Origin of the sequence: Streptomyces sp. NPDC048825 (assembly GCF_043198355.1) — a bacterium.
GTDB lineage: Bacteria > Actinomycetota > Actinomycetes > Streptomycetales > Streptomycetaceae > Streptomyces > Streptomyces xiangluensis.
On record NZ_JBICUR010000017.1, the window covers coordinates 1 to 226,043 of the forward strand.

Consider the following 226,043-nt stretch of genomic DNA (forward strand, 5'->3'; position numbering starts at 1 on the left):
CGGGTCATCACCTTGAAGGCACGGTCCACATCCAGCGGATACAGCTTGTCCATGGGGACGCCGTCGGCCAGCAGCGCGAACTCCAGCTCCGGCAGGTCACCGTCCGGGCTGACCATCGCGCGGTCACCCTTGAACGCCTTGGTGTCCCAGAAGTCCGCCCACGACTCCGGCTTCTTACCCCCGAAGGCATCCGTGCGGTACGCGATGCACTGACCGTAGAAGCTGTTGCCGACGGCGTGCTCGGTGATCTGGTTCTCGGGGATCTTCGCGCTCGTCACGCTCTTGACCCGGTCCAGGTCCAGCGCCTCCAGGGCGTCCTCGGCCACGTACTTGTTGTGAGACATCATCGAGTTGTTGATGAGGTCGCACTGCGGGCGGCCCTGCTTGATCTGGGCGAGCAGCGGAGCGTCGTCCAGGTTGAGCACCTTGACGGCGATACCGGTCTCCTGCGTGAACGGCGTGTAGATCGCCTTCTGCAGGGCCGCACCGTAGGCACCGCCGCTGTCACGGACGATCACCGTCTTGCTGCCGCTCTTGCCTTCGCCGGACGAGACACGGCTGGTGCCGGTGCCGCAGGCGGCGATCGAGGGCACGGCGGCGAGGGCGGCCAGGCCGCCGGCTCCGCGCAGAAGCGCTCTACGACCAATCTTGGAATCACTCATGGCAATACTCCTCATCTAGGGACACGTGGGACCGACTGTGCGAGGGCTTTACCTCGCAGGTGCGGGAGGCGGGATCGTGCAGGGGGGCGAACGCGGGCAGAAGCATCGCCCGCTTGCGTTGCCGGTCGCCGCTTCTGGGCCGTGTTCGCCGTGGATCGAAGTCCCCGACGACCTTGTTGTCGGGGCGACGTCGGCTAGAAGGCGCAGGTGAGCGGCGGTGGGGAAGGTGGAGCCGTCGCCAACGGTGACCAGCAGGGTGGCGGCGGTCCTCAGCGCGACGCGTCGCGGCTGGCGGTCGGGGTGGCGTGGATGCGGTCTTCGGCACGGGCGCAGTGCGGGTGGCGCAGTTCAAGTGCGGCGATCGGGGCATGCGCTCGACTCGTGGTCGATCGGTCATGCTGCAATCGGCGGTCGCCCGAGGCGGAAGGCGAGACGGAGGACAGGTCGTTCAGCCGAATGCTGGTGGTGATGCCCAGCAGGGTATTCAGAAAGCGGTGTACCCGCCGTCGACGGGGAGGACCGATCCGGTGACGTACGACGACTCCGACGAGGCGAAGAAGAGAACCGCGTCAGCGACCTCTTCGGGGGTGGCGAGGCGTTGGAGCGGGATCTGGCTCTCGCGCTCGCGGCGGTAGCCCTCGGGGTCGGGCCTGCGCTCGAACGCCGCTTCGATGATCGGGGTGGCGGTCAGACCCGGAGCGACGACGTTGACGCGGATGTTGCGCGGAGCCCATTCGATCGCCGCGCCCTTGGCCAGCATGATGAGGCCCCCCTTGGCGGCGGAATACAGCACCTGCCCGGACATGCCGACCATGCCCAGCCGTGAACTGACGCAGACGAACGAGCCACCAGTCTCGGGCATCAGCGGCGCGAAGTGCTTCATCACCAGGAACGCGCTGAGCAGGTTGCTCTCGAGCACGTTCTTCGCGTCGCCGTAGGCCATCTCGGTGAGCGGACTGACGGCCTGCAGGCCGTGGTTGAGGACGACGACGTCGACGGTGCCGAAGGACTCCGCGGCCTGCTTGGCCAAGCGCTCGACGAACGCCTCGTCATTGAGGTCTCCGGGAACATACAGGTCGTCGGGCTGGGCGGTGTCAAGTCGCTCCCTGCGGCCGGTGAGCAGCAGTCGCGCGCCCTCGCGGCGGAAGTGGGCACTCACCGCCTGCCCGATGCCACTGCTGGCACCGGTCACCAGGGCCGTGACGTTGTCGAGTCTCATGTCAGGCACTCCTTTGCGGGGGAAGTCGGTCGGTCGCGGGCTCGGGTACGAGGGTCTCGTCCCGATGCCGGTCAGTTGAGGAATCCGCGGGCGTCGACCGGCCACCGCTGCAGCGACGCGCCCGTGCTGTCGGTGACGATCAGTTCCTCGAAACCGAGGACGACCGGGCACACGTGGTTCGGCACAACGGGGACGACGGTGCCGACGCTGGGGCGGAACTCACCTTCCGGCAGCGGGAGAAATCCGTGGTACTCGTTGACCTTGGATAGGACCGCCTTCGTGCCGGCGATGCCGCCGTAGCCGATCTCGGGGCTGCCTTCGCGGCTGAGGGCCTTGTTGCCCACATCGACGATGACCTGGTTGGGGACCCAGTCGCTGACCACGGTGCCGGCGACGAACAGCGCGATCTGGTCCTCCGTGCAGGAGCCCAGCCGGGCGTTGTTCAGATCGCCGAAGACGTACTCGCCGGGACGGATCTCGGTGATCACGCCGCTCGTGGAGAACTCGAGGGTAGGGGTGGAGCCGGCGCTGACCACCTCTGCGGTGACCCCGACACCTTCGAGGCTGCGTACCGCGGTGGTGAGCGCGGCTTCCTGGTCCTGCGCGGCGCGCTGGCGAGCGTCCCGGTCGGCGCCGCCGTGACCGGGGTAGGTGAAGACGCCCGCCGGTACCAGGCCGTGCTTGCGGGCGGCGAGCGCGAGCTCACCCGCGAGCACGGGCGGCGCCCCGGAACGACGGGCGCCACAGTCGACCTCGATCACGACCTGCAGCCGGTCCGGTTCGTCTCCCATCGCGTCGGCGAGGGCCTCGATCGCCGCGACGTTGTCGACGCCGACCCGCAGCCGGGCGGACTCGGCGAGCCGGCGGATCCGGGCTCGCTTCGTTCCCGCGGCCCAGATCGGGTAGGCGAGGAAGATGTCGTCGAACCCGGCCGCGGCGAAGACCTCGGCCTCACCGACGTTTCCCGCGGTGATCCCGACCGCGCCGGCCTCGATCTGGCGTCGCCCGATCTCCACGCACTTGTGCGTCTTGACGTGCGGCCTGACCTTGAGGTTGCGCTGGTTGGCGAAGCTTTGTATCCGGTCGATGTTGGCTTGCATGACGTCGACCAGCACGATCGGCGCGGGGGTATCTATGCGCTCGACCAGAGCGTCGAGTGCTCGTTGCAGCCGGTTCACGCTGTCCTCCTTGTGCTTCTGCCTGGAATGATCGAGGGGCGCGAGTGCTGACTCCCCCTGGATGCCGAACGCGCGAGGCCCGCGATATCGCGCGCACTTGCGTACACCGCCCGTCGGCCCGCCCTACACCGCGGTGCAGACCATCTGGATCTCGACCGGACTGTTGAGCGGCAACCCGGCGACGCCGATCGCGGTGCGGGCGTGGCGTCCGTTCTCGCCCAGTACCTCGATGAGCAGTTCACTGGCCGCGTTGGCGACCTGCGACTGCTCACCGAAGTCCGGCGTGCTGGCCACGAAGACCAGCATCTGCACGATCCGGACCCGGTCCAGATCGCCCACCGCCTGGACGGCGGCAGCGAGGCAGTTGAGCGCGGCATGGCGCGCGAGCTCCCGCGCCGTCTCCAGCTCGACGTCCCGGCCGACAATGCCCTGACCCAGCAGCCAACCGTCCTTGTAAGGCAGTTGGCCCGAAATGTAGATGCTGGAGCCCACGGTCCGGTGGTGCACGTAGTACGGGTTGTCACGGAGCTCGGGAAGGGCCAGACCCAAGGTTTGAAGCCGATCGGAGGCCGTGTCGGTGTTCGCTGCCGAAGTCACGGACTGGCTCATCGCGCCACCTCCGCGGACGGAACAGGGCACATGCCCACGCAGTTGGTCACGAGAACCCGCTTCGTATGAATCTTGATCATCTGCACTCGGTTCTCCTCTCGAGTAACAGTGGTGACATAACGCCGTATGGTGGCTTAAACCCGCCACCTGATTGTCGTTTGTCGACCATATGGGGGCGCGTTGAGCACTGTCAACAACCTTCGGCCTCGAATGCGACTTCGGAACACCACGTGCGGCTGGACCCGCCGCTGCTGGAAGCGACGGTCGACGCCGCGACCTGGCTCACCGGTCTCATCCGGTTCGGCGTGGACGAGCATGTGCAGCACGCCTGTCCGTATGGCGACCCCTGACGGCGGCGGGATTCTCGAGTGATTGACGCGGATGGTCGACCTCACGCCCGACGAGATCCCCATGCCGCAAGAGCGGCTTGACCTGCTGCCCGGTTGTTCCGGCAAGGCCTACAGCGACTGGCTGCAAGCCCGTGGTGACGAGCTCGGCAACGGCGTCGCGTAGCGACACTGGACCCGTTCGCGTCCGGAAGAACGCCGCCGACCTTCAGGCGGATCCGGCAGGAAGGCGACCGTGACGCGGAGGCAACTCACCGGCGAACAGCGGAGGTTGATCGCGCCGTTCCGGCCGATAGGCAAGAACGGCCCCTACCCTGAGCGGCTGCGGAATTAGTTCGAGGGTGCGATGTGGCGGTTCGGGGCAGACGCGCAGTGGCGTGAGATTTCCAGGCGAGTTCGGAACTGACCCGACCGCCTACGGGTGTTTGCAGGTCGGGAGGAACGTCGGTCTCTTCACCGCGCTGCCGGAAGGCCTGATCGCCGAAGTCACCCGCCAGGGCAAGACGGACTTGTCCGGCGGTCAGCGTGGGCTCCACGACGTCCCTGCCCATCACGACGCGCCGGGATGATCGTCGATAAGGACGTCATGAAGCCTCTTGAGGAAGCTGCCGCCGAGCAGGAACAAGCCCGGCCCCTACGACATCCTGTCGTCCGCGGTCGCGCCTCCAGCATGGCGCACCGAGCCGTGGCCACGGCTGAGGCCCGGACGCTGCGGCAGTGATCAGGGACGGCGTCCGGGCAGGCCAAGAACGCATACTCGGACGGACGGCGCGCATTCGGCGACCGGTGATGCGGGTGCGGCAAGCGCATCATGCGGTCAGTTCGCCGTCTCGGCCATATCGCAGGTGTGGCATACCACCCTGCGTGCCGGGATACGGCCGGACGCAGCGCCCATGCCGACCTGGCGGGTGACCTGTACCTGGTGTACGCGGGCGTGGTTCTCACAGGTGGCCAAGCCGCAGCGCGAGCACACACCGATGCCGGTGGTCTCGCTGCGCGCCTCCTGGAGGCAGTCGTAGCACCTCATGTCCAACTCCGATTTCAGCAGGGGCAGGATGTGGCGGCCAACCAACACCAACAAACCCATCCAGGCCACGCACACCTACTCAAGGAGCTTGAAAAGTAGGCTCCAGTTTAGACTTTGTCAAGATTAAGACTCGATCGTGATCGTATGGCCGGTGGCGATGCAGTGAAGCAAACGCCGGCACGGTGCGGACGGCGCCGCCGGGGTGCAACTGCGACCCGTCCGCCAGGAGCGTTGAGGGCCGACGAGTCGCCGGCCGATCCCCGAGAACAGACGACTCGGCGAGACCCTGGAGCAGTGCCGCGAGGCGTTCCCGGCCTACCGCGAGCCCGGCTGCGCCGGCATCAAAGCCGCCGCCAACGACCCCGAACCCTCAAGCAGAACGCGCCGCTCAGACCTCGCCTCACATGGCCTATAAGTTCGTTGAGCGGTGCAAGACAGTTCTGGTGTCGGCCGAGGGAGGTGAGGCGTCCTCAGGGCAGTGGCCGATGGCGGGCCGGGAACCGCACGATCCAGGGAGCGGGGGTCGCGTCCCGCGTCGTGGAGTAGGGGATCAAGCGTTACGCGTTCCGGTACGAGGATCCGGGGCTAGTTGAGCGCCCGGTCGCACGGAGGCGCCGCCGCCGACCTGCGGATTCCGGCGACTTGATCGGCTACACCACTTGGCGGGACGCCATCGAAGCGGCCCTTCGTGGCCTCGCCTGGCTGCCCATGGCGGGCAGTTGCCTCCGGGTTCTGGCCGGCCTGGCCTACCGCATACCGGCGCTTCGCCCAGGGGGCCGAAGCCAGGGGCAGAACCGGTGATGGCGGTGACCTGCCTGGATGGCACCAGCCGCACCGAGTTGTATCGCTTCGCGTCCACCCCGCTGAATGAGATTGCCTTCCCGCACGGGAGACGGCGGTCTGGTACGCGCGCGGGTGAGAGCTTGAATCGACGAAGGGGCCCCGGCCGAGGTCGTCACCAGCCGGCGCTGTGCAGACCGGTTCCTGCACTCACGTGGCCCGCGCGGCATGGAGCCGGAGATCCACGCCTGCCGACGACACCCAGCTGAAGGGCTTCCCGGGATGATCGAGCGCACCGGAGTCGACGCCGACTGCGCCACGGGAGAAGCCGCGCGTATGACAGAAGGCCGCCACGACCCGCCGTCTCCTGGAAGAACGGACCCGCCCGCGCAGCCGTAAACGCCCCCGCCGCCCCCTACCCGCCCCACCGTGCCGGCGCCGGGTAACCCTCACTCAAGATCCGCTACAAGATCGCGTTGACAGTGCGAGCTTGATCTTTGACCTTTCGGCATGGGTCTGCAACGTCACAGTGGCGAGCGGGCTTGGACACTTCACGCACGCCGGCATGGCCTCATGCATGCCGGGGCGCGCGTTTCCCTGGATCTCCCGTCTGGGCCCCCAGCCCCATGGGGAAATGGGCAGCCAGTTCCTGGCCGAACGCGTCGGTGTCGCCTTCCAGGGCAACCGCGGCCAACCTCTCGTGCTCGACGACCAATTGATGCGGGTCGTCGCTGTAAGTGCGGTGATCGACGCTGAGGTGGAGGCGCAGCTTGGTCTCCCAGCCGTTCCAGAGACTCTGCAGGACGCCGTGCCCCGAGAGATCGTAGAAGAGCCTGTGGAATCGAAGGTGCGCGTCGATGCTGGCCGGGATGTCGTCCTTCTCCATTGCCCGGCGGAGATCCTCGACGGTTTGCAGCAACTGGGGTCGCTCAGGACCGCGCAGTGCTTCGGCCGAGAGCTCGGCGGCGTACGGCTCGACACGTAGCCGGACCGAGTCGATCTCGGCGACCTCACGAGCGCTCACCTCTACGACGAACGCCCCACGGTAGGGGATCTTGACGACGAGCCCTTCCTCCTCCAGCTTGGTCAGCGCCTCGCGCAGCGGGGACCGGCTGATCCCGAGATCAGCAGCGATGTGCGCCTCGCGCAGCTGGCCACCAGGAGGTACGGTCCCGTCGAGGATGGCGGCACGCAGTGTGCGGTAGACGCCGTCCGGCGTTGTCGTCCGCTGCTGCTGCCACTCGAACTTGTGGTCCACCCCGTTGCCTTCCCTCGACACTTGTCGACCATTTGGTCGTTTGTCGACTATACCTCTGCTGGGTGTGCATCCAGACCTCAAGTTGGGTATCTGGCACGGAGTTCACTGAATTCGCAGCGGTGCCCCATCCGGCTCACGGTCGCGGTGACAAGTCGGTGTCTCGGGTGGTGCCGTTTGGTTGTCAGGCCGATGCCGGTCCGGCGACGCGGGTGCTTGTGAACCTGCAGCGGGATGCAGCCGACCAAGGGGAGCGCGGCGGTCCGTGGCTCGGCGGCCCAGGAGGCGCGACGCAGCACCTTCGCGTCTCCGGACGCCGACTCTTCGGCCCTCTTCGTCCAGTCGGTACCAAGTTTTACGTGAGAAGCCGAGCACCTGGCTGGCCGGTGACGTTGCCGATGCTCGCGGCCTGCTCGATGAGTCACACCCGGCGCTCGTACACCCTGTCCTGGTGGGTCACGGGACCGCCTTCTTCTCTGGGTCTCAGCAATCCAAGACTGCCTCCGTGACCCACACCCGCACGGAGGGCCGGTCAGGTCGGGTGTCACTCCAAGCCGTGGTCCCCGGTCGGCGATGGCGGCGATCGCATGGGCGTCGTCGGCGTTCGTCACGATCACCAGCGGGTACTCCTCGGCTCGGCCAAGCGCCTCAGCACCTACGCTGACACCGGGGTACGCCCCACGTGGGAATCTCCTCGTACACCGCCGGACCGTCGCTCTCCGGTTACTCCACGCCGAACCTGCGCATGGACCGTTCCAGAGAGTGGACCGCGACCTGGTGGAAGGGCTTGCACTCGCCGAGGCGCTCGTCGCCCCGGTACTGGTTGCCGGTCCGCACGAACTTGGAGGCGACCTCGGCCGAGAGCCAATTGCGCCCCACCTGGCGGATCACCTCATTCATACGGAAGTGGATCAGCGCCGGCTCTGTCCGAGGCACTCCTCTGACGCTGTTGACAGCCGAGACCCTCTGGTCGACAATCGACCAACGGCGATGGTCGACAATCGACCAGAGCGCCAGACTGCTCCACTGAAACACTAGGAGGACCAGTGGGATTCGACGTCAAGCCCAAGTTCGTGACGTTCGACATGAACGGAACGCTGATCAAGTTCAGCATCAACGACACGATGCGGGAGGTCCTGGGCGACCGCCTGCCGGCCGAGCTCGCCGATGAGTACCTGCGGATCTGCAAGGCGTACCGGATCGACGAGTGCACGGGCGCGTACCAGCCGTTCCACCAGGTCGTCGCTCGTTCCATGGAACGCGCCTCGCGCAGCGTCGGTCTCGAGTACCGCGAGGACGAAGCGCGCGAGGTGTACGAGACCATCCCCACCTGGGGCCCGTACCCCGGTGTCACCGAGGCGCTGAACCGCCTGGCCGAGGCGGTCCCGCTGGTCATCATCACCAACAGCGACACCGCGCACGCCGTGCGCCTCGCGGAGAACCTCAAGGCCCCGTTCGCAGACGTCATCAGCGCCGAGGAGATGGGCGTCTACAAGCCGCGACTCCGCGCCTTCGAGTACGCGTTTGACAAGCTCGGCGTGACACCCGACGAGCTCGTGCACGTCTCCGCGAGCCCCATGTACGACCACCGCTCCGCGGCCATCATGGGCATCAAGAACAAGGTGTACATGGACCGCGGCTGGGAGCACGACGAGCACTGGCTCGGCTACGAGCGGATCACTGACATCGCCGACCTCCCGGTCCTCTTCGGCCTGCCGCGCCCCTGATGCCCCTGACGCCCGAGCGGAGAACTGAGGAAATGATCCACAGCAAGGCGGTGGCGGTGTGAGTCAGCCCCTGCCTCAAACCGTCAAGGGTGACTCGGCTTCAGAAAGGCTCCAGGCCCTGGGACTGAAGCTACCCGTCCTCGCCGGCACCACGTACCTGGCGCCCCACCGGACGGTGGGCTCCACCATCCACCTCTCCGGCCAACTCCCGTTCAAGGACGGCGAGCTGCTGGGGAGGGGCGTTGTCGGCCGGGACGTGGAGCTGGAGACGGCGCGGTCACTCGCGCGCCATGCCGCGCTCAACTGCCTCGCTGCCGCCGTCCAGGCGGTGGGCGATCTGGACCGGGTCCGGATCGTGCAGATGCTGGTCTTCGTGGCCAGCACGCCGGACTTCGGTGAGCAGTCGCAGGTCGCCAACGCGGCCAGTGAACTGCTCATCGAGGTACTGGGCGAGAACGGACGCCACGCCCGCACCGCGATCGGTGTCGCCGGGCTGCCGCTCAACACCCCTGTCGAGATCCAGGTCATCTGCACCGCTGTGTAGCGGCGAGCCAATCATGAGCAGTGCGGCGGTGGCCCGGCTGCAACAGGCACTCGACGCCCTCGGCCAGCACGATCGACACCCGGTGCAGATCCTGCTGGCCGACGCGATGCAAGACAGCGTCGGACGAGTCTTCGAGGCGTCCTTCCGGCGCAGCTACGACCCGGAGGCCACCCGCCGAGAGCGTGAGGGGCAGATCCCCCTCCAACGCCTCGCCACTCCCGAGGAAATCGCCGACGCCGTCCTGTTCCTCGCGTCGTCGGAGTCCTCGTACATCACCGGGCAACGCACCCCGTCGACGGCGGCCACACCGCTTTCCAGCAGCAGCCCACGCGCCCCAGAGACAGATGAAGGACACACCATGAACGCCCTTGCGGCACCACCCCGAAACGGAGAGCTTGGCTTCTGGGTGACCCAACTGGCCGACAAGAGGCCCTCGTTCCCCCGCTTCACCGGCCAGGAATCCGTCGACGTGGCCATTGTCGGCGGCGGCTACACCGGCCTCTGGGCGGCGTACTTCGCCAAGAAGCTCGAACCGTCGCTCTCGGTCGCCGTCTTCGAGGCCGAACAGGTGGGCTACGGCGCATCAGGACGCAACGGCGGCTGGCTCTCGGCAATGCCTCCGGGAAACCGTGCCACCTTCGCCCGCGCCGGGGGAGGGGTGGAAGCGAGCCGGGCACTGCAGCAGGAGTTCGTCGCCGGCGTCGACGCGGTCCTGGACATCCTCCAGGCCGAGGGCATCGATGCGGATCAGCACAAGGGGGGCGCGCTCGTCGCCGCCCACACGGAGGCGGGGCTGGGCCGGCTTGTCACCCGACGTGATGCCGACCTGAAGTACGGGCTGACCGACGACGAAGTCCACATGCTCGACCGGGACGAGTTCCAGTCCCAGATCAACATCTCCACCGTCCACGGCGGGCTCTTCTACAAGCACTGCGCGCGCTTCCACCCCGCGAAACTCGTCTACGGCCTCGCCGACACCCTGACCTCCATGGGGGTCAGGATCTACGAGGGCAGCCGAGTGGACAGTGTCGAGGGCAAGACCCTCACCTTGACCGACGGACGCGTCACCGCTGCCAGGACGTTCATCTGTACCGAAGGCTATTCGGGACAGCTGCTCGGCCGCCGGACCCTGATCCCGGTCAATTCCTCAATGATCGTGACCAAGCCCCTGCCGGAGGAGGCGTGGCAGCAGATCGGCTGGGACGGGCCCCAGTGCCTCAACGACTCCGCGCACACGTTCATCTACGCCCAACGGACGTCGGACGGCCGTATCGCCATGGGGGGTCGCGGTGTCCCCTACCGCTTCGGGTCCGGCACAGGGGGAGCCGGTGCGACCGCCCAGTCCACCATCGACCTGATCTCGCAGAAGCTCAGTTCCTTCTTCCCGGGCCTGCCTTTCGAGGTGGACCACGCCTGGTCGGGAGTCCTGGGCGTCACGCGGGACTGGAACGGCGGCGTGCACTGGGACCCGGCGGCCGGGATCGGGTCGTCCACCGGCTACGCGGGACACGGTGTCACGTCGGCCTACGTCGGCGGCAGGACTCTCGTGGAGCTCGCCTTCGAGCAGGAAACCGAACGGACCACCCTTCCCTGGGTCGGCTACCGGGCACGGAAGTGGGAACCGGAACCCATCCGCTGGCTGGGCGTTCACGCCATGTACCGGCTCTTCGACATTGCCGACCAGTGGGAAGAACGCAGGGGTTCCAGCACGACCTCACTTCTGGCCCGATTCGGCAGCAGGCTCGCCGGACTTCACGAGTAGACGAAAAGGAACTGCTCTCATGGACGCACAGCTCGCCGTCATCGGCCTGGGCAGCATCGGAAGCATGGCCCTGTGGCAGGCCTCCCGGCTGTCCGACTCGGTAGTGGGCTTCGAGGCCGCTACGCCCGCCCACGGCCGCAGTGCCGTGGGCGGGGACACCCGCCTGTTCCGCATGATCTACCTCGGCAGGCCCGAGTACCACCCCATCATCGCCCGCTCCCGCGGCCTGTGGGCCGAGCTCGAAGCGGAAACCGGGCAGGAAATCCTCACGACCACCGGGGGTCTGTCCATCGGGACGGCGAACAGTAACTTCATCAACAGCCTCCTCGAGACAGCGCGCAACAACGGAGCCGAGCACAGCGTCCTCAGCCGGGAGGAGATGGCCGAACGCTACCCCCAGCACAACCTCCGCCCCGACGACTGCGCCGTCTACGACCCCCACGCCGGCGTTCTGCGCACCGACCGCGCCGTCAGCGCCGCCGTCGCGGCGGCTCAGGCGAACGGCGCCACCGTCCTTCAGAACACACCGGTGGACAGCATCACCGAAACCGACCACGGCGTGGTCGTCACCTCGGGCGACAGAACGTGGACGTTCGAGAAGGTCATCGTCGCCTCGGGCGGCTGGTCCCGAAGGCTCATGCCCGACCACCTCAAGGCCGTCACGGAAACCCATCGGATCGTCCTGACCTGGTTCATCGCCCAGGACGGCACGCAGTTCTCGCCGGAGAACTTCCCCATCTTCAGCCGGTGGTACGAGGATCGCTCCATGTACGGCGCACCCGCCGTCGACGGCGTGACGGTCAAGGCATCGGTGGACGGACCGCTGGCCGGGCGCGCAAGGACAACCCCCGACCCGGACTCCGTGCCCAGAGAACTCACCCGGGAAGAAATCGAAAAGGTCACCGACATCGTCACCGAATTCTTCCCCGGCCTGACCCCCACCATCGTGCGCTCCGACGCCTTCCCCGACCTTTTCACCGAGGACAGGCATCCCCTCCTCGGCTGGCTGGATGAGAACAGCAGGGTCTACTGTGCCACCGGATTCTCCGGTAAAGGCTTCAAAATGGCCACCGGCTATGGCCACATCGCCGCACACGAGGTGCTCGGCAAGCAGACCATCGAAGGCCTGGACTTCGTGCGTCCGGACCGGTTCAAGACTAGGTAGCCCACTCACTCCCGTCGCCTCAACGCAGTAGCCTCGGTATCGCCATTCGGCTGACGGTCGTTGCGGGACTCATCTCTTGATGTCCCGCAACGACCGTCTGTCATCTGCTGACCTGTCCACCCTTGAACGACCATGTGGCGGTCTGCCATCGGGTACGTGGAGCAGGACGCTCCTGTGCTGGCTGGCACGCTCCGCGAGAACCTGGTCTTCGCGGCGCCCCGCGCGACGGACGACGACATCCGCGACGCCCTGGCCCGGACGAAGCTCGACACCCTCGTCGAGCGCCTGCCCCACGGCCTGGACACCCTGGTCGGACACCGCGGCTCGAAGCTGTCGGGCGGCGAGCGGCAGCGCATCGCCATCGCCCGCGCACTGCTGCGGCGGCCCCGGCTGCTGCTGTTGGCCGAGGCGACCTCGCAGCTCGACGCCGTCAACGAACTGGCGCTGCGGGACGTCATCGCGGAGCTGGCCCGGAAGACCACCGTGCTGGTGGTGGCCCACCGCCTGTCGACGGTGACAGGCGCCGACCGGATCGTCGTGATGGACGCCGGACGCGTACGGGCCGTGGGCGCCCACGAGGAACTGGTGGCCCAGGACCTGCTGTACGCGCAGCTGGCGACCACGCAACTCCTGACCCCCGCGTGATGACCCGCCAAACGCCCGGTTGTCCGGCCGTCCACTGCCCCATTCCGTCCGGACAACCACACGCACCGACATCCACGAAAAACCAAGACCGCGAAAGGCCCTGTATGAGCACCGAGTCCGCCCTCCGTTACAGACATGCGGTCTGGAACCGGGCCGGGGACAGCCCCTATGCCGACCAGCAGGTCTCGTAGCGGGCGTCACTGAGTCTGTCGATGGCGCGGAGCGGTCCCTCGCCGCTGCGGAAGGCGGTCGCGTACGCGTTGACCGGTGTGACGGGGTGCTCGGCGCGCAACAGTTGGGTGGGCAGCGGTGGCCTGGAGGCGTTCGGGCTCCAGGCCGCGCCGACCTCGGCGAGCCGGTTGACTTGTAGGGCGCGCCTGTAGGGGTGAGGCGGCTGGAGGTGGTGTCAGCTCGCTGCCGCATGTCGTGCCATGAATCCGATGACCGCAGCCGATGCGGCCAGTGCCGCCACGCTGATGAGGGCGGTGGGCAGGGAGAACCAGTCCGCCATGAAGCCGATGGCGGGTGGTCCCAGGAGCATGCCGCCGTAGCCGAGTGTGGAGGCGATCGCGACTCCGTCGGCGCCGGCCAGCGTGCCGGCGCGTTCGATGGCGACGGGGAAGAGGTTGGCGAGGCCGAGCCCGGTGATCACGAAGCCGAGAAGTGCTGCCCACAGGGAGGGAGCGAGCGCGCCGAGCAGCATGCCGGCGGCGGCGGTCGTGCCGCCGTAAGTCAAGGTGCGGGTCTGGCCCAGGCGTTCGAGCATCTTTGTGCCGGTCAGCCGGCCGATGGTCATGGCGAGTGCGAAGCAGGAGTAGCCCACTGCCGCGGCGCCCGGTGTGGCGTCCAGGTCCTGCTCCAGGTGCAGTGCGCTCCAGTCGGCCAGGGCTCCCTCGCCGTAAGCCGTGCACAGGGCGATCAGACCGAAGGTGATCACAAGACCGCGGGTGCGGGTGTCCAGGCGGCGTGGCGCGGACTCCTCGTGCGCTGCGCTCTCCGGCGGTGCCGGGGGACGGAGGCGCAGCAAGGTGGGACCCGCCAGGGCGGTGACGAGCAGACCGATCGCTGTGAGACCGAACAGATGATGCGTCGGGGACAGCGTCCCTGCGACCAGCGCGCCGAGCCCGGCGCCGATCATTCCACCGAGGCTGAAAGCGGCATGGAAGCTGGGCATGATGGGCCGTCGTAGCGCACGCACCAAGTCAACTGCGGCGCTGTTGAATGCGACATTTATCCCGCCGTACGAGGCGCCGAACGCGAGGAGTACGGCGCCGAGGGCGGGTGCCGAGTGGGTGAGTGGCGGCAGGGCGACGCTGAGTGAGAGCAGGACGCCGCAGATCACGGTCACCGGGTGGCTGCCGTAGCGGCGGCAGAGTCGGCCGGTGAGTGTCATCGTGACGACCGCGCCTGCTGAGACGCCTAAGAGCGCGAGTCCGAGTGCGCTGGCGGAGGCGTTGGTCTGCTCCTTGATGGCGGGGATGCGGACGACCCAGCCGGCGAAGATGAAGCCGTCGAGGGCGAAGAAGGCGGTGAGGGCGATGCGGAGTCGGGTGAGGTCGTTGCCGTTGCCCGGCACGGCGTTGTGCGTTCGGGATTTGTTTATTTGCGGCACAAAATCAGGCTAGGTGGGAGTCGGTAGCGGGGCAAGGGAGTTGACGGGCGCCTGGTCGTGAGGGGTTTCGGCTCTGGAGAACCCGGCCGGGCCGGGGGAGGCGACCCCGCCGGGCCTCTCGTACCGAGCCTCCGTCCTCACGGGCCCACTGCGAGACCGGGAGCCGCACTCCGCTATGTCCACGGCGCACGCATCACGTCTGCCCTGCAGGACCGGATGCTCGCCGAGCCGAGGCCGACGCCCTGACACCGCACAGCCGCACCGACGTGCACACGGTGCCGTAGTACAACCATGCGGTGCCGCACCGGCCCGACGCGCTTGTGGCCGTCCTGGACCGCCTCACCCAGCGCTCCGGGCAGTGAAGCGGACGACCTCAACGACACCTCAGACGGTTACTCGGTCCGGGGCCTCAGCGTGCTGGACGTCCTGGGCCGTTCGCCACAGCGCGGCCGAGAGCCACATCAGGATGACGCCGACCAGGACGTGCAGCGCACCGGTGAGCAGGGAGTCGGGCAGCGAAGTCAGGAACGCGAACAGCGGCACGACGACGGCGTACCCCCACGACGGAATCCTCGGGAACACCCGGGCGCGGATCATCGCCGCTCCGAACAGGGCGCAGCCGACGGCGAAGACCGCCGCGGAGCCGATGAGTGCGGGGATCGTGGGGCCGGTCAGGGTCTCGTCGATGACGTCGTCGTCGAAGTAGAACAGCACCAGGTTCGCGGCGAACGCGGCACCGCCGAACAGGCCGAGCCCGATGAGGTTCACTGTGTGGGCGACCTCCCCGAGCCGCCCGCCGGCCGGGCCCTGCCGCCGGTGCAGCGCGGTGAGCAGCGGCAAAGCGAACGCGGAGGAGAGTGCGAGGGGGACGCTGGTCGCGGAGGTCTCCCCGGTGAACGCCTCGACCAGCGCGGGCAGGGCGATCAGCAGGCCGGACAGCAGCCCGCACAGGGCGCCGGCACGAAACGTCGATGTCGATGTCGATGAGGTGACGGATGAGGACATGAGGCCACTCCGGGTGCTCGGTCTGGCTCGGACAGTGGGTCAGGGCCGTCACCGTAGGGAGCGGCAAGCAGGTGGCGGGAGGTGCAGCACGTCGGCCGTCGGCAGCCGGAAGTCACCGTCTTCCGGGCCGTGATGTGCCGTTCGGCATGTGCCGACCGGCCCGAACCGGCCGGAGTTCCCCGCCGGTGTCCCTCGGCGGTCGTGTTCGGCCTAGCCTGGCGGCAGCGGGTGAGGGGGTGCGCATGGTGGCGTATGGGCCCGTGCGGTGGGTAGCGCCGCTGTTGTACGGCGCGGTACTCGTCGGCGGTTTGTACTACGCGGCGGCCGGCCTGGGCGGCGGCCCTGGGCCGGCGGCATGGCGGGTGTCGGGTTTTGCGGCCGCGATCGGGGCGCTGTTCGCTCTGGAAGCGGTCGGACGCTGCCGACCCGCGGCCCGGGTGCCGCTGCTGCTGGCCCGGTGCGGGCTGATCGGCGCGCTGGCGTTCCTCGACGCCTCGGGCCTGTCCCAAGTGCTGTTCGTGCTGCTGCCGTTCACCGCCTACTTCGCCTTCGGCCGCATGACCGCGCTCGCGCTGGGCGCGCTGTGCCTGGCCGGGCCGCTCGCCGCATACGTGCTGACCGCGCCCGGCTGGTATCGCGATCTGGAGCGCGTGTCCGACCTGCTGATGCTCTCCGTCGGCCTGGTGCTTGCGATCTCGATGGCCGCCGTGGCCGTCGGCGAACAGCGCGCCCGGCTTGAAGTGGAAAAGTACGCCGCGCGGGTCGCCGCGCTGTCCGCCGCCGCCGAGCGCAACCGGCTGGCCCGGGACATCCACGACAGTCTCGGGCACCATCTCACGGCGATGTCCGTGCAGTTGGAGATGGCCTCGGACTTCAGGGCACTGGACCCCGACGCGGCTCAGCGGGCGCTGACCGAGGCAAGGCAGTCGGTGAGACTCGCGCTGGGCGACGTCCGGCAGTCGGTCCGCGCGCTGCGGGGCGAGGCGGCGCACCCCACACTGGCGGCCGCGCTGGCCGGCCTGGCACACAGCGGTGCGGCATCGCCGCGGGTCACCGTCGAGGTGAGCGGCGACGAGGACGGCTACGGCACGGCCGAGCTGACCGCCCTGTACCGGGCCGCGCAGGAGGGCGTGACCAACGCGCGCCGCCATGCGCGGGCCGCGCGGGTGACGGTGACGGTCCGCCTGGCCGAGGACGCCGCGCGTCTGGAAGTGACCGACGACGGCTGCGGCTTCCCGCGGGACGCGACCGTCACCGGGTTCGGGCTGCTCGGGATGAGGGAGCGGGTGCACCTGGTAGCGGGGAGCGTGGACATCGACAGCGGCCCGGACTCCGGTACCCGGCTGACGGTGACCGTTCCGCGCGGGAAGACGGGGGAAAGATGACCATGGACGACCAGGAACTGACGCCGCCGGTACGGGTGCTGGTGGTGGACGACCAGCGGCTCATCCGGGACGGCATCGCCTCCCTGCTCTCCATCCGGCCGGGCATCGCCGTCGTCGGCACAGCCGTGGACGGCCGGGACGCCGTGGCGAAGACACTGGAACTGGGCCCGGACGTCGTCCTCATGGACGTCCGGATGCCGGAGATGGACGGGGTCGAAGCGGTCGCCGTCCTGCGCGGCAGGGCACCGGAGTGCAGGGTGGTGATGCTGACGACGTTCGACGACGAGGAGTACGTCGTACAGGCGCTGCGCGCGGGCGCCCACGGCTACCTGCTCAAGGACCTGCCGGCCGAGGAACTCGCACACGCGGTCCGCCTGGCGCACGCGGGCGTCACCCAGCTCGACTCGTCCATCGCCCGCCACCTCACCGCCTCCCTGCCGTCCCCCGGCCCCGCCCAGGCCCCCGCCGTCCCCCTGAGCCCACGCGAGACGGACATCCTGCGGCTTGTGGCGCAGGGCCACACCAACCGGGAGATCGCCGCGCGGCTGTACCTCAGCGAGGGAACGGTCAAGAACCACGTCTCCCGCATCCTCACCCGCCTCGCCCTGCGCGACCGCACCCAGGCGGCACTCCGCGCCCGGGACCTCGGCCTGCTGTGAGCGCCGCCCGTCGCCGAACCCTGGACGACTCCCTGACTCATGCGGGACGCCTAGGGCTTTGCGTACCGCGCGGGTGACGAGTGCAGTGGTGGAGGGTTCGATGGGGTCGGCCGTCAGACTGTTTTTCGCAAGGGCAGCTCAACGCTTCAGTCATGATCGCCTTGAGCATGGACGTTCTGGCCGCCGGGTCGTCCGGCACCTCGTCCACCACGACGGCCACCTGGGCTGCCATGGACTCGGTAAGTCACGATGCCCGGTGGAGCGTGCGTGAGGGATGACTCCTCGGACGGGGTTCGGTGTCCATGGCTCGTCGAGGGCGGGAACGGGGGCTTGGTGCGCGCAGGACTGGACTGATGTCGCACCGTCGGCCATGATGACGCCGCCATGACAAAACTGTCTCCTGGATGGTGACCGTGCGCGGATCCTTAGTCAGGGCTACGTTGGCCGCCGTATTCCTGCTGGTGCCCCTGACGCCCGTCCCCGCGGCCGCAAAGGATCCCGCCCCCGGGACCACCACTCCATCCGTAACCGCCGTGACCGCCGAAACCGCCGCGGCCGCGGCAGACTGGACGGCACCGCTCAGCACCCGGGGCCGCTGGATCGTCGACGCGGACGGAGACCGCTTCAAGCTGCGGTCCGGCAACTGGCATGGAGCCAGCGGCACTTGGAACGGTTCAGGAAGCGCGGACGAGGACGCCAACCACCACGCGGGCGAGAACTCCGGCCGGATACCGCTCGGCCTGGACCGCGCCCCCATGGCCGAGATCATCGCCGGTTTCCGGGAGATCGGGATCAACAGCATCCGACTGCCCTTCTCCAACGAGATGATCCACGACAGCGTCCCCGTCACGGACGACGCCGTCGCCGCCAACCCCTCCCTGCGCGGCAGGACCCCACTCCAGGTGTACGACGCCGTCGTCCGCGAACTCACCGCCGCCGGCCTCGCCGTGATCCTCAACAACCACACCAACACCACCCGCTGGTGCTGCGGCGTCGACGGCAACGAACGATGGAACGCGAGCCAGTCCACCGAGACCTGGGAGAACGACTGGCTCTTCATGGCCCGCCGCTACAAGGACAACAAGCGCGTCGTCGGCGCCGACCTCTACAACGAGGTGCGTCGCGACATCTGGGACGACCCCAACTGGGGCCTCGGTGACGCCCACGACTGGTTCACCGCCTCGCAGCGCGTGGGCGACCGCATCCTGACGGAGGCCAACCCCGATCTGCTGATCATCGTCGAGGGCATCAACTGGACCGGCATCCCCGTCGACGGCCTGGCGCACGAACGCCCCACCCTGGAACCTGCACGCCGCCTCTCGCACACGCTCGTCGACTCCGGCAAGCTCGTGTACTCCGCCCACTTCTACGACTACACCGGCCCCAACCACAGCGGTGCCACCGGAACGGGCGAGACCACCGACCCCCGTTACCGCGACCTGACCCCCACCGAACTGATCGACGTACTGAACCGCCAGGCGTTCTTCGTCACCGCCGAAAAGGATCAGCATTTCACCGCCCCCGTCTGGATCAGCGAGTTCGGCATCGGGGGCCGGGAGGAGACCGGTGCAAGGCAGCGCGCCTGGTTCGAGAACTTCGTCGACCAACTGATCCGCACCGACGCCGACTTCGCGTACTGGCCGCTCGTCGGCTGGCACGAGAACCGCACCGGCAACGGCTGGGCCCTGCTGCACTGGGACGCGGCGGGCAACCGTATGGGCCTGTACGACGGGGACGACTGGCGTGCCACCGCCTGGACCCGGCTCATCGGGGCCCAGGGCCGCACCGGCCGCGTGGGCCCGGTGACGGACTGGTCGATGCTCAGCCCCGACCACGGCGACTTCGTCCAGTCGCGGCGGATACGTGCCCTGCCCGACTGGGACCCCGGAGCCCGCAAGGCGGTCTGCCCCGACGGCCAGCGCCTCCTCGGCCTCAGCCACACCGGCAACCGGGGCCTGTGCTCCGACGTATCCGCCGGCCCTGTGTGGGCCCCGGCCGCCGGACACAAGGTGATCGTCGACGAGCGGTACGTCACGCCGGGCCGGGACTGGGCGACCGGATACACCAAACTCCAGTGCCCCGACGGCCACTTCCTGACCGGCTACAGCGTCCGTGGCGCCGCCGTCTCCGCCCTCTTGTGCGTAGCCGCCCCGCCCGGCTCGATCGGCGGCACGAGCGGCCGCACCGTCTGGTTCGACCGCGGCGACAACAGGGGCTCGACCCCCAGGGGCGGCGACTTCGCTCAAGGCCACTACAAGGGCCAGTGCGCGGACGACGAGTACGCGGCCGGGATCGCCTACACGGGCCGGGTGGGTTCGTCGCGCACTCCCGACGCGCTGTACTGCCGACGGCTGAGCTGATCCGCTGCGCACCTCGCCTCTCTCCACCCGTCGGCACACAGCCCGGCGGAACAGGAACAGGCAACCCCCGAATGGGACGAGATTCGGACCGAAACCGGGAGTAGTGCGCAAGGCGTTCCGTACGGAGGTGCGTCCGAGCCGTGCACTACAGGCCTTGCTGCAGTCTGCAGAATCTTAGAGCAACCAATGGTTGCGCATATCGGAGCAAGGCCCTACAGTCATGTGCAACCAAAGGTTGCGAGAGAGTGGGAGGAGCGGGATGGAGTACGGCAGCATTGAGCGGGAGATCCACATCGAAGCCACACCCGAGGTGGTCTACGAGGTCATCAGCAGGCCCGAACACCTGCGGGAGTGGTGGCCGGACGAAGCGGAGCTCGAACCGGTGCCCGGCGCCACCGGGGTCATCTCGTTCGGCGACAGGACTACGCCGGAGGCGAACGTCGTACCACTCACGGTGATCGAGGCCGACCCGCCGCGGCGGTTCTCCTTCCGGTGGGTGTACGACGAGGGTGAGGCCGCGACGTCGGCCAACTCGCTCCTGGTGACCTTCGAGCTGGTCCCGTCGGGTGCCGGCACGCTGCTGCGCTTCACCGAGGCGGGGTTCCGGGAGAAGGGCTGGGAGGCGGCCGTGCTCGAGGAGCAGTACCGCGAGCACGTCACCGGCTGGGACTACTTCCTGCCCCGCCTCGTCACGTACGTCGCTCGGCTCGTGTCGACGCCATGAGCGCCACCATCGACGACGAGCTCTGGTCGGCGGTGGGGGACCCGACCCGGCGGCGGATGCTCGACCTGCTGTTGACCGACGGCGGCGGGACGGCGACCACGCTGAGTGAGCAGTTGCCGGTCACGCGGCAGGCGGTCGCCAAACACCTCGGCGTACTCCACCGGGTCGGGCTGGTCCACGTCACGCCGTCCGGACGCGAGCGCCTCTACGAGGTGGATGAGGCCCAGCTCGCCCGCGCGGTCGCGCAGCTGTCGTCGGTCGGGGCCAGCTGGGATGCCCGGCTGCATCGCATCAAGCGGATCGCCGAAGCAATCCAGCGCAGCCAAGAGGGCTGACCCCTCACGAACGAACGTCGCCACATCCGAGACGGCGCTGATGAAACCGCGCCCGAATGCGGGCGCCTACACGAGAAAGAGGTATCGAGATGGTGGACATCCTGCACAGGATCGGAGTCACGTCCTCTCCGGACGCTGTCTACGCAGCCTTGACCACGGTCGATGGGCTGGCGAGCTGGTGGACGCAGGACACGGACGGCGACGGCAATGTCGGGGGAGTAATCCGGTTCCGCTTCGAGCCCGGCGGGTTCGACATGAAGGTCCTGGAGGCCCAGCCCGCCGAGCGCGTGGTCTGGGAGGTCGTCGACGGCCCTGAGGAGTGGATCGGCACGCAGATCCGCTTCGAGCTCAAGCAGGAGGACGGCTTCACGATCGTGTTGTTCCGGCACGAAGGCTGGAAGGAGCCAGTGGAGTTCATGTACCACTGCAGCACCAAGTGGGCGACCTTCCTGATGAGCCTCAAGCAGCTGGTCGAAACCGGCAAGGGCGAGCCCGCGCCGCACGACGTCAAGATCAGCAACTGGCACTAGACCAGCAACTGGCACTGGACCTGCCCGTCATGTCCTGGCGGAAGCGAGCTTCCCGCACGGGAAGCTCGCTTCCGCCAGGACATGGGCGTTCAAGATTTTGTATCTTGAAGTCGCAGGTCACGGGTCTGGTGTCAGCCTGCCTGCTCAGACGGCGCACCCGGAGCGGATCTTCTTCCTGTGGCCGCGGGGAGGTCCGTTCGAGCAGCGAGGGGCGCAGGCGTGCCAAGGGAGCCGCGGTGCCGTGGCCGCTCCTTCAGCGCAGTGGATGCAACGGGGTGAGTTCGGCGGCAGGTCGGCCTGTCACGATCGATTCGGCGAGGAGTCTGCCGCTCAGCGGTCCCAGGGCGATGCCCCACATCCCGTGGCCGCCGCAGACGTGGACGCGCGGTGAGCGGGTGGGGCCGACGAGGGGAAGGCCGTCGGCGGTGCAGGGGCGTGGTCCCACCCATGCGTCGGTGCGGCGGCCGAAGTCGGCGGCGGGCAGCAGAGGGCGTGCGGCGTCGACGATCGCCCGCACCCGGCGAGGGTCCGCGGGACGGTCGGGCCCGGTGAACTCCATCATTCCGGCGACCCGTACGCGGTCGCCCGCCGGAGTGCAGACCACGCGCTGCGCGGCGAAGTAGGTGGGCCGTGAAGGAAGACCCTCGCGCGGCAGGAGGAAGCTGTAGCCCCGGCCGGACTGGACCGGGGCGCGCACGCCGAAGGGTGCCGCCAGCCGGTCGAGCCAGGCTCCCGCGGCCAGAACGGCCACATCGGCGCGCACCTCGGTTCCGTCGGCGCTCCGCGCGGCGATCCCGGTACCGATGTCTCGGATCCGGGTGACCTCCCGCCCCGTGACGATCTTTCCGCCCCGGTCGCGGACCGAGTCGGCGAGGGCCGCGACATAGGCCCCGGGGTTGAGGTGGCGCTGGCCGTGCAGCCGTACCGCCGCGTCGATCCGTTCGGACAGCGTCGGCTCCAGATCCCGCGCCTCGGTGCCGGTGAGCAGGTCGTAGTCGACGCGCTGGCCCGCGGCGCGCACGGCCTGAAGTTCCTCGACGAACGGTGTGCGGCCGGCCTCCGTGGTGAAGGCGATGAGGCACGGGTCGCTCGCCCGGGTAGGTTCGGCGACTCCGCCCCGGGCGAGCTCGTCGTACGCGGTGAGGGCACCGCGGTTCAGTGCGGCGAAGGCGCTCATCGCGACCTGCCAGCGCCGGCTCGTGCAGTTCCGGCCGAAGGACAGCAGGAAACGGGCCAGACGGGCGTCGGCGCGGGGCGGAACGTAGAGCGGCGAGGTGGGTGAGAACAGCGTCCGCAGTCCCAGCCGTAGGGCGCCCGGCTCGGGCAGCGGCACGGTGAGGGCCGGGGACAGCCAGCCGGCGTTCCCCCAGGAGGCCCCTGCCGCCACGCCCCGGCGGTCGACGACGGTGACCTCCACGCCTGCTTCCTGGAGGTACCAGGCCGTGGCCAGTCCCGCCATGCCCGCGCCGACGACGAGCGCGCTGCGAGGCGCTGTCATGTTCCACCCCTTCCCGCCGAAGCGACGGCCGGCCTGCGCTCCCCTGTACGTGTCGCCCTTTCGAAGGCGTATCCGGCGTCGAGGACCGCCCGGTCCTGTCGGTGCGGACCGACTATCTGCAGTCCGACCGGCAGACCCGCCGGGGTGAAACCGGCCGGCACCGACAGCGCCGGACAGCCGGTGACGGAGATCAGGTAGGCCGAGCGCATCCAGTCCAGGTAGGTCTCCATCGGCGTGCCGTCCACGGAGGTCGGGTAGGGCAGCCGGATGTCGAACGGGGCGACCTGGCTCACCGGCAGCAGCAGGAGGTCGTACGACTCGAAGAACTCCCGGATTCGGTGGAAGAGGGCGGCCTGCAGCATCTGCGCACGCCCGAGGGCCGGACCCGTGAGCTTGCGGCCTTCCTCGATGTTCCACACCACGTCCGTCGCCATCCGGTGGCGGTGCTCGTCCAGCAGGGAGCCGTAGGCGAGTTCCATCTGCCAGGCACGCTGGACGAGGAACACCTCGTCGGCCCCGGACAGATCCGGGCAGGTCTCCTCGACCTCGCAGCCGAGCGAGGCGAAGACGTCGACGGCCGGGCGCAGCGCGTCCCGCACCTCCGCGTCGACGGGGACGGTCCCGCCGAGATCGGGTGACCAGGCGACCCGCAGACCGCGTACGTCCCCTTCCAGCGGCCCGGCGAAGGCGGAACCCGGTGTCTCCAGGGCGAGGGGGCTGCGCGAGTCGGGGCCCGCGAGCACGGAAAGGGCCAGTGCCACGTCCGTCACCGTGCGGGCCATCGGGCCCTTCACCGAGAGCTGTCCCCACGGTGCCTTGTCGGGCCACGAGGGAACCCGCCCGGGGGAGGGGCGCAGTCCGACGACGTTGTTGAAGGAGGCGGGATTGCGCAGCGAGCCGCCGGTGTCGCTGCCGTCGGCCAGCGGCTGCATCCCGCAGGCCAGGGCCGCGCCGGCACCGCCGCTACTGCCGCCCGCGCTGCGGAAGGGGTCGTACGGGTTGCGGGTGGCCCCAAAGACGGGGTTGACGGTGTGCGAACCCATACCGAGCTCGGGCACGTTGGTCTTGCCGACGGTGATCGCCCCGGCCCTCCTCAGGCGCTCGACGACCAGGTGGTCCCGGTCGGGAACGCGGTCGGCGAAGAGCGGTGAGCCGTACGTCGTACGGATGCCCGCGGTGTCGTGGAGGTCCTTGTGCGCCACGGGCAGCCCGTGCAGCGGGCCGACGTCCGCCCCCGCCGCCAGCCGCGCGTCGGCCTCGGCCGCCTGTTCCAGCGCCCGCTCGGGGACAAGGGTGACAATGGCGTTCACCGCCGGATTGACGCGCTCGATCTGTTCGAGGTGGGCGGTGACGACCTCCCGGGCGGACACGTCACGGCGCCTGATGGCGGCGGCGAGTTCGGTGGCGGTCCATTGGCAGAGATCCGTGGTGGTCACGGTGTGGTTCACAACCCTCCGATCGTTTCCTTGACTTGTACGACGGCCAGCACTCCGAAGAGGACGAAGGAGCCGGCCAGCAGCACGTTCGAGGCGGCCTTGTTCCGGTACGGCCGCTGGACGCCCCGGCGGTTGAGCAGGACCAGCAGCGCCCCCGACAGCAGAGGCAGGATCAGTGAGCCGACGGCGGCGTACGTCAGGACCAGAGGCACCGGCCGTCCCAGGAACGTGACGGCGACGGCGGCGACCGCGGCGTAGAGAAGGAAGGCGCGGAACGGGCGGCTGTGCTGGGCGATGTGGGGCTCGGCCGCGTCGTCCGGGACGCCGCGCAGGGTCCGCAGGGAGTCGGCCAGCAGATAGCACAGCGCGTTGAACCCGCCGACCAGCGCGCTCAGGGTCACGAGGAAGAACGTCCCGAGGAACAGCACACGGGCCACCGATCCCAGATCGGCGCCGAGTGGGTCGGCGAGCGCGGCCAGCCCTTCGTTGCCCGTGATGGTCCGCCCGCTGCCGTGGAGCAGGCCTGTTCCCACCACCGTGGTGCACAGCACGAACAGGAAGGTGACGGCGTAACTCACCGCGGAGTCCGCGCGCATGACGGGCAGTCGGCTGCGGTCCCGCCAGCCCTTCTCCCGCACCCAGTAGCTGTACGAGGCGATCCCGGCCGTGCCGCCCACGCCGCCGATGAGGGCGAGCACCGTCACCACGTCCCCCTCCGGCAGCCTCGGGCGCACCGAGGAGAGCAGGCCCGGCAGGTCGTCGGCGGTGGCGAGGGTGGCGACCGCCAGGACGACCATGCCGAGGAACTTGGCCAGCATGAAGACGCTCATCACCCGCTCGAACACCGCGTACCGGCCGACGTACACGATGGCGGCGGAGGCCAGCGCGATCCCGACGGCCACCGGCCGCAGCGGCAGGGCGGGGAACAGCGTGGACAGCGCCAAGGACGCCACCGAACTCAGCGCCGCCCCGTAGATCAGCGCGATGACCAGGACGAACACGAAGAACGCCACCGGCAGCCAGCGGCCGGCCGAGCGCAGGCTCGCGATCACAGTCTGCCCGGACGCCATGTACAGGCGTCCCACCGCCTCGGTGAGCGCGAACTTCAGGACGACGCCGATGAGGATCGCCCACAGCAGGGCCATCCCGTAGCCGGCGGCGCCCGCCAGTGACGTCACCATGTCGCCTGCGCCCACGCTCGCGGCCGCCAGCACCAATCCGGGGCCCAGAAGCGCGAGCCGCCCGCGCAGGGAGGCGGGGAGGGGCGCGGGTTCGGCGGATCCGGCCGCTTGGTGTCGAAGGGAACTTCCAGGCGTCGCAGTCACGTCGACCATCTCCGTACGTGGCGTGAGTTACGGGGTCACGGGTTCGTGCGGCTCATGAGGTCCTGTCGGTCCCCATGGCAGATTCAGGCATGCTGACGGAAGGGAACAAGAATCTCGGCCGAAGTGACGGAATCGGCCATATGCTTGGTCCGATGGACGCACCACAGACCGGTCCTGTGGCGGATTCGCTGGACCGGCGCATCATCAGCGCGCTGCAGATCGACGGCCGGGCCTCCTGGCACCGCATCGCGGCGGCGCTCGGCGAACCCGAACGCACCGTGGTCCGCCGGGGCGCCCGGCTGCTGGAGTCCGGACTGGTGCGCATCGGTGCAATGGAGGTGCGCGGCCGCAGCACGGTGGTCGGCGTGCGCTGCTCCCCCGGACAGGCACGGGTGGCCGCGACGGCACTGGCCCGCCGCCCCGACTGCGTCTTCGCCCACGTGCTGACCGGAACCCCGGACTGCGTCGCGGAGCTGCTCTGCACGCGAGACCGTCTCGCCGGTCTGGTGATGGACGAGTTGCCAGGGCTGCCGGGCATGGTGGAGACCTTCACGTACCCGGTGCTGCGCCATGTCCGGACGATCCGCGAATGGCATGCGGGCCTGCTCACCGATACCGAGATCGACGAACTGAGGGGAGCGTCGTCCAATGCCTCCGCGCCCCCGCTCACCGGTGATGTGCTGCCGACCGGCGACACGACACAGGAACTCTCCCGCCAGGACCGGCTGTTGCTACACGCCTTGGCCGAGGACGGGCGCTGCACGTACGACGAACTCGCCCGTATCGCCGGAGTGTCGGAGGCCACCGCCAGACGGCGGCTGGGTGTGCTGAGGCGGGAGGGCAGGGTGCGCATCCGGGCCGTGATCGAGCCGACGCTCCTCGGACTGCCCGTGGAGGCGGTGTTGTGGGTGCGCACCGCGCCGTCCAGGGTCGAGGTGGTCACGGCGGCACTGACGCAGTCCGTCCACGTCCGGTACGTCAGCTTCATCGCCGGTGAACGTCAGATCCTGGTCCTGGGGGCGTTTCCCGACGAGTCGGCCCTCTACGACTTCGTGACGGGGGCCGACTGGCTGGGGGACGTGATGTCGTTGGGAGTCTCGATGGTCCTGACCTCGCTGAAGCGGGGCGGGATGCTCGCCCCGTGGCTGTGAGACGGGTGCGCTGCCCGGGCATCGGCTCGACGAGGACGGTGACTTGTCCTGGCTCGGAGTATGACCGCGTCGACCTTGATGCGCTCGCCTGTGACGAAGGCCGCCGCCGGGCAGGCGAGAAGGCTGCCGCGGCGGCGATGTCCTGGGGCCGACCCCCACGGCACAGTACGGGACATTGCCTGACCAGGGCCTGTCCGGCGGACTTGCCGGACAGGCCCCTGGTCCCCAGGAGGGGCTCAGCGCTTGAGCGTGAAGGTGAAGTCGCCGGAGAGCTTGCCGCTCAGCCGGACTGCCGAAACGAGTTTCCCCTCCGTGATCAGTCTCTCGACCTCGGCCCGCGAAAGACCGCAACCTTCAGCGATCAGTCGCACCGGCCGGACAGGAATCCGCGCCGCAAAGCGGACCGATACATCGAGCACATCGCTCACCTCGCGGTCCAGGTGATCCGATCCGCCGGTGTCCAGGCGCCAGGCGTTGTCCCAGTCGAGGGCGACGCGATTGCGGCGCCGCACGACAGGATCCTGGAGCAGCTCAGCTGCCAGACCAGGGTCGTTGTCATGCATCCGGTCCAGCAGCTCAGGCCGTACGGAGCGCACGTTCACCCGCTCCAGGACCGTGAGCTTGGCCGTGTCCCCGCAAGCGGTACAGAGCACGAGGAGCCAGGCGTCGAGGAGCTTGTGGTTTGCGTTGATGCGAAATTTACCGTTTGCCCGGAAGCGCTCGGACGCGCACGCGTGGCAACGGCGGAGAACGGTAGGCAGGCAGGTGGGCATGACCACCCAGCTATTGAGCACAGAAGTACACCGGTTTCAGTGAGAAGTCCGCAGCAAAAAGGAGCGCGGCGCACATGCGCGACGCGCGACGATTCAGCGCTCGGGAGGTCTCACAGGGTGTACAACGGCACGTCCTTGCCCAGACGACTTGGCTCGGCAGCACGGTAACGGCGCACAGCGGCGCTGTTCCACTGGTTTTCGAGCGCCTCACCGTCAGGTTCCAGCCGGCGGATCATGGCGCGGACCAGCAGCTCGTACGCGGTGAGGATGAGGATGAGCGCGAGCACCACGAGCACGGGGTACTCAACAAGGATCGGCGCCGACCAGCCGACCAGCCGATCACGAAGTATGCGACGGCGACCACGATCGGCTGGTGCAGGACGTACAGCGGCAGCACGGCTGCGGTGAGGCGCTCCTCATGGACTTATGACGATTCGCGTACCACGAGTTCGGTGGGCAGAACGACGCGCTGACGTGGCTCCTCGGGATTGCCGATCTCCTTGAGAAGGATGCGGGCGATCATGCTGCCGATCTCCTCGACGGGCTGACGCACGCTGGTGAGGGGCGGGTTGGTGTGCCGGGCGATGATGGAGTCGTCGAATCCGACCACCGCCACGTCGTCCGGGACGCTGCGCTGTTGCCTGCGCAACTCCGCCAGCGCCCCCGCCGCCATGACGTCCGAGGCGACGAACACGGCGTCGAGCCCGGGCACTTGTTCAAGGAGTGAACGCATCGCGGCCTCGCCGCCCTCCTCGGTGAAGTCCGCCGCGGCCACGAGCCGCTCCGAGGCCTCGTGGCCTGCCTTCTCGAGCGCCTCCCGCCAGCCCTGGAGCCGGCTGCGCGCTACGTCCATGTCGAGGGGACCGCTGATGGTGGCGACGGTCCGCCGCCCCCGTGCGAGCAGGTGGCTGACGGCCGACGCGGCTCCGCCCGCGTTGTCGGAGTGCACGTGGCTGAGCGACTCGGCGGGGGAGCGGCGCCCGGCGAGCACCGTGGGCAGTCCCATGTCCTCCAGCAGCCCCGGCAGCGGGTCGTGCTCGTGCACCGAGACCAGGAGCACCCCGTCGACGCGCCGCTCCGCCACCGACTCGGTGAGCTGGTCCCGCTCGGCCTGGTCGCGTACGAGCACCAGTTGGAGCTGTGTCCGGGTTTCCGCGAGGGCGGTGCTGACCCCCCGGATGACGGCCGAGAAGTAGGGCTCGGAGCCCAGTCTGCTCTCCGACTCGGGGATCACCAGGGCCACGGAATTCGTCCTGCTCGTCACCAGCCCCCGGGCCACCGAGTTCGGGACGTAGTTCAGCTCGGCGATGGCGGCGAGCACGGCGGCCCTGGCCTGCTCGCTGACGAGCTCCGAGCCGTTGATGACTCGTGAAACCGTGGTGCGTCCGACGCCGGCGCGCGCGGCCACGGTCTTGATGGTCGGGCGTTGCCTGCCCTCCATGACGCCTCCCTCGCTTGCGCGTTGCCCCGACGGCGCTCACCTGCGCATTGTGCCAGACCCGCGGAGAGCGCCCGCAGGGCCAGAGCTCAGCGGTACGACATCCTCCGGCAACAAAGTGGATTCAACTTCTTGACAGACGCCTTTCCTGGCGGCCAGGCTTCGGGCTTCCGGGTGGGCACGTTCCCATCGTTGTTTGGGAACGTACCCACCGGACAAATCGTGCCTGCGGAGCGGACCGTGAGGCTCGAACTCCGGTGCGTCAGCGCCGCCGCTAGGAGGACGAAATGGACAAGTTCCGAAGGAAGTTGCGTACGAGGGTCGTGGCCACCGTGTCGGCTGTGTCGGCTCTCGGTCTGGTCGTGGGCTGCGGGGGCAGCAGTGACGGGGGGACCGGTGGGGGGAAGAAGGACGGCAAGGTCACCATCACCATGGGCCTGTTCGGCGTCATGGGCTTCAAGGAGACCGGTCTGCTCGACAAGTACATGAAGGAGAACCCGAACGTCGTCATCAAGGCGGACGTCGCGGGCGACGAGCAGACCTACTACACCGCCCTGCAGACCCACTTGGCCGCCGGCAGCGGGCTGAAGGACATCCAGGGCATAGAGATTGGTCGGGCCAAGGAGTTGTCCGACACGCAGAAGGACAAGTTCGTCGATCTGGCCGGCGTGGCCGGGACGGACCACTTCCTTCCGTGGAAGCAGAGCCAGGTCACCACCTCGGACAAGAAGGTCATCGGCCTCGGCACCGACATCGGCCCCATGGCGGTCTGCTACCGCAAGGACCTCTTCGAGCAGGCTGGCCTGCCCACCGACCGCGACAAGGTCGCCAAGCTGTGGGAGGGCGACTGGTCTAAGTACGTCGACGCGGGCAAGCGGTTCAAGGCGGAGTCGAAGGACGACAAGGTCGCCTTCATGGACAGCTCCAGCGGGCTGTTCAACGCCATGATCTACGGCAACTCCCAGCAGTTCTACGACAAGAAGGGCGAGCTGATCTACGCCAGCAACCCTGTCGTGAAGGACGCGTGGAAGCTGGCCTCCGAGGCGGCCACGTCCGATCTGACCGCGAAGCTCCGCCAGTTCCAGCCCGGTTGGGACCCCGGTCTGGCCAACAGCACCTTCGCCAGCACGGTCTGCCCGGCGTGGATGCTCGCGCACATCAGCGAGAAGGCGGGCCCGAAGAACAAGGGCAAGTGGGACGTCGCCAAGGCGCCCAAGGGCGCCAACTGGGGCGGAGCGTTCCTCGGCGTGATGGAGAAGAGCCCCGTCAAGAAGGAGGCGCAGGAGCTCGTCGCCTGGCTCACCGCCCCTGAGCAGCAGGCGTACATCTTCAAGAAGCTCGGCAACCTCCCCTCGTCGCAGACCGCGTTGGAGATGCCCGAAGTGGTCAATGCCAAGTCGGACTACTTCAGCGGCGCTCCCATCGGGCAGATCTTCGGCGCCGCGGCCCAGGAGATCCCCGATGAGCAGGTGCTCGGCCGCAAGGACGGCACCATCAAGGACATCTTCTCGCAGGGTCTGACCTTGATCGAGGCGCAGAACAAGAGCCCGAAAGAGGCATGGGAGACCAGCGACAAGCGCATCGAGAAGGCTGCCGGCTGACCTCGGGCCCCGTTGCCCGTCTCCGTAGCCGCCCGGCGCCCCACGCACGGCCCGTGTGGGCCGCCGGGCCCCTGCTCGCCTCCCTCACCCTCCAGGAAGGACGCCTTCCGGTGGCCATCTCCACCTCGACACCCCCAGACGGTGCGCCCGGCACCGCCCCGCCGGCCGGGACCGGCACCGGCGGGGACCGTCAGCGTCGCCGTACGCTGCTGCACCGCCTCGACGTCCGGGGCGCGCCGTACGCCTTCGTCGCCCCGTTCTTCATCGTCTTCGCCGCCTTCAGCTTCTACCCGCTCATCTACACCTCGTGGATCTCGCTGCACCGCGTCGAACTGTCGACCCTGAACCTCATGGAGTGGGTCGGCTTCGACAACTACACGGCCCTGTGGGACGACGACCGCTTCTGGAACGCGCTGCTGAACACCTTCACCATCGGCGTCCTGTCGACCGTGCCGCAGCTGCTGATGGCGCTCGGCCTCGCGCATCTGCTCAACTACCGGCTGCGCGGCTCGACGTTCTTCCGCGTCGCCGCCCTCACGCCGTACGCCACGTCGGTGGGTGCCGCAGCGCTCGTGTTCACGATGCTCTTCGAACGCGACTTCGGCATGATCAACTGGATGTTGAGCCTGGTCGGTGTCGACAACATCGACTGGGAGAACAACAAGTGGGCCGCGCAGACGGCCATTTCCACGATCGTCATCTGGCGCTGGACCGGCTACAACGCTCTGCTCTACCTCGCGGCGATGCAGGCGATCCCGCGCGACCGGTACGAAGCCGCGGCCATCGACGGCGCATCGCGGTGGCAGCAGTTCCTGAAGGTCACCGTCCCCGGCATCCGCTCCACCATCGTCTTCACCATCGTCCTGTCCACGATCGGCGCCACCCAGCTCTTCGGTGAGCCCCTGATCTTCGGCCAGGGCCCGAACGGCATCACCGGGGGAGCCGACAACCAGTACCAGACGCTGGGTCTGCTGCTCTACGAGGAGGGCTGGAAGAACTACCAGATGGGGCGGGCCGCCACGGTCGCCTGGGCGATGTTCCTGCTGCTCATCGTCGTGTTCATCGTCCAACGAGTCGTCAAGCGCGTCGTGGCGCGCAAGGCCTGACCGGGAGATTTCCATGACCACAGACAGCATCCCGGTCCAGGCGACGGACGCGCGCCCCGGGGTCGCGAAGAAGGCCCGGAAGGAGACCCCGTCCGGCGGACGGCGCCGCCGGCTGTTCCGGCACCCGGGTGCCGGACGTCAGCACCACGCGGGTCCCGTCGCCTACATCCTCCTGGGAATCGCGGCTCTGTTCTCGCTCTTCCCGCTCTACTGGACGATGGTGGCGGCGTCGACCGACAACACGCGCGTCACCCAGACGCCTCCGCCGTTCCTGCCCGGACCCAACCTTCTGGAGAACCTCGGCAAGGCCTGGCAGGACGCCGCGCTGGGCAAGGCCATGCTCAACAGCCTGATCGTGGCCGGCGTGATCGCCCTGTCCACGGTGCTGTTCGCCACCCTCGCCGGCTTCGCGTTCGCCAAGCTGCGCTTCAAGGGCCGCAACATCCTGCTGATGCTCGTGATCGGCACGATGATGGTGCCGCCTCAACTCGGCGTCGTACCGCTGTTCATGATGATGACGGAACTGGGCTGGGGCCAGAAGCTGCCCGCCGTCATCTTCCCCACGCTCGTCAGCGCCGTCGGGGTGTTCTTCATGAGGCAGTACCTGTCCGAGGCGCTGCCCGACGAACTCGTCGAGGCCGGGCGGGTGGACGGTGCGCACTCCCTGCGCATCTTCTGGAGCATCGTGCTGCCGATCGCCCGGCCTCCCATGGCCGTACTGTTCATGATCACGTTCGTGCACGCCTGGAACGATTTCTTCTGGCCGTTCATCGTGCTCGACATGAGCAATCCGACGGTCCCCGTCGCGCTCACCCAGCTCAGCGCGGGATACGTGCGCGACCAGTCACTGATCATGGCGGGAGCCCTGCTCGGCACGTTGCCCCTGCTCGCCCTGTTCATCGTCTTCGGCCGTCAGATCGTCGGCGGAATCATGCAGGGAGCGGTCAAGGGATGAACACCCTGCCGTCCCCTCGTTGCCGCGGCCCTTAGACGCCCGCCACCCCGCTTCGCCTCTCCCGCCCCGCAGTCATCTGGAAGGACCCACGTGACCACCGCAACCCGAAGTGTCGCGCCCGCCCCGGAGAACACCACCGTCACCAGGTTCCCGCAGGGATTCACCTGGGGCACGGCGACCGCCGCGTACCAGATCGAGGGTGCAGCCTCCGCGGACGGACGCACCCCTTCGATCTGGGACACCTACTCGCACACACCCGGCAGGGTGCGCAACGGCGACACCGGTGACGTGGCCACCGACCACTACCACCGCTGGCGCGAGGACGTCGAGATCATGGCCGACCTCGGCGTCAGCGCCTACCGGTTCTCCCTGTCGTGGCCGCGTGTGCAGCCGACCGGCCGCGGCCCGGCCGTCGAGAAAGGGCTCGACTTCTACCGTGCCCTGACCGACGCGCTGCTGGAGAAGGGCATCGAGCCGGTCGTCACGCTCTACCACTGGGACCTTCCGCAGGAACTGGAGGACGCGGGCGGCTGGCCGGAGCGTGTGACCGCCGACCGGTTCGCCGACTACGCGGCCCTGGCGGCCCGTGCGCTGGGGGACCGGGTGAACACCTGGACCACCCTCAACGAGCCCTGGTGCAGTGCCTTCCTGGGATACGGCTCAGGTGTCCACGCGCCCGGGCGCACCGACCCGGTCGCGGCCCTTCGCGCGGCGCACCACCTCAACCTCGCCCACGGCAAGGCCGTTCAGGCGCTGCGCGCCGAACTGCCCGCCCGCGCACAGGCGTCCATCACACTCAACATTCACCACGTCCGCGCGCTGACCGAGGCAGCCGAGGACGTCGACGCGGCCCGCAGGATCGACGCGCTGGCCAACCGCGTCTTCACCGGCCCTCTGCTGGAAGGCCAGTACCCGCAGGATCTCCTCCAGGACACGGCGAGCCTGACCGACTGGTCCTTCGTACGGGACGGCGACACCGCCACGATCCACCAGGCGCTGGACTTCCTGGGCGTCAACTACTACACACCCACCCTCGTTTCCGCCGCCACCGGCGAGGCCAGCCACGGCTCCGACGGACACGGGATCAGCGAGCACAGCCCCTGGCCGGGCGCCGACAACGTCGCCTTCCACCGGCCTCCGGGCAGGACCACGGCGATGGGCTGGGCGGTCGACCCCAGCGGTCTGTACGACCTGCTGATGAGACTCAAGGCAGACTTCCCCGCGATGCCTTTGTTGATCACCGAGAACGGGGCCGCGTTCGACGACTACGTCAACCCGGAGGGCGAGGTGGCCGACCCCGAACGCATCGCCTACCTCCACGGCCACCTGTCGGCCGTGCACCGGGCGCTTGTGGCCGGCGTCGACATCCGGGGCTACTTCCTGTGGTCCCTGCTGGACAACTTCGAGTGGGGCTACGGCTACAGCAAGCGCTTCGGTGCCGTCTACGTCGACTACCCGACCGGCAAGCGCATCCCCAAGGCCAGCGCACGGTGGTACGCCGACGTGGCCCGCACCGGCACCTTGCCGGACGGAGACGGCGGGAACGGGCGAGACCGGGTGTGACGTCCCGGCACAGCCGCGGTATCGGCAGAGCGCTGACCAGCGATGCCGCAGGTTGAGCGCGACTGTCGTCGAGGTGGTACCGGGTCTGGCGGCCGCCGGCAATGACGGGTGCCTGGGGCCGGCTGCGTGACGCCCCGCCGTCGGCCCGTGAACGCGGCTGCGGTGGGGAGGACGAGGGCGATACGGAGGGACCGCGGGGGAGTGTGGACCAGTCGGCGGTCTTGAGGGCGGGCATGGCGAGACATTGGCTCATTGACCTGAACAACCGTCATATCCAGCTGCCATGCTGTCAGTTCCGCATTGCCCTAGGAGGCCCTCATGTCCGAGCCGTCCGTCCTCGCTTCGCTGGTGTCCGGGTTGCGGGGTGGGTCGATCGAGGTCGTCGACCTCACATCGCCGTTGTCGTCGTCGACACCGGTGATCCAGCTGCCGGCCGAGTTCGGCCAGACCGCGGTGTTCGAACTGGAGGAGATCAGCAGGTACGACGACCGGGGGCCGGCCTGGTACTGGAACAACTTCCGCAGCGGCGAGCACACCGGCACCCACTTCGACGCCCCCAACCACTGGGTGACCGGGAAGGAACTCGCCGACGTGGCATCAGTGCCGACAGGTCGGCTGGTCGCACCCGCCGCCGTGCTGGACTTCACCGCTGAAGCGGAGGAGGACCCGGACTTCCTCGTCGAGGTCGACCATGTGAAGGCGTGGGAGGCGGAGAACGGCCCGCTGCCGGACGGCGGCTGGCTGTTGCTGCGCACCGGCTGGGACGCCCGCGCGCACTCGCAGGAGGCGTTCGTCAACGCCGACGAGAACGGCCCGCACACTCCTGGCCTGTCGCCGGAATGCGCCCGGTGGGTGGCTCAGGAGTCGCCGGTGATCGGCCTCGGCGTCGAGACGGTGGGCACCGACGCCGGACGCGGGCACGCGTTCGACCCGGCCTTCCCGTGTCACTCCTATCTCATGGGCAGTGACAAATACGGGCTGACTCAGCTGCGGAACCTGGCGCTGCTGCCGGCGACCGGCTGCGTCGTCATCGCGGGACCGTTGCCCATCGTCATGGGGTCCGGGGCTCCTGCTCGCGTGATGGCGCTGGTGGAGCGCTCATGAAGGTGGCCGAGGCTGTCGGGCGGGCGTTGTCCGCGTCCGGCGTAGGCCATGTCTTCGGGGTGGTCGGATCGGGCAACTTCCATCTGACCAACGCCATGATGGCGGCGGGTTCACGGTTCGTCGCCGCACGCCACGAAGGCGGCGCGGCGACGATGGCCGACGCGTACGCGCGCATGAGCGGCACGGTGGCCGCACTCAGCATCCATCAGGGGCCCGGTCTGACGAACGCCCTCACCGGTGTCGCCGAGGCGGCCAAGAGCCGTACGCCACTCCTCGTGCTGGCAGCCGAGGTGACCGAGCCGAGGTCCAACTTCTACGTCGACCAGGAGGCGCTGGCGCGTTCGGTGGGCGCGGTCCCGATGCGGATCACGTCGGCTGAGGACGCGGTGGGAGAGGCCTGCGCCGCGGTGCGACGAGCCTTGCACGAACGGCGCACCGTGCTGCTCAACCTCCCCTTGAGGGTGCAGGCACTGGACGTGCCTGACGATGCCCGGACGTGGAGCGCGCCGCCGCCGAAACGGGTGGCGGTCGAACCGGCGGCGGCCGACGTGGCAGCGCTGGCGCAGGTGCTCGAGCGGGCTCGACGGCCGGTCTTCGTGGCCGGCCGGGGATCACGCGCGCCTGGTGGCCGGGATGTCCTCGAAACAGTGGCCGAACGCTACGGTGCACTGCTGGCGACGTCGGCCGTGGCCCGAGGCCTGTTCCACGGCAATCCGTGGTCGCTCGACGTGTCCGGAGGTTTCTCGTCGCCCCTGACGGCGGAGCTGATCGGGGCTGCGGACACCATCGTGGGCTGGGGCTGCGCGCTGAACATGTGGACGATGCGGCACGGCCGCCTGATCGGTGCCGACACGACCGTGGTGCAGGTGGACGACGACGCGTCGGCGCTCGGTGCTCATCGCGAGGTGCATCTCGGGGTCACCGGCGATGTGGAACTCACGGCGCGGCGTGTGCTGGAGACGGGCGGCGGGAAACGGCAGGGCTACCGGACCGCCGACATCGCCGCGGCCATCGCCGCACGCGTGCGCTGGCGGGATGTGCCGTACGACGACACGAGCAGCCGCGAGCGGATCGACCCGCGAACACTGAGCATCGCGCTCGACGACATCCTCCCCGCGGAGCGGGTGATCGGCGTGGACTCCGGCAACTTCATGGGATACCCGAGCATGTATCTGTCGGTGCCGGACGAGAACGGCCTGTGCTTCACCCAGGCGTTCCAGTCGATCGGCCTGGGGCTGGCGACCGCGATCGGCGCGGCACTGGCGCAGCCGGACCGGCTTGCGGTTGCCGCGCTCGGGGACGGCGGCGCGATGATGGGCGCCGCAGAGCTCGACACAGTACGCCGGCTCGGGCTGCCGATGGTGGTCGTCGTGTACAACGACGACGCCTACGGAGCCGAGGTGCACCACTTCGGGCCCGGCGGATATCCGCTCGAGACAGTCGAGTTCCCGCCGACGGACATCGCCGCCGTGGCGCGAGGGTACGGCTTCGAGGCGGTGACCGTGCGCACGCAGGGGGATCTGAAGGCCGTCGAGGACTGGATCGCCGGGCCACGATCCGCGCCTTTGCTCATCGACGCCAAGGTGGTCAGAGACCAAGGAGCCTGGTGGCTTGAGGAGGCGTTCCGCGGACATTGAGCCCCGACGAGCTGCGCCGCGACGGCCGGCGCCCGCGCGGTGAACCTGCGGTGGGGTATGCCGGGTCCCGTCTCGGTCGCTCGAATGTCGGCCATTCCCCCAGGGGAACGGCCGTGCGAGGGGGCTGTTGATCGTCCGTATCCTTGCACTGCGGGGCACGGCGACCGCGTACCGTGGAGGCATCACAACCGGAGGTCACGCACATGTCCGCGCTACCGCACGAGCCGAGCCCGCAGGCCGATTCGGATCCGCAGCGACTCGAACACGCCGAGGGCCCGCAGACGCTCGGCGAGTTGCGCGCGGCGCTCGCGGTGATCAGTCCCGAGGTGTTGACGGCTTTCAACGCCCGGCTCGACGCCGCGACGTTCGGTGAGGAGCACGCCGAGGTCATCGCCAAGGCCCGCCGCACCGTGGCGTTCTCGAACCGCGCCGAGGTGACGGCCTCCGTGGCGGACCCCATCGACGAAACAGCCGCGGCACAGCCGGCCGAGGATCTGTGGGCCCACCTTGACGTACGGGACAGTACTAATTGAGTGTTTGGTCTGCATATCAGATACTTCATGGCGTTTTTGAGCCGCGAAGCATGCGCCGAGACTGGCTGATCTGCCCCAAAGATAGCTTTCGCGAGGATTAAGCAACCAGCCGGTCGACGACCTGGCCGCCGCGCGCCGCTTCTACGGCAACATGCTCGGCCTGGAGCAGGGCCGCAGCGCGGACACCTGGGTGGACTGGAACCTGCGCGCCGACCGGCTGCGCACGGCGAACACCGAGTTCGTGATCGAGCCCTGTGTGCGCTTCGAGGGGCAGCCGGGCGAGCAGTGGACGATGTTCCTCGCTGCCGTCCTCCCGCAAAGGCGCCCCGAAACGCCGGACCTGAACTCCACGACGCCTTCGTGTCGTTGGCCTCACGGAAATCAGGCGGCGGGCGTCACGTATGGGATCAGTGAGCCATAGAACGGGGTCGCGCCGGCCAGCAGCTCGGCGACCTCCTGTCCGCCCTTCTCGCGCCAGTCGCGCTGGAGTTCCGTGGCGACGGCCGGCGTGTTGTAGACAAGCAGGATCGCGGCGCGGCATGCCCGCGAGGTGGTTGGGGCTCGGTACTCCGTCGCCGTAGATGCCGTACAGCGAGCCGCTGCTGCTTGTTCGTCTTCTGCGTCGCACTGAAGTCTCCGTGTTGTCCCTGAGGGCGCAAAGAAGGGGGGGCAGCGGTCGGCTGTGCCTCGGCCGTCGATTCGAACCGGTTCGACAGATGACCGCGATCGCATGGCTCGCTGTCATGGGGAGGTGTCTTCGACGGGCGAGTCGTGCTTCGCGCTTCTGTCGAACCGGTTCGCCGGAAGCTAGCACCGGCGGTCCGTGCCAGCAATACTCACGACACGATCTCTCCACCTCGGTGCGAGCAGATGTCAGGCGCCGCGAGGGCCCCCGGGAAGGGCAATATGCCTGGTGAAGGCGATGGCGCTGGGTGCGTTGGGTTTTCCGTGGTCTCCGTGCATGGGGTTTCCGGGCTGTTTCCAAAGTGCGCCCAAGGCATTGACACCCGCCCGTTCGGCTCTTTACCTTCCCTTCACGCGAACCGGTTCGACACAAGCGAACCGCCGCCTCTTCGATCCCTCAGCACCTGCGACCAGTACGATCCTCCCTCTCAGGGAGCAGCGAACCGGTTCGATGAAGGAGTCCCGTGAACATCGGTGAGATTGCCAAGCGGGCCGGTGTCTCGCGGAGCACCGTGTCGTACGCACTGAGCGGCAAGCGTGCCGTGTCGGACCGCACCCGAGAGAAGATCCAGCGGGTCATCGACGAGTTGGGCTACCGGCCCAACGCGAGCGCACGCGCCCTGGCCAACGGCCGGACCCGCACCATCGGTCTGGTCTTCCCGCCGGCCGGTGACCACTACACCGGAATGCAGCTCGATTTCATCGGCAGCGTGGTGGAGGCCGCGGCGGCCAACGACTACGACGTGCTGCTTTCCCCGAGTGGTGTGGACAGTGACCGCTCGTTCCAGCGGCTGCTCGGTGAACGACGCGTCGACGGCGCCATCCTGATGGAGATCAGGCTCCAGGACGACCGCGTCGACCACCTCCTCGCCGAGAACTTCCCCTCCGTCTGCATCGGCCGCACCGCGCAGCCGGAAGGCGACTGGTGGGTCGGTCTGGACCACACCGGGCTGGCGGCGGCCTGTGTCCACCACCTCGCGGACCTTGGCCACCGCAGGATCGCCTTCGTCAACCGGCCCGAGCGGCTCCTGCGCGCCGGGTACGAGTCCGCGCACCGAGGGCTCGACGGCTTCACAAAGGCCGCGGCGGAGCGCGGGCTGACCGTCCGCACGTACAACTGCGGGGACGACGCCCCCTCGGGGCAGGCCTGCCTGGAGCAGATCCTGCACGACGAGCCCGCCACCACGGCACTCGTCACCCTGAACGAGGCCGCACTGGGAGGCCTCTACCGGGGCCTGGCCGAGGCCGGTCGCCATGTGCCGCGCGACTTCTCCGTCACCGGCGTGGTGGCCACACGATGGGCCGAAACGGTGACCCCGCAACTCACGGCGGCCGACGTGCCGGCAGCGCAGATGGGGCGCCTGGCCGTCGAACTGCTCGCCGAGCGGCTCGACCGCCCCTACGCGCCGCCTCGCCACCACCTGCTCGCCCCGCCGATCTCGCTCCGCGCCAGCACCGGGCCCGCCGGCACCGTTGCTCCCGCGACGCCCGGCGCCGACTTGACCGCCTGACCTGCTGCCCCCTGTCGGGGCTGCGACTGTCCGTGTCGGAGGCGTTCTTCGCCCCCGCCGTCCCAATCCGTCCTGTCTTCAGGGGCTGCGCCCCTTCGACCTGCCACGGGGCTCCGCCCCCGATCCGATGTCCGGGGCCAGCCCCCGAGCCGATGTCGGGGGCCAGCCCCCGGGCCCTGCCCCTCAAATGCCGGAGGGGCCGAAGTCCCCTCCACCACCATCCCTGGCATGCCCATGCCTAAAACCGTGAACCGGAACCCCGAGGAACACCCATGAACAGATCCACCAGACACCGTCTCACCGCCACCGCCATGACCGTCGTCGCCCTCACCGCCGGCGCCACCGCCTGCTCCTCCGGCGACGGTACCCAGTCCGCGAAGGCGGAGGACGGCGGCAGCTACACCATCTGGGACCCCTATCCGCAGTTCGCCAAGGACTCGGACTGGGCCAAGCTGCTGGACAGTTGCGGCAGCAAGGCCGGGGTCAAGATCAAGCGGACGGCCTTCGACACCAGCGACCTGACGAACAAGGCGCTGCTGGCCGCTCAGCAGGACAACTCCCCGGACGTCCTCATCCTCGACAACCCGGTGGTGTCGACCCTCGCCGAGGGAGGGGCGCTCACCACGACCGACGAGAACAAGGTGGACACCTCGAAGGTGGATCCCAACCTCCTCGCGGCCGGTCAGGCGGGCGGCAAGACCTATGGCACGCCCATCGGCGCCAACACCCTCGCCCTGTACTACAACAAGGACGTTCTCAAGGCCGCGGGTGTGGACATCACCTCGGTCAAGGACTGGAAGTCGCTGACCGCGGCGCTGGCGAAGGTAGAGAAGGCGGGGAAGAAGGGCATCACCTTCTCCGCGATCGGCACGGAGGAGGGCAGCTTCCAGTTCCTGCCGTGGTTCTGGGGCTCGGGTGCGCAACTGACCGAACTCGACTCCGCCCAGGGAGCTTCGGCGCTGTCCCTGTGGAGCGACTGGCTGAAGAAGGGCTACGCCCCCAACTCGGTCATCAACAACACCCAGACCACCAGCTGGCAGGAGTTCGCGAGCGGCGACTACGCCTTCGCCGAGAACGGCACCTGGCAGCTCGCCAACGCCGAGAAGGCCGGCTTCGACTACGGCGTCCTGCCCATCCCGGCCTCCGACGGGGGCAACGCGGCGGCCCCGACGGGCGGCGAGTTCGTCACCGTGCCGGTCCAGGGCGACACCGGCCGATACGCCACCACACAGAAGCTGGTGTCCTGCCTGACCAGCACCGCGAACCTCTACGACACCGACACCACCCTGTCGTACGTGGCCCCCACCAGCGAGGTGCAGGACAAGCAGGTGACGGCCGACGCCAAGCTGCAGCCGTGGGTCGAGGCGGTCAAGGCGGCCAAGGGACGCACCAGTGGCGACCTCGGCACCAAGTACCCCAAGATCTCGGAGCAGTTGTGGAAGGCGGTCCAGTCCGCCCTCAGCGGATCGCAGTCACCGAAGGACGCGCTCACCGCGGCACAGGACGCCGTCAAGTAAACCGTCAAGCAACCGCAACCCGGGGCTCCTTGATGAACCGCACGACACACCTGCCGGACCGCCGTCCGGTGCGTGACCGGAGCGGGGCGGCCACCACCGCCCCGCCCCCGGCCCGCACCGTCCGCCGACGCCGTCCCACCTCCCAGCAGTGGGCCGCCTGGGCGTTCCTCGCCCCGGTGACCCTCTACCTCGCCCTCTTCTACGCCTATCCGCTCTACCGCAACGTCGACCTGAGCCTGCGCCACTACACGGTCCGCTCCTTCGTCCAGGGCGACGCGCCCTTCACCGGCCTCGCCAACTTCCGGACCGTCTTCGACGACCCGACGTTCGGCCCCGCGCTCATGCACACCGTGGTATTCACCGCCGTCTGCCTGGTCTTCCAGTACGTCATCGGCCTGGCCCTCGCGGTCTTCTTCAACCAGCACTTCCGGCTCTCCGCGACCCTGCGGGCCCTGTTCCTGGTGCCCTGGCTGCTGCCGCTCATCGTGTCGGCCTCCACCTGGTCGTGGATGCTCAACAGCGAATCCGGCGTCGTCAACGCCGCCCTGCACGCGGTCGGTGTCGGCCCGGTGAACTGGCTGACCTCACCGTCGTGGTCGCTGACCTCGGTGATCATCGCCAACATCTGGATCGGCGTGCCGTTCAACCTGGTCGTGCTCCATAGCGGTCTCCAGTCGATCCCCCGCAGCCTCTACGAGGCCGCCGCCCTCGACGGCGCAGGCGTCTGGCATCGCTTTTGGCACATCACCTTCCCGCTGCTGCGCCCGGTGTCCGCCATCACCCTCCTGCTGGGCCTGGTCTACACGCTCAAGGTCTTCGACATCATCTGGATCATGACCAAGGGCGGTCCGGCGGACTCGTCCACCACCTTCGCCACCTGGTCCTACCAGCTCGGCTTCGGCAACCTGCTGCCCGCCTTCGGCCCCGGAGCGGCCGTCGGCAACCTGCTCGTCGTCGCGGCCCTGGTCTTCGGCCTGGTGTACCTGAGGATCCAGCGAAAGCAGTACGCCTCATGACCACCGCCACCACACCACGCACGCACCGGCGACCGCGCCGGGCAGGGACCACCTGGTGGAAGACGGCCACCGGCCTCCTGCTCACCGCCGTCATGCTGTTCCCGGTCTACTGGATGCTCAACGTGTCCTTCACCCGCGACCAGGACATGCGCAAGTCACCGCCCGACTGGTTCCCCGTCCACGGCACCCTGGACGGCTACCGCGCCGTACTCGACCAGCAGCTGCCCTACCTCGCCACGAGCCTGGTCATCGGTCTGGGCACGGTCGTGCTGACCGTGGTGCTGGCCGCACCCGCCGGCTACGCACTGGCCAAGCTGCGGCCCCGCGGCGGCGGCGTGATCGGCTTCCTCTTCCTGGTCGCCCAGATGATCCCCGGCATCATCATGGCGATGGGCTTCTACGCCATCTACCTCAGCCTCGGTCTGCTCCAGTCGGTCCCCGGCCTCATCGTCGCGGACTCCACGCTGGCCGTCCCGTTCGCCGTCCTGATCTTCACCGCGTTCATGTCCGGCATCCCCGGCGAACTGCTCCAGGCCGCACAGATGGACGGAGCCGGGGCCCTGCGCACCTTCCGGTCGGTCGTGCTGCCGATGAGCCGCAACGCCGTCGTCACGGTGTCGCTGTTCGCGTTCCTGTGGTCGTGGTCCGACTTCGTCTTCGCCAGCACGCTCGCGAACGGCGGGGCCCACGAGCCGATCACCCTCGGCATCTACCAGTACATCGGCAACAACAACCAGGAGTGGAACGCCATCATGGCCACCGCCGTCGTGGCCTCGCTGCCCGCCACGGTGATCCTCGTCCTCGCCCAGCGCTACGTCGCCGCCGGAGTGACGGCCGGAGCCGTCAAGGACTGAGCCCCGGGTCGGCCCTCACCGGTGATCATCCCTGTTTCAGAACACTGCTGAAGAGCCGCAGACCACTGCTGAAGAAACGAGTAACGCTTGATGACCGCCGCCCGGCCCGGCCCGGCCTTCTCCATCCATGACATTCCGTTCAGCATGCACGGTTCCTGGTTCGGCATCTCTCCCGTGCTGGCGGAGAGGACGCGCGCCGAGGACCTCCACCTGGTCTCCCATCAGAACGGCATGCACGCCGTCCTGCGTTTCGTGCCCCTCGACACGACGACGGGCGACCGGGCCGAGACCCGCGTCGAGACGAGACCGAGCCTGCTCGAGTGGGCCCATGACGGCGGACGTATCGGCCTCGCCTACGCATCACCGGACACGGTCCGTCTGCGCGGTGAAGGACTGGGCCTGCGCATCACCGCGGCGGCTGAAACCCTGACCCCCTTCACCGGTGCCTACTTCTACCGTGACCCGGTGGACGGCGCGCACGTGTTCACCTCGTACGAGACCGGGCGCCGTTACCGGATCACCGTGCTGTCCGGTGCCGTCACCGAGGTGTCCGGCAGCCAGGCCCTCGGCGGCGGCGACCGCGGCATCACGATCACAGCGGACGTCGGCGGCGTCTGGGAAGCGGCCATCGAGGAACTGGACAGCGCGCGCCGGCCCTACGCCTCCTCGGAGACGTTCGGCCAGGTCGTGGAGGCCGCGGAGCACGCCTTCGCAGCCTTCGCCGACACGGTGGCCCCCTGGCGCTCTTCGGGCACCCCGGCCGCCGAACTCGCCGCGTACGTCCTGTGGTCGGCGACGGTCCGCCCGGCAGCGCTTGTCACCCGGCCCGCGGTGCTCATGTCCAAGCACTGGATGGACAAGGTCTGGAGCTGGGACCACTGCTTCAACGCCCTCGCCCTGGCGCCCGGAGCACCCGCGCTGGCCTGGGACCAGTTCTCGCTGCCGTTCGACCACCAGGACGGGAGCGGGGCCCTGCCCGACTCGGTGACCCACTCGGAGGTCCTCTACAACTTCGTCAAACCACCCATCCACGGCTGGGCTCTGGGCCATCTGCGCCGACGGCTCCCCGAACCCCTCGACCGGGCGGAACTGACCGAGGCGTACGACAGGCTGACCCGCTGGACGGACTTCTGGCTCACCGCGCGGCGCGCCCCCGGCGCCGCCCTGCCCCACTACCAGCACGGCAACGACAGCGGCTGGGACAACGCCACCACCTTCGACCCCGAACGCGTGGTCGTCACCGCCGACCTGGCCGCCTTCCTCATCCTGCAGCTACGCGAACTCGCCGATCTCGCAACCGAGTTGGGACGACCGGACGACGCCCACCGGTGGACGCGAACGGCCGACACGACCCAGGCCGCGATGCTCGACGAACTCTGGACCGGCGACCGGTTTGTCGCCCGTGGAGTCCACAGCGGGGACTCCTGGGACAGTTCCAGCCTGCTCGACCTGATGCCCATCGCGCTGGGCGAACACCTGCCGGAAAGCGTCAGCACGGTGCTGGCCGACCGTATCGACGCCCACCTGACCCCCCACGGGCTCGCCACGGAGCTGCCCGCCTCACCGCACTACCTCGCCGACGGCTACTGGCGCGGCCCGATCTGGGCCCCCGCCACCGTCCTCATCGAGGACGGACTGCGCCGCGGCGGGCACGAACGTCTGGCGGACGAGATCAGCGCCCGGTTCCGTGCCCTGTGCGAGACGTACGGGTTCGCTGAGAACTTCGACGCCCTGACCGGCACGGGCCTGCGCGACCGCGCCTACACCTGGACCGCCAGCAGCTACCTCCTCCTCGCCGAAGCCCACGCACTCCGGCACACCGCACCCGCCGCGCACACCGGCGGCTGAGAGACGCCCTGGGCGCCCCCGCCCAGGCAGCACCCACCCCCGGGAGACACCCGCAATGCACTCATCCCCTATCTCTCCACGACGCAGACGTGAGCCCGTACGTGGCGGCGCGCAAGGCCGTCGCCTCCGTACCTCCACCGCGCTCGCCGCACTACTGGCGTCGCTCGCCACCGTCGCCCTGCCCGGCACCATGGCGCGGGCCGCCGACACCACCGTCACCGTCGACTTCTCCACCGCCGGAGGCGCCCCCGGCTACGGAGCCTCGGGCACGATCTACGGCATGACCGTGGACGGTTCGCTGCCGCAGGACCACTTCTACAAGGACATCAAGTGGAAGTTCATGCGGGCCGGCGGCGCCCAGCTCAACAGCGGCGGCTACGGCACCAGCGTGGCCGCCTACCAGACCCGCTGGGCCGCCACGCTCACCCAGTACAAGCGCACCAAGGCACTGGGCGGGACCTTCATCATCCTGCCGCACGACCTGTGGGGATCCGACGGCACCACCACGCAGGGCTGGCCGGGCGACAACGGCGACTGGACCCTCTTCGACAAGTTCCTCGACCAGCTCATCGGGGACGTCAAGGCCAACAAGATGACCGTCCAGTGGGACATCTGGAACGAGCCCGACTGGGCTCCCTTCTGGGCGCCGTCGCAGGCCCAGTACCTGGAGATGTGGAAGCGCGCCTACCAGAAGATCAGAGCCAACTTCCCGGGCGCTGTCGTCGTCGGTCCCAGTACCGCCGGGAAGCCCTCCGCGTCCGGGGGTGGCGCCTGGTGGAACACGTACCTGGACTATGTGAAGGCCAACAACGTCGAACCCGACATCTACAGCTGGCACGATCTGCCCGGTGACCCGGTCACCGACGCGAACGCGGTCCGGTCCAAGCTGTCGGCCCGGTCGATGACCACGAGCCGTCCGTTCCAGGTCAACGAGTACGCCAACACCACCGAGCAGAACCCCGGCCGTGGCGGCTGGTACATCTCCCGTCTGGAGCGGGCCGGCGCGGACGGCCTGCGCGCCAACTGGGCCTCCGCCGGCAACCTGCACGACTTCCAGGCCAATCTCCTCACCAAGACCGGCAGCCAGTACCTGCCGCTGGGTGAGTGGTTCCTGTACCGCTACTACGGCTCCCAGACCGGCAACATCGTCAAGGTCACCGCCGGCACCGGCACCGACGGGCTGGCGACGAAGGACAACACCGCCAAGAACGCCAAGATCCTGCTCGGCAGCAACGGCAACACCGGCAACATCACCGTCAACCTCGACCGTCTCGACACCACCTCCGTGGTGGAGAACGGCCGGGTCCGCGCGATGGTCCAGCGCGTTCCCAACAACGGCGGCGGCGCCGTGACCGGCCCGGTCACCGTCTCCGACCAGACCCTGACCGTCGGCAACAACTCCGCGTCCCTCACCGTCCCGTGGACGGACTCCAGGGACGGCTACACCGTCACCCTGCTCCCGCCGTCCAACACCACGGTCTCCACGGTCGCCGTCGCCCAGCACAGCGGCCGGTGCCTGGACGACACCAACCTGTCCACCGCCAACGGCACGCAGTACCAGCAGTACGACTGCGAGGGCGGCTACCAGCAGATGTTCGACTTCAAGCCGGTCGCGGGCCGGGCGAACACCTACACGGTGGTCAACCAGCACAGCGGCAAGTGCCTGGACGTCTCGGGACGCTCCACGGCCGACGGCGCCGCCGTCATCCAGTACACCTGCAACGGCGCCACCAACCAGATGTTCACCCTCAACCCCGTCACCGCGCTGGGTAACAGCAAGGACTACCAGCTGGCCGCGGTGCACAGCGGCAAGTGCGTCGACGTCAGCGAAATATCGACGGCCCCCGGCGCGAAGATCCACCAGTGGACCTGCGACGGCGCCGGCGCACTGAGCACCAAGAGAAACCAGATCTGGCGCCTCCAGGGCATGGGCTGACCCGCGTCCTCCCATGGGGGCTCCCGGCCACGGCGGGGAGCCCCCATGGGTTGAGGGAACCCCTATGGGCTGGGCCTGTCGCGTCGGCAGCGAACCAGGCTGCGGGAGAGTCCCCGGCGCGGCGCTCTCCCGCGGTCAGGAGAGCGCCCGTGACGCCGAGGGCCCACTACTCCGCGGTGGCGTCCTTGCGCACCAGCCGGTTGTAGGCCTCGTCGAGCCTGTTCTTGATCTGCTCGGCGCCGAGGACGTCGAGGCCCTTCTGCCCGGTCACGGCGGTCTTCGCGGCCGAGAGCGCGGAGTCGAACAGAGCCCACGAGTCGGCCGTGTAGTCGGCCTGTGTCGGGCTTCCGATCTTGTCCAGGGTGCTCCGGATCGCGGTCGTGTCCACCGGGCCGTCCACGTCACCGGGAATGGCGTTGAACGCGTCCAGAACGATCTTTCCGGACTTGAGGACGAACTTCGCCGTGTGCTTGCCGTCGCGCAGGCCGCGCAGCGTGTACGTCGCGAGGCGCTTGTCGACTGCAGCGGTCTTCGCGTCCTTGGCGACCGGCTTGCCGTCGACGTAGACATCGAGAACGGCGCTGCCGTCATTGCCGCCGATGATGTCGATGCCCGTACCGGTGAACGGGACAGTGAAGGACGCGCCGGCAGCCGTGCTCGTCGATGTCGACCGGTACCAGTCCATCGCGTCGCCGAATGCGTTCTTCCTGCTCCAGGCACCCTCGTATGCGACCGAGCCGGCCATGTTGTCGATCTGCGCGCCGGCGTAGGGCGTGTACCCGTCGATCTTCTCGACCTTCAGGTTGTCGAACGCCGTCTTGTAGAAGTCGCTGCCGAGCTTGACGCGGCCTTCGGTCTCCGGAGTCGGATCCTGGTACGTGGAGACGGCTTTCCCGTCGATGAAGGTCGTGATCGTCGCGCCCTTCGCCTCGATGGCGAGGCGGTAGGCACCGGACGCCGCGACGGTTCCCGTCTTGACCGCGGTGCCGTACTCGTAGAACGTCCAGGCGCCGTTCGGGCGGATGCGCACATTGTAGGCGGCGTCGCTGATCGCCATGCCCTTCTGCTGGCGGACGCCCAGGGCGGCGAGTCCGCCGGCCGGGTCCGGGAAGGAGACGTCGACCGTGGCCCTGTAGTTCTCCCAGCGGAAGTCGCCGACCGTCGTGTTCGGCGTGTGCCGGTTCCAGGCGCCGGTGTCCTTCATGGACTGGTCCATGTACTGGTACAGCACGTTGTCGCCGCGCGCGTCCTTCCCGACCTCCCAGGCACCGGTCTGGTCGACCATGTAGCGCGGCTGGTTGCCACGGGACATCAGGTAGGGCCGGGACACCTTGCGCGCGCCGTCGGCCGTGCCGACCTGGACCCGGCCCTCCTCCTCGTACCCGAAGTCGTCGGCGTACAGGACGTCGTCGCGGGTGTTGCGCTTCTTGCCGGTGGCGTCGGTGTCGAGCACCGTGCGGTCCCAGGACTTGGGCAGACGTTGCTTCGTCGCCTTGTCGTGACTCTTGTCCAGCGTCGTCAGGGTCACGATCGACCGCGGCTTGACCGTATAGGTGTAGAAGCCGTCGCCGCCGGGCCGGATCTCGTCGGCGAGGTGCTTGAAGTTCGCGTCGTAGGCCTGTCCCGCGTCCGCTCCACGGGTCTCCCAGATCTCCATGGTCGGATCGGAGCCGAGTCGCATGTTCTCGGCCTTGATGCGGTAAGTCTTGGGCTGGTCGCTGTCGTTGACCACGACCGTCGAGAAGTCCTTCTTACGGGGATCCGCGAGCGTCATGTAACTCGGCGCCCCGTTCGAGCCGTCGACATTCTCGGTGCCGCTCACGCCGCTGTAACTGGCCTCCGGCACGGTGCGCCAGATGCCCGCCGTGTTCGTGTCGTTCTCCCAGCCGGTCCTCGCGAACTGGGTGAAGTGCTGCATCACATACAGGGCCGCGTCGTAGTGGAGATAGCCCGACCACGGGTCACGGGCACTGACGAGCTCCTTGTGGCTGTACTGCGCGCCTTCGTAGAAGGACCCGATCGCCGGCTGGAATATGTAGTGCGTCCTCTTCGAGTTCGCGTAGCTCTTGACGGAGCGGTTCGCTAGGTCGAGGGCGCTTTGGACGCCGCCGATGCCAGTGCTCGCTCCGTTCGGGCCTTCGGTGTTGTTGACCCGGTACTCGGTATGGCCGAACGAGGCGGTGCCTTCGCTGTACCAGACTTCCTTGTCCTCGTTGTACTTGTTCTTGCCGGTCGCCAGCTTGGTGTACGGCTGATATGTGTCGCTGTCAGCGTCCCCCTCGAGCCGGTCGTCGGTGTTGTAGTGGTAGCCCACCGCGTCGACGATTCCGAAGAGTTCCGCATCGCTGAGCACTGACGGCCCGATGTGGTGTGTGTTGTTTTCGTCGGAGGCCATGATCTTGATGTTGTGGTAAGCCTTCTTGGCCTTCTGCTGCTTGTCTGCCGGGATGCCGTAGCGCGGATTCGCGAAGTCCGTGTCGGTGACGATCGCGTTCTTGTACCACTTGATGAACGCCTCGTCCGGATTCCGCGTCTCGTTCTTGTCCGGGTCGACGTAGTCGACCATGTACCCGTACTTCTCGTAGGCGTCGAGGATCGTCTCCTTGTACCACTTGTACATCTCGTCGGTGCCTGTGCCCTTGTCCCATTCGTTCTGGACCCATTCGGGCATTTCCCAGCGGAGAATCGAGACCTTGAGCTTCGGGTTGACCGTCTTGGCGTCGGCGGCCAGCTGAAAGCCCGGGGAACGGGACGCGTCAGCGAGTTCGTCCGGTGTGCGCATCGTCGCCGGATCGGAACCGGTCGACGTGTTCGTGTCCGATCCCATCTCGACCTTGACGTGGTTGATCAGGGGATTCTTTCCGCCGAAGAGAACTCTGATGAGCTGCCAGTACCGGCCGGGGTTCTCCGCCTTGTAGTCCATCAGCAGGTTGCTCGTGCTGTTGCAGCTGAGCAGGCCGAGACCCTTGTAGGTCAAGCCGTTCCTGTTGTCGCTGCGAACGTCGTTTCCGTTGACTATGACCTCTACGGGATCATCCGCGGTGTAGGCGGCGGGTGCAGTGATCACTCCTGCCGCCAGGGCCATGGCGGCTGCCGCAGCAAGCGACACCCATCCGAGTCTTCTCTGTTTGCCCATCCGGCTTCGGCTCCTTCTTCTTGTCGTACGTCTCGTGGGCGGTTCCGACTGATGTGCCCGGTGCCCGGTGCCCGGTGCCCGGTTGCCCAGTGCCGTGCTGCCGACGGCACTGGTGTCGTGTGCCTGAACCAGGAACTTGGTTTCCAGGGGGATTGCGATGCAGGGCTCAGGTCCTTGTGGGCCGCCGGTGTCCGGCCCATCGGCGGCAGTCCGGCCAGGGGTGACGACGGCCGGCGAATGGGCGGCCGGAGGCAGGAGTTGGGCCTTCCCGACGTAGTGGTCGCGATGTCGCGGTCGTGGTCATGCGGCCGGCATCGGAACCTCTGTCATGACTCCCTTGTGCCGACTCATCGGCACCAGACGCCTGCGGCTGCCGTCCGGCACCCTTCACGGCGGGCGGTGGGTCTGCGTCCGTGCCACGGGTGAGCGTCACCGCGGCACGCGGCAAGGTGTCCGGAGACGGTATGTCTGCGGCGAGCCAGGCAATCGTGGTCCCCAGCCCCCGAGCGGGCTGGTGTCCCGCGTGCCGTCGGATCCGTTCCGCGCAGTGCTCCGTGCTGGTGGCGCGGGTCACCGGCTGGACAACGCGGCGCGCGCCCGGGCCAGTTCATCGGCGGGGCCGGGCAACACCGTCCCCGGTACACCGCCACACCGATGGCGAGCAGGAGCAACAGGGGGCCGGGGCTGCGCCGTGGCGGGCGGCGGATAGCCGGGCACGGAAGGCATGGGCGCCTCGTCCTTTCGCCTTCGGGAAGTGGGCTGTTCCTCACGGCACGCCAGAGTTCGGTATTTCGAACTATGTTCGGCTCGCCGGGGGAACCGTAGGAGGGGACCGGTTTCACAGTCAATCCCCGTGCAGCCGCTGCCTCATGCGGACGCGGTCCCGGTGCCTCGGGTGCGTCGGGCCGTGACGCGGAGCATCGACGACGTGCTCCACAAGGGAGTGGCTGTCGACTCCGTGAGGGTCCAACTCCCGTGACGGGACACCGTCTTGTCCGCGGTTGACAGCGAAGGCGGCGGCGTGGCCGAATGCAACCCCCGCCCTCAAGTGTCAGCTGTCGCACGTCGTCTGCCGGGCCCACGACGTGACACCCGAGCGTCACGTGAGCACGTGATCTCCCTTCGCGGTGGCCGTCTGACGTGGGACAACGGAGAGCAACCGGTTGGTGCCCCGGAGATCGCCCGGCGGCTGGGTGTCCGTCCGGACCGGCCGGAGGAGGTCAGGCCGAACGCGCTGGCCGCGGCCGCGCCCGGCTGTGTGGACGCGGCCGTGACGGGCTGGGTGGCCTGTGAGGGCAGATGCCGTACACCTGCTTGAAGACCCGGCGGAAGTGCGCCACACCGTCGGCCGATTCGGATCCGCACCGGCTCGAACATGTGAGACAGAGGATCTTCAAGGCGAGCTCACCAGGGCAGACCGATACCGGGCGTTCCAGCCGCGGGGGAAGGGGACGCCGGCGGGGACGATCAGGTTGGTGCGCTCGTCGCACGCCAGGATGGCCCTGAGCCAGGTGCGTACCGCGTGGTGGAAGTCGTATGTGAGCGGCGCGGGTGCGAGCAGCCAGTCGCGGCACTGACTGCCCACGTGTGGGCGGTAGTCGCTGCGGCTTCTGCCGGGCCACGGGCTCTCCGGCTGGAGGAGATGCAGTCCGTACCCCAGCTCGGTGAGCACATCCAACGCCCGGCCCAAGGCGTCATGGTCGGAGCCGGGCAGGATCTCCAGCACGATCCAGGGCCGGTGCCGGCGCACCGTCTCCAGCGCGCCCGCCAGCACCTGGCCCTCCAGCGTCTCCACATCGATCTTGATGAGGTGGGGCCGGAGCGACCGTTCCTCGGTGAACACGTCCAGCGTGGTGACCGGCACGCTCACGGTCTCGGTGTGCTTGCGATGCGCGGCGTTGAGGGAGTTGGAGGACTCGGCCTTCAGGGACAGACAGAGCTCGGCGGTGCCCGGCGTGTCGGAGACCGCCGAGGTGATCAGCTCGAAGCCGAGGCCGTTGTGCCGGCGGATGTCCTCACAGATGCGTGCCGTGTCCGGTGTCGGTTCGAAGGCGTGCACCGACAGCCGGTGGCCGTACACCGCGTCGATCAGTGCGGCGTAGAGCCCGATGTGCGCGCCGACGTCGTACACCGCGCTGCCCGGCGGCGCCTGCTGCGCCAGGGCCAGCAGTGTCGCCTGGGTCACGGGTTCGTACCCCGCCAGACCCGATCGGCGCAGCTGCCGCTGTACGGCGGTCTGCTTGCGGCTCAGGACGTTGAGCGCGCGTGGATAGGATCCGTCGGCATCGAGGATGCCGGAATGGTGAGGGAGCCTGATGGCGAGGGGCATGGCAGGGAGAGTGCTTCCTTGTGGTCGGGCTGGTGCTCGAAGGGACTGGGGGCGGGGAAGTAGCTGTCCAGGAAGCGCTGTACGAGTGCCACATCGGTGTGGTTCTCGGCGTCGCAGGTCACCGTGTCGTTGAGGCAGAAGGCGACATTCGACCGGGTGGCCAGCAGACGGCGCAGCCGTGGGGCGTTGCTGGGCTGGGAGATGTCGATGTAGTCGTAGCGGATGCTGCCGGGCACGGCCCGGCCCGTGTGGAACGCGTAGTAGTGGTGCAGCGAGTTGGTGATCGAGATGTCGTCCGGGCTGCGGAAGGCGTGGGCGGCGGTGCGCTGGTGGTCCTCCGCGAAGACCTGCTCGATCTCGGCCAGCACACTGCGCCGCAGCGCGCATGGTGTGTGCTTCATCTTCTGGGTGATGCTGCTGCCGAAGCGGGCCTGAAGGAGCCGGCGGTTGGTGAGGCCCGCGGCGGAGACCGGTACGTCGTCCGCGCCCGCACTTCCGACGGGCGGCAGCAAGGCCTTCGAGACGAAGAACTTGCTGAGGCCGTTGGCAAGGAAGAAGTGCTGCGGCACCGTGGGGCGCCCGAGGAAGACGTCGTCGTTGAAGTAGAGGAAATGCTCGGCGAGCCCCTCGATGTGGTGCAGCTGGCTCTCGATGGCGTGCGAGTTGAACGTCGGGAGCACGGCGGGGTCCGTGAAGATCTCCCGGTGGTCGACGACCGTGAGCCGGGGATGTCCGGTCTCCAGCCAAGAGGGAACCTGCTGGTCGGTGACCAGGTAGACATGCCGGATCCAGGGGGCGTACATGTGCAGCGAGCGCAGCGAATAGCGCAGCTCGTCACGGCTGAGATAGCGGGCCGCGTTGGCGGCCTGCGGGTGGTACGGCTCCCCCACGACCGTCGCGCGGCGCCGCTGCCATTCGGGGTCGGAGCCGTCGACCCAGGTGTACACGGCGTCGACGGGGAAGTGGACGTCGTCGGGCACCGGCTCGGCGAACTCGCGCCGGGTGCGTACGGTGGCGGGCTGCGGCAAGGTGTGCTCGGACGCGAGCCGGGTGAAGCGGCGGCCAGGGACCTCGACCGCCGGCGCCTCCCGGCAGACGCGCTCGCAGGTACGGTTGCGGCGCGGCGCCACGAGTTCGGCGCCCTCCTCGGACGGTCGCCAGACCTCGATGTCGCAGCCGTAGCCCGCCCCGAGCACCATGCCGGGTTCGGCGGCGTCGGCCAGATAGCAGAAGACGCGGATGACCTGCCGGCCGGCGGCCCGGTGCCAGGAACGCCGGGAGCCGACCGGTTCTGCACGCTGGTCCCGGGCCCGCTCGGATCCACCGGTCCGCGTGAGGTACGCCGGCACGTCCGCGCCCATAGCGACCAGTGCGCTTTCGGCTGCCGCCCGGTCTTCGGAGCTGATCCCCACGGCGGAGGAGGTGCTCGCGGCATTGCGTACGACGAAATGCTCCACGCCCGCCTTCTCCAGCGTGCTCAGCACCAGTCGCAGATTGTGCTCCCGGGCCAGAAGGGGTGTCACGCCCGCTTGCAGCAGGGCGATACGGGTCCCTCCGGCGGTCTGTACGGGCACCCGTTCGCCGTCCCGCAGCAGCCCTCGGCGCTTCAGGCGCGCGCATAGCCGGCGGTGTCGCGCCTCGCGCGCCAGGGCCGCCGGTCTCTCCAGCCGCTGCCGCAGCCTCTCCCACTGCTCCGCACTGAACCGGGCCCGCACGGCCCTGCGCATCCGCAGGGGCAGCAGCCTCCGGTAGGTCCTGAGCATCAGGGACGGCGGTGGAGACTGAAGCTGGGCGGCGCGGCGCGCATCGGCCTGCGCCGGGAGGTTGACGGTCATGGCACACCCCTGGTCTGTCTAGTCCAGGTGTCTATGCACTTGTCCCGCCGGGCGAATATCAGATATGAGCAGAAATAGCCCGATTATCCTAATGCCTCAACCGCCCGTGGCACGTCGGTCGGCGCACAAGAGCCGCGACCAGGCGGGCGACGTGGGCGGCGTGGGCGGCGTGGGCGGGCAATGGGATGTCAGAGGCTCGTCAGCCCTGTGGCCGCAAGTCGAACAGGGCTGATGCCGGACAGGTCGTGGGCGGTCATGCTGTTGCGGTCGGTGACCGAGCGGCCGAGGGCGTGGTGCGGCCACAGGCCTCCGGCCACCCGGCGGCTGCGTTCGCCCCATGCGCGGGCCGCCGCGCTGCTGGTCTTGTAGTGGTTGAGGGCGTAGCCGCCGGAGTGGATCCGCAGGAGGCAGAAGCCGCCGGGGTAGTCCTTGGCGGCGCTGACCTCCTGCAAGGTGACGTGCGGGGCCTGCGGCAGGATGGTGCGCTTGTTGCGGTGGGTGTGGCCCGCGTGGTGGAGGAAGACTCCGGGCGCGGCGGCGTAGGCCTCGATGATGGAGCGGGCCTGACGGCGGCCCAGGCGCTGACCGCGGGCCACGGGGAAGACGGAGTCCCGTACAGTCAGCGGATGGTGGCCGAACACGATGGTGGGCTGGTCCCTGTGCTCCTTCAACCGGGCCCGGAACCAGGCCAGTTGCTCGGCGCCGAGCCCGCCGGCGTCGGCGCCGTTGCCGTCCTTCTCGTACGTGTCGAGCCCGACGATCCGCAGCCCGCCGAGGTCGCGGGCGAAGTACGCGGGCCCTTCGCCGCCGAGGAACCCTTCGCGGAATGCGTCACCGCCGCTGTCGCGGCGGGGCCGGTCGTGGTTTCCGCGTACGACGAAGTAGTCCTGTCCGTGGCTGCCGAAGCCGTCCAGGATCCGCTTGGCCTCGGCCAGGTCTTGCAGCGCACCGCCGGCCGTGATGTCCCCCGCGGCCAGCAGCAGGTCCGCTCCGCGCCGCCTGGCCTCTTCCACCAGGGCGCGGCTCATGATCTCCGGATACGGTGCGAGCCCCGGCTCCTGCGCCACCCCGCGCATCAGGGGTACGCCGGTCATGAGGCCGGCGGTGGTCTCCCCGATGTGGAGGTCGTTGCAGAGCGCGATCGACAGCAGGTGCCGTCCCGGCGGGGGCTGCGGTGTGGTGAAGGAGTACGGACCTCCGCTCGTGCCGAGGCCGTAGAGGTTGGTGCCGACGGCGTTGCCGCGGACGAGGTGCAGCGGTGTGGGCGTGGCGACCGCGCCCCGCGAGCGGGCCTGGTAGTAGTACGTCTGCCCCGGCTCCAGGCCCGTGAGCTCCACATGGTGGTGCGCTGTGGGCCGGCCCTCCGCCGCACTGCGGTCCAGCCGGGCGGGGTGAGTGCCGTAGACGACCTCGCCCTCCGTGACGGCGGGGAGCATGTGGCCCAGCCCGTCGTCGGTGCCGGGTATCCCGGTGTACCAGGTGATGATGGCGCGGTCCTCGGTCAGGGTGACCAGTTCCAGATGGACAGCTGCCAGGGTGTCGGGGTGACGGCGGCTTTTGCGGGCGGATCCATGGAGCGCACCGGCAGCGGCCCGCAGTAACGAGGGGGCGAAGAGGGCACCGGAACGTAGAACTTCACAGGGAGAGGGCAGGGCCGACAGGGCCGCGAGGGGAGCGGAGAAACAGCAGCGCATGTCTGAGTATGTGCCCGCGCGCAGTGAACGCCGACGGTGATGTCGGCGGCGATGCCGGGTATGGAATGCGACATCTCCGCCCGGTTGCCGACTTATTCGATCTTTCTCCACGCCTTGCGCTCTCGCCCAGGCAGTCCAACAGCGTTGTAACGCAAGGGGTTTGGCGAGACCCGGAGAGGGCGCGCCGCACGCCGAGTCGAATCGGCGTGCGGCAAGCTCGCCGCGCCTCGCACCCGGACGTGTTTTTCGCCACGCCGGTTGCCCCGGGCCATGGCTGGGCGTGGGCAGCCGCATGCCGCGGTCGGCCATGATCTGCCCTACGCGATTGGGTGGTTGGCGACGATGTCGTAGGTTCCCGGGACCCCGGCAGGCGCCGGAGCCGGCCCGGTCACGAGCCGGCAGTAGCCTCCGGGCGTGGTTGCCGGTAGGGCTTCACCGCGCGGCGTGCGATCGCGAAGCGGTGCGTCTCCGACGGGCCGTCGTAGATCCGGAACGGCCGCACCTCCCGGAGCAGGCGCGCCAGCGGGGCGTCGGCGGCCGAGATGCCCAGTGCTCCGCAGATCTGCACCGCCCGGTCGACGACCCGGTTCACGGCCTCCGCCACGAAGGTCTTGGACACCGACGTGAGCTGGGAGGCGGCGGCGGAGCCTGTGTCCAGCTCCCAGGCGGTGCGCAGGATCAGGGCGCGGCTGGCCTCGATGTCGATCTCGGAGTCGGCCAGCATCTGCTGCACCATGCCGAGGTCTCCCAGTACGGAACCGAACGCCGTCCGGCTGCCCGCCCGCTCCAGTGCGACGTCCTGGGCGCGACGGGCTGCTCCCAGCCATCGCATGCAGTGGGTCATACGGGCGGGGCCGAGCCGGACCTGGGCGTTCTCGAAGCCGCGGTCCACGGCTCCGAGCACCCGGTTTTCGCTCACCACGCATTCCTCGAAGGTGAGTTCGCTGTGCCCGGCGAAGAGCCCCTCGTCCAGGGTCTCGATGTCCCGGACGATGCGCATGCCCGGGGTGTCGGCGTCGACCAGGAACATGGTCGCGCCGCCCGGGTCGCCGGGGCTGCCGGAGGTGCGGGCCATGACGATCGCGAAGCCTGCGCCATTGGCCCCGCTGATGAACCACTTGCGGCCGTCGATGCGCCACCCGCCGGGGACCCGTGTCGCGGTGGTCCGCAGGGAGCGGGGGTCGGCGCCCGCCCCCGGAGCCGGTTCGGTCATCGCGAAGCAGGACCGCACCTCGCCCGCGGCGAGCGGCCGCAGGAAGCGGTCCTTCTGCTCCTCCGTGGCCACCTTCTCCAGCAGATGCATATTGCCCTCGTCCGGAGCCGCGCAGTTCAGCGCCAGCGGGCCCAGCAGCGAGTACCCGGCGGCCTCGAACACCACGGCCTGTCCGCGCAGGTCGAGCCCGTGCCCGCCCCACCGCACCGGCACGTGCGGCGCGAACACGCCTGCCTCGCGGGCGCCTTTCTGCAGGGTGTCGCGCAGGGCCTCCGGAGCGTCGTGCACCGACCCTCCGCACTCGCGCTCGGCCGGGATGACCACCTCGCGTACGAACTCCGCGGTGGCGGCGGCGAGTCGGGCGACAGGTGGATCGACATCGAACTGGATAGGCACGGTTCCTCCTGCCGACGGGCTCCGGGCACCGATGCCCGTCGCGTCCTAGAAACTGTACAGCGTCTTCAGTATCTTGCTGGGTGGCGCTCGTCTTGAGGAGCGTGGGATCTGAGGAGCGCTTGATCTGGGAGCACTCGGCCCGGCGGTCCTCGACGACGGAAGAAGACCCCTATGAACACCCAGCCGGTCCGTGTCGTCCGTCACCCCGACGGAGTCGTCGAGCTGAGGCTGGAGGACCCCGGGAGAGGCAACGCCCTGGACCTCCCGACGGCCGAGGCGCTGCGGGACGCAGCCGTCGAGGTGGCCGCCGATCCGGGCGGCGCGGTTCTGCTGCGGGCGGCCGGCGCCACCTTCTGTGTGGGCGGTGACCTGCGTGCCTTCGCCGGCCGGGGCGAGGACACGGGCGCCTATGTGCACGCTGTGGCGACCGCCGCACACGCGGCGGTGCGGACCCTGTACGAGCTGCCGGTCCCCGTGGTGACCGCCGTGCGCGGCGCCGCCGCGGGCGGCGGAATCGGTCTCGCCCTGGTCGGCGACATCGTCCTGGCCACACGGTCGGCACGCTTCCGGCTGGCCTACACGGCGATGGGGCTCACCCCGGACTGCGGAGCCACCTGGCTCCTGCCGCGCCTGGTGGGTCCCCGTCTGGCGACCGACCTGGTCCTCACCAACCGAGTCCTCACGGGCCACGAGGCCGAGCGGCTCGGTCTCGTCTCCCGGGCCGTCGAGGACGACGAAGTGGACGAGGCCGCGTACCGGACCGCCGCCGAACTGGCAGGTGGGGCGGGTGAGGCGCTGCGCGCAGCGAAGCGTCTGCTGCGTGACGGTGCCGAGGGCGGGTTGAGCCGTCACCTCGACGAGGAGGCGCGGCTGATCGCCGACCTGGCCGGGAGCGGTGAGGCGCAGGCGCGGATGACCGCGTTCCTGGCCCCGCGGGCTCGTGCACGGGTGGGCGGCGGCCAGTCCGTGCCAAGCAGTCCGGAAAGTGTTTCTTGATTAGCTCTTCACTAACACCTCTGCCGGAGCGTAACCTCCGGGCAACACAGAACTGAGGACCGGGCGACAGCACCGGGGAAATGGTGTGGCGATGCAATCTGCTGCCGTGGGCCGGACGGACGCTCTCGATGAGAACCTCACCGAAGCCGTGGTCGACCTCGTTCTGCGTGGGATGTGGCGCGGCAGGCCCGAGGCGGACTACCGCCCCCTGGTCGACGCCGGGCTGGCCATGGTGAAGGGCCCGATGGTGCTGCCGACGGAGCCCGCCAGGGCAGCGGCGGCGCGGATCCTGCGGGTTTCCGCCGGTTCCGAACAGGAGCAGCAGATCACCGCCGCCTACGAGGCCTTCCTGCCCGTCAACAGGACACTGCGCGAGGTGTGCACGGCCTGGCAGTGCCGGCCCGACGGCACGGTCAACGACCACAGCGACAGTGTCTACGACGCCGGGGTGCGCGAGTCGCTGGAAGACGTGCACGAGGCCATCCAGCCCGTACTGCGCAGGCTGGACGGGCTGCCGTCGGGCAGCGGGCCGTATGTCACTGCCCTGGAGGAAGCCCTCGACCGCTTCGACGACGGCGCGGTGGAGTGGCTGGCCTCGCCCCTGTGCGACTCGTACCACACCGTGTGGATGCGGCTCCACCAGGAACTGCTGCTGGTTCTGGGGATCAGCCGGGCGAAGGACGAGGCGCTCGAAGAGGAACTCGTCACCAGGAGCCGGGGTTGAGCATCACCGACCGCCACTTGGGCACACTCGCGCAGACGCACACCCCCAGCCACGCCCTGGTGCCCTACGGCCAGGGACGGATCCGGGGGCTGGACGCCGGTGAACTGGGCACGCACGGCATCGCCATGGACCGGCTGGTGGCCCTCGGGCTCCCAGTGGTGCCCGGACTGACGGTGCCGGCGGGCTCGGCCGCGTCGCTGTACGAGCCGGGTACCGCCCGCGCCGCCCTGGACCTCGTGGAGCAGCTGTCGGGACGGCGGATCGGCGACGGGAGCAGGCCGCTGCTGCTGCGTCTGTCGGCGAGCGCGTCGACCGAGGTCGCCGGGCTGCCGCCGGAACTCGCCTGCATCGGTATCACCCCGGCCGACGCCGATGGCATCCGTGCCGTCATCGGCCGCGACGATGTGCTGTACGACGTATGGGCGGCCACCGTCCGGATGATCGCAGAGTACGCCCTTGACGTGCCCGCACCGGAGCTCGACGACGCATCGCTCGACGCCCCTGATCCCAGGGCCCGCGTCGACGCACTGCTCTCGACGGTCGCCCGGCATGCCGAGCGGCCGTACCCCGACGACCCGGCCGAGCAGCTCGCGCTGGCCGCTCGGGCGGTTCTGGGGCGGTGGGCCTCACCCCGGGCCAGGCGATCCCGCAAAGCCCAGCGGCTCCCCGCGGAGCTGGGCATCGCACTGCATGTCCAGGCCGTGCGCATCGGGCCATGGGACCACTCCGGCTTCGGCACGGCGGTCAGCCGGCCCCCCGACAGCGGCCGCTTCTCGCCGCAGGGCTCCTTCTTCCGGGGCGTACGCCGCAGCGCGCCGCCCCCACGCACGGGCGAGCCGCTGGAGAAGCTGGGCGGGAGTGCCGCGCTGCTTGAGCACTCGCTGCTCACCCTCGAACGTCATCTGCACGCCCCGGTCACCGTCGACTTCGAGGTGCGCGACGGCGAGATCTCGCTACTGGCCGCCTCGGCGCAGAGCCGCCCGCCGCTACGTGCGGCGGTGTGCCTCGCCGCGGACCTGGCCGGGGACGGAGCACTCGACCGGGAAGAAGCCGTGCGCCGGATCAGCCCCGCGCAGGTACAGGAACTGCTGCACCCCCAGCTCCGGCTGACCGGCGGCGAGCAGCTCCTGGTGAAGGGACTGCCCGCCTCCCCGGGGGCGGCGACCGGCGCGATCGTCCTGTCGAGCGAACGTGCCCTCGAACTGGCCGCGGACGGCACGCAGGTCGTGCTCGTGGCCCATGAGACGACTCCGGCCGACGTTCCCGGGATGCTGGCCGCCGTCGCCGTACTCACCGGCAGCGGCGGCATCGCCTCGCACGCCGCCGTGGTGGCGCGCGGTGCGGGCAAACCCGCCGTGTGCGGCGCCGAGGGACTGCGCGCCGACCGGGCCGCCGGCACCGTACAGATCGGGGACCGGGTACTGCGCGAAGGCGATGCCGTCTCGCTGGACGGCCGTACCGGAGCCGTCTACGAGGGGACGCTGAGCGTCAGTGTCGCCGGACCGCCGCCCGAACTGTCCACCCTGCTGGAGTGGGCGGACGGGATGCGCCGGCTGGGCGTGCGCGCCAACGCCGACACCGCGGCGGAGGTGAGCACCGCCGTCGCCCTGGGCGCGGAGGGGGTGGGGCTGTGCCGTACGGAGCACCAGTTCCTCGGCGACCGGCTGCCGCTGATCCGCCGGGTCATCCTGGCCGCCGACGCCGCGGCCCGCGACGAGGCGCTGTCGGCACTGGAACAGGCCCAGCACGAGGACTTCAAGGCGCTGCTGGCCGCGGTGGGGGACCGGCCGGTGACGGTACGCCTGCTGGACGCCCCGCTGCACGAGTTCCTGCCCGCCGCCGGGGAGGCGCAGGACGCCGCCGAGGAGCAGCGGGCCGCCGCACTGCGTGAGGCGAATCCGATGCTCGGTCTGCGCGGCGTGCGCCTGGCCCTGCTGCACGAGAGGCTCTACCCGGCGCAGGCCGAGGCGCTCTTCACCGCCTGGGCCGATGTCGCCGCCACCGGAGTGCGGCCCGAGCTGGAGGTGATGATCCCGCTCGTCAGCCTGCCGGAGGAACTGGCCGCCGCGGCCGCGTACGTACGGGGCGCCGCCGAGGCGGTTGCCGCCCGCACCGGTGTGGAGGTCCCGTACCGGCTCGGCACGATGATCGAGACACCGCGCGCCGCGCTGCTGGCCGGCGAACTCGCCGAACACGCCGAGTTCTTCTCCTTCGGCACCAACGACCTCACCCAGCTCACCTACGGATTCTCCAGGGACGACGTCGAGCGCCAGGTGCTCGCCTCGTACCAGGAACGCGGGTTCCTGACGGCCAGCCCGTTCGCCCGGCTCGATCCGCACGGGGTGGGCGCGCTGATCGCCCTGGCGGTGGAGCGGGCACGGAGCGTACGCCCGGACATCAAGTTGGGCGTGTGCGGTGAGCACGGCGGAGACCCGGAGTCCATCGCCTTCTGCGACGGCCTGGGCCTCGACTACGTGTCCTGTTCCGCGCACCGCGTGCCGGTCGCCCGGATGGCCGCGGCACACAGTGCCGTGCTGGAGCAGCGCGACGAGAGCGGGAGCGCACGATGACGAGCACCGTGACCGACGGCACGGCCCTGTCGGACGCCGAACTGGACGACCTGCGCGAGACCGTACGGTCGGTGTGCGCCGACGCCGGCGGCACCGCCGCCGTGCGCCGGCTGCCTGAGCATTCCCCGGGCATCGACGCCAAGTTGTGGGACACCCTAGGTCGGCAGGTCGGCCTCGCGGCCCTTGGTCTGCCCGAGGCGGCAGGCGGCATCGGCGGCCTCGCCGAGATCGCCGCGGTCTGCGAGGAACTGGGCAGGACCCTCGTGCCGGTGCCCTTGTTGTCCTCCACCGCGCTGGCCGGGCAGGTGCTGGCCGGCTGCGGCACGGCCGACCGGGCGCTGGCGGAACTGGCCGAGGGCAAGGTGCACGCCCTGGCAGTGGCGGCGCCCGACGGGGTGTGGCGGCCGGACGCCGTGCCGGTGGCCGTCACCTGGCGGGGCGGCGTCCCGCTCCTCGACGGCACCGCTCCCTTCGTACTGGACGGTGCCGACGCCGAACGCCTGGTCGTCGCCGCCGGCGGCGCCGACGGCCTGGACCTCTTCCTCGCCGACCCGAGCGAGCCCGGGGTGACGGTCCGCCGAGTACCCACCCTGGACCTCAGCCGCGGACAGGCGGTGGTCTCCTTCTCCGGTGCGCGTGCCCGGCCCCTGACCGCCGGGGGCGAGGGGGCGGACATCGTGAACCGCGCCCTGGATGTGGCCCTGGTGGCCCTGGCAGCCGAGCAACTCGGGGGCGCTCAGGCCGCGTTGGACATGACGGTGGCCCATGTACGCGACCGCACACAGTTCGGCAGGGCCATCGGCAGCTTCCAGGCGATCAAGCACACCTGTGCCGACATGCTGCTCCAGGTCGAAGCCGCGCGGTCCGCGGTGGTGCGCGCCGTCCGCGCGGCCGACTCGCCCGAGTCGCTGGCCGAAGCGGCGGCGGTGGCGCAGGCCTGGTGCGGCGAGGCGTTCGTGTCCGTCGCCGCCGAGTGCGTCCAACTGCACGGCGGCATGGGCTTCACCTGGGAGCACGACGCGCACCTGTACTTCCGGCGCGCCCAGTCCGACGCCGTCCTGCTGGGCGGCGCCGCACACCACCGGGAACGGCTGGCCGGACTGCTGGGCTGGTGACTTCACCCGCGGTCACAGCACCACCGCACGACGACCGTGCAGAAAAGGGCAGGACGGCATGATCAGCAGACTCATCGACGAGGGACTGTTCGAGAGCGCGAATCCACCGCGCCTCACCGGCGCGCGCTGCTCCGGCTGCACCACCGTGGTCTTCCCCCGGCAGGACTCGTGCCCCAAGTGCTCGGACGGAGCCATGTCCGCGCACGTGCTGCCGGTGACCGGGCGGGTGTGGTCGTGGACGCTGCAGGCGTTCCAGCCCAAGTCGCCGTACCGGCCGCCGACCGGGGGCTACCGGCCGTACCACGTGGGCTATGTCGACCTCGGTGAGGTGCTGATCGAGGCGCGGCTGGAGGTTCCCCGCACCGAGATACGGATCGGGCTGCCGGTCCGGCTCACCATGGTGACCGCGTACCACGACGAGGACGGGACCGAGGTTCTGACCTTCGCGTTCCGCCCGGACGGGGAAGGGGAGCGATGAGCCGGAGCGACGAGGTCTATGTCGTCGGCTGCGGCATGCATCCCTTCGGCCGCGACGAGACCGTCACCGGGATGGACATGGCGGAGCGTGCGGTACGCGAGGCCCTGGCCGACGCCGGTGTCGCCTGGGAGGACATCGGTTACGCGGTGGGCGGCTCCGACGTGTCCGGCAAGCCCGACACCCTGGTCGGCCGTCTGGGCCTGACCGGTGTGCCGTTCGCCAATGTGCAGAACGGCTGCGCCACCGGTGCCTCGACGGTGCTCGCGGTGGCCAACGCACTGCGCGCCGGCGAGGCCTCACTGGGGCTGGCCGTGGGTTTCGACAAGCACGAGCGGGGCGCCTTCAACGTCTCCGCGGCACGCTACGGACTGCCCGACTGGTACGCCGAGACCGGCATGATGCTGACCACCCAGTTCTTCGCCCTGAAGACCCAGCGGTACCTGCACGAGCACGGGATCGCGGAGCGGGCGCTGGCGAGGGTGGCCGCGCGGGCCTTCCGCAACGGCTCCCAGCACCCCCTGGCCTGGCGGCGCAAGGAGCTGACGGAGGAGGAGATCCTCAACTCCGCCGAGGTCAGTCCGCCCCTCACCCAGTACATGTTCTGCTCACCGGGGCAGGGCGCGGCGGCTCTGGTGCTGGCGCTCGGCGACCGCGCCTTCGACCTGTGCGAACGGCCGGTCAAACTGGCGTCGTTGGCCTTCAGGACCAGACGGTTCGGCTCGTTCGAGGTGTTCTCGCCCTGGCTGCCGCCCGGACCGCACCGCAGCCCGAGCGTCGACGCCGCGGAGGCGGCCTTCCGCACGGCGGGGCTTCGGCCCGCGGACGTACAAGTTGCCCAGTTGCAGGACACCGACAGCGGATCGGAACTGATCCACCTGGCGGAAACCGGACTGTGCGGCCACGGCGAGCAGGAGGAACTCCTCGCCGGCGGGGACACCGATCCCACGGGCCGTATCCCGGTCAACACCGACGGCGGCTGCCTGGCCGGTGGCGAGCCCGTCGGCGCCTCCGGGCTGCGTCAGTTCCACGAGGTCGTACGGCAGTTGCAGGGCCGGGCGCCGGGTGTGCAGGTGCCGGGCGCTCCCCGGGTGGGCTTCACCCATGTGTACGGCGCACCCGGGATCAGCGCCTGCTCGGTGCTGACGGTCTGAGAGGGCAGGCACACCATGGAGCACGGCAACAGAACCGCACTGGTCACCGGCGGAGCGCGCGGGCTGGGAACGGAGATCTGCCGTCAACTGGCCCACGGGGGGCTGCGGGTCCTGGTGGCCGCCAGAAGGCGGGAGGCAGCCGAGGAGGTCTGCCGCAGTATCGGTCCTGCGGCGGTGCCGCTGGCCCTGGACGTGGCCTCCACCGCGAGCATCACGGAAGCGGTACGGGAGGCTCTGGGGCGCTTCGGCACGATCGACGTCCTCGTCAACAATGCCGGGGTCAGCATTGACGCATCGCGAACAGCCCTGGAACTCGACGAGGACACCCTGCGCAGCACGCTGGACACCAATCTGGTGGGCGCCTGGCGGCTGGCCGAGGCCGTCGTGCCGGGCATGGCACGGGGCGGCTACGGACGGGTCGTCAACGTCACCAGCTCGTACGGCTCGCTGGCGCTGATCGACTCCGGCCGCCACCCGGCCTACCGGATCTCCAAGACCGCCCTCAACGCCCTGACCCGTATGCTCGCGGCCGAACTGGCGGGCACAGGCGTCCTGGTCAATGCCGCCGACCCCGGCTGGACTCGCAGCGGCATGGGCGGTTCCGCTGCCCCCCGCGGTCCGGAGGAGGGCGCGGACACCCCGGTCTGGCTGGCCACCCTCCCCGACGGCGACGGGACGACGGGTGGGCTGTTCGCCGAACGCAAGCCCCTGCCCTGGTGAACCGCCTCAGGCGGATGCGGAGGCCGGCTTCGGCTCGGCGGTGACGATCCGCAGCGCCAGCGACCTGACCGCCTCCTGTACGGACCGGGAGGGCAGGTGGGACAGCGGCCCGCCTTCCGCCCGCAGCGCGGTGACCAGCATGGTCGTACTGATCAGCGTGCGGACCGCGAGCGCCTGCGCCGCGTGCCGTGACTTGGCCGCCCGGGGACTGCGCGTGGTGCCCTCCGGCAGATAGTCGTACGCCCGCTGGATGTGCCGCTGCTCGAACTCGTCCCGCAACACCTTGACGTTGCCGTTGGCGGAGGCGATCTGCACCTGGTACAGCCGGGCCTCCTCGGGGTTCTGCTCCACCCAGTCCCATACCGCGTCGATGACCCGCAGCAGGCCCTCCGCGCTACCGGGCTCGGACTCCGGGCGGGCCGACTCCACCACCGCGTTCAGCTGGTCGAAGACCCGCCGCATGGCGAGTTCGAGCAGCTCTTCCTTGCCGTCGAAGTGGTAGTAGACGGCCGTGGGCACGACCTGGGCCTCGTCCGCGATGTCCTGGATGCTGGTCTCCGCGACTCCGTTGCGGCCGAACACGCGCACGGCGGCGGTGATGATGTGCTGTCGTCGCGAGGGTCGGTGGGCGGGCTGCTTGCCGTTCTGCGTGGTGGCCATCATGCTCCCTGGCGGCTGCCGCGAACCCGCGTCTGTGGGCCCTGTTCACTGACCATGCTATCCAGTAACTCCGCCAGGTCGATGACGTAATTCCTGCTACGCGTGTGCCGTCGGAGTACGAAGATCGCGGCATACTTGACACCATGACGACATCCGGAGCCCGCGCCGCGCACCGTCCTTCGCGCAAGCAGTGGGTGATCGAAGCGGCCACGGAGCTGTTCGCCACCCAGTCGCCGGACGAGGTCACGGTGGCCGACATCGCCGCTCGTGCGGAGATGACCTCGGCAGCGGTCTACTACCACTTCTCCTCCAAGGACAAGGTCCTTGTGGAAGGGATGCGGGTGTTCGCCGGAGCGCTGCGCGAAGAGCTGCATGCGCTCACGGAGGCCCACGCGCCCGGCTCGCCCCTCGGACCGGCCCTCACCGCTCTGGTGGCCTGGCTGGGCGAACACCGGTCCGCCGCCACCGTGTTCTTCACGTCCTCGGCCGGCATGAGCCAGGAGGCGGAGGCGCTGCGCCACGAGAGCCGGACGCAGTTGCTGGAGGAACTGGTACGGCTGACCCGCAAGGCCCGTGAGTCGGTGTCCGAGGCGGAGGCCGCCGTCATCGCCCTGGGCCTGCTGTCGCTGCTGGAGACCTCCGCGATCTCGCAGGTCCGCGGGGACGACGTCTACCGCTCGCTCGGACACCGCTCCTTCGTCCGCGAGGTCGGTCGCCTCGCCGAGCGGATCGCCGACCCGGCGCCGGGCGAATAGCCCTTGACCCCGGATCAGCTCTCCGCCCAGGATCAGACCAGCAGCCGGAGCGGCTTGCGCAGCAACTCACCGACCGTGCGTAGATACTCGGCCGCCGGTGCCCCGTCGACGGCACGGTGGTCGAAGGTGAGGCTCAGGGTGAGCACCTGCGTCCGCAGCGGCCGGTCGTCCACCCACTCGACACCGTCCCTGAGCCTGCCCACGCCGAGAATGGCGACATTGCCGGGGTTGATCACGGGGGTGAAGAAGTCGACGCCGTATCCGCCCAGCGACGTGACGGCGAAGGTGGCGCCTTCCAGTTGGGCCGGAGAGATCCGCCCCTCACGCGCGGCCTCGGCCAGGGTTCTCGACCGGCGGGCGATCTCGGGCAACGGCATCAGCACCGCGTCCTCGATCACGGGGACCATCAGGCCGCCCGGAACGGCCACCGCGAAGCCGAGGTGGATGTCGCCGAGCAGATGGATCCCGTCTTCCCGCACCGTCGCGTTGAGCAGCGGGTGCTCGCGCAGGGCCAGTGCGGCGGCCTTGAGCAGGAAGTCGTTGAGGCTGGGGACGGGCAGATCGCTGTCGGCCCATTCCTCCTTGAGCTGGGCCCGCAAGGACACGACGGCGTCCATCCGCACCTCGTAGCCGTGCGTCAGCTGCGCCATCTCCTGGAGGCTGGCGTGCATCCGGCGGGCGATGGTGCCGCGCATTCCGGTCAGGGGGAGGACGTCTCCCGGCTGGGGTGCGGCACTGCGGCGGACGGCCGCTGCTGCGGGCGCCGGTTCGGTCGCCGTGGGGACGGCGTCGAGGTCGGACCTGCGGACCCGGCCGCCGAGCCCGGTGCCGGTCACCTCGGACAGGTCGATGCCCCGCTCCTTCGCCAGCCGGCGTACCAGCGGCGAGACGGGGACGACGGAGTCGTCGGGCAGAACGGAGGGCGCCGGTGCCGTCGGTGCCGCGGGAGAGGCGGCAGCGGCGGCGAGGAAGTCCTCCACGTCCTCGGAGACGATCCGGCCGCCGGGCCCGGTGCCGTGTACGACGGTGATGTCGACGACGGCCTCGGCCGCCACCCGCCGGGCGTTCGGGGAGGCCAGGAGGCGGCCCCCGGAGCCGTTCGGCGTGGCGCTGCCATTGAGGGAGAGCGCGCCGGAGGAGGCGTCCGCAGTCGTGGCCGGCGCAGCCGTACCCGTGGCCCCGGATTCGGCGGGCATCGGCGAACCGGCCAGGTCCGACGGCTGCTCGCCCTCGGCCAGCAGCCAGCCGATGAGCGCCCCGACGGGGAGCGTCGTACCGGCCGGGACCATGGGATGGAACATTCCCCCGGCCTCCGCCTCGACATCCACGTCGACCTTGTCGGTGGCCAGCCGCAGCAGTGCGTCGCCCTCCGAGACGGCGGCTCCGGTGGGCACGAGCCACTCGTCGATCGTGCCTTCCTGCATCGTCAGGCCAAGCTTCGGCAGGAGAACCTCGACGGCCACTTCGTCACGACCTTTCGAGGAGACGGCGGCAGCCCTGGGCGATGCGGCCGCGGTCGGGGACGTACGCCTTCTCCAGCACCGGAGAGAACGGCACGGGGGAGAAGGGGGCGCCGATGCGCAGGATCGGCGCGTCCAGATAATCGAAGGCCGCGTCCTGGATCTGGGCGGCGATCTCCGCGCCGAGTCCGCCGAAGGTGACGGCCTCGTGGACCACGAGGGCCCGGTTGGTGCGGCGGACAGAGGCGATCATGGTCTCGGTGTCCAGGGGCTGGACGGTCCGGGGGTCGATCACCTCGATCTCGATGCCCTCGGCGGCGAGTTCGTCGGCTGCCGCGAGTGCCTCGCCCACCATGCGGCCCAGTGCGATGACGGTGACGTCGGAGCCCTGACGCGCGGTGTGGGCCTGCCCGAGCGGGATCCCGTAGATCGGTTCGGGCACCTCGCCCTTGCTGCCGAGCAGGACCTTGTTGAGCATGACGACGACCGGGTTGTTGTCCCGGATCGCCGAGACCGTCAGGCCCTTGGCGGTGTACGCGTCGGACGGCATGACGACCTTGAGGCCGGGCACGTGGGCGAGCCAGGCCTCCAGGCTCTGGCTGTGCTGGGCGGCGGCGCCGAGGCCGGCGCCGGAGGCGGTGGTGATGGTGAGCGGCACGGAGAGGCCGCCGCCGAACATGTACTTCATCTTGGCGGCCTGGTTGACGATCTGGTCCAGGCAGACGCCGATGAAGTCCATGAACATCAGGTCGACGACGGGGCGCAGACCCCGGGCGGCGGCGCCCACGCCCAGGCCGACCAGCGCGGCCTCGGAGATCGGCGTGTCGATCATGCGGCGCGGGCCGAACTCGTCGAGCAGGTTGTCGAACATGCGGAAGACGCCGCCGTATCCGGCCACGTCCTCGCCGGCGACGAAGACGTTCTCGTCCTCGCGCATGGCCTGCGCCAGTCCTTCGTTGAAGGCCTTGACGTAGGTCAGTTTGCGGTCCGTGGCGGCCGGGGCGGCGGTGGGTGTTTCGGTGATGGTGGTCATGGCGGTCACCCCGAGTAGACGTTGAGCAGCAGGTCGGCGGTGTCGGGCAGCGGGCTGGCCTCGGCGTACGCGATGGCCTCGGCGATCGCGTCGCGGGTGCGCTGCCAGGTGTCGTCCAGCTCCGCGCGGGTGGCGGTGCCGTCGGCGAGGGCGCGGGCCTCCAGCAGGTCGATCGCGTCGCGGGCCTTCCACTCGTCGACCTCCTCCTGGGAGCGGTAAGGGTGACGCAGTCCCTTGACGCCCTGGTGGTCGTAGTAGCGGTAGGTCTTGGCCTCGATCATCATGGGGCCCTCACCCGCCCGGGCCCGTTCGACCGCCTCGGCGGCCGCGCGGTGGACGGCGACCGCGTCCATGCCGTCGACGATCACACTGGGCATGCCGTAGGCCGCGGCCCGGTCGGCGACATCGGTGATCAGCATGTGCTTCGACTGAGGCGTGAACTCGGCGTAGCCGTTGTTCTCGCAGATGAACAGCACCGGCAGGCGCAGGATGGCGGCCATGTTGGCGGCCTCGTGGAAGCTGCCGATGTTCGTGGCGCCGTCGCCGAAGAAGGTGACGGCGACGCTGTCCTCGCCCTTGTACTGGGCGGCGAAGGCGGCGCCGACGGCGATCGGGATGCCGGCGCCGACGATGCCGTTGGCGCCGAGCATGCCGAGGCTGAGGTCGTTGATGTGCATGCTGCCGCCGCGTCCGAGGCAGGCTCCGGTGACCCGGCCGTACAGCTCGGCGTACATGTGCCTGAAGCTGACGCCCTTGGCCACGGCGTGGCCGTGTCCCCGGTGGGTGGAGGTGATCTGGTCGTCGTCGCGGAGGGCCGCCATCACCCCCGCGGCCACGGCTTCCTGGCCGACGTACAGGTGCAGGAAGCCCGGCAGCTTGCCGGCCTCCATGAGCTTGCCCGCCTCGGTCTCGAACAGCCGGATGCGCACCATGCGCTCGTGCAGGTCCCTGATGACCTGCGTGGATGCCTGGTTCACGGTCGGCTCGGCCGACTTCTTCGATGCCCTGGATGTGCTTGATGTGCTTGAGGCCCGTTGAGCCATCGTCCGCCCCTTCGCCCGAGGGAGGTGTGCTGGTGTGCCACGTATTCGGACTTTGTTGTGCCGGTCTACAGTAAGTAGCAGACGGCACCTTACTGAACAGGCTCTCTAATTACTACGCCTCTGCCCGATCCGGTCCCGGATCGGCGCCCCGCCCGTCGGCCAACTCCACCGCGTTGCCTTCCGGGTCCGCCCAGAAGCTGATCCGCCGCCCCCGCGCCGGGACGACGACCGGGTCCGACAGGGGCCGGGCGCCCGCGGCCGTCAGTGCCGCCACCATCGGGTCCAGGTCGTCGAGGTGGAAGGTGAGGTACGCCAGCCCCCGGGCCGCGGTCAGCGGCGCGGCCGACTGGACGGGGGGTGGAGGTGTCTGAGGCAGGATCAGCTTGATGCGCCCGCCGGAGGGCACCTGCAGCCAGACGACCAAGAGCTCGCCCCCCAGTCCGGCCGGAGCGCCGATGGACTCCGGTATGTGCGAGCGGTGCACCGCGGGGCAGCCGAGCACCTCGCGGTAGAAGTGCTCCATCAGCTCCAGGTCGCGTACGACCACGCCCACCTCGAACGGCTCGGTCATGCGGGTCGCCGGCTGATGTGCCGGGGTCGTCCTGTCCTCGCTCACCCCACCGCCACCCCTCGTCGAATGTCCGGCCATCGCGCTCGCGTGACTGGAGCGGAATGAAAGAAAGATCGCGGCCCACCGAGACGCTGGAAGCCACGGAATGCGAGGTGGTCTGCGAGGAGCCGTGTGGCGACTTCACCACTTTCTATTGACAGACAACACTAAGTCCTGTTGTCGTGTGCGTCACAGCCCAGCTGTCGCATCCGAAGCCCTTCGCCGGCTCGCGGCTGGGAGGATTGTGAGGACAACGTGGTCCAGATCAGTACGCCTGAGGCCTCGGAGACAGACGCCCGGCGTCAGCCGCCCCCAGCCCCCGAGTACTCCTCGTGGATCAGCCAGGACCGGTCCACCGATGCCGCATCCGTGACGATGCGACGGGAGGCCGCCGAACTCGTCGAGCGCGTGATGACGCACTACCGCGACAACACGACGCACGAGGTGGACGGCCAGTGGACCGAACCCGTGGCTCACTACCACGACGCCGACCGCTGGCAACGGGAGATGGACGCTGTACACCGGAGCGTCCCGCTGCCGCTCGCCATGTCCGCCGAGCTTCCGGGGCCGAATACGTACAAGGCCCTGGACGTGCTCGGCGTTCCGGTGCTGATCACCCGCGACCGCCAGGGCGCGGTACACGCGATGATCAATGCCTGCCGCCACCGGGGCGCGAAGATCATCGAACCCGGCTGCGGGGTGTCCAAGCGCCTCACCTGCCCGTACCACTCCTGGTCGTACGATCTGGCCGGGGAACTGCGGGGCGTGTACGCGGAGAAGACCTTCGGAGAGGTGCCCCGCGAGGGACGCAGCCTGATCAGGCTCCCGGCCGGGGAACGTGCCGGGATCGTCTTCGTCTCTCTCGACCCGGCGGCCGAGCACGACCTCGACGCCTGGCTGGGTGATCTGCAGCCGCTCCTGGAGGGGATGCGTCTGGGGGAGTGTCATCACTACTCCACCAAGGAGCTGACCAGCCCCAACTGGAAGGTCACCCTCGACGGATACCTGGAGACGTACCACTTCGCCTCGCTGCACCCGAAGACGGTGTTCGAGACGAACCTCTCCAACATGATGGCCCATGACACGTGGGGCCCTCACCAGCGCCTTGCACCGGCCCTGCGCCCCATCGCGCAGGCGGTCGAACTGTCCCCGGACAAGCGCGATCCCGGCGACTGCGTCGGCCCCATCTACTGGCTGTACCCAGGGCTGGCGATCGCCGGTGGCTGGCGCCAGAAGATCGCCGTCTCCCTGGTGCTTCCCCGGACGGCCACCGAGTCGGTGACCCAGCAGATCATCCTGCTGCGGGAACCGGCGGTCAGCGAGGAGGAACGCCAGGCCGCCGACCGGTTCGGCGAGTGGTTCCACGAGGTGGTCCGCGACGAGGACTACGCGACCACCTACGGCGTCCAGCAGGGCCTGCAGGCCCTCAGCGGCACCGACTTCGTCTTCGGGCGCAACGAGCCCGGACTCCAGCACTTCCACCGCACCATTCACCAGCACCTGGACACAGCAGCCGTCAGAGCCGCCAGGTGACGAACCAACAAGATTCGCGGGAGAACACCATGGTGGCTACGGGCAGCCTCGACGGACGCGTCGCAGTGATCACAGGCAGCACGCGCAGCATCGGCCGCGCCATCGCCGAGGCCTTCCTGGCCGAAGGCGCAACGGTCGTCATCAGCGGCCGTTCGGAGCTCAAGGGCAAGCAGGCCCTGGAGGAGATCGGTGCCGGGGACCGGGCCGTCTTCCACCCCTGCGACGCCAACAGCCAGGAGGACATCGAGGGCCTGGCCGACTTCGCCGTCGAGCGCTTCGGCCGCCTCGACATCTGGGTCAACAACGTCGGCGGCACCTCGGGCTTCGCCCCGATCCACGAGCTCAGCGACGAGGCCTGGCACGACGCGCTGAAGCTGAACCTCAACGCCTACTTCTACGGCACCCGCCGCGCCCTTCCGAAGATGCTGGCGGGTGGCTGGGGGCGCATCATCAACATCTCCTCCGTCGAGGGCAAGCAGGCCAACAAGCCGGCGATCAGCCACTACATCACCAACAAGCACGCCATCCACGGACTGACCAAGGCGACCGCGTTCGAGTACGGCACGCAGGGCATCACCTGCAACGCCATCTGCCCCGGCGCCGTCGACACCGACCTGATGCGGGCCGCGGGGCCGGCGGCGGCCGAGGCCGAGGGAATCTCGTACGAGGAGTGGCTGGGCCGCTTCGCCGAGCACGCCGCCACCAAGAAGATCACCACCGTGGAGCAGATCGCCGGTGTCGCCTCGCTGCTCGCCAGTGACGCGGGCGCGGGCATCACGGGCACGCTGATCAGCGTCGACGGCGGCACGGCGCAGTGGTAGGCACCGGGACGGACGGCGGGAGGCCCTCGGTCATGAAGAGCTGGATCACGGACTGGCAGCGCAGTGAGCGGCTGCCGCACTACACCCGGGCCAACGCGGGGGAGACCCTTCCCGAGCCGGCGAGCCCGCTGGGCTGGACCCTGGTATGGGGGCGCGGTCTGCAGGGCTGGCGTCGCGGTTTCGTCGGGTTCGGCATCTACCGCGAGGAGGAGGTGGCCGGTCCCCGCCCGCCGTTCGTCGGCATGTTCGGCGGCTACTTCTACCTCAACCTGTCGCACATGCGGCTGTTCGGCATCCGTATGGGCCAGACCGCCGACCAGATCGACACGGCCTTCGTCGGCCAGCGCTCCGACACGCCGGTGTACGTGGCGCACCCCGAGGACCAGGACGGCGAGCTGACGGCCAAGGCCGGCGGCACGCTGCAGCGGATGCTCGGCCAGACCTCCTTCCCGGAGGCCGACGCCGACCGGGAGCGGCTGCGCCGGATCCGCCGTGAGCGGCCCGACCTGACGCGGTTGTCGGACGCCGAGCTGGTGGCGCACGCCCGCTCGCTGCTCGACGAGGTGGAGACGACGTTCCAGCGGCATGTCGAGTCGTCGCTGCCCGCGTCCGTCGGACCGGCGATCCTCGGCCCGCTGTGCGCGAGCGTGGACCGTTCCGGCGACCTGCTCGACCTCATCGGCGGGCTGGGTGACGTCGACTCGGCCTCGCCCTCGACCGGGTTGTGGACGCTGTCCCGCCAGGTGGCCGCCTCCGCGGAACTCACCGCGCTCTTCGGCGAGGGCACGGCCGCGGTGGAGCGGGCGCTCGACGGGGCGACCGGGGACGTGAAGGCGTTCCGTGACGCGTTCGAGGAGTTCCTGGCCGAGTCCGGGGACCGCGGTCCCAACGAGTGGGACATCCACGCACTGTCCTGGGAAGCGGCGCCGGTTCAGGTACTGGCCCTGGTCGACCGGATCCGGCACAGCGCGGACGACGACTCCCCGGCCGTCCGCCACCAGCGGCTGACCGGGCGGCGTGAGCAGACGGCGCAGGAGATCCGGGCCGTACTGCCCGAGGACGTACAGCCGATGTTCGACGCCGGCATGCACGCCGCGCAGGTGTGGATCCCGGCCCGCGAACGCACCAAGGCGAACTGTGTGACCGTCGTCAACGAGATCCGGATGGCGGTACGAGAGCTCGGCCGCCGCGGCGTCGAGGCGGGACGCATCGCGAAGCCCGAGGACGTGATGATGCTGCTGGACACCGAGCTGGACGACTACGTCGCCGACCCGGAGCCCTTCGGCACCGTCATCGCGCAGCGGCTGGAGGAGTACGCCGGCCTGCACGAGCTGGAACCGCCGTTCTTCGTCGCGGCGGACGCGCAGACCGAGATCGACACCTGGCCGCGGCGCACCGAGGAACGCACCGAGGCCGCGGTCGAGGGCGATGTGCTCAGCGGCGTCGGCGGCAGCCACGGCACCTACACCGGCAGGGTGCGGGTGGTCACCGACCCGGCCTCCTGCGAGGCGTTGGAGCCGGGCGAGGTACTGGTGGCGCCGATCACCGACGCGGCCTGGACCCCGTTGTTCCTCGTCGCCGGAGCCGCCGTCGTGGACGTCGGGGCGCTCAACAGCCACGCCGTCGTGGTCTGCCGCGAGCTCGGTATTCCGGCCGTGATCTCCGTCGAGGGCGGTACGCGGCGGTTGCGGGACGGCATGGTGATCACGATCGACGGCGACAAGGGAACGGTCACCGTGGACAGCGTCCCGGCGGCGCTCGTCATCTGAACCGCCGCGGGCCCGTCGCTTCCCCTGACAGGGGCGACGGGCCCGCGTGCATGACCCGTGGAAAGGACCACCGTGTCAGAGGAAGTCATCGTCGCCGGCTGGATGGACTACGAGGCCGGCGACCGCGACACGATGCTGGGGCATCTGGTCGAACTGGGGCACCGGACCCTCGAAGAAGAGCCCGGTTGTCTCGACTACGCCATGACCGCGGACCCGAGCGACGAGCGGCGGATCCGCGTGTACGAGCGCTGGGCCTCCCAGCGTGCCCTCGACGACCACTTCACCACCCCGCACATCAAGGATTTCCGGGCGGCCGTGGCCGGGCTGACCCGCGTAGGCGTCTCCTTGCAGGTCCACGTGGTCGAGGCATCCCGCTCCATGCGCTGACGGCGAACCCCCTGCGGTTTACGCGGAATCGCCCAGCCGGACCAGCATCTTGCCGAAGTTGCCACCGTCCAGCAGGGACAGCAGCGCCCCGGGAGCGTTCTCCAGGCCGTCAACAACCGTCTCGCGCGCGATGATCCGGCCCGAACGGAGCCAACCCGCGACCCGTTCCTCGAACTCCGGCCGCAGGTCCTCGTGGTCGCGGACGATGAAACCGCGCAGGGTCAGCCGCTTGAGCACCGCCTGGATCAACTGGTTGATGTCAGCCGACCGTTGGCTGGTGTCGGCGGGCCGTCGGCTGGTGTCGGAGGACCGGCGCTCCCCGCCGAACTGCGACATCATGCCGCACAGGGCGACCCGGCCACCGGTCCGCAACGCGTGCAGGGCGGCGACCAGTTGCTCCCCGCCCACGTTGTCGAAGTAGACGTCGACGCCGTCGGGCGCCATCCGGGCCAGCGCTTCGCGCACCGGCTCGGCGCGGTAGTCCGCGGCGGCGTCGTAGCCGAACTCCTTCACCAGCAGGGCGCACTTGTCCGCCCCGCCGGCGGTCCCCACGACCCGCTCCGCGCCCAGCAGCCGGGCGAACTGCCCGGCGGCACTGCCCACGGCCCCGGCCGCCGCCGACACGAAGACGGTGTCGCCGGGCCGCAGCGCGGCGATCCGGGCCAGCCCGACGTACGCGGTGAAGCCGGTCTGCCCGAGCAGCCCCAACCAGGTGGGCAGCGGCGCGAGTTCGGGGTCGATACGACCGGCGCCATCGGTGTCGGCGGCGTCGAGAACAGCACGCTCCCGCCAGCCCAGCTGGTGGCGCACATACGCACCCGCCGGCACGGAGGCGCAGCGGCTCTCCTCCACGACGCCCAGCGCCCGGCCGTCCAGCGGCGATCCGGGCGTGAAGTTGTGCGTGTAGTGCTTCTCGGTGCTCTCCAGCCGCCCGCGCATGGACGGGTCGACGCTCATATACAGGTTGCGGACGAGCAGTTGTCCCTCGCCGAGGGACGGCAGCGGGCGCTCCTCGACGGCGAAGTCACCGGGGACCGGTTCTCCGTCGGGTCGGCGCAAGAGACAGACCACCCGGGTCGTACGGGGCGTCACGGGGTCACTCCTCCGGCTGCTCGGCGACGCGCCGCCGGGCGAGGCGGCCCACCCAGCCGGCCATCTGGAGGTCGGCATGGCGCAGCTCGCCCGACTGCCAACGGGCCTGGAAGTCAAAGATGCCCCGTGTTCCGGACTTCGGGTCGGTCACCTCGACCAGACCATCCTCGGTCAGCCGGTACACATGCCCGGTCAGCGGATGGATCACTTGCTTGGACATGGGGCTCACTCCTGCACTCGGCGGCGTACGCCGCGCTTGGTCACGGTCACCGGGCCCTCGACCCGGAGCCGGCAGGCGAGCCGGGTCAGGCCGTCCACGGGTCTGCGCAGGGCTTCGATGCCCTCGCGTTCCAGCGGGTCCACGGGTGAACAGTTCTCGGTGCCCTCCTCGACCGCCACGAAGCACGTACGGCAGGTGCCCTTGCCGCCGCAGACGGTGGGCCAGCGGTATCCGAGCCGCTGGGCCGCGCTGAACAGGTCTTCCCCGTCGAGCACTTCGAGTTCGACGCCGGAGGGCCGGACCGCCACGCGGTGGGTCACGTGTTCATCCACCGGTCGAGCGTCTGGTTGAAGTGACGGATGCGGCTCTCCTGGTAGTTGGCCAGGGTGATTCCCGGCTTGCGCATCGCCTTCAGCCCCTGCTGGACGTAGGGGAGGTTCTCGCAGTCCTGGTCGAAGACGGGCCCGAGGACACCGAGTTCGGGGATGTCCGCGAAGAGCATGTCCTCCGGCACCCAGCGGATCTTGGCCGGGGGCGGCATCTCACCTGGCTTCTTCGGGGCCGACATGAAGATGATCTCGGCGGTGCAGGAGTCGGGGTCGAGACCGTTGGGTTTGAACCGGTAGATGATGTTGGACTTGGCGCCGCCCCAGGGGTTGAAGTTGGGGAACAGCAAGTAGTTGATGGCGTCCAGCAGTTCGGTGTCGGCGGTCTGGGAGAAGTCCTGGGTCGAGGTGGCCGCCAGTTGTGCGCGCATCCGCTCGGCGAGGACCTGGCGGGCGGTGCCGCCGGCCGGGATCGCCGGCATTTCGTCCCCCTCCTGCATCACCAGGTCACGGCCCTGGGCCGCCGCGTAGAACGCACGCGAGTCGTAGAACGTCTCCAGTACGTCCTCCTCCGTTACGGAGTCCGCCACGTGGGGGCTGGGGGCACCCTGGATGTTGATCATGCGGTTCCAGTTGGGCTGGTCCGCCATGACGTCGTACTGGGAGTTGGCGTCCGCCAGCCACGGCAGCATCTGCGGGTGGGTGGCGATCACATGGAAGGACTCGATGAACGCGTCCTGGGCCACCTTCCAGTTGCAGGGCAGCACCTTGGCGATGTGCAGCGACTTGTAGCGGTCCTCCAGCGGCCAGATGTAGTACTCGTCGAAGGTGCCGCGATAGCTCTCGAAGGACTCCGCATACGGGTCCATGTTGATGAAGACGAAGCCGCGCCAGGTGGCCACCTGGGCCTCGGGGAGTGCGAACTTCTCCGGGGTGACATGCGGGAAGTCCCAGGCGCAGGGCGGAGTCTGCATGGTTCCGTCGAGGTTCCAGGCGAAACCGTGGAACGAGCAGCGGAACTCGCCGACATTGCCGCCGCTGGTGCGCAGCTTGCGGCCGCGGTGCAGACACACGTTGACGTACGCGCGGATCTCGTCGGGGGCCGTGCGTACGACGATCAGCGAGTCGTCGCCGATCTCGTAGACCTCGTGGTCGCCGACCTCCGGGATCTCGCTCTCCAGGCAGGCGAACTGCCACACGCGCCGCCACACCTGCCGCATCTCGCGCTCCGCCCATTCGCGGGAGACGAAGCGCGCGGAGTCGATGTCCTCGCTGCCGATGTAGTCGTTCCTGTCGTGCCTCAGGGAGGCGGGAACGGGGCGGCTGTCCTGGTCGAGGTAGTCCTGGACGCTGGGCCCGGGGCACCGCGCGGTGACCGACTCCGACGTTTCGTCCATCATCTCTCCTCTGGCAGAAACTTTAGAGTGAGTGTAGTTAGCAGGAGCGGCCGGGAGCAACACTCGCGACGCTGTCCGGATCTCGCATCGGCCGAGGTTGTCGAGGAAAAGTCCCGTACTGGCTTGAATTTGTGGTGACGAACCTCTCCCCAAGGCCGCCGGGGCGTGTCACACTCCGACGCACTTGAGGCTGTAGTGCCTCATAAGTTTCTTGGCCTGAGCGGAGTTGCGCCGCTTTGGCCGCAGTGCCGCCCGGTCACCCCGGCGGCCCGCGCCGTACCCCACGACGGCGGTTCACGCAGCCTTCTCGACCCTTTATGCGTGGGAGTACTCAACGATGAGTTCCAGACCCCGTCGCGCGGTCCGCCGCGCCCTCACCGCGATCGTCCCCGTCACCGCTCTGCTGACGCTCTCCGCGTGCGGCGGCGGTGCCACTCCGGCCGCCGAATCGAAGCCGGAGGCGGCGTCCGACTCCCCCGGCCTGGCCGCAGCCTCGAAGGCCATGGAGCAGTACACCCAGCGCCCGGCCAAGATCCCCGTCACCGAGCCGGTGGGCAAGGAGATCCCCAAGGGCAAGAAGATCGATTTCATCCTGTGCGGCGTCCAGTCCTGCAAGGACCTGGCCGACTACTTCACCGCCGGAGCGAAGGAGCTCGGCTGGGAGGTCAAGCAGATTGCCACCCAGGGCACTCCGGAGTCCGTGCAGGCCGCCTACGAACAGGCGGTGCGTGACAAGCCGGACGCCGTCGTCGCCTCCGGGTTCCCGCGCGCGGTGTACGCCAAGCAGCTGGCGCAACTGAAGAAGGCCGGCATCCCTGTCTTCCAGTCGAACGCCGACGACGTGGTGGGCGACGGCATTTCCCTGCTGAAGAACGGGCCGGCGGACGTAGACGTCCAGGGCACGATGATCGCCTCGTGGGTCGTGTCGAACAGCGGCGCGAAGGCCGACACCGTCTACTTCGACCTGCCCGCGTACACGATCCTCAAGCCCGTCAGGGACGGGTTCGAGACCAAGTACCGCGAGTGGTGCGAGGGCTGCGGGCTGGACACCGTCGACGTGCCGATCACCGCGATCGGCAAGGACATGCCGGACCGGGTGGTGTCGTACCTCCGCTCGCACCCGAAGGTGACCCACGTCGTCTTCTCACTGGGCCTGCTCAACGTCGGCGTCCCGGCCGCAATGAAGACCGCCGGAATCAACGGCAAGCGCATCATCGTCAACGTCGGCGACGCACAGAGCTACCAGTACATCGAGGGCGGTCTCACCGACGCCGCCATGGCCCTGAACCAGTACGAGACCGCCTGGATCCAGGTCGACGCGCTGGCCCGCCACTTCACCGGCCAGTCCATGAAGGTGGATCAGAACGCGGATCTGCCCAACATGCTGGTCACCAAGGAGAACCTCCCGTCCGCCGACGGCGACTTCCCGCTAGTCGAGGACTACAAGGAGCAGTTCAAGGCGCTCTGGGGCCTGAGTTGACCGGCACGGCCCGCCGCCGGCTCCGTGCCGGCGGCGGCGCCATCCACGGATGGAGGAGCGGTGCACGCTGACACGTCGGCGCAGACGTCGCACGGGCGGCACGCCGGGACGGCGGAGGTGGACCGCCCGGTACTACGGGTGGAGGGGCTGTCGAAGCGATTCGGCGGAACCCAGGCGCTGAAGGACGTGGACCTCGAGATCGCCCACGGCGAGATCCACGCGCTGATCGGGCCCAACGGTTCCGGCAAGTCCACCCTCATCAAGATCCTCGCCGGATATCACCACGCCGAGCCCGGAGCGGTCGCCGAACTCGACGGCGAGCCGTTCGACCTGGGTCATGTCACCGGTTCGCGGCACGACCGGCTCCGCTTCGTCCACCAGGAACTGGGACTGGTGGAGGAGCTGAGCGCCACGGACAATCTCGCGCTCAGCCGCGGCTTCGCCCGTACGGCGTTCGGCAACATCCGCTGGCCGGAGATGGAACGGCGGACGACCGCACTGGTCGAGCGATTCGGCCTCGGCATCGACGTACGCCGGCCGCTGGCCACGGCCACACCCGTTCAGCGCGCGGTGGTGGCCATCGCCGCCGCGCTGCAGGGCTGGGAGGGCCGGCGCGGCGTGCTGGTGCTCGACGAGCCGACCGCCGTGCTGCCGCCGGGCGAGGTGACCCGCCTCTTCCAGATCGTGCGGGAGATCCGCGACGCGGGTGCCGGCGTGCTGTACGTCTCGCACCGCATGGACGAGATCTTCGCGCTCGCCGACCGGGTCACCGTGATCCGTGGCGGACGCCGGATCGCCACCCGCCGGGTCGCTGAGCTCACTCCCCGGTCACTGGCGGAGCTGATGGCAGGTCAGGAGGTGGAGACTGCCCACCGGCCGCAGCCGCCCTCCGGGGCTGTCGGCGGGGTCGGCGAGACGGGCGAGGCCGCGCTGGAGGTCAGAGATCTATGGGTCGGCCCGCTGCGCGGCGTCGGCTTCGACCTGGCCAGGGGCGAGCGGCTGGGCATCACGGGCCTGGTCGGCTCCGGCCACGAGGCAGTGCCGTACGCGGTGTGCGGGGCCTGGACCGGACCGGTGCGCGGCCGGGTGCGGATACCGGAACGCTCCCCACGGTGGGTCGACGCGCGGGACGCCGGCGGACTCGGCATCCCTTTGGTGCCCGCCGACCGGGCGACCGAGGGGGTGGTCGGCGACTTCTCGGTCGCGGAGAACCTGACCCTCCCCCTGCTCGACCGGCTCCGCGCCCGCTTGGGCCGACTGCACCGGGGTCGGGAGGGCGCCCTCGTCGAGGAGTGGATCCGGCGCGTGGAAGTGCGTACGGCCGGACGCGGGGCCCCGATCACCACGCTCAGCGGCGGCAACCAGCAGAAGGTCGTCATGGCCCGCTGCCTGGCCCAGCGGCCGCCGGTGCTGGTGCTGTGCGAACCGACGGCGGGCGTCGACGTCGCGACCCGGCAGCAGCTGTACGAGCTGATCGAACGTCAGGCGGGCGACGGCATGGGGGTGATCGTGTCCTCGTCCGACACGGAGGACCTGCTCACGCTGTGCACCCGCGTCCTGGTGGTACGGGACGGCCGGATCGTGCGGGAGATCAGCGGCCGGGACATCACCGAGCCCGCGCTCGTCCACGCCATGGAAGGAACCGAGTGAGAAGGAACCGAGTGACATGACATCCACCCCGACCCGGACGGCGGAACACCGGCCGGTCACCGACCCGGACGCCCCCGCGGTGTTCACCGCGGGGACGCCCGTCGCGCTGGGCCGGCGGGCGGCGGCCGCCCTGTCGTTCCGGAACATCGGCGCCGTCTACGTGTGGCTGCTCATCGCCGTGATCTTCTCCGTGTGGGCGCCGGAGACATTCCCGACCGCCACCACGGTCAAGCAGGTACTGAACGGCAACGCCGTGGCCGGTCTGGTGGCGCTCAGCGTCGTCGCTCCGCTGGCCGCACGCGTCTTCGACCTCTCCGTCGCCTTCACCATGTCGCTGACCAGCGTGCTGACCGCCCATTTCCTGGTCAACGCGGGCCTCGGCCCCGGCACCGCGATCACCCTGGCGATGACGGCCGCCCTGCTGGTCGGGGTGATCAACGGAATCGTGGTGGTGGTGCTGCGGGTCGACTCGTTCATCGCCACGCTCGCCACCGGTGCGCTGATCCAGTCCCTGATCACCATGGTGACCAACGACAGCTCGATCACCGGCCTCCAACTGCTGGCCAAGCCGTTCTCGAGCATCGCCCAGCTGGACGCCGGCGGCATCACGCTGCCCGTGCTGTATCTGCTCCTCGCCGCGATGGCCATCTGGTTCATGCTGGAACACACCGCCACCGGCCGCCGGCTGTACGCGACCGGCTTCAACGAGAACGCGGCACGTCTGCAAGGAGTACGCACCGGCCGACTGCGCTTCATGACCCTGGTGACGTCCGCGCTGCTCTCCGGTTTCGCCGGGGTCGTGTTCGCGTCCTCCGTCGGATCCGGATCGCCGACCGCCGGCACGCCGTACCTGCTGTCGGCCTACGCGGCGGCCTTCGTCGGAGCGACCCAGCTGCGTGCGGGGCGCTTCAACGCCTGGGGCACAGTGATCGCCGTACTCCTGCTCGGCACCGGAATCACCGGGCTCGGCCTCGCCACCAGCGCGCAGTGGGCCACGAGCCTGTTCACCGGCTCGGTCCTCATCGTCGCGCTGGTCCTCACGGGTGGGCGGATCGCGCTACCGGCGGTTCTGCGCCGCCGGAAGTCGCCGCCCGCCGAGCATGCAACCGCCCCTGACAAGGAGATCGGATGATGAAAGCGGTTCAGTACCGGACGGCGGGTGCCGGGCCCGAGGTGGTCGAGGTTCCGGTGCCCGAACCGGGCCCGGGCCAGGTGCTGCTGAAGGTGACGGCCGCCGGGCTGTGCCACTCCGACCTGGCCGTTATGAGCTGGCCCGAGGAACAGTTCCCCTACCCGCTGCCGATGACGCTCGGCCATGAGGGCGTCGGTACCGTCGCGGCTCTGGGCAGCGGTGTCACCGAGGTCGCGGAGGGCGACGAGGTGGCGGTGTACGGACCGTGGGGCTGCGGCCGCTGCCGTACCTGCGCCGAGGGCAGGGAGAACTACTGCCCTCATGCCGCCGGGCTCGGCATCATGCCGCCCGGTCTGGGCTCTCCCGGTGCTCTCGCCGAGTACATGGTGGTGGACTCGCCCCGCCACCTGGTGCCGTTGGGCGGACTGGACCCGGTGCAGGCGGCACCGCTCACCGACGCCGGGCTGACGCCGTATCACGCGATCAGGCAGGTGCTGCCGAAGCTGGTGCCCGGCAGTACGGCGGTGGTGATCGGTGTCGGTGGGCTGGGGCATCTCGCCGTGCAGCTGCTGCGCGCGCTGACGTCGGCCCGGGTGGTCGCTCTCGATGTGAGCAAGGAGAAGCTGGAGTTGGCGCGCGCGGTGGGTGCCCACGCGACGCTGCTCTCCGATGGTGAGGCGGCGACACGGGTACGGGAGCTGACCGGCGGCACCGGGGCGGAGGTCGTGCTGGACTTCGTGGGGGCCGAGGCGACCTTGGCGGTGGCCGCCGCGTCGGTGGCGGTGGCGGGTGATGTGACCGTCGTCGGCATCGGGGGCGGGACTCTGGCGGTCGGCTTCGGTGGGGGGTTGCCGTTCGGGGTGTCCGCGTCGGCGCCCTACTGGGGGAGCCGGGTGGAGCTCATCGACGTTGTCGGGCTTGCGCGGGAGGGGCTGGTTTCCTCCCATGTGGAGACGTTCTCGATCGAGGATGCTCCGTCGGCGTACGAGCGCCTGCATGCCGGAGAAATCAACGGGCGTGCGGTGGTGCTGCCGCACGGGTGAAGCGGGGCGGCCGTGGGGTGGGTTTTCGCCCCCGCCGCCCCTACCCGTCCCGTTCTTCTGGGGCTCCGCCCCAGACCCCACCAGGGGGTGCTGCCCCCTGGACTCCCGGTCCTCAAACGCCGGACGGGCTGAAAATCAGCCCGTCCGGCGTTTGAGGACGAGGCTGTTCAGGCCGATAAGGGCGGGGGCGAAAAATCCCCCGGGCGGCGTCCCAGGTTCGCTCAGCCGCCCACCGGACTACTGACACCCACGACCCTCTCGACACACCGTCCCAGCACTGTCAGGAACTCCGTCGTCTCCCAGGGGCCCCGGTCCACGCGCCCGGTGTCGTCCACACCGAGGTCCTGCACGTCGTAGCGCCCCCGGCAGTGCCCGAGCGTGAAGCAGCACACCTCACCGAGACCGTGCCGCTTCAGATACAGCACAGGCCGGGGCGCGTCGTCGAGCGCCGCCGTGTCGCCCTCGGCGAAACCGCGGCACGGCCCCGTGTAGTCGGCGTGCAGCAGCACATCCAGCTCCCCGTGCAGCTCACAGACGTACAGCTCGTCGGTGACCGTGAACGGCTGGATCCCGGCGACCAGCGGATGGCCGGGACGGGTGACCTGGACCTCGTACGGCTCGATCGGCGGGTGGGCAACAAACTGGCTGCCGAGTACCTCGGCGAGCTCCCCGAGGAGCCGCGGAGTGGTGAACACCCGCGGCCCGCCGGGAGCCGGCGCCTCGATCACCGCATTGGTGCCGTGCAGGGCGAGCCAGCGCCCGCCCCGCTCGACGAACCGGGCCAGCGCGGCCCGCTGGGCCGGGCGGGGCCGTACGTCGCAGGTGTAGGTGACCAGCAGGTCGGCCTTCTTCAGCGCGTCGACACAGTCGTAGTCCTGGTGGACGGTGGTCCGCACCCGCGGGTGATCACCGAGCAGTTCCAGCAGCCGCAGCCGCGCATAGTCGAAGTCGTGCCATTTGCCGCCGCAGACCAGTACGGCGTCCAGGCGGCCGGCCGGGCCCGCCACGGCTCAGTACTGGACGCGGGTCAGCAGCCCGCCGTCCACCACGAGGTTGACTCCGACGCAGAAGGAGCCGGTCCGCCCGAGCAGGAAGGCCACCGCCGCGGCCACGTCCTCGGCAGTGCCGTAGCGGCCGATGGGCAGCTTGGCGAGCACCTCCTCGTAAACCTCCGGACGGCTGGTGCGGATGGTCTCCCAGGCGCCGCCGGGGAAGTCGATCGGTCCGGGGGAGACCGTGTTGACGCGGATGCCCTTCGGAGCGAGGGAGTGCGCCAGAGCCGAAGCGTGCTGGACGACCGCGGCCTTCATGGCGGAGTACGAGTTGGCTCCGGCCGGGCGGGCGGTGTCGGAGGCGTTGGTGGTGCCGATGGCGACGACGGCGGCCCGGTCGGAGGCCTCCAGGTAGGGCATGGCCGCCTCGACGAGTCCGGCGAACGGGACCAGGTCACCGCGCAGGCTGGCCTCCCACGACTCGGGTCCCTTGACGTTGCCCGCCGACACGTTGGACACCAGCAGGTCCAGGCCGCCGAGTTCGCCGGCCGCCCGCTCCACGAAGCCCGCGAGCGCGGCCGGGTCGGTGACGTCGACCGGCTCGGCGAACACCGTCGCTCCCTCGCCGCGCAACTCGGCGGCGGCCTTGGCCAGCGCCTCCTCGCCCCGGGCGCACAGGGCCAGCGCGCACCCCTCGGCGGCCAGGGTTCCCGCGATCGCCCGCCCGATACCCCGGCTCGCACCGGTCACCAGTGCCTTCGCACCTGTCAGTCCAAGATCCATGGATGTCACTCCTTTGTGATGACGAGATGGCGTGATGGCCGTAGCGGCCGGTGTGTCAGTTGCCGGGGAGCTGTGAGAACGGCACCCGGTCCACCCGCGGTTCCGGCGGCAGTTTCAGTACGCGCTCGCCGATGAGGTTGCGCTGGATCTGGTCGGTGCCACCGGCCAGCCGGTAGCCGGGGGCGCCGAGCAGGTGCTGGGTCCAGGCGAACGTGCCCGGTTCCCCGGTGTCGGCGCTGATCCGGGCGCCCATCAGCTCGGCGGCGACCTGCCCGGTGCGGCTCAGCAGGTCGGAGGCCATGAGTTTGGTCAGGGATGCTTCCGGGCCCGGCCGGTCACCGGCGGCACTCGCCCTGGCGACGCGGTCCACGGTGGCGGCTCGGAGCGCGGTACGCACGTACAGGTCGGCGAGCTGCTGGCGAACCAGCGGATCTCCCGTGCGCTCGAGCGAGCGCGCGAGGGCGAGCACGTCCGGGAAAGTGCCGCCCTTGCGCCGGTTGCCGCTGCCGGAGGCGGTCCGTTCGAAGGCGAGGGTGGTACTGGCGACCTCCCAGCCCTGCCCCGGACGCCCGATCCGCAGCCGGTCCGGAACGCGTACGCCGCTGAGGAAGACCTCGTTGAACGAGGCACCGCCGCTCATCTGGCGGATGGGGCGCACCTCCACGCCGGACGTGTCCATCGGGACCAGGAACGCGGTGATGCCTGCCTGCTTCACGACGTCCGGATCGGTGCGGGCGAGCAGCAGCCCGAAGTCGGCGAACTGGGCTCCCGAGGTCCACACCTTCTGACCGTCGATCACCCAGTCCTCGCCCTCCCGCCGGGCGCGGGTGCGCAGCGCGGCGAGGTCGGATCCGGCACCGGGCTCGCTGAAGAGCTGGCAGGCCAGCAGGTCCGTACGCAGGAACGCCCGTGCGTATTCGTCGCGTTGCTCGGCCGTCCCGAACAGGGAGACCGACATCGCGACCAGGCGCACGGTGACGCTGATCAGCTCGGTGGAGGGCGGCACCTCGAAGGCCGACTCCTCCTGGGCGAAGGCCGCCACGTGGGCGGCGGTCAGCCCCGCGCCGCCCTTGTCCCCGGGGAGGGTCAGGGCCTGGTACCCGGCGTCGAAGCGGGCGCGCTGGTAGACGCGGCAGCGTTCCAGCAGCAGGCGTTCCTCGTCCTCGGGGAGGTTGTGGAAGACGGCGAGGTCACCGGTGGCCTCGGTTTCCCGGGCCGGTTCGAGCACCGTGGTCAGCCACTGCCGGACCTGTGTGCGCCATGCGTCCAGATCGGGCTGGGACATGGCTCCTCCTCAAGAGCAGTTACCAGATGGCGGGTTCAGTAACGGGGAGAGTAGATACAGCCCCTTGCCCGCCGGAGCCATGGGCGGATGCTTCCGGCTCGGGTCAGAGTGTTCCGTACTTTCTTGATAAACGCTACAGTCTCGGCATTGACTCTCCCACGCACCGGGAGGGGCCCGAGGAGCCGCCGGAGGAGCCATGTCTCTGCTACCACTCGACCGTCGTGCCCAGGAGACACCCCACGAGCCCGCTCTCGTCGACGATCAGGGCGTGCTGACCTGGTCGGAGCTCGCCGACCAGGTCGCGCGGGCGGCGGCACGGCTGCTGGAAATCGCGCCCGGCCCCGACGACCGGGTCGCCGTCCTCGGCGACAACGCGATCCCCACCCTGGTGGCCCATCTGGCCGGCCTGCGCGCCGGAGTGGGAACCGTCGCCACCTCCCGGCAGCTGATGGTGGGCGAACTCGTCGACCAGATCATCGACGCGGGCGCCACCGGGATCATCTCCGGACCCGCCGGTGCGGTCGCCGCCCTGGAGGCGGCCCGCGAACTCGGTCTGCCGCTCGTGATGCACGGAACCCCGGCCATCGGGCACGCCTTCGAGTGGGACCTGTGGCTGGCAGCGGCGCCCGCTGGGCAGAACCTGCCCACAGGCCGGGCCGCCCGGCCGCCCCTCGTCTACACATCCGGAACCACCGGCCGGGCACGCGGCACCGAGGTGCGCTGGGTAGGCGGTCCGGTCGCCGACAGCTCCGCATACCTGGCCGCGATGGCGGCCCGGCCCGGATTCCCGCCGGGACCGCACCTCGTGTGCGGCCCGCTGCAGCACAACGCGCCACTGACGTCCCTGCGGCACCTGGTGGCCGGTCAGCAGGTGGTCGTACTCGGCGGATATGACGCGGAGGCGTTCCTGCGCCGTGTCGAGGAGTGGCGGGTCACCTCCACGGTCATGGTTCCCACCCACTTCCAACGGCTGCTCGCCCTGCCGGAAGAGGTGCGCAGCCGGTACGACGTCTCCAGCCTCCTCCAGGTCTCCCACACCGGATCTGCCTGCCCGCCGGACGTGAAGCGGACCATGATCGAGTGGTTCGGGCCGGTGCTGACCGAGTCGTACGGAGCCAGCGAGGCGGGCACCGTGGCACGCATCAGCAGCACCGAGTGGCTGGCGCATCCCGGTTCGGTCGGGCGAGCCCAGCCCCCGTATGAGGTGCTGGTGACCGACGACGACGGCCATCCGCTGCCGCCCGGCGAGCTCGGACTACTTGCGTTCCAGGCACCGGAGGGCAGGGGGGTGCGCTACCACGCGGACCCGGACAAGACCAAGGCCGCCTATGTCGCGCCGGGCGTCTTCACGCTCGGCGACATCGGCTACGTCGACGCGAGTGGCTACATCTTCATCACCGACCGGGCCGCCGACGTCGTGGTCTCCGGCGGGGTCAATCTGTACCCGGCCGAGAGCGAGGCGGTACTGCGCCGCCACCCCGCGGTCGCCGAGATCGCGGTCATCGGTGTGCCCCACCCGGACTTCGGCGAGTCGCTGCGCGCCCTGGTTGTGACCGCCGGGGACGAGCCGTCGGCCGAGGAGCTGGACCGGTTCTGCCGCGACCAGCTGGCTGCCTACAAGTGCCCCAGGTCGTACGAGTTCGTACCTCAACTCCTGCGCAACGCGATGGGAAAGCTCGACAAACGCGCGATGCGCCGCCCCTACTGGCGCTCCGAGCGCACCATCGCCGGCTGAGCAACGACAAGCATCTGCGCCCGCCCCACGTACGTACGAAGGATCCCCATGACTGAACTCCTGCTCATCCGGCACGGCCTCCCCGTGGCGGGCGTCTACGACCCGGGCCTTTCGCCGGAGGGCACCGCCCAGGCCGAACGCCTCGCCGCCTGGCTCGTGCACGAGGACGTCGACGCCCTCTACACCAGCCCCTTCCAGCGGGCCCGCGAAACGGTGGCCCCGCTGGAGCGGATCACCGGCATGACCGCCGCCGTCCTCGACGACCTGCGCGAGTGGGACACCGACGTCTCGCACCCCTACACGCCGCCGGAGCAGATCAACGCCGACGACCCCCGTTCGGTGGCGCTCTCCGAGGGACGGTACGAGGACTTCGTGCCCGACCTGGACTGGGACGCCTTCCGGGAGCGGGCGGCGCGGGCCATGGACACCATCCTGGACGCCCACCCCGGCGGGCGGGTCGCGGTCGTGTGCCACGGCGGCATCACCAACACCTACCTGGCGACGGTGCTCGGCCTGACCCGCATGTTCTGGTTCCACCCCGGCTACACCTCGGTCAGCCGGGTGCGACGACTGCCGGGCGGACGCATCGTTCTGCACTCGGTGAACGAGACGGCCCACATGGTCGCCGAGCGCGCCGTCGACGCCGTCGCCTGACCTGTCCGCATCACACCTGGAGGTCCCGGCCGTGCCCGGATCCGTCATAGTCGCCGGCGCCAGAACACCCATCGGCAAGCTGATGGGCGCCCTGAGCCCCCTGTCCGCCGCCGACCTCGGCGCACACGCCATCAGCGCGGCCCTGGCCGCCATACACCTGGACCCGGCCGCGGTGGAAGCCGTCGTCATGGGCCATGTCGTCCAGGCCGGGGCCGGTCCCAATCCGGCACGGCAGGCCGCCGTCAGCGCGGGCATTCCGTTCGCCGTCCCGGCGAGCACCGTCAACAAGCTCTGCCTGTCCGGTCTGCACGCCATCGCCCTGGCCGACCTCATGATCGCCTCCGGCCGCCACGAGGTGGTCGTCGCGGGCGGGATGGAGTCCATGTCGGGGGCCCCGCACCTGCTGCGCGGATCCCGTACCGGCTGGAAGTACGGCCCGGCCGCGGTCGAGGACGCCCTCGACCGGGATGCCCTCGTCTGCGCCTTCGACGGGGTCTCCATGGGTGCGGCCACCGAGCGGTACCAGCAGCCGTTCGGCTTCACCCGTGAGGAGCAGGACGAGTACAGCGCACGATCGCACCAACTCGCCCTGCGCGCCCGGGAGTCCGGCACGTTGGCCGAGGAGATCGCCCCGGTCACGGTGGCCGGGCGCCGGGGCGAGGAGACGGTGGTGGCGGCCGACGAGGGGATAAGGCCGGGGAGCACCGCGGAGAGCCTGGGGCGCCTGCGACCCGCGTTCTCCGCCGGGGGCACCGTCACCGCGGGCAACTCCTCACAGCTCTCCGACGGCGCCGCGGCCGTCGTCGTGATGAGCGCCGAACGCGCCCGCCGGGAGGGCCTGACCCCGCTCGCGGAGATCGGCGCCTACGGCACCGTCGCGGGCCCCGACCCCTCCCTGCTCGTCCAGCCGGCCGGCGCGATCCGCGACGCCCTGTCCCGGGACGGCCGGCTCAAGACCGCCGACCTGGACCTGTTCGAGATCAACGAGGCGTTCGCCGGTGTGGCCCTGGCCTCCGTACGGGAGCTGGACATCCCGCTGGAGCAGGTGAACGTCAACGGCGGCGCGATCGCCCTGGGACACCCGGTCGGCATGACCGGGACCCGTCTGGTGCTGACCCTCGCGACAGAACTCGGGCGGCGCGGAGGCGGTACCGGAGCGGCGGCCCTGTGCGGGGGCGGCGGCCAGGGCGACGCGCTGCTGCTGCACGTACCACCGCGAGCCTGACCCCGCACCTCCCACCCGCGTCCATCCCCACATCCGTACGAGACCAGGTTGACCCACCATGACCGAGCAGCTGCCCCTGGACGAGGAGACCCTCGTCGTGGCGACCCGTACCCACGTCGCCGACGGCGTCGTCTCCCTCACCCTGCGCCGCCCGGACGGCGGGCCGCTCCCGTCCTGGACACCGGGAGCGCACATCGATCTGCTCCTGGACGGCGGCCTGATCCGCCAGTACTCGCTGTGCGGGGACCCGGCCGAACCGGACGCGTGGCGCATCGCCGTGCTGCGTGAGCCGAAGGGCCGCGGCGGCTCCGCGTACGTCCACGACCACCTGCCGGAAGGCACCGCCGTGCGCGTCCGCGGGCCGCGGAACAACTTCCCGCTGCGGCCGGCCCCACGCCATCTGTTCATCGCCGGCGGCGTCGGCATCACACCGATCCTGCCGATGGTCGAGGCCGCCGAGGCTGCCGGAGCCGACTGGCGTCTGCTCTACGGCGGCCGCACCCGCACCTCCATGGCTTTCCTGGACCGACTCACGCCCAGCGGGGACCGTGTGCTCGTCCGGCCACAGGACGAGTACGGCCTGCTGGACCTCGGGGCCTTCCTCGGCTCACCCGAGGAGGGCACCCTGGTGCACGCCTGCGGCCCCGAACCCCTGCTGCGTGCGGCGCAGGAGCAGTGCGCCGACTGGCCGGCCGGCACCTTGGGCGTCGAGCGGTTCGCCCCGGTGCAGGCAGCCGAAGCCCGCCCCGCCGCGGCCTTCGAGGTGGTGCTCGCCCGCGCCGGGCTCACGCTCACCGTGCCGCCCGACCGCTCGGTGCTCGAGTCCCTGGAGGCGGCAGGCGTCGACGTGGACTTCTCCTGCCGCGAAGGGACCTGCGGCACCTGCGAGACCGACGTACTCGACGGCACGCCCGACCACCGGGACTCCCTGCTCGATGAGGACGAGCGGGCCGCCGGCGACATCATGCTCATCTGCGTCTCGCGCTCATGCGGGCCTCGCCTCGTCCTCGACCTGTGACCGGCCCGACACGGCACCGCCTGCTCACTCGGTACTGCGGGACCGCGACTGTGCGCTGACTGTCCGGATTCCGCCCGAAGTGCGAGGCTGGGGGGCACGAGAGGTATCCGCCGAGGGGACTCGGGAGGGCCACGATGGGACGTGACGTGCCGGCCCTGGTGTTCACGCGGGAAGACCGCCGTCGGTACCGGGACAAGATGCACACCTGCCTCGATGTGCTGGCGCAGATGTTGCGCGAGTCGGCTTTCGAGAGCGAGCGCCCCCAGGTCGGGCTGGAGATCGAGCTCAATCTGGTGGATGCCGACGGGCTGCCGGTGATGCGGAACACCGACGTTCTCCAGGCGATCGCCGACCCCGCCTGGGCGAGCGAGCTGGGCCGCTTCAACCTGGAGATCAACATCCCGCCCCGGCAGCTGACCGCCGGCGGCCCCGGCGACTGGGAGCAGGAGATCCGTGACGCGCTCAACCACGCCGAGGAACGCGCCTCGGCCGTGGGCGCACATCTGATCATGATCGGCATTCTGCCGACCCTGGGCGAGACGGACGTGGGCGAGGCCGCCCTGTCCGGTGATCCCCGGTACCGGCTGCTCAACGAGCAGATCTTCGCGGCACGGGGTGAGGACCTGCGGATCAGGGTGGACGGCGTGGAACGCCTGTCGATGTACGCCGACGCCATCACCCCCGAGGCCGCCTGCACCAGCACCCAGTTCCACCTGCAGGTCGATCCGAAGGAGTTCGCGGCCTACTGGAACGCGGCCCAGGCCATCGCGGGCGTGCAGACCGCCCTGGCGGCGAACTCGCCGTTCCTGTTCGGCAGGGAGCTGTGGCGCGAGACGCGCATCCCCCTGTTCGAGCAGGCCACCGACACCCGCCCCGAGGAGATCAAGGCCCAGGGCGTAAGACCCCGGGTGTGGTTCGGAGAGCGGTGGATCACCAGCGTCTTCGACCTCTTCGAGGAGAACGTGCGTTACTACCCGGCGCTGCTGCCCCTGTGCGACGACGAGGACCCGCAGCAGGCGCTCGACCACGGCAGCGTTCCGCAACTGGGGGAACTGACGCTGCACAACGGCACGATCTATCGGTGGAACCGCCCCGTCTACGCCGTCACCGACGGCCGGCCACATCTGCGCATCGAGAACCGTGTCCTGCCCGCCGGCCCCACCGTTGCCGACATCATCGCCAACGGCGCCTTCTACTACGGCCTGACCCGTGCCCTGGTCGACGAGGACCGGCCGGTGTGGACGCGGATGTCCTTCGCGGTCGCCGAGGAGAATCTGCACACCGCGGCCCGCGACGGCATCGACGCCCGCCTCTACTGGCCCGGCGCGGGCGAAGTACCCGTCACGGAACTGGTGTTGCGGCGCCTGCTGCCCCTGGCCCACCGGGGCCTCGAACTGACCGGCATGGACGCGGCGTGGCGCGAACCCCTGCTGGGGATCATCGAGCAGCGCTGCGTCACCGCCCGCAACGGCGCCCTGTGGCAGGCAGAGATGGTCCACCACCTCGAGAAGGCCGACACCTCCGACCGATCGGAGGCGCTCAGGCGGATGACCACGACGTACATGGACTACATGCACATGAACGCGCCCGCGCACACGTGGCCCGTGGACTGACGCCCGCCGGCTTCACCAGGCGGCGTTTCCTCTCCACTCCTCGGCAGCCGTCAGCGGAACGGGAACGGGCGGCTCTGCCGACGTCGTCAGCTCGATCCGTCGCCCCTCGGCCGACGAGCGCAGGAGGGCACTCATCGTCTCCAGCACGTGCAGGGCGAGATCGCCGTTCGCGCGAGGCGCCCGCCGCCCGTCGGCGGCGATGAAGTCGAGCAGTCCGACGCCCCGTGCGCCGCCGACATAGCCCGCCGACGTCTCAAGCGTGCGCCACCGCGTGTCGCCGAGTTCGCAGAGCCGCACCTCGCCGTCGAAACCGTTCGGATCCGGAACCGTGAGGGTCCCCGTCTCGCCGTGGACCTCGATCGGCGCGGCCGTGGTGGCCACGCCGTCGAAGCTCGTGGTGATCGTCGTCAGGGTCCCGCCCACGTGCTCGAGCACACCGGAGACATGACTGTCCACCTCGACCGGTATCCGCTCGCCCGCGCGCGGGCCGGAACCGATGACGCGCTCGGCGCGGAGCCGGCCGGCCGCCCCGACCACGGCACGCACCGGACCCAGCAGGTGGACGAGCGAGGCCAGGTAGTACGGGCCCATGTCCAGCAGGGGGCCGCCCCCGGCGGTGTAGTAGAAGTCGGGGTGGGGGTGCCAGCGTTCGTGTCCCGGGGTGACCATGACGGCCGAGGCGAACAGAGGGCGTCCGATGCTTCCCGCCGCCACGGCCGCCCGTGCCGTCTGGATTCCGGTGCCCAGGACGGTGTCCGGAGCGCACCCCACACCGACGCCCGCCTTCGCGGCGGCCTTCATGACGGCGTGGGCGGCGGGGAGGGTCGCGGCCAGCGGCTTCTCTCCGTAGACGTTCTTGCCGTGGTCGATGGCGCCGAGGGCGATCTGGGCATGGGCCGCGGGAACGGTGAGGTTCAGCACCGTGTCCACGTCCGGGCTGCTCAGCAACTCCTCGACGGTCGGCGCCTCGACGCCGGGCAGTTCGGCGGCGACCGCGGCCGACCGGGAGGCGTCGAGGTCGGCGACCGCGGTGACGCGTACGGCGGGATGGCCGATGAGCGTGTCCAGGTACGCGCGGGAGATGACCCCGAGACCTACGACGCCTATGCGGTGCGCGTCGCCCACAGCATGCCCCTTTCGATGATGGTGCGGACGTTGGGGTTCTCGAGCACGTCGAGGCTGTGCCCCGGTGTCGTCACCACGATGCGCCCGGCGCCCCACCGGCGGGTCCAGACCGCAGGCGAGCAGGACGGCCGGTGCCAGGGCTGCCACGGCCGGGTGGGATGGGTGGTGGTGGCCAGGACATCGATCAGGTCGTCGTGGAGCACCCAGTACTGCTCGGTGTGCAGTTCAAAGTCCTCGATGCCCGCGGTGATGGGGTGATCGCGGCCGGGCTCGGTGATGTTGATGGTGTGCGGCAGGTAGTTGTCCTCCGCGTCACCCCGCCGCTCGCACGGCTCCTTGCCCGGGTGGGTCGCGAACTGGCCTCCCACCAGGTGGAGATAGTCGGAGGAGGCGCGGAACGAGTCGGCGATGCCGCCGTGCCAGCCGGTGAAGCCGGTGCCCGCCACGACCGCCGCACTCAGCCCCGCGAGCTGCTCGGGGGCGATCTCCGACATCGTGATGCACTGCAGAACGAGATCGGTGTTGGCCATCTCAGCGGTGTCGGCGTAGACGTCGGTCGACTCCTCGACCCGGACCGTGTATCCGTTGCTCTGGAGGAAGGGCAGAAACAGCTTCGTGGCCTCGATCGGTTGATGCCCCTCCCAACCGCCTCTGACCACCAGCGCTTTCTTCGGCGTCATCTTGTCCCTTCATGGGGCCCGTAGAACAGCGCCATCACTATGCGTCAGCCGCCCGCGCCCCCGAAAGGGGCGCCGGACATCGCGAAAGTTTCGCAAACCGGACGGGCTGGACGGGCCGGGAGGGTCCAAGCCCGATCACGCAGAGCGAGTGACCGCTCTGCGTCCTGTACCGACCCGCACGGTGCAGTGGGCACCTGCCGCTTCCGCCGCACTTTGCCCTGGCACATCGCTCGTTGCGCGAACAGATGTCCGCCCACACTCGGTCGTCCGCGTCCTTCCCGTCCAGTACACGCCGCCCAACCCCTGCTGACGGAGGCTCCCAGAGGGGGGATCAGCTGCTAGCGGCTAACGGCGCAGCAGCAGGCGCGGCGCGCGTACGAGGGCCGCAGCCGCGAGGCCGATGACAGCGCCGGCACTCGGGACGGTCGTGGACGTCGTCATGCGGAGTCCACTCCTTCGGCGGCCGGGGACGCTCCTTGAGGGGCTTGGCCACCATGTTGGAGACCAGCTGCGCCACGGCCATGCTCGTCAGTCCCGCCACCGCGGCCTTGCGGCCACACCGGCCCCCGGCGACGGACATCAGCACGGCCGCGCCCACCATAGCCTTGCGTGCTCGGCTGTCTCCCCGACCGCGGGCAGCACCCGGCGCACGACCTGCGAGTTCCACGACGCCATGCGGGCGGTCAGGCGCCGGTCGCCCTCTTCAAGCCCTGCCAGCACTCTCATGACTTCAGCTTCCCGGCCGGTGCGGCTGCCACCGCGAGCACACGCCGCAGTTCATTCAAGGCGGCGGCGGTCGTCCTCGTCCCACTTTCTGGTGTCGCGGGGGTGGACGTACGGCTCCTTGTGCGGTGGGTGCCCGCCGGCGACGGCGCGCTGGCGTGAGGTCTCGGCGTCGAACTCCAGGCCGAGCAGGATGGCGAGGTTGGTGATCCACAGCCATACCAGGAAGATGATCACACCGGCGAAGGTGCCGTAGGTCTTGTTGTAGGAGGCGAAGTTGGCCACGTAGACCGCGAAGCCCGCAGAGGCGATCATCCAGATCACCAGCGCCAGGAAGCTGCCGGGCGTGATCCATCTGAAGCCGCGCACCTGCGCATTCGGGCTGGCCCAGTACAGGATCGCGATCATGAGGGAGACCAGGAACACCAGCACCGGCCACTTCGCGATCGACCACACCGTGAGGGCCGCGTCCCCGACCCCCAGGACCTTGCCCGCCTGCCGGGCCAGGGAGCCGGTGAAGACCACGATCAGCGCGCTGACCACCGCCAGGATCATCAGCACGACGGTGAGGGCGAGCCGTAGCGGCATCACCTTCCACACGGGGCGGCCCTCGGGCATGTCGTAGACGGCGTTGGAGGTGCGGATGAACGCCGCCACGTAGCCGGATGCCGACCACACCGCCAGGGCCAGGCCGACGATGGCCATGACTGAGCCGATGCCGCCGCGGCCTTCCAGTTGCTGCACCGCGTTGCGGATCACATCGCGGGCAGCGCCCGGGGTCAACTGCTGCACGTTGTCCAGCACTTGCCTCGTCGTCGACTGTCCGGTGATTCCCAGCAGCGAGACGAGCACCAGCAGGGCCGGGAACATCGAAAGGATGCCGTAGTAGGTCAGGGATGCCGCCCGGTCGATGAGCTCGTCGTCCTTGAACTCCTTGAAGGTCCCGCGCAGCACCGCCCACCACGACTTCTTCGGCATCCTGGTCAGAGCCTTGGGTGCTTTGCGCTCCACCTCCGCAGCCGGACCGAACCTTTCCGGCTCGTCCTCGCGGCCGTACGCCTCGGCGCCGCGTCGCTGCTGCTCGCCGTTCTCCGGACCGCGGGCATGGCGAGCATCGTCACGTCTGTGTCGCAGCCTCATGAGCTGACCGCTCCTTACCCGCGAGTACACGGCCGTGCGCCGCACTCAAGTGGCAGCAACTGTGTGCAACAGAACGCGCACCGGCAATAAAAGCAGTTGGTCCGCTGGTCGCGGGGGCGCCCGGTGAGATCCGTCCCTGTCCCTGTCCGGGCGCCCGGGGAATGGATCAGCGGCGGGGGCGCCGCTTGCCGCTTTCGTCTGTCTCCCCCTCTGCCTCGATGCGCTCCTTGCGGACCTCTCCTGTGACGGTTTCCTCCTCGGTGACCTCATCGGTGGTCAGACGGACGCGCTCCTTGGGCTCGACCCTGGTCTCGACCACCGGCTTCTCCTCGTGGAGGATCACCTCGTGCTCAGCCTCAGAGATTTCCGGGCCGGACAGGGCCGCGTCGACGTTCGCGTCCGTGATCGGCTCGCGTTCGACCCGGACCTCCTCGTGGCGCACCGGGATCGTCTGCTGCTGCTCCTCGGTGACGACGTACTTGCGCAGCCGCACGCGCCCGGCCTCACGGCGTTCGGTGCCGACGTGCATCTCCTCCTCGGAGCGCGTCATCGCCTCATCGGCTGTGCGCGACTGCGCCGTGTCCGCCGTGGGCTGGGCGGCCTGCTGCCAGGCGGCGTCCCAGTCGATGCCGTAGTACTCGTACAGGCGGTGCTCCTCCTGCTCAGACAGGTGCCCGCCGGCATCGACATCGACGTTGGGTGCGTCCTTGACCTGGTTCTTGGCGTACGGCACCTCGAGGTGGTCCTCGACCAGGCTGGCGTCGTGGATGGGAACGAACGACTCACTGGTGCCGAACAGGCCGGTCTTCACGCTGACCCATTCGGGCTCGCCAGTGACGTCGTCGAAGAAGACGTGCCTGGCGTCGCCGATCTTGCTGCCGCTCGTGTCGTAAACCGGGTGATCCAGCACGGCGGGTATCTGCTCTCGGGTGATCATCTGAGTTCTCCTTCGGTCATGACCGATCTGCCTCCCCCCACGACTCGCGTACCGGCTCGCTCATCGGCCGACGCCGCCGTATGCGCCCCCGTAGGCGCCGATCATCTCCGGTGATTGACAAGGTTTCCGCCGTCGGGGGTGCTCGCCGTTGGGGTGTGCACGCTGCACGGACGGCATGTGGCGTCTGTCCGTGCAGCGGCGTTCTACGGTCCGGACTGCTTGCGTGTTTCGTCGGCTGTAGTCCGGGCGGACTGGCGGGCCTTGTCGGTGACCTGCCCGGCTTGGTCCTTGGCCTGTTCCGCCGCGCTGTGGGCGGCCTCGGCGGCGGTGTCCTTGACCTCCTCTGCCGCCTGTCGGCCGGCCTGGGCCGCGTCCTGCTTGAGCTGCTGGGACGACTCCACCGCGGCCTGCTTGACCGGTTCGACCGCCTCGCCGGCCCGGTCGGCGATCTGGGTCGCGGCCTGCTGCTCGGCCTCGGAGGTGGGAAGGAGGGATGCGGTCAGCAGGCCGGTGCCGAAGGCGATCAGACCGGCCGCCAGCGGATTTCCCTGGGTCTGTCGCACCACTTGCTCAGGGGCCTGCCGTACGGCTTCACCTGCCTGCTGGGCGGCCTGACGGGCGGTGTCGGTGACCTCACCGGCCCCCTGGCGTGCCGTGTCCGTGGCCTGCCCTGTGGTCTCCTGAAGCGACTGGGCGGCCTGCCGTGTCCGGTCGGTTGCCTGACCGGTCACCTCGGAAGCGGTGCCCATCACCCGCTCCCTCACCCCGGACAGCGCGCCGCGGACCCGCCGGGCGCGACGCCGTGCCATCTGGCGCGGCCGGGCGCGGTCCGCCAGCCGGGAGACGTCCTCGGACAGTCGTTCCCGGGTTCTGTCGATATCGGCCCTTACCTGGTCGGGTGCCGTGCCCATTGCGCGTCCTCCTTCAGTGTCTCCATGGTCTGTTCCGGCTTCGCCGATACGGTCCGCATCCGCTCACGTCCCCTGCGGTACAGAACGGCACCGATCACCGCCCACACCGCAGTGACGATCAGCGCGGCCCAGCCCAGGTCCATGACGTTGGCCAGGGCGAACATCGCCGCGAGTGTCAGGAAAACGGCCACCATGTAGCCGGCGAAGCCGGCGCCGCCGTACATCCCGGCGGCCTTGCCGGCCCTGGTGGCCTCCTCCTGGACCTCGGCCTTGGCCAGCTTCACCTCCTGCCGGAAGAGGTGCTGCACGTCTGACGTCACCGTCGACAGCAGCTCGCCCACCGAGCTGTCCTGGCCGACATTGCCCCCTGGCTGCGGGGACTGCGGCGAAACCGACGACATCTCAAACCCCCCCGCGGCCCGGCAGCTCCGCTGGCACGCTCGCCGCGGGCAGGCTCTGCTCACCCTGTGACGGGGGCAGCGCCGACGGGCGTGGACGGGAGCCGTCGGTCTTGCTGCCGGCCTTGGCAAGCCGCCCGACGACCAAACCGGCCAGGGCCGCTGCGCCAAGGAAGGCGCCCGGCCGGCGTCGGGCGAAGTCCTGCAGGTCCTGGACCAGGCCTTCCGCGCCCTGCTTGTCCAGGTAGTCGGCGGCACGGTGACCGCGGTCGGCCACCTGCGCCACCAGGGTCTTCGCGGGGGATTCGCCGTCTGCCTCGTCCGCAAGGCCGGACAGGTCGTCCGCCCACTGCCGCAGCACCTCCGCCCCGCGCTGGGTCTGGCTCTCGGCCTGTTCGGTAACCCGCCCCCGCAGCTCACGAGCTGCCGCGCCGGCCTGTTCCCGGGCCTCACCGGTTACGGCCTTCGCCTGCTCGGTGACCGTACCTGCGACCTCGCCTGCCGCCTGCCTGGCCCGGTCGGCCGTGGCCGACGCCTCCTGCTTCGCTGTCTGCCCGGCCTGCTGAGCACGCCTGCCACTCGCATTCGCCATGTCACTCATAAGTCCTCCATCTCCTCTTCTCCCGGGGACACCGCCCATGGATCTCGGTCAAGAACCCTGACGGTCCGCGGCATCATTCACGCCCCCACCGCGCTCCGCCCCGCTGGCGCCACGACTGAAGCCGCCTGCCCCTGGCATGTGCGGCCCTCTCCCCCTCGTCGACTAACCCTCACCTGATCGACGAAACAGTAAAAACAGCCGCAAAAGGGAATAAAAGTGATCCAGTCATCCGGTCGGCACCCTCCGCCTTGCCTCACCCGCCACAACCTCGGCGTGCTGGGCTCCTGCGCAGGTCTCGGCTCTGGTGGCCGACGACGTGCAGCCCGGCCTCCTTGCCCGCCGGTGCAGGCTGCTTCAAAGGCAGGGACACCGCCCGGGCCCGCGGCCCGGATCGCCGCAGTCGGGAACGGTTTGCGGCAGCGCGCCGCCGGGCGGAGCCTGAAGGTGTACGCCTCTCGTCCGAGGGAGAGGGGGCGGGGCTGTGAGCAGCATCGCCGACCGCGTCACCCTGTTGTTCCGGAGCAAGGCGAACCGGGCTCTGGACCGGGCTGAGGATCCCCGTGAAGTACTCGACTACTCCTACGCCCAGCAACAGGAGCTGCTGCGCAAGGTGCGGCGCGGGGTGGCTGATGTGGCCACCAGCCGCAAGCGGGTGGATCTTCAGGTCGTACAGCTGCAGCAGTACGCCGGGAAGCTGCAGACCCAGGCGCAGCAGGCACTGGCCGCAGGCCGCGAGGACCTCGCGCGCGAGGCACTGACCCGGCGCAGCGCGGCGGCTTCCCAGCTCACCGATCTGCAGAGCCAGCAGGCGGCGTTGCAGGCCGACGAAGACAAGCTCACCGTGGCCTCGCAGCGCCTGCAGGCCAAAGTGGACGCCTTCCGTACCCGCAAGGAGACCATGAAGGCCACCTACACCGCGGCAGAGGCCCAGACCCGCATCACCGAGGCCGTCACCGGCATCAGTGAAGAACTGGGCGATGTTGGTCTGGCCATGCAACGCGCCAACGACAAGACCGAGCAGATGCAGGCACGCGCCGGCGCCCTGGACGAGCTGATCGACTCCGGGGTCCTGGCCGACGCCACCCTTCCTGCCGGCCGCGACGATATCCAGGCCGAGTTGGAGGCCCTCAGCTCCGGCACCGAAATTGAGCAGGAACTGGCCCGGATGAAGGCCCAACTCCCGGCATCCGCAGCCCAACCGGCGGCCGTGGAAGGCGGCAGCCTCAACCGTCCATCCGGACAGGAGGCACCATGATCATCCGGATTCTCGGCGAGGGCCAGTACGACGTCACCGATGCTCACCTCGACGAACTCAACAAGCCCGACTCGGCCCTGCAGTCCGCGGCTGACGCCGAGGACGAGGCAGCCTTCCACACCGCGCTGAACGCCCTCCTGGACACCGTGCGCCGCCTGGGCACACCGCTGCCCGACGAGGCGATCACTCCGTCCGACCTGGTACTCCCCGAGCAGGACGCCAGCCTGACCGACGTACAAGCGCTGCTGTCGGACGAGGGCCTTATCCCGGGGTGAACACGCCTGCTCGATTGGGTTTCGGTACGGCGAGATCCTTGCGCCGCCCGCGGGTGGTCGCGTAATGCGCTGGGCGACGTCCGGGCTGTGGCGTTGAAGACGACCTCGCGTCGGCGGCCGTGGTGACGGCCGATGCGTTCGCGGGTGTCCCTGCACGGTTCAGTACGCGATTACGGCCGATCGCGGTTCGCAATGGGCCCGGATTACTGCCAAGTCGCCCCGCGAGTGGTCCCTGATCGGCTCGATCGAACGGAACCTGTCCGTCATGTCGCCGCGGAGGAACCCCATACTTCGTCCACGAGCCCGAGCCGACTACCGGCGGCGCACGGCGACGACACGAGCTCGCGCAGGAGAACCACCCGGGAGGGCGCGGACCCAACAGGTTCGGGTCGGCACCCCCAGCCGGACTACCGGTCACCGATGCCGGTGCCGCCGTTCCTGGAGCTTCCTCATCTGCTCCTCGACGCGCTTACTGCGCCCTTGGCCCTTGTGCCGCGACTTGCTGCTCTGCCCGCCCTGGCTCATCTGGCGCAACTTGTCAGCCATGTCTTTGGCCCGCTGCCTCATCCCTTCAGCACCCATGACCGCACCTCCCGCATCGCTTTTGGTCCTTCTGGCCAGATTGTCATCCGGTCAGGGACCTCGCATCTGGCAGCACCACGGGGCTGACCGCCGTTGTGTTGCGTCAACTGGTGCCTGTCTGCCGCAGTGCCGGTGAGCCGCGACCTGCAGCCGTGACGTCCGGGGTCGGCTTCACACGGGGGCTGGGGCGAGGCATCCGCAGTGACGTTGAGCGACACGTCTCCCAGTTAGGTGATCTTGTGTCTGGTCCCGCCCCGTACGGGGACTATCCGTCCTATGGTCCGGCCGGATACCCGGAGCGTCCGTCCGCGCCCGCAGCGTCGCCGGGTTCGGCGGGACGGTTGTGGGTTTCCGGCGCCGCCGCAGCGGTCGTGGCGGCCCTGGCTGCGGTAGTGGCCACGCTGCTGATGCGGGGTGTTTGGGCGTGCCCCGGATGGCGGCTGACCAGATTCCCCGCGCCAGCTCCGCCTCGCCGAAGCCGTCGGCCAAACGCACCCCGCCGAACTAGTCCCCCCGTGCGACCACCAAGCCGACGAAGCCCCCGGCCGCGGACACCCCCCAACCGCCGTCCGGTACCGCGCCGTTGGCGGGACGCATACGCCCCGGCGCCACCTACCGAGGCGTCGCCACCTTCTACGACACGGACGGCACGGGCGCCTGCCTGTACGACGCGAGCGATGACGTCATGACCGCGGCGATGAACACCACCGACTACGAGACGGCCAAAGGCGTACGGCGCGTACGTACTCGTGCGCGCCGCCAACGGGACCTCGATCACCGTCCGCATCACCAACGAATGCCCAGGGGCGTGTGTACCCGGCCAAATCGACCTCAGCGCACAGGCCTTCGCCGAACTAGCCGACCTCACGCGCGGCCAGATCCCGATCACCTGGAAGCTGCTCAGCCCCAGCGCCGCCGACACGCTCTCGATCCGGTACAAGACCGGGTCCACTCAATACTGGTGCGGCGTCCAGGTCATCGGCCACCGCAATCCGGTGGCCCGGCTCGAGGTCCGCACCAGCAGCGGCTGGACCCGACTGCCGCGTACCGAATTCAACTACTTCATCTCCGACAACGGCACCGGGTGCGGCGGCGCGCTCAGGCTCACCGACATCTACGGAGAGCAACTCATGGTCAACGGGACAGCGATCCGGCCGGAAGTCGTGCAGCCGATCCGGGCCAGTTCGCCAAGCACTGACCTCGCCGGCGGCCCCGTGCCTGTAGCGGGGTCCGGGCCGATCCGTTGACATGCCCAAAACATCTGATTAGCATTCAGGAAATCTTGGAAAGCGCTTTCTCCCTGCTCGTGCCTCTGCATTCACGCCTCCGCGCATCCGACGCGCGGGGTGCATCTCCTGACGGGAGAGTGCCGACATGCACTCGAGGAACCGCAAGACGGCGTCGTTCCCGAAGACGTCCGCAAGGAAGCGTCCGTTACGCACCTCACGCGGCGTTCCCGCTCTCGCGCTCGCCCTGTTGCTCGGCGCGACGATGGTGCCCGCAGGCAGCGGCAGTGCCACCGCGCAGACATCGACGCCACGGGCCGAGACGTCGCCCACCGGCTTCGCCGCGGTCAACGCGCTCGGCCAGAACGGCACCACCGGCGGAGCCGGCGGCCCGACCGTCACCGCCACCAGCACCGAGCAGTTCCTGGAGTACATCGACATGACCGGGCCGTTGGTCATCCAGGTCCAGGACACCATCGACATCACCAGCAAGCAGGGCGTGCGCCCGAACAAGACCATCGTCGGAGTCGGTTCCTCGGCCGTCATCAACGGCGGTGGCCTGGACTTCTATCGCTCGTACAACGTCATCGTGCGGAACATCAAGTTCACAGGCGCCGAGGACGACGCCGTCAACGTCGGCCAGGAGTCGCACCACATCTGGATCGACCACAACGAGTTCGTCGGGGCCGTCGACGGGGCGATCGACATCGTCCGCGGCTCCGAGTACGTCACCGTGTCGTGGAACTGGTTCAACAAGACCGACAAGAGCATGCTGCTCGGCCACTCCGACAGCAACAGCGGCCAGGACACCGGCAAGTTGAAGGTGTCCATCCACCACAACTTCTTCGACGGCTCGCGGCAGCGTCACCCGCGCGTACGGTTCGGCGAACCGGTGCACGTCTACAACAACTACTACAAGGGAAACGCCCTGTACGGCGTCGCGTCGACGATGAACGCGGGGGTGCTGGTCGAGGGCAACCACTTAGAAGGCGTTGAGTACCCCTGCTATTCGGCGAGCGGGTACGACGAGTCGGGGCCGGGTCGACTGGTACAGCGGGGCAACGTCTTCACCGGGTCCGGCACATGCGAGACCAACGGAACCGTGACAGAGCCGCGCACCTACTACTCGTACACGCTGGACCCGGCTGCCGACGTTCCCTCTCTCGTCCGGGCCGGGGCGGGCGTCGGAAAGACCGGTGGCTGAGCGTCACGAGCCCGGCATACGGCATTCCGCAGCAGCAAGACAGACGGACCGGACTGACCTGCCGTCATCCCCACAACGGCCCACCCCCACAGGAGGACCCTTCCATGAGCCGCAGACGGACGCCGGTGCCCACCGAGCGCGCATCCATACCCTGGCGTAACACGGTGGCCGTGGCCGCGCTGGCAGCCGCCATGCTGGCCGGGCCCGGCGTTGCGCAGGCCACCCCGCAAGCTGCTCCGCAGGCCGCACCGGCAGCGCGGGAACGGGTGGCGGCGGCCAGCATCACCTGGAGCCTCGAGCGGGCGAGCAATCCGACGCAGGACCAGCTGGCGGCGTACGACCTCATCACGAGGGCGATGAACTCGGCGGTGGCCCGGTACAACAACCTCAGCGACCTCGGTAAGAACATCACCGTCCGCTACGACCCGGGCGTTCCCACCGCCGACGGCAACATCAACGGAACCATCCGCTTCGGCAATCGCGCGTACATGACCGAGCGGACCGCTCTGCACGAGATCGCCCACACCATCGGCGTGGGGACGAGCTCGGGCTGGTCCCGCCTCGGCGGCAGCGGCACCTGGACCGGTGCGCAGGCCATGGCCCTGGTCAGGCAGTTCGACGGTTCGGGCGCCAAACTGTCCACCGGCGGTGGCCACTTCTGGCCGTACGGCCTGAACTACGAGAACGAGTTCTCGAACACGGCGGCCGATCGTCACGTCCAGATCGTCGCCGCCATGGTCCGCGACGGTATGTGACCCGAAGGGCCGGTGCTTGGGAGCGGCCTCTGCTCCCAAGCGCGTCGGCGGAAGAAACGGTCAGCCGGACTTCGGTTCCGCCTGCTGCAGGACCTCCATGGTCCACACGGTCGAACCGCTGGCAGCCGGCTTGGGCCGGTCGCTCCCGCCCTGGTGTGCTTCCTTCATCGAACCCTCCATCCAGGCCTGGAACGACTCCTCGTCGCGCCACCGGGTGTAGACGAGGTAGTCGTCCGTGCCGTCGACCGGGCGGAGGAGTTCGAACCACTCGAAGCCGTCGGCACTCTCGACGAGTCCGGCTCGCGAGGCGAAGCGCTTCTCCAGCGTCTCGCGCTGCTCGGCCGGCACGGTGAGGACGTTGATCTTGACGATGCTCATGGGTTCATCCTGCCGCACAGAACGTCAGCGGTGGCGGGCGACCCCGCCCCGTCGACCCGTGTCACCTGTTTCTTGCGAGGAGGCTCCGGCGTTCGCGCCGGGGATGAATCGCATCCGGGTGGCGCGGCGCCGAGGGTCGCCGCATCCGGTTCCGGGCGCGGAGCGCCCGTACCGCAGTCGGCATCGCCGAGGGTGACGCGAACACGCGTGCCCATGATCGCTGGTCGGGGTGGTGGTCGTGGGATCGGGGGGCGTTTGTGCTGGCGTCGTACATATAGAAGACCTCCTGGAGCGCTGCTCCAGGAGGCGGCCTGAGCCAGGGATCCCCTCCCATCAGGGAGGGGAGGATTCAACGTTCAGTCGCCCAGCACCCGGCGCAGGTATGCGTTGCCGAAGCGCCGGTCGGGATCAAGGCGGTCGCGCAGGGCGGTGAACTCGGCGAAGCGCGGGTACGCCTTGGCGAAGTCGTCGGCGTCCCGCGTATGCAGCTTGCCCCAGTGCGGGCGGCCGTCGTGGGCGGTGAAGATGCGTTCCGCGGCAGAGAAGTACTGGTGGTACGGCGTGCCCCGGTACACGTGGATGGCGATGTAGGCGCTCTCGCGGGCAGACGCCGTGGAGAGCGTGATGTCGTCGGCGGGCGCCGTGCGGACCTCCACCGGGAAGCTGATCCGTAGGTCCGAGCGGTCGACCATGGTCTTCAGTTCGCGCAGGGTCTCCACCAGGGCCTCGCGCGGGACTGCGTACTCCATCTCCGTGAAGCGCACCCGGCGCGGCGAAGTGAACACCTTGTAGGGAATGTCCGTGTACGTACGGGCAGACAGGGCCCGGCTGGAGATCTTCGCGATCGCCGGGATGGTCGCGGGCACGGTACGGCCCAGCGAACTGGCCACCTGGAACAGGCCGTTGGAGAGGAACTCGTCCTCGAACCAGCTGCTCAACCGCCCCACCGGGGCGAGCGGACCCGCGCTTCGGTTGTTGCGCTTGGTGTTGCAGTTCCCGGTGTGCGGGAACCAGTAGAACTCGAAGTGCTCGTTCTCCGTGTGGAGTTCGTCGAAGGTGGCGGTGACCTGGTCGAAGGTCATCGGTTCTTCGCGTGCCGTGAGGAGGAAGAGCGGTTCCACGGCGAAGGTGATCGCGGTGACGACTCCCAGGGCACCGAGTCCGATGCGGGCCGCCGCGAAAACTGCGCGTTCTTCGTCGGTCCCCTTGTCCGAGCAGGTGAGCAAGGAGCCGTCCGCCGTGACCAGTTCGAGGCCGCGGACCTGTGCTGCGATCGAAGCCGACTCACGGCCCGTGCCGTGGGTGCCCGTACTGATCGCGCCCGAGACGGTCTGCTCCATGATGTCGCCCATGTTCGTGAGCGACAGGCCTTCCCGGGCCAGGGCCAGGTTCAGTGTCTTGAGCCGCGTGCCCGCCTCCACGGTCACGGTTCCGGCCTCGCGGTCGATGGCGCGGATACCGGTGAGGCGGTCGGGCCGTATCAGGACGCCGTCGGTCGCGGCGGCCGGGGTGAAGGAGTGGCCGCTGCCCACGGGCTTCACCGTCAGGCCGTCCTCGGCTGCCTGGCGTACGACGGCGCGGAGTTCCTCGACCGAGGCGGGAGCGACATCGCGTGCCGGGCGGGCGGTGACGTTCCCGTCCCAGTTCCGCCACACGCTCCTGTGCTCGGACGCCTCCCGGGACGTGCGGTAGCGGGTTGTCTCCACGACCTTCCTTCCTGCTAGCGGCATAACTGGCTACGAAAATGGGTGAGTTGGTGGGTCAGAGGAAGGCGTGTCCCTCGCCGCGGTATGTCGGGACCTGGTCGACGATCTGCCCGCCCGCCACCAGATGGAGCGTGTTCACGCGCTCGCACAACTCGCCCGCCTTGGCATGCCGGAACCACACATGGTCACCGAGCCGCAGTCCATGCGCCGCCCTGCCGAGCACCGGTGTCTGGACCTCGCCCGCCCCCTCCAGGGGGTTCATCCGCAGGCCCCGGGGCCAACTCAGGGTGGGCAGACGGTCCTTGCCGTGCGGGCCGGAAGCGACCCAGCCGCCGCCGAGGACGGTCGCGATCCGGTCGGAGGGGCGGCGTACGACCGACATGACGAAGAAGGCGGCGGGCCGCGGGCGGAAGTGCCGGTAGAAGTCGAACAGTCCGGGCCCGTAGAGACCTGATCCCGCACCGACCTCGGTGATCACGTGCTCGGACGCGGTCTGCTCGATGGAGCCGGTGCCGCCGCCGTTGACGAACTCCAGTGGCTGCACGGCCTCGACGGCTGCGATGGCCGCGGCGCGCCGCTCGGCCAGCTCCCGGGCCGAGAAGCGCTGCATGGCGCGGAGCGCGGCCCGCTTGAGGGGGGACCCCGGCTGGTTGTCGCCGAGTCCGGCGATCTGACCCTCGTATGACATGACCCCGGCAAGGTGGAACCCGGGCCGCGCGACGATCGTCCTGGCGAGTTCCGCGGCCTGGCCCGGAGTGTGCACGGGGGAGCGGTGCGGGCCCAGGTGGAGGCGTCCACCGGCCAGTTCCAGCGAGGCGTCCAGGTCGATGCAGACGCGGAGGTCAGGTCGGCTTTCGCCCAACACGGCGTCCATGAAGTCGAGTTGGCCGACGGAGTCGACCATGAGCGTGATACGTGAGGCCGCGCGCTCGTCCTTCGCCAGTTGCCGCAACGCGGTGCGGTCCGTGGTCGGATAGCCGATGACCACGTCTTCGTGCTCCCGGGCCAGCCACAGGGCTTCGGGCAGCGTGAACGCGAGAATGCCGCGGTAGCCCTCCCGGTCGAGCGCACGCCGGATCAGGTGGCGGCTGCGGACCGACTTGCTGGCCAGCCGGATGGTGGCGCGTGAGCCGGTCCGGCGTGCCAGATCGGCGGCGTTGGCGTCGAAGGCGTCCAGGTCCACCACGGCGAACGGCGGATCCAAGTGCTCGGTGGCCCGGTCGAGTTGGGCCATCCGGACCTCGTTCAGAGGGACGAGGGCGGAGGCGGCCGATGCCGTCTGCTGCATTCCAGAGGCTCCCTGCTGGCGCGGGGCTTACGTCGCCCGGGCTTAGTTGGTCACTCGTACAGGACGATTGACCCGTACGGGTGACCGTCTCATTCCAGCGAACCGAAGTCAACGTTTCCGGGTCGGAAACGAGGGAGGCGAGAGAGGGCGAGGCGAGAGAGGGCGAGGCGAGGGAGGGCGGGGTGGAGAGACGCGGCGGCGGGCATGACGAAGCTCACCGCCTCCGCGGCGCGGTATGAGCAGGGGAGTGTCAGTCGTCCTCGCCGACGAGGGTCATCAGGTGCTCGCCCGCCAGACGAAGCACCTCGCGGCTGTGCTCGCTGTTGCGGTCCGCCAGCCAGCACAAGGTCACGCCGTCCAGCACCGCGTTGAGGTAGCGGGCCAGGACGGGAAGGGGTACGGTCCACCGGATCCCCGCGCTCTCGGCGGCTTTCACGAGGAACTCCTGATGGACTTCCAGGTAGTGGTCGTACTGCCGGCGGGCCAGTTTCTCGAATCCGGCCTGGCGCAGGGCGTAGTGGGTGAGTTCGTACCCCACCTGGTGCTCTCCCGGGCTGAGTTCCACGCCCTCCCAGAAGGTGAACAGGGTCTTGGTGACGCGCGTGCCGAGGTCGTCGCCCTCCGCCGCGAACACGTCCCTGGCCTTGGTGACACTGCTGTCCGTGAGCCGGGTGATGACTTCTTGCAGAAGCTCTTCGCGCGAGTTGAAGCAGTAGTGGAAGACGCCGAGCGGCATGTCCGCCTCGCCCACGATGGCGCGGGTCGTGGCCTTGGTGACGCCGTCGCGGACCATGACGCGGATCGCTGCGGCGATCAGCTCTTCCCGTCGGTCCTTCGCTGCCATGCGAGCCATTCGGCCGCCGCTCCTTCAGGCCTTCAAGAGTGGGTACGTACGAGCATGCTATCGCGATGTCTTGGACGCTCGACCAACATGTGGCGCCGGCGCGCTCGCACAGCAGGCGGTCGACCGCGGTCTCTCTCGCAGGAACACTCAGCCAGCCCATCCCCGAGCGGTGCGCGACGATGGAGCCATGTCAGCCATCCAGTCGGCCATCCGGGGAGAGCAGGCATGAGCCATGTCGAGAACGAGCTGAACAGCCAGCCCGAGTGCTGGATCCGGGCCGTCGAACAGGCCTCGCGGCACACGGCCGTACTGCCCGCCGCGGGGGAGCGGGTCGCGATCGTGGGATGCGGTACCTCGTGGTTCATGGCGCAGGCTGCCGCCGCGCTGCGCGAGCAGGCGGGCCAGGGCGAGACGGACGCCTTCGCCGCTTCCGAGTTCTCGTACGGGCGGACGTACGACCGCGTCCTCGCCCTCACCCGCTCCGGCACCACCACCGAGGTGCTCGGACTCCTCGGCCGGCTGAAGGGGCGTACGCGCACCGTCGCGATCACCGCGGATCCGCGAACTCCCGTGATGGAGGCGGTGGATGACGTGATCGTGCTCGACTTCGCCGACGAACGGTCCGTGGTGCAGACCCGGTTCGCCACCACCGCGCTCACGCTGCTGCGGGCCCACCTCGGCCTGCACACCGAGGCTGTCGTCGCCGATGCCCGCACCGCACTGGCAGTGCCGCTGCCCGACGGGCTGGTCGACTGCGTGCAGTTCACGTTCCTGGGCCGCGGCTGGAGCGTGGGGCTCGCGAACGAGGCCGGGCTCAAGATGCGCGAGGCCTCGCTGGCCTGGGCCGAGGCCTATCCGGCGATGGAGTACCGGCACGGCCCGATCAGCATCACCTCCGCCGGAACCGCAACCTGGATGCTCGGTGACGCGCCGGACGGTCTGGCCGAACAGGTACGGGCGACGGGCGGGTTGTGGGTCGAGGGCGGCCTCGACCCGCTCGCCGAACTCGTCCGCGCCCAGCGACTCGCCGTGGCCGTCGCCGCGGCCCGCGGCCTCGACCCCGACCGGCCGCGCCACCTCACCCGCTCGGTCATCCTCACCACGCCCTGACCGGCGAACCCGTCACGCCGAAAGGAGAGGCCCGTGCCCCTCGCAGCAACCGGTGAGCTGGTCACCCGGGCGGCCACGGAACGCACCGCTGTCGCCGCGTTCAACATCATCACGCTGGAGCACATCGAAGCTGTCATCGCCGGTGCCGAATCCGTGGCCGCCCCCGTCATCCTCCAAGTCAGCGAGAACGCCGTGAAGTTCCGCTGCGGGCGGCTGCTCCCGCTGGCCCGCGCCGCGACCGCGGCGGCCGAACAGGCCTCCGTACCCGTCGCGTTGCACCTGGACCACGTACACAGTGACGGCCTGCTGCGACAGGCACCCGACGCCGGATTCAGCTCCGTGATGTACGACGCCTCGCGGCTGCCGTACGCCGAGAACCTCACCGCCACGCGGAGCGCCGTCCAGTGGGCGCATGACCAAGGGCTGTGGATCGAGGCCGAGTTGGGAGAGGTCGGCGGCAAGAACGGCCGGCCACCGCTGGACGCCCACGCCCCCGCCGCCCGGACGGACCCCGCCGAGGCACGCGCCTTCGTCGCCGAATCCGGCGTGGACGCCCTCGCTGTGGCGATCGGCAGCGTCCACGCCATGACCACCCGCACCGCCGCCCTCGACCACGACCTCCTCAAACGCCTCACCGCAGCCCTCGACGCACCGCTCGTCCTGCACGGCTCCTCCGGCCTCCCGGACACCGAGCTGACGGCGGCCGTTTCGGGCGGCATCACCAAGGTCAACGTCGGAACGGCCTTGAACCTCGCGATGACCAGCGCGATCAGGGAGTTCCTCACCGCCCACCCCGAGGCGGTCGACTCGCGCAAGTACCTCACGGTGGCCCGCGAGGCGATGGCCGAGGCGGTGGTCCGGATCATCCGCGTGCTGCGAATCGAATGACATCCAGGTGCTACGCACCGCCCGAGGTGTCGATGAGCTTCTCGAAGAAGAACTCGTGCTTGAGGAACGACACGTCGTACTCGCTCCCCGGATAGGGCGGGATCAACTGGGCCGCCTGGAACAGCCGCCAGCCGTCCTCCAGAGCGTGCACGCCCGACTTGTACGGGGGTTCGTCACTGTCACCGGTCGTGGGTGACGTACGGCCGGTGCCGTCGTAAACCGACCAGCCCACGACCGGCGCGTCCAGCGCGGAGGTGGCCAGATAGAGGACCAGAACTTGCTGACGAATGCTCATGCGATGCTCTCCTGCGGGCGATTGGAGACGCGAGTCACCCAGCGTTCGAGGTCGAAGGACGCGTCGCCGGTCAGCGACCGCCACAGCAGAACGCGGTTGTACAACTCCAGGCGACCGGTGGCGGGTTCGTACCAGGGGAAGGTTGTCGAGAGCTCCTCGGTGACGCGCGGGTCGCCGAGGTCCGAGGTGTCCCACAGCCGCCGCTGCCGCACGGCCGGATTGAAGCGGATCTTGAACATGTAGCGCACCTCGTCGCTGTCGTTGCGCCGTCCGCCGTGCCAGAGTCCGTGGTGCAGAAACACCACGGTGCCTGCCGGGCAGACAAGACGTGACTGGCCGAGCAGGTTCTGGTAGCGGCCGGTGTCCGACTCGTTCGTACGCCGCAGGTGGCTGCCAGGCACGCTGAGAGTGCCGCCCATGTCCAGCGTCACGTCCTGCGGGTAGTACATCAACTGGACGTCGAAGGCGTCGGTGCGGACGTCGATGATCGCGTCGCCGTGGAGCGGCTGCGCCTGTCCCTCGTGGGGCTCGCGGATGTGGACGGCATGGTGGTCGACGGTCGGGTCCGGGCCGACGAGGCTGCGCAGTGCCCCCGCCACGGCCGGGATGTCGAGGAGGCGCCGGGGGAAGGACCCCTCGGGGTAGGCGTCCGGCACCTTGCTGCCGAACGGCACGCCCGGGACTCCCCGCCGCAGGAACTCGATCGCCTCGGCGTTCGTCTCCGCCGGGACCGCCGCGTCGAGGCGCAGCGAGCCGTGGGCCACGAAGTGTGCCATCCGCACCGAGCTGAGGAGCGCGGGCTGTTGGGTGTTCGTCATGGCTTCAACGTAGGGAGCGGGCCCCGTCCGGCGCGTTGGCGCCTCTCACCACTACTGGTAGTTTTTCACCATGTGGGAAACGGAGGTCCGCCTCGGGGAGCCGCCCGTCGTGGTGAACGCCGGAGTGGGCGTCCACGGCGTCGCGAGCCGCACCGACGTCTTCCGGCTGCCTGAGCTGTGGCAGCTGCACCTGTACCAGTACGACGCCGAGCTGATCGTCGACGGCACGCCGCACGCCATCCGCCCCGGCCGGGTCAGCCTCGTACCGCCCGGCACGACGGTCCGCTTCCGCTACCAGGGCCGCTCGGAACACCTCTACGCGCACTTGCGCATCGCACCCGCCGGCCCCCCGCGCGTCGTCCCCGTGATGCAGGACGCCGGACCCGAACTCCCCATGCTCACCGGCCTGTTGCTCCAGGCGATCGCCTCCGTGCCGGGCGCGCCCGAGCGCACCCGGGCCGAGATCTGGACGGCCCTGTGGCGCATCGCCCACCTCACCCCGGCCGCCGAGCGTCCCGGGCCGCACTCGGCCGTCAGCGCCGCGATCGCGTACATCGAGGCGAACCTGGCCGCCCCGCTCACCGTGCCCGCCGTCGCCCGCGCAGCGGGGGTCTCGCACAACCACCTGACCCGGCTCTTCCGCACCCAGACGGGCGGCACGGTCGTCGCCTACATCCGCCGCCGCAGACTGGACCGCGCCCACCACCTGCTGCGCGCCTCGACCCTCTCCATCCCCGCGGTCGCCGCGTCCGTCGGCATCCCCGACCTGCAGGCCTTCAACAAGGCGTGTCGACGCGAACTGGGAGCCTCGCCACGTGCCCTGCGCGGCGAGGCCGCCCCCGCGGGCGTGCCTATCTCTTGACGGCCTTCAGGATCACGAACTTCGCGTCACTGGCGACGACCTGGCTGTTGCCGAAGAGACGGCGCAGCTTCACGTGGTAGCCGAGGTGCCGATTGCCGACCACCCACAGCTCGCCGCCCGGCCGCAGCGCCCGGCGCGCCCCCGTGAACATCCGCCAGGCCGTGGCGTCGGTCGTCGCCTGGTGCGAGTGGAAGGGCGGATTGGTGAGCACGAGATCGACGCTCGCCGGCGGAACGCCGGTCAGCCCGTCGCCGACGCGGAACTCCGCCTTGCCGACGGTTCCCTCCGCGTCCACAGTTCCCTCGGAGGTTGCCCGATACGTCGCCTCCGCCGAGGCCACCGCCTGGTACGACTCGTCCACGAACAGCACCTCGGCCTCCGGGTCGGCCAGCGCCATCGCCGTACCGACCACGCCGTTGCCGCAGCCCAGGTCCACCACGCGCCCGGCTTCGGGCCCGTACGGCAGATGCTGGAGGAAGAACCGTGTGCCGATGTCGAGACGCTCGGCGCAGAAGACGCCCGCGTGGTTGACGACAGTGCGGCCGGAGACGGGACCGATGCCGTCGGGCAGCGTGTAGGTGTGCGGCCAGGGGTTCTTCGGCCGGGTGAGCGCGGGGTCCGGCTCGCAGAAGATCAGCCGGGCCTTCTTCTCGGCCAGCGAGGTCCTGGTCGGGCCGAGGATCCGCTCGAATAGCCTCAGCGTCGAGGTGTGGATCTCCTTGACCATGCCGGCACCGACGACGACCGTCCCCTCGTGCACTCCGGGCGCCAGACGCAGCAACTGGTCCTCCAGAAGCGCGAGGCTCTTGGGTACGCGGATCAGAAGCACGTCGATCCGACCGGGCGGCGCGTCCTGGGTGGTGAACAGACGCACGGAGTCCGCGTCGACACCGCCCCGTGCCAGATTCGCGCGAGTCGCCTCCTGGGCGAGGAACGAGTCCGTGATCTGCCCCGGCCGCAGCGAGTGAAGGGCGGTGACGAGAGCGCCCCAGCGGTCGCCCACCACGACGACGGTTCCGTCCAGCGGCTGTCCCCGCTCCGCGAGTTCCGCGAGATGCCCCAGCAGATACGCGTCGGAGGCGTCCCAGGCGCGCAGCCGGTCACGGGGGTCCTCGGGGAAGCGGGCCAGTTCGTACTCGCCCCATGGTGTCGCCATACGCTCGGTCATCGTGTCCCCAGACTCACAGATTTCATTAGTCATCCATAGTTTTACTTAGTGTTCTCTGTGTACAGTGTGCGGCATGGAGTTGCTGCGCATGTCGAAGGCCGCGAAGCGTCTGGGGATCCACCCCATGACACTCCGCCAGTGGGCGCTCGACGAAAAGATCCCGTTCACCTGGGTCGGCCGCGAACGCCGCTTCTCCTCCGTCGACATCGAGAACCTGAAGCGCGGCGGCACCGACCGGCCCCGCCGGGAACTCCTCTACGTCCGCGTCTCCGGCCCTACCGGCCAGGAGACCTCCCTGGCCGCGCAGGAAGAGGAGCTGCGGACCACCGCCACCGGTGAAGTCGTCAAGGTCGTCAAGGACAGGGGATCCGGGCTGAAGGAGAACCGCCCCGGCCTTAGCCGGGTCCTAGCGATGGTGTCCGATGGCTCGGTGACCGTAGTCCGCGTCACCCACGAGGACCGGCTGGCCCGGTTCGGTGTCGGCTGGCTCGAGCAGCTGTTCGCCGTGCACGGCGTGACGCTGGAAGTACTGCACCCGAAGAAGTCCGGGGGGCGGGAAGAACTCCTCGAAGACTTCCTGTCCCTGGTCACCGCCTTCGCCGGACGCCTGTACGGCATGCGCTCCGCCGAAGCCCGCCGACAACTCCTGGCGGAAGCCCAGGAGCGTTCATGAGCCGGAAGCTGCCGCTCACCGACACCGAGACCTCCCGCACCGCCTGCGCCCGGGGCGTGCTGCGCACCGCGGTCGACGAGAACACCGGCGAGTTCCTGTCCGCTTCCGTGCTGGCGGAGCGGGTCGGCTGGACTACCAATCTGGTGTCCGGCATGGTCAATGATCTGCTGGCCGACCACTGGAACACCCCCGACGTGGATGCGCTCGCCTCCGGCGAGGATGCGGGCGGCCAGAAGCTGCCGTCGAACGCCTGGATGGCGCTGCGCCGCCTGGGCTGGACCGTCACCCCGGGCGCCAAGGTCAACGACCGCATCCTCCGCATGGCACAGGAACAGGCCGGACGCACCCTGCGCTCGGCGAAGTGGCGGGCCGATCTGACCGCCGGCGTCCTCAAGACGTGGCCCGCGGATCCGAAGAAGCGCACCGCCGAGGAGTGGGATGTCGTCCGCGATGCGGTGCCCGGCGGGCAGCACCTGCCCTCCAGCATCATCACCTCCCGCACCCGTCAGATCGCCGCTTTCCGGAAGAAGCACGGCCGGCTCCCGGCCGACGTGTTCGAGCTGGAGAGTGAGCCCCGCATTGCCCGCATGCTGCTGCTGTCCGCCTGTGACGGCCAGCAGGCCACCATCGAGCGCGCCGATGAGCCGGGCCGGGCGCTGCTGCGCCTGCAGCTGCCCACCCGCCCCGATCCGCGGTCGTATGCGCACTGGACGTGGGTGGCCTGCCCTATCAAGGTGCCATTGACGGTCCCCGCGAGCGCGGTGCTGCACCTGCCCACCCTGCGCCTCCACCAGGACACGGTGCGGGCCGACCTCGCCTACACCCACGCCGTCCCAAAGACGCAGCGCACCGGCCACACGGTCGCCCTCGGGGTGGACTGGGGACTGAACACCCTGCTCAGTGCGGGCGCCGCCCGACTCCACGACGACGGCACGATCACCACGCTCGGCTCCGGTGGCATGTTCCGTGCGTCCGGCGTCCTGTCGAAGCAGCACCGCCTGCGCCGTCAGTCCGAGTACCTGCATGCCCGGGCCGACCGGTACGACCGGCTCATCGGCGAACGCGAGGACCATGCTCTCGTGGACAAGCGTCAGATCCTCACCGACGAGATCCGGCACGTCTCCGACCGCCGCTCGAACCTGAACGACGCCCTGGCCTGCTCGGCCGCCCGGTGGGCGGTGGACCAGGCGATCGCCGCCCGGGCCACGGTCATCTACGTCGAAGACCTCCGCTCGATGGAGGCCCGCGGCATGGGCCGCACCATGAACACGCGCCTGTCGCAGACGGTGCGCGGGCAGATCATCGACCGGATGCGCCACCTGGCCGCCGAAGCCGGTATCGCCGTGGTGGATGTCCCGGCCCGCAACACATCCAGGCACTGCCCGCAGTGCCTGGTGCCGCTGCGGCACCGCAAGGCCCCCGACCGGCCGACCGTTGCGGGCTGGAAGTGGGCGATCTGCCCCTCGTGTAGCTGGCAGGGCGACCGGGACCAGGGCGCCTGGCGGCGTATTGCCGCACGCGGCCTGACCCACCAGACCAAGACGGTCACCGACCGTGCCAGCGGCACCATGGTGATCCGCTCGGTGGTCGACAGACTCGAAGCCAAGGCGGTCATCACACCGCCTGCCGCCCAGAGCGGCCGGGATCGGTCCAAGAGGGGACCGACCCGCCACCGAGCAGCATGTCCGACGCCCAGGCGACGCCGGACACCCTCCCCCGCCAGGCTGCAAGACCTGGCGGGCCAGCGTCCGGAGGGACACGCTCACACGGTCCGGAGACTGCCTCGTGCGGCCCTCCGGAACCAGGGCGTGAAGACGATCAGCACACACCGCCCGCAAGGGGCAGTCCTGGGTGCGGGGTTCCACCTGCACGCCCACGCCTCCCCTCCCCGGTGGGAACACGTACCAGGCACCACGCTGACCACGTTTCCCTCAACTGATCAGAGACGCTAGCCGAGCCGCAGCTTTCGCCCGTACGTCTCCGAGCAGTGCGCGACCATGGAGCCATGAACGCCGAGCTGTTTCCCCGGAGCCGTACGGAGGTCGCGCCGGGCGCGGTGCACGTGCCGGACTGGGTCGATGCCGGGCGCCAGCGCGAACTGCTCGAAGCCTGCCGCGACTGGGCGCGCCCACCCGCCGGCCTGCGCACGGTCCACACACCCGGCGGCGGCACGATGACGTCGCAGCAGGTCTGCCTCGGCTGGCACTGGTATCCGTACGGGTACGCGCGCACGGTCGTCGACGGTGACGGCGCGCCCGTGAAGCCGTTCCCGGAATGGCTGGGCGAGCTCGGCCGTCGTGCGGTGGCCGATGCCTTCGGGGGCGACGACGCCTTCGAGGGCGAGCCGACAGCCCCGTACGACATCGCCCTGATCAACTTCTACGACGCCGGCGCCCGCATGGGCATGCACCGCGACAGCGACGAGAAGTCCGACGCCCCCGTGGTGTCCCTGAGCCTCGGCGACACGTGCGTCTTCCGCTTCGGCAACACCGTGTCCCGTGCACGCCCTTACACGGACGTGGAACTGCGCAGCGGCGACCTCTTCGTCTTCGGCGGCCCGGCCCGCCTCGCGTACCACGGCGTACCGCGCGTGGATGCGGGCACCGCGCCTCCGGAACTCGGCCTGACGGGCAGGCTCAACATCACGCTGCGGGCCAGCGGTTTCTAGGCGAGGCCCTCAACCGTCCGGATCATGGGAGACTCCCACTCATGAACGGCAAGCCGACCCCCCGAGCGGCGGGAGAAGGAATCACGCGGACCCGGCTCGACCGCGGACGCGGCGCGCTCGGGCCCGCGTTGGAGCTCGTGCACACGGGGCGCGCGCCGACGCGGGCCGTGCTCACCGCCGAACTGGGGGTGACGCGGGCGACGGCCGGCGCGGTGGCCGCGGAGCTCGAAGCGCTCGGGCTGATCCGGGTCGACGCCCGCCCCGGCGCCGCCGCCGGCTCGCAGGGCCGGCCCTCGCACCGGCTCCGGCTCGCCGAGGACGGCCCCGTCGCCCTCGCCGCCCAGGTGCACGCCGACGGCTTCCGCGCGGCGCTGGTCGGGCTCGGCGGCCGTATCGTCGCGACCGCGCCCGGCTGCGAGATCGTCGACGCCGACCCGGCGAAGGTGCTCGGTTCGGTCGTCGACGCGGGCGCCCAGCTCCTTCAGCAGACGGGACGCCACTGCGTGGGCGCCGGACTCGCCGTGCCCTCCGCGGTCGCCGAACCCGAGGGCACGGCCCTCAACCCGCTCCATCTGGCCTGGCCGGCGGGCGCACCCGTACGGGAGATCTTCGCGGAGCGGATCCACGCGGCCGGGATCACCGGCCCGGCGTTCGCCGCCAACGATGTCAACCTCGCCGCGCTCGCCGAGCACCGTCACGGCGCGGGCCGTGGCGCGCGCGACCTGCTGTGCGTGGCCACGGGTCACCGCGGTGTCGGCGGCGCGCTCGTGCTCGACGGCCGTCTGCACACGGGCAGTTCGGGCCTGGCACTCGAAGTCGGCCACCTCACGGTCAACCCCGAGGGCCGCCCCTGCCACTGCGGCAGCCGAGGCTGCCTGGACGTCGAGGCGGATCCGCTCGCCTTCCTCACCGCGGCGGGCCGCGACCCCGGCCCCGAGGTCTCGCTGCTCCAGGAGGCGAACGACCTGATCCGCGACCAGTACGCCGACCAGGCCGTCCGTACGGCCACCGAGGCACTGATCGATCGGCTGGGCCTGGGACTTGCGGGGCTGGTCAACATCCTCAACCCGGACCGCATCATCCTCGGCGGACTCCACCGCACCCTCCTCGACGCCGACCCGGGGCGCCTGCGCGCCGTCGTCGCCGACCGCAGTCTGTGGGGGCAGAGCGGCGGCGTACCGATCCTCGCCTGCACGCTCGACCACAACAGCCTGGTGGGAGCAGCCGAGTTGGCCTGGCAGCCGGTGCTCGACGACCCGCTCGCCGCGCTCACGGCCCGGTAAGGCTCCACAGCGCCGACACCAACGGCCGCCGCAGATCGGCACGTCGTACGCACAGGCCGATCGGGAACGGCTCCGGTGGGGGAGAGGCGGGCAGCACGGCCAGACGGTCGCGCACCGCGCTGTTCTCGAGCACGAGACGGGGCGCGACACCGGTGCCGCAGCCGAGCGCGACCAGCGTCAACAGCCCTTCGTGGCCGTCGGGTTCGGCCGCCACGTCGGGTGTGACGCCCCGTCCGCGGAACCATCGGTCGGCCACCTCTCGCACCAGTCCACGGTGCGGCAGCACGAACGGCCCGCCGAGGCCGTCGTCGGCGCGGTCGCGGGCCGTCACAAAGACCAGCTCGGTCACCGCCACCGTCCGGCTGACCAGCGGCCCCGGCAGCCGCGCCGGAATGCCCGCGACCGCCGCGTCGACCTCGCCCTCGTCGAGCCGGGCGAGCGCGGCAGCCGCATCTCCGGTGCGCAGGTCGAGGCGTACCTGCGGATGTGCGGCGCGAAAGCGTGCGAGGAGGTCGGGCAGGAGCGCCTGACAGGCCGTCACGGTCGCGAACACAGCCAGCCTGCCGGTGAGTTCGGCCGGGTCCGGGTGCTCCTCGCGGTAAGTGCGCCACAACTCCAGCGCCTCCATCGCGTACGCACGGAAGCGATGCCCTTCCGCTGTCAGCGACACCCCGCGCGGGCCGCGGTCGAAGAGCCGGTGGCCGAGCTCCGCCTCGAGACGCTGCACGGTGCGGGTGAGCGTCGCGGGGCTGACATGACAGTCCAGACTCGTCCGGCCGAAGTTCAGCGTCTGCGCCAGATGAACGAACAGCCGCAGCTCGCGATGATCATTGAGCATGCCTTCACCTGCGTCTTTCATCTATCGCAACACCGCGCTGCACAAGTTGCGCTTGCCGCAACACGCAGCCGGAGCCTACAACTCGACCATGACCTCAGTGACCTCTGTGACCTCGATGTATGCCTCCACCGTCTTCCCCCTCGAAACCATGACCGTCCCCGGCGGCACCGAGACGATCCTGCGCGGCGGCCGCCAACTCTTCCCCCTGCTGCCGCGGGCCTTCGCGGGCGTCCACCGCATCGGCGTCATCGGCTGGGGCCCTCAAGGCCGCGCCCAGGCAGCCAACTTGAGGGACTCCCTGGCCGGTACGGACATCCGCGTCGCCGTCGGACTGCGCCACGGTTCCGCCTCGGCCGCCGATGCCCGCGCGCACGGGTTCACCGAGGCGGACGGCACGCTCGGCGACTGGCTCGCTGTCACCGCCGAGAGCGACCTGGTGATCCTGCTGATCGCGGACGCTGCGCTCGCCGCCCACCACCGGGAGCTCTTCGCAGCGCTGAAGCCCGGAGCCACGATCGGCCTGTCGCACGGCTTCCTGCTCGGTCATCTCCGGGAAAACGGCGGCGAGTTCCCTGCCGGGCACGGCGTGATCGCCGTCTGCCCCAAGGGCATGGGCGACTCGGTGCGACGGCTGTATTTGCAGGGCGCTGAGATCAACGGTGCCGGAATCAACAGCAGTTTCGCCGTGCACGCCGACCCCCACGGTCACGCCGTCGACCGTGCGCTGGGCTGGTCGGTCGCGCTCGGCTCCCCGTACACCTTCCACACCACCCTGGACAGCGAGTACCGCTCCGACATCGTCGGCGAGCGCGCCATCCTGCTCGGCGCCGTCCACGGCCTCGTCGAGAGCCTGTACGCGCGCTTCCGCCTCGCCGGCGGCGACCCGGTAACCGCGTACGAACGGTCCTGCGAGAACGTCACCGGCCCGATCGCCCGCACCATCTCACGCTCCGGCCTGCGGGCGGTGCGCGAGAACCTCGACCCGGCGGGGCGGGACACCTTCGACCGCGCGTACACGGCGACCTACGGCCCCGCCCGCGACCTCGTCGCCGAGATCTACGACGAGGTCGCCGACGGCACCGAACTGCGCAGTGTGATCCTCGCCGAACAGCGCCTCGGCACCTGCCCGATGACCGAGATCGGCGGCTCGCCCATGTGGGCGGCGGGCGACGAGGTACGCGCCCGGCGACCCCAACGCGCGCTGTCCGTCGACCCGTTCACGGCCGGCGTCTTCATCGCCACCATGACAGCCCAGATCGACGAGTTCGCCGAGCGCGGCCACCCTTGGTCGGAGATCGTCAACGAGTCGGTCATCGAGGCCGTCGACTCGCTGCTGCCGTACATGCACGCCCGAGATGTCGCATACATGGTCGACAACTGCTCCCGCACGGCCCGCCTGGGCGCCCGCCGCTGGGGCCCGCGCTTCCAGGCGGCGTACGAGCAGATCGCCTTCCCGGCCTCCGAAAAGCCCGCGGACCAGGCCCTGTTGAACGCCTTCACCACGAACCCGGTGCACGAGGCGCTGGCCGCTGCGGCGAAACTCCGGCCGTCCGTGGACATCGCCGTGGTCTAGCCCGAGGACGAGGGTCCGGCCGGAGCGGAGGAGGCGGAGTACTGTGCCACGCCCTCGCCGAAGGACCAGTCGATCGGCTCGTTCTCGATCAGGTTGACGAACACGTTCCGCGGCTCGGTCCCCGCGTAGTCCCGGGCGAGTTCGGCGATCCGCCGGTACAGCGCCTGCTTCTGCGCCGGGGTCCGCCCGGAGCGCAGGGTGATCGTGACGTACACGAGGCCGTCGTCCCGGTGGATCCCGAGGTAACCGTCGTCGTAGCGCAACGTGCTGCGGCTGCCGTCATGGCCGACCAGGACCTGGAACCGGTCGTCGGGCGGGATCCCGATGGCCTCGACCAGGGCGTCGTGCACGGCACGGCCTAGGGCGTCGAGCCGATCGGGGTCGGCTCCCAGGGCGTCGATGCGGACGAAGGGCATGTCGGCGGTTCTCCTTCTCGATCAGGGGGGTCAGTAACTGCTCGCTGAGAAGCGTGCATAAGGTCGCTTTAGCTCGATCGTGTGGTGGTCCGCTTGCAGGCTTGCGGCGCCCTGGGCCGTCCGGGTTAACGTGATTGTGCGATCTGGGATGCCGAGTTCGGCGTCGGCGTGCGGGGCCCCTGCTCCACCGGAGTGATGGTTCAGGGCCTCCCCGTAGCCGCTGGCCGTGCTCGTCTGGCCAGGTCGTACAGGGAACTGGCTTCCCGGGACCGGACCGCGCACAGGATGCGTGTCGCCGCCCCGGGGCCGAGTACGCCGGGGACCAGTGCGCCCAAGACCGTTCGGGTCGTGCGGCTGAATGGGCTCACTCCTATTCAGTCTTCAGGAACGGTGTCTTACAGGGGTCGCGGCAACTGGTCCCGCTGCGGGGCGGACATATGCAGCACCTCGTACGCGTCGCCGTCCGCCTTGGGGGTGTCGTGCTCCCAGAGGGAGAAGTGGAGGAGCTCCCAGCGGCTCGGGTCGACGACGGCCGCCGCGAGCACCGCGCCGTCCTCCCCTGCCAGCCGCTCGGCCTCCCGTGCTGCCTCAGCCCCGGCCTCTGTCAACTGGGCGCCGTCCGGCACCTGTTGGCGCCGCAATACCGCGACCCGTGCGGGGGAGTCGGCGGCGCCGCCCTCCTCGTACGCCAGCCCGGTCCACTGCCGGACCGACGGGCGCCCGAAGTCGTCGACGATGCCCTGGAAGGGGCCTCCCCAGAGGAAGGAGTTCATGCCTGCGACGGTGTTCCACAGGTAGAACGGCGCGTACTGGTTCACCGGCGATCCGTGTACGCCGCGCTCGCGCATCAGGTAGGTCTTGAAGCCGAGGCCTTCCCAGTCGTCGAGCAGATGCCCCTTGCGGGCGACTCGGTCGCGGATGATGACCATGTCGTAGTCGGCGGGCAGGGTGAGCTCGTACTGCATCGCGTGCACAGGGTGCCTTCCTAGTGCGGTGAGAGGAGGGAGAGCAGGCCCCGGACGCCCACATCGAAGGCGGCGGGCGAACCGGACGCGCGGGCGAGGACATAGCCGCCCTGGACGGTCGAGACGACCGTCGCCGCGATCTCCTCGCCGTCGAGCCCGGGCGCGAACTGGCCCTGCTCCTTGCCCTCCTCGACGATTCCGGCGAGCTGTTCACGCAGCCAGTCGAGCGTCTCGTCGACGGGTGCCCGCAGTTCTTCGTCGGCGATCACGTCCGGGTCCATCGTCAGCCGCCCGATCGGACAGCCGCGCAGCACATCGCGCTCGCGCCGCAGATACGCCTCGATGCGCTCGTACGGCGTTCCCGGACCGTCGAGTACTCCCGCGGCGGTAGCCCGCATCTGCTCGGCGGTCCGCCGGATCGCGGCCAGGGCGAGGTCCGGCTTCCCCTTGAAGTGGTGGTACATGCTGCCCTGCCCGGCGCCTGCGCGCTCCAGGATGGCCTTGGGGCTGGTGCCCACGTAACCACGCTCCCACAGCAGCTCACGGGTGGACTCGATCAGACGCTCCGACGTGCTCATGCAGGCACTGTACATACTAGTAGTTACAGAAGTCGAGCCTTTAGGGAGCAGCGGTGAGCAGCCCGCGTACTCCCGGGGAGGTACGCGCACTGCCGCTGGCCGTACGACGACCCGGGACCCCCTGCGGGACGACTCTCGGAAGCGACACGCAAGGACATCGCACAGCGCATCGCTACCGAGGAGTTGACCGATCATGCAGACCCTGGCGCACTTCGGCGACGGCGGGCCCGGCCCGTGGATCCTGTTCTTCCCGGTGATCTGGGCACTGGTCATCGGCGGCGGCATCGCGCTGCTGCGCCGCACGGTGTGGCGCGGACGCCGCGGCCCCTGGCGACCGGCCGCCGAGGACAACTCACCCCTCACCGTGCTCGGCCACCGCTTCGCCTCCGGCGAGATCGACGAGGACGAGTACTGGCGCCGGCTGTCCGTCCTGGACGAGCAGTTCGGCCGGACCGGCAAGGGCGGTGCGGCATGACCACGACGGTGACCACCACGCGCACCGCGGCCCGCGTGGTCGATGCCGTGAAGGTGTACGGCAGCGGCGACACCGGCGTGCGGGCTCTGGACGGGGTGAGCGTCGACTTTCCGGCCGGCCGCTTCACCGCGATCATGGGGCCTTCGGGCTCCGGAAAGTCCACATTGATGCACTGCGCGGCCGGACTCGACACGCTCACATCGGGCACCGCCCACATCGGCGACACCGAGCTGAGCACCCTCGACGACCGCCGCCTCACCCTGCTGCGCCGCGACCGCGTCGGCTTCGTGTTCCAGGCGTACAACCTGGTGCCGACGCTGACCGTCGCGGAGAACATCACGCTGCCGCTGGACCTGGCGGGCGGCAAGGGCGACATCCGCGACAAGGAATGGATCGACGCGCTGGTCGATGTCGTCGGCCTGCGCGGCCGGCTGCACCACCGGCCCTCCGAGCTCTCCGGCGGCCAGCAGCAACGCGTCGCCGTGGCACGGGCGTTCGCCGGCCGGCCGGACGTCGTCTTCGCCGACGAGCCGACCGGCAACCTGGACTCCCGCTCCGGTGAGGAGGTCCTCGGCCTCCTCGGCCGCACGGTGCGTCAGACGGCCCGCACGGTCGTCATGGTCACCCACGACCCCGTGGCCGCCGCCCATGCCGACGAGGTCGTGTTTCTCGCGGACGGGCGCCTGGTCGACCGTATGACCTCCCCGACCGCCGACAAGGTCCTGGACCGCATGAAAGCCTTCGAGGTGCCGTCATGAACGCGTCCCTGCGCATCAGCGTGTCGTCCCTGCGCGCCCACAAACGGCGCTTCGCCGGTACGTTCCTGGCGGTGCTCCTCGGAGTCGCGTTCCTCGCCGGCACCCTCGTCATGGGCGACACCCTGCGCGCCGGCTTCGACACGATGTTCGGCAACGCGACGAGCGGCACCGACGCCGTCGTCCGCAGCGCCGACACCATCACCACGCCGGGCGAGAGCCAGGGCGTACGACAGCCCGTCGACACCGGCCTGGTGAAGAGGATCGAGGACACGCCCGGCGTCGCCGCCGCCGTGCCCAACATCGAGGGCGCGGGCCAGCTCATCGGCGCCGACGGCGACCCCGTCGGCGGCGCGGGACCGCCCACGCTCGCGGGCAACTGGATCGACGACCAGAAGCTCAACCCGTACCAACTCGCCGAAGGACGCGCCCCATTGAAGTCCGGCGAGGTCGTCGTCAACCGCGGCACCGCCGAGCGGGGCGACCTGAAGATCGGCGACACCACGACCTTGCGTACGCCCGACTCGGTCAAGGTGACGATCGTCGGTCTCGCGCGCTTCGGCGGTGAGGACGGCATGGCGCAGGTGACGTTCACCGGTATGACGCAGTCCGACGCCGAGAAATACCTGACCGCGAAGCCCGGCGAGGCTGCGAGCATCCAGGTGCGGGCCGGTCCCGGCATCAGCCAGCAGGAGCTGGTGGACGCCCTGACTCCCGTACTGCCCAAGGGAATCGAGGCGATCACCGGTCAGGAGTCGGCCGCGGAGAACACGGACATGATCTCCGGCCAGTTCCTGAGCCTGTTCACCACCTTCCTGCTGGTGTTCTCGGGCGTGGCGCTGCTGGTCGCGACCTTCTCCATCCACAACACCTTCGCGATCGTCGTGGCCCAACGCACCCGGGAAAACGCCCTGTTGCGTGCACTTGGCGCCTCGCGCAGGCAGGTCACCGTCTCGACGCTCGTCGAGGCGAGCGCAGTCGCCATCGTGGCGTCCGCGGCGGGTCTCGCCGGCGGTATCGGGATCGCGGCGGGGCTGCAGGCGCTGTTCCCGGCGATCGGATTCCCGTTCCCCGACGGCGACTTGGTGATCGGCGGCCTGTCCATGCTGCTGCCGCTGGTCGTCGGCATCGTGGTCTGCCTCGGCTCCGCCCTGCTGCCCGCCGTCCGCGCGGGACGCACCGCACCGCTCGCCGCGCTGCGGGAGACGGCCGTCGACCATTCCGGAGCGTCCCGCACCCGCGCCGTCGTGGGTGGCGGACTCGGCGCGCTGGCCGTAGCGGTCACCCTGACCGGGGTGTTCGTGAGCCCGTCCCTGTGGCTCGCGGGCTCCGGGGCCCTCCTGGCGCTCGCCGCCTTCGTGGTTCTCGGCCCGGTCGCCTCCACCACGGCCGTACGCGCCCTCGGCAGCCCGCTCGACCGGCTGCGTGGTGTCACCGGCGGGCTGGCCAGGCGCAACGCCCTGCGCAGCCCGAAGCGGACCGCCGCCACCGCGAGCGCGCTGATGATCGGTGTCGCCGTCGTCTCGCTGTTCACGGTGTTCGGAGCCTCGCTGAAGGCCACCATGGACCAGACGGTGTCGCGGTCTTTCGCGGGCGACGTCGCCGTCAGCACCCCGTCGTTCGGAGCGGGTGGCAGCGGACTGAGCCCGCGGCTCGCCGGCGCCATCGGGGAGCGGCCCGAGGTGGACACGGCCGTCGGTCTCGGCCGCGGTGTCGCCGAAGTCGACGGCAAGGGGCGCGCGTTGACGGTCACCGACCCGGCCGCGCTGGAGCGCACCTTCGACCTCGGCACGGTCCAGGGCTCGATGCGGAACCTCGGCACGGACGGTATCGCCATCACCGGGAACGAGGCCGAAAAGCAGGGCCTGAACACCGGCGACAAGGCCCAACTCACCTTCACCGACGGCAAGAAGGAGACCTTCACGGTCCGCGCGCTCTACGGTCAGTCGGAACTCGCGGGCGAGTACGTCATCACCCGCGAGGCCTGGGCCCCGCACCGCACCCAGGACTCCGACACCCTCGTCGCCGTCTCCTTCAAGGACGGCGTGAGCACGGCCGACGGCAAGGCGGCGGTCGAGAAGGTCGCCGCGGCGTACGGCAACCCCGAGGTGCAGACGCGCGACGAGTACGCACAGTCCTCGGCGGGAGGCATCGACATGATGCTCACCCTGGTCTACGCACTGCTCGCGCTCGCGGTGCTGATCGCGCTGCTCGGCATCGCCAACACGCTGACGCTCGCGATCCACGAACGCACCCGCGAACTGGGCCTTTTGAGGGCGGTCGGGCAGACCCGGGCGCAGCTGCGCGCCATGGTCCGCTGGGAGTCGGTCCTGGTCGCCGCGTTCGGCACGGTGGGCGGACTCGTCCTCGGCGGCTTCCTCGGCTGGGTGCTCGTCAAGGCGTCCGACGGCGCCAGCGACAGTGAGTTCGCCTTCTCCCTGCCGCCCACCCAGCTCGCGCTGGTGGCGCTCGTGGGCGTCGCGGCCGGAGCGCTCGCCGGCCTGCGGCCCGCCCGGCGGGCCGCGCGACTGGATGTGCTGCGCGCCATCGCCTCCGGCGGTTGAGCGGGTTACCTCCGGCGGTCGAGCGGGTGCGCCTGCCGGGAGGGTGGGTTCGGTTCATTGGCGACTGCAGGTCCGTTGTGGCTGGTCGCGCAGTTCCCCGCGCCCCCGACGGGGCGCTCCCGGAACCGGCAGCCACCATGCGAATCAGCCACGACGTGCCCGCAGTCTCCCACCGGCGGGAGGGGACGTGGGCCGGTGCGTCGTATGCCCGTCGCGTAGGTTCTGTCTCGGCCCGCCTGCGCCCTGTGGAAACCGAAGGGCCGTATGCCCTGTTGGCGACGGGCTGACGCACCGGCCCACGGCCCCGACCCACCACGCACCCCAGGGGCGCGGGGCTGTGACATTAGCGGCTCCGCCGCGGGGCGCGACCGGCCACACTCAACCCGCAGCCGCCCCACCGCCGGAGGCACCCTGCGGGGAAGGCGCGACACCCACAACGAACCCGTAGCGCACTAACGAACCGCGCCCAGCGGAGCGCCTCGCGCCGGCGCCTCCGTAACCGCGCCGTACGGCGGACAGGGCGGCAGTGTCACCGCAGGGGACGGCGCCGCGAGTGTGAACCACACGACCTTGCCGGACTCGCCGTCCGGCCGAACCCCCCAGCTCTCGCTCATCGCTGCGACCATCGCAAGGCCGCGACCGCAGGTGGCGGAGGCGTCGGCGTCCCGGACCTCGGGAAGCCGGGGATCGTGGTCATGCACCGAGACCGTGAGCCGGTCGAGCAGCAGCTCGATCTCCACGGTGCACACCTTGTCGGGTTCGGCGTGCTGGTGAACGTTGGTCAACAGCTCGGTCACACCGAGCGCGGCCCGGTCTATCAAGGGGTCGAGATGCCAGTAGCGCAATTGCGCCGAGACGATCCTGCGGACCTGGCCGATCCGCGACGGCAGGGCTTGGAGCTCCACCGTGCAGTGCCTGCTTGGCTGGCTGATCACGGCTGCGACTCCCCGAAATGAGGTCCGGAAGAAGACGAGTACGGATCCAGCAAGGTGCCTGAGTACAACGGCCGCCTGCTGTTCGTGACCGGCGCACGCTGCTTCACAGCGTTATCACCGGTAAACCCAGAGTGACGTGGGATCAGCGTGACTCAGGGGATGGGGTCCTGCAACTCGTGGCACTCTCAGTGACCGCGCCCCGCCGCCTTGCGCACCGCCTCGATGAACCGGCGGGCGGCGGGCGGTCCGGGCTCGCCCGGAGCGGGGTCGTGTTCGCCCAGGGTGAGCGTGTAGCGGGTGCCGTTGACCTCCGCCAATGCGCGGTCGTCATGGGCGAACCACGGCTTCGACGCGCGGACCGCCCGCACGGGTGCGCTGTCGATCTCGCTGCCGTAACTGGTGAGCAACTCCAGCCTGCCGTCGCTGATCCGGACCTGCCCGGCCCGGGTGAGCGAACGCAGCCTCTTTCCGATCCGTACGCCGGTGGCCGTGAACTCCGGCTCCGCCATGATGCCCCGCCCCCTTGTGCGCTACGACTGTGCTCCGGTCCTGATCCAGTGTGCGTCGCGCCCGGGATCGCCGTCTCGTGTCGGGTTCGCCGTCCCCTGCGGTGCAGTCTGCACGTCCCTCGCGTCGAGCACCAGTGCGCACGCGGGTGTCAGGCGCACGGTTCGGCGCACTCGGGCGGATGCGCCCCCCGTCCCTGTGTGCCAGTGGTTCCTTTGAGGTGCTCAAAGGTACGTTTATGCAGGTGAGAAGCGTGCGGAAGCTGTCTATGATCGAGGCGTCCGACCCGCCGAACCGGTGTCGGCCCATCCTGAAGGAGCCCGGCCGTGACAACCCCAGAACAGGCCCGCACCCATGAGCCGATGGCCACCCTCGATGTCGACCACAGCGACACGGAGTACCGGCACTGGCTCAAGGAGGCCGTACGCAAGGTCCAGGCCGACGCCAACCGCTCCGCCGACACCCACCTGCTGCGCTTCCCGCTGCCCGAGGCCTGGGGTATCGACCTGTACCTCAAGGACGAGTCCACCCACATCACGGGCAGCCTCAAGCACCGACTCGCCCGCTCGCTGTTCCTGTACGGCCTGTGCAACGGCTGGATCCGGCGCGACCGACCCGTCATCGAGGCGTCCAGCGGCTCCACGGCCGTCTCAGAGGCGTACTTCGCGAAGCTGATCGGGGTGCCCTTCATTGCGGTCATGCCACGCACGACCAGCGCCGAGAAATGCCGACTGATCGAATTCCACGGCGGGCAGTGTCACTTCGTGGACGACCCGCGCAAGATGTACGAGGAGTCCGCCGCCCTCGCGGCCGAGACCGGCGGCCACTACATGGACCAGTTCACCTACGCGGAACGGGCCACGGACTGGCGCGGCAACAACAACATCGCCGAATCGATCTACCGCCAGCTGAAGTTGGAGCGCTACCCCGAGCCCGCGTGGATCGTCGCCACGGCCGGCACCGGTGGCACGTCGGCGACCATCGCCCGCTATGTGCACTACATGCAGCACGACACCCGTATCTGCGTGGCCGACCCGGAGAACTCCTGCTTCTTCGAGGGCTGGACGACGGGCAACGCGGACGTCACCACCGACTGCAGTTCACGCATCGAGGGCATCGGCCGGCCACGCATGGAGCCGAGCTTCGTACCGGGTGCCGTCGACCGGATGATGAAGGTGCCGGACGCGGCGAGCGTGGCCGCCGTACGCGCACTGGAACAGTCCATCGGCCGCAAGGCGGGCGGCTCGACCGGCACCGGGCTGTGGAGCGCGCTGAAGATCGTCGCCGAGATGGTGGCCATGCGCCGCACGGGAAGCGTCGTCACGCTGCTGTGCGACCCCGGGGACCGCTACCTGGACAAGTACTACTCGGACGAGTGGCTGGCCGCACAGGGGCTGGACATCGCGCCGTACGCGAAGGCGATCGAGTCATTGCTGGCTACGGGGGTGTGGCCGGACTAGGCGTTATCGGGGTGCACGCGCGCGTACGCCTCATGCCCGTGCTGAGGCGAGCCGCCGGTCCAGCCTCGTCACCGCGTCCCGGAACGCGCGCCCCAGCCCCGGCCGCCCCAGCTTCACGGCGAAGCGGAACGCCGCGGTCCCGTCGGCGGCCGACGTCCACTGCACCCGCGTACCGGTGCCGTGCGGAGTCAGCCGCCACTCCTCGACGAGGGCACGGACCCCGGGGGCGTTCGTCTCGTCCACGCGATACGTGTACACCTCGGCGGGCTCGGCCGCGATCACCGTCTCCTGGAAGTGCGTACCGCCCTTGAGCCGGATCTGCCGCCCTGCGCCGCCCTCGGTCGGCCGGGCCAGCGTCACCGCCGAGAACCATTCCGGCCAGCCCGCCACGTCCTCGGCCAGCGCACGGAAGACCGCCTCCGGCGGCGCGCTCACCACTCTCGCGAACACCAGACGCACAGGAGCGGACTGGACGAAGTCGAGCCCCACCGGGCGCAGTTGGCGAGCCACGTGCGAAAACCCCCTCGCGGGAACGGAATCCGGACCGTGTCAGACCCGAGGTGAAGCGGTGGAATACGGGCGTACGGTCACGATAACTGGCGGTCCGTCAGATGTCTGTATCTTCCTCGGGCTCGCCCGCCACCACCAGGCGCCGCAGATGCTCGGAGACCTCCGCGCGTGCCTCGGCGGGCAGCCCGGCGTCCGTGACCAGCGTGTCGACCTGTTCCAGAGCGGCGAACGAACTCAGCCCCACCGTGCCCCACTTGGTGTGGTCCGCGACCACGACGACGCGCCGCGCGGACTGCACGAGCCGCCGGTTCGTCTCGGCCTCCGCCAGGTTCGGCGTCGACAGGCCCGCCTCGACCGAGATGCCGTGCACACCGAGGAACAGCACATCGAAGTGCAGCGCCCCGATCGCCTGGTCGGCGACCGGTCCCACGAGCGAGTCCGAGGGCGTACGCACACCACCCGTCAGTACGACCGTGGCCGCACCCTGCCGCTGTCCGGAGGTGCGCTGTGCCGCATGGAAGACATCGGCCACCCGCACCGAGTTGGTCACCACGGTCAGGTCCGGCACATCGAGGAGCTGATGGGCGAGCGCGTACGTCGTCGTACCGCCCGACAGGGCGATCGCCGTGCCCGGCGCGACCAGGCTCGCCGCGGCCCGCGCGATGTCCTCCTTGGCGGTCAGCTCCAGTCCCGACTTGGCCTCGAAGCCCGGCTCGTGGGTGCTCGCCTCGACCACCGGGACCGCGCCGCCGTGCACCTTCTCCACCATGCCCTGTCGGGACAGCGCATCCAGATCGCGGCGGACGGTCATGTCGGAGACACCGAGCTTCCTGGTGAGCTCGTTGACGCGGACGCCGCCGCGCCGCCGGACCTCGTCGAGGATCAGAGCGCGGCGCTGCTCCGCGAGGAGGTTCTGATTCTCACTCACGTCCGCTCCGGTCCCTTCGACTCGTTCTGCCCGACACTGCCTCGAACCCCCTCCGACTCGTCCGACCCCCTTCGACGAGGACATTCTCCCCGCCCGAGGCCCCAAGGGCGTCCCATACTCGCACGGGTGACCACCCCTTGCGCCACTGCCTGTGCCCACGCGCACACGTCACGCGGGCAACGCGGGGCCGTCACAGTCACACGGATCGGGGAGATTCCGTGACCAGGGGTGCGCACCTGGCCCGCAGCCGGGATTCTTGTACCTGCACATGACACATGCCACCAGGCATCACGGGGGAAGCGAAGACAGTGGAGCGTTCACAGGAGCGTGCCTCGGCGGGGCAGGCGACCAGCCCCGAGCGGCGGCCCGAAACGGCCGACACCGCACTTGAACTTCTGGTCCACGGCGTGGGCGGCACCACGCCCGAGGAGATGCTGAACGATCCGCGCACCGTGCGGATCACCGGCGACGAGACGGCCGCCGTCTTCCGCCGCGTCGACGACGCCGATGCGGAGAAGCGGCCGGACGACTACCGCGGCAAGCCGGTGCCCGAGGCGTACGTATGGTGCAACCTCACCTCCGGGAACGGCGCCCGTGCTCTGTGGCTGCTGCTCCTTCCGTTCATGGTGGTCAATCTCGCCCACTGGATGCGGCCCACGGTGAGCGACAACCGGACGAGGACGGTACGCCTCTACGGCCTGCTCGTCCGGCTGGTGAGTCTCACCCTCACGGTGCTGCTGGTGGCCGCCGCCTGCGAGGTGGCCCTCGACCTTGCGGCCTGGCAGTGCGCGGGCACTCGCGCGTGCGCCGCGGATCACTCCTGGCTGGGCTTTCTGGCACCGGTCGAGTCCGGCGACGGCTGGTGGAGCCAGCCCGGCCGCCGCCTCGCCCTCGCCGCCGTGGTGCCGGCCGCTCTCACCGGTCTCCTGTGGTACCTGTCCCACCGCACCTGGAGCGCGTACGAGTCTCAGCAGCCGATGACCGACGGGGCCGACCTGGACGAAGACACCGGCCGCCTGGGCCTGGGCCGCCCCGGCTTCTGGTACGGGCGCCGCCTGGTGGCCCGGCTGCGCGCGGCCCACACCGCCGCGGGGCTGCTGACGGTCACCGCCGGCGTCGGCACCTCCGCCGCCCGTCACGACCGCCGGGACGGCGGGCCGGCCGTACTGGAGGCACTGGGCTGGCTCCTGAACGCAACGCTCGTCGTGGGCGCGGTCGTTGTGGTGTGGGTCGTGTGCCGCAGGGGCCGCAGCGAGAGGCGACTCGACCGGCAGCTCGACGAGGCCCTGGTGCGCTGGCTGCCCATCGGCTCGCTGACCCTGCTCACCCTCACCATCGTGTACGCGGGCTGGTCACGCCCGGAGTGGCGATCGGTCGCGCGGCTGCCGGGTGACGCAACCTTCGGCGGCATCGTCCTCGTTCAGGGCCTGCTCGTGATCGCGATCGGCGTGGTCGCCCACCTCCTCTACCGCTCCCACCCCGACACCCGCACCGCGATGCGCGGACTGGCCGGGCCCGCCGTCGCCATGCTGGCCTGCGCGCTCGGCGGCGTGTTCTCCGGCGGTGTGGCCCAGCGCGTCGCCGACTGGCTCGACGGCACCGGAGGCTCGATCAAGGGCCCGCCGGTGTTCCTGACCTGGCAGGCGTCCGTCATCCCGCCCCTCCTCGTCGTCCTCTTGGCGCTCTTCGCCTGGCTGGCCCGGCGTACGGTGCAACTGCGCCGCGCCGCGATGAGCGAGGTGGAACAGGACTATCCCTCGGAACCCAAGGACACCGAGCGCACCCGACGCATCGCGCGCACGCGCGCGATGGCCTCGCTCACCGACCGGGCTCCCCGCATCATCGGCATCACCTCCGCCGTGACGCTCCTGCTGGGCATCGTGGCCCTGGTGGGCGCCATGACGGCCGACGAGGTGCCGGGCGAGGCCGCGCAAGGGACGTACGCCTTCGTGGAGGGCGCGGCCGAGACCGCGCAGGCGCTCGGCTCCTGGCTGATCGGCGTCGGCTTCATACTGTTCGTCACCTGGGGCCGCCGTGCCTACAAAGACCCCTCGGCCCGGCGGACCATCGGCATCCTGTGGGACGTCGGTACGTTCTGGCCGCGCGCGGCACATCCCTTCGCACCGCCCTGCTACGCCGAGCGCGCCGTGCCCGACCTGACCTGGCGCATGGCCACCTGGACGCGCACCACAGGCGGACGGCTCGTCATTTCCGGGCACTCCCAGGGCAGCGTCCTCGCCGCCGCCGCGGCCTGGCAGCTCACCCCGTCGGTGCGCAAGCGAGTCGCGCTGCTGACCTACGGCTCACCCCTGGAGCGGCTCTACGGGCGCTGGTTCCCGGCCCACTTCGGTCCCGACGCGCTCAGCGGCCTGCACCGTGAGGTCGACTGCTGGCGCAATCTCCACAGGGCCACCGACCCCATCGGCGGCCCCGTCCGGCTGCCCGGCGACTGCGGCCCGAAGGTCGACCGCGAGCCGCTCAAGGACCCTCTCGCATACGGCCGGACCGCCGAACACCCGCTGCCCGCGCCGATCCTCGGGCACTCCGACTACCAGGCGGATCCTGCGTTCGCCGAGGAGCGGCAGCGGCTGCTCACCCGGCTCAGGCCGGATGTGCCGGGACCGCGCCCGGAAGGCGGGGCCCTTGGACCTCATGAGCCTGATCCGGACACGCCGCCCGGTGGCGATTCTCAGCCCGGTCCGGGCGCGGACGGCGAGCCTCAGGGCAACTCGGGCAAGTCCTCGGCGTAGAGCAGGGTGAGGTCGTCCGTGCTCGGCTCGGTGAACTGGGCGACCCGCCCCGCATGCCGCTCCACCATCGCCTCGAACGTCTGCCGCGCGGTGCGGCCGTTGCCGAACGCGGGCCCCTTCGGGATGGCCGTGAAGTACTTCAGCAGCGCCTCGCCCGCGCCCGACGCCAACCGGTACTCGTGCTCCTCGGCCTGCTGCTCCACGATCCGCAGCAGCTCCTCGGGAAGGTAGTCGCTGAAAGTGATGGTCCGTGAGAAGCGGGACGCAACCCCGGGGTTGACGCGAAGGAAGCGCTCCATCTCGGCCGTGTATCCCGCGACGATCACCACCACCGCCTCTCGGTGGTCCTCCATCAGCTTCACGAGCGTGTCGATGGCCTCGCGCCCGAAGTCGCGTCCCGAGTCCTCCGGCGACAGCGCGTACGCCTCGTCGATGAACAGCACGCCTCCGCGCGCCTTGTCGAAGGCCTCCTGCGTACGGATGGCCGTGGAGCCGATGTGCTCGCCGACCAGATCCACCCGGGACACCTCGACGAGATGGCCCTTCTCCAGGACGCCGAGCGAGGCCAGGATCTCGCCGTACAGCCGGGCGACGGTCGTCTTTCCGGTGCCGGGGGAGCCCGTGAAGACCAGATGGCGCCGCACGGAGGCCGCCTTGAGGCCCGCCTGCTGGCGGCGGCGGCCCACCTCGATCATGTCGGTGAGGGCACGCACCTCGCGCTTGACGCTGTCGAGGCCCACCAGCGCGTCGAGTTCACCGAGCACGGCCTTCGACGAGCGTGCGGGCTGCTCCGGCTGCCCGGGCGTCTGAGCCGTGACGAACGGCTCCTGCTCGGTCGTGCGCTGGCCCGGGATGGCGCCCAGCAGACCGGTGGAGTGGCTCGTCGTCTCCACGGCCGTCTGAGCTGCCGGAGGCCGTACCCCGGCGCTCTCGTCGCTTGTGCAGTCCTCGACGATGGGCCCGCTGCCGGACGCCTGGTCGCCGCCCGCGTCCGCGAACTCGTAACCCCCGCGCGCGCAGCGCTCCGTACGGCATTTCCTGAGCGTCGTACGGCAGCCGTCGATCACATGGAAGCCGTAGCCCCCGCTGCCCGTGACCCGGCAGCCGTGGAAGCTGCCGCGGCCCCCGGCCGACACATAGAAACCGGCCTCCGCGGGCGAGTCGACCGTGCAGCGCTCGACGGTGGGGTCGGCGCCCTTGGTCACGATCACACCCGTCTGCGCACCGTCGATGGTGCAGCCGGACAGCGTGCCACCGCTGCCGTGATCCCGGAACCAGGCGCCCGTCGCGGCGTCCCTGATCCGGCAGTCGTCGAGCTGCGCGGTGGCGCCGTCGCTCACCGACACCGCGGTGTTGCGCACCTGCCACAGATCGCTGTCGACGACATCGGCACGCGAGCCGCGGTCGAGCACGAAGAGGGCGTCCGGCACATCGTGCACCCGGCACGAGTCGAGTACCACGGTCGCGCCGTCGCTGACCCAGACCGCGGGGTAGTCGCCCGTACTGTCATGGATCTCGCACTGGTTGGCGTCCACGCGAGTGCCGGGGTCCCACACCGACAACCCGTTGCGCCCGAACTGCCGCACCGTGGAACGGGTCATCGTGAGGACCGAGCGGGAGCGAAGATCGACCGCGTTCTCCGGGATGTCGTGGATCCGGCAGTCGGCGAGCGTCAGAACGGCGTCCGTGTCGAGCGTGACACCGTCCGCCGTCGTCCGGTGCACGACGCAGTCGGTGAGATGCGCCGTCGCCCGCGCTGTGACCTGGACGCCGCTGCCCCTGACCTCGTACACCTCGCAGCCAACGGCCTCCAGAGCGGAATGCTCACCGGTCGCCGACAGGCCCGCTCCCGAGGCGTGGTGCACCCGGCAGCGCTCCAGGCGCGGGTGGGCGGCGCCGCGCACGGCGATGCCGGACTGACCGGCCGCCACGACCTCGCAGTCCTCGAACACCCCGCCCCCGCCGTCCAGTACGGCGATGCCGACACCTGCCGGATTGTCGACCGTGCAGCGCCGCACGGTCGGACGCGCACCGCCGCGCACCTCGATCCCTGCTGCGGATCGCGTGACGATCCGGATGTCCGTGAGTTCCGGTGTGCCCTCCTCGACGAGCAGCGCGGGCGCCGCCGCGTCCTGGCCCTCCACGAGCAGGTCCTGGACGACGGCGGATGCGCGCACCGTGAGCGGCACACCATCCACGGGCGCGATCCGTACGGAACCGGGGGAGCCCTCCGGGCCACGGAGGGTCACCGTCCGCTGCACGACGAGGTTCTCCCGGTACGTACCGGGCGCGACGGTGAGTACATCACCGTCGCCCGCTGCCTCCAGGGCGGCGGCGAGCGATGCGTACTCACCCGTGCGGCGTCGCCACCGAGACGTGCCGGTGTGCGTCACCTGGACCGTGCCCTGTGCCATGGCGCTGTTGTGCCCCCACCTCGTCGTACGCGGGTCCTGAGAGGCTCCTCGTCGCTCCCCCTCGCCCCCGAGCGGTCAGCTCACGGGGGTTCGGAAACAGCCTCTCACGACGGTGCCGAACAGTTCGGCCGGTCCACCGTAGCGTGCGCGGGCAGGGGGAGTTGACCGGAGCGGGAGGCTGTCAGCTGCCCGTGCCGGTCCTGCCCCAGTCCGGCCCGGCCTGCGACCACGCCCGGTCCAGGCGGGCGTACCGGCGCCGCACCATGCGCCACACGACCAGCCGCCGGGAGCCCTCGACGAGTCCGGCGCAGATCGCTGCCGCGCCGAATCCGGCGAGCACGGCGTGCGTCGTCGCGGTGGCGGTATCCAGGGGGCGGCCGATTATTCGGCCCTGCTCGTCGGTCCACAGCTTGAACCGGTCGCCCGGCTGCGGGGACTTGAGGGCGGCCATCACCGTGCCGTGCCGCTCGGAGCCGTCCGGGCCCCTCCAGTCGGCGAGCACACGGTTGTGCGACTCGCGTGCCGAGGACGTCTCGGGGTCCGGGTCGAACGGGCGGCTGTCCGCCTTCTTGACGACGGTCGCCTCCACCAGGTGGCGGTCCAGCCGCTGCTGCCGTACGGACTCCTGCAGGGCGTCCTGTGCGAGTGAGCCGACCCATGCGCCGGCCACGGGGGCGGCGACCAGGATGAGCAGCAGCGCCGCAAGTGCCAGCCAGGCCTCGACGAGATCGGTCGTACGGCGCAGCGGATTGCTCCGCCAGCGCCAGAGTCCCCTGATGGCCCTCAATGTCGCACCCCCTTCCCCATCCGTGATAACCCGCCGGCGGAGCCGTCCACGCACGGGGCCGGGGAAGAGAGAGCGAAATCACCCCTCGTACCGGCCTTTCATGAACTTCTCACAAGACCTCAACGGGCGTGCCCGGCACCGTGGTTCCCCACGCGAGGACCTATTCGAGGATTCTGACCGGGTCCCCGACCCGCACGGTGCCGAGGGACTCCGGCACCAGGTTCTGCCCGAAGACCAGCTTGCCGCCGAAGCGGCGGTGGCGGGCGAGTGTGCGCAGCGGTTCCCCGCCGCGCTCGGCGGTTTCCTGGTCGGTAGTGGTCACGACACAGCGCCCGCACGGCTTGGCTATCCGGAAGACGGCCTCGCCGATGGCGATCCTCGGCCAGGCGTCCTCGGCCCAGGCTTCGGTGCCGTCGACGACCACGTTCGGCCGGAAGCGGTTCATGGGGAGCGGGCCCTCGTCGGGCCGGTCGCCGCGCGCGATCAGGGAGTTGAGGGCGTCGAGGGAGGCGACGGTGGTGAGCAGCAGGGGATAGGCGTCGGCGAAGCTGACGGTCTCGCCCGAACGCGCATACTCCGGATCGAGGGGGCGACGGGTGGCCGGGTCGTCGAGATGCATGAGACGCACGTTGATGCCGAGATACTCGCTGAACCAGGCGTGCGCCGCGGCGTCGGCGGGAACCCCCTCCACCTTGTCGCGCGGCATCTCGACCGTCGTCGTGCCGATCGGCTCGGGCACTGCAACGGCCAGCGGTTCACAGCCGGGCCCGGACAGCAGAACACCGCCGCCGGGCTGTGGCTCGGCGGCGGCAAGCGCCATGCGCGGATACGCGCGCTGGGTGATGACCTTGCCCGTCTCGTCGATCAGTACCCAACGCCGGTCGCCCGCCAGGCCCCAAGGCTCCACGACGGCCTGGCGCGCGGCATGGCCCCTGGCCGCCTTGAGCGGATAGACGTGGATCGAGCGCAGCACCGAGATCGACATGAGGCCATCCTGCCAGCCGGCACTGACAACCTCCTCCGAGGGAGCCGGCCGATCGGAGCTGACCTCAGTATCCGCCGCGGTATTGCTGCTGCTGCCCGTTGTACGGGTCCTGATACGGCGCCGGAGCCGGACGGGGAGCCGCGGGGCGCATCGCCTCGTAGCCCGTACCGCCCGCCACGGGACGCTGCGGCTGTACCGGACGCTGCGGCTGCTGGGCATGAGAGCCCGGGTAGCCACGCGGACCGGCCGTCTGCTGTTGCGGGATGTACGGCGCGGCGGCCTGCTGCAGCGGCTGGGGCTGCTGGGCCTGCGGGTAGCCGTACGACGGCGCCTGCGGCGACGGTGCGGCCGGCAGGGCGGGCAGCGCTGACGGAAGCGCGGGCAGGTGGCTGCTGCCCGTGTCGTACGCCGAGGGGACCCGGATCGGCGCGATCTGCGGGGTACCCCGCTCAGCGACGAGCGAGTCGTAGATCGGAGTGTCCGGGAAGGAGGCGGAGTAGTAACCGCCGCCATAGGTGGAGCGGGGGGAGGTCATGGCACATAAGTTAAGCCCACGATGTGCTGGTTGGGGAGACCGATAAGAGGGTTGTTTTTCGTGTCGGCAGTGACGCGCCATCCCCAATGTGAGCGAACTTGTAGAAAAGGGACGCTGGTTGAAGTTGAGATCGTGTAAAGGCCGAGTTCCGGAAGGGTTACCGGTCAGTTGGGTGACCTTCCCGCGAACCGGGTCATGGGCGATCGCCGTTCGCTGGAATAGGTTGGCGAAGAACGACTTCATGTACTGAACTGAAGCGCGGTCCGGCGCGGAGACACCCGATGGGGGCGGACATGTCAATGCCTAAAGGTTCGAATGTTCCGGTGCCGACAGCCGGACTTCGCGTCGAATTGGGGTGGAGTTCGGGCCCCGGCGTCCCCGACGCGGATGCCTCGGCGCTGTTGCTGGTCTCCGGAAAAGTCCGGTCCGACGATGACTTCGTCTTCTTCAACCAGCCGACGCACGCGTCCGGCGCGGTGCGGCGCGAGGGCAAGAAGGATGCCGGCGGCCAGGTGACCGACACACTGATCGTCGACCTCGCGCGCGTGGAGCCCGCGATTGAGACGGTGGTGGTCGTCGCCTCCACGGACGGGGGCGCGTTCGGGCAAGTGCCCGGCCTGTACATCCGGGTCCTCGACGCCCAGCAGGGCACGGAGGTCGCGCGCTTCGACAGCGAGGGCGCGACCTCGGAGACGGCATTCGTGCTCGGGGAGTTCTACCGCCGGCAGGGCGCCTGGAAGTTCCGCGCCGTAGGCCAGGGCTACAGCAGCGGACTGGAGGGCCTGGCCACGGACTTCGGGATCACGGTGGACGAACCGCAGCAGGCGGCGCCGCCCTCATCCATGACACCGTCGCCCGCGCCTGTGACGCCACCGCCGCCCGCGCCCGTCGCCCCGCCGGTCACGGCCGTGCCGCCGGCGACACCACCGGCTGCGCCGCCCGCCCAGCCCGCCGCCCCGGTACGCCTGACCAAGGTCACGCTCACCAAGGAAACCCCGTCGGTCTCGCTCACCAAGCAGGGCGGCACGTCCGGTGCCATGCGCGTGAACCTCAACTGGCAGGTGCGCAAGCAGTTCTCGGGGTGGCGCAGCAAGCTGGGCCAAGCCGTCGCCATGCACTCCGACCTCGACCTCGACCTGTGCGCCTTGTACGAGCTCTCCGACGGAAGCAAGGGCGTCGTCCAGGCACTGGGCAACGCGTTCGGGGCACTGCACCAGCCTCCGTTCATCCATCTCGACGGCGACGACCGCACCGGGGCCTCGGCGAGTGGCGAGAACATGAGCATCAACCTCGACCACCAGGAGTACTTCCGCCGCATCCTCATCTTCGTCACCATCTACGAAGGAGCCCGATCCTTCGCCGACCTGGACGCCACGGTGACCCTCCAGCCGCTGCACGGCGCGCCCGTCGACTTCTCGCTCGGCGAGTGCACCGTTCCCTCGACGGTGTGCGCGCTGGCGCTCATCACCAACACCGGCAGTGATCTCGTCGTCCAGCGCGAGGCCCGCTTCCTGGTTCCCGAGCGCGGCGTGAGCCCGCAGCGCACCGTCGACTACACCTACGGGTGGGGCATGAACTGGACCCCCGGCAGGAAGTGACCTGGCCGGGAGTGATCATTCACCGCTGCTCGGGCGCCGCGTCGGGACGGGCGTAGGTGCGGCCCTTCCAGGCCGCACCGCGCCCCCTGTAGTGCTGCACTGCGGAATCCACCGTCATCAGGAGGTACAGGAACGCGGTGAACGGAAGCAGTGGGGCGAGCAGGAGCGGCTGACGGTAGTACCGGAGCATCGGCAGGTACGTCACCGTCATCAGCAGCCACGCGAGCCCCCCGGCCACCGCCGCTCCGGAACTGCCGGCCGCCAGGCCCGCGACGAGCGCCACGGGCGGTACCAGGTAGACCACGGCGAGACCGGCCACCGTTCCGGCCAGCAGCAGGAGACTGTGCCGCAGTTGGGCATACGCACTGCGCGACACCATCCGCCACAGATCGTGCAGCCGCGGATACGGACGCACGCTGTCGACGTGTTCGGAAAGCCCCAGCCAGATGTGCCCACCGGAGCCCTTCACCGCCCTCGCCAGCGCCACGTCGTCGATGACGGCGTGCCGGATGGCGTCAGGGACGCGGGCCCGCTCGGCGGCGTCCGTGCGCAACAGGACGCAGCCGCCCGCCGCGGCGGCCGTTCGCGACCCCTTCACGGCGATCCGGCGGAACGGATACAGCTGCGCGAAGAAGTACACGAAGGCGGGCACCACCAGCCGCTCCCAGGCGCTCTCGACCCGCAGCCGCGCCATCTGCGAGACGAGGTCGAAGCCTCCGGTGCGGGCCGCGGAAACCAACTCCCGCAGGCTGTCCGGTGCGTGGGCGATGTCGGCGTCCGTCAGCAGCAGATATTCGGGTGCACGCGCGCGTGCCAGGCCGATTCCGTGCCGTACGGCCCAGAGCTTGCCCGTCCAGCCCGTGGGCGGCTCCCCGGGCGAGCCGACGGTCAGCGGCAGCCCGCCGTGCCGCTCGGCAAGCTCGCGGGCCAGTTCCCCGGTGCCGTCCGAGCTTCCGTCGTCGACCAGGAACACCTCGGCCCGCCCCGGATACTCCTGCGCGAGGAGCGACGGCAGGCTGCGCGGCAGTACGGCGGCCTCGTCCCGCGCCGGTACGACGACGCAGACGTACGGCCAGTCCTCCGGCTCACGGCGCGGCGGCAACCGCAGATCCGTACGCCAGAAGAAGCCCTGTCCCAGCAGCAGCCACAGCCAGGCGGCCAGCGATCCGGTGGCGGTCCACACAAGGGCGTTCACGGGCCGCAGTCTGCCCCACCACGAGGGGCCGTTGAGGCGGATCGTCTATGGTGACCGGGTGAAGATCGCGCTCATGGACTCCGGAATCGGACTGCTTCCCGCTGCCGCCGCGGTACGCCAGCTGCGGCCCGATGCGGATCTCGTCCTCTCCTGGGACCCTGACGGGATGCCCTGGGGACCGCGCACTCCGGAGGACATCACGGCGCGCTCGCTGGCCGTTGCCGAGGCCGCCGCCAGGCATCGTCCCGATGTCCTGATTGTCGCCTGCAACACCGCATCGGTGCATTCTCTGCTGGCGCTGCGTGCCCGTTTCGAGCCGGATCTGCCGATCATCGGCACCGTTCCGGCGATCAAGCCGGCCGCTGCGGGTGGCGGACCGGTCGCGATCTGGGCGACGCCCGCGACTACCCGCAGCCCCTACCAGCGCAGACTCATCCGGGAGTTCGCCGACGGTGTGACCGTCACCGAGGTGCCGTGCCCCGGCCTCGCCGACGCCGTGCACCATGCGGACGAGTCGGCTATCGATGCCGCGATCGCCGCGGCTGCCGCGCTCACCCCTGACGACGTAACGACCGTCGTCCTGGGGTGCACCAATTACGAGCTGGTCGCCCAGCGCATCCGCGCGGCCGTGCAGAAGCCGGGCCTCCCGCCGCTCGTCCTGCACGGTTCCGCCGGTGCCGTCGCTGCCCAGGCGCTGCGCCGGATCGGTGAGCGCCCGGTTGCAGAAGCTGCCGCCGACCCTGCCCTCACAGTGATCCTCAGCGGACGCGAGGGCGGTTTGCCCGCGACCGCTCTGACGTACGCGGAAGGCCGCCTTCTCCACGCCGTCAGCCCCGCCCGCTGAACGCCTCGGAACGAACCGGACACCTGACGTCCACCCGGACCAGTAACTGCCCCCGACCCGGTGCCCGCACTGCGGAACCTGAGTAGTCTCAAGGCCATGAGGCACCCCCACGGCGAAAAGGATGCTGCCGGCACCCCGCATTCCGACGTCTGGCACGGCCGCGCGACCAACCGCGTGCAGTGGCTGCTCGCCCTGGGCGGCGCCGGCTGCGTGGCCCTGGGGATCGAGCTGGCCGTCGACTCGGCCTGGACGTCGGGCATCGTGCCGCTCGTCATGTCCGTGGTCGGCTGCATCGCCGGAGGGCTCCTGGTCCTTTTCGGCACACTCGCGTTCGTGCATGTTGCCGTGAAGGTCGACAAGGAGTGCCTCGAAGTGCGCTGCGGTCACATTGGCCTGCCGCGCCGTCGGATTCCCCTGTCCCACATCATCGGCGCGGACTTCCTGCCCCGGGTCACCCCGCGCCACTGGGGCGGCTGGGGTTATCGCTGGCGGCCCGAGAAGGGGACCGCCGTAGTCGTCCGGCGTGGTGAGGGCTTGGTACTTCGACTCGGCGACGGCCATTCGTTCACGATCACGGTGGACAACGCCGAGGCGGCCGTACGGGTCATCCGGGCCCGCCTGGCGTCGACGACATCGACGACTCGGGGCACCGCGCTCTGACGCCGCCGCCCGGTCAGGGCCCCAGCCTCCCGCTGCCGGTGCGCCCGTCCGCGTCCACCTACCTTCCCGGCACGTCGGGCCCCTCGGCCAGGGGACGGGCTGTGGCGAGCCCCGCGAGCAGTCCCGCCCCCGCCGTCACCGTAGGGAAGCTCAGCGCATTGCCGACCGCGGCGATCGCGGCCAGAGCGGTGAGCGCGGCACCCGCGGTGAGGGCGACCGGCGTCTGCCGCGGCGTGCGCCACAGCGCGTACAGGATCCAGCCGAACACCGCCGCGAGGAGCACCACACCGACGAGTCCCTGCTCAGCCGCCTGCTGAAAGGGTGCGGAGTACGGCTTGCCGTCCGTTGTCGGCGACTGCGTGATCGTCGGGCTCAGCTCCGCGAACCGTCCCGGTCCGACGCCCAGCCCCGGCTCCCGGTGGGCCAGATCGAGCGCGTCGCGCCACAGCTGGACGCGCTGCTGGGTGAGCTGTCCCTCCAAGGAGGAGGTCAGGCCGTTCGGCAGCACGTTCTCGGCGACGGCCCAGGTCGCGCCGGTCACCAGGCCCGCGGCGGCGGCGAGGCCGGCGAGTCCCGGGCCGCGGCGCATGCGGTCGGCGGCGAGGGAGCACAGCAGTACGCCCGCACAGGCGACACAGCCCGCCGTCGAGCCCAGGAAGGCCGAGGCCACCCCGATCCCGGCGGCCAGCAGCCGCAGCCCGAGCCGCAGCGCCAGCGGGCGCGCCGCCCAGGCCGCACAGCACGCGGCCCCCGCGGACAAGGTCAGCAGAGCCGCGGTGGAGCCGGTCTGCCCGAGCGGCGAGATGACCTGCGGCCCCGGTGCCGTGTTCGGGGCGGCGATCGCGAGGCCAAGACCGGCCAGCGCACCCGCGGCAGGGGCGGCGACCGGCAGGAACGACCCGCACATCCGCCCCGAGGCATAACCGGCGGCCACAGCGAGCACCGCGAGCAGCACTCCCTCGGGCCGGCCACCGTGCACCGACGCGGTGATCAGGGACCAGGTCGCGCAGACCCCGAGCACGATCACGCCCGCCACGTCCGAAACGGTACGTCTGCCGTACGCCGGCACCGGCTCGGCCGACGCCATTCCCATGGACCCCACCCGTCGCCCCCCGACCCATGACGGACCCCGACCGATTGGCCGGATACGGCCGTACGTGAGGGGCTTCGGCACACCGTAACGGGTGGTGCGCCGCTTTGTGGACAAGTTGCGCAGAAACGATGCAGCTGTCGGGTGGAGCCGCCTGGCCAGGGGCGGACGGACCGCGCTGTCGGTGACCAGGTCACGCGCCGTACACTCCCCGAGTGACCGCCACAGCAACATCCGTAGACCAGCCGGAACAGCTCGGACCGCAGGACCGGCCCGCATCGCGCGGGGCACGGCTGGCCCAGCGGTTCGGTCCGGCCGCCGTCGCGGCGCTCTCCGGAGTGCTCCTCTACGTCAGCTTCCCGCCGCGCACCCTGTGGTGGCTCGCCCTGCCGGCCTTCGCGGCCTTCGGCTGGTGCCTGCGCGGGCGCACCTGGAAGGCGGGCCTACGGCTCGGCTATCTCTTCGGCCTCGGCTTCCTGCTGCCTCTGCTCGTGTGGACCGGTGTGGAGGTCGGCCCGGGGCCGTGGCTGGCCCTCGTCGTCATCGAGGCGGTGTTCGTCGCGCTCGTCGGCGCCGGCGTCGCGGCGGTGTCGAAACTGCCCGGCTGGCCCGTGTGGGCGGCTGCGCTGTGGACCGTCGGCGAGGCGGCACGCGCACGCGGGCCGTTCGGCGGCTTCCCTTGGGGCAAGATCGCCTTCGGCCAGGCGGACGGGATCTTTCTGCCGCTCGCAGCGGTCGGCGGCACTCCCGTGCTCGGCTTCGCGGTCGTCCTGTGCGGCTTCGGGCTGTACGAGATCGTCCGTCAGGTCGTCGAAGCACGGCGCACCCATGTCGTACGACGTGGGGCCGCCGCCGCGGCACTGCTCAGCTTCGTACTCCCCGTAGTGGGCGCTTTCGCCGCCCGCCCCCTGGTCAGCGACAAGGCGGAGGACGGCACCGCGACCGTCGCCGTCATCCAGGGCAACGTCCCGCGCGCGGGCCTCGACTTCAACTCCCAGCGGCGCGCCGTGCTCGACTACCACGCCCGGGAGACCGAGCGCCTGGCCGCGCAGGTCAGGGCGGGCAAGGTCGCCCAGCCGGACTTGGTGCTGTGGCCGGAGAACTCCTCCGACATCGACCCCTTCAGCAACCCCGACGCGCACACCGTGATCGAAGCGGCCGTCAAGGCGATCGGCGCGCCCGTCTCGGTCGGCGGCGTCGTCGAGAAGGACGGCAAGCTCTACAACGAGCAGATCCTGTGGGACCCGGACAAGGGGCCCGGCGACACCTACGACAAGCGGCAGATCCAGCCGTTCGGCGAATACCTCCCTCTGCGCTCGCTCATCGGCGCCATCAACGAGGACTGGACCTCGATGGTGCGCCAGAACTTCAGCCGGGGCAGCGAGCCGGGCGTGTTCACCATGGCGGGCACCAAGGTCGGACTCGCGACCTGCTACGAGGCCGCCTTCGACTGGGCGGTGCGCGACACGGTCACCGACGGAGCCCGCATGATCTCCGTACCGAGCAACAACGCCACATTCGACCGCAGCGAGATGACCTACCAGCAGCTCGCCATGTCCCGGGTACGCGCCGTCGAGCACAGCCGCACCGTCACCGTCCCGGTCACCAGCGGAGTCAGTGCTGTGATCATGCCCGACGGGAAGATCACCCAGCGCACCGGAATGTTCGTGGCGGACTCGCTGGTCCAGGAGGTGCCGCTGCGCTCCTCGCAGACTCCGGCCACGCGTCTCGGTGAGCTTCCCGAGCTGGCGCTCGTGCTGCTCGCCGCCGGCGGCCTCGGCTGGGCGGTGACGGCGGGAGCCCGCGCCCGACGCGCCGGTGACGTGTAGCCGTACGCCGGTCGTACGCGCCCGGAACTCGCCGGAGGGACGGAGCCGGGCCGTTAGGGTCGCTCCATGGCTACTCCTGACTTCATCACCGCCATCCGGGCCACCGCCGGCCGGCAACTGCTCTGGCTCCCCGGAGTCACCGCCATCGTCCTCGACGACGAGGAGAGAGTGCTGCTGGGACGTCGCTCCGACACTCGCAAATGGTCGGTGATCGGCGGCATCCCGGACCCGGGCGAGCAGCCGGCGGCCTGTGCGGTACGGGAGGTCTACGAGGAGACGGCGGTGCGCTGCGTCGCCGAGCGGGTCGTCCTGGTGCAGGCCCTGGAGCCGGTCACCTACGCGAACGGTGACCTCTGCCAGTACATGGACATCACCTTCCGCTGCCGTGCCGTGGGCGGCGAGGCACGCGTCAACGACGACGAGTCGCTGGAGGTCGGCTGGTTCCCGGTCGACGCCCTGCCGGAGCTGAACGAGCACGGACTGTTCCGGATCAAGCAGGCACTGTCCGACGCACCCACGTGGTTCGACTCCATGACCTGAGAGCAAAGTGTGGTTGACGACCACATCGGTCGGGGCTGGGCTGCTGCCTAGGGTCGGGGCATGACCGCGCCCAGTGCCCTCGCAGGCCCCCACGCCCCGTCCCTCGACCTCGGCGGCTGTACCGCCCTCGTCACCGGCGCCGCGGGCGGCATCGGCCGCGCGTGCGCACTGCGGCTCGCCGCGGCCGGGGCCAAGGTGCGGGCGGTCGATCGGGAGGCCGGGGGCCTGGAAACGCTCAGCGACCAGGCCCGGGGCCTCGCGGGCACCGTCGAACCACACGTCCTCGACCTCACCGACCTGGACGCCGCGGAGTCCGCCGCCGGGGGCACCGACGTCCTCGTCAACAACGCCGGGCTGCAACTGGTCCGCCCGCTCGAGGAGTTCCCGCCCGACACCTTCCACACCGTGCTGACCGTGATGCTCGAGGCCCCGTTCCGGCTGATCCGCGGGGCACTGCCCCACATGTACGGTCAGGGGTGGGGCCGCATCGTCAATGTGTCGTCCGTCCATGGGCTACGCGCCTCCGCCTTCAAGTCGGCGTATGTGGCGGCAAAACATGGACTGGAGGGCCTCTCCAAAACCGCCGCCCTGGAAGGCGCCCTGCATGGCGTCACCTCGAACTGTGTGAACCCCGCCTACGTGCGCACCCCACTGGTCGAGAAGCAGCTCGCCGACCAGGCCGCAGCCCACGGGATCCCCGAGGAGCAGGTGCTGACCGAGATCATGTTGCGGGACAGCGCCGTCAAGCGGCTCCTCGAACCGGAAGAGGTCGCTGAGGCCGTCGCGTACCTGTGCAGCCCGCCCGCGTCCTTCGTCACCGGCACGTCGCTGGTCCTCGACGGTGGCTGGACCGCGCACTGACGAGAGTTGTCCACAGGGCTGGTCAGGTTGTCGGTGCGGTGAGTAATCCTGGTGGACATGTCTCGCGATCAATTGCAGTCCGCAGGGCGCTCCGAGGCGAGCGCCGAGGCGCCGTTCCTGGAGCTGCTGGCCCGGGGCGCGTCCGCCGACGCGTACGAGCAGCCGGTGCTGCTCGCCCGTGCCGACGGGCTGCCGCTCGACCGGGTCGCTGCTCTGGAGCACGCCAAGGTGCTCGCGCTGCGCGTGCGTTCCGAGATGGAGGGACGCCGCCGACGCGAGGCCGAGCTGTCCGCGCTCTTCGAGACGGCCCACGACCTGGCGGGGCTGCGTGATCTCGACGCCGTGCTGCAGGCGATCGTGCAGCGTGCGCGTTCGCTGCTGAGTACGGACGTCGCGTACCTCAGCCTGAACGATCCGGCCAAGGGCGACACTTACATGCGGGTCACCGAGGGCTCGGTGGCGGCACGCTTCCAGCAGCTGCGGCTCGGCATGGGGGAGGGGCTCGGCGGGCTCGTCGCTCAGACGGCCCGGCCCTATGTCACCGATGACTACTTCCAGGACGGCCGCTTCCAGCACACTTCGACCATCGACGCGGGTGTACGGGACGAGGGGCTGGTGGCGATCCTCGGTGTGCCTCTGATGCTCGGGCCGCATGTCATCGGCGTGCTTTTCGCGGCCGACCGCCGTGCGCGGGTCTTCGAGCGGGAGCAGATCGCGCTGCTCGGCTCGTTCGCCGCCCTGGCGGCCGCCGCCATCGACACCGCGAACCTGCTCACCGAGACCCGCGAAGCACTCGGGGACCTGGAGCGGGCCAACGAGATCATCCGGGACCGCAGCGGGGTGATCGAGCGCGCCTCAGACGTGCACGACCGGCTGGCCGAACTCGTCCTGCGCGGCGGCGGAGTCCACGACGTGGCCGCCGCGGTCTCCCAAGTCCTCGACAGCACAGTGGAGTTCACCGAGGCGGGCGCCGCACTCGGCGATGCGCTGGAGGTATCACGCGCCGAAGGCCACGCCGTCCGGCGCGGGGACGACTGGGTCGCGGCCGTCGCCGCCGGCGGTGAACTGCTCGGCGCGCTGGTGCTGCACGGCCACCCGCGGCTCGACCCCGTCGACCAGCGCACCCTGGAGCGGGCCGCCATGGTCACCTCGCTCCTCCTGCTCGCCCGCCGCTCGGCAGCCGATGCTGAACAGCGCGTCCGCGGCGAGCTGTTGGACGATCTGCTCGACGCGCGCGATCGCGATCCCCGGCTGCTGCGCGAGCGTGCCGCCCGGCTGGACGCCGACCTCGACGCCACCCACGTGGTGCTGGCTGCCCGTCTCGACGCCGCGGCCGCCGACGCGGACCAGGAGGCCGCCGCCCGCCGCAGGCTGTGGTCCGCCGCGTCCCACCTCGCCGCCACCCGGCGCGGCCTGGCCGCCGCCCGCGACGGGGGCACCGTCCTGCTCCTGCCCCTGCGTCCCGGTGACAGGGCGACGGACCTGGCCCGCCGCATGGCCGGAGACCTGGGCACCGCCGTACATGAGGCGGTCACCGTCGGTGCCTCCGCGCCGGTCGAGAACCTCGCCGCCCGCCCGGACAGCGTGGCCGACGCCTACGCGGAAGGGCAGAGATGCCTCGACGCACTGCGGCTGCTCGGCCGGGCAGGGGACGGTGCCGCCGCCGAGGACTTCGGGTTCCTGGGGCTGCTTCTCGCCGGAAGCCGGGACATCTCCGGCTTCGTCGAGCGCACCATCGGCAAGGTCGTGACGTACGACGAGAGACGGGGCACCGATCTTCTGTGCACCCTCGACGCGTACTTCGCGTGCGGCATGAGCCCGGCGCGCACGAAGGACGAGCTGCACGTCCACGTCAACACGGTCGCGCAGCGCCTGGATCGGGTTGGCCGGCTGCTCGGACCCGACTGGCGGAGCCCGGCCAGGGCTCTGGAGATCCAGCTCGCCCTACGGCTGCACCGGTTGTCGTCCGCGGCGCGGCACTGACCCCCGCACGCACGGGCGCACGGGGGTCGGCCGCAGGGAAACGCCTGCTCCAGGAAACCGGCTCAGGCGGTACGGGCATCAGAGGTGCGCGCCGAGGCCGTCGCGGGCTCCGCGCCGGGCTCGGCCTCCACCTCGGCGAGGTCGCGGTGCCGGGTCTCCTTCGCCACTCCCACCGCGATCAGCGTCAGCACGACAGCCCCGATCACGTACAGGGCGATCGGCGTGGAGCTGTCGTAGTCCGCCAGCAGTGCGGTCGCGATGAGCGGCGCGGGCGCGCCCGCCGCGACGGACGAGAACTGCGCGCCGATCGAAGCGCCCGAGTAGCGCATACGGGTCGCGAACATCTCCGAGAAGAAGGCGGCCTGCGGTGCGTACATGGCCCCGTGCAGGACCAGGCCCACGGTCACGGCGAGGATCAGGTTCCCGAAGCTCCCGGTGTCGATGAGTGAGAAGAACGGGAACATCCACAGACCGACTCCGGCCGCACCCAGCAGATACACGGGCCGACGGCCGACGCGGTCCGACAGGGCGCCCCAGGCCGGGATGACGGCGAAGTGCACGGCGGAGGCGATGAGCACCGCGTTCAGCGCGGTCTGCTTGGAGAGTCCGGCCGACGTGGTGGCGTACACGAGGATGAAAGCGGTGATCACGTAGTAGCTGATGTTCTCCGCCATGCGTGCGCCCATGGCGATCAGGACGTCGCGCCAGTGGTGCCGGAGCACGGACACCAGCGGAAGCTTCTCGGCGGGTCCGTCCTGGGCCGCCTTGCGCGCCTCGGCCTGCGCGAGGGCCGCCTTGAAGACGGGCGATTCATCGACAGACAGCCGAATCCACAAACCGACGATCACCAGAACGCCCGACAGCAGGAACGGAATACGCCAGCCCCAGGACGTGAAGGCGGATTCCGAGAGGACCGCGGTCAGCAGCGACAGCACGCCCGTCGCCAGCAGCTGCCCGGCGGGCGCCCCGGTCTGCGGCCACGAAGCCCAGAACCCGCGCCGCCGCGCGTCTCCGTGCTCCGACACCAGCAGCACGGCGCCGCCCCACTCACCACCCAGCGCGAAGCCCTGCACCAGGCGCAGCACGGTCAGCAGCACTGGAGCCGCCGTACCGACGGTCGCGTGCGTGGGCAGCAGCCCGATCGCGAAGGTCGCCCCGCCCATCAGCAGCAGACTCAGCACCAGCAGCTTCTTGCGCCCGAGCCGGTCGCCGTAGTGCCCGAAGACCAGCGCCCCGAGCGGCCGGGCCGCGAATCCCACCGCGTACGTCAGGAACGAGAGCAGCGTGCCGACGAGAGGGTCGGAGCCCGGGAAGAACAGTTTGTTGAAGACGAGCGCGGCGGCGGACCCGTAGAGGAAGAAGTCGTACCACTCGATCGTGGTGCCGATGAGGCTCGCCGCGACGATCCGGCGGAGGTTCGAGGGTGGTGGGGGAGCGGTTGCTGCGGAGGCCATGAACACCACTTCCAGGCGGGCGGGGACGCTTACTTGTCGGCACAACCTAGGAAGGCGCACGGCCATGGCCCATGTGGGGGGACACCATAGTTTTGGGCGCCAGTGTGCGGCTGTCCACCATGAGCGGACGGATCGCCCGGTGATGACGGCGGTGGCTCCACACGCCATCCACCAGCGTCCTTCCTCTTCTTGCAGGCGTTCGAGACGGGCCAGGATCCGTCCGTCCGGAGGACGTCGGTTTCGCCTCCGGGGCCGGTCTGTGGCGCGTACCGGGCCTGCGGCGCGAGGAGCTCGCGCATCCGGCCGGAGTGAGCGTCGACTACTACGTACGGCTGGGAGCGGCGCACCATCCGTACCAAGTCGTACTGCGCGTGATGGCGAAGGCCTGAGGGCTGAGACCTCGGAGTGTGACGCAGCCATGGCTCACTTGTACGGGCCCCTGTCCGGGGAGGGCCGATCACGAGATATCTTGATGTCGAGCAATGTTGCAGACGTGGAGCGGAGCACCCGGTGACTGACTCGACCATCATCTATACGCACACTGACGAGGCCCCGGCCCTGGCGACGCATTCGTTCCTGCCGGTGATCCAGGCCTACGCCTCGACGGCCGGGGTCACCGTGGAGACGCGGGACATCTCCCTGGCGGGGCGGATCATCGCTCTCTTCCCGGAGTACCTCGAAGAGGGGCAGCGCATCCCGGACGCCCTGGCCGAGCTGGGCGATCTCGCCAAGACGCCCGAGGCGAACATCATCAAGCTGCCGAACATCTCGGCGTCCATTCCGCAGCTCAAGGCCGCGATCGCCGAGCTCCAGGAGCAGGGCTACGCGCTGCCGGCGTACCCGGACGACCCGAAGACCGACGAGGAGCGCGATATCCGCGCCCGCTACGACAAGGTCAAGGGCTCCGCCGTCAACCCGGTCCTGCGCGAGGGCAACTCCGACCGTCGCGCCCCCGCCTCGGTGAAGAACTACGCCAAGGCCCACCCGCACCGCATGGGCGCCTGGACCTCCGAGTCGAAGACCAACGTCGCGACCATGGGTGTGGACGACTTCCGTTCCACGGAGAAGTCCGCGGTGATCTCCGAGGCCGGCGCGCTGCGCATCGAGCTGAAGGGCGACGACGGCTCCACCACCGTGCTGCGCGAGTCCGTACCCGTACTTGCCGGTGAGGTCGTCGACGCCTCCGTGATGCGGGTCGCCGCGCTGCGCGAGTTCCTGACCGCGCAGATCAACCGTGCCAAGTCCGAGGGCGTGCTGTTCTCCGTACACCTGAAGGCCACGATGATGAAGGTCTCCGACCCGATCATCTTCGGTCACGTGGTGCGCGCCTTCTTCCCGAAGACGTTCGCGAAGTACGGCGAGAAGCTCGCCGCGGCCGGTCTCACCCCGAACGACGGACTCGGCGGCATCTACAAGGGCCTCGAGTCCCTGCCCGAGGGCGCCGAGATCAAGGCCTCCTTCGACGCCGAGCTCGCCGAGGGTCCCGAACTGGCGATGGTCGACTCCGACCGCGGCATCACCAACCTGCACGTCCCCTCCGACGTCATCGTCGATGCCTCCATGCCGGCCATGATCCGCACCTCCGGCCACATGTGGGGCCCGGACGGCGAGGAGGCCGACACGCTCGCCGTCCTGCCGGACAGCAGCTACTCGGGCGTCTACCAGGTCGTCCTCGACGACTGCCGCGCGAACGGCGCCTTCGACCCGTCGACCATGGGCTCGGTCCCGAACGTCGGCCTGATGGCGCAGAAGGCCGAGGAGTACGGCAGCCACGACAAGACCTTCGAGATCCCCACCACGGGTACGGTCCGTCTCGTCGACCAGGCCGGGAACGTCGTCATCGAGCAGACCGTCTCCGCCGGCGACATCTTCCGCGCCTGCCAGACCAAGGACGCCCCGATCAAGGACTGGGTGAAGCTGGCCGTCACCCGTGCCCGCGCCACCGGCGACCCGGCCGTGTTCTGGCTGGACGAGACCCGCGCGCACGACGCGCAGCTGATCACGAAGGTCAAGCAGTACCTGCCCGAGCACGACACCGAGGGCCTGGACATCCGCATCCTGAACCCGGTCGAGGCGACCAAGCTCTCCGTGGAACGCATCCGCCGTGGCGAGAACACCATCTCGGTCACCGGCAACGTCCTGCGCGACTATCTGACCGACCTGTTCCCGATCCTGGAGCTGGGCACCAGCGCCAAGATGCTCTCGGTAGTCCCGCTGATGAACGGCGGCGGCCTCTTCGAGACGGGCGCCGGCGGTTCCGCGCCGAAGCACGTCCAGCAGCTGGTCAAGGAGAACTACCTGCGCTGGGACAGCCTGGGTGAGTTCCTCGCCCTCGCGGTCAGCTTCGAGCACCTCGCGCAGACGACCGGCAACGCGCGCGCCCAGGTGCTCGCCGACACCCTCGACCGCGCTACGGCGACGTTCCTGGAGAACGACAAGTCGCCGAGCCGTCGCGTCGGCGGCATCGACAACCGCGGCAGCCACTTCTACCTGGCCCTCTACTGGGCCCAGGAGCTGGCCGGGCAGACCGAAGACGCGGCGCTCGCCAAGGCCTTCGCCTCGGTGGCGGAGACGCTGACCACGCAGGAGCAGGCCATCGTCGACGAGCTGCTCGCGGTGCAGGGCTCGCCGGCCGACATCGGCGGCTACTTCCGGCCCGACCCCGCCAAGGCGTCGGCCGTGATGCGCCCGTCGGCGACCTTCAACCAGACGCTCGCTTCGCTGGCCTGACGGTTCGGTTCGGCTCGCGAGAGACGAACACGCCAGAAGGAACCCGTTCCGCCCCGGTCGGCAGTCCGCCGACCGGGGCGGTCCCGTCTGCGCCCGACATGCCGGGGGAGCGACGGCGTAGAGTACCGGGTGGGGTATACGACGAGGGAGCGCTCCGTATGGAACTGCAGTTGGCGGCCGATGAGCTGAAGTCCGTGATCAACCGGCTCAAGCGAGCACAGGGGCAGATAGCGGGCGTGATCAACATGATCGAGCAGGGCCGCTCCTGCGATGAGGTGGTCACCCAACTGGCCGCGGCTTCAAGGGCGTTGGACCGCGCCGGGTTCGCGATCATCGCGACCGGCCTGGAGCACTGCATGGCCCCCGAGAACGGCGAGCCGGAAGTGGACCGCGACCAGATGCGGGCCCGACTGGAGAAACTCTTCCTCTCCCTCGCCTGACCCCGAGTACTCGGGGCACACGAGCGTTGCCGCGGCGGCGCCTCAGTCCCGCCCCGCCCCCCGGTACAGATCCAGCTCCCCTTCCAGTTCGAGGGCCAGCACCGTGGCCTGGTCGTCCAGGTCGGCCGCAACGGGGGCGTCGATCCAGGTCACGCCCGGTACCGTGTCCAGGCCGCCGGTGACATGGTGGCCCAGTTCGGTGCCCGTACCCAGGACCGTGGCCCGAAGCACGCGGTTGCGCAGCCCGCGTACGGAGACGGACTCGCGCGGCGTGTCGAAGCACACCAGGTACAGCGTGCGCCGGTCGGCGGACAGCGTGCTGGGCCCGTAGTGGTGCCCGGCGGGCAGCCCGGCGACCGTCCCGTACACGGCGTCGGCATGGCGCGCGATCCACGCGCCGAGGCCCTCCAGGCGTTGGACCTGCTCCTCGGGGATCGTGCCGTCCTCCCGGGGCCCTGCGCCGAGCAGCAGGTTGCCGCCCATGCCGATCGTCTCCGCGAAGTAACGCACCAACTGGCGCACCGACTTGAAGTCGCGGTCCTGCGGCCGGTAGCTCCACGAGTCGTTGATCGTGAGGCACAGCTCCCATGGACCCTCCGGGGCCTGGAGCGGGGCACCCTGTTCCGGAGTGGCGTAGTCGCCGTAGCCGAGCATGCGGCCGTTGAGGATGGTGTCCGGGTTGCCCGCGAGGATGAGATCGGCCAGTTCGCGCATCCGCCACTGCTCCTCCGTGCGCTCCCACTCGCCGTCGAACCAGAGGATGTCCGGGCGGAAGCGGTCGACGAGCTCGCCGACCTGGCCGTCGCGGTAGGTGAGGTAGCGCGTCCAGGCCTCCGGGTCCTCCTTGCCGGGCTCGGCGTGCGAGTAGGCGTTGGGCTCCACGAGATGCGGTCCCGGGTGCCGCTCGCTCGGGTAGTCCGGGTGGTTCCAGTCGGAGTGCGAGTAGTAGAGGCCGACCTTGAGGTCCCGCGCGCGCAGCGCGTCGACGAATCCGGTGACGAGGTCGCGCCCGGCCGGTGTGTCGCGGACGACGTCGAGATTGCGGTGGTCGGTGTCCCACAGGGCCACGCCGTCGTGGTGCCGGGTGGTGAGCACCGCGTATTTCGCGCCGACGCGGGCGAACAACTCGGCCCAGGCGTCCGGGTCGTAGCGCGACGCGGTGAAGCCGTCGAGCTGTTTCATGTACTGCTCGTGCGTCATCTCGCCCGTGTAGAAGGACCAGGACTCGGCAGCGCCGCCCACGGCATAGATGCCGTAGTGGATGAAGACGCCCAGCTTGGCGTCGGGAAACCAGGGTTGCATCGGCATACGCCCACGCTATGCGCGGCGCCGTGGACGGCGCGTGGGCGGCGGTCACCACTACTGGTCCGTTTTCACCATGCGCGGGACCAAGCAGCACGACTCGGAATCGACGGGCGTCGGTCCCGGGCCCGGGAAGGAGCCCGGGGCCGACGCCCGTTGCCGTGTTCAGATGCGGTCGGCCGCGATCAGCAGGTAGTGGAAGCTGCCCTCCTTGTACGCGGTCAGGAACGGCTCCTCGATGCCTGTGGCGACCGAGGACCCGGCGCGCAGCTCCCAGTAAGGGATGGTCTGCGCGGTCAGGTCCACCACGTTGATCGGGACGAGGCCGCCGGCGGCCATGGCCTTGATGTACTCACTGTGATGCGTGGGGCAGGAATGCCTGAGTCCCGGGTGGGTACGCGAGCCACGCGCCCGGGGCGAATGGTGTCCCGGGTGCCCGAGAACGCCACTACGTCGGGATGTGCCATGGAAATACCCTCGAACGACAGCGTCACGTCGGAGGCGGAGCGGGCGCTGAGCGTGCTGGCCGAGAACACCGAGGACGACGCGGCCCTGGACACGCTGGCCGGCACGGATGTGCTGGTTCCGGTGCCCGATGACACCGACGACGAGGCGGCGGCCGATCCCACGGTCGTGGCGCTGCCTGTCCTGGAGCAGGACGGCGAGGAACCGCTCGTGCCGGTGTTCACCTCGGAGGTGCGGATGGCGGAACTGCTGCCGTACGTCTCCCGGTACCGGCTGGTGCCGCTGGGTGCGCTGGCTTCCCAGTGGCCGTCCGGGGACTTGTCGCTGACGATCGACGCGAGTTCTCCGCACGGGTTGACGCTGGACTCGGAGGGTGTGCGCACCCTCCTGGTGCGGTAGCGCTCCGCCGCTCCGCTGGGGGCGCGACCAGCCACGACGGGCCCGCGGTCAAGACACGACTTGTCACCCCCGCTTGGCGGGGCCCGGGGCGGAGCCCAGGAGCCGAGGTTCAGTCACCCTTCAGCATGCGTGCGAGCGCCGCCCGCTGAAGGGGGCGTACCTCCGTGTGCAGGTCGCGGCCCTTCTGGGTGAGCGCGACCCACACCCCGCGGCGGTCCTCCTGGCAGACGGAGCGCGTAACAAGGCCCTCCTTCTCCAGGCGGCCGATGAGGCGCGACAGGGCGCTCTGGCTCAGGTGGACGCGGTCGGCGATGTCCTGCACGCGGCACTTCTCGGAAGGATGCGTGGCCGCGGCCTCCACGAGGAGGTCGAGGACCTCGAAATCGCTGGCGCCCAAGCCATGCGGATGCAACTCGCGGTCGATCTCGCAGATCGTGCGCGCATGCACCGTCAGGATCTCCCGCCACTGCTCCTCGAGCCGGGAATCGGCCTTCTCCGCTGCCATATATGCACGGTAACAGAAAATGAACCTTTGTTGACTATGCAACTAGTGTGGGTGCATGTAAGCAGGTCGGGGGACTTGGTTCCAGAAGGGCCGCAGTTCAGCCGGTGAAGATCTCGACCGCCGACCACACGGCGAGGCCGAGCATGCACAGCCCGCCGATGCGCTGGACGGTCTTCAGAGGTACGCGCTTGGCGATGAAGCGACCCGCCAGCAAGGCGAGGGCGGAGACCGACATGAGGGCCGCCGCGGAGCCGACGGCTACGGACGCGATTCCGTTCGTGGCCGCGAGATTGGCGGTCGTGATCTGCGTCAGATCGCCCCACTCGCTGATGAAGACGGCCATGAAGGCGGTCGTGTAGACCGGCCAGAACCCGGCCACCGTCCGGCTGCCGCCCGCGTCCGCCTCCTCGTCGTCGCCTTCGCCGTGCAGCAGCATGAAGGCGCCGAAGGCGAACAGCGCGGCCGAGACGGCCTTGACGGTCCAGTCGGGCAGCAGGCCGATGAGGCTGCCGGCGCCTACGGCGATCGCGACATGCACGACGAACGCTGTCGACGTGCCGAACCACACGTACAAGGGCCGCATACGGGTGCCCATGGCCAGCGACGCGAACATCGTCTTGTCGGGCAGTTCGGCGAGGAAGATCAGCCCGAAGGCGGTGATGATCGCCAGGGGGTCGAAGGACGCCAGAGGGGCGAGAGACATCCGGGTGGCTTTCTGTACGGGCCGGGCCTTCCGGATCTTCGCGAAGCGCCCTCGGCTGGGGCGACGGGAGAACCGATCGGCCCGGCATGACGGGTGCACCGCACGGCGTGCGAGCACATCAATGCCTGGCCGAAGGTCTCGCCCACCCGCCTGTTCACGCGGGCCCGGCCACCGGGAACCCGCGGGCTCCAGTGTGTCGACGACCGGTTCGCAGGGCTACTCCCCTTCGCGATCACCCAGTCTACCGGTCGTTCGCGCGTGCCTCGCATGAGCGTGCGGACGGAGGGTAGGCGGGAGTTGTCCCACAAGGACGGTCCCACGCGGGCGGAACACCTCGTCCGCGGGACACGAACGAAACGCCACCCCCATGACCAGCCCTTCCGACGAAGACACGTCCACCGGCATCCTGCACGCCCTGGGTGTCCTGGCATACGACGGACAAGACGGCGCGGCGCGGGCCCTGTTGGCCGGGAGCGAAGTGCTGGTGCCGGTCGACCCTCTCGACGACGCGGACGCCCCGGAACTTGCCTTGACGGGCCGTGCTGTGGAGGTCTTCACCTCGGAGGAGCGGATGGCCCGGGCACTGCCGGACGTGCAGACCTACCACCTCGTACCCCTCGGCCTGGTCCCGGCCCACTGGCCCGAGGGGGGCCGCTCGCTCATCATCGACCCCGGTTCGCCGCACAGCCTCACGCTGTCGGCTGACGGCGTGCGGTTACTGCTCGGCGAACCCTGAAAGCTCCCTGTGCCTCAGGTCGACCGGCGCTTCACCAGTTCCGTCGGCAGGATCACCGCCGCCGGGTCCTCGCCGCCGATCTGGGCGAGCAGTACGCGCACCATCTCGGCGCTGATGCGATCCCAGGGCTGCCGGATCGTGGTCAGCTCCGGGCTCGCGGCGGTGGCGGCGGGGGAGTCGTCGAAGCCGCCGACCGCGACATCTTCCGGAACGCGGCGTCCGGCCCGCTGGAGCACCGCCAGTACGCCCTGTGCCATCAGGTCGGAGGCGACGAACACGGCGTCCATGTCGGGCACTTGGGCGAGGAGGCGCTCGGCGCCCGCCTCACCGCTGGAGCGGCTGTAGTCGCCGGAGACGATGAGCCGCTCGTCGATCTCGATGCCCGCCTCGGCGAGCACCTCCCGGTAGCCCGCGAGCCGTTCGACACCGCCCGGTGTGTCCAGCGGACCGGTCACCACGCCGATGCGATGGCGGCCGAGCGCCAGCAGATGGCGCACCATGTCCCGGGCGCCGTCCCGGTCGTCCGCGGCCACGTAACTCACCTTGGAACCCAGGCCGATGGGCTTGCCGCAGGCGACCAGCGGCACCCCGGCCTCCCGCAGCTGCTCGGCGACCGGGTCGCCGGAGTGGCTGGAGACCAGGAGCACTCCGTCTACGTGGCCCGCGGTGATGTACCGCGTGATGCGCCGCCGTTCGTCCTCGGTGCCGGCCAGCATCAGGAGCAGCGGAATGTCGTGGGTGGCCAGCGCCTGGGTGCAACCGCGCAGCAGGACATTGAAGTTGGGGTCCTCGAAGAACCTCTCCTGCGGTTCGGTGAGCAGGAAACCGATCGAGTCCGAGCGTCCGGTGATCAGCGAGCGGGCATGCCGGTTCACGACGTAGCCCGTCCTGCGGATGGCCGCGTTGACCGCCTCCTGCGCCGCCGGGCTCACATAGTGCCCGCCGTTGAGTACGCGGGAGACGGTGCCGCGTGAGACACCGGCCTCGCGCGCCACGTCATGGATCGTCGGCGGCTTGCGCCGGCCCCCCGTCGAGTGCATGGTCATGACTTTACGGCTCCGGACAGCAGGTCGAGGCTCCAGAACCGCTGGATGACCAGGAACAGCGCGATCAGCGGGATCACCGCGAGCAGCGCTCCCGTGATCACGAGCGTGTACAGCGCCGGGGTGTTGGCGCCTTGTTCGAGGAGCGTGAACAGCCCCAGGGTGATCGGGAACTTCTCGTCGTCGCTGAGCATGATGTACGGCAGCAGGAAGTTGTTCCATACCGCCACGAACTGGAACAGGAAGACGGTCACCAGACCCGGCACCATCATCGGCAGTGCCACCCGTGTGAAGATCCGCCACTCGCTCGCCCCGTCCATCCGCCCGGCCTCCACCACGTCACTCGGCACGGCGGCCGTCGCGTAGATGCGAGCGAGGTAGACGCCGTACGGCGAGAGGATCAGCGGCAGCAGCACCGACGCGTACGAATCCGTCAGGTCGGCCTTGGCCAGTAGCAGATACTGCGGGATCGCCAGGATCACCGGCGGCATCAGCACACCGGCCAGGAGGATGTTGAACACGGTCTCGCGGCCACGGAAGCGGTAGATCGCGAGTGCGTAGCCGCTGAGTGCCGAGACCGCTGTCGACAGGAGGGCGCCCAGGCCCGCGTAGAGGGCGGAGTTGCCCATCCACTTCCAGTAGACGCCGTCACGATAGGCGTTGAGGTCGGACAGGTTCTCCGCGAAGCCGGTGCCCGGCAGGAACGTGAACGTCGAGAACAGCTCACGGCCCGACTTGGTCGCCGCGATCACCACCCAGGCCACGGGCAGCAGACAGTAGATCGCGCCGAGCAGCAGGGTGAGCGTCGGGGCGAAGGCGATCCGGCGGCGCAGCGGCGGCCCCTGCGCGGTGCCGGGCGCCGTGCCCGCGGCAGGAGCGGCCTTGCGGACGGCAAGGGAACTCATCGTGCTTCCTCCTGCTTGGTACGGGAGTTCGCGGTGCGGAGGAAACCGAAGGACAGGACGAGCGTGACGAGGGCGATGATCACGGCCGCGGCTGCCGCCGAGTGGATGTCGCCCTTGCCGAAGGCGTCCTGGTACACCTTCATCAGCGGACTCCAGGTCGTGGAAACGGAGTTGGTGAGCGGCTTGAGGGTGGTCGGTTCGCTGAACACCTGGAGCGTCGCGATGATCGAGAAGAAGAAGGTCAGCACCAGCGAGGGCGCCACCATCGGGATCTTGATCCGCAGCGCGATCTGCAGCGGGGTCGCACCGTCCAGCTTCGCCGCCTCGTACACCTCGGCCGGGATGGCCTGCAAAGAGGTGTAGATGACGATCATGTTGAAGCCGGTGCCGCCCCAGACCGCGATGTTCGACAGCGCGGCGTACAGCCCTCCGCCGTCCAGCAGGTCCGGCTGCGGCATCCCCAGCTTGTCGAGGACGAAGTAGAAGGGGCTGACGTCCGGCAGGTACAGGAAGCCCCACAGCATCGCCGCGACGACGCCGGGAATGGCGTACGGCAGGAAGATCGCGAGCCGGGTGAACGGCGCGAGCCGGACCCGGTCGGAGTCGAGCATCAACGCGAAGAGCAGGGCCAGGCCGAGCATGACCGGAATCACGATGGCGCCGTAGCCGAGCACGCGCAGCGCGCCGGCCGACAGCTCGGAGTCGGTGAGGGCGTCGGTGTAGTTCTCCAGGCCCGCCCAGACCTCGCTGCGGGCGCCCGAGCCCAGGCCCAGCCCCTTGACCTGGACCTTGTGGAGGCTGAGCCAGACCGTGTAGCCGATGGGCAGCGCGAAGAAGAGGGCGAACAGGATCGCTGCGGGGAGGAGGAAGAAATAGGGGGCGCTTCGCGCTCGTTTGAGGGTGGTGGTGGGAGACGGGAGGGCATACGGGGCCCGCTTGACCCCGTACGACTTCCGGCGTGCGCTCGTCACTCCGCGACCTCGAAGCCCTGCTTCTTCATGTCGGCGACCGTGTCGTCCTGCATCGTCTTCAGGGCGGCGCCGAAATCCGACTTGTTCTTGGCGGCCTTGCCGAACGCGTCCTTGAAGGTGGTGTACGCGACGTTCACGTTCGGGCCCCACGCGGAGGGCGCGGTGGTCTTCGCGATCTCGGAGGCCTGGGTGTAGAAGTCCGGCTGGTTGGAGAAGAAGGCCGGCGGCTCGGCGAACGCGTCACTGGTCTGCGCGGTCGTGGCGGCGGGGTAGATGCCGCCCTCCTTCGCGAGCGCGGTCAGCGCCTCGGGGTCCGTGTTCAGCCAGGCGGCGAACTTCGCGGCGGCCGACTTGTGCTCGGAGTCCGTGGTGACGGCCGTGGAGGAGCCGCCCCAGCTGCCCGTCACGTTCTCACCGGCCGACCACTGCGGCAGCGGGGCCATCGCCCATTTGCCCTTGGTGTCGGGCGCGGCGGTCGTCAGGGTGCCGGGCGCCCAGACCGCGCTCACCCAGGCGATCTGCTTGCCGGTGTTGACCGCCTTGTTCCAGGCCGGCGTGTACATCGGCTGGTTGTCGATCGCGCCCTCCTTGACGAGACCGCCCCAGAAGTCGGCGACCTTCTGGGTCGCCGCGTCGTCGATGCCGACCTTCCACGTCTCGCCCTCGGTGGTCCACCACTTGGCGCCCGCCTGCTGAGCGAGACCCGCGAACTGCCCGGAGTCGTTGGCGGAGAACGTGGTGAGGTCCGTCTCCGGGGACTTCTTCTTCAGCGCGCGGGCGGTCTGAGCGAACTCCTCCCAGGTCTTGGGGACTTCGAGTTCGTACTGCTTGAAGAGGTCCTCGCGGTAGTAGAACATCATCGGCCCGGAGTCCTGCGGGATCGCGTACACCGCGTCCGAACCCAGCGTCGTCTGCTGCCAGACGCCCTCGGCGAACTTGTCCTTCACGCCGTCCACCTCACCGGCTATGTCGGCAAGCGCGTCATTGCTGACCAGCGTCGGCAGGGCCTGGTACTCGGCCTGCACCAGGTCCGGGGCCTTCTTGGCCTTGTGCGCGGTGAGGATCTTGGTGACGAGGGTGTCGCCGGACGCCTGCTTCTTCACCGTGACGGTGATCTGCTCATCCTTGCCCGGGCCCTTGTTCCACAGGTCGGCGACCTTGTCCATGCCCGGCGTCCAGGACCAGTACGTCAGCGAGACCGGCCCCGAGTCGGCCTCGCTGTCGTCGTCCGAAGAGCCGCAGGCGGCAAGAGCGGTGGCGCCGAGCGTGACGGCGACCGAGATGGTCACGAGGCGACGCAGCTTCGTGTGTGGCATGGATGTATCTCCCTGACCGTGGTCTCCGCCTGCTGCGGAGGCCTGCCATGCTTCTGTGAGCGTTCACAGTAGAGAAACATCCAGGACACTTGTCAATGGTTGTTGCTGTGCGGTTATGTTGGGCTCACGCCGACAGCGTTGTGTGTGCACGTTCCCAAATGATCGATAAATCGGGAGAGATCCATGCCGGAGACCACGCCCAAGGGCCTCACCGGGCTCGCCTTCGGTGGGGACTACAACCCCGAGCAGTGGCCGGAAAGCGTCTGGCACGAGGACGTCCGGCTGATGCGGGAGGCGGGCGTCACGATCGTGAGCGTCGGGATCTTCTCCTGGGCCCTGCTGGAACCCTCACCCGGCGTGTACGAATTCGACTGGCTCGACCGACTTCTTGACCTTTTGCACGAGAACGGGATACGAGCCGACCTCGGCACGCCGACGGTCGCGCCGCCGGCCTGGTTCTACCGGGCGCACCCCGAGGCGCTGCCGATGGCCGCCGACGGGACGCGCTACGAGTTCGGCTCGCGCGGCGCCATCTGCCACAGCAACCCGCACTACCGCGAGGCCGCCGCCGCCATCACCACCCGGCTCGCCAAGCGGTACGCGGACCATCCCGCGCTCGCGCTGTGGCACGTCCACAACGAGTACGGCGTCCCCGTCTCGGCCTGCTACTGCGAGTCCTGCGCCGCGCACTTCCGCCGCTGGCTGGCCGCGACGTACGACACCACCGACGCGGTCAACGAGGCTTGGGGAACCGCCTTCTGGGGCCAGCGGTACGCGGACCTCGAGCAGATCAACCCGCCCCGGGTGACCCCCACGGTCGGCAACCCGGCCCAGGCGCTCGACTACAAGCGCTTCGCCGACGCCACCATGCGCGAGAACTTCGTGACCGAGCGGGACATCCTGCACCGCCTCTCGCCCGGCATCCCGGTCACCACGAACTTCATGACCGCCCTCAGCCAGTGCGACTCCGTCGACTACTGGGCCTGGGGCCGCGAGGTCGACCTCGTCAGCAACGACCACTACCTGATCACCGACGGCCGCCGTACCCACGTGAACCTCGCGATGGCCGCCGACCTCACCCGCTCCGTCGCCGGCGGCGCCCCCTGGTTGCTCCTCGAACACTCCACATCGGGCATCAACTGGCAGCCCCGCAACCCCGCCAAGGCCCCCGGCGAGATGGCCCGCAACTCCCTCGCACACGTGGCCCGCGGCTCCGACGGCGCCCTGTTCTTCCAGTGGCGGCAGTCCCGGCGCGGTGCGGAGAAGTTCCACTCGGCGATGCTGCCGCACGCGGGCACGGACTCGCGGGTCTGGCGCGAAGTGGTCGAACTCGGCGCGTCTGTAGGCGCGTTGGCGCCGATCCTGGGCAGCCGCACCGTCGCCGACGTCGCCGTCCTCTGGGACTGGCAGTCCTGGTGGGCGCAGACCCTCCAGTGGCGCCCGAGCGAGGATCACGACCCGCGCGAACGCGCCGACGCCTTCTACGAAGCCCTCTACGACCGCCACCTCACCGTCGACTTCGCCCACCCCGAAGCCGACTTGTCGGCCTATCCACTTGTCGTCGTGCCCGCCCTGTATCTGATGACGGAAGCCGCCGGTCGGAACCTGCAGGAGTACGTCGAGAGCGGCGGCACCCTCGTCGTCTCGTACTTCTCCGGCATCGTCGACGAGCACGACGCCGTGCACGACGGCGCCTATCCGGGCCCGCTGCGGGACGTACTCGGCCTGACCGTCGAGGAGTTCTCGCCGCTGCTCCCCGGTGACCAGGTCCGCGTCACCGGACCCGAGGGCTCCGAACTCACCGCCGACGTATGGACCGAGTTCGTGGTGCCGCGCGGTGCCGACACCGTCTGGGCGTATGCCGACGGGCTCGCCGCGGGCCACCCGGCCATCACCCGGCACCGGCTCGGCGAGGGCACGGCCTGGTACGTCTCCACCCGCCTGGCGCAGGACGGCCTCGACGCCCTCCTGGGCTGGGCAGCCGAGGACGCCCGCATCGCTCCGCGCGCCGACCTGCCGCGTGATGTCGAAGTGGTGCGCCGCAGTGGCGAGTCCGGCACCTACCTCTTCGCGATCAACCACACCTCGTCGGACGCCAAGGTGCCGCTGGAGGCGCACGGCACCGAGCTGCTGACGGGCGAACGCGCCGCGGGCCGCCTCGCGGTTCCCGCGGGAGCCGTCCGGGTCGTACGACTCGACGGCTGAGCCGACTCCCCTCCGCCCGTGCGAGCATCCGAGCCGCGGGCGGAGGGACACCCCCCAACCCATCACGTCGAAGGGACGACGGACGACGATGTTCCATCCCAGACGCACACTCAGGGTCCTGCTGCCGCCGCTCGCGGCCACTCTCGCCCTCGCCGCCCTGCCCGCACCGTCCGCGCAGGCGGCGAGCACGCTCCAGAACACCGGCTTCGAGGCCGACGGCGCCGGTGTCGCGACGCCCGGCGGCTGGTCGGAGTACGGCTCCACCGGCGCCTCCTTCGTGGAGTCCGGTGGTCGCAGCGGCAGTTACCGCCTGACGCACTACGCGTCCTCCGCGTACAAGGTGGAGACGTACCAGTACCTCTCCGGGCTGACCAACGGGAACTACACCCTCAGGGCCTGGGTGCGCTCGGGCGGCGGGCAGAAGTCCGCCCACATAGCGCTGAAGAACTGCGGAAGCGCCGATCAGCGCACCGATCTGCCGGTCTCCAGCAGCGGCTGGATCCGCGTCGTCGTCCCCATGAGGGTGACGAACAGTCAGTGCACGATCAGCATCAACTCCGATGCGAACGCCGGCAACTGGATCAACGTCGACGACCTGACCTTCACCGCAGGCACGACAAACGCACTGGCCGTCAAGGGCTCTGACGTCTCGTCACTCGCCAAGAGCGAGGCCAAGGGCGGCGTCTACCGGACCAGCTCCGGCAGCACGGGGGACGCTCTCGCCATCCTCAAGTCCAACGGGCAGAACTACGCCCGCCTCAAGGTGTGGGTCAACCCGGCAGACGGCTACAACAACAAGGCCCGTGTCCTCGCGATGGCCAAGCGCGTCAAGGCGCAGGGCATGAAGCTCCTGGTCGACTTCCACTACTCGGACACCTGGGCCGATCCGGGCGCCCAGTCCAAGCCCGCCGCATGGGCCGGACACTCGTACAGCCAGTTGAAGACGGACGTCTACAACCACACGTACGACGTCCTGAACGCCCTGAAGGCGCAGGGCACCACGGCCGACATGGTGCAGGTAGGCAACGAGATCAACGGCGGCATGCTCTGGAACGAGGGCTCCACCGACAACTGGGGCCAGCTCGCCGGACTGCTCAACTCCGGCTACGACGCGGTCAAGGCGGTCAACTCGTCCACGACCGTCGCACTGCACCTCGCCAAGGGCGGCGACCTCGCAGGCACCCGCTGGTGGTTCGACAGCGCACGCTCGAACGGCGTGAAGTTCGACGTCATCGGCCTGTCGTACTACGGCTACTGGCACGGTTCGCTCACCGACTTCCAGACCACCCTGGACGACGCGGCGACCCGCTACGGCAAGCCGGTCTACGTCGCCGAGACGGCCTACCCCTTCCGCCTGGGCAGCGAGGACGCGCACGAGGACATCATCAACACGACCGGTGAGCTGGTGGCCGGATACCCGGCCTCGACGGCCGGGCAGACAGCCTGGTTCCGGGACATCATGAACATCGTGGAGGCCGTCCCGGACAACCGCGGCCTCGGTGTCTTCTACTGGGAGTCCACCTGGACCGCGGTCAACGGCAATGGCTGGGACCCGACCGATCCCTCGTCGGGCAACGCCTGGGAGAACCAGGCCCTGTTCGGCTACGACGACCGGCCGCTTCCGGCGATGTCACTGTTCAACCGCCGGTGACCCACTGACGGACACCGGCTGACCGAGAGCCCGCCCACGCGCGAAGCATGGGCGGGCTCTTTCGTCACGTACCGCCGCTGCCGATACCGCCATCGTCGGCGCCGGACGTCCAGAACGGCTCGCGCAGCTTGAACTTCTGCAGTTTCCCGGTCGCCGTACGCGGCAGTGTTTCGACGAAGTCGAACCGCTTGGGCGTCTTGAAACCGGCGAGCCGCGTACGGCAGTGGGCGATCAACTCCTCGGCGGTGACGCCCGATCCGTCCGTCACGACGAGCGCGGTGACCAGCTCGCCCCACTTGGCATCCGGAATTCCGATGACCGCCACCTCGCGCACGGCCGGATGCGAGGTGATCACGTCCTCCACCTCGATCGACGAGACGTTCTCGCCGCCGGTGATGATGACGTCCTTCTTGCGGTCGGAGATCACCAAGTAGCCCTCGTCGTCGACGTATCCGCCGTCGCCGGTGTGGAACCAGCCGCCCGTCTGCGCCTTTGCCGTCTCCTCGGGCTGGTCCCAGTAGCCGTCGAGGTTGTGGTTCGAGGCGGTGAGCACCTCGCCGTCCGCGTCCACATCGACCCGTACGCCGAGAGCAGGCACGCCTGCCCGGCCCAGCCGGCGGGCGCGTTCAGCGGTCTCCAGGTCGTCCCACTCCTCACGGCCGCGGTTGACCGTGACGAGCGGGGAGGTCTCGGTGAGGCCGTAGATCTGGATGAACTCCCAGCCGAGAGCGCTCATCACGCGCTCGATCGTGCGGGTCGGCGGCGGCGCGCCCGCACAGACGATGCGAACCCGGTCGCGGCCGGGGATCTCGCCGTCCCAGTCGGCCGCCGCGTCGAGCACGGCGTTCAGGACGGCGGGCGCCGCACACATCAGCGTGACGCCGTGCCGCTGGACGCGGCGCAGGATCTCGGCGCCGTCGATCTGGCGGAGCACGATGTGCCGGCCGCCCACACCCGTCACGCCGTACGGCATGCCCCAGCCGTTGGCGTGGAACATCGGCAGCGTGTGCAGATAGACGTCACGGTCGCTGATCGTGGTGTGCAGACCGAACACCGTCGCGTTCAGCCACAGATTGCGGTGCGTGAGCTGAACTCCCTTGGGACGGGCGGTCGTTCCCGACGTGTAGTTGATGCTGGCGGTGGCGTCCTCGGCCGGCTCGGCCCACTCCCGCGGCTCGGTGCCGTGGAGGAAGAGCTCCTCGTCGTCGCTCTCGCCGAGCACGAACTTGTGCTTCACATCAAGCGTGTCGAGCACGTCCGCGCAGGACGCGTCCGCGTAGACGACGGACGCCCCCGAGTGCCGGACGATGTAGTCGATCTCCGGCTGGGTCAGCCTGAAGTTGACCGGCACCAGGACCCGCCCCCACCCGGAGACCCCGAAGAACGAGGTCAGCAATCGCGCCGAGTTCTGCGAGACCACCGCGACGCGCCCGCCCACCGGCACTTCGAGCCGGTCCAGCCGGGCGGCCTGCGCCTGTGCGAGCGCCGCCAGTTGCCGGTAGGTGAGCTCTCCGAGACTCGGTCCTGGCTGTTCCGGTTCGTCGACGACGGCGACGCGGTCCCGATACACATGCGCCGCGCGGTCGAGGAAGTCACGGACGGTAAGCGGGTAGTACACAGGAGCACCTCCGGGTCGGTGGATTCTCCGTACGTACCCCGGCTGTCACCGCGACTCGCGCGCCGTCGCCCGCCGCCGAAGGATCGCCAGCACCTGCTCACCCCAGCGGACGGTGGCCTCCTCGAACTCGATGCCGCCCAACAGCGTGAGATATGGGCCCACACGCTCGGACCGGGTCAGATGCTCCTCCTCGGTGCGGCCGTCGAGCAACCGCAGCCGGAGTCGTTCGTACCGGGCCAGTTTCGCCCGCGCCCATTCGATGCGCTCCTCGACGGCAGTGCGTACGGCCGGGCCGTCGCCCTCGTCCACCGCCTGCAGCTTGACCAGCAGCTCGTCGCGGATCGCGGTGGGCCGGGGCGGGGTGGCCGTGAAGTCGTACAGTGCGCGCCGGCCCGCCTCCGTCAGCGCGAAGAGCCGCTTGTCCGGCCGGCGTTCCTGCCGTACGACCCTGGCCTCGATCAGCCCCTCGGACGCCATGCGGTCCAGCTCGCGGTACAGCTGCTGGGGCGTAGCCATCCAGAAGTTGGCGACCGACGCGTCGAAGGTCTTCGCCAGGTCGTAGCCGGAGGCCTCGCCGTCCAGAAGCGTGGCCAGCAGAGCGTTGCGCAGTGCCATGCGAGGAGTGTACTGTCCGACACGACTAATCAACAAATTGACTATGAGGTGGGCCATGAACCCCTTCCGCAAGGCCGTCGAGGACGGCGACCACGAAGCCGTCGTCGCTCTGCTCGCCGAGGACGTCGTGTTCACCAGCCCCGTGGTGTTCAAGCCGTACGCCGGAAAGGCGATCACCGCGGCGATCCTGGGCGGCGTTCAGCGCGTCTTCGAGGACCTCCGCTACGTCCGCGAGATCGCGAACCCGGACGGCCGCGACCTCGCCCTCGTCTTCGAGGCGCGCGTGGGCGACCGGCAGATCCAGGGCTGCGACCTGCTGCACTTCGACGAGGACGGCCGGATCGACGAGCTCACGGTCATGGTCCGCCCGCTGTCCGGTGCCCAGGCGCTCCAGCAGGCGATGGCGGCCCGGTTCGAGAGCATCGAACGAGAGGCGGCGGGCGCGTGAGAACCCCGGAGCGTTAGCCTGATCTCCTGCCGCGACCAGGAGATCTACGTTCATGACAGCGCCCCGATCCGAAAAGGTGGACGGACCCGGGGAACTCCGTGTGCCCGCCGGGCGGCCGTCGCCGTGGCACGGACAGGGACCGATCGTGGCGGTGGTCGCGGCCGGCGGCGCGCTGGGCGCGAGTGCCCGCTACGGGGCCTCGCTGATCTGGCCCACGCAGACCGCCGCCTTCCCCTGGACCACGTTCTGGGTCAACGTCATCGGGTGTGCCGTGATCGGCGTCTTCATGGTCGTGATCAGCGATGTGTGGGCGGCGCACCGGCTGGTCCGCCCCTTCTTCGGCACCGGCGTCCTCGGTGGCTTCACCACCTTCTCGACGTACGCCGTCGACATCCAGAAACTGGTCGACGAGGGCCGCCCCCGGACCGGTCTCGCCTACCTCGCCGCCACCCTGGTCGCGGCGCTCGTGGCGGTGTGGCTCGCGGTGACGGCGGCCCGCCGGGTACTGGCATGGAGGCGGCGATGACAAGGCTGACCGGCGACGCGCTACGGCTGACGATCTTCATCGGCGAGAACGACACCTGGCACCACAAACCGCTGTACTCGCAGATCGTGCACCGGGCGCGCGCGGCGGGACTCGCGGGCGCGAGCGTCTTCCGGGGTATCGAGGGATTCGGCGCGTCCTCGCTGATCCACACCTCGCGGCTGCTGTCGCTGAGCGAGGATCTGCCGGTGGCCATCGTCATCGTGGACACCGAGGAGCGCGTACGCGCCTTTCTGCCGGAGCTCGACGAGCTGGTGGGGGAGGGGCTTGTGATCCTCGACGACTGCCAGGTCATCAGATACGTAGGCCGCGCGGGCCGCGAGAAGGACCCCGCCGCCGAGGGTCGGAAAGGCAAGAAGCCGTCGTGAACTGGCTGTTGGTGATCGCCGGCGGAATGGTCGGCGCACCCCTGCGCTACCTCACCGATCGCGCGGTGCAGTCCCGTCACGACACGGTGTTCCCCTGGGGCACCTTCACCGTGAACGTCGTCGGCTGCCTGATCCTGGGCACGCTGACCGGCGCGGCTGCGGCCGGCGCGGCCTCCTCGCACCTCCAGCTGCTGCTCGGCACCGGCCTGTGCGGGGCGCTCACCACGTACTCGACGTTCTCGTACGAGACCCGGCGGCTGGCCGCGGACGGGGCCCGTTTCTACGCCGCGGTCAATGTGATCGCGAGCGTGGTCGCGGGGCTCGGCGCGGCCTTTGTCGGGGTTTCGGTCGCTGAGGCTCTGTGGGGGTAGTCGACCGGGTCGACCGGGAGCCGGTCCCGAACCCTTGACAGTCACCTCCCGTTCCCCGGAGGATCACCCCCGTGAACCTGTCAGACAGCCAGACAGGTGGCTCGGTCCCGCGGCGCGTCAGCGCGATGGAAGCGGTGCTCAGTCATCTGCGGAGTGCGATCGAGCGCGGCGAGTACGCCGTGGGGGACAAGCTGCCGTCCGAGGCGGAGCTGTGCCGGAGCCTTGAGGTCAGCCGGCCGGTGCTGCGCGAGGCGCTGCGGGCCCTGCAGACGATGGGCCTGACCGTGTCCCGTACCGGCAAGGGCACGTTCGTCCTCTCGAACGGTCCGGTCGTCGACCCCACATTCGGCGACTACGCGGCCAGCGACCTGATAGAGGTCCGGCGCCATGTCGAGATCCCCGTCGCGGGCTACGCCGCCGCCCGCCGCACGCCCGAGGACCTCGACCATCTCGCCCACCTGCTCGACCGGATGGAGAGCGAGACCGACACCACCGCCTGGGTGGCCATGGACACGCTCTTCCATCTCGCCGTCGCGCAGGCCGCGCAGAACCCGGTCTTCCGCCGTGTGATCGAGGAGATCCGCGACGCACTGGCCCGCCAGTCCGCGTTCCTCAACGAACTCGGCGGCCGTCGCGAGCAGTCCAACCGCGAACACCGGGCGATCCTCGAGGCGTTGATCGACGGCAGCGAGCACGACGCCACCGAAGCCATGGCCCATCACCTCGACCGCGTCGAGACGACCCTCACCGCGATCGTGCGACCCGAGGGCGCCGAAAGCCCCGACGGCCCCGAGAGCACCGACACCCCCACAGAAGGCGAGACCCCGGAGTGAGCGAGCAGTCCCTCGAAAAGGACATACGGAAACCGGCGAGTCACGTCGACGCCGGCGACGCGGGGTACAGCAAGTCCCTGAAGTCCCGGCACGTCAACATGATCGCCATCGGCGGCGCCATCGGCACCGGCCTCTTCCTCGGCGCCGGCGGACGGCTCGCCGACGCCGGGCCTTCGCTCTTCATCGCGTACGCCGTCTGCGGTGTCTTCGCCTTCCTGGTGGTGCGGGCGCTCGGCGAACTCGTTCTGTACCGGCCCTCCTCCGGCGCCTTCGTGTCGTACGCGCGGGAGTTCCTCGGTGAGAAGGGCGCGTACACCGCGGGCTGGATGTACTTCCTGAACTGGGCGACCACCGGCATCGCCGACATCACCGCGGTCGCCACCTACACCCACTACTGGGGCATGTTCTCCGACATCCCGCAGTGGGTGATCGCGCTCATCGCGCTCGCCGTCGTCCTCACCGTGAACCTCATCTCGGTGAAGTACTTCGGTGAGCTGGAGTTCTGGTTCGCGATCATCAAGGTCGGCGCCCTGGTCGCCTTCATGTTCATCGGCATCTTCCTGCTGGCCACCCAGCAGCCCGTGGACGGCAACACCCCCGGCCCGTCCCTGATCACCGACAACGGCGGTCTCTTCCCCAACGGCCTGCTGCCGATGCTGCTGATCGTCCAGGGCGTCGTCTTCGCCTACGCCTCCGTCGAGCTGGTCGGTGTCGCGGCGGGCGAGACGGAGAACCCGGAGAAGATCATGCCGAAGGCGATCAACTCCATCATGTGGCGCGTCGGTCTCTTCTACGTCGGCTCCGTGGTGCTCCTTTCGATGCTGCTGCCGTGGTCGTCGTACAGCGCCGGTGAGAGTCCCTTCGTCACCGTGCTGTCCAACATCGGCATCCCGGCCGCCGGCGGCGTGATGAACCTGGTCGTGATGACCGCCGCCATGTCCTCGCTGAACTCCGGCCTGTACTCCACCGGCCGCATCCTGCGCTCCATGGCTATGTCCGGCTCGGCGCCGAAGTTCACCTCGGTGATGAGCCGCAGTCAGGTCCCGTACGGCGGAATCCTGCTCACCAGCGGTATCTGTGTCCTCGGCGTCGGCCTCAACTTCGTCGTCCCCGCCGACGCGTTCGAGATCGTGCTGAACTTCGCGGCCATCGGCATCCTCGCCACCTGGGGCATGATCATGATCTGTCACCTGATGTTCTGGCGGAAGACCCAGGACGGAGAGCTGGAGCGCCCCAGCTACCGCCTGCCGGGCTCGCCCTGGACCGAGCTCGTCACGCTGTTCTTCCTCGCCTCCGTGCTGGTACTGATGTACGCCGACGGGGGAGCGGGACGTACGACCGTGATGTGTCTGCCGCTGATCGTGGCGGCCCTGGTGGCGGGATGGTTCGCCGTACGGGGCCGGGTGGCGGACGTACGCAAGTCCGGAGCCGACGCGTGAGCTGCCTCAACACCCTTGCTGCACAGGGCAGTTCACTAGCTGTGGCGCCCACGATCCGGGAGCCGCTGCACGCGCCCGTCGCCCATCTCGTACGCGGCGGTGTCATCGAGGGCATCCACTACGGTTCGGTCGTCGTGCTCGGCGCCGACGGGACGGTGGAACTGCAGATCGGCGACATCGAGGCGGCTTTCTACCCGCGCTCGGCGCTCAAGCCCGTACAGGCGGTGGCACTGCTGCGGGCCGGGCTGCCGCTCGACGGGGAACTGCTCGCGCTGACCGCGGCCAGCCACTCCGGTGAGGAGCGGCATCTCGACGGAACCCGGCGGATCCTGGAACAGGCCGGGCTCCCCGAGGACGCTCTGCGCAATGTGCCGGACCTGCCGTACGACCCGGTCGTACGAGAGGCCTGGGTCCGCGCAGGGCGGCTGCCGTCGCGGCTCGCGCAGAACTGCTCGGGCAAGCACGCGGCGATGCTCTACACGGCACATCTGAACGGCTGGTCGCTCGAGGACTACCTCGACCCCGCGCATCCGCTCCAGCAGGCGATCGCGGAGATCGTCGAGGATCTCACCGGGCAGGCAATCGCGGCGGTGACGGTGGACGGTTGCGGCGCGCCCCTGTTCTCCATCTCGCTGCACGGGCTCGCGCGCGCCGCCGCCCGGATCACCACCGCACCGCCCGGCACCCCCGAGGCGCGGGTCGCCGACGCGATGCGCGAGCACGCCGAGATGGCCTCCGGTTCCGGCCGCGATGTCGCCTCGCTGATGCGGGCCGTGCCGGGTCTGCTCACCAAGGACGGCTTCGAGGGCGTACACGTCGCGGCGCTGCCCGACGGGCGGGCGGTCGCCGTGAAGATCGCGGACGGGGCGGACCGGGCCCGGCTGCCCGTGGTCGCCGCCGCCCTCGCACGCTGCGGCGTCGACCCGGCCGTGCTCGCCGAGTTCGCCCAGGCGCCCCTGTTCGGGGGCGGGGAGGTGGTCGGGAGCATCCGGCCGGCCCGCGCACTGGAACCGCTGACTGAGGCCTAGAGGGTTTCTGATGGACCTCCGCCGAGATCCATCAGAAACCCTCTCCACCCCTTCTCCTGAAAGTAGAGCCGCACCGACATGACCGCCGCCGCAGCCCATCGCAGCGAGCACGACCTGCTCGGCGACCGTGACGTCCCCGCCGAGGCGTACTGGGGCATCCACTCCCTGCGCGCCAAGGAGAACTTCCCCATCACGGGCACCCCGATCTCCGCCTACCCGCACCTGATCGACGCACTGGCCGCCGTCAAGGAGGCCGCCGCCCGCGCCAACGAAGAGCTTGGCCTGCTGGAGCCCGGTAAAGCGGCGGCCATCGTGGAGGCCTGCCAGGAGATCCGCGACGGGAAGCTGCACGACCAGTTCGTCGTCGACGTCATCCAGGGCGGTGCCGGGACCTCGACGAACATGAACGCCAACGAGGTGGTCGCCAACCGGGCGCTGGAGCTGCTCGGGCACCCGAAGGGCGCGTACGAGTTCCTGCACCCGAACGAGGACGTCAACCTCGGCCAGTCGACCAACGACGTCTATCCGACCGCCGTCAACATCGCCACCATCTTCGCGGTGCGCGGGCTGCTCCAGGCCATGGCGGTCCTGCAGGACGCCTTCGCCGCCAAGGCCGTCGAGTTCCGTGACGTGCTGAAGATGGGGCGTACGCAGTTGCAGGACGCGGTGCCGATGACGCTCGGTCAGGAGTTCTCGGCGTACGCGGTGATGCTGGACGAGGACCGCAGCCGGCTCGCCGAGGCGGTCGAGCTGATCCACGAGATCAACCTGGGCGCGACGGCCATCGGCACCGGGCTCAACGCGCCCGCCGGGTACGCCGAGGCCGCGCGCCGGCATCTCGCGGAGATCACCGGGCTGCCGCTGGTCACCGCCGCCAACCTCGTCGAGGCCACGCAGGACTGTGGGGCCTTCGTGCAGATGTCCGGGGTCCTGAAGCGGATCGCGGTAAAGCTCTCGAAGAGCTGCAACGATCTGCGGCTGCTGTCGTCCGGGCCGCGCGCGGGCCTCAACGAGATCAACCTGCCGCCGGTGCAGGCCGGTTCGAGCATCATGCCCGGCAAGGTGAACCCGGTGATTCCCGAGGTCGTCAACCAGGTCGCCTTCGAGGTGATCGGCAACGACGTCACGATCACCATGGCGGCGGAGGCCGGTCAGCTCCAGCTGAACGCCTTCGAGCCGGTCATCCTGCACTCCCTCTCCGAGAGCATCACGCATCTGCGCGCCGCCTGCCTCACCCTCGCCGAGCGCTGCGTCGCCGGAATCACGGCCAACGAGGACGTGCTGCGCAAAGCCGTCGAGAACTCCATCGGCCTGGTCACCGCCCTCAACCCGTACATCGGCTACGAGGCGGCCACCGGCATCGCGAAGGAGGCCCTCGCCACCGGACGCGGAGTTGCCGAACTCGTCCTGGAGAAAGGCCTGTTGCCCGCCGACCGGCTGGCGGCGCTGCTGCGGCCGGAGATACTGGCGGGCTCGCGGGCCAACTGAGACGCGCGGGTGCCCGCGGTGTGCTGGTCGGGCGCACGATGATGGCGCGGGCACCCGTGCCCACCCGCCTCGGCGGGACCCGAACGGCAGAATGGTGATCATGGCAGTGTCTTCGTCGTCCCTCACCTTCCGGCCCGTCCTGGACCGTATCGCCGCCGAGATCGAGAACATGCCCGCACGTGGGCGGCCCGCCGACTACATCCCGGCGCTCGCGGCGTGCGACCCGCGTCGGTTCGGCATGGCCGTCGCGGAACTCGACGGCACGGTGTACGGCGTGGGGGACTGGCGGCAGCCGTTCTCCGCGCAGTCCCTCACCAAGGTCTTCACCCTCGCGCTCGTCCTGGCGGGCGGGGGCGACGTCCTGTGGGAGCACGTAGGACGCGAGCCGTCCGGCAATCCCTTCAACTCGCTGGTGCAGCTGGAGTACGAGAACGGAATCCCGCGCAATCCCTTCATCAATGCGGGCGCCCTCGTCGTCACCGACCGCCTGTACACCCAGACCGGAGACACGGTCGGCACCCTCCTCGATTTCCTGCGCGCGGAGAGCGGCAACGCGCAGCTCGCCATCAACAAGGACGTCGCCACCTCCGAGTCCGCCCACGGCGACCGCAACGCCGCGCTCGGCCACTTCATGGCGTCGTACGGGAACATCGGCAATCCGGTCCCAGCGCTCCTGGACCAGTACTTCCGGCAGTGCTCCATCGAGGCGTCCTGCGCCGACCTCGCCGTCGCCACCGGATTCCTCGCCCGCCACGGCATACAGGCCGACGGCACCCGGCTCCTGACCCGCAGTCAGGCCAAGCAGGTCAACGCGGTCATGCTCACCTGCGGCACCTATGACGCCGCGGGCGAGTTCGCCTACCGCGTCGGCCTGCCCGGCAAGAGCGGCGTCGGCGGCGGCATCATCGCCGTCGTTCCCGGCCGCTGCACGCTGTGCGTGTGGAGCCCGGGCCTGGACGAACGGGGAAACTCGGTGGCGGGCGTCGCGGCCCTTGAGCGTTTCACGACACTGACGGGACTGTCGGTGTTCTGAGGCGGCGGTTCTCAGCTTTCTTACTGCTGGGTCTGGTTGTTGCGCCATGCCCAGGCTGCGATGCCGACGCGATTGCGTACGCCGAGTTTGCGCTGGATGTTGGCCACGTGGGTCTTGGCGGTGCCGGAGGTGATGAAGAGTGCGGTGCCGATCTCCGCGTTGGTTCGTCCTTCGGCCACAAGCCGTGCGACCTCGGCTTCCCGGTCGGTCAGCGGTTGCGTCCGGTCCGGGCGGTCGCTGCTGGAGCGAGGGGTGAGGTGGCGCAGCAGACGTACGGTGACGGAAGGGCTGATCAGGGCGTCGCCTGCCATGGCGGCGCGGACCGCTTCGGTGAGCAGGGCGGGTCCGGAACGCTTGAGCAGGAAGCCACAGGCGCCGTTGGCCAGGGCGGCGTACACGTATTCATCGAGGTCGAACGTGGTGACGACGAGGACCTTGGTGGGTTCTGCCGCGTCGGGTCCCGCGAGCACGCGGGTGACCTCCAGGCCGTCCGGCTCGGGCATGCGGATGTCGGCCAGGACGACGTCGGGACGGAGCCGACGGGCAAGGTCGATGGTGGTGGCGCCGTCTGCGGCCTCGCCCACGGTGCGCATGTCGGGCTGCGCGTCGAGGATCATCCGGAAGCCGATCCGGATGTCGCGCTGGTCGTCGGCCACCAGGATGCGGATCGGTGCCGTTGCCATCGGGTCCGTTGTCATCGGGTCCGTGGTGGTCATGACGCCTCCGGTGTCGTCGCCTGCGTCGCTCGCGTTGTCGTCCGCGCTGAGGGGGACTACTCCCGCCGCCGCGCGCACCGCGATCCGCCGAACGGCAGATGACCTCCCTGCGCCCGGTTCCGATCTCCGCCGGACGGCAGATGGCCGGCCCGGCCGGCGTGCCACGAGGCTGGTGATCGGACCGAAACCGGCCTTCGAAGCGGCCGGAATCCCCCTCAACCATGGAGGACTGATATGTCGTCACATTTGTCTGCGTCAGATCGGCGGCAGACGGACCGGCGGGCCGGTCTCCGCCGGCCACTCGCCCTGACTGCTGTGGCGGTGCTCGTCCTTGCCGCAGGCGCGAACGCCGCCGCCGCCCCGGCCCTCGACTCGCCGGGCGGCCGCCACACGGCACCGGGCGGATCCGCCGAACCCACCCAATCCGCCCTGCCACAGCTCAAGCGACTCATCCAGCGGCAGTCCGACGCATGGAACCGGGGCGACGGAGCGGCCTTCGCCGCCACGTACGCCGAGGACGCGGAGTTCATCACCTTCGACGGCACACACCTGCGCGGCCGACCGGAGATGGCCCGCAACTTCCAGATCTACTTCGACAACTACACGAAGGGCACTCGCCTGGTCTTCACCAAGGTGCCCGTGACGCTTCGCTACCCGGCGCCCGGGACCGCCGTCATGATCACCACGGGCTGTGTCGCCAACCCCGGAGAGCCCGAGTGCCGTCCGGACAGCCACTCCATCCAGACCTATGTAGCCGTCAACCGCAAGCAGGGCTGGGAGCTTGTCTCCTTCCAGAACACCCGGGTCCAGGGCCTCCTCCCACCACCGCGCTGACGTCGCTCGTCCGACGGCAAGCTCAGCCGGTTTCGAGGGATGGTCGCCGTTCGGTCAGACGGCGGTCACACGGACGCTGCCGATCAGAGGGACGTGCGTTGCTTTCTCGCCACCCGGCGTTGACAGGCTGCCCGAGTGTTGGCCATGGGTTTCTCCGTCGATCTGCGTCGCTGTCAGGTGCTCGGACTTGTGGGTTCGGGCTTTCTCGCGGCGGGGGGTGAGACGGCCGGGGCCCTGCCGGTGCGGGAGCTGCTGGCCCCGGCCTCGGCGCGGGCGGCGCTCGGCCTGGTCGGTGTGTACTTCGGGGTGGTGCTGCTGATCGCCGCCTGGGCCCTGCTGGGGCGGGTGATCCGAGGGCCCGAACCGCCAACTCCACGCGCGTTGTTGGTAGTTCTCGGCGTGTGGGCCGCGCCCTTGCTGCTCGCGCCGCCGCTGTTCAGCCGGGACGTGTACAGCTACCTCGCGCAGGGCGCCATGGTCGACGCGCACATGGACGTCTACACCCACGGCCCCGCACGGCTCGGCGGACCGCTCGCCGACGAGGTGGCGCCCGTGTGGCAGCACACCGCGACGCCGTACGGTCCCGCCTTTCTCGCCGTCGCCTCCGCGCTCTCCGGGCTGACGCGGGGCGAAATACCGGCCGGGCTGTTCGGGATGCGGGTGGTCGCGGTGCTCGGAGTGGCGCTGATGGCCGCCGCCCTGCCGAGGCTCGCCCGGCACAGCGGCGCTGACCCGGCCGCAGCACTGTGGCTGGGCGCGCTGAACCCTCTCGTTCTGCTGCACCTCGTCGCCGGCGCGCACAACGACGCCATCATGCTCGGGCTCCTCGGCATCGGACTGGTGGCCGCGCTCGGCCGCTGGCCCCTCCTCGGCGCCGTACTCGTCACGCTCGCCGCCCTGGTCAAGGTCCCCGCCGTACTGGGACTCGCGGCCGTCGTGGCACTCCAAGTGCGCGCAGGGCGCGGCCTGTTGAAGGCCACCGTGACCACCGCGGCCGCCGCGCTCGCCACAACCGTCGCCGCAACCGCCGTCGCCGGAACGGGATACGGCTGGATCAGCGCCCTCAAGACACCCATCTCACCGCACAACTGGTCGCCCACCAGCGTCCTCGGCCGTGCCACCGGCTCCCTGCTCGAGGACCTGGGCAGCGACCTCGCGCCCCTCGCCCTGCCTGCCTGGCATGCCCTCGGGCTCGTGGTCACCGTCGTCGTCATACTCGCCATATGGCTACGCCGCCCCCGGCTCAGCCCCGTCTACGCACTCGGCCTCAGCCTGGCGACAGTGGCGGTCCTCGGTCCGGCCATCCGGCCCTGGTACGCCCTGTGGGGCCTGTTCCTCATCGCCGCCGCGGCACCCAGCACTTCCGTACGCCACCGGGTCGCCGCCGTGACCGGAGTGCTCGCCCTCGGCGTCCTGCCCAGCGGCAGCCCACCGGACGTGGAGCAGCTGGTCCTGGCCGTGTCGGGCGGCGTGCTCGCGGTGGTCGTGCTCTGGCAGGCCCACCAGACGTCGAACGCGCCGGTCCTGGAGCGGACCGCATGAGGCTTCCGCGTACGGAGCGGGGGCGGCTCGCCTTCGTGCTGGTCCTCGTCGCCGCCGTGACGGTCTTCACCGCGACTGTGCCGCTGCTGCGCGGCTGGTTCGACCTGCGGGTGTACCACGGGGCCGTGGACGCCTGGATCCATCACGGCGGCCGTATCTACGACTACCACGTGCCGGGGACGACGTACGGCTTCACCTACCCGCCCTTCGCGGCGGTCAGCATGGTGCCGATGGCGCTCCTCGGACTGCATGCCGCGATCGCCGTCGGACTGCTCCTCAACCTCGCGGCGACAGCCGTGGTCCTCGGCATTCTGGTCCCGCGCGAGCTGCGTAGGCACGGCTGGTTCGCCTTCGCCCTGGTCGTCTGCATGCTGGCCATGTTCGAGCCCGCCCGTGACACTTTCACCTTCGGCCAGGTCAACCTTCTGCTGCTGGCCCTGGTCCTCGGCGACGCCTGGCTGCTGTCCACGGGGCGGGGCCGCTGGGCGGGCGTGGGCATCGGACTCGCTGCCGCGATCAAGCTCACGCCCGCGATCTTCATCGCTCTGCTGCTGCTCGCCCGGCGCCCCCGCGCCGCCTCGGTCGCGGCGGCCGTCGCTGCGAGCGCCACCGCCCTCGCGGCCTGGGCGGCACCGGAGCCTTCCCGCTTCTACTGGACCGAGGCCGTCTGGGACACGACCCGCATCGGCCGCTTCGCCTATGTGTCCAACCAGTCCCTGCAAGGCGTACTGGCCCGGCTCGCCGACCCTGCCGAACCGAGTCGTATCGCCTGGGCCCTGGCCGCCCTCGCCGTCCTGGGCGTGTGGGCCTGGCGCGCCCACCGGGCCATCGCCGCCGGCGACCTGATGGGGGCCTTCGCGCTGACCGGGCTCGTCGCCTGCCTGGTCAGCCCGATCACCTGGGTGCACCATCTCGTGTGGCTGCTGCCGTCCTTCGCGATCCTCGTCGAGGAGGGGCTGCGGCGCCGGCGGCTGCTGTGGGCCGCGGGCGTGTCGTATGTGCTGCTGTGCAGCAGCGTGGTGTGGCTGTGGTTCGACGACGCGTCCGGCATCGACGGCTTCCTCGGCAGCAATATCTACGTGTGGATCACCCTCGGCCTGCTGTTCGCGCTGCCCGTTGGTCAGACACGCGTGAACCATCTGCTGCGCAGCACCACGGCCACGACACCCGCACCCAGACAGGCCGCCCCCGAGATCGCCCCCGCCGCCGTCCACCGGTCGGAGCCGCTGCCGACCACCATGGCCGCGGGCACCGGGTCCGGACCCGCCTGCGGCACGACACGAGGGGGCACCAGCGAGCCCACCGGCTCGACCCGCCCCGCGGCCCCGAACCCCCAGTCGAGCAGCGAGCGCGCCTCGTCGTAGACGGCGAAACGGTTGCCCGACCGAGGGTTCATCACCGTGACGACCAGGGTGCGCCCGCCCCGGCGCGCGGCGGCGACGAGTGTGTTGCCCGCCTTGGAGGTGTAACCGTTCTTGACGCCGACCAGCCCTCGGTAGGGCTTGACTCCGTCGGCTCCGGTCAGCAGCCGGTTGGTGTTCTGGATGTCGTACGACTTGCCCTTGGCCGGGAATCTGGCCGTCACCGTGGCGCAGTACCGCGCGAAGTCCGCGTTGCGCAGCCCGGCCCGCCCGAAGACCGCCAGGTCGTACGCGGACGACACCTGGCCCGGCGTGTCGTACCCGTCGGGCGAGACGACCCGCGTGTCGCGGGCGCCGAGCGCGCGTGCCTTGGCCTGCATCTGGGCGGCCGTGGCACGCCAGCCGCCGTTCATGGCGGCCAGGACGCGCACGGCGTCGTTGCCCGAGTTGAGGAAGACGCCCCGCCACAGGTCGGAGGCGCGGTAGGTGCGGCCCGGCTCGACGCCGACCCGGCTGCTGCCGTCCCCGACCCCCTTCAACTCCCGCTCCGTGACGGTGTGTCGGACCGCCGCAGGCAGCACCGGCAGCACGGTCACCGCGAACAGAGCCTTCAAGGTGCTCGCGGGCGGCAGCTTGCGGTGCGCGTTGTGCGCGGCCAGCACCTCGCCGGTGCCCGCGTCGGCCACCAGCCACGATCGTGCGGAGAGTCTGCCGGGCACCTTGGGCGCCCCGGACCTGAGCCGTACCTGCGTCCCGGACCTGTACAGCCCCGTCGGCCGCGAAGCCGCCGGGCTCGGCGCGAGCGGCTCGGCTCCCGCGGGCGCGGTGGAGGCGTCGGCTCCGGTAGCTGCCACGGCAGGGCCCGGCGCGAAGGCCAGCACGCCGGCCACACAGGCGGCGGAACAGCAGACGGCGACACGGCAAGAGAGTCCGATAGTCATACCGCAAACGTAGGAACGCCCCGGTCGCATCCTCGGCTACCAGGGCCGAGCCGCGGCATCGAGCACCCGGATGCCGCATCGGCCCAAGCCGAGAACCGGGGGGAGGCTCACCGACCTCCGGGCACGGTCGGCTGGACCTGCCGCAGAAACGTGGCGTTGTCCGGCGTGTCCCGCATCCTCTCCAGCAGGGTTTCGAGCCCCGCCTGCGTGTCGCCGCGGGAGTGCAGGGCGCGCCGCAGCCCTCGTACTGCCGCCAACTCGCTTGCAGGGACCAGGAGTTCTTCGCGACGGGTGCCGGACGGAGTGATGTCGACGGCCGGATAGATCCGCCTGGACGCCAGAGCGCGGTCCAGGCGCAGCTCCATGTTGCCGGTGCTCTTCAGCTCCTCGAAGTAGAAGTCGTCGGCACGCGAGCCGGTCTCCACCAGCGCTGTAGCGAGGATCGTGAGCGAACCGCCCTCCTCGGCGAGGCGCGCGGCACCAAAAAGCCGCTTGGGTCCGGCGAGCGCGGCGGCGTCCACACCGCCGCTGAGAGTGCGGCCACCGGCGGCGGCAGCGTTGTTGTGCGCCCTGCACAGCCGGGTCAGCGAGTCCAGGAGGATCACGACGTCCTGGCCTGCCTCGACGAGCCGCTTGGCACGCTCCACAGCCAGCTCGGCGAGCGCGATGTGCTGCTTCGGCGCCCGGTCGAAGGTCGAGGCCAGCACTTCACCGCGTACGGAACGCCGCATGTCGGTGACCTCCTCGGGGCGCTCGTCGAGCAGCACCACCATCAGATGGCACTCGGGGTGGTTGCCGGCCACGGCGGCGGCCAGCTGCTGGAGCAGCACCGTCTTGCCGGTCTTCGGCGGGGCGACGATCAGGCCGCGCTGGCCCTTGCCGATCGGCGCGACCAGGTCGATGACTCGAGTCGTCAGCCCGCCCGCCGGGTGCTCGAGCCGCAGCCGCTCACGCGGGTGCAGCGGGGTGAGATCGCGGAAGTGCGGGCGGGAGCGCAGCTCTTCGGGCCCGCGGCCGTTGACGCGCTCGATCCCGGTGATGGCGCGCGACTTGCCGCCTCCGCCTACGCCTTCGACGAGGTCGCCCCTGCGCAGGCCGTACCGGCGGATCAGCGCGGGGGAGACCTGGAGGTCGGTGGGCTCGGGCAGGCAGCCGGTGGCACGCAGGTGGCCCTGCCCGTTGGAGGTGATGTCGAGTACGCCGATGGCCTGCTCCTGCGTGTGCGAAGTAGGCGGGCGTTCGAGTGTGGTGGTCATGTGGGTGGGTCCTTTCGCGGACGAATCCATGGGTCATGGGTCATGAAGGGGGAGAGGCCGAATGACAGGGCGGCATGGTCACGCCCAGCACGGCGGAGACATCACCTCTCGTGCGGCAGGCGAGAACGCCCATGGCCGTACGTGAAGAGAGGTGGTGCGGAGAAGCTGCTGCGCCGGTCGGAAAGAGACGGGCGGATCAGCTGACTGAGATGAGATCGGCACCGGCGCCCGAGAAGGGGCGTACACAAGTGCTAGAACAACCGTAGCACAGAGGGATTCTGTTCAGCGGCGGGCCAGGAGCCCGTACAGGAGCGGGATGCGCGGGGAGCTGTCCGGCAGGCGCCACCAGCCGGAGGGCGTGCGGTTCATCTCGGGCCAGCGGGGCCACGGCAGTTCGTCGCTCTCGCGCAGCCGCTCGATCCGCAGGCCCGCACCGACAAGCGCGCCCACGACCTCGCCGAGACCGTGCATCCACTCATAGCTGTCGATGGCTCCCTGAACCGGCGGGCCGTCCGTGTACGTGTACCTGCCGCTGCGGTGCACGGCCGTCCCTCGCCCCAAATAGTCGTGACGCAGGAGAAGTTCGGAACCCTCGCCCTCACCGGGTTTCGGACCCAGGGAGTTGAGGAGGGGATGGAACTCGGCGATGTACAACCGGCCCTCCGGCCGCAGGAGTTGAGCGACCGTAGCTGCCCAGCGGTCCAGGTCGGGCAGGTAGCACAGGGCGCCCTTGCCGGTGTAGACGACGTCGAACCGCCGCCCGCCGAGGGCTTCGACGGCGTCGTACACATTGGCCCGTGCGTACTCGACGTCGACGCCCGCACGCCCGGCGATGTCGGCCGCGGCCTTGACCGACGCCTCCGAGATGTCGAGGCCCACCGCCCGGGCGCCGCGATGGGCGAAGGCGATCGTCTCCGTGCCGAGGTGACACTGAAGGTGGAGCACGTCACGGCCGGCCAGTTCGCCGACGTCCTCCCACTCCCAGGCGGCGAACCAGCGCTCCGGGTCGAGGGAGGTGTCAAGGCCGTAGAACCGGCTGGCGAGGTGGACGGGGGTGCGGGCGTCCCAGTTGGCCTGGTTGGCCCTCATCATCCGCACGTGCTCGTCGGTCATGGTCTTATCCAACCGTGGACGGGCGCCGAGTGGGAAGAACCTCCGGATGCTCCCGGATGTGGCGGCCGTCCGGCAGGACAATCATGGGGAGGTGTCGATTCGGCTCCGGCCCGTTCGTCGGTGGGGTGTCAGGACCTCATGAGCACCAGGAGAGATCATGAAATACATGCTGCTGGTCTGCGGTGACGACACCGCCGACGCCTCCGGCATGGCCCCCGTCGAACCGTGGGTCGAGGAGCTGGGCGTCCAGAAGGGCGTACGGCTGCACGGCCACCGGCTGCGGCTCCCCGCCGAGGCGGTCACCGTACGGGTGCGCGGCGGTGAAGTGCTGCGCACGGACGGGCCGTTCGCAGAGACGAAGGAGTACGTCGCCGGGTACGACATTCTTGAGTGTGACGGCATGGAGAAGGCCATCGAGGCGGCCGCGAAGCATCCCGTGGCGACCATCGGAGCCCTGGAGGTGCGCCCGTTCTGGGAGGACGAGGACGCCGAAGGAGAGATCCGCCGCCTGGACGACGAGCTGACGCGGGCCACGCGCGAGCGGGACATCGACGGGATGGTGGCCTGTTACGCGCCCGACGTGGAGGTCTTCCACCCCATGAGCGGTCTGGAGGAGCGCGGGATCGATGCCTTCCGCAAGGCCCAGGAGTGGTGGTTCTCCACCGTCACCGGACCGGTGAGCCGTGATGTGCTGGAGTTCCGCGTCCGGGTGGACGAGAGCGTCGCGTTCAGCCACGCCCTCGTCCGCATGCGCGCCACGCTCACCACCGGCGAACCGCTGGACAGCACGGTGCGGGTGACCACCGGCTACCGAGCCGCGGGCGGCCGCTGGCAGATCGTCCACCAGCACCTTTCGGTTCCGTTCGACGCAGGTGTGGAGGAGACCCGGTCATGAAGTACGCACTGTTCATCTGCACCCCCGTCGGCGGCGAGGAACTCAGCCCCGAGCAGATCGCCGACGACCCCCGCTTCGCCTCGTACATCGAAGAGGTTGTCAGCCGCGACATCGTCAAGGGCGGGGCACGGCTGCGGCCGGCCACCGACGCCACCACCGTGCGCGTCCAGGGCGACGAAGTGCTGCTCAGCGACGGGCCGTTCGTGGAGTCCAAGGAGTACGTCGCCGGTATCGACATCATCGAGGTCGCCGACCTCGACGAGGCCATCTCGCTCGCCTCGAGGCATCCGGCCGCGCTGGGCGGCGGCTCCGTCGAGGTGCGGCCGGTCTGGGAGTGAGCAGTTGGGAGTGAACGGCGTCGAGGAGGCGGTGGCTGCCGCCTTCCGCGAGGAATGGGGCCAGGTCGTCGCCACCCTGATCCGGGTGACCGGCGACTGGGACCTCGCCGAGGAGTGCGCGCAGGACGCCTTCGCGCAGGCCCTGGACCGGTGGCGGCGCGACGGAGTCCCGCGCCGCCCCGGCGCGTGGCTGACCACGACCGCACGCAACCGCGCCCTGGACGTGCTGCGCCGGGAGGCGGTGGGGGCGGCGAAACTGCGGGAGGTGGCGGTGCTGGCGCAGGACGGCGGGCCGTACGACCCGGACGACGAGGACGACAGCGGAGTGACGGACGACCGGCTGCGGCTGATCTTCACCTGCTGCCATCCGGCGCTGCCCATGGAGGCGCGGGTCGCCCTGACCCTGCGTACGCTCGCGGGGCTGACCACGCCCGAGATCGCCCGGGCCTTCCTCGTACCCGAGGCGACGATGGCGCAACGCCTGGTGCGGGCCAAGCGGAAGATCCGCAACGCCGGAATCCCGTACCGAGTACCGCCCGCCCATCTGCTGCCCGAGCGCACGACGGGTGTGCTGGGCGTCGTGTACCTGCTGTTCAACGAGGGGTACGCCGCCACGGCCGGTGCCGATCTGCTGCGGACGAACCTGTGCGCGGAGGCCATCCGCCTCGCCCGTGTGCTGGCCCGGCTCATGCCCGACGAGCCTGAGACGCTCGGCCTGCTGGCGCTGCTGCTCCTGCATGACGCCCGTCGCGGCACGCGGGTGGACGCGGCAGGCGAGCTGGTGACCCTGGAGGACCAGGACCGCACGGCATGGGACCGCGCCGCGATCGACGAGGGCGCAGCCCTGCTGGAGACAGCCCTGCGTCGCGGCCGGCCGGGGCCGTACCAGATCCAGGCCGCCATCTCCGCATGCCACACCACCGCCGCCGCGGCCGAGGACACCGACTGGGCCGATATCGCCGCGCTGTACGGGGAGTTGAGGCGCTTCGTGCCCTCCGCGGTGGTGGAACTCAACCGCGCGGTGGCCGTCGGCATGGCCGAGGGACCGGAGGCCGGGCTGGCCCTCCTGGCCGAGCTGGAGAAGGCGGGCGACCTGACCGGTTACCACCTGCTGCCCGCCACCCGCGCGGATCTCCTGCGGCGCATGGGGCGAACAGCGGAGGCGGCCGAGGCGTACGCGCGGGCGCTTGAGCTGGTGGAGAACGACGCCGAGCGGCGCTTTCTCGAGAAGCGGCTCGCGGAGTGTCGATCGGTATAGGTGGCGTTCGTCGGGGGGTGAAAGCACCCACACGACGCTGGAGGAAACCATGACCGCCACCGCTCCCACCCGCCGTACCAAGAAGATTCCCGCGCTCCTCCGCCTGCGCCGTCGCCCCCTGCCACCCGGCGCAGGCGGTGGCAGAGGGCCGGTCGAGCCCGACATCTGGCTCGCGGGCCTTCGCCTGGGGAGCTGAGGGCTTCAGCCGAGCGCGCTGTGGTTCACAGAGGGCGAAGCTCCCCTTGTCAACCACAGCCGGCTCGTGCCTGGCTAAGCTGACCTCGATGTTCACCCCGCAGGGCCCCACGTTCCGCGAGCTCGCCGTTCAGGCGTTGTCGTCCGTCGAGCACGGATACGACCTGCTCGCGCCGAAGTTCGACCACACACCGTTCCGTACGCCGGACCCCGTACTGCGCTCCGTCGCGCGGGAGCTGGAGCGGATCGGACCGTTCGACAGCGGTCTCGATCTGTGCTGCGGCACCGGCGCGGGCATCGACGTGCTGCGCAGCGTGTGCCGGGAGCGGATCACCGGCGTCGACATCAGCGCGGGCATGCTCGCCGTCGCCCGCGAACGGACGCGTGCCGCCGGGCCCCCGGTGGCGTGGGTACGCGGCGACGCCCGGGCCCTGCCGTTCGGTCCGGCCTTCGACCTGGTGGTGAGCTTCGGGGCGTTCGGCCACTTTCTGCCGCGGGAACTGCCGGGCCTGTTCGCCCAGGTGCACTCGGTGCTGCGGCCCGGCGGACGGTTCGCCTTCCCCGTCGTGGCACCGGCCCGCCCCGGCTCTCCCGGCTACTGGGCGCTGCTCGCGTTCGACACGGCGATGCGGGTACGCAACGCGGTGTGGCGCCCTCCGTTCGTCATGTACTACCGCGCCTTCCGCCTCAGCGACGTACGCCGCGAACTGATCCGCGCCGGCTTCTTCGTGGACCTGCACACACTCCCCGAGTTCGGCCGCAGGGACGACGGCAGCCCACGCTGCCGGATGGTGGTGGCGACGCGCCAGGGGTAGCCGAAACCTGGAGGATCAGTGCTTCCCATCGAGGGCGACTGAGGTGACAGAGCAGCTTTCGCAGCGCAGGCACAGCGGGCGGATGTCCACCGCGACAGCACTTGTGGGCGCCGTCGCGCTGCTGGTGCTCACAAACCTGCTCAACAACCGGTGGGCGCCGTCCTGGATCGTGCTCACCTCCGCGATCGCCTCTGCCGCGCTGATCGTGATCACGTTCCGTGCCGGTGGCGGCTGGGCCGACCTCGGACTGTCCCGGGACACGCTGCGCCGCGGCCTCGGCTGGGCGCTCGCCCTTGTCGGCACCGTCGCGGCGGTGTACCTGTGTGCGGCGGCGATGCCTGTCACCCGCGGGCTGTTCGAGGACGAGAGGGCGAGCGGACTGAGCGGCGCGGAGGTCGTCGGCCGGGTTCTGATCAAAGTGCCGATCGGCACGGTGCTGCTGGAAGAGGTCGCCTTCCGCGGGGCGCTCTACGGACTGGTGCTGCGCGCTCGCGGCGCGGTCGCGGCCACCGTGTTCTCCTCCGTGCTGTTCGGCCTTTGGCACATCCTGCCGTCGCTCCATCTCACCGACTCCAACCAGGCCGTGGGCTCGCTCTTCGGGGATTCGGCCCTAGGTACCGTCCTGTCCACTCTCGGCGCCGTGCTCCTCACCGCCGCGGCAGGCTGCCTGTTCTGCTATTTGCGACACCGCACCGGCAGCCTGCTCGCGCCCATGGGACTCCACTGGGCGACCAACGCACTCGGCTACGTGTTCAGCTCCGTGCTGGCCTGAACCGGCCTGAACACAGAACCGGAACGGCGGGTCCTCGCCCTCCGGCGAGAACCCCGAACTCTTCGACCGCGACGGAACCGCTCCTCCTACAGGCGCTGCGGCAGCCACGCCAGCTTGGCCGCCTCCTGGTACGCGCCGCCGCCCTCGTGGTCGTTGAAGTCGTACACCTCGATCGTCTTGTCCTCGTGGGCCCAGGCGTTGAAGGCGGCGAACACCGTCGACGGCGGGCAGGTCTGGTCCTCCAGGGCAGCCGAGAACAGGGCCGGCGCCCGGCCGCGCGCCGCGAAGTGCACGCCGTCGAAGTAGGACAGCGTGCGCCGCACCTGCTCGGTGCGGCCGCGGTGCGTCTTGAGGTAGTTGCCGATCTCCCGGTACGGATCGCGGTCCGTCAGCGTCGTCGCGCGCGGGAAGTCGCACAGGAACGGCACGTCCGGGGCGATCGCCGCCAGGTCCGGTACGAGTCCGGCGACCGCGATCGTGATGCCGCCGCCCTGGCTGCCTCCGACCGCCGCGGTGCGCGAGGAGTCGATCAGCGGATGCGAGCGGGCCGCTTCCACGGCCCGTACCCCGTCGGTGAACACCCGCCGGTAGTAGTAGCTTTCGGGATCCTCGACCCCCCGCGTCATGAAGCCGGGATACGCGGGCCCGCTGCCCACCGGGTCGGGTGTGTCACCGCCGCCCCAGCCACTGCCCTGACCCCGGGTGTCCATCACGAAGTGCGCGAAGCCCGCCGAGGCCCACAGCAGATGCGTGTGCGGAAGGCCGCGCCCGCCGCCGTATCCGACGAACTGGACGACCGCCGGCCGTGGCGTGTCCGCCCAGGCGGGAAGTGTCAGCCAGCCCTTCACCGGGTGACCCCCGAACCCGGCGAACGTGACGTCGTACACCTTCACGGTCTTGAGCTGCGTCTCGACCGGCTCGAAGGAGGCGTCCAGGTCGTACTCTCGCGCCTCCTGAAGCGTCTTTGCCCAGAAGGCGTCGAAGTCCTCGGGCTCGACGGAGGCGCTGCGGTAGTCCCGGAGCTGGTCGAGGGGCAGGTCGAACAAGGCCATGGATGACCGCCTTTACGGGATCACGGGTCAGGTGCGGATGATCACACCGTACGGGGGCCGTCAGCGGGCCACCAGACCCTTTTCCGCACACCGGTCGGGCCCGGTCATGCCCAGCGTCGGCCCCACTCCGGTCCCGTACGGGCCCACTCGCGTTCCCACTCGGCCATGCGGTGGCGCAGGGCGACCCGGCGTACGACGAAGCGCCCGGCCAGGACGACGGTCGCCGCGCCGCCCGTGGCGCAGCCTCCCACCGCGAGCGCTTGCTGCCAGATCGCCGTGCTGTCCGCCGGGGCGCCGACGACCCGGCCCGCGTCGTCCAGCCATACATGGGTGTGGTCGCCGGGGCGCGTGCCTGCCGGGACCCGGGCCTTGCCCGTGCGCTCTCGCTCGCCGGGCTCGGTCCAGCGCACGCCGACCCAGTAGGCGGGCTGCTTGGCGCCCGTGGCGTTGGGTATCGCGGCGGGCGCCTGCTCGGTGACCTCCGCGCGCACCCGATGGCGTTCGGCCCGTTGCTCGGCGGCCGCGCCCCGCGCTGTGTCGAACGCCTGCCGGCCTATGACGAGCCCGGTCAGCGGGGCGCCGACGCACAGCAGGACGGCGACGACCAGGGCTGTCCACGCCTCGACCACGTCGCAGCGGCGGCGCAGCGGATTGGGCCGCCAACGCCAGCCGCGCACCCGCGTGCCCATGTCCACACCTCCTCATCGCTCGCGTCCGGCTGTCCCCGTCTCCGTCCGGTCCCGGAGCGGCTGGTCAGCTTCGTACGCCACCCGAGTTCCCCGTCGGCGCCGAACGGACCCTCTGAGTTGTCATCCCGTGGCGGTCAGTGCGCACGCCCGCCGGATCCGCCCGCCCACGACTGATCCGCGCCCCACGTGGAACCCGCGGAAGGGCACGAGGAAAGGCGGCGCGAGCCATGAGCAAGGAGACCCGGGCCATCACCGTCGGCATCGACGGTTCCCGCGCCAGCCTGGACGCCGCCGACTGGGCGGCCCGCGAGGCTCACCGCCGTCACCTCGTTCTGCGCCTGCTGCAAGCCGGCCCCGACCCCGTATCTCCGTCGGACGGCGGGCCGTCCCGCGTGACCATCGACCGGGCCGCCGTCCAACTCGCGTACGCCCACCCGGCTTTGGACATCATGGCCCGCCGCACGGAAACCCCCGCGGTCCCGGCGCTGCTGGCCGCAGCCGCGGAGTCGGAGGCGCTGGCCCTCGGCTCCCTCGGCTTCAGCGACTTCGCCGGTTTCCCGGTCGGTTCGGTCGCCCTCGCCGTCGCCTCCCGCGCCGAGCGCCCGGTGGTGCTGGTACGTGCGGGCGAACTCCCCGAGGACGAGCGCGTGCCCGTCGGCGAGGGGACACCTCCGGCAAAGGCCCCGTACCTGCCGGTGGTCCTCGGCCTGGACCTGGCGCGCCCGGCCGACGGCCTCATCGGCTACGCCTTCGACGCGGCGGCCTTCCGCGCGGCACCCCTGCACGTCATGCACGCCTGGACGCTGCCCCCGCCGCCCGGCTACGCCGTCGGCGCGCGAACGCGGGACGACACGGCCGGCCAGGAGGAGGCCAACCGCCGTTCCCTGGGGGTGATTCTGCACCCGTGGCGGCACAAGTTCCCGGAGACGACTGTCGTGGAGCAGGTGGTGTACGGACCGGCGGGACACCACCTGCTGAAGGCGTCGATCCAGGCGGGGCTGCTGGTCATGGGCCGCCGCGCCACGGTCGGAGGGGGCCTCGGCCGCGTGGCCCACTTCGTGATCCACCACTGCACCTGCCCGGTCGCGGTGGTCCCTCACGACTAGCGCTCCGCTGGAGGTTCGGTTCGAAGCTGCGGGTTCGTTGTGGCTGGTCGCTCCCCCACTCTCGGCTTCGCTCGAGCGGGGGGACCCCCATCGCGGCGGAGCCGCATATGTCACAGCCCCGCGCCCCTATCGAGGCCTGCGGCCCCTCAAGCGGGGGCGGTACCGCACCGGACTTCGGCAAGTCCGCTCAGGGCGCGCGGAGCAACGTCAGCCGAAGCGCTCGATCCGGATACGGTCCACCGGCTGCCCCGCCTCGACGAGGAGCCGTGACGCGTGTTCGGCGAACCCGTTGGACCCGCACACATAGGCCTCCCACCCGCCGTCCGGCCCGTCGGCCAGGAGCGCCGCCACCTGCGCGGCCGACAGGCGCCCCACGGGCACGCCGGGCGGCGCGCTGCGCGTGAACACGGGCGTGGTTTCGGCGCCGTACTCCGACGCGTAGATCAACTCCGCTGGTCCGCGGGCCGAGACGAGCAGGCGCAGCGGCACGGACAGTGCGCGCGCCCGGTGGTGGCGGACCATCGACATCAGCGGTACGACGCCGGAGCCCGCGCCGACGAGCAGGGCGGGCCGGTCGCCGGTCCAGGCGAAGAAACCGCTGTTCGGGCCGCGGACTTCGATCTGGTCGCCCGGTTCGGCGACGGTGTGGAACCAGCCCGACACCTCGCCTCCCTCGACATGGTCCAGCGTGAGCTCGATGTGCCCCAAGTCGTCGGGTGGCGATGCGATCGAGTAGTGCCGCTGGGCGGTGTAGCCGTCCTCCGCCGTGAGCCGCAGCATCACGTGCTGGCCGGGCACATGGCCGCGCCAGCCGGGCACGGCGAACCGGAAGGTGGCCGCGCGCGGGGTCTCGCGGCGGATCTCGGTGAGCGTGGCGCGCTGCCAGGTGGTAGCCGTGTCGTTGTTCACGGCGATGCGGCCGGGCACGGCGAACCGGGTCGGGGGCGTGAAGGTCCCGGTCACGTGAAGGTCTTCGGTCGTCGGAGTCTCAGTCACGGGAGTAGCGCTGCTCTTCCCAGGGGTTGCCGCGGTGGTGGTAGCCGTTCTGCTCCCAGAAGCCCGGCTCGTCGTGGTCCAGAAGCCTGAGACCCGCGATCCACTTGGCGCTCTTCCAGAAGTACAGATGCGGTACCAGCAGCCGCGCCGGACCACCGTGTTCCGCGGGCAGCGGCTCGTCGCCGTACTCCCAGACGATCCAGGCGCGCCCGCCGGTCAGATCGGCCAGCGGGAGGTTGGTGGTGTACCCGGTGTGGGAGTACGCGACCGCGTGCGTCGCTTCCGGGACCGGGCGTACGAGGTCCAGGAACGCGTCCACCGACACGCCCCCGAAGCGCACCCCGAACTTCGACCAGCTCGTCACGCAGTGGATGTCGCCCTCGTACGCCGACGCCGGCAGCGCGTGCGCCTCGTCCCAGGACCAGGTGCGCGGATCGGCCACCAGCCCGTCGACGGTGAACGTCCAGTCCGCGGGCGCCAGTTCGGGCGTGACCTCGGCGGACAGGACCGGCCAGTCGTCGCCCGCGTCGTACTGACCTGGCGGCAGCCCCGCGTTGGGGACGCGCGGGCGTCCGGTGAAGCCTCGGGTGACATGCATCGATCCACGGTACCCGGCGCCTGCGTGGGGAGTGGGTTCGGGGAATAGCCGCCCGGCGATCTTCCCGGCATGCTGAGCTGAGCAGGCGCAGCCCGGTGGAGAATCCCGGTGGACAAAGCCCGGTGGAGAAAGAGGAAGCAGATGCCCAAGGCGTACGTCTTCACGCGGTTCGGCGGTCCGGAGACGGAGGCCCTCGTCGACCAGGACCGGCCGAGCCCCGGCCCCGGTCAACTCCTGGTCTCCGTACGGGCGGCGGGCGTGAACCCCGTCGACTACAAGCAGCGCAACGGCTACGCCCGCCCCGGCCAGGCCGCGCGCGAGCTGCCCGCGGTGCTCGGTAACGAGGCCGCGGGAGTGGTCGAAGAGATCGGCGAGGGAGTCACCGGCTTCGCGGTGGGCGACGCGGTGTTCGGCAACCCGGTCGGCGGCGGCTATGCCGAGTACACCCTGCTGCCCGTCGCGGTGACCGCGCACAAGCCCGACTCGGTCTCCTTCACGGACGCGGCGGCCCTGCCGGTCGCGGGGGCGACGGCGTACGACGGCATCCGCCAGCTCGACCTGCCCGCCGGTTCGACCCTGCTGATCACGGGCGCCGGCGGGGGCGTCGGGGTGGCGGCCACTCAGATCGCGCGCGCTTTCGGGGTGAAGGTCATCGGCACGGCCGGCGCGGGCAAGAAGGACTTCGTCGAGTCGCTCGGCGCCGTGCATGTGCCCTCGGGCCCGGACTTCGTGGCCGATGTACGGGCCGCCGCCCCGGACGGCGTGGACGCGGTCTACGACCTCATCGGCGGCGAGGTCCTCGAAGCCGCAGCCGAACTCCTCACCGACCGCACGAAGTTGATCACCGCGGGCGGCAAGGACATAGTGGGCCGCCTCGGTGGCGCCCCCGTCGCCCGGGCCCGCACCGCCGCGATCCTCGACGAGGTCGCCCGCCTCGTGGCCGACGGCAAGCTGAATCCCTTCGTGACGCAGACCTTCCCCCTGACCCGCGCCGCGGAGGCACTGCGGCTGGTGGAGGATGGCCACGCCCGCGGAAAGATCGTCATCGAGGTCACCGGCTGAGCACTGCGTGTGGAACGGCGGTCGACCGCCTCGTGGCGGCAGCCGGGGGCCGTGTAATGTTGCCGTCCGGCTGCGGACCGCCCCAGCCGTGCAGGGACCGAGGAGGTGAGCCCCATTACCGCTGTGTCAGCTCGGGTGCTCTCGCCTCAGGGGTTCACCGCCGCCAGGTGACCGGGAGAGTGCCCTTCGGGTTCTCGAAAGGTTCTCGGCTTCCATGCCCTTCTCCTCCATCCCTTCCGTTTCGTACGCCGCTGTCGTCACTGCGCTCCGGTCCGCGGGCTGTGTCTTCGCCGAGGACGAGGCGCGGCTGATCGTCTCCACCGCCGGCACCCCGGCCGAACTCACCGCCATGGTGGACCGCCGCTCCGCGGGCCTGCCCCTCGAACACGTCCTGGGCTGGGCCGAGTTCTGCGGTCTGCGCATCGCCGTCGAGCCGGGCGTCTTCGTGCCGCGCCGACGTACCGAGTTCCTGGTCCGGCAGGCCCTCGCGTCGGCCCCGGAAGCACCGGCCCTCGTCGTCGTGGACCTGTGCTGCGGCTCGGGCGCGGTGGGCGCCGCGCTCGCGGCGTCCCTCCCCGGTGCCGAGCTGCACGTCGCCGACATCGACCCGGCCGCGGTGCGCTGCGCCCGCCAAAACGTCGGCGAGCGCGGCCACGTCCACGAGGGCGACCTCTTCGAGCCGCTGCCGCGCACTCTCCGTGGTCGCGTCGACGTCCTGGCCGCCAATGTGCCGTACGTTCCCACCGAAGAGGTCGGCCTCCTGCCCCCCGAGGCCCGCGACCACGAACCCCTCGTGGCGCTCGACGGCGGAGGCGACGGGCTCGACATCCTGCGCCGGGTGACAGCCGAGGCCCCGCAATGGCTGGCCCCCGGCGGCTCCCTCCTGGTCGAGACGAGCGAACGCCAGGCATCCGTCGCCGTCGAAACCTTCGCCGACGCCGGGCTCGTCCCGCGCCTGGCCGTGTCGGAGGAGCTGTACAGCACGGTCGTGATCGGAACGAGGTTCTAGTCACACGACACCTACCCGGTTGTGCAACTAGTTGCATAAAGCCCCGCCCCTCGTCTACAACAGACGGCAAGACACCGCGCACGGAGGGGCCCATGAGCCGTTACCCGCACCTGATGACCCCGCTCGACCTGGGTTTCACGACCCTGCCCAACCGCGTACTCATGGGCTCCATGCACGTGGGCCTGGAGGAGGCGGAGCGCGGCTTCGAGCGCATGGCGGAGTTCTATGCGGCCCGGGCCCGCGGGGGAGTGGGGCTCATCGTCACGGGCGGCATCGCGCCCAATGAGGCGGGACGGCCGTACGAGGGCGGGGCCAAGCTCACGACCGAGGCGGAGGCCGGGCAGCACACCGTCATCACCGAGGCCGTACACCGCGAGGGCGGCAGGATCGCGATGCAGATCCTGCACTTCGGGCGGTACGCCTATCACCAGGACCTCGTCGCGCCCAGTGCCCTCCAGGCCCCGATCAGCCCTCATGTCCCGCACGCGCTCACCGACGACGAGGTCGAGCGGACGATCGACGACTACGTCCGCGCCGCCCGCCTCGCCCGGCAGGCCGGCTACGACGGCGTCGAGATCATGGGCTCCGAGGGCTATCTCATCAACGAGTTCATCGCCACGCAGACCAATCACCGCGAGGACCGCTGGGGTGGCTCGTACGAGAACCGCATGTGCTTCCCCGTCGAGATCGTCCGCCGCGTACGCGAGGCGGTCGGCGAGGACTTCGTCATCATCTACCGGCTGTCGATGCTGGACCTGGTGCCCGGCGGATCGACGCTGGACGAGGTGATCATGCTCGCCCGGGCCGTCGAGGCCGCCGGAGCGACGATCATCAACACCGGTATCGGCTGGCACGAGGCGCGGATCCCCACCATCGCGACCTCGGTGCCGCGCGGCGCGTACGCCTGGGTGACCAAGAAGGTCATGGGCGCCGTCTCGATCCCGCTGGTGACGACCAACCGCATCAACACCCCTGACCTCGCCGAGCAGTTGCTCGCCGACGGCTACGCCGACATGGTGTCCCTGGCCCGCCCGATGCTCGCCGACCCCGACTTCGTCAACAAGGCGCGGGACGGGCGCCCCGAGGCCATCAACACCTGCATCGGCTGCAACCAGGCCTGCCTCGACCACACCTTCAGCGGCAAGATCACCTCCTGCCTGGTCAACCCACGCGCCTGCCACGAGACCGAGCTGGTCCTCACACCGACCCGGCGGCGCAAGCGCGTAGCCGTCGTCGGGTCGGGCCCCGCCGGACTCGCCTGTGCCGTCTCCGCCGCCGAACGCGGCCACGACGTCACGCTCTACGACGCCGCGGGGGAGATCGGCGGTCAGCTGAACGTGGCCCGCAAGGTCCCCGGCAAGCAGGAGTTCGACGAGACGCTGCGCTACTTCCGTACGCAGCTCGAACTGCGGGGCGTGGAGGTGCGGTTGGGCAGGTACGTGACCGCGGACGACCTCGCCGGCTACGACGAGACGGTGATCGCCACCGGGGTCACGCCCCGTACCCCGGAGATCCCCGGCGTCGACCACCCGAGCGTCGTCGGCTACCTCGACGTGCTGCGCGACAGCGTGCCCGTCGGCGACCGCGTCGCGATCCTCGGCGCGGGCGGCATCGGCTTCGACGTCGCCGAGTACCTGACCGACGGCGGCGACAAGGCGAGCGAGGACCCGGCGACGTACTTCCGGCAGTGGGGCGTCGACATGGACCACCGGACGCCCGGCGGCCTCGCCGCGCCCGAGCGGCCCGCGTCGCCGCGCTCCGTCCACCTCCTGCAGCGGAAGGCCTCCAAGGTCGGCGCCGGGCTCGGCAAAACCACCGGCTGGATCCACCGCACGGAGCTCAGGCACCGCGGGGTCACCATGATCCCGGGTGTCCAGTACGACCGGATCGACGACGAAGGCCTGCACGTCACCGTCGGCGGGCAGAGCACCGTCCTGCCGGTCGACACGATCGTGCTCTGCACCGGTCAGGAGCCGTGCCGCGACCTGTACGACGAGTTGCGTGCCGGCGGTCGCAGTGTGCACCTCATCGGCGGCGCGGACGTGGCCGCCGAACTGGACGCGAAGCGCGCGATCAAGCAGGGCACGGAGCTGGCGGCGGCGCTGTAGGCGATGGATCAGCAATCGGCGGCGTACCGCTGCGTACCTAGGATGAGTTCATGTCATTGCCGCACGCCATCCTCACCGCCCTGCTGGAGAAGCCGTCGTCGGGCCTTGAGCTGACCCGGCGTTTCGACAGGTCGATCGGCTACTTCTGGTCGGCGTCGCATCAGCAGATCTATCGCGAGCTGGGCAAACTGGAAGCCGAGGGCTACATCCGGGCCCTCCCGGCCGAGCAGCCGGCCCGCGGGCAGAAGAAGAGCTACGAGGTCCTGCCCGCGGGCCGTGCCGAACTCACCCGCTGGACCGCAGCCTCCCAGGACCCGAAGCCCCTGCGCGACCCGCTGCTGCTGCGTCTGCGCGCCGCCGCCGTGGTCGGCACCGCGGGCATCGAGGCGGACCTGCGCCACCACCTCGACCTGCACCGGCGGCAGTTGGCGGAGTACGAGGAGATCCAGCAGCGGGACTTCCCGCCCGGCAGCCACACGCCCCAGAACCGGCTCCAGCACCTCATCCTGCGCGCCGGGATCGACCTGGAGACGTTCTGGACCCGCTGGCTGATGGATGCGCTGGAGGAGTTCGAACGACTGCCTGCGCAGGACCCGCCTTCCCGGGATTCGACGGTGTGATCAGAGCCGGTTGGGCTTGGCGCGACGACGCAGGACCCAGGCTGTAGCCCCGACGCCCGTCGCCACCAGGACCCCGCCCGCCGTGTAGGTGACGGTGCTGTAGTCCTTCGCGGTGCCGCCCGTACCGCCCATGACCCCGCGCGTCGTCGTCGCCGTCGGCGAGGGCGACCGCGTCGGAGACGCCGATGGGGTGGCCGTCGCGGAGATCGTGGGACTCGTGCCCGTGGACACGGTGATGGACTGGGTGCCCGCCGTCGTGCCGTTCTCGCAGACCACGATGACGGTGTACGTGCCCGCGCTGACGCCCGACCAGGAGGCGCTCTGGGTGCCGGTGCCGGACAGCGCCGCCTGGCGTCCCTGAGCGAAGTTCGTCTGGCCGCTGGACAGCAGCGAGGCGTCGCCGCCGCTCGGGCACGAGGTGGTGTTGACCTGGACCGTGGACCCACTGGAGGTCACGGTGATCTGGGTGTTCACCGCGGCAGCGGGCCCGGCAGTGAGGGCCAGTGGCAGCGCGGCGGTGGCCGCCACGGTCAGACCGGCGCGGACGAACGTCTGAGTAGTACGCATTGGACTGCCCTCCGGCGGCACGGTTGGCGGTACATCCCATGCGCCGCCGAGGGTTGGGAAACGCCCGTGCTGCCCTGGGACGAGCCAACGTGCCCTTCACGGCCTCCGCACGCGGGGCGGGCCCGGTCAGGTGACGGAGTCCTCCGTACGGCGCACCGCGGACGGCGCACCACGCAGTGTCACCGGACCGGCGGCCCGGTCCCACCGCACGCCTTCGCTACCGCCCGGCCGCCCCCGTGGTCACCGTCCGCTCCGCCGAGAAGCCGGCCACTCGGCCCCCGGTCATGGCCCGTGCCGTAGCCGGGTCACACCTTGCGGTACGTGTACGCCTCCGAAGCCGCCGCTTCCACCGCCGCGAGGTCCGCTCCCGACGATGCGGTGACGACCGCGGCGACCGCGCCCTCGACGAAGGGGGCGTCCACGAGGCGGGTGTGGGCCGGGAGCTCGTCGCCTTCGGCGAGGAGGGTCTTCACGGTGAGGACCGCGCTGCCGAGGTCGGTGAGTACGGCGACACCGGCGCCGCGGTCCACGGAGGCCGCCGCGGCGGAGATCAGCTCGGCGCTGGTGCCGAGGCCGCCGCCCTCGACCCCGCCCGCCGGAGCCACCGGCGCGGTCGTGCCGCCGCCCGCGAGCCCTGCCGCCAGCTCAGCGACCGAGGCGGCCACCGCGGCACTGTGCGACACGAGCACGATCCCCACCAGCTTCTCGTCACTCACCGGCCGCCTCCTCGAGAGCCGCGATCAGCAGGGCGGAGGAGGTGGCACCGGGATCCTGGTGCCCGATGCTCCGCTCGCCCAGATAACTCGCCCTGCCCTTGCGGGCCTGCAAGGGCGTGGTGGCCAGGGCGCCCCCCTCGGCGGCGGCCCGAGCCGCCGCGAAGGACTCTCCGAGCGCGTCGACCGCGGGCACCAGCGTGTCGATCATGGTCTTGTCGCCCGGCGCCGCCCCGCCGAGCTGCATCACCGCGTCCACCCCGGTGCGCAACGCGTCCGTGAGCTGCTCCTCGCTGACCTCGGCCGCGTCCCCGAGCGCTTTCCCGGTGCGGCGCAGCAGCGTGCCGTACAGCGGACCCGACGCACCGCCCACCGTCGAGATCAACTGACGCCCGGCGAGCATGAGAACGGCGCCCGGCGTGCCCGGCGCCTCCTTCTCCAGCGTGGCCGTCACGGCCGTGAAGCCGCGCTGCAGATTGCTGCCGTGGTCGGCGTCGCCGATCGGCGAGTCGAGGGCGGTGAGCCGCGCCGCCTCGCGGTCGACGGACGCGGCGGTCGCCGTCATCCAACGGCGGAAGAAGTCGGCATCGAGCACAGGATCTCCTCGCATGGTGCTTGCGTAGTCGTAGGGCTTGTCCGGGTGCTTGTCCGGTAGGGGAGTTGACCGGTCTCAGGTGCCCCAGCGCAGGCCCGCCGTGCGCACCGGAGCGTCCCACAGCCGCAGCAGTTCCTCGTCGACCTGACACAGCGTCACCGAGGCTCCTGCCATGTCGAGCGAGGTGACGTAGTTGCCGACGAGTGTGCGCGCCACGGCGACGCCACGCTCGGTCAGCACGCGCTGCACCTCCGCGTTGAAGCCGTACAGCTCCAGGAGCGGCGTCGCACCCATGCCATTGACCAGGACCAGCACCGGATTCCTGGGGCTCAGGTCCTCCAGAATCGCGTTCACCGAGAAGTCGGCGATCTCCCGCGACGTCATCATCGCGCGCCGCTCACGGCCGGGCTCGCCGTGGATGCCGACGCCCAACTCAAGCTCGCCGGGCGGGAGATCGAAGGTGGGGCTGCCCTTGGCCGGAGTGGTGCAGGCACTCAGGGCGACACCGAAGCTGCGGGAACTCTCGTTGACCTGACGGGCCACCGCCTCGACCCGCTCCAGCGACTGGCCCTCCTGCGCCGCGGCACCCGCGATCTTCTCCACGAACAGTGTCGCGCCGGTACCGCGCCGCCCCGCCGTGTAGAGGCTGTCGGTCACCGCCACGTCGTCGTTGACGAGCACCTTCGCCACCTGGATGCCCTCGTCCTCGGCGAGCTCCGCCGCCATGTCGAAGTTGAGTACGTCCCCGGTGTAGTTCTTCACGATGAACAGCACTCCGGCGCCGCTGTCCACGGCGGCAGCCGCCCGTACCATCTGGTCCGGCACCGGACTGGTGAACACCTCGCCCGGACAGGCCGCCGACAGCATCCCCGGACCCACGAACCCGCCGTGCAGCGGCTCGTGCCCCGAACCACCACCGGAGACGAGGCCCACCTGCCCGGCGACCGGAGCGTCCCGCCGTACGATCACCCGGTTCTCGACATCCACGGTCAGCTCGGGATGCGCGGCGGCCATGCCCCGCAGCGCGTCCGCGACAACCGTCTCCGCGACGTTGATGAGCATCTTCATTCCGTACCTCCGGGTGAGGTGAGCAGCCGTGGCCGCGTCCTGGATCTCTCAAGGCCTGCGGGTCAAGTATCGATCGCCGAGTGCGGTTGGGCACTGGTGGGAACGGCAGATCTCGTGCCCGCTTGGTGACGGCATCGGGTTTGGCGAGGCGGCGTACGGCTACCCGGACAGCGTGTCAGCGACAGATCAGCAGGAACTCGTCCGTTTCCTCGAGGACCGGTTTGCCTGTGCGCAGGCGTGTACCGACTGCGCGCGGGTGTGTGCGCTGCGCGCGAGTCTGGCCGATCTCGACGGTCCCGAAGATCAGCAGCAGCTGCGGCGCCAGAGCATCGTGTGCGCGGAGGTCTGCGACGCGACCTGCCGCGTGCTGGCCGAACAGACCTGGCAGGACGAGGCCGGAACGCGCGCCCAGGTCGAGTGGTGCCGAGCCGTCTGCCTGGAGACCGCGCATGTCTTCGACCGGAACCCCGACGCCGAGGAGGGTGCGCTGGCCTGCCGGGACTGTGCGCGCGCATGCACGGACTTCCTCGCCCTGCTGAGGTGACGAGTTTGCTGGAGTGACGGCCGGCCCGCGGTGACGGGCCGCCGCCCGCCCCGCGGCCTGTCAGTCGCCGAGCGTGCGGCCCACCCGTACGTTCCAGCGCCCGGCCCGCCCGCTGAGCTCCGTCGCGGTCAGCGGCGGTACGTCGATGCGCCAGAACGCCGGCTCCGGGGCACCGAGCGCCCGTACCACCACGGCCCGTACGATCTCCGGCTCGACGACTGCGAGGGTCCGGCCCTCGAACTGCCCAGCCGCATCGAGCCACTTGGCGACCCGGTCACACAATCCGCGTACGGATTCACCGCCGTGCGGTGCGTACGACGGATCCGCCAGCCAGCGTGCGACCGCCTCCGGCTCCTCGGCGCCCACCTCCGTCAGGCTCGCTCCGCGCCAGCGACCCACGTCCAGTCCCGCCAACGCGGGCTCGTCCGCGGCTTCGAGGCCGAGCCCGGCGGCCGTCTCGCGACAGCGCACGCCGGGGGAGACCAGGGCCCGGTCCCCAGCGGGCAGCGAACCCGCGGCCGCCTCCGCGAGCCGTAGCCCGGAGGCGTCGAGGGCGCATCCGTCGTCGAAACGCGCCTCCCGCAACGCGGCACTGATCGCTGGTGAGATCAACATCACTCGGCTGGTCATCGGCCCACTCTCGTACTCAACACCCACTCAAAGCCCTTGCCCGCACCGGGAATTGGCGCATGACCAGGACAACGGCGCACGCTCCGGCACCACGTGCGCCCTTGGCCACCTCTCCGCTTCGCGGTACGGTCTCGTCGATATTGACGACGGTTCGACGGAAGCCGGTGAGAATCCGGCACGGTCGCGCCACTGTAAACCCGTACCGATCGCCTTCCACCAAGGGCTGTTCGGGCCGGGCAAGTCAGACCCGTGGCCGTCGTCCTGTGCACCACCAAGACGGGACGCGAGTTCCCCAGGAGGTCCTGCCACATGGCGCAGTCCATCGCTCAGCCGAGCGCAACCAACCCCGCCGCACCGGCCGCCGTGCCGGCCAAGCTGCCGATCGGCGCGATCGCCCCCTGGGCGGTCTTCTTCGGCATCCTGATGCTGGTCCTGCTCTACTTCGTCGGCGCCGAACAGGGCGCCACCTCGCTCGTCTCCGGTGAAGGCGTGCACGAGTGGGTGCACGACGCCCGCCATCTGCTCGGCTTCCCCTGCCACTGACGGCGACGAGGAAGCGTACGAGCACATGGACTCAGCAACCGTCAGAAATCTCCTGGTGCGTGGCATGCTCGCGGGACTCGCCGCGGGCCTGCTCGCCCTGGTCGTCGCCTATTTCCTCGGCGAACCACGCGTCGACGAGGCCATCGCATTCGAGGAGGCCCACGCCCACGAGCACGGCGGCGAGGAACTCGTCAGCCGCACCATGCAGTCCACCGCAGGCCTGAGCACCGGCGTCCTCGTCTACGGCGTCGCGTTCGGCGGCATCGCCGCCCTCGCGTACTGCTTCGCACTCGGCAGGATCGGCCGCTTCGGGCCGCGTGCGAGCGCGCTGCTGCTGTCGACCGCGGGCCTGCTCGCGGTCTACGTCGTGCCGTTCCTGAAGTACCCCGCCAACCCGCCCGCCGTCGGCAACCCCGACACCCTCAACCAGCGGACCACGCTGTACTTCCTGATGGTCGTGCTCAGCGTGCTGCTGGCCGTCGGCACGGTAATCCTCGGCAAGCGCCTCGCACCACGCCTGGGCAACTGGAACGCCACCCTCTCGGCGGGAGCCTTCTTCGTCCTCGTCGTCGGCCTGGCCTACGCGCTCCTGCCGTCCTTCGACAATGTCCCGGAGGGCTTCCCCGGCACCCTGCTGTGGCAGTACCGGCTGGCTGCCCTCGCCATCCAGGTGACGCTGTGGACGGCGTACGGCCTGGTATTCGGGTACCTCGCGGAGCGCGTGCTGGCTCCGCGTTCGGCTGCCGCCCGGCCCAAGGGGGCCACGGCTGTGGCGCACTGAGCCGTTGACCACAGGAAGGTCCTCGGAGCGAAGCTGCCGAGGGCCTTTCCCGTGTACGCGGCCGCGCTCGTGTGTTCCCAATTTCTGAAACAAGTTCTACCGTGTGCGCCGTCAGGACCGGGCCGCCGCCACGCCCCACGGCTGGGGCGGCAGGCCAGTGGGAGCCAGGAGGCGCCGTGCATCTCGAATACACGCCGGAGCAGCAGGAGTTGCGCACAGAACTGCGCGCCTACTTCACCGAGTTGGTACCGGAGAACGTGCACGCCCGGTACGCCGACTCGGCCGCGCAGAAGCGGTTCTACCGCGAGACCATCCGCCGGCTCGGCTCCGCCGGCTGGCTCGGGGTGGGCTGGCCGAAGGAGTACGGCGGGCGCGGGCTGAGCCCGATGGAGCAGTTCATCTTCTTCGACGAGGCCGCCCAGGCGGGCGTACCCCTGCCGCTGATGGCGCTGAACACGGTCGGACCGACGATCATGCAGTTCGGAACCGAGGAGCAGAAGGCGTACTTCCTGCCGAAGATCCTCTCCGGCGAGATCGACTTCGCGATCGGCTACAGCGAGCCCGACGCGGGCACGGACCTGGCCGCTCTCAAGACCAGGGCTGTTCGGGATGGCGACGAGTACATCGTCAACGGTCAGAAGATCTGGACGACGAACGGTGATACGGCGGACTGGGTGTGGCTGGCCGTCCGTACCGACCCCGATGCGCCCCCGCACAAGGGCATCACCATGCTCCTCGTGCCGACCTCCGCCCCCGGCTACTCCTGCACCCTCATCAACACCCTGGCCTCGCACGACACCACGGCCAGCTACTACGAGAACATCCGCGTCCCCGTCTCCCGCCGCGTCGGCGAGGAGAACAAGGGCTGGCGGCTGATCACCAACCAGCTCAACCATGAACGCGTCACCCTCGCCGCCCACGGCACCATGGCCATCCGCGCCCTGCACGACGTGCAGCGCTGGGCCATGGAGACCAAGCTCGCCGACGGCCGCCGAGTCGTCGACCTGCCCTGGGTGCGCCGCCGCCTCGCCCAGACCCACACCAGGCTGGACGCGATGAAACTCCTCAACTGGCAGATGGTGAACGCCGTCCAGGAGGGCACCCTCACCCCGCAGGACGCCTCCGCCGTGAAGGTGTACGGCTCCGAGGCGCGCCGGGACGCGTACGCCTGGCTCATGGAGATCGTCGCCGCGGCCGGAGCCCTGAAGGAGGGCTCGGCGGGCGCGGTGCTCCACGGGGAGCTGGAGCGCGGCTACCGCTCGGCCGTGATCTTCACCTTCGGCGGCGGGAACAACGAGATCCAGCGCGAGATCATCTCGTGGATCGGCCTGGGGATGCCGCGGGTACGGCGTTAGTGAGTTGTGACCACCGACGCTAGTTGTCACATACCGAGGATGGTTGGCACCAAAATTCTCCGTGGCGATGGTAGCCCCAGCCGGTCAAGATCGAGTGGGTACCGTCTGTTGCTTCGCGAGTTCCCCGTTGGCGCCGCGTCCGAGGTTGCCCGTGGACGTACACCAGCGGCAGGGGGTGTTCTGACCGGGCTCTCGGAGATGCCGTTCGCGGGTTCGCGGGCGGTGGATGACTGATCCGAGATCGTCGTCGCTCTCGTGCAGCCCGGCGGATGCGAGGAGGAAGTGGGTGACGGCCTCGCCGGCGGCGAGTGTGTTGAAGGGCATCACGCTGGGTGCGGGTACACCGCGGACGTACCGGGCTTGCTCGCGTTCGGCCTGGGGATGCATTTCAATGGCGAGTTCGGTCGGGTCTATGAGGCCGTTGCACCACATGCAGCCGATGCCGGGGGCGATCAAGCGTGTTGCAGTGTGGATCCGTACTCTGCCAGTGTCCAGCGCAGATCTCCCGACGTCGAGCGCCCGCTCCACGAGTCGATGTGCCCTGCGGCCGTCAATTGGTCAAGTGCATCTGTGAACTCCGTTGTGGCCAGGCCGCACGCGCGTGCAAGCCGATCCGCTTCCGCTACTCCGTAGGCGTTCTCAGGGGCGGTATGGGCCGCGAGGCACACGATAATGAGCTGGGAAAGCGGTGCGCAGTCCGTACGGATGCGGCAGGCGGCTCGCAGCGCCCAGTCTGCGGCGGCGAGTCGGTCGGGGCGGGCCGGGCATTGGGCGAAGAGCCCGATGTCGAGGAGTCGGACGACCACAGCGCGTGCGTTGTCAGGCGTTGCGGGCAGGGTCGCGCATAGCCATCGTGCCTGGTGCAGCTCCCGCCAGGAATCCATGGCCGGTTCCAAGCGCAGGCTGCGCAGTACCCCGAGTGGCAAGCGGACGTGAGCTGATTCGTTCATGCGCAAGGCGCATTGCAGTGCGATCAGCCGAGCGGCAGGTCTGGTCTCAGTCGGCAGTGCGGAGGAGAGGTAGTTGAGCATCTCCCGCACTCGGGTCTGTCTGTCCGGGCCTCTGGGGATTCGGCGCCTGCCACTGATGACCGCGTGCGCTGACGGCGTCGTCGCGGCGTTGATGAACGTGTCAGGAACGACGGCTGCTTGTGAGGTGGCGGCGGCGCAGGCCGTGCACGCGTCCGCGAGGCGCCATAGCCGACCGCCTCGCTCGCGTGCGAGCACGAGCCGGATGGGCCCACCGCAGCCTCGATGGCGCGGGTGCCAGCTGCAGCCGCGCTCGTGGCACTGGCAAGTGCGAAGGTGCGCGGGGAGGGGATCGCGGCGGGCGTGTCGTGCCAAGTGGGCCAGGAGCTCCGACCGAGCGGATGTGCCGCTGAGTAGTCGCCCGCTGTGGGAGCACTGCTGGCACACGAGGATCGGTCCGCCGGGCTGCGGGCGCAGTTCCACGGTCCAGGCGCGCCGGACACCGGGGCGTGTCGTGCAATGCCTCATGGGGGGCGTGGTCCTCCCGTACTGTCTGCGCCGTACCCGCAGAGGGTGACGTGGCCCGCACACGGTAGTGCAGACATCTGCCCTCCGCCTGATGTCGTCACCTGCAGAAATAGGGCAGAAGTCTGCACTGACAGGGCAGTGGTCTGCACCGTCGGATTGTCGGGTGACGATCTTCCCGCCCGACCCGGATTTCGAGGCGCTGCGTCTGGAGCTCGCGCGGCTGCGGGCGGCGCGGGGCTGGAGCTATGACGAGCTCGCTGCTCGAAGCGGCCTGGCCAGAAGGACCCTCATCGAGATTGAGCAGGGGCGAACCATCGGCACTCTCAAGACCTGGCACGCCCTCGCCCATGCGTTGAACACTCCACTCGACGAGCTCTTCGGAATCCTGTGTGAGGGGCACGAGACCCCGGGGTCGACCGGCGCCGACCGTTGACTGGGAGGGCTCAAGCCAATCACCCGGACCGGCGACGCGCCCCGAACCTCTGATCGATGTATCGAATACCCGTGTCGTGAAATAGGGCTGTTCGGTGGACCTTCCGGCATCGGTGCTCCCGAGGCGGCGTGTTGCCTGGCACCTTCGCGTGCATGCGCTCTTCATCCACACGGCGGCACTGGGACGGCAGCCCCGCCGTCGCCTTCCCCCGACGCTCACTGCGTATCGAACACGACAGTCCCAGCCGGCTCCTGCGCTGCGCTCAGCGTGATCGCTGCCGAGAGTGCGGCAACCCGATCGAGTGGTACGACCGTAACTTCGCCCGGCCCGTCCGCCTGCACCCCCGGGAAGTACCCACGGCCAAGGTGCCCACCGCTCACCGCTGGCACGTCAGCTCCGGCGTCGCCCATCCGGCCGACGACGGCAGAGACTGGTGCCGCCTGGCGCACGCCCTGGTCTGCCCCGCTCGTGACGCTACGCCCGAAGCCTCCGCGCTGGACGGTCTACGTCGGGTTCTGGCTTTGAACACGCGCCGTCTGATCGACACCGGCGTGTTCACCCCAAACACTCCTCCGAGCCGGACAACGGCACAACCGGACGTCTGCCGACCCGCCAGACCTATCGTGCAGTTCCTGTACGTCCGTTACCTCGCTGCGCACCCCGTGGACGAAATCCAGTGCGTGGCGCAGACGCGGCACCGCGACCGCTGCTCGCAGAGCCTCCTCGACGCGGACGCCCCCGTGGGCGTCTGGAGGCTGGTACCCGCCACGGCCACACGGGGGCAACTCGCTTTGCCCTGTGAGCTCATGGCTGTATATGACCTCACCGCCCTGCCCTACGCCGAGCAACTGCGCTGGCGCATGCAGCGCTGCTCCATTCACGCTGCAACGCCGTCAGCAGCGGACCTCACGCTGGCCGACTGGGAGCCCTTCGACCCCATGCTCCACCGAGCGCACATCCACAACCGTCTGCCGAACCACGTCCGTCGTCCACACCCAACGCAACACGAGCATGGAACGGCTGGGTCGTGACATCGCACCACGCCATGGAAATCCTGCTGATCAGGCCGGCTACCAGTGCCGAGCTCCACCGAGCGCGTCACACGGTGCCTCTCGCAGTGAACGTCGACCGCACCCGGTTGATGGCCGTCCATCCGGGCAAGACGCCTGGCCGCGCGCTGCGGTCTCTACGCCGACGGTTGCACCAACTTCTGCCCATCGACGTCCTGACCACTCACCACCCCGACCAGCACGGGCCGGTCCTTCTCAACCTCGAGCTCAGCCCTACCGCGCGAGCGGCGATCAGCCAGGCCGCAGCCACCAGAGGACAGCGGCCTGGAGATTTCGTCGGCCGGAGCGTGACCGCAGCCCTGGAACGGAACGAGAGGAAACGATCTCGACAATTGACGGCGCAGCTCGAAGACCTGCTCGCTCTCCATTCCTCCGAGGACGTGCTCGCCTGCACGGCACCACATCCTGCTCCGCCGTCGTGGCCCGGCTGTACCTGACTCATACGCCGCCTATCGCACCGGGCGTAGCCACTCGCACCCCAACCCTTAGCCCTTCTCCTCTGTGGAGCCCTTGTTGCACACGCCCACCGACGAACAGGCTCACGCCGTCGAAGCATTCCGAGAGGGCCATCACCTCGTGCTGCAGGCCGGCGCCGGCACCGGAAAGACCAGCACGCTGACCCTGCTCGCCGCCAGTACCAAACGCCGAGGGCGCTACCTCGCCTTCAACAAGGACATTGCACGCGACGCCTCCTCACGCTTCCCGCGATCCGTGATGTGCAAGACCGCCCACGCCACGGCCTACGCAGCTCTCGGCCACCGCTTCGCTCACCGGCTCAACAGCCCCCGCCAGCCCGCGTGGAGGATCGGCCAGGCCCTCGGCATCACCTCCCCTATCCGTATCGGAGATCACGAGATCAGTCACAGGACGGTGTCGCACAGCGTCCTGCGCACGGTCACCCGTTTCTGCCACTCGGCTGATCGCACCCTTGCTTCTCACCACGTACCCGCGCTACGCGGCCTGAGCGCGCCGCACGAACACGCCCGCCTCGCCGACGTCGTCGTGCCGTTCGCCGACAAGGCGTGGGGAGACCTGCAGAATCCCGAGCAGGGTGTGGTCCGTTTCGAGCATGACCACTACCTGAAGATGTGGGCCCTGACCGAACCAAGGATCGACGCCGACTTCCTCTTCCTCGACGAAGCACAGGACACCAACCCGGTCCTGGAACAGGTCTTCGCCGCTCAACGCGCCCATACCCAGCTGGTCATGGTCGGCGACTCCGCCCAGGCGATCTACGGCTGGCGCGGAGCCCGGGACGTCATGACTGGCTTCGACGCCAACCACCTCACCCTGACCCGTTCCTTCCGCTTCGGACCCCTCCTTGCTGAACAAGCCAACCGCTGGCTCGCGTTCACCGACGCGCCCATCCGGCTGACAGGAACCGAGGCGATCCCGACGAAGGTTGGCCTCGTGACTTCCCCGGACGCGGTGCTGTGCCGCACCAACATCGGGGCCATGACCGAGGTCATGAGACTGCTGGCCGCCGGCCACCGTGTCGCGCTAACGCGGGGAGGGCAAACACTCGTCGCGCTTGCGCTGGCTGCACGGGACCTCAAAGCGGGCCATCGTACTGCGCACCCAGAACTCGTTCTCTTCGCCTCCTGGGGCGAGTTGCAGGAGTATGCGGATCACGATCCCGCTGGCCGTGATCTGCAGCCCTTCGTAGAACTTGTCGACCAGCACGGGCCCGAGGCCATCATCGCCGCGGTTCACGCACTGACCGACGAGACCAAGGCCGATGTCACAGTGTCCACGGCCCATAAGGCCAAAGGCAGGGAATGGCCCTCAGTAAAGATCGCCGATGACTTCCCGCCGCCCCCGGACAGCGACCGACAGGACGACTGTGGTCGCCCAATCCCGGAGCCCGTGAACGAAACGGACGCCCGCCTCGCCTACGTTGCAGTGACGCGCGCCCGTAGTCGACTTGACCTCGGTGGTCTTTCGTGGATCGAAGATTTTCCAGCCGCCCCAAAGCGTTCGTGACAAGCCCAAAGAGTGCCAGGACGTTCTTCGTCTGCTGGTGGTACGCGGCTCGCACCCTACTGACCAGCGAAAATGGCTACGGCCGAGGCATGAAGTGAGTTGCTGGCCCGGGAATGGTCCGGATCTTGGTCTGAGAGTCGATCCGCCGGAGTACGCCGTTCCTACCGGCCAGGAAAGGTCCTCGGTTTCCGCCGGGCTCGGCTGAGGGGCGGGGGCGTGGCACCACCGACGGCCGAGTTGGCTCTCGGGGCGCCGGAGGTGTCGCCCCCTGACCACGGCGTGGCGGACTGCCTGGGCCTGGTGCCGGACGGGACGGGCCGTGGAGGTCGTCGGATTCACCATCGCGGAGTTCATCCTCCGGCAGATGATGCACCAGCAGATGATCAAGGAGGTTCGCGCAGCGTTGCCGTTTGGACAGGAGCGGCCTATCACACAAGCTGCGGTTGTGAAGATCGGCATCATCGGCGCGGGCTGGTGGCAATCTGCCCTAGACGAATGAGTCCGATGTCGGGGCCGGTGCGCGAGCTTGAAGAGAGAGCGCTCAAGATCATGTTGCTACGCAGGACCTGAACACCCTCTTGACCGCGCTGTACGTGAAGATCGACGACGAGATCGCAGGGACCCGGTGGATGGGACGGCCGCCGCTGCTGACCGACTCCGAGCTCGTCTGCCTTGCCGTGGCGCAAGCCCTGCTCCGCAGGTACCGGTCCAGGCACGCCGCTCGCGCAGCGCGACGGCGAGGTCTTCCAGGTACGTGCCCACGCCGTCCCGCCCGCCGGACTGCTCGGCATCACCGTGGCGGCCGGCTGCTTCGGGGTTCTGCTCGGCAGGCTCAGGGGTAGAGGCCGGCCCGGAAGGCGAACGAGACGAGTTGCGCTCGATCACGTGCGCCGACCTTCGTCATGGCCCGCACCGCATGCGTCTTCACGGTGAACGGCGACACGAACATCTGGGCCGCGATCTCGTCGTTGCCGAGACCGCTCGCGACGAGAACGACCACGTCCCGCTCCCTGGGTGTCAGAGCGTCGAAGCGTCGCAGCAGTTCCTGGTCGATCACCGGGGGCGGACTGTCGGTCATGTGACCGATGAGCGCGGCCGTCGCGGCGGCCGACAGCGCACCGCCACCGCCAACGACCTCGGTGATTCCGGCGACGAGTTCAGCGGGGCTCACGGTCTTGCTCAGGAAACCGTTGGCGCCCGCGCGAAGGGCGGCGAGAACGATGTCGTCCTGGTCAAAAGTGGTCAGCACGATCACTCGCATCTTTTCGGGTGGGTGCTCTTTGCGGATCCGGCGGGTGGCTTCGACACCGTCGATGCCGGGCATCCGGATGTCCATCAGGACCAGGTCGACGGGGTGGTCCCGGAGGAAGGGGACAACCTGGAGTCCATCGGAGAGATCACCCGCAACAACGAGACTTGGGTCGAGCCGGAGCATCGCTTTGATGCCGGCCCTTATCTCGTCCTGGTCGTCGACGATCAGAATCCGCGTCATCAGACGACGGCTCCCAGCGGGCTGAACTCCGCATGGACCCGGAATCGCCCCTCGTCACTGTCGATCGTCAGCCGCCCGCTGGAGGACTCGACGCGTTCGCGCATCCCCACGAGTCCGAGTCCGCTACCCGAGCCGGAGCCGCGCAGTGCGTGATCGACGCGGTTCTCCACGGTGACGCAGATCCTGCCGTCGCGCTCGCGCACATCCACCGTTGCCGCCCCTTCTCCATGCCGGTAGGCATTCGTGAGTGCTTCCTGAACGACCCGGTAGACCGTCACGCCGACGCTGGGCTCCACGAAACCGGCGGGGATGTCGATGGAGGGACGGACGTCGAGGCCGATGCTCTCGAAAGAGGCGACAAGGCCTTCCAGGCCGCTGAGCGCCGGTGTCGGCCGGAGCGCCTCGTCGTCGGAGATGTCGTCTCCGAGGCGGAGGAGCGCGAGGATCCGTTGCGTTTCGACGACGACGGTACGGGCGCTGGACCTGGCTGAGACGAGGGCCTGCCGGGAGGACTCGGCGTCTTCGGGCAGCCCGATCTCCGCGGCACCGAGATGCATGCTCAGCATCGCGACCTGGTGGCCGATGACGTCGTGGAGGTCCCGGGCGATGCGGAGCCGTTCCTCGGTCACCCGTCGGGTGGCTTCGATCTCTCGGGTGGCGATGGCGCTTTCGGCCCGTTCCTCCAGGGTGCGCCAGTGCTCTCGATGGATGCGCAGCGCGGCCCCTGTCGCACCTCCTGCTATGGCTGAGAAGAGTGCGGCGGCTCCCACGATCGCGCCGCCACGGAATCCTCCCAGCGTCATGAACGCCCCCAGGAAGAACGCCGCCACGATGCCGGTTCCGACCAGCGGCTGCTTCCCCCTGACGGTGACCGAGAACAGCACGAGCACCGCCATCATCCACACCGACAGGGGGTCGTGGCCCACCGCTGTGACGGCGAAGGACGCCGCACTCGTCACGACCAGTCCTGCCCACGGCCTCCACCATGAGAGGGCGACACCGCCACCGGCGAGGAGCACGGAGAGGGCCGTCGGCCAATCCGACCCTCGCAGGATCACTGCCACGATCTGGCCGGTGAAGACCAGCGCGGCCACCGAATAGGCGATGAGGTGCAGCGCCTCGGGGCGGCGGACCCACAGGGGTGCCACGGGCCCGTCCTGGTTGTTCTGCGCCTTGACCATGGCCTGATTCTCGCCCACGTGTGCTGCGGCCGTGTACCTCGAATGATGTAGACGGCGAGCCCGGTCCGGGCGATGGGGACGGCAGAACTCATTCGATTCGAAGTGGATGGCAGAACTACTTCGTTCGAAGTACACGGCCCCTCCCGAGGCCGCTGAGACTCCTCATCGAGGCGACCGTCTCACACCATCACGATCACAAAACGGGACACCCGATGACTCAGACCACCGTGACTTCGAGCACGACCACGACCTCGACGACGCTCTCCGGGCTCCGATCGCTCTACCTGATCCGAGTCGCCTTCTCCCTGATCTGGGTGGCACTCGTCGTCACGACCTCCGCCTCGCTCGTGTCGACGGACAGGCCCACAGTGATCGCGGCCGTGCTGCTCGTCATCTACCCCCTGTGGGACGTCGTCGCCACGCTCCTCGAGCGCCGCATGGCCGGCACCGGCTCCACGGACCGCGTCGGTACCACCAACGTGGCTCTCGGCCTCGCCGCCACCGCCGGGATGATCATCGCCGTCTTCTCCACCATCGGGACGACCCTGCTCGTGTTCGGCATCTGGGCCCTCCTTTCCGGAGCGATCCAGCTCGTCGTGGCGATCCGGCGCCGACGCACCGTCGGTGCCCAGTGGCCCATGGTCATCAGCGGCGGACTGTCCGTCCTCGCCGGTGCCTCCTTCGCTGCCATGTCCGCCTCGGCGACGAGCAGCCTGTCCACCATCGCCGGATACTCGGCCTTTGGTGCCTTCTGGTTCCTTGTCTCCGTCATCGCCCTGAGCATCCGCAGCCGACGCGAAAAGCGTTGACCACCGCCGTCACCACGGGCCTGGTTGACACGTACTCCACCCCCACCCTGCTGCGGATGGCGGCCGCCGGCCGGCTGCCCACCGCGCAGCTGGTCACGCACACGGATGGTCACGTTCTTGATCCACAGGTCTTCCAGGTGGAGGGTCGCGTTCCCGCTGACGCGCATGGAGGAGGCGTACGACGTCTTCTCTCAGGCATCCGAAACCGGTGCGCTCAAGGTCGTGCTCGGCGGGGAGCAGCACGAGGTCGTCCCCGCTCGGGCGGACTGACGAGAGAGAGGTGCCGGGGCGCGGGACTCGGCCTGGCCCGAGACGGCCGTCTGCGAGGGCATGTCGCCGGCCCACCTCCAACCATCGGGCTTCACGCCTCCAACTCGACAGTGATCTCCGGCGGTTGGTGCAGCGTGTTGTGGACCGTGCAGTGGGACGCGACGGCCAGCAGGGCCGCGTGGCGCTGGGCGGAGAGGGCGGGCGGCGGGACGACGGTGACTCGGACGGATGCGACGCGGGCCGGGCGGTCGGGAGCCATGGTGAACTCCGTACGAACCCGCAGGCCCGAGCGCTGCAGGCCGTGGCGGTGCAGATAGCGGCCCGCGTAGAAGGCGACGCAGGTGGCCAGCGACGCGGCGAACAGCTCTGTAGGCGTGGGTGCGGTGTCCCTGCCGCCCGCGTCCGTGGGCTGATCGACCATCAGCTGATGACCACGGACGTTCACGGAGTACACGTCCCCTTCGACATGGACGACGTCCAGCGTGTGCACGTCCGGTGCCTTCGGTTGCTGCTGCATGCTCGCCTCTGTCATGGGGGTCACCTCGTGTCGCTGCTGGTATCTCCCGCGCCTGCCGCCCGTCCGGCCTCCAGGCGGGCGACCGGGACGCGGAACGGCGAGCAGGAGACGTAGTCAAGTCCTGCTGTGTGGAAGAAATGCACGGAGCCGGGATCGCCGCCGTGTTCGCCGCACACACCGATCTTCAGGTCGGGGCGGGCGGCGCGGCCCTCGGCGACGGCGATGCCCACCAGGCGGCCGACGCCCTCGCGGTCGACCGTCTCGAAGGGTGAGGCGGCGAACACGCCCTTGTCGAGGTAGGCGGAGAAGAACGCCGCCTCGACGTCGTCGCGGGAGAAGCCCCACGTGGTCTGGGTGAGGTCGTTGGTGCCGAAGGAGAAGAACTCGGCCTCCTCGGCGATCCGGCCCGCCGTGAGCGCGGCCCGGGGCAACTCGATCATCGTGCCGACCGGGCAGTGCACAGGGACGCCGGACTCGTCCGAGACATCGGCCACCACCTGCTCCACTTCCCCGCGGACCAGCCGGAGTTCCGTGACGTCCCCGACGAGCGGCACCATGATCTCCGCCTCGGAGGAGCCCCCGGCCCTCGTGCGCTCCACCACCGCCTCGGCGATGGCCCAGGACCGTCTCCATCATGCCGGGCATGGAGAAACGCGCTCCGGAGCGCACGGACACCAGCAGCGGGTCGTCCGGCTGCCCGAGGCGCCGTCCGGCGTCGGACTCGATGGCCGACAGGTGCCGGGAGACTTCCTGGGACATTCCCTCCGGTTCGGCGCCGGTGGCCAGGAAGGCCCGGCACGCCTCGGTGGAGACGATGAAACCCGGCGGGACGGGCAGTCCCAGCCGGGTCATCTCGGCGAGGTTCGCGCCCTTGCCGCCGAGCAGGCCGACCAGGTCACGGCCGCCCTCCGTGAAGTCGTACACGTAACGGACCATGACACTGTTCCTCGGCTCCCAGCTCCGTACGGCAGCTGTGTGGGCTTCCGTCCCTTCCAGCCTCCTACGGCCGTCCTGGTGAGGGCAGGTGCCGCCTGACCCTCCCGATGGGGCCGGTCGGCCCAAGCGCACACAGTGCCCGGTGGAAGACGCTGGTGTTGGAGAAGGGGTGAACGAAATGACCAGCACGATCGAGCGGCTCCCCGGCCGGTCCATGCTGTTCGCCCCGACCGACTGGGCGGAGGCAGGCTTCCCTGTGATGGACACCGTTCCCGAAACGCACGGCATCCACGTGGAAGAGCGCCTGACCGACGGGACGTATGTGCTGCTGGCCGAGCTTCCGGGAGTCGACGCCGAGGACATCGAGATCACTATCAGGGGAGGCATCCTGACCCTGCGCGCCCAGCGCAGCGTGGTGACCGCCGAGAAGCAGTTCGTCTACGGCCACTACACTCCGCTGCCGACCGGGGCGAAGGGCGACGAGGCCACGGTGGAGTACCAGCATGGTGTCCTGACCATCACGATGCCGGTGCTGGAGACGGGTCCCGGCACCGGAGCCACCCCGGTGCGGGAGCCTCTGAGCGTGACTGTGCCCTGAGCCGCACATGAATGAGTCGTGACTCGCACAACGGGTTCGCAGCGGATCCGCTCTTCCGGTGGCTCCCCCTGTGTCCACGAGCTGCTGGTCCTCCGGCGGGAACGGCGGCTGAGCAGTTGCGCCCCCGAGCGGCTCATGCCCGGCATGCGGTCTTGCGCCCGCCCGCGACGGCCCGCCGGCCAGTCACGGGCGGGCCTGACCGTTGGGCCGAACGTCCCCGGCAGGGACCGAACAGTCCCTCGCGACCGGCTGTTCCGGGTGTGACGGTGAGAGTGAATCTGGAGACTGCCCGACAGTGAGGCGGTGGGAATGATGAGGCTGGAACTGCCCCTGGTCGTGGGCGTGGATGGATCGGACGGTTGCCTGGTGGCACTCGACTGGGCGGTGGATGAGGCCGCCCGGCACGGTCTTCCGCTGCGGCTGGTGTACGCCTCCCTCTGGGAGCGCTATGAGGGCATCACCCCGTCGGTCAGTACGGAACGCCCGTCGGAGCAGGTGATGGCCGACCACATCGTCGCCTCCGCGGCGGAGCGCGCCCGGCGGCGCAATCCCGACGTGAAGGTGTCCACCGACGTCCTCCCGGCCGAAGCGGCGGACGCGCTTCTGCGGGAGAGCAACAGCGCCTCCGCCCTGGTCACCGGGTCGCGGGGCCGTGGCGAGCTGAAGGGACTGCTGCTCGGTTCCGTCGGGCTGGCCGTCGCGGCCCGCGCGCACTGCCCGGTGATCGTGGTCCGGGGCGACAAGGCCGGCCTGGCCGGTACCCACGAGCGGATCCTCCTCGGGGCCGAGGACCCCGCTGCCGGCGGAGAAGCGGCGCGGTTCGCCCTCCGTGAGGCCGAGGTACGTGGGTGCACCCTCGACGTGGTCCGGGCCTGGCGCTGCCCCGCGCACGAAACCGCCGATGTGGCCGCGCTCGCCGAGACACCTGCCCGGTACCACGAGAAACGGGCCCGAGCCCAGGCGGACGAGCTGCTCCGCGGCCCGGTCGCCGACCACCCGGACGTGAGGGTGCGCCCCACGACGGTGGAGGGAACCGCCCGCAAGGTGCTGGTGGACCGCTCAGCCGCGGCCGACCTCGTGATCGTCGGAGCGCGGCGACGGCAGGACCACTTCGGGCTCCAGCTCGGCCGGGTGGCCCACACACTCTTGCACCACGCCCAGTGCCCTGTGGCGGTCGTGCCGCAGCACCCGTGAGCGCTGCGGCGCCGGGACCGATGGAGACGTCACCGACGGGTCATGCCCTGTCAGCCCCTCGGGTGCCACCACGGACTACGGCGACGGGGCAGTGCGCGTGGTGCAGCAGGGCCTGGCTGACCGAGCCGAGCAGCAGTCCCGTGAAGCCACCGCGGCCGCGGGCACCGGCCACGACCAGCTGCGCCTCGCGGCTGGCCTCGATCAGGGCCGGGCGGACCCGGGAGCGGACCAAGCTCCGCCGCACGGCGACCCGGGGATGGCGTTCCTGCCACGGAGACAGCGTGTCGTCCAGCAACCGCTGCTCCTCCTCGCGGAGCCGCTCGATGTCCACCACCACGTTCAGAGGATCACCAGGCCTCTCGTAGGCCCGCTCGCTCCAGGTGTTCCACACGTGCAGGGCCACCAGGTCCACGCCGCGCAGCGACGCCTCGGCGAAGGCGAACTCGACGGCTTCCTCGCCCGCCGGTGAGCCATCGACCGCCAGCAGCACGGGACCGCTCGGGTCCGGCCGGCCGCGCACCACCAGCACCGGGCAGCGGCCGTGCGCGGCCAGGTGTACGGCGGTGGAACCGAGCAGGATGTTGCGAAACGCGCCCAGTCCGCGGCTGCCGACCACGACGAGCGAGGCGGTACGCGACTCGATCTCCAGCACCATCAGCGGCTCACCGACGGTGACCTCTCGCGTCGTCTCCACGTGTGGCGCGGCCCTGCGGGCCCGCTGCTCGGCGTCGACCAGTGTGCCGTCCACCAGCTCGCGCATCCCCGCCGCGGCCGGATTCCACGGGGGTCCGCCGGGCGGTACGTGCATCGACGGCCACCCGAAGGCGTGCACGAGCCGTAGGCCCACGCCGCGCAGGTCGGCCTCGTGCGCCGCGACCTCCACCGCGCGCAGGCTCGACGGCGAGCCGTCCACTCCCACGACGACCGGATTCGCCACGACAGACCCTCCCTCTCACCTGGCGGCCGGTCCTGATTCCGGCTCGGGTCGGCCGGCGCTGGTACCGCCGCGCTCCTTCCAGCCTTCACCAGCGTGCGGCACCCCGCAGCGTGCGGTGCAAGAGACGAACCAACAGGCCACGAGCACGCGAGGCCGTGGCGTGGCGGCACTCGGAGGCAGGGGTGAGGCTGGAAGGGCAGTGAACGGACGGGCGGCGGGGAGATCCCCTGGAGGTGCCATGACTGGTGCGGACGGGCGTCGGCCGATTGTGGTGGGCGTCGACCCGGACCCTTCGAAGCGGCTGGCCCTCGCCTGGGCCGCCGACGAGGCGGATCGACGTGGCCTTCAGCTGCGGCTCGTCCACGCTCAGGGTGTGCCGACCGGCGGATACCGGTCGGGGGAGGTGCGGCCGTCCTGGGAGGAGTGGAACCGGGCGCTGCACGGCCTGGGTGATCAGGTGCTCAAGGAGGCGGTCGCCTTCGTCGACTCCCGGCGCCCGGCGGTGGAGGTGTCGACGCTGCTGGCGGAAGGAGAGCCGGCGTGGGTCCTGCGCGAGGAGGCCCGTGGCGCCGCCCTGGTCGTGGTGGGCTCCTGGCACCTGAGCAGGCGGCGCGAGATGTTCTCCTCCGCCTCCGTGGCCCTCCCGCTCATCGCCCATGCTCCTTGCCCGGTCGCGGTCGTGCCGGAGCCGGAGCACGTCACCCAGCAGCCCGCGTACTTCGTGGTCGGCGTCGACGGCAGTCCGCATTCGGCCGCGGCGGTGGATGTGGCGTTCGAGGAGGCGGCCCTGCGCGGAGCGCTCCTGCGGGCCCTGTACGTGTGGCATCCGCCGCTCCTCGGTGTGCTGGACGAGGACGCCGCGGTGCGGGAGTGTCGCCGGGTGCTCTCGGAGACGGTCGCGGGCCGCACCGCTGCGCACCCGGAAGTGGAGCTGCGCCATGAGGTCATACGCGGACACCCGGTGCAGGTTCTGACGGAGGCCTCGGAACACGCCCTGGGCCTGGTCGTGGGAACCAGGGGCCACGGAGGGTTCACCGGCATGCTGCTGGGCTCGGTCAGCCAGGGAGTACTGCACCACGCCCGGTGTCCCGTCATCACGGTCCCGGCGTGAGGCAGCGAACGGCCCGGGACCTGTTTCCCGGACGGCCCTGTCCTTATCGGCCGGCCCGTCACACGATGAGAGAGCGCCGCCGATCATGAGCGGCGAACAGGCGAGTACGGACCCGCTGGTACCGGACGGAGGGAGCGACGAGGCGGCCGGTGCCACGTCCGGTTCCAGCCCGCGTCCTCCGGTACCGGAACTCCCCGCCGACGAGGTCTTCTCCGCGCTGGGCACCTCACGGCGCGGCCTGCCGACGGCTCAGGCACGGGCCAGGCTGGAGAAGTACGGGTCCAACGAACTCCCGCGTGCGGGGCGCCGCGCCGTGTGGCGGCAACTGGGTGCCCAGTTCACGGACCTCTTCGCGGTGGTGCTGATCGTCGCCTCGGGGATCACCTTCCTGGCGTACGCGCTGGAGGAGCCGCGTGACATCGGCACCTTCCAGCTTGCGGTGGCGATCCTGGGCGTCGTGGTCCTGAACGCCGTCATCGGCTTCGCCCAGGAGTACTCGGCCGAACGAACGGCTCAGGCCCTGGAGGCGATGGTGCCCCACACCTGCCGGGTGCTGCGCGGCGGCGAACGGCTGGAGCTGCCCGCCGGGGAGCTGGTGCCGGGTGACGTGGTGGTGCTGGAGGCCGGGGACGCCGTGTCGGCGGACTGCCGGGTGGTGGAGGCGCACGAGCTGGCGGTGAACAACGCGCCACTGACCGGGGAGAGCAACGCCGTGGGCCGTACGGCCGACCCGGTGGCCACCGGACCGCCGCTGGAGGCCCGCAACTGCGTGTTCATGGGGACCGACATAGTCGCCGGATCCGGGCGGGCCGTGGTCTTCGCCACCGGCGCGGCGACCGAGTTCGGGCGGATCTACCGGCTGGCCGCGGCCGCTCCCCGGCAGAAGACCCCGCTGCAGCTACAGGTGGCTTCGATGGCGCGGCGGGTGGCGGGGGCCGCCCTGGCGATCGGTGTCCTGATGTTCGCCGTGCGACTGCCCACCGGGGAGTCCGCGGTGACCCTGTTCGTGTTCGCACTGGGCGTGATGGTGGCGCTGGTGCCGGAAGGGCTGCCCGCGACGCTGTCGGTGTCGCTGGCGATCGGTGTACGGCGGATGGCACGCCGCCATGCGCTGATCAAACAGCTGCTGGCGGTCGAGGCGCTCGGGTCGACCACGGTCGTGTGCACCGACAAGACCGGGACGCTCACCCAGGCGGAGATGACCGTCACCCAGGTGTGGGCGGGGGGTGCGCCGCACCCCGTGAGCGGTGTGGGGTACGAGCCGAGCGGTGAGGTCGCCGACGCGGCGCGGGTAGGCGAGCTGCTGCGGGTGGCGGGCCTGTGCTGCAACGCCCGGCTTGTGCCACCTACGGGCCCTCGGGAGCACTGGCGGGTGCTCGGCGACACCACGGAGGGAGCGCTGCTCGTCGTCGCGGCCAAGGCCGGTCTGGATCTGGGCGTGGAGGAGGCGGCCGCGCCGCGGGTGACGGAGTTCCCCTTCGACTCGGACCGCAAGCTGATGACCACGGTGCACAAGACGGGCGCGGGCTACCAGGCGTGCGTCAAGGGAGCGCCCGGAGAGCTGCTGGCGCGGTGCACCGACGTGGAGTGGGACGGGCGGCGTGGGCTGCTGACCGGGGCGGACCGGGCGGAGGTCGTCGCGGCGGGTGACGCGCTGGCGTCGCAGGGGCTGCGGGTGCTGGCCGTCGCGCGGCGGGAGTTGGACGGGCCACGCCCCGCGCAGGACGAGGCCGAGTCCGGACTCACGCTGCTGGGACTGGTCGGCATGCTGGATCCGCCGCGTCCGGAGGTCACTGAGGCGGTCGCCGTCTGCCGCCGGGCCGGCATCCGGATCGTCATGGTCACCGGCGACCATCCGCTGACCGGGGAGGCCGTGGCCCGTCGAGTCGGGATCGTACGGCGACCGCATCCGGCCGTGGTGACGGGCGCCCGGCTCGACGCGATCGACGACGAGGCGCTCGACGCGCTGCTCGCCGAGCCGTCCGAGCTGCTGCTGTGCCGGGTCAGCCCCGAGCACAAGATGCGTGTCGTCACCGCCTTCCAGCGGCGGGGCGAGGTGGTGGCGGTCACCGGGGACGGCGCGAACGACGCCCCGGCGCTCAAGCACGCCGACATCGGCGTGGCGATGGGAGTGTCGGGGACCGATGTCGCCCGGGAGGCGGCCTCGATGGTGCTGCTAGATGACTCGTTCGCGTCCATCGCGGCGGCGGTGCGGCTCGGCCGCGCGGTCTACCAGAACATCCGCAAGTTTCTCGTGTACCTCTTCAGCCACAACATCGGGGAGCTGGTCCCGATCCTGGCGGCGACCTTCGCCGGATTCCCGCTGGTGCCCATCAGCGCGGTACAGATCCTGGCGATCGACCTGGGATCCGATGTGCTGCCCGCCCTGGCCCTGGGCGCGGAACCGCCGGAGCCCGACGTGATGGACCGCCCACCGCGCTCCCGCCGGGAACGCCTGTTCTCGGCCGCTGCCGTAGGGCGGATCCTATTTCTGGGCGGCATCCAGGCGCTCTGCGTGACCGGAGTGTTCTTCTGGCACATCGGTTCCTCGGGCATTCCGTTCGACGACTTCACCGAGGACACCCTCGCCTACCAGGAGGCGATCACCATGGTCCAGGCCGGGATCGTGCTCAGCCAGTTCTTCAACGCACTCGCCGTACGCACCGACCGCCAGAGCATCCTGAAAGTGGGACTGCTGTCCAATCCCGCCCTGCTGGCGGCGGGCGGTTTCGGCGTCGCCCTCATGGCCGCCATCAGCTATCTGCCGCCGCTGCAGGCCGTCTTCAACACCGCCCCGCTCGACGCCGCCGACTGGGCGGTCCTCGCCGGGCTCGGCACCCTGCCCCTGATCGCGGACGAGGCCCGCAAGGCGTGGCTGCGCCGCCGCGCCGACCGCCGGAAAGGAGCCCCACGGTGAAGGTGATCATCGTCGGCTGCGGACGGGTGGGCTCGACCCTCGCCGGTCTGCTCGCAGCGGAAGGGCATGACGTGCGGGTCGTCGACCGGCGTCCCAAGGCGGCCCGGCGGCTGCCCGACAGCCCCCGCATCCGCTTCCACGAGGGCAACGGCTACAGCCGGGCCGTGCTCCAGGCCGCCGGGATCGAGCACACGGACGCCTTCGTCGCCGTCACCTCCGGGGACAACAGCAACATCGTCAGTGCGCGCACGGCGAAGGAGACCTACCGGGTGCCGATCGTCCTCGCCCGCATCTACGATCCCCGGCGCGCCGACATCTACCGCGACCTCGGCATTCCCACCATCGCCAGCGTCCGCTGGACCGTGCACCAGATCCACCAGATGCTGCTGCACCGCCACCTGAGCCCCGAACTCAGCTTCGGCAACGGAGAGACCCTGCTCGTCCGTTCCGAGGTGCCCGACTACCTCATCGGGCGGCGGCTGACCGAGTTCGACGTCGACGGCGAGATCCGCGTCGTCGAGGTCACCCGCGCGGGCCGCTCCCTGATCCCCGCGCACAGCACGCCGGCGCAGGCGGGCGACCTGGTCACCTTCGCCGTCGCCGCCACCGCGCTCGGCAGACTGCGCGGCTTTCTCGACAAGGAGCTGGGGACGTGAACGTGCTCATCGCCGGCGCGGGACGCCTCGGCACCCAGATCGCCCAGGTGCTCTCCACGGCCCGCAACAAGGTCACGCTGATCGACAGCGACGACGACCGCGTGGCCGAACTTCAGGGCCGCATCCCTGGCGTGCTGCTGGTCGCCGGGGACGCGTGCGCACCGGCCCTCCTGGAACACGCCGGTGCGCTGACCGCCGACTTGGTCGTCGCCACCACCGGTGATGACGAGGACAACCTCGTCATCAGCCTGCTCGCCAAACGCCAGTTCTCGGTGCCCCGCGTGGCCGCCCGCGTCAACGACGCCGACAACGCCTGGCTGTTCGACGCGCGCTGGGGCGTCGATGTCGCCGTACCCGCCGCCACCCCGCTGATCTCCCTCATCGAAGAGGCCACCGGGGCCACCGACACGGTCGCCCTGCTGCGGCTCAGCAAGGCCGGCGTCGACGTCATCGAAACGGCCATCACTCCCCAGTCCAGAGCGGTGGGCCAAGCTCTGGGCGAGGTCAGGCTGCCCGAAGGGACGGTTGTCGCAACGATCGTCCGTGGCGGACAGCCCACCGTGCCGGATCCGGCGATCCGCCTGCGGGCCGGGGACGAGCTCCTGCTCGTTTCGCATTCCGCGACCGAACAGGAGATCCACGCGGCGTTCCAGTGATCCGCCCCGATGCCAGGCACGCCAGGCTGCCAGCCACCGTGGCGGGGCCGTGTGCCGGACCCGCGCTACAGGCGCCTCAGTGACGCTTTCCCGCTCCTCGCACCACCGCGACCGGACAGTGTGCGTGATGCAGCAGGGCCTGGCTGACCGAGCCTAGAAGCAACCCGGCGAAACCACCGCGCCCCCGCGCACCGACCACCACCAGATGAGCGGAGCGGCTCGCCTCGATCAACGCCTCCCGCGTCCCGCCGTGCACCACCCTGTGTTCCGCCACAGCACCCGGGTAGCGCTCCTGACGGGCGGCGAGCGCCTCGGCCAGCAACCGCTCCTCCTCCTCGGCCAGTGCTCCCGGCGGGTTCGCGTACGGCATCGACGGATCCTGCGGGGCGGGCATCGGCGCGTTCCACGTGGTCCAGGTGTGCAGCGCCACCAACGGCGCATTCCGCAGGGCGGCCTCGGCGAAGGCAAATCGACGGCCTTCTCCGCCGCGGCCGAGCCGTCGACGCCCAGCACGATCGGACCGTCGGCGTGCGGCTGCTCGCCGACGACCAGCACCGGACAAAGGCCGTGCACCGCCAGATGCACCGCCGTCGACCCCACCAGCAGCCCGACGAACCCGCCCATGCCCCGGGGTCGGACCACCATCAGCTCCGGCACGCGACTGCGCCTCCAGAACGGTCAACGGCTCACCGGTCACCACGACATGACTGACCTCGACCTCCGGCGCCACCACCCGCGCCCGTTCGAGGCCTCGGCCACCAGGTGATCAACCATGTTCTGCAGCCCGCCCTCCGGCGGTCCCAGCGGTGACGGCCCCAATGGCACATGCGTCGCGGGCCAGACGAACGTATCTAGGTGTATATCTGAGCATTTCATCGGTTACTGCCGAGCAGCCCAGCGCCGCCGGACGCTGTCCTCGTGCTCGGCCTGCTCCAAGGCCAGGTCACTCCGGTCCAGGGCCTCCCGCAGGCGGGGGATCCAGTGGCGCCGCAGGGCACGGACCCGGTGCCGGGTGCTGCTGACCTCCGCGCCTACCAGCTCGGCGGCGGCGTGGGCGGCCGCGTACTCGGCTGCGGCGCGCACGGCACGGCCGTAGGCCGCCTCGGCGTGCACGAGGGCCGTGTTGGTGGGAGCGGCGGCGGTGGGCGGACGGGAGGGTACGGATGTGGAAACCGCCGCCGGATGGCGTACTCCCATGGAGGTGGTCCAGTTCACCGTGACCTCGGCGGCGCCGATGCCTGCTGCGGCCGAGTCGAGGGCCTGTTCCCCGCCCAGGAGCAGTCCGTGCAGCAGCCAGCTCTCAGCATCGGACAGAAGATCCCGCCAGGCCCGCCCGGCTGCCTCCTCCGCGCGCAGCAGCCGTTGATGCTCGGAGCGGAGGATGCGCAGCTTCTGTTCCAGCAGGTCGGCGCCGCGCTCGGCGACGTCGAGGCTGTGCCGTAGGCGCATGCGTCCCGCACGACCGGGCGGCGCAGAGCGGGCGCCGGTCATCGGAACGCCTCCGCGCCCGGGGCGTCCTTCGCCCCGTGGGCGTCAAGGAGGGAGACGGGGAGCATGGAGAGCTGACTGCGGGGCAGGGTGAGCAGCGCCCGCCAGCCGCGTTCCAGCGAGGCGTCGAGACCGCGCGGTTCGTCGCTGCGCTGGTCGGCGAAGTCCCGCAGGAACGCCTCCTCGAAGTCCAGGTAGTGGCGGTCGGTGGGGCTCAGCGCCGCCTGGCCGACCAGGTCCGCGAGATCGCGAATCTGGCGGGCCCGGGCCAAGGAGGCCAGCAGTTGCGCCGCGACGTCGAGGTGGTCGTCGCGGGTACGTCCGGGGCCGGCGCCCTTGCGCATCAGCCGCGAGAGGGAGGACAGGGCGTCCAGCGGCGGATACACGCCCCTGGCGTGTACTGAGGGCGAGAGCACGATCTGGCCCTCGGTGATGTACCCGGTCAGGTCCGGCACGGGGTGGGTGACATCGCCCGCGGGCATGGTGAGCACCGGCAGCACGGTGACCGAGCCGGGGCGGCCCTTGATACGTCCGCAGCGTTCGTACAGGGAGGCCAGGTCGCTGTAGAGGTAGCCGGGGTAGGCGCGGCGGGCGGGGATCTCCCCGCGGGCGGCGGAAACCTCGCGCAGTGCTTCGGCGTACGTGGTCATGTCGGTCATCACCACGAGGACGTGCCGTCCTTCGGTGAAGGCGAGGTGTTCGGCGACGGTGAGCGCGATGCGCGGGGTGAGGATCCGTTCGATCACCGGGTCGTCGGCGGTGTTCAGCAGCAGGACCAGTTCCCCGGCCGCCGACCGTTCCTCCAGGGCGTCGCGCACGAAGGAGGCGTCGGCGTGGGTCAGTCCCATGCCCGCGAAGACGACGCTGAACGCCTCACCCGCGGCGGTGGCCTGGGCGGCGATCTGGGCCGCCAGTTCCAGGTGCGGCAGCCCGGCGACGGAGAACACCGGTAGCTTCTGCCCCCGTACCAGCGTGGTCAGGGCGTCGACGGCCCCGACACCGGTGAGCACCGGCTCGGACGGGGGCTCGCGGCGCACCGGGTTGATGGGAGCGCCCCCCACCTCGGCGGCGTGGGAGCCGAATACGGGCGGGCCGCCGTCGAGGGGCTCGCCCCGGCCGTTGCAGACCCGGCCAAGCCAGTCCGTGCCGACCGGGACGCGCAGCGGGCTGCCCGAGAATGCCGCGCGGACGCCCTCCGGATCCATGCCCGCGGTGCCCTCCAGCACCTGGACGACCGCCAGGTCGCGGTCGGCGTCCAGGACAACGCCGTGGCGCCGTTCGCCCGACGCGAGGGTGATGCGCACGTACTCGTCCCAGCCGATCCCCGAGACGCCTGCGACGATCGCGAGTGGTCCCCGGAGTTCACGCACCGCCGTGTACTCGATCCCACCGGACAGGCTCATGGATGCGGACGGGTTCATGGGCGCACCGCCCCCAGCCTGGCGAGCATGGTGTCCCGCCGCGCCGCCACCCCGGCGGCGTCGTGCGGACCAGTGTCCTCGCGGGCGCGCAACAGCGGACCGAAGTCGACCTCCTCGACCGAGGCCGCCGGGACACCGGAGTCCACCAACTCGCGGCAGCGATCAGCGACCGCCAGGACTGCGTCGGCCAGCGCGGCCGTCTTCTCCGCGCCGCAATACGCGTCCCGCTCCGACAGCGCGCTCTGCTGCAGCACGCCCTCCCGGATCAGCCTCCCCGCGAGCACGCTGATCCGCTCCCGCGCGGGCAGGGCGGCGATGCCGATCAGGTCCACGAGATCGGCCAGCCGGTCGGCCTCCGCCAGCACTGCTCCCACCCGGTCGCGGCGCCGGTTCCACGCCGGATCTCCGGCCTCCCGGTGCCCGGCGGCCAGGACAGGTACGTCCCGGGAGAAGGACCCGGCCCAGGAGACAGCCGGGTAGTGGCGGGCGTAGGCGAGGTCGCGGTCGAGGGTCCACAGGCAGCGGACGAAGCGTTCGGTGTGCGCGGTCACCGGTTCGGTCATGTCCCCGCCCGGCGGGGACACCGCGCCGATCACGGTCACCGAGCCCCGGTCGCCGCCGAGAGTGGTCACGGCGGCGGCCCGCTCGTAGAAGGCCGCGATGGCGGAGGCCAGTCCGGCCGGGTAGCCCTCCTCGGCGGGCAGCGCGCCGGTACGGGAGGCGAACTCGCGCAGCGCCT

Annotated in this window: 206 protein-coding genes, 10 pseudogenes and 1 riboswitch (1 of these 217 running past the window's edge); of the genes and pseudogenes, 118 read left to right on the forward strand and 98 right to left on the reverse strand. The window is 69.9% G+C overall.

What is annotated here, in order from left to right:
* The 5 genes and pseudogenes from ACGFNK_RS33620 to ACGFNK_RS33640 form a co-directional block, all read right to left on the reverse strand.
* Positions 1–662: extracellular solute-binding protein (locus tag ACGFNK_RS33620; RefSeq protein WP_393421969.1), on the reverse strand; the 662-nt coding region annotated here is incomplete at its 3' end.
* 58 nt (positions 663–720) lie between these two features.
* A pseudogene (locus tag ACGFNK_RS33625) lies at positions 721–941 on the reverse strand (transposase); the annotation flags it as partial.
* A 205-nt stretch (positions 942–1,146) separates the two neighbouring features.
* On the reverse strand, positions 1,147–1,881 hold the full coding sequence (locus tag ACGFNK_RS33630) for an SDR family NAD(P)-dependent oxidoreductase (RefSeq protein ID WP_393421971.1): 735 nt from the start codon (positions 1,879–1,881) through the stop codon (positions 1,147–1,149).
* A 71-nt stretch (positions 1,882–1,952) separates the two neighbouring features.
* Positions 1,953–3,059, reverse strand: coding sequence for an alanine racemase (locus tag ACGFNK_RS33635; protein ID WP_393421973.1), 1,107 nt, complete (start codon positions 3,057–3,059; stop codon positions 1,953–1,955).
* A 123-nt stretch (positions 3,060–3,182) separates the two neighbouring features.
* Positions 3,183–3,668 (reverse strand): RidA family protein, encoded by a 486-nt coding sequence (locus ACGFNK_RS33640; RefSeq protein ID WP_393421975.1) that lies wholly within the window; start codon positions 3,666–3,668, stop codon positions 3,183–3,185.
* Positions 3,669–4,049: 381 nt separating this feature from the next.
* On the opposite strand from ACGFNK_RS33640, the gene ACGFNK_RS33645 reads away from it, so the two are divergent.
* Positions 4,050–4,181 carry a hypothetical protein gene (locus tag ACGFNK_RS33645; protein ID WP_393421977.1) on the forward strand — a complete coding sequence of 44 codons (132 nt, stop codon included), beginning with the start codon at positions 4,050–4,052 and terminating at the stop codon, positions 4,179–4,181.
* 651 nt (positions 4,182–4,832) lie between these two features.
* Here ACGFNK_RS33645 and ACGFNK_RS33650 read toward each other — a convergent pair.
* The 3 genes from ACGFNK_RS33650 to ACGFNK_RS33660 form a co-directional block, all read right to left on the reverse strand.
* On the reverse strand, positions 4,833–5,042 hold the full coding sequence (locus ACGFNK_RS33650; RefSeq protein WP_393421979.1) for a DUF2180 family protein: 210 nt from the start codon (positions 5,040–5,042) through the stop codon (positions 4,833–4,835).
* Between the two features lie 1,351 nt (positions 5,043–6,393).
* Entirely contained in the window at positions 6,394–7,080 is a 687-nt protein-coding gene (locus ACGFNK_RS33655; RefSeq protein WP_393421981.1) for a GntR family transcriptional regulator, read from the reverse strand.
* 720 nt (positions 7,081–7,800) lie between these two features.
* Entirely contained in the window at positions 7,801–7,977 is a 177-nt protein-coding gene (locus ACGFNK_RS33660; protein WP_393421983.1) for a hypothetical protein, read from the reverse strand.
* 146 nt (positions 7,978–8,123) lie between these two features.
* On the opposite strand from ACGFNK_RS33660, the gene ACGFNK_RS33665 reads away from it, so the two are divergent.
* From ACGFNK_RS33665 to ACGFNK_RS33685, 5 genes and pseudogenes are all read left to right on the forward strand, one after another.
* On the forward strand, positions 8,124–8,804 hold the full coding sequence (locus ACGFNK_RS33665) for a haloacid dehalogenase type II (protein WP_393421985.1): 681 nt from the start codon (positions 8,124–8,126) through the stop codon (positions 8,802–8,804).
* A gap of 58 nt (positions 8,805–8,862) precedes the next feature.
* The gene (locus ACGFNK_RS33670) at positions 8,863–9,348 is read left to right on the forward strand and encodes a RidA family protein (RefSeq protein WP_393421987.1); all 486 of its coding nucleotides are present in this window, start codon (positions 8,863–8,865) and stop codon (positions 9,346–9,348) included.
* Between the two features lie 13 nt (positions 9,349–9,361).
* A complete protein-coding gene (locus ACGFNK_RS33675) occupies positions 9,362–11,110 on the forward strand; it encodes an FAD-dependent oxidoreductase (protein ID WP_393421989.1) in 1,749 nt (582 codons plus the stop codon).
* A gap of 19 nt (positions 11,111–11,129) precedes the next feature.
* Positions 11,130–12,275, forward strand: coding sequence for an N-methyl-L-tryptophan oxidase (gene solA / locus ACGFNK_RS33680; RefSeq protein ID WP_393421991.1), 1,146 nt, complete (start codon positions 11,130–11,132; stop codon positions 12,273–12,275).
* Positions 12,276–12,413: 138 nt separating this feature from the next.
* A pseudogene (locus tag ACGFNK_RS33685) lies at positions 12,414–12,920 on the forward strand (ATP-binding cassette domain-containing protein); the annotation flags it as partial.
* 169 nt (positions 12,921–13,089) lie between these two features.
* Here ACGFNK_RS33685 and ACGFNK_RS33690 read toward each other — a convergent pair.
* From ACGFNK_RS33690 to ACGFNK_RS33700, 3 genes and pseudogenes are all read right to left on the reverse strand, one after another.
* Positions 13,090–13,284 (reverse strand): annotated as a pseudogene (locus tag ACGFNK_RS33690) (alpha-L-fucosidase); the annotation flags it as partial.
* A gap of 42 nt (positions 13,285–13,326) precedes the next feature.
* A complete protein-coding gene (locus ACGFNK_RS33695; protein WP_393421993.1) occupies positions 13,327–14,532 on the reverse strand; it encodes an MFS transporter in 1,206 nt (401 codons plus the stop codon).
* A gap of 384 nt (positions 14,533–14,916) precedes the next feature.
* The gene (locus tag ACGFNK_RS33700; protein WP_393421995.1) at positions 14,917–15,537 is read right to left on the reverse strand and encodes a hypothetical protein; all 621 of its coding nucleotides are present in this window, start codon (positions 15,535–15,537) and stop codon (positions 14,917–14,919) included.
* Between the two features lie 242 nt (positions 15,538–15,779).
* Between ACGFNK_RS33700 and ACGFNK_RS33705 the strand changes: the two genes are divergently transcribed.
* The 6 genes from ACGFNK_RS33705 to ACGFNK_RS33730 all read left to right on the forward strand — a co-directional run bounded on the left by ACGFNK_RS33705 (position 15,780) and on the right by ACGFNK_RS33730 (position 21,530).
* Positions 15,780–16,922 carry a sensor histidine kinase gene (locus tag ACGFNK_RS33705; RefSeq protein WP_393421997.1) on the forward strand — a complete coding sequence of 381 codons (1,143 nt, stop codon included), beginning with the start codon at positions 15,780–15,782 and terminating at the stop codon, positions 16,920–16,922.
* A gap of 2 nt (positions 16,923–16,924) precedes the next feature.
* On the forward strand, positions 16,925–17,581 hold the full coding sequence (locus ACGFNK_RS33710; RefSeq protein ID WP_393421999.1) for a response regulator: 657 nt from the start codon (positions 16,925–16,927) through the stop codon (positions 17,579–17,581).
* 404 nt (positions 17,582–17,985) lie between these two features.
* Complete coding sequence (locus tag ACGFNK_RS33715; protein ID WP_393422001.1) at positions 17,986–19,941, forward strand: glycoside hydrolase family 5 protein; 1,956 nt, start codon at positions 17,986–17,988, stop codon at positions 19,939–19,941.
* A 259-nt stretch (positions 19,942–20,200) separates the two neighbouring features.
* Positions 20,201–20,665 carry an SRPBCC family protein gene (locus ACGFNK_RS33720; protein WP_393422003.1) on the forward strand — a complete coding sequence of 155 codons (465 nt, stop codon included), beginning with the start codon at positions 20,201–20,203 and terminating at the stop codon, positions 20,663–20,665.
* On the forward strand, positions 20,662–21,000 hold the full coding sequence (locus tag ACGFNK_RS33725; RefSeq protein ID WP_393422005.1) for an ArsR/SmtB family transcription factor: 339 nt from the start codon (positions 20,662–20,664) through the stop codon (positions 20,998–21,000). Before ACGFNK_RS33720 ends, ACGFNK_RS33725 begins: the two co-directional genes overlap by 4 nt.
* 89 nt (positions 21,001–21,089) lie before the next feature.
* Positions 21,090–21,530: an SRPBCC domain-containing protein gene (locus ACGFNK_RS33730; RefSeq protein ID WP_393422007.1), complete on the forward strand. Its 441-nt coding sequence runs from the start codon at positions 21,090–21,092 to the stop codon at positions 21,528–21,530.
* Between the two features lie 253 nt (positions 21,531–21,783).
* Here the strand turns inward: ACGFNK_RS33730 and ACGFNK_RS33735 are convergent, their stop codons facing one another.
* Genes ACGFNK_RS33735 through ACGFNK_RS33745 form a run of 3 tightly spaced genes read right to left on the reverse strand, consistent with a single transcriptional unit; the run spans position 21,784 to position 25,798 of the window.
* Positions 21,784–23,028: an NAD(P)/FAD-dependent oxidoreductase gene (locus ACGFNK_RS33735; RefSeq protein WP_393422009.1), complete on the reverse strand. Its 1,245-nt coding sequence runs from the start codon at positions 23,026–23,028 to the stop codon at positions 21,784–21,786.
* Positions 23,025–24,464, reverse strand: coding sequence for an amidase (locus ACGFNK_RS33740; protein WP_393422011.1), 1,440 nt, complete (start codon positions 24,462–24,464; stop codon positions 23,025–23,027). Before ACGFNK_RS33740 ends, ACGFNK_RS33735 begins: the two co-directional genes overlap by 4 nt.
* Before the next feature lie 8 nt (positions 24,465–24,472).
* Complete coding sequence (locus ACGFNK_RS33745) at positions 24,473–25,798, reverse strand: Nramp family divalent metal transporter (RefSeq protein ID WP_393422013.1); 1,326 nt, start codon at positions 25,796–25,798, stop codon at positions 24,473–24,475.
* Positions 25,799–25,941: 143 nt separating this feature from the next.
* Here ACGFNK_RS33745 and ACGFNK_RS33750 point away from each other — a divergent pair, with 143 nt between their 5' ends.
* Complete coding sequence (locus ACGFNK_RS33750) at positions 25,942–26,940, forward strand: Lrp/AsnC family transcriptional regulator (protein WP_393422015.1); 999 nt, start codon at positions 25,942–25,944, stop codon at positions 26,938–26,940.
* A 236-nt stretch (positions 26,941–27,176) separates the two neighbouring features.
* On the opposite strand, the gene ACGFNK_RS33755 is transcribed toward ACGFNK_RS33750, so the two are convergent.
* From ACGFNK_RS33755 to ACGFNK_RS33765, 3 genes are all read right to left on the reverse strand, one after another.
* Positions 27,177–27,734 carry a DUF1062 domain-containing protein gene (locus tag ACGFNK_RS33755; RefSeq protein WP_393422017.1) on the reverse strand — a complete coding sequence of 186 codons (558 nt, stop codon included), beginning with the start codon at positions 27,732–27,734 and terminating at the stop codon, positions 27,177–27,179.
* Between the two features lie 89 nt (positions 27,735–27,823).
* On the reverse strand, positions 27,824–28,003 hold the full coding sequence (locus tag ACGFNK_RS33760) for a hypothetical protein (protein ID WP_393422019.1): 180 nt from the start codon (positions 28,001–28,003) through the stop codon (positions 27,824–27,826).
* A gap of 134 nt (positions 28,004–28,137) precedes the next feature.
* Positions 28,138–29,154: a LacI family DNA-binding transcriptional regulator gene (locus tag ACGFNK_RS33765; protein ID WP_393422021.1), complete on the reverse strand. Its 1,017-nt coding sequence runs from the start codon at positions 29,152–29,154 to the stop codon at positions 28,138–28,140.
* A 284-nt stretch (positions 29,155–29,438) separates the two neighbouring features.
* Between ACGFNK_RS33765 and ACGFNK_RS33770 the strand changes: the two genes are divergently transcribed.
* The 14 genes and pseudogenes from ACGFNK_RS33770 (at position 29,439) to ACGFNK_RS33835 (ending at position 47,016) form a co-directional block, all read left to right on the forward strand.
* Positions 29,439–30,752 carry an extracellular solute-binding protein gene (locus tag ACGFNK_RS33770; protein ID WP_393422023.1) on the forward strand — a complete coding sequence of 438 codons (1,314 nt, stop codon included), beginning with the start codon at positions 29,439–29,441 and terminating at the stop codon, positions 30,750–30,752.
* Between the two features lie 110 nt (positions 30,753–30,862).
* The gene (locus ACGFNK_RS33775) at positions 30,863–31,858 is read left to right on the forward strand and encodes a carbohydrate ABC transporter permease (protein ID WP_393422025.1); all 996 of its coding nucleotides are present in this window, start codon (positions 30,863–30,865) and stop codon (positions 31,856–31,858) included.
* A gap of 13 nt (positions 31,859–31,871) precedes the next feature.
* Positions 31,872–32,813, forward strand: coding sequence for a carbohydrate ABC transporter permease (locus tag ACGFNK_RS33780; RefSeq protein ID WP_393422027.1), 942 nt, complete (start codon positions 31,872–31,874; stop codon positions 32,811–32,813).
* A gap of 90 nt (positions 32,814–32,903) precedes the next feature.
* The gene (locus ACGFNK_RS33785) at positions 32,904–34,376 is read left to right on the forward strand and encodes a GH1 family beta-glucosidase (RefSeq protein ID WP_393422029.1); all 1,473 of its coding nucleotides are present in this window, start codon (positions 32,904–32,906) and stop codon (positions 34,374–34,376) included.
* A gap of 318 nt (positions 34,377–34,694) precedes the next feature.
* Positions 34,695–35,480 (forward strand): cyclase family protein, encoded by a 786-nt coding sequence (locus tag ACGFNK_RS33790; protein ID WP_393422031.1) that lies wholly within the window; start codon positions 34,695–34,697, stop codon positions 35,478–35,480.
* The gene (locus ACGFNK_RS33795) at positions 35,477–37,117 is read left to right on the forward strand and encodes a thiamine pyrophosphate-binding protein (protein WP_393422033.1); all 1,641 of its coding nucleotides are present in this window, start codon (positions 35,477–35,479) and stop codon (positions 37,115–37,117) included. Before ACGFNK_RS33790 ends, ACGFNK_RS33795 begins: the two co-directional genes overlap by 4 nt.
* Positions 37,118–37,320: 203 nt before the next feature.
* Positions 37,321–37,650, forward strand: coding sequence for a hypothetical protein (locus ACGFNK_RS33800; RefSeq protein WP_393422035.1), 330 nt, complete (start codon positions 37,321–37,323; stop codon positions 37,648–37,650).
* A 121-nt stretch (positions 37,651–37,771) separates the two neighbouring features.
* Positions 37,772–37,951 (forward strand): annotated as a pseudogene (locus ACGFNK_RS33805) (glyoxalase); the annotation flags it as partial.
* An 847-nt stretch (positions 37,952–38,798) separates the two neighbouring features.
* On the forward strand, positions 38,799–39,845 hold the full coding sequence (locus tag ACGFNK_RS33810) for a LacI family DNA-binding transcriptional regulator (protein ID WP_393422037.1): 1,047 nt from the start codon (positions 38,799–38,801) through the stop codon (positions 39,843–39,845).
* Positions 39,846–40,117: 272 nt separating this feature from the next.
* Positions 40,118–41,362, forward strand: a complete 1,245-nt coding sequence (locus ACGFNK_RS33815) for an extracellular solute-binding protein (protein ID WP_393422039.1) — start codon at positions 40,118–40,120, stop codon at positions 41,360–41,362.
* Between the two features lie 32 nt (positions 41,363–41,394).
* Positions 41,395–42,378 carry a carbohydrate ABC transporter permease gene (locus tag ACGFNK_RS33820; RefSeq protein WP_393422041.1) on the forward strand — a complete coding sequence of 328 codons (984 nt, stop codon included), beginning with the start codon at positions 41,395–41,397 and terminating at the stop codon, positions 42,376–42,378.
* The gene (locus tag ACGFNK_RS33825) at positions 42,375–43,232 is read left to right on the forward strand and encodes a carbohydrate ABC transporter permease (protein ID WP_386348425.1); all 858 of its coding nucleotides are present in this window, start codon (positions 42,375–42,377) and stop codon (positions 43,230–43,232) included. Before ACGFNK_RS33820 ends, ACGFNK_RS33825 begins: the two co-directional genes overlap by 4 nt.
* A 90-nt stretch (positions 43,233–43,322) precedes the next feature.
* Complete coding sequence (locus ACGFNK_RS33830) at positions 43,323–45,080, forward strand: amylo-alpha-1,6-glucosidase (RefSeq protein WP_393422043.1); 1,758 nt, start codon at positions 43,323–43,325, stop codon at positions 45,078–45,080.
* Between the two features lie 55 nt (positions 45,081–45,135).
* The gene (locus ACGFNK_RS33835) at positions 45,136–47,016 is read left to right on the forward strand and encodes an RICIN domain-containing protein (protein ID WP_393422045.1); all 1,881 of its coding nucleotides are present in this window, start codon (positions 45,136–45,138) and stop codon (positions 47,014–47,016) included.
* Positions 47,017–47,182: 166 nt separating this feature from the next.
* On the opposite strand, the gene ACGFNK_RS33840 is transcribed toward ACGFNK_RS33835, so the two are convergent.
* The 5 genes from ACGFNK_RS33840 to ACGFNK_RS33860 all read right to left on the reverse strand — a co-directional run bounded on the left by ACGFNK_RS33840 (position 47,183) and on the right by ACGFNK_RS33860 (position 57,619).
* Positions 47,183–50,152, reverse strand: coding sequence for a GH59 galactosidase (locus ACGFNK_RS33840; RefSeq protein WP_393422047.1), 2,970 nt, complete (start codon positions 50,150–50,152; stop codon positions 47,183–47,185).
* A 1,393-nt stretch (positions 50,153–51,545) separates the two neighbouring features.
* On the reverse strand, positions 51,546–52,481 hold the full coding sequence (locus ACGFNK_RS33845; RefSeq protein ID WP_393422049.1) for an FkbM family methyltransferase: 936 nt from the start codon (positions 52,479–52,481) through the stop codon (positions 51,546–51,548).
* Complete coding sequence (locus tag ACGFNK_RS33850) at positions 52,400–54,316, reverse strand: stealth family protein (protein ID WP_393422051.1); 1,917 nt, start codon at positions 54,314–54,316, stop codon at positions 52,400–52,402. Before ACGFNK_RS33850 ends, ACGFNK_RS33845 begins: the two co-directional genes overlap by 82 nt.
* Positions 54,317–54,504: 188 nt before the next feature.
* Complete coding sequence (locus ACGFNK_RS33855; RefSeq protein ID WP_393422053.1) at positions 54,505–56,010, reverse strand: metallophosphoesterase; 1,506 nt, start codon at positions 56,008–56,010, stop codon at positions 54,505–54,507.
* 388 nt (positions 56,011–56,398) lie between these two features.
* Complete coding sequence (locus tag ACGFNK_RS33860) at positions 56,399–57,619, reverse strand: acyl-CoA dehydrogenase family protein (RefSeq protein ID WP_393422055.1); 1,221 nt, start codon at positions 57,617–57,619, stop codon at positions 56,399–56,401.
* 171 nt (positions 57,620–57,790) lie between these two features.
* Between ACGFNK_RS33860 and ACGFNK_RS33865 the strand changes: the two genes are divergently transcribed.
* The 7 genes from ACGFNK_RS33865 to ACGFNK_RS33895 all read left to right on the forward strand — a co-directional run bounded on the left by ACGFNK_RS33865 (position 57,791) and on the right by ACGFNK_RS33895 (position 65,373).
* On the forward strand, positions 57,791–58,615 hold the full coding sequence (locus ACGFNK_RS33865; protein WP_393422057.1) for an enoyl-CoA hydratase/isomerase family protein: 825 nt from the start codon (positions 57,791–57,793) through the stop codon (positions 58,613–58,615).
* Positions 58,616–58,706: 91 nt separating this feature from the next.
* Positions 58,707–59,339: a hypothetical protein gene (locus ACGFNK_RS33870; RefSeq protein ID WP_393422059.1), complete on the forward strand. Its 633-nt coding sequence runs from the start codon at positions 58,707–58,709 to the stop codon at positions 59,337–59,339.
* A complete protein-coding gene (locus ACGFNK_RS33875; protein WP_393422061.1) occupies positions 59,336–61,909 on the forward strand; it encodes a putative PEP-binding protein in 2,574 nt (857 codons plus the stop codon). Before ACGFNK_RS33870 ends, ACGFNK_RS33875 begins: the two co-directional genes overlap by 4 nt.
* Entirely contained in the window at positions 61,906–63,024 is a 1,119-nt protein-coding gene (locus tag ACGFNK_RS33880) for an acyl-CoA dehydrogenase family protein (RefSeq protein ID WP_393422063.1), read from the forward strand. The genes ACGFNK_RS33875 and ACGFNK_RS33880 overlap by 4 nt, the downstream gene beginning before the upstream one ends.
* Before the next feature lie 58 nt (positions 63,025–63,082).
* Entirely contained in the window at positions 63,083–63,502 is a 420-nt protein-coding gene (locus tag ACGFNK_RS33885; protein WP_393422065.1) for a Zn-ribbon domain-containing OB-fold protein, read from the forward strand.
* A complete protein-coding gene (locus ACGFNK_RS33890) occupies positions 63,499–64,653 on the forward strand; it encodes a thiolase family protein (RefSeq protein WP_386348460.1) in 1,155 nt (384 codons plus the stop codon). The genes ACGFNK_RS33885 and ACGFNK_RS33890 overlap by 4 nt, the downstream gene beginning before the upstream one ends.
* Before the next feature lie 15 nt (positions 64,654–64,668).
* Positions 64,669–65,373: an SDR family NAD(P)-dependent oxidoreductase gene (locus tag ACGFNK_RS33895; RefSeq protein WP_393422067.1), complete on the forward strand. Its 705-nt coding sequence runs from the start codon at positions 64,669–64,671 to the stop codon at positions 65,371–65,373.
* Positions 65,374–65,379: 6 nt separating this feature from the next.
* Here ACGFNK_RS33895 and ACGFNK_RS33900 read toward each other — a convergent pair whose 3' ends face one another.
* The gene (locus ACGFNK_RS33900; RefSeq protein ID WP_393422069.1) at positions 65,380–66,033 is read right to left on the reverse strand and encodes a TetR/AcrR family transcriptional regulator; all 654 of its coding nucleotides are present in this window, start codon (positions 66,031–66,033) and stop codon (positions 65,380–65,382) included.
* A gap of 143 nt (positions 66,034–66,176) precedes the next feature.
* Between ACGFNK_RS33900 and ACGFNK_RS33905 the strand changes: the two genes are divergently transcribed.
* The gene (locus ACGFNK_RS33905) at positions 66,177–66,788 is read left to right on the forward strand and encodes a TetR/AcrR family transcriptional regulator (protein WP_393422070.1); all 612 of its coding nucleotides are present in this window, start codon (positions 66,177–66,179) and stop codon (positions 66,786–66,788) included.
* Between the two features lie 32 nt (positions 66,789–66,820).
* On the opposite strand, the gene ACGFNK_RS33910 is transcribed toward ACGFNK_RS33905, so the two are convergent.
* From ACGFNK_RS33910 to ACGFNK_RS33925, 4 genes are all read right to left on the reverse strand, one after another.
* Positions 66,821–68,251 (reverse strand): dihydrolipoamide acetyltransferase family protein, encoded by a 1,431-nt coding sequence (locus tag ACGFNK_RS33910; protein WP_393422072.1) that lies wholly within the window; start codon positions 68,249–68,251, stop codon positions 66,821–66,823.
* Between the two features lie 4 nt (positions 68,252–68,255).
* The gene (locus ACGFNK_RS33915; RefSeq protein WP_393422074.1) at positions 68,256–69,281 is read right to left on the reverse strand and encodes an alpha-ketoacid dehydrogenase subunit beta; all 1,026 of its coding nucleotides are present in this window, start codon (positions 69,279–69,281) and stop codon (positions 68,256–68,258) included.
* 5 nt (positions 69,282–69,286) lie between these two features.
* Positions 69,287–70,258 (reverse strand): thiamine pyrophosphate-dependent dehydrogenase E1 component subunit alpha, encoded by a 972-nt coding sequence (locus tag ACGFNK_RS33920; protein ID WP_393422076.1) that lies wholly within the window; start codon positions 70,256–70,258, stop codon positions 69,287–69,289.
* Between the two features lie 178 nt (positions 70,259–70,436).
* Positions 70,437–70,895, reverse strand: a complete 459-nt coding sequence (locus tag ACGFNK_RS33925; RefSeq protein ID WP_393422078.1) for a VOC family protein — start codon at positions 70,893–70,895, stop codon at positions 70,437–70,439.
* A 294-nt stretch (positions 70,896–71,189) separates the two neighbouring features.
* Here ACGFNK_RS33925 and ACGFNK_RS33930 point away from each other — a divergent pair, with 294 nt between their 5' ends.
* The 4 genes from ACGFNK_RS33930 to ACGFNK_RS33945 all read left to right on the forward strand — a co-directional run bounded on the left by ACGFNK_RS33930 (position 71,190) and on the right by ACGFNK_RS33945 (position 75,444).
* Positions 71,190–72,467, forward strand: coding sequence for an aromatic ring-hydroxylating dioxygenase subunit alpha (locus ACGFNK_RS33930; RefSeq protein WP_393422080.1), 1,278 nt, complete (start codon positions 71,190–71,192; stop codon positions 72,465–72,467).
* A gap of 29 nt (positions 72,468–72,496) precedes the next feature.
* The gene (locus tag ACGFNK_RS33935) at positions 72,497–73,288 is read left to right on the forward strand and encodes an SDR family NAD(P)-dependent oxidoreductase (protein WP_393422082.1); all 792 of its coding nucleotides are present in this window, start codon (positions 72,497–72,499) and stop codon (positions 73,286–73,288) included.
* Positions 73,289–73,320: 32 nt separating this feature from the next.
* Positions 73,321–75,057 (forward strand): PEP-utilizing enzyme, encoded by a 1,737-nt coding sequence (locus ACGFNK_RS33940; protein WP_393422085.1) that lies wholly within the window; start codon positions 73,321–73,323, stop codon positions 75,055–75,057.
* Positions 75,058–75,129: 72 nt separating this feature from the next.
* Positions 75,130–75,444 (forward strand): putative quinol monooxygenase, encoded by a 315-nt coding sequence (locus ACGFNK_RS33945; protein WP_393422087.1) that lies wholly within the window; start codon positions 75,130–75,132, stop codon positions 75,442–75,444.
* Between the two features lie 18 nt (positions 75,445–75,462).
* Here ACGFNK_RS33945 and ACGFNK_RS33950 read toward each other — a convergent pair whose 3' ends face one another.
* From ACGFNK_RS33950 to ACGFNK_RS33965, 4 genes are read right to left on the reverse strand one after another with little or no spacing between them, the layout of a single operon-like run.
* Entirely contained in the window at positions 75,463–76,536 is a 1,074-nt protein-coding gene (locus ACGFNK_RS33950; protein WP_393422089.1) for an NADP-dependent oxidoreductase, read from the reverse strand.
* Positions 76,537–76,540: 4 nt separating this feature from the next.
* Positions 76,541–76,756, reverse strand: coding sequence for a transposase (locus ACGFNK_RS33955; protein ID WP_393422091.1), 216 nt, complete (start codon positions 76,754–76,756; stop codon positions 76,541–76,543).
* 5 nt (positions 76,757–76,761) lie between these two features.
* Positions 76,762–77,088 (reverse strand): 2Fe-2S iron-sulfur cluster-binding protein, encoded by a 327-nt coding sequence (locus tag ACGFNK_RS33960; protein ID WP_393422093.1) that lies wholly within the window; start codon positions 77,086–77,088, stop codon positions 76,762–76,764.
* The gene (locus ACGFNK_RS33965) at positions 77,073–78,479 is read right to left on the reverse strand and encodes an SRPBCC family protein (protein WP_393422095.1); all 1,407 of its coding nucleotides are present in this window, start codon (positions 78,477–78,479) and stop codon (positions 77,073–77,075) included. Before ACGFNK_RS33965 ends, ACGFNK_RS33960 begins: the two co-directional genes overlap by 16 nt.
* A 337-nt stretch (positions 78,480–78,816) precedes the next feature.
* Here ACGFNK_RS33965 and ACGFNK_RS33970 point away from each other — a divergent pair, with 337 nt between their 5' ends.
* The 4 genes from ACGFNK_RS33970 to ACGFNK_RS33985 are packed head-to-tail and all read left to right on the forward strand — an operon-like array spanning position 78,817 to position 83,784.
* Positions 78,817–79,959 carry a sugar ABC transporter substrate-binding protein gene (locus ACGFNK_RS33970; protein ID WP_393422097.1) on the forward strand — a complete coding sequence of 381 codons (1,143 nt, stop codon included), beginning with the start codon at positions 78,817–78,819 and terminating at the stop codon, positions 79,957–79,959.
* Positions 79,960–80,019: 60 nt separating this feature from the next.
* Positions 80,020–81,609: a sugar ABC transporter ATP-binding protein gene (locus ACGFNK_RS33975; RefSeq protein ID WP_393422099.1), complete on the forward strand. Its 1,590-nt coding sequence runs from the start codon at positions 80,020–80,022 to the stop codon at positions 81,607–81,609.
* 16 nt (positions 81,610–81,625) lie between these two features.
* Positions 81,626–82,741 (forward strand): ABC transporter permease, encoded by a 1,116-nt coding sequence (locus ACGFNK_RS33980; RefSeq protein ID WP_393422101.1) that lies wholly within the window; start codon positions 81,626–81,628, stop codon positions 82,739–82,741.
* Entirely contained in the window at positions 82,741–83,784 is a 1,044-nt protein-coding gene (locus ACGFNK_RS33985; RefSeq protein WP_393422103.1) for an NAD(P)-dependent alcohol dehydrogenase, read from the forward strand. Before ACGFNK_RS33980 ends, ACGFNK_RS33985 begins: the two co-directional genes overlap by 1 nt.
* 221 nt (positions 83,785–84,005) lie before the next feature.
* Here the strand turns inward: ACGFNK_RS33985 and ACGFNK_RS33990 are convergent, their stop codons facing one another.
* Genes ACGFNK_RS33990 through ACGFNK_RS34000 form a run of 3 tightly spaced genes read right to left on the reverse strand, consistent with a single transcriptional unit; the run spans position 84,006 to position 86,844 of the window.
* Positions 84,006–84,791, reverse strand: coding sequence for a ThuA domain-containing protein (locus ACGFNK_RS33990; RefSeq protein WP_393422105.1), 786 nt, complete (start codon positions 84,789–84,791; stop codon positions 84,006–84,008).
* Between the two features lie 3 nt (positions 84,792–84,794).
* The gene (locus ACGFNK_RS33995; RefSeq protein WP_189322794.1) at positions 84,795–85,559 is read right to left on the reverse strand and encodes an SDR family NAD(P)-dependent oxidoreductase; all 765 of its coding nucleotides are present in this window, start codon (positions 85,557–85,559) and stop codon (positions 84,795–84,797) included.
* Positions 85,560–85,614: 55 nt separating this feature from the next.
* Positions 85,615–86,844: an acyl-CoA dehydrogenase family protein gene (locus ACGFNK_RS34000; protein ID WP_393422107.1), complete on the reverse strand. Its 1,230-nt coding sequence runs from the start codon at positions 86,842–86,844 to the stop codon at positions 85,615–85,617.
* 196 nt (positions 86,845–87,040) lie between these two features.
* On the opposite strand from ACGFNK_RS34000, the gene ACGFNK_RS34005 reads away from it, so the two are divergent.
* The 5 genes from ACGFNK_RS34005 to ACGFNK_RS34025 all read left to right on the forward strand — a co-directional run bounded on the left by ACGFNK_RS34005 (position 87,041) and on the right by ACGFNK_RS34025 (position 93,089).
* Positions 87,041–88,579 (forward strand): AMP-binding protein, encoded by a 1,539-nt coding sequence (locus ACGFNK_RS34005; protein ID WP_393422109.1) that lies wholly within the window; start codon positions 87,041–87,043, stop codon positions 88,577–88,579.
* Positions 88,580–88,627: 48 nt separating this feature from the next.
* On the forward strand, positions 88,628–89,233 hold the full coding sequence (locus ACGFNK_RS34010) for a histidine phosphatase family protein (RefSeq protein ID WP_393422111.1): 606 nt from the start codon (positions 88,628–88,630) through the stop codon (positions 89,231–89,233).
* A 31-nt stretch (positions 89,234–89,264) separates the two neighbouring features.
* Positions 89,265–90,458, forward strand: a complete 1,194-nt coding sequence (locus ACGFNK_RS34015; protein ID WP_393422113.1) for an acetyl-CoA C-acyltransferase — start codon at positions 89,265–89,267, stop codon at positions 90,456–90,458.
* Between the two features lie 58 nt (positions 90,459–90,516).
* The gene (locus ACGFNK_RS34020) at positions 90,517–91,476 is read left to right on the forward strand and encodes a PDR/VanB family oxidoreductase (protein ID WP_393422115.1); all 960 of its coding nucleotides are present in this window, start codon (positions 90,517–90,519) and stop codon (positions 91,474–91,476) included.
* A gap of 134 nt (positions 91,477–91,610) precedes the next feature.
* On the forward strand, positions 91,611–93,089 hold the full coding sequence (locus ACGFNK_RS34025; protein ID WP_393422117.1) for a glutamate-cysteine ligase family protein: 1,479 nt from the start codon (positions 91,611–91,613) through the stop codon (positions 93,087–93,089).
* A gap of 12 nt (positions 93,090–93,101) precedes the next feature.
* On the opposite strand, the gene ACGFNK_RS34030 is transcribed toward ACGFNK_RS34025, so the two are convergent.
* The 7 genes from ACGFNK_RS34030 to ACGFNK_RS34060 form a co-directional block, all read right to left on the reverse strand.
* Positions 93,102–94,214 carry a Gfo/Idh/MocA family protein gene (locus ACGFNK_RS34030; RefSeq protein WP_393422118.1) on the reverse strand — a complete coding sequence of 371 codons (1,113 nt, stop codon included), beginning with the start codon at positions 94,212–94,214 and terminating at the stop codon, positions 93,102–93,104.
* Positions 94,193–94,894, reverse strand: coding sequence for a ThuA domain-containing protein (locus ACGFNK_RS34035; RefSeq protein ID WP_393422120.1), 702 nt, complete (start codon positions 94,892–94,894; stop codon positions 94,193–94,195). Before ACGFNK_RS34035 ends, ACGFNK_RS34030 begins: the two co-directional genes overlap by 22 nt.
* Positions 94,895–95,671: 777 nt before the next feature.
* A complete protein-coding gene (locus ACGFNK_RS34040) occupies positions 95,672–96,757 on the reverse strand; it encodes a YihY/virulence factor BrkB family protein (protein WP_393422122.1) in 1,086 nt (361 codons plus the stop codon).
* A 166-nt stretch (positions 96,758–96,923) separates the two neighbouring features.
* Positions 96,924–97,694 carry a DUF2382 domain-containing protein gene (locus ACGFNK_RS34045; RefSeq protein ID WP_393422124.1) on the reverse strand — a complete coding sequence of 257 codons (771 nt, stop codon included), beginning with the start codon at positions 97,692–97,694 and terminating at the stop codon, positions 96,924–96,926.
* A 203-nt stretch (positions 97,695–97,897) separates the two neighbouring features.
* The gene (locus tag ACGFNK_RS34050) at positions 97,898–98,605 is read right to left on the reverse strand and encodes a DUF3618 domain-containing protein (protein WP_393422126.1); all 708 of its coding nucleotides are present in this window, start codon (positions 98,603–98,605) and stop codon (positions 97,898–97,900) included.
* Positions 98,581–99,006: a phage holin family protein gene (locus tag ACGFNK_RS34055; RefSeq protein ID WP_393422128.1), complete on the reverse strand. Its 426-nt coding sequence runs from the start codon at positions 99,004–99,006 to the stop codon at positions 98,581–98,583. Before ACGFNK_RS34055 ends, ACGFNK_RS34050 begins: the two co-directional genes overlap by 25 nt.
* A 1-nt stretch (position 99,007) precedes the next feature.
* Positions 99,008–99,604 (reverse strand): hypothetical protein, encoded by a 597-nt coding sequence (locus ACGFNK_RS34060; protein ID WP_393422130.1) that lies wholly within the window; start codon positions 99,602–99,604, stop codon positions 99,008–99,010.
* 481 nt (positions 99,605–100,085) lie between these two features.
* Between ACGFNK_RS34060 and ACGFNK_RS34065 the strand changes: the two genes are divergently transcribed.
* Both ACGFNK_RS34065 and ACGFNK_RS34070 read left to right on the forward strand, forming a co-directional pair.
* On the forward strand, positions 100,086–100,859 hold the full coding sequence (locus ACGFNK_RS34065) for a PspA/IM30 family protein (protein WP_393422132.1): 774 nt from the start codon (positions 100,086–100,088) through the stop codon (positions 100,857–100,859).
* A complete protein-coding gene (locus ACGFNK_RS34070; RefSeq protein ID WP_393422134.1) occupies positions 100,856–101,134 on the forward strand; it encodes a hypothetical protein in 279 nt (92 codons plus the stop codon). Before ACGFNK_RS34065 ends, ACGFNK_RS34070 begins: the two co-directional genes overlap by 4 nt.
* A gap of 414 nt (positions 101,135–101,548) precedes the next feature.
* Here ACGFNK_RS34070 and ACGFNK_RS34075 read toward each other — a convergent pair whose 3' ends face one another.
* The gene (locus ACGFNK_RS34075) at positions 101,549–101,680 is read right to left on the reverse strand and encodes a hypothetical protein (RefSeq protein WP_393422136.1); all 132 of its coding nucleotides are present in this window, start codon (positions 101,678–101,680) and stop codon (positions 101,549–101,551) included.
* 785 nt (positions 101,681–102,465) lie between these two features.
* On the opposite strand from ACGFNK_RS34075, the gene ACGFNK_RS34080 reads away from it, so the two are divergent.
* The 3 genes from ACGFNK_RS34080 to ACGFNK_RS34090 all read left to right on the forward strand — a co-directional run bounded on the left by ACGFNK_RS34080 (position 102,466) and on the right by ACGFNK_RS34090 (position 104,901).
* Complete coding sequence (locus ACGFNK_RS34080; RefSeq protein ID WP_393422138.1) at positions 102,466–102,963, forward strand: expansin EXLX1 family cellulose-binding protein; 498 nt, start codon at positions 102,466–102,468, stop codon at positions 102,961–102,963.
* Positions 102,964–103,090: 127 nt separating this feature from the next.
* Positions 103,091–104,146, forward strand: a complete 1,056-nt coding sequence (locus ACGFNK_RS34085; protein ID WP_393422140.1) for a polysaccharide lyase family 1 protein — start codon at positions 103,091–103,093, stop codon at positions 104,144–104,146.
* A gap of 191 nt (positions 104,147–104,337) precedes the next feature.
* Positions 104,338–104,901, forward strand: a complete 564-nt coding sequence (locus ACGFNK_RS34090) for a hypothetical protein (RefSeq protein WP_393422358.1) — start codon at positions 104,338–104,340, stop codon at positions 104,899–104,901.
* A 60-nt stretch (positions 104,902–104,961) separates the two neighbouring features.
* Here ACGFNK_RS34090 and ACGFNK_RS34095 read toward each other — a convergent pair whose 3' ends face one another.
* The 4 genes from ACGFNK_RS34095 to ACGFNK_RS34110 form a co-directional block, all read right to left on the reverse strand.
* Complete coding sequence (locus ACGFNK_RS34095; RefSeq protein WP_386348559.1) at positions 104,962–105,279, reverse strand: antibiotic biosynthesis monooxygenase family protein; 318 nt, start codon at positions 105,277–105,279, stop codon at positions 104,962–104,964.
* 356 nt (positions 105,280–105,635) lie between these two features.
* On the reverse strand, positions 105,636–106,985 hold the full coding sequence (locus tag ACGFNK_RS34100) for a D-arabinono-1,4-lactone oxidase (protein ID WP_393422142.1): 1,350 nt from the start codon (positions 106,983–106,985) through the stop codon (positions 105,636–105,638).
* Positions 106,986–107,040: 55 nt separating this feature from the next.
* Positions 107,041–108,273, reverse strand: a complete 1,233-nt coding sequence (locus ACGFNK_RS34105) for an amino acid deaminase/aldolase (protein ID WP_393422144.1) — start codon at positions 108,271–108,273, stop codon at positions 107,041–107,043.
* Between the two features lie 250 nt (positions 108,274–108,523).
* On the reverse strand, positions 108,524–109,126 hold the full coding sequence (locus ACGFNK_RS34110; protein ID WP_393422146.1) for a TetR/AcrR family transcriptional regulator: 603 nt from the start codon (positions 109,124–109,126) through the stop codon (positions 108,524–108,526).
* 216 nt (positions 109,127–109,342) lie between these two features.
* Here ACGFNK_RS34110 and ACGFNK_RS34115 point away from each other — a divergent pair, with 216 nt between their 5' ends.
* Both ACGFNK_RS34115 and ACGFNK_RS34120 read left to right on the forward strand, forming a co-directional pair.
* A complete protein-coding gene (locus tag ACGFNK_RS34115) occupies positions 109,343–110,227 on the forward strand; it encodes an SIS domain-containing protein (RefSeq protein ID WP_393422148.1) in 885 nt (294 codons plus the stop codon).
* Between the two features lie 33 nt (positions 110,228–110,260).
* Positions 110,261–111,115 (forward strand): ketose-bisphosphate aldolase, encoded by an 855-nt coding sequence (locus ACGFNK_RS34120; RefSeq protein ID WP_393422150.1) that lies wholly within the window; start codon positions 110,261–110,263, stop codon positions 111,113–111,115.
* A gap of 10 nt (positions 111,116–111,125) precedes the next feature.
* Here the strand turns inward: ACGFNK_RS34120 and ACGFNK_RS34125 are convergent, their stop codons facing one another.
* Both ACGFNK_RS34125 and ACGFNK_RS34130 read right to left on the reverse strand, forming a co-directional pair.
* Positions 111,126–111,404, reverse strand: coding sequence for a hypothetical protein (locus ACGFNK_RS34125; protein WP_393422359.1), 279 nt, complete (start codon positions 111,402–111,404; stop codon positions 111,126–111,128).
* A 2-nt stretch (positions 111,405–111,406) separates the two neighbouring features.
* On the reverse strand, positions 111,407–112,228 hold the full coding sequence (locus tag ACGFNK_RS34130; protein WP_393422152.1) for a phytanoyl-CoA dioxygenase family protein: 822 nt from the start codon (positions 112,226–112,228) through the stop codon (positions 111,407–111,409).
* A 70-nt stretch (positions 112,229–112,298) separates the two neighbouring features.
* Here ACGFNK_RS34130 and ACGFNK_RS34135 point away from each other — a divergent pair, with 70 nt between their 5' ends.
* Complete coding sequence (locus ACGFNK_RS34135; RefSeq protein ID WP_393422154.1) at positions 112,299–113,090, forward strand: helix-turn-helix domain-containing protein; 792 nt, start codon at positions 112,299–112,301, stop codon at positions 113,088–113,090.
* Here the strand turns inward: ACGFNK_RS34135 and ACGFNK_RS34140 are convergent.
* Positions 113,080–114,258 (reverse strand): methyltransferase, encoded by a 1,179-nt coding sequence (locus tag ACGFNK_RS34140; RefSeq protein ID WP_393422156.1) that lies wholly within the window; start codon positions 114,256–114,258, stop codon positions 113,080–113,082. The genes ACGFNK_RS34135 and ACGFNK_RS34140 overlap by 11 nt on opposite strands.
* A 73-nt stretch (positions 114,259–114,331) precedes the next feature.
* Here ACGFNK_RS34140 and ACGFNK_RS34145 point away from each other — a divergent pair, with 73 nt between their 5' ends.
* From ACGFNK_RS34145 to ACGFNK_RS34160, 4 genes are read left to right on the forward strand one after another with little or no spacing between them, the layout of a single operon-like run.
* The gene (locus ACGFNK_RS34145; protein ID WP_393422158.1) at positions 114,332–114,931 is read left to right on the forward strand and encodes an IS607 family transposase; all 600 of its coding nucleotides are present in this window, start codon (positions 114,332–114,334) and stop codon (positions 114,929–114,931) included.
* Positions 114,928–116,883, forward strand: coding sequence for a zinc ribbon domain-containing protein (locus ACGFNK_RS34150; protein WP_393422160.1), 1,956 nt, complete (start codon positions 114,928–114,930; stop codon positions 116,881–116,883). The genes ACGFNK_RS34145 and ACGFNK_RS34150 overlap by 4 nt, the downstream gene beginning before the upstream one ends.
* A 53-nt stretch (positions 116,884–116,936) precedes the next feature.
* Entirely contained in the window at positions 116,937–117,599 is a 663-nt protein-coding gene (locus ACGFNK_RS34155) for an alpha-ketoglutarate-dependent dioxygenase AlkB family protein (protein ID WP_393422161.1), read from the forward strand.
* A gap of 41 nt (positions 117,600–117,640) precedes the next feature.
* The gene (locus ACGFNK_RS34160) at positions 117,641–118,882 is read left to right on the forward strand and encodes an ROK family protein (protein WP_393422163.1); all 1,242 of its coding nucleotides are present in this window, start codon (positions 117,641–117,643) and stop codon (positions 118,880–118,882) included.
* Here ACGFNK_RS34160 and ilvY read toward each other — a convergent pair.
* A complete protein-coding gene (ilvY, locus tag ACGFNK_RS34165; protein WP_393422165.1) occupies positions 118,869–119,720 on the reverse strand; it encodes an HTH-type transcriptional activator IlvY in 852 nt (283 codons plus the stop codon). The two genes, ACGFNK_RS34160 and ilvY, sit on opposite strands and share 14 nt — an antisense overlap.
* 88 nt (positions 119,721–119,808) lie before the next feature.
* On the opposite strand from ilvY, the gene ACGFNK_RS34170 reads away from it, so the two are divergent.
* Positions 119,809–121,293 carry a ketol-acid reductoisomerase gene (locus ACGFNK_RS34170; RefSeq protein WP_393422167.1) on the forward strand — a complete coding sequence of 495 codons (1,485 nt, stop codon included), beginning with the start codon at positions 119,809–119,811 and terminating at the stop codon, positions 121,291–121,293.
* Here ACGFNK_RS34170 and ACGFNK_RS34175 read toward each other — a convergent pair.
* The 3 genes from ACGFNK_RS34175 to ACGFNK_RS34185 form a co-directional block, all read right to left on the reverse strand.
* The gene (locus ACGFNK_RS34175; RefSeq protein ID WP_393422169.1) at positions 121,290–121,709 is read right to left on the reverse strand and encodes a tautomerase family protein; all 420 of its coding nucleotides are present in this window, start codon (positions 121,707–121,709) and stop codon (positions 121,290–121,292) included. The two genes, ACGFNK_RS34170 and ACGFNK_RS34175, sit on opposite strands and share 4 nt — an antisense overlap.
* A gap of 395 nt (positions 121,710–122,104) precedes the next feature.
* Complete coding sequence (locus ACGFNK_RS34180) at positions 122,105–122,683, reverse strand: DUF4865 family protein (RefSeq protein ID WP_393422171.1); 579 nt, start codon at positions 122,681–122,683, stop codon at positions 122,105–122,107.
* Between the two features lie 11 nt (positions 122,684–122,694).
* Positions 122,695–123,252, reverse strand: coding sequence for a TetR/AcrR family transcriptional regulator (locus ACGFNK_RS34185; protein WP_393422173.1), 558 nt, complete (start codon positions 123,250–123,252; stop codon positions 122,695–122,697).
* Between the two features lie 193 nt (positions 123,253–123,445).
* Between ACGFNK_RS34185 and ACGFNK_RS34190 the strand changes: the two genes are divergently transcribed.
* From ACGFNK_RS34190 to ACGFNK_RS34200, 3 genes are read left to right on the forward strand one after another with little or no spacing between them, the layout of a single operon-like run.
* A complete protein-coding gene (locus ACGFNK_RS34190; protein ID WP_393422175.1) occupies positions 123,446–123,727 on the forward strand; it encodes an SHOCT domain-containing protein in 282 nt (93 codons plus the stop codon).
* A complete protein-coding gene (locus ACGFNK_RS34195) occupies positions 123,724–124,485 on the forward strand; it encodes an ABC transporter ATP-binding protein (protein ID WP_393422177.1) in 762 nt (253 codons plus the stop codon). Before ACGFNK_RS34190 ends, ACGFNK_RS34195 begins: the two co-directional genes overlap by 4 nt.
* Positions 124,482–127,046, forward strand: coding sequence for an ABC transporter permease (locus tag ACGFNK_RS34200; RefSeq protein WP_393422179.1), 2,565 nt, complete (start codon positions 124,482–124,484; stop codon positions 127,044–127,046). Before ACGFNK_RS34195 ends, ACGFNK_RS34200 begins: the two co-directional genes overlap by 4 nt.
* A gap of 452 nt (positions 127,047–127,498) precedes the next feature.
* Here the strand turns inward: ACGFNK_RS34200 and ACGFNK_RS34205 are convergent, their stop codons facing one another.
* Complete coding sequence (locus tag ACGFNK_RS34205) at positions 127,499–127,981, reverse strand: ATP-binding protein (RefSeq protein WP_393422181.1); 483 nt, start codon at positions 127,979–127,981, stop codon at positions 127,499–127,501.
* 185 nt (positions 127,982–128,166) lie between these two features.
* Positions 128,167–128,490, reverse strand: coding sequence for a hypothetical protein (locus ACGFNK_RS34210; protein WP_344390421.1), 324 nt, complete (start codon positions 128,488–128,490; stop codon positions 128,167–128,169).
* A gap of 360 nt (positions 128,491–128,850) precedes the next feature.
* Here ACGFNK_RS34210 and ACGFNK_RS34215 point away from each other — a divergent pair, with 360 nt between their 5' ends.
* Positions 128,851–129,948, forward strand: coding sequence for a PLP-dependent cysteine synthase family protein (locus ACGFNK_RS34215; protein ID WP_393422361.1), 1,098 nt, complete (start codon positions 128,851–128,853; stop codon positions 129,946–129,948).
* A 30-nt stretch (positions 129,949–129,978) separates the two neighbouring features.
* Here ACGFNK_RS34215 and ACGFNK_RS34220 read toward each other — a convergent pair whose 3' ends face one another.
* Both ACGFNK_RS34220 and ACGFNK_RS34225 read right to left on the reverse strand, forming a co-directional pair.
* On the reverse strand, positions 129,979–130,458 hold the full coding sequence (locus ACGFNK_RS34220; protein ID WP_393422183.1) for an SRPBCC family protein: 480 nt from the start codon (positions 130,456–130,458) through the stop codon (positions 129,979–129,981).
* A 97-nt stretch (positions 130,459–130,555) separates the two neighbouring features.
* On the reverse strand, positions 130,556–131,386 hold the full coding sequence (locus ACGFNK_RS34225; RefSeq protein ID WP_386348612.1) for a DeoR/GlpR family DNA-binding transcription regulator: 831 nt from the start codon (positions 131,384–131,386) through the stop codon (positions 130,556–130,558).
* A 308-nt stretch (positions 131,387–131,694) separates the two neighbouring features.
* Between ACGFNK_RS34225 and ACGFNK_RS34230 the strand changes: the two genes are divergently transcribed.
* Positions 131,695–134,136, forward strand: coding sequence for a hypothetical protein (locus tag ACGFNK_RS34230; RefSeq protein ID WP_393422185.1), 2,442 nt, complete (start codon positions 131,695–131,697; stop codon positions 134,134–134,136).
* Here ACGFNK_RS34230 and ACGFNK_RS34235 read toward each other — a convergent pair.
* The 4 genes from ACGFNK_RS34235 to ACGFNK_RS34250 form a co-directional block, all read right to left on the reverse strand.
* Positions 134,106–136,550: a right-handed parallel beta-helix repeat-containing protein gene (locus ACGFNK_RS34235; RefSeq protein ID WP_393422187.1), complete on the reverse strand. Its 2,445-nt coding sequence runs from the start codon at positions 136,548–136,550 to the stop codon at positions 134,106–134,108. The genes ACGFNK_RS34230 and ACGFNK_RS34235 overlap by 31 nt on opposite strands.
* A gap of 181 nt (positions 136,551–136,731) precedes the next feature.
* Positions 136,732–137,337 carry a hypothetical protein gene (locus ACGFNK_RS34240; RefSeq protein ID WP_393422189.1) on the reverse strand — a complete coding sequence of 202 codons (606 nt, stop codon included), beginning with the start codon at positions 137,335–137,337 and terminating at the stop codon, positions 136,732–136,734.
* Positions 137,338–137,497: 160 nt separating this feature from the next.
* Positions 137,498–138,322, reverse strand: coding sequence for an MOSC domain-containing protein (locus tag ACGFNK_RS34245; protein ID WP_393422191.1), 825 nt, complete (start codon positions 138,320–138,322; stop codon positions 137,498–137,500).
* A 64-nt stretch (positions 138,323–138,386) separates the two neighbouring features.
* Positions 138,387–138,857 carry a DUF6643 family protein gene (locus ACGFNK_RS34250; RefSeq protein ID WP_386348627.1) on the reverse strand — a complete coding sequence of 157 codons (471 nt, stop codon included), beginning with the start codon at positions 138,855–138,857 and terminating at the stop codon, positions 138,387–138,389.
* A 299-nt stretch (positions 138,858–139,156) separates the two neighbouring features.
* Between ACGFNK_RS34250 and ACGFNK_RS34255 the strand changes: the two genes are divergently transcribed.
* A complete protein-coding gene (locus tag ACGFNK_RS34255) occupies positions 139,157–140,455 on the forward strand; it encodes a TerD family protein (RefSeq protein ID WP_393422363.1) in 1,299 nt (432 codons plus the stop codon).
* Positions 140,456–140,474: 19 nt separating this feature from the next.
* Here the strand turns inward: ACGFNK_RS34255 and ACGFNK_RS34260 are convergent, their stop codons facing one another.
* Positions 140,475–141,650 (reverse strand): glycosyltransferase, encoded by a 1,176-nt coding sequence (locus tag ACGFNK_RS34260; RefSeq protein ID WP_393422193.1) that lies wholly within the window; start codon positions 141,648–141,650, stop codon positions 140,475–140,477.
* 58 nt (positions 141,651–141,708) lie between these two features.
* Between ACGFNK_RS34260 and ACGFNK_RS34265 the strand changes: the two genes are divergently transcribed.
* Positions 141,709–142,494 carry a glutamate racemase gene (locus ACGFNK_RS34265; protein WP_393422195.1) on the forward strand — a complete coding sequence of 262 codons (786 nt, stop codon included), beginning with the start codon at positions 141,709–141,711 and terminating at the stop codon, positions 142,492–142,494.
* A 96-nt stretch (positions 142,495–142,590) separates the two neighbouring features.
* Positions 142,591–143,154, forward strand: coding sequence for a hypothetical protein (locus ACGFNK_RS34270; protein ID WP_393422197.1), 564 nt, complete (start codon positions 142,591–142,593; stop codon positions 143,152–143,154).
* A 58-nt stretch (positions 143,155–143,212) separates the two neighbouring features.
* Here ACGFNK_RS34270 and ACGFNK_RS34275 read toward each other — a convergent pair whose 3' ends face one another.
* Positions 143,213–144,241, reverse strand: a complete 1,029-nt coding sequence (locus tag ACGFNK_RS34275; protein WP_393422365.1) for an O-antigen ligase family protein — start codon at positions 144,239–144,241, stop codon at positions 143,213–143,215.
* Positions 144,242–144,459: 218 nt separating this feature from the next.
* On the opposite strand from ACGFNK_RS34275, the gene lnt reads away from it, so the two are divergent.
* The 4 genes from lnt (at position 144,460) to ACGFNK_RS34295 (ending at position 149,457) form a co-directional block, all read left to right on the forward strand.
* On the forward strand, positions 144,460–146,073 hold the full coding sequence (gene lnt, locus ACGFNK_RS34280) for an apolipoprotein N-acyltransferase (RefSeq protein WP_393422199.1): 1,614 nt from the start codon (positions 144,460–144,462) through the stop codon (positions 146,071–146,073).
* A 66-nt stretch (positions 146,074–146,139) separates the two neighbouring features.
* Entirely contained in the window at positions 146,140–146,613 is a 474-nt protein-coding gene (locus ACGFNK_RS34285) for an NUDIX domain-containing protein (protein ID WP_393422201.1), read from the forward strand.
* Between the two features lie 60 nt (positions 146,614–146,673).
* Positions 146,674–147,474, forward strand: a complete 801-nt coding sequence (locus ACGFNK_RS34290) for a 3-hydroxybutyrate dehydrogenase (RefSeq protein ID WP_386348644.1) — start codon at positions 146,674–146,676, stop codon at positions 147,472–147,474.
* A 57-nt stretch (positions 147,475–147,531) separates the two neighbouring features.
* Positions 147,532–149,457 carry a helix-turn-helix domain-containing protein gene (locus ACGFNK_RS34295; protein ID WP_393422203.1) on the forward strand — a complete coding sequence of 642 codons (1,926 nt, stop codon included), beginning with the start codon at positions 147,532–147,534 and terminating at the stop codon, positions 149,455–149,457.
* Positions 149,458–149,519: 62 nt separating this feature from the next.
* Here ACGFNK_RS34295 and ACGFNK_RS34300 read toward each other — a convergent pair whose 3' ends face one another.
* On the reverse strand, positions 149,520–150,911 hold the full coding sequence (locus ACGFNK_RS34300) for an MFS transporter (RefSeq protein ID WP_386348649.1): 1,392 nt from the start codon (positions 150,909–150,911) through the stop codon (positions 149,520–149,522).
* Positions 150,912–151,421: 510 nt separating this feature from the next.
* On the opposite strand from ACGFNK_RS34300, the gene ACGFNK_RS34305 reads away from it, so the two are divergent.
* Positions 151,422–153,641 carry an NADP-dependent isocitrate dehydrogenase gene (locus ACGFNK_RS34305; protein ID WP_393422205.1) on the forward strand — a complete coding sequence of 740 codons (2,220 nt, stop codon included), beginning with the start codon at positions 151,422–151,424 and terminating at the stop codon, positions 153,639–153,641.
* 158 nt (positions 153,642–153,799) lie between these two features.
* Positions 153,800–154,081: a metal-sensitive transcriptional regulator gene (locus tag ACGFNK_RS34310; RefSeq protein WP_386348655.1), complete on the forward strand. Its 282-nt coding sequence runs from the start codon at positions 153,800–153,802 to the stop codon at positions 154,079–154,081.
* 42 nt (positions 154,082–154,123) lie between these two features.
* Here the strand turns inward: ACGFNK_RS34310 and ACGFNK_RS34315 are convergent, their stop codons facing one another.
* Positions 154,124–155,389: an alpha-L-fucosidase gene (locus tag ACGFNK_RS34315; protein WP_393422207.1), complete on the reverse strand. Its 1,266-nt coding sequence runs from the start codon at positions 155,387–155,389 to the stop codon at positions 154,124–154,126.
* Positions 155,390–155,548: 159 nt separating this feature from the next.
* A pseudogene (locus tag ACGFNK_RS34320) lies at positions 155,549–155,737 on the reverse strand (SAM-dependent methyltransferase); the annotation flags it as partial.
* Between the two features lie 111 nt (positions 155,738–155,848).
* On the opposite strand from ACGFNK_RS34320, the gene ACGFNK_RS34325 reads away from it, so the two are divergent.
* Entirely contained in the window at positions 155,849–156,247 is a 399-nt protein-coding gene (locus ACGFNK_RS34325; RefSeq protein ID WP_386348659.1) for an SseB family protein, read from the forward strand.
* A gap of 109 nt (positions 156,248–156,356) precedes the next feature.
* On the opposite strand, the gene ACGFNK_RS34330 is transcribed toward ACGFNK_RS34325, so the two are convergent.
* On the reverse strand, positions 156,357–156,752 hold the full coding sequence (locus ACGFNK_RS34330) for a MarR family winged helix-turn-helix transcriptional regulator (RefSeq protein ID WP_393422210.1): 396 nt from the start codon (positions 156,750–156,752) through the stop codon (positions 156,357–156,359).
* Between the two features lie 97 nt (positions 156,753–156,849).
* A complete protein-coding gene (locus tag ACGFNK_RS34335) occupies positions 156,850–157,455 on the reverse strand; it encodes a TMEM165/GDT1 family protein (protein ID WP_393422212.1) in 606 nt (201 codons plus the stop codon).
* Positions 157,456–157,822: 367 nt separating this feature from the next.
* Here ACGFNK_RS34335 and ACGFNK_RS34340 point away from each other — a divergent pair, with 367 nt between their 5' ends.
* A complete protein-coding gene (locus ACGFNK_RS34340) occupies positions 157,823–158,191 on the forward strand; it encodes an SseB family protein (protein WP_393422214.1) in 369 nt (122 codons plus the stop codon).
* Positions 158,192–158,205: 14 nt separating this feature from the next.
* Here the strand turns inward: ACGFNK_RS34340 and ACGFNK_RS34345 are convergent, their stop codons facing one another.
* From ACGFNK_RS34345 to ACGFNK_RS34360, 4 genes are read right to left on the reverse strand one after another with little or no spacing between them, the layout of a single operon-like run.
* Complete coding sequence (locus ACGFNK_RS34345; protein ID WP_393422216.1) at positions 158,206–159,237, reverse strand: LacI family DNA-binding transcriptional regulator; 1,032 nt, start codon at positions 159,235–159,237, stop codon at positions 158,206–158,208.
* Complete coding sequence (locus ACGFNK_RS34350; protein ID WP_393422218.1) at positions 159,234–160,139, reverse strand: carbohydrate ABC transporter permease; 906 nt, start codon at positions 160,137–160,139, stop codon at positions 159,234–159,236. Before ACGFNK_RS34350 ends, ACGFNK_RS34345 begins: the two co-directional genes overlap by 4 nt.
* Complete coding sequence (locus ACGFNK_RS34355) at positions 160,136–161,110, reverse strand: carbohydrate ABC transporter permease (protein ID WP_393422220.1); 975 nt, start codon at positions 161,108–161,110, stop codon at positions 160,136–160,138. The genes ACGFNK_RS34350 and ACGFNK_RS34355 overlap by 4 nt, the downstream gene beginning before the upstream one ends.
* Complete coding sequence (locus ACGFNK_RS34360) at positions 161,107–162,426, reverse strand: ABC transporter substrate-binding protein (protein ID WP_393422222.1); 1,320 nt, start codon at positions 162,424–162,426, stop codon at positions 161,107–161,109. The genes ACGFNK_RS34355 and ACGFNK_RS34360 overlap by 4 nt, the downstream gene beginning before the upstream one ends.
* A 183-nt stretch (positions 162,427–162,609) precedes the next feature.
* On the opposite strand from ACGFNK_RS34360, the gene ACGFNK_RS34365 reads away from it, so the two are divergent.
* Both ACGFNK_RS34365 and ACGFNK_RS34370 read left to right on the forward strand, forming a co-directional pair.
* Positions 162,610–164,631, forward strand: coding sequence for a beta-galactosidase (locus ACGFNK_RS34365; RefSeq protein WP_393422224.1), 2,022 nt, complete (start codon positions 162,610–162,612; stop codon positions 164,629–164,631).
* Positions 164,632–164,719: 88 nt separating this feature from the next.
* A complete protein-coding gene (locus tag ACGFNK_RS34370) occupies positions 164,720–166,282 on the forward strand; it encodes an arabinogalactan endo-beta-1,4-galactanase (protein WP_393422226.1) in 1,563 nt (520 codons plus the stop codon).
* A gap of 64 nt (positions 166,283–166,346) precedes the next feature.
* On the opposite strand, the gene ACGFNK_RS34375 is transcribed toward ACGFNK_RS34370, so the two are convergent.
* Positions 166,347–167,900: an AMP-binding protein gene (locus ACGFNK_RS34375; RefSeq protein ID WP_393422228.1), complete on the reverse strand. Its 1,554-nt coding sequence runs from the start codon at positions 167,898–167,900 to the stop codon at positions 166,347–166,349.
* A gap of 45 nt (positions 167,901–167,945) precedes the next feature.
* Complete coding sequence (locus tag ACGFNK_RS34380) at positions 167,946–168,515, reverse strand: PadR family transcriptional regulator (protein ID WP_393422230.1); 570 nt, start codon at positions 168,513–168,515, stop codon at positions 167,946–167,948.
* 55 nt (positions 168,516–168,570) lie between these two features.
* On the opposite strand from ACGFNK_RS34380, the gene ACGFNK_RS34385 reads away from it, so the two are divergent.
* The 9 genes from ACGFNK_RS34385 (at position 168,571) to ACGFNK_RS34425 (ending at position 176,067) form a co-directional block, all read left to right on the forward strand.
* Positions 168,571–168,963, forward strand: a complete 393-nt coding sequence (locus ACGFNK_RS34385; protein ID WP_393422232.1) for a nuclear transport factor 2 family protein — start codon at positions 168,571–168,573, stop codon at positions 168,961–168,963.
* A 52-nt stretch (positions 168,964–169,015) separates the two neighbouring features.
* Positions 169,016–169,489 (forward strand): fluoride efflux transporter CrcB, encoded by a 474-nt coding sequence (gene crcB, locus ACGFNK_RS34390; protein WP_393422234.1) that lies wholly within the window; start codon positions 169,016–169,018, stop codon positions 169,487–169,489.
* Entirely contained in the window at positions 169,486–169,875 is a 390-nt protein-coding gene (locus tag ACGFNK_RS34395; protein ID WP_393422236.1) for a DUF190 domain-containing protein, read from the forward strand. Before crcB (ACGFNK_RS34390) ends, ACGFNK_RS34395 begins: the two co-directional genes overlap by 4 nt.
* Complete coding sequence (gene crcB / locus ACGFNK_RS34400; protein ID WP_393422238.1) at positions 169,872–170,246, forward strand: fluoride efflux transporter CrcB; 375 nt, start codon at positions 169,872–169,874, stop codon at positions 170,244–170,246. The genes ACGFNK_RS34395 and crcB (ACGFNK_RS34400) overlap by 4 nt, the downstream gene beginning before the upstream one ends.
* Positions 170,247–170,317: 71 nt before the next feature.
* Positions 170,318–171,079 carry a FadR/GntR family transcriptional regulator gene (locus ACGFNK_RS34405; RefSeq protein ID WP_393422240.1) on the forward strand — a complete coding sequence of 254 codons (762 nt, stop codon included), beginning with the start codon at positions 170,318–170,320 and terminating at the stop codon, positions 171,077–171,079.
* The gene (locus ACGFNK_RS34410) at positions 171,076–172,518 is read left to right on the forward strand and encodes an amino acid permease (RefSeq protein ID WP_386348689.1); all 1,443 of its coding nucleotides are present in this window, start codon (positions 171,076–171,078) and stop codon (positions 172,516–172,518) included. Before ACGFNK_RS34405 ends, ACGFNK_RS34410 begins: the two co-directional genes overlap by 4 nt.
* Before the next feature lie 41 nt (positions 172,519–172,559).
* Entirely contained in the window at positions 172,560–173,546 is a 987-nt protein-coding gene (locus ACGFNK_RS34415; RefSeq protein WP_393422242.1) for an asparaginase, read from the forward strand.
* Positions 173,547–173,624: 78 nt separating this feature from the next.
* A complete protein-coding gene (gene aspA, locus ACGFNK_RS34420) occupies positions 173,625–175,034 on the forward strand; it encodes an aspartate ammonia-lyase (RefSeq protein ID WP_393422244.1) in 1,410 nt (469 codons plus the stop codon).
* A gap of 91 nt (positions 175,035–175,125) precedes the next feature.
* Positions 175,126–176,067: a glutaminase gene (locus ACGFNK_RS34425; protein WP_393422246.1), complete on the forward strand. Its 942-nt coding sequence runs from the start codon at positions 175,126–175,128 to the stop codon at positions 176,065–176,067.
* Positions 176,068–176,087: 20 nt separating this feature from the next.
* Here the strand turns inward: ACGFNK_RS34425 and ACGFNK_RS34430 are convergent, their stop codons facing one another.
* Positions 176,088–176,783 (reverse strand): response regulator, encoded by a 696-nt coding sequence (locus tag ACGFNK_RS34430; RefSeq protein ID WP_393422248.1) that lies wholly within the window; start codon positions 176,781–176,783, stop codon positions 176,088–176,090.
* Positions 176,784–177,098: 315 nt separating this feature from the next.
* Here ACGFNK_RS34430 and ACGFNK_RS34435 point away from each other — a divergent pair, with 315 nt between their 5' ends.
* From ACGFNK_RS34435 to ACGFNK_RS34445, 3 genes are all read left to right on the forward strand, one after another.
* The gene (locus ACGFNK_RS34435; protein WP_393422250.1) at positions 177,099–177,617 is read left to right on the forward strand and encodes an SgcJ/EcaC family oxidoreductase; all 519 of its coding nucleotides are present in this window, start codon (positions 177,099–177,101) and stop codon (positions 177,615–177,617) included.
* 144 nt (positions 177,618–177,761) lie between these two features.
* A complete protein-coding gene (gene mptB, locus ACGFNK_RS34440; protein ID WP_393422252.1) occupies positions 177,762–179,159 on the forward strand; it encodes a polyprenol phosphomannose-dependent alpha 1,6 mannosyltransferase MptB in 1,398 nt (465 codons plus the stop codon).
* A complete protein-coding gene (locus ACGFNK_RS34445; RefSeq protein WP_393422254.1) occupies positions 179,156–180,523 on the forward strand; it encodes a glycosyltransferase 87 family protein in 1,368 nt (455 codons plus the stop codon). Before mptB ends, ACGFNK_RS34445 begins: the two co-directional genes overlap by 4 nt.
* Positions 180,524–180,558: 35 nt before the next feature.
* On the opposite strand, the pseudogene ACGFNK_RS34450 reads toward ACGFNK_RS34445, so the two are convergent.
* The 3 genes and pseudogenes from ACGFNK_RS34450 to ACGFNK_RS34460 all read right to left on the reverse strand — a co-directional run.
* Positions 180,559–181,491: pseudogene (locus ACGFNK_RS34450) on the reverse strand (D-alanyl-D-alanine carboxypeptidase family protein); the annotation flags it as partial.
* 77 nt (positions 181,492–181,568) lie between these two features.
* A complete protein-coding gene (gene rho, locus ACGFNK_RS34455) occupies positions 181,569–182,717 on the reverse strand; it encodes a transcription termination factor Rho (RefSeq protein ID WP_393422256.1) in 1,149 nt (382 codons plus the stop codon).
* 282 nt (positions 182,718–182,999) lie between these two features.
* Positions 183,000–183,830 (reverse strand): class I SAM-dependent methyltransferase, encoded by an 831-nt coding sequence (locus ACGFNK_RS34460; protein ID WP_393422258.1) that lies wholly within the window; start codon positions 183,828–183,830, stop codon positions 183,000–183,002.
* Positions 183,831–183,987: 157 nt separating this feature from the next.
* On the opposite strand from ACGFNK_RS34460, the gene ACGFNK_RS34465 reads away from it, so the two are divergent.
* The 6 genes from ACGFNK_RS34465 to ACGFNK_RS34490 all read left to right on the forward strand — a co-directional run bounded on the left by ACGFNK_RS34465 (position 183,988) and on the right by ACGFNK_RS34490 (position 188,103).
* On the forward strand, positions 183,988–184,725 hold the full coding sequence (locus ACGFNK_RS34465; RefSeq protein ID WP_393422260.1) for an SgcJ/EcaC family oxidoreductase: 738 nt from the start codon (positions 183,988–183,990) through the stop codon (positions 184,723–184,725).
* Positions 184,722–185,063, forward strand: coding sequence for a YciI family protein (locus ACGFNK_RS34470; RefSeq protein ID WP_393422262.1), 342 nt, complete (start codon positions 184,722–184,724; stop codon positions 185,061–185,063). The genes ACGFNK_RS34465 and ACGFNK_RS34470 overlap by 4 nt, the downstream gene beginning before the upstream one ends.
* Positions 185,064–185,067: 4 nt before the next feature.
* A complete protein-coding gene (locus ACGFNK_RS34475; RefSeq protein WP_393422264.1) occupies positions 185,068–186,321 on the forward strand; it encodes an RNA polymerase sigma factor in 1,254 nt (417 codons plus the stop codon).
* 49 nt (positions 186,322–186,370) lie between these two features.
* On the forward strand, positions 186,371–186,517 hold the full coding sequence (locus ACGFNK_RS34480) for a hypothetical protein (RefSeq protein ID WP_393422266.1): 147 nt from the start codon (positions 186,371–186,373) through the stop codon (positions 186,515–186,517).
* Positions 186,518–186,605: 88 nt separating this feature from the next.
* Entirely contained in the window at positions 186,606–187,331 is a 726-nt protein-coding gene (locus ACGFNK_RS34485; protein ID WP_393422268.1) for a class I SAM-dependent methyltransferase, read from the forward strand.
* A 43-nt stretch (positions 187,332–187,374) separates the two neighbouring features.
* Positions 187,375–188,103 carry a CPBP family intramembrane glutamic endopeptidase gene (locus ACGFNK_RS34490; protein ID WP_393422270.1) on the forward strand — a complete coding sequence of 243 codons (729 nt, stop codon included), beginning with the start codon at positions 187,375–187,377 and terminating at the stop codon, positions 188,101–188,103.
* An 86-nt stretch (positions 188,104–188,189) separates the two neighbouring features.
* On the opposite strand, the gene ACGFNK_RS34495 is transcribed toward ACGFNK_RS34490, so the two are convergent.
* Both ACGFNK_RS34495 and ACGFNK_RS34500 read right to left on the reverse strand, forming a co-directional pair.
* Positions 188,190–189,155 (reverse strand): acetylxylan esterase, encoded by a 966-nt coding sequence (locus ACGFNK_RS34495; RefSeq protein WP_393422272.1) that lies wholly within the window; start codon positions 189,153–189,155, stop codon positions 188,190–188,192.
* Between the two features lie 104 nt (positions 189,156–189,259).
* Entirely contained in the window at positions 189,260–189,844 is a 585-nt protein-coding gene (locus ACGFNK_RS34500) for a hypothetical protein (RefSeq protein WP_393422274.1), read from the reverse strand.
* A 227-nt stretch (positions 189,845–190,071) separates the two neighbouring features.
* Between ACGFNK_RS34500 and ACGFNK_RS34505 the strand changes: the two genes are divergently transcribed.
* Positions 190,072–190,950: a universal stress protein gene (locus ACGFNK_RS34505; protein ID WP_393422276.1), complete on the forward strand. Its 879-nt coding sequence runs from the start codon at positions 190,072–190,074 to the stop codon at positions 190,948–190,950.
* A 207-nt stretch (positions 190,951–191,157) separates the two neighbouring features.
* Here ACGFNK_RS34505 and ACGFNK_RS34510 read toward each other — a convergent pair whose 3' ends face one another.
* Both ACGFNK_RS34510 and ACGFNK_RS34515 read right to left on the reverse strand, forming a co-directional pair.
* Complete coding sequence (locus ACGFNK_RS34510; RefSeq protein WP_393422367.1) at positions 191,158–191,913, reverse strand: ferredoxin reductase; 756 nt, start codon at positions 191,911–191,913, stop codon at positions 191,158–191,160.
* A gap of 25 nt (positions 191,914–191,938) precedes the next feature.
* A complete protein-coding gene (locus tag ACGFNK_RS34515; RefSeq protein WP_393422277.1) occupies positions 191,939–192,544 on the reverse strand; it encodes a sulfite oxidase-like oxidoreductase in 606 nt (201 codons plus the stop codon).
* 141 nt (positions 192,545–192,685) lie between these two features.
* Here ACGFNK_RS34515 and ACGFNK_RS34520 point away from each other — a divergent pair, with 141 nt between their 5' ends.
* The 4 genes from ACGFNK_RS34520 to ACGFNK_RS34535 all read left to right on the forward strand — a co-directional run bounded on the left by ACGFNK_RS34520 (position 192,686) and on the right by ACGFNK_RS34535 (position 197,343).
* The gene (locus tag ACGFNK_RS34520; RefSeq protein WP_393422279.1) at positions 192,686–193,606 is read left to right on the forward strand and encodes a zinc-binding alcohol dehydrogenase family protein; all 921 of its coding nucleotides are present in this window, start codon (positions 192,686–192,688) and stop codon (positions 193,604–193,606) included.
* A gap of 214 nt (positions 193,607–193,820) precedes the next feature.
* Positions 193,821–194,615 (forward strand): putative protein N(5)-glutamine methyltransferase, encoded by a 795-nt coding sequence (locus tag ACGFNK_RS34525; protein WP_393422281.1) that lies wholly within the window; start codon positions 193,821–193,823, stop codon positions 194,613–194,615.
* Positions 194,616–194,707: 92 nt separating this feature from the next.
* Positions 194,708–196,723, forward strand: coding sequence for an FAD-dependent oxidoreductase (locus ACGFNK_RS34530; RefSeq protein ID WP_393422283.1), 2,016 nt, complete (start codon positions 194,708–194,710; stop codon positions 196,721–196,723).
* A 50-nt stretch (positions 196,724–196,773) separates the two neighbouring features.
* Positions 196,774–197,343 (forward strand): PadR family transcriptional regulator, encoded by a 570-nt coding sequence (locus tag ACGFNK_RS34535; protein WP_393422285.1) that lies wholly within the window; start codon positions 196,774–196,776, stop codon positions 197,341–197,343.
* Here the strand turns inward: ACGFNK_RS34535 and ACGFNK_RS34540 are convergent, their stop codons facing one another.
* The 4 genes from ACGFNK_RS34540 to dhaK all read right to left on the reverse strand — a co-directional run bounded on the left by ACGFNK_RS34540 (position 197,344) and on the right by dhaK (position 200,286).
* A complete protein-coding gene (locus tag ACGFNK_RS34540; protein ID WP_393422287.1) occupies positions 197,344–197,910 on the reverse strand; it encodes a hypothetical protein in 567 nt (188 codons plus the stop codon).
* Between the two features lie 305 nt (positions 197,911–198,215).
* A complete protein-coding gene (locus ACGFNK_RS34545) occupies positions 198,216–198,626 on the reverse strand; it encodes a PTS-dependent dihydroxyacetone kinase phosphotransferase subunit DhaM (protein WP_386348771.1) in 411 nt (136 codons plus the stop codon).
* Positions 198,619–199,218, reverse strand: coding sequence for a dihydroxyacetone kinase subunit DhaL (gene dhaL / locus ACGFNK_RS34550; protein WP_393422369.1), 600 nt, complete (start codon positions 199,216–199,218; stop codon positions 198,619–198,621). Before dhaL ends, ACGFNK_RS34545 begins: the two co-directional genes overlap by 8 nt.
* A gap of 75 nt (positions 199,219–199,293) precedes the next feature.
* The gene (gene dhaK / locus ACGFNK_RS34555; protein WP_386348774.1) at positions 199,294–200,286 is read right to left on the reverse strand and encodes a dihydroxyacetone kinase subunit DhaK; all 993 of its coding nucleotides are present in this window, start codon (positions 200,284–200,286) and stop codon (positions 199,294–199,296) included.
* 172 nt (positions 200,287–200,458) lie between these two features.
* On the opposite strand from dhaK, the gene ACGFNK_RS34560 reads away from it, so the two are divergent.
* Complete coding sequence (locus tag ACGFNK_RS34560) at positions 200,459–200,830, forward strand: ferredoxin (protein ID WP_393422289.1); 372 nt, start codon at positions 200,459–200,461, stop codon at positions 200,828–200,830.
* Positions 200,831–200,890: 60 nt separating this feature from the next.
* Here the strand turns inward: ACGFNK_RS34560 and ACGFNK_RS34565 are convergent, their stop codons facing one another.
* Positions 200,891–201,460 (reverse strand): histidine phosphatase family protein, encoded by a 570-nt coding sequence (locus ACGFNK_RS34565; protein ID WP_393422291.1) that lies wholly within the window; start codon positions 201,458–201,460, stop codon positions 200,891–200,893.
* Positions 201,461–201,570: 110 nt separating this feature from the next.
* Positions 201,571–201,732, forward strand: a riboswitch (cobalamin riboswitch).
* A gap of 37 nt (positions 201,733–201,769) precedes the next feature.
* Here ACGFNK_RS34565 and ACGFNK_RS34570 point away from each other — a divergent pair.
* The 3 genes from ACGFNK_RS34570 (at position 201,770) to ACGFNK_RS34580 (ending at position 204,139) form a co-directional block, all read left to right on the forward strand.
* The gene (locus ACGFNK_RS34570) at positions 201,770–202,003 is read left to right on the forward strand and encodes a CbtB-domain containing protein (protein ID WP_386348783.1); all 234 of its coding nucleotides are present in this window, start codon (positions 201,770–201,772) and stop codon (positions 202,001–202,003) included.
* A 25-nt stretch (positions 202,004–202,028) separates the two neighbouring features.
* Positions 202,029–202,784, forward strand: coding sequence for a CbtA family protein (locus tag ACGFNK_RS34575; RefSeq protein ID WP_393422293.1), 756 nt, complete (start codon positions 202,029–202,031; stop codon positions 202,782–202,784).
* A 176-nt stretch (positions 202,785–202,960) separates the two neighbouring features.
* Positions 202,961–204,139, forward strand: a complete 1,179-nt coding sequence (locus ACGFNK_RS34580; protein ID WP_393422295.1) for an acyl-CoA dehydrogenase family protein — start codon at positions 202,961–202,963, stop codon at positions 204,137–204,139.
* Positions 204,140–204,223: 84 nt separating this feature from the next.
* On the opposite strand, the gene ACGFNK_RS34585 is transcribed toward ACGFNK_RS34580, so the two are convergent.
* Positions 204,224–204,595, reverse strand: a complete 372-nt coding sequence (locus ACGFNK_RS34585; protein ID WP_393422297.1) for a hypothetical protein — start codon at positions 204,593–204,595, stop codon at positions 204,224–204,226.
* Positions 204,596–205,798: 1,203 nt separating this feature from the next.
* Between ACGFNK_RS34585 and ACGFNK_RS34590 the strand changes: the two genes are divergently transcribed.
* The 4 genes from ACGFNK_RS34590 (at position 205,799) to ACGFNK_RS34605 (ending at position 209,620) form a co-directional block, all read left to right on the forward strand.
* A complete protein-coding gene (locus ACGFNK_RS34590; protein WP_393422299.1) occupies positions 205,799–206,068 on the forward strand; it encodes a helix-turn-helix transcriptional regulator in 270 nt (89 codons plus the stop codon).
* Positions 206,069–206,220: 152 nt separating this feature from the next.
* Positions 206,221–207,099, forward strand: a complete 879-nt coding sequence (locus ACGFNK_RS34595) for a DUF6083 domain-containing protein (RefSeq protein ID WP_393422301.1) — start codon at positions 206,221–206,223, stop codon at positions 207,097–207,099.
* Positions 207,100–207,651: 552 nt separating this feature from the next.
* Positions 207,652–209,121 carry a UvrD-helicase domain-containing protein gene (locus tag ACGFNK_RS34600; protein ID WP_393422303.1) on the forward strand — a complete coding sequence of 490 codons (1,470 nt, stop codon included), beginning with the start codon at positions 207,652–207,654 and terminating at the stop codon, positions 209,119–209,121.
* Positions 209,122–209,440: 319 nt separating this feature from the next.
* Positions 209,441–209,620 carry a hypothetical protein gene (locus ACGFNK_RS34605; protein WP_393422305.1) on the forward strand — a complete coding sequence of 60 codons (180 nt, stop codon included), beginning with the start codon at positions 209,441–209,443 and terminating at the stop codon, positions 209,618–209,620.
* Between the two features lie 333 nt (positions 209,621–209,953).
* Here ACGFNK_RS34605 and ACGFNK_RS34610 read toward each other — a convergent pair whose 3' ends face one another.
* Together ACGFNK_RS34610 and ACGFNK_RS34615 are read right to left on the reverse strand one after the other, a co-directional pair.
* Positions 209,954–210,613 (reverse strand): response regulator, encoded by a 660-nt coding sequence (locus ACGFNK_RS34610; RefSeq protein WP_393422307.1) that lies wholly within the window; start codon positions 210,611–210,613, stop codon positions 209,954–209,956.
* Positions 210,613–211,794 carry a sensor histidine kinase gene (locus tag ACGFNK_RS34615; RefSeq protein ID WP_393422309.1) on the reverse strand — a complete coding sequence of 394 codons (1,182 nt, stop codon included), beginning with the start codon at positions 211,792–211,794 and terminating at the stop codon, positions 210,613–210,615. The genes ACGFNK_RS34610 and ACGFNK_RS34615 overlap by 1 nt, the downstream gene beginning before the upstream one ends.
* Positions 211,795–212,006: 212 nt before the next feature.
* Between ACGFNK_RS34615 and ACGFNK_RS34620 the strand changes: the two genes are divergently transcribed.
* Together ACGFNK_RS34620 and ACGFNK_RS34625 are read left to right on the forward strand one after the other, a co-directional pair.
* Entirely contained in the window at positions 212,007–212,603 is a 597-nt protein-coding gene (locus tag ACGFNK_RS34620) for a DUF308 domain-containing protein (RefSeq protein ID WP_393422310.1), read from the forward strand.
* Between the two features lie 8 nt (positions 212,604–212,611).
* A pseudogene (locus tag ACGFNK_RS34625) lies at positions 212,612–212,873 on the forward strand (hypothetical protein); the annotation flags it as partial.
* A gap of 91 nt (positions 212,874–212,964) precedes the next feature.
* Here the strand turns inward: ACGFNK_RS34625 and ACGFNK_RS34630 are convergent.
* The 3 genes and pseudogenes from ACGFNK_RS34630 to ACGFNK_RS34640 form a co-directional block, all read right to left on the reverse strand.
* Positions 212,965–213,405, reverse strand: coding sequence for an OsmC family protein (locus tag ACGFNK_RS34630; protein WP_393422312.1), 441 nt, complete (start codon positions 213,403–213,405; stop codon positions 212,965–212,967).
* Positions 213,406–213,410: 5 nt separating this feature from the next.
* Positions 213,411–214,007 (reverse strand): annotated as a pseudogene (locus tag ACGFNK_RS34635) (putative PEP-binding protein); the annotation flags it as partial.
* Between the two features lie 169 nt (positions 214,008–214,176).
* A pseudogene (locus ACGFNK_RS34640) lies at positions 214,177–214,614 on the reverse strand (PEP/pyruvate-binding domain-containing protein); the annotation flags it as partial.
* Between ACGFNK_RS34640 and ACGFNK_RS34645 the strand changes: the two are divergent.
* Positions 214,505–214,924, forward strand: coding sequence for an Hsp20/alpha crystallin family protein (locus tag ACGFNK_RS34645; RefSeq protein WP_393422314.1), 420 nt, complete (start codon positions 214,505–214,507; stop codon positions 214,922–214,924). The pseudogene ACGFNK_RS34640 and the gene ACGFNK_RS34645 sit on opposite strands and share 110 nt — an antisense overlap.
* Positions 214,925–215,233: 309 nt before the next feature.
* Entirely contained in the window at positions 215,234–216,118 is an 885-nt protein-coding gene (locus ACGFNK_RS34650) for a universal stress protein (protein WP_393422371.1), read from the forward strand.
* Positions 216,119–216,158: 40 nt separating this feature from the next.
* Here the strand turns inward: ACGFNK_RS34650 and ACGFNK_RS34655 are convergent, their stop codons facing one another.
* Positions 216,159–217,055: a universal stress protein gene (locus ACGFNK_RS34655; protein ID WP_393422316.1), complete on the reverse strand. Its 897-nt coding sequence runs from the start codon at positions 217,053–217,055 to the stop codon at positions 216,159–216,161.
* Between the two features lie 238 nt (positions 217,056–217,293).
* Between ACGFNK_RS34655 and ACGFNK_RS34660 the strand changes: the two genes are divergently transcribed.
* The 4 genes from ACGFNK_RS34660 (at position 217,294) to ACGFNK_RS34675 (ending at position 222,395) form a co-directional block, all read left to right on the forward strand.
* Positions 217,294–218,166 carry a universal stress protein gene (locus ACGFNK_RS34660; RefSeq protein WP_393422318.1) on the forward strand — a complete coding sequence of 291 codons (873 nt, stop codon included), beginning with the start codon at positions 217,294–217,296 and terminating at the stop codon, positions 218,164–218,166.
* Between the two features lie 85 nt (positions 218,167–218,251).
* Positions 218,252–221,083 carry a cation-translocating P-type ATPase gene (locus ACGFNK_RS34665; RefSeq protein ID WP_393422320.1) on the forward strand — a complete coding sequence of 944 codons (2,832 nt, stop codon included), beginning with the start codon at positions 218,252–218,254 and terminating at the stop codon, positions 221,081–221,083.
* Complete coding sequence (locus tag ACGFNK_RS34670) at positions 221,080–221,739, forward strand: potassium channel family protein (protein ID WP_393422322.1); 660 nt, start codon at positions 221,080–221,082, stop codon at positions 221,737–221,739. Before ACGFNK_RS34665 ends, ACGFNK_RS34670 begins: the two co-directional genes overlap by 4 nt.
* The gene (locus ACGFNK_RS34675) at positions 221,736–222,395 is read left to right on the forward strand and encodes a potassium channel family protein (RefSeq protein ID WP_393422324.1); all 660 of its coding nucleotides are present in this window, start codon (positions 221,736–221,738) and stop codon (positions 222,393–222,395) included. The genes ACGFNK_RS34670 and ACGFNK_RS34675 overlap by 4 nt, the downstream gene beginning before the upstream one ends.
* A gap of 76 nt (positions 222,396–222,471) precedes the next feature.
* Here the strand turns inward: ACGFNK_RS34675 and ACGFNK_RS34680 are convergent.
* The 4 genes and pseudogenes from ACGFNK_RS34680 to ACGFNK_RS34695 all read right to left on the reverse strand — a co-directional run.
* Positions 222,472–223,271: pseudogene (locus tag ACGFNK_RS34680) on the reverse strand (universal stress protein).
* Positions 223,272–223,274: 3 nt separating this feature from the next.
* A complete protein-coding gene (locus ACGFNK_RS34685; RefSeq protein ID WP_393422326.1) occupies positions 223,275–223,886 on the reverse strand; it encodes a V-type ATP synthase subunit D in 612 nt (203 codons plus the stop codon).
* Positions 223,883–225,286 (reverse strand): V-type ATP synthase subunit B, encoded by a 1,404-nt coding sequence (locus tag ACGFNK_RS34690; protein ID WP_393422373.1) that lies wholly within the window; start codon positions 225,284–225,286, stop codon positions 223,883–223,885. The genes ACGFNK_RS34685 and ACGFNK_RS34690 overlap by 4 nt, the downstream gene beginning before the upstream one ends.
* Positions 225,287–225,300: 14 nt before the next feature.
* Positions 225,301–226,043, reverse strand: the 3' portion of a protein-coding gene (locus ACGFNK_RS34695; protein ID WP_393422328.1) for a V-type ATP synthase subunit A. It continues 1,021 nt past the right edge of the window; only the last 743 of its 1,764 coding nucleotides appear in the window; its start codon lies off the right edge, out of view — the gene reads right to left on this strand; its stop codon occupies positions 225,301–225,303.

Coding starts and splice junctions, on each gene's coding strand:
- ACGFNK_RS33885 (WP_393422065.1), top strand. CDS start 63,083: ATGATCAGCAGACTCATCGACGAGGGACTGTTCGAGAGCGCGAATCCA.
- ACGFNK_RS34515 (WP_393422277.1), bottom strand. CDS start 192,544: ATGCATGTCACCCGAGGCTTCACCGGACGCCCGCGCGTCCCCAACGCG.
- ilvY (WP_393422165.1), bottom strand. CDS start 119,720: ATGCTCAATGATCATCGCGAGCTGCGGCTGTTCGTTCATCTGGCGCAG.
- ACGFNK_RS33905 (WP_393422070.1), top strand. CDS start 66,177: ATGACGACATCCGGAGCCCGCGCCGCGCACCGTCCTTCGCGCAAGCAG.
- ACGFNK_RS33640 (WP_393421975.1), bottom strand. CDS start 3,668: ATGAGCCAGTCCGTGACTTCGGCAGCGAACACCGACACGGCCTCCGAT.
- ACGFNK_RS34155 (WP_393422161.1), top strand. CDS start 116,937: ATGAACGCCGAGCTGTTTCCCCGGAGCCGTACGGAGGTCGCGCCGGGC.
- ACGFNK_RS33855 (WP_393422053.1), bottom strand. CDS start 56,010: ATGCGCTGCTGTTTCTCCGCTCCCCTCGCGGCCCTGTCGGCCCTGCCC.
- ACGFNK_RS34350 (WP_393422218.1), bottom strand. CDS start 160,139: ATGAGTTCCCTTGCCGTCCGCAAGGCCGCTCCTGCCGCGGGCACGGCG.
- ACGFNK_RS34185 (WP_393422173.1), bottom strand. CDS start 123,252: ATGAGCACGTCGGAGCGTCTGATCGAGTCCACCCGTGAGCTGCTGTGG.
- ACGFNK_RS33780 (WP_393422027.1), top strand. CDS start 31,872: ATGACCACAGACAGCATCCCGGTCCAGGCGACGGACGCGCGCCCCGGG.
- ACGFNK_RS34245 (WP_393422191.1), bottom strand. CDS start 138,322: ATGTCGATCTCGGTGCTGCGCTCGATCCACGTCTATCCGCTCAAGGCG.
- ACGFNK_RS33765 (WP_393422021.1), bottom strand. CDS start 29,154: ATGGAGGGCAGGCAACGCCCGACCATCAAGACCGTGGCCGCGCGCGCC.
- ACGFNK_RS34340 (WP_393422214.1), top strand. CDS start 157,823: ATGACCAGCCCTTCCGACGAAGACACGTCCACCGGCATCCTGCACGCC.
- ACGFNK_RS34570 (WP_386348783.1), top strand. CDS start 201,770: ATGGCGCAGTCCATCGCTCAGCCGAGCGCAACCAACCCCGCCGCACCG.
- ACGFNK_RS34520 (WP_393422279.1), top strand. CDS start 192,686: ATGCCCAAGGCGTACGTCTTCACGCGGTTCGGCGGTCCGGAGACGGAG.
- ACGFNK_RS34530 (WP_393422283.1), top strand. CDS start 194,708: ATGAGCCGTTACCCGCACCTGATGACCCCGCTCGACCTGGGTTTCACG.
- ACGFNK_RS34235 (WP_393422187.1), bottom strand. CDS start 136,550: ATGGCACAGGGCACGGTCCAGGTGACGCACACCGGCACGTCTCGGTGG.
- ACGFNK_RS34430 (WP_393422248.1), bottom strand. CDS start 176,783: ATGACCACCACGGACCCGATGACAACGGACCCGATGGCAACGGCACCG.
- ACGFNK_RS33650 (WP_393421979.1), bottom strand. CDS start 5,042: ATGAGGTGCTACGACTGCCTCCAGGAGGCGCGCAGCGAGACCACCGGC.
- ACGFNK_RS33895 (WP_393422067.1), top strand. CDS start 64,669: ATGGAGCACGGCAACAGAACCGCACTGGTCACCGGCGGAGCGCGCGGG.
- ACGFNK_RS34085 (WP_393422140.1), top strand. CDS start 103,091: ATGCACTCGAGGAACCGCAAGACGGCGTCGTTCCCGAAGACGTCCGCA.
- ACGFNK_RS34050 (WP_393422126.1), bottom strand. CDS start 98,605: ATGGGCACGGCACCCGACCAGGTAAGGGCCGATATCGACAGAACCCGG.
- ACGFNK_RS34075 (WP_393422136.1), bottom strand. CDS start 101,680: ATGGCTGACAAGTTGCGCCAGATGAGCCAGGGCGGGCAGAGCAGCAAG.
- ACGFNK_RS33870 (WP_393422059.1), top strand. CDS start 58,707: ATGCAATCTGCTGCCGTGGGCCGGACGGACGCTCTCGATGAGAACCTC.
- ACGFNK_RS34090 (WP_393422358.1), top strand. CDS start 104,338: ATGCTGGCCGGGCCCGGCGTTGCGCAGGCCACCCCGCAAGCTGCTCCG.
- ACGFNK_RS34215 (WP_393422361.1), top strand. CDS start 128,851: ATGGCCACCCTCGATGTCGACCACAGCGACACGGAGTACCGGCACTGG.
- ACGFNK_RS34610 (WP_393422307.1), bottom strand. CDS start 210,613: ATGACGCGGATTCTGATCGTCGACGACCAGGACGAGATAAGGGCCGGC.
- ACGFNK_RS34425 (WP_393422246.1), top strand. CDS start 175,126: ATGGTGATCATGGCAGTGTCTTCGTCGTCCCTCACCTTCCGGCCCGTC.
- ACGFNK_RS34105 (WP_393422144.1), bottom strand. CDS start 108,273: ATGCAGCAGACGGCATCGGCCGCCTCCGCCCTCGTCCCTCTGAACGAG.
- ACGFNK_RS33940 (WP_393422085.1), top strand. CDS start 73,321: ATGAAGAGCTGGATCACGGACTGGCAGCGCAGTGAGCGGCTGCCGCAC.
- ACGFNK_RS34370 (WP_393422226.1), top strand. CDS start 164,720: ATGTTCCATCCCAGACGCACACTCAGGGTCCTGCTGCCGCCGCTCGCG.
- ACGFNK_RS33630 (WP_393421971.1), bottom strand. CDS start 1,881: ATGAGACTCGACAACGTCACGGCCCTGGTGACCGGTGCCAGCAGTGGC.
- ACGFNK_RS33705 (WP_393421997.1), top strand. CDS start 15,780: ATGGTGGCGTATGGGCCCGTGCGGTGGGTAGCGCCGCTGTTGTACGGC.
- ACGFNK_RS34130 (WP_393422152.1), bottom strand. CDS start 112,228: ATGACGAACACCCAACAGCCCGCGCTCCTCAGCTCGGTGCGGATGGCA.
- ACGFNK_RS34055 (WP_393422128.1), bottom strand. CDS start 99,006: ATGTCGTCGGTTTCGCCGCAGTCCCCGCAGCCAGGGGGCAATGTCGGC.
- ACGFNK_RS34005 (WP_393422109.1), top strand. CDS start 87,041: ATGTCTCTGCTACCACTCGACCGTCGTGCCCAGGAGACACCCCACGAG.
- ACGFNK_RS34540 (WP_393422287.1), bottom strand. CDS start 197,910: ATGCGTACTACTCAGACGTTCGTCCGCGCCGGTCTGACCGTGGCGGCC.
- ACGFNK_RS34285 (WP_393422201.1), top strand. CDS start 146,140: ATGGCTACTCCTGACTTCATCACCGCCATCCGGGCCACCGCCGGCCGG.
- ACGFNK_RS34010 (WP_393422111.1), top strand. CDS start 88,628: ATGACTGAACTCCTGCTCATCCGGCACGGCCTCCCCGTGGCGGGCGTC.
- ACGFNK_RS34500 (WP_393422274.1), bottom strand. CDS start 189,844: ATGGGCACGCGGGTGCGCGGCTGGCGTTGGCGGCCCAATCCGCTGCGC.
- ACGFNK_RS33935 (WP_393422082.1), top strand. CDS start 72,497: ATGGTGGCTACGGGCAGCCTCGACGGACGCGTCGCAGTGATCACAGGC.
- ACGFNK_RS34195 (WP_393422177.1), top strand. CDS start 123,724: ATGACCACGACGGTGACCACCACGCGCACCGCGGCCCGCGTGGTCGAT.
- ACGFNK_RS34645 (WP_393422314.1), top strand. CDS start 214,505: ATGACCAGCACGATCGAGCGGCTCCCCGGCCGGTCCATGCTGTTCGCC.
- ACGFNK_RS34190 (WP_393422175.1), top strand. CDS start 123,446: ATGCAGACCCTGGCGCACTTCGGCGACGGCGGGCCCGGCCCGTGGATC.
- ACGFNK_RS33955 (WP_393422091.1), bottom strand. CDS start 76,756: ATGTCCAAGCAAGTGATCCATCCGCTGACCGGGCATGTGTACCGGCTG.
- ACGFNK_RS33735 (WP_393422009.1), bottom strand. CDS start 23,028: ATGACAGCGCCTCGCAGCGCGCTCGTCGTCGGCGCGGGCATGGCGGGA.
- ACGFNK_RS33750 (WP_393422015.1), top strand. CDS start 25,942: ATGGACGCACCACAGACCGGTCCTGTGGCGGATTCGCTGGACCGGCGC.
- ACGFNK_RS33800 (WP_393422035.1), top strand. CDS start 37,321: ATGTCCGCGCTACCGCACGAGCCGAGCCCGCAGGCCGATTCGGATCCG.
- ACGFNK_RS34685 (WP_393422326.1), bottom strand. CDS start 223,886: ATGACCGGCGCCCGCTCTGCGCCGCCCGGTCGTGCGGGACGCATGCGC.
- ACGFNK_RS34210 (WP_344390421.1), bottom strand. CDS start 128,490: ATGGCGGAGCCGGAGTTCACGGCCACCGGCGTACGGATCGGAAAGAGG.
- ACGFNK_RS33970 (WP_393422097.1), top strand. CDS start 78,817: ATGAGTTCCAGACCCCGTCGCGCGGTCCGCCGCGCCCTCACCGCGATC.
- ACGFNK_RS34045 (WP_393422124.1), bottom strand. CDS start 97,694: ATGATCACCCGAGAGCAGATACCCGCCGTGCTGGATCACCCGGTTTAC.
- crcB (WP_393422234.1), top strand. CDS start 169,016: ATGACAGCGCCCCGATCCGAAAAGGTGGACGGACCCGGGGAACTCCGT.
- solA (WP_393421991.1), top strand. CDS start 11,130: ATGGACGCACAGCTCGCCGTCATCGGCCTGGGCAGCATCGGAAGCATG.
- ACGFNK_RS34135 (WP_393422154.1), top strand. CDS start 112,299: ATGTGGGAAACGGAGGTCCGCCTCGGGGAGCCGCCCGTCGTGGTGAAC.
- ACGFNK_RS34470 (WP_393422262.1), top strand. CDS start 184,722: ATGAAGTACGCACTGTTCATCTGCACCCCCGTCGGCGGCGAGGAACTC.
- ACGFNK_RS34110 (WP_393422146.1), bottom strand. CDS start 109,126: ATGGCTCGCATGGCAGCGAAGGACCGACGGGAAGAGCTGATCGCCGCA.
- ACGFNK_RS34020 (WP_393422115.1), top strand. CDS start 90,517: ATGACCGAGCAGCTGCCCCTGGACGAGGAGACCCTCGTCGTGGCGACC.
- ACGFNK_RS34255 (WP_393422363.1), top strand. CDS start 139,157: ATGCCTAAAGGTTCGAATGTTCCGGTGCCGACAGCCGGACTTCGCGTC.
- ACGFNK_RS33925 (WP_393422078.1), bottom strand. CDS start 70,895: ATGACCGAGCCGTTCGAGGTGGGCGTGGTCGTACGCGACCTGGAGCTG.
- ACGFNK_RS34290 (WP_386348644.1), top strand. CDS start 146,674: ATGACCGCGCCCAGTGCCCTCGCAGGCCCCCACGCCCCGTCCCTCGAC.
- ACGFNK_RS33645 (WP_393421977.1), top strand. CDS start 4,050: ATGGTCGACCTCACGCCCGACGAGATCCCCATGCCGCAAGAGCGGCTT.
- ACGFNK_RS34170 (WP_393422167.1), top strand. CDS start 119,809: ATGACCTCAGTGACCTCTGTGACCTCGATGTATGCCTCCACCGTCTTC.
- ACGFNK_RS33815 (WP_393422039.1), top strand. CDS start 40,118: ATGAACAGATCCACCAGACACCGTCTCACCGCCACCGCCATGACCGTC.
- ACGFNK_RS33865 (WP_393422057.1), top strand. CDS start 57,791: ATGAACACCCAGCCGGTCCGTGTCGTCCGTCACCCCGACGGAGTCGTC.
- ACGFNK_RS34630 (WP_393422312.1), bottom strand. CDS start 213,405: ATGACAGAGGCGAGCATGCAGCAGCAACCGAAGGCACCGGACGTGCAC.
- ACGFNK_RS34565 (WP_393422291.1), bottom strand. CDS start 201,460: ATGACCAGCCGAGTGATGTTGATCTCACCAGCGATCAGTGCCGCGTTG.
- ACGFNK_RS34660 (WP_393422318.1), top strand. CDS start 217,294: ATGACTGGTGCGGACGGGCGTCGGCCGATTGTGGTGGGCGTCGACCCG.
- ACGFNK_RS33720 (WP_393422003.1), top strand. CDS start 20,201: ATGGAGTACGGCAGCATTGAGCGGGAGATCCACATCGAAGCCACACCC.
- ACGFNK_RS34385 (WP_393422232.1), top strand. CDS start 168,571: ATGAACCCCTTCCGCAAGGCCGTCGAGGACGGCGACCACGAAGCCGTC.
- ACGFNK_RS34365 (WP_393422224.1), top strand. CDS start 162,610: ATGCCGGAGACCACGCCCAAGGGCCTCACCGGGCTCGCCTTCGGTGGG.
- ACGFNK_RS34145 (WP_393422158.1), top strand. CDS start 114,332: ATGGAGTTGCTGCGCATGTCGAAGGCCGCGAAGCGTCTGGGGATCCAC.
- ACGFNK_RS34175 (WP_393422169.1), bottom strand. CDS start 121,709: ATGCCCTTCGTCCGCATCGACGCCCTGGGAGCCGACCCCGATCGGCTC.
- ACGFNK_RS34095 (WP_386348559.1), bottom strand. CDS start 105,279: ATGAGCATCGTCAAGATCAACGTCCTCACCGTGCCGGCCGAGCAGCGC.
- ACGFNK_RS34250 (WP_386348627.1), bottom strand. CDS start 138,857: ATGACCTCCCCCCGCTCCACCTATGGCGGCGGTTACTACTCCGCCTCC.
- ACGFNK_RS33770 (WP_393422023.1), top strand. CDS start 29,439: ATGGACAAGTTCCGAAGGAAGTTGCGTACGAGGGTCGTGGCCACCGTG.
- ACGFNK_RS33995 (WP_189322794.1), bottom strand. CDS start 85,559: ATGGATCTTGGACTGACAGGTGCGAAGGCACTGGTGACCGGTGCGAGC.
- ACGFNK_RS34395 (WP_393422236.1), top strand. CDS start 169,486: ATGACAAGGCTGACCGGCGACGCGCTACGGCTGACGATCTTCATCGGC.
- ACGFNK_RS33675 (WP_393421989.1), top strand. CDS start 9,362: ATGAGCAGTGCGGCGGTGGCCCGGCTGCAACAGGCACTCGACGCCCTC.
- ACGFNK_RS33900 (WP_393422069.1), bottom strand. CDS start 66,033: ATGGCCACCACGCAGAACGGCAAGCAGCCCGCCCACCGACCCTCGCGA.
- ACGFNK_RS34140 (WP_393422156.1), bottom strand. CDS start 114,258: ATGACCGAGCGTATGGCGACACCATGGGGCGAGTACGAACTGGCCCGC.
- ACGFNK_RS34615 (WP_393422309.1), bottom strand. CDS start 211,794: ATGGTCAAGGCGCAGAACAACCAGGACGGGCCCGTGGCACCCCTGTGG.
- ACGFNK_RS34465 (WP_393422260.1), top strand. CDS start 183,988: ATGAAATACATGCTGCTGGTCTGCGGTGACGACACCGCCGACGCCTCC.
- ACGFNK_RS33845 (WP_393422049.1), bottom strand. CDS start 52,481: ATGCCCCTCGCCATCAGGCTCCCTCACCATTCCGGCATCCTCGATGCC.
- ACGFNK_RS34160 (WP_393422163.1), top strand. CDS start 117,641: ATGAACGGCAAGCCGACCCCCCGAGCGGCGGGAGAAGGAATCACGCGG.
- ACGFNK_RS34060 (WP_393422130.1), bottom strand. CDS start 99,604: ATGAGTGACATGGCGAATGCGAGTGGCAGGCGTGCTCAGCAGGCCGGG.
- ACGFNK_RS34040 (WP_393422122.1), bottom strand. CDS start 96,757: ATGAGGCTGCGACACAGACGTGACGATGCTCGCCATGCCCGCGGTCCG.
- ACGFNK_RS34345 (WP_393422216.1), bottom strand. CDS start 159,237: ATGACCATGCACTCGACGGGGGGCCGGCGCAAGCCGCCGACGATCCAT.
- ACGFNK_RS34335 (WP_393422212.1), bottom strand. CDS start 157,455: ATGTCTCTCGCCCCTCTGGCGTCCTTCGACCCCCTGGCGATCATCACC.
- ACGFNK_RS34535 (WP_393422285.1), top strand. CDS start 196,774: ATGTCATTGCCGCACGCCATCCTCACCGCCCTGCTGGAGAAGCCGTCG.
- ACGFNK_RS34070 (WP_393422134.1), top strand. CDS start 100,856: ATGATCATCCGGATTCTCGGCGAGGGCCAGTACGACGTCACCGATGCT.
- ACGFNK_RS34620 (WP_393422310.1), top strand. CDS start 212,007: ATGACTCAGACCACCGTGACTTCGAGCACGACCACGACCTCGACGACG.
- ACGFNK_RS34380 (WP_393422230.1), bottom strand. CDS start 168,515: ATGGCACTGCGCAACGCTCTGCTGGCCACGCTTCTGGACGGCGAGGCC.
- ACGFNK_RS33700 (WP_393421995.1), bottom strand. CDS start 15,537: ATGTCCTCATCCGTCACCTCATCGACATCGACATCGACGTTTCGTGCC.
- ACGFNK_RS34505 (WP_393422276.1), top strand. CDS start 190,072: ATGAGCAAGGAGACCCGGGCCATCACCGTCGGCATCGACGGTTCCCGC.
- ACGFNK_RS34665 (WP_393422320.1), top strand. CDS start 218,252: ATGAGCGGCGAACAGGCGAGTACGGACCCGCTGGTACCGGACGGAGGG.
- ACGFNK_RS34495 (WP_393422272.1), bottom strand. CDS start 189,155: ATGGCCTTGTTCGACCTGCCCCTCGACCAGCTCCGGGACTACCGCAGC.
- ACGFNK_RS33725 (WP_393422005.1), top strand. CDS start 20,662: ATGAGCGCCACCATCGACGACGAGCTCTGGTCGGCGGTGGGGGACCCG.
- ACGFNK_RS33730 (WP_393422007.1), top strand. CDS start 21,090: ATGGTGGACATCCTGCACAGGATCGGAGTCACGTCCTCTCCGGACGCT.
- ACGFNK_RS34000 (WP_393422107.1), bottom strand. CDS start 86,844: ATGTCCCAGCCCGATCTGGACGCATGGCGCACACAGGTCCGGCAGTGG.
- ACGFNK_RS34310 (WP_386348655.1), top strand. CDS start 153,800: ATGGAACTGCAGTTGGCGGCCGATGAGCTGAAGTCCGTGATCAACCGG.
- ACGFNK_RS34525 (WP_393422281.1), top strand. CDS start 193,821: ATGCCCTTCTCCTCCATCCCTTCCGTTTCGTACGCCGCTGTCGTCACT.
- ACGFNK_RS34650 (WP_393422371.1), top strand. CDS start 215,234: ATGATGAGGCTGGAACTGCCCCTGGTCGTGGGCGTGGATGGATCGGAC.
- ACGFNK_RS33715 (WP_393422001.1), top strand. CDS start 17,986: ATGGTGACCGTGCGCGGATCCTTAGTCAGGGCTACGTTGGCCGCCGTA.
- dhaK (WP_386348774.1), bottom strand. CDS start 200,286: ATGAAGATGCTCATCAACGTCGCGGAGACGGTTGTCGCGGACGCGCTG.
- ACGFNK_RS33835 (WP_393422045.1), top strand. CDS start 45,136: ATGCACTCATCCCCTATCTCTCCACGACGCAGACGTGAGCCCGTACGT.
- ACGFNK_RS34275 (WP_393422365.1), bottom strand. CDS start 144,241: ATGGCGTCGGCCGAGCCGGTGCCGGCGTACGGCAGACGTACCGTTTCG.
- ACGFNK_RS33880 (WP_393422063.1), top strand. CDS start 61,906: ATGACGAGCACCGTGACCGACGGCACGGCCCTGTCGGACGCCGAACTG.
- ACGFNK_RS34690 (WP_393422373.1), bottom strand. CDS start 225,286: ATGAGCCTGTCCGGTGGGATCGAGTACACGGCGGTGCGTGAACTCCGG.
- ACGFNK_RS33795 (WP_393422033.1), top strand. CDS start 35,477: ATGAAGGTGGCCGAGGCTGTCGGGCGGGCGTTGTCCGCGTCCGGCGTA.
- ACGFNK_RS34480 (WP_393422266.1), top strand. CDS start 186,371: ATGACCGCCACCGCTCCCACCCGCCGTACCAAGAAGATTCCCGCGCTC.
- ACGFNK_RS34025 (WP_393422117.1), top strand. CDS start 91,611: ATGGGACGTGACGTGCCGGCCCTGGTGTTCACGCGGGAAGACCGCCGT.
- ACGFNK_RS33840 (WP_393422047.1), bottom strand. CDS start 50,152: ATGGGCAAACAGAGAAGACTCGGATGGGTGTCGCTTGCTGCGGCAGCC.
- ACGFNK_RS33830 (WP_393422043.1), top strand. CDS start 43,323: ATGACCGCCGCCCGGCCCGGCCCGGCCTTCTCCATCCATGACATTCCG.
- ACGFNK_RS33710 (WP_393421999.1), top strand. CDS start 16,925: ATGGACGACCAGGAACTGACGCCGCCGGTACGGGTGCTGGTGGTGGAC.
- ACGFNK_RS34295 (WP_393422203.1), top strand. CDS start 147,532: ATGTCTCGCGATCAATTGCAGTCCGCAGGGCGCTCCGAGGCGAGCGCC.
- ACGFNK_RS34360 (WP_393422222.1), bottom strand. CDS start 162,426: ATGCCACACACGAAGCTGCGTCGCCTCGTGACCATCTCGGTCGCCGTC.
- ACGFNK_RS34035 (WP_393422120.1), bottom strand. CDS start 94,894: ATGACGCCGAAGAAAGCGCTGGTGGTCAGAGGCGGTTGGGAGGGGCAT.
- ACGFNK_RS33965 (WP_393422095.1), bottom strand. CDS start 78,479: ATGGACGAAACGTCGGAGTCGGTCACCGCGCGGTGCCCCGGGCCCAGC.
- ACGFNK_RS34115 (WP_393422148.1), top strand. CDS start 109,343: ATGAGCCATGTCGAGAACGAGCTGAACAGCCAGCCCGAGTGCTGGATC.
- ACGFNK_RS33660 (WP_393421983.1), bottom strand. CDS start 7,977: ATGAATGAGGTGATCCGCCAGGTGGGGCGCAATTGGCTCTCGGCCGAG.
- ACGFNK_RS34300 (WP_386348649.1), bottom strand. CDS start 150,911: ATGGCCTCCGCAGCAACCGCTCCCCCACCACCCTCGAACCTCCGCCGG.
- ACGFNK_RS34575 (WP_393422293.1), top strand. CDS start 202,029: ATGGACTCAGCAACCGTCAGAAATCTCCTGGTGCGTGGCATGCTCGCG.
- ACGFNK_RS34200 (WP_393422179.1), top strand. CDS start 124,482: ATGAACGCGTCCCTGCGCATCAGCGTGTCGTCCCTGCGCGCCCACAAA.
- ACGFNK_RS34270 (WP_393422197.1), top strand. CDS start 142,591: ATGAGGCACCCCCACGGCGAAAAGGATGCTGCCGGCACCCCGCATTCC.
- ACGFNK_RS33985 (WP_393422103.1), top strand. CDS start 82,741: ATGAAAGCGGTTCAGTACCGGACGGCGGGTGCCGGGCCCGAGGTGGTC.
- ACGFNK_RS33890 (WP_386348460.1), top strand. CDS start 63,499: ATGAGCCGGAGCGACGAGGTCTATGTCGTCGGCTGCGGCATGCATCCC.
- ACGFNK_RS34315 (WP_393422207.1), bottom strand. CDS start 155,389: ATGCCGATGCAACCCTGGTTTCCCGACGCCAAGCTGGGCGTCTTCATC.
- ACGFNK_RS33790 (WP_393422031.1), top strand. CDS start 34,695: ATGTCCGAGCCGTCCGTCCTCGCTTCGCTGGTGTCCGGGTTGCGGGGT.
- ACGFNK_RS34460 (WP_393422258.1), bottom strand. CDS start 183,830: ATGACCGACGAGCACGTGCGGATGATGAGGGCCAACCAGGCCAACTGG.
- ACGFNK_RS34330 (WP_393422210.1), bottom strand. CDS start 156,752: ATGGCAGCGGAGAAGGCCGATTCCCGGCTCGAGGAGCAGTGGCGGGAG.
- ACGFNK_RS33825 (WP_386348425.1), top strand. CDS start 42,375: ATGACCACCGCCACCACACCACGCACGCACCGGCGACCGCGCCGGGCA.
- aspA (WP_393422244.1), top strand. CDS start 173,625: ATGACCGCCGCCGCAGCCCATCGCAGCGAGCACGACCTGCTCGGCGAC.
- ACGFNK_RS33850 (WP_393422051.1), bottom strand. CDS start 54,316: ATGACCGTCAACCTCCCGGCGCAGGCCGATGCGCGCCGCGCCGCCCAG.
- mptB (WP_393422252.1), top strand. CDS start 177,762: ATGGGTTTCTCCGTCGATCTGCGTCGCTGTCAGGTGCTCGGACTTGTG.
- rho (WP_393422256.1), bottom strand. CDS start 182,717: ATGACCACCACACTCGAACGCCCGCCTACTTCGCACACGCAGGAGCAG.
- ACGFNK_RS33915 (WP_393422074.1), bottom strand. CDS start 69,281: ATGACCACCATCACCGAAACACCCACCGCCGCCCCGGCCGCCACGGAC.
- ACGFNK_RS34445 (WP_393422254.1), top strand. CDS start 179,156: ATGAGGCTTCCGCGTACGGAGCGGGGGCGGCTCGCCTTCGTGCTGGTC.
- ACGFNK_RS34325 (WP_386348659.1), top strand. CDS start 155,849: ATGGAAATACCCTCGAACGACAGCGTCACGTCGGAGGCGGAGCGGGCG.
- ACGFNK_RS33980 (WP_393422101.1), top strand. CDS start 81,626: ATGACATCCACCCCGACCCGGACGGCGGAACACCGGCCGGTCACCGAC.
- ACGFNK_RS33820 (WP_393422041.1), top strand. CDS start 41,395: ATGAACCGCACGACACACCTGCCGGACCGCCGTCCGGTGCGTGACCGG.
- ACGFNK_RS34595 (WP_393422301.1), top strand. CDS start 206,221: ATGCGCTCTTCATCCACACGGCGGCACTGGGACGGCAGCCCCGCCGTC.
- ACGFNK_RS33745 (WP_393422013.1), bottom strand. CDS start 25,798: ATGGTCGACGTGACTGCGACGCCTGGAAGTTCCCTTCGACACCAAGCG.
- ACGFNK_RS34485 (WP_393422268.1), top strand. CDS start 186,606: ATGTTCACCCCGCAGGGCCCCACGTTCCGCGAGCTCGCCGTTCAGGCG.
- ACGFNK_RS34150 (WP_393422160.1), top strand. CDS start 114,928: ATGAGCCGGAAGCTGCCGCTCACCGACACCGAGACCTCCCGCACCGCC.